At 47.0% G+C, this 230,686-nt stretch carries 181 protein-coding genes and 10 pseudogenes (1 of these 191 cut by a window edge); 30 read left to right on the top strand and 161 right to left on the bottom strand.

The genetic code is table 11. The features are described from left to right. Positions 1-22: 22 nt before the first annotated feature. The 5 genes from QNH46_RS06000 to QNH46_RS05980 all read right to left on the bottom strand — a co-directional run bounded on the left by QNH46_RS06000 (position 23) and on the right by QNH46_RS05980 (position 6,096). Positions 23-850 carry a carbohydrate ABC transporter permease gene (locus QNH46_RS06000; RefSeq protein ID WP_283927300.1) on the bottom strand — a complete coding sequence of 276 codons (828 nt, stop codon included), beginning with the start codon at positions 848-850 and terminating at the stop codon, positions 23-25. Next, positions 847-1,731, bottom strand: a complete 885-nt coding sequence (locus QNH46_RS05995; protein ID WP_283927299.1) for a carbohydrate ABC transporter permease — start codon at positions 1,729-1,731, stop codon at positions 847-849. The genes QNH46_RS06000 and QNH46_RS05995 overlap by 4 nt, the downstream gene beginning before the upstream one ends. An 81-nt stretch (positions 1,732-1,812) precedes the next feature. Further along, positions 1,813-3,120, bottom strand: coding sequence for an ABC transporter substrate-binding protein (locus tag QNH46_RS05990; protein ID WP_283927298.1), 1,308 nt, complete (start codon positions 3,118-3,120; stop codon positions 1,813-1,815). A gap of 131 nt (positions 3,121-3,251) precedes the next feature. After that, positions 3,252-4,310: a response regulator gene (locus QNH46_RS05985; RefSeq protein WP_283927297.1), complete on the bottom strand. Its 1,059-nt coding sequence runs from the start codon at positions 4,308-4,310 to the stop codon at positions 3,252-3,254. After that, positions 4,285-6,096 carry a sensor histidine kinase gene (locus tag QNH46_RS05980; RefSeq protein WP_283927296.1) on the bottom strand — a complete coding sequence of 604 codons (1,812 nt, stop codon included), beginning with the start codon at positions 6,094-6,096 and terminating at the stop codon, positions 4,285-4,287. Before QNH46_RS05980 ends, QNH46_RS05985 begins: the two co-directional genes overlap by 26 nt. Positions 6,097-6,231: 135 nt before the next feature. Between QNH46_RS05980 and nfi the strand changes: the two genes are divergently transcribed. Further along, entirely contained in the window at positions 6,232-6,909 is a 678-nt protein-coding gene (gene nfi, locus QNH46_RS05975; protein WP_283927295.1) for a deoxyribonuclease V, read from the top strand. A gap of 169 nt (positions 6,910-7,078) precedes the next feature. Here the strand turns inward: nfi and QNH46_RS05970 are convergent, their stop codons facing one another. After that, on the bottom strand, positions 7,079-7,297 hold the full coding sequence (locus QNH46_RS05970) for a helix-turn-helix domain-containing protein (RefSeq protein ID WP_283927294.1): 219 nt from the start codon (positions 7,295-7,297) through the stop codon (positions 7,079-7,081). Positions 7,298-7,917: 620 nt separating this feature from the next. Between QNH46_RS05970 and QNH46_RS05965 the strand changes: the two genes are divergently transcribed. Beyond that, complete coding sequence (locus QNH46_RS05965; protein ID WP_283927293.1) at positions 7,918-8,349, top strand: DUF4352 domain-containing protein; 432 nt, start codon at positions 7,918-7,920, stop codon at positions 8,347-8,349. A gap of 446 nt (positions 8,350-8,795) precedes the next feature. Here QNH46_RS05965 and QNH46_RS05960 read toward each other — a convergent pair whose 3' ends face one another. The 4 genes from QNH46_RS05960 to QNH46_RS05950 form a co-directional block, all read right to left on the bottom strand. Continuing rightward, positions 8,796-9,464, bottom strand: coding sequence for a zinc-binding dehydrogenase (locus QNH46_RS05960; RefSeq protein ID WP_283927292.1), 669 nt, complete (start codon positions 9,462-9,464; stop codon positions 8,796-8,798). Next, positions 9,349-9,945, bottom strand: a complete 597-nt coding sequence (locus QNH46_RS24555; RefSeq protein ID WP_430691921.1) for a DUF1266 domain-containing protein — start codon at positions 9,943-9,945, stop codon at positions 9,349-9,351. Before QNH46_RS24555 ends, QNH46_RS05960 begins: the two co-directional genes overlap by 116 nt. A 96-nt stretch (positions 9,946-10,041) precedes the next feature. Further along, a complete protein-coding gene (locus QNH46_RS05955) occupies positions 10,042-11,412 on the bottom strand; it encodes a J domain-containing protein (RefSeq protein ID WP_283927291.1) in 1,371 nt (456 codons plus the stop codon). A gap of 227 nt (positions 11,413-11,639) precedes the next feature. After that, on the bottom strand, positions 11,640-13,208 hold the full coding sequence (locus QNH46_RS05950) for an MFS transporter (protein WP_283928359.1): 1,569 nt from the start codon (positions 13,206-13,208) through the stop codon (positions 11,640-11,642). Positions 13,209-13,507: 299 nt separating this feature from the next. On the opposite strand from QNH46_RS05950, the gene QNH46_RS05945 reads away from it, so the two are divergent. Continuing rightward, positions 13,508-13,999 carry a pyridoxamine 5'-phosphate oxidase family protein gene (locus QNH46_RS05945; protein WP_283927290.1) on the top strand — a complete coding sequence of 164 codons (492 nt, stop codon included), beginning with the start codon at positions 13,508-13,510 and terminating at the stop codon, positions 13,997-13,999. On the opposite strand, the gene QNH46_RS05940 is transcribed toward QNH46_RS05945, so the two are convergent. The 23 genes from QNH46_RS05940 to QNH46_RS05830 all read right to left on the bottom strand — a co-directional run bounded on the left by QNH46_RS05940 (position 13,978) and on the right by QNH46_RS05830 (position 38,842). Beyond that, positions 13,978-14,742: a helix-turn-helix transcriptional regulator gene (locus QNH46_RS05940; protein WP_283927289.1), complete on the bottom strand. Its 765-nt coding sequence runs from the start codon at positions 14,740-14,742 to the stop codon at positions 13,978-13,980. The two genes, QNH46_RS05945 and QNH46_RS05940, sit on opposite strands and share 22 nt — an antisense overlap. Before the next feature lie 287 nt (positions 14,743-15,029). Then, entirely contained in the window at positions 15,030-16,235 is a 1,206-nt protein-coding gene (locus tag QNH46_RS05935; RefSeq protein WP_283927288.1) for a glycosyltransferase, read from the bottom strand. Positions 16,236-16,876: 641 nt separating this feature from the next. Continuing rightward, positions 16,877-18,154: an IS110 family RNA-guided transposase gene (locus QNH46_RS05930; protein ID WP_283927287.1), complete on the bottom strand. Its 1,278-nt coding sequence runs from the start codon at positions 18,152-18,154 to the stop codon at positions 16,877-16,879. A 101-nt stretch (positions 18,155-18,255) separates the two neighbouring features. Beyond that, the gene (locus tag QNH46_RS05925) at positions 18,256-19,182 is read right to left on the bottom strand and encodes a glycosyltransferase family 2 protein (RefSeq protein ID WP_283927286.1); all 927 of its coding nucleotides are present in this window, start codon (positions 19,180-19,182) and stop codon (positions 18,256-18,258) included. A 4-nt stretch (positions 19,183-19,186) separates the two neighbouring features. Further along, a complete protein-coding gene (locus QNH46_RS05920) occupies positions 19,187-20,380 on the bottom strand; it encodes a pyridoxal phosphate-dependent aminotransferase (protein ID WP_283927285.1) in 1,194 nt (397 codons plus the stop codon). 14 nt (positions 20,381-20,394) lie between these two features. Further along, positions 20,395-21,453, bottom strand: coding sequence for a histidinol-phosphate transaminase (gene hisC, locus QNH46_RS05915; protein WP_283927284.1), 1,059 nt, complete (start codon positions 21,451-21,453; stop codon positions 20,395-20,397). 13 nt (positions 21,454-21,466) lie between these two features. Next, positions 21,467-22,600: a hypothetical protein gene (locus tag QNH46_RS05910; RefSeq protein ID WP_283927283.1), complete on the bottom strand. Its 1,134-nt coding sequence runs from the start codon at positions 22,598-22,600 to the stop codon at positions 21,467-21,469. 63 nt (positions 22,601-22,663) lie between these two features. Then, positions 22,664-23,197, bottom strand: coding sequence for an adenylyl-sulfate kinase (cysC, locus tag QNH46_RS05905; RefSeq protein WP_283927282.1), 534 nt, complete (start codon positions 23,195-23,197; stop codon positions 22,664-22,666). Continuing rightward, positions 23,194-23,952, bottom strand: a complete 759-nt coding sequence (locus QNH46_RS05900) for a sulfotransferase-like domain-containing protein (protein ID WP_283927281.1) — start codon at positions 23,950-23,952, stop codon at positions 23,194-23,196. The genes cysC and QNH46_RS05900 overlap by 4 nt, the downstream gene beginning before the upstream one ends. 384 nt (positions 23,953-24,336) lie before the next feature. Then, positions 24,337-25,080, bottom strand: a complete 744-nt coding sequence (locus QNH46_RS05895) for a spermidine synthase (RefSeq protein WP_283927280.1) — start codon at positions 25,078-25,080, stop codon at positions 24,337-24,339. Positions 25,081-25,284: 204 nt separating this feature from the next. Then, positions 25,285-26,451 carry a M20 family metallopeptidase gene (locus QNH46_RS05890; protein WP_283927279.1) on the bottom strand — a complete coding sequence of 389 codons (1,167 nt, stop codon included), beginning with the start codon at positions 26,449-26,451 and terminating at the stop codon, positions 25,285-25,287. A gap of 22 nt (positions 26,452-26,473) precedes the next feature. Continuing rightward, the gene (locus QNH46_RS05885) at positions 26,474-28,429 is read right to left on the bottom strand and encodes a S9 family peptidase (RefSeq protein WP_283927278.1); all 1,956 of its coding nucleotides are present in this window, start codon (positions 28,427-28,429) and stop codon (positions 26,474-26,476) included. A 61-nt stretch (positions 28,430-28,490) separates the two neighbouring features. Next, the gene (locus QNH46_RS05880) at positions 28,491-29,489 is read right to left on the bottom strand and encodes an ABC transporter ATP-binding protein (RefSeq protein ID WP_283927277.1); all 999 of its coding nucleotides are present in this window, start codon (positions 29,487-29,489) and stop codon (positions 28,491-28,493) included. Next, a complete protein-coding gene (locus QNH46_RS05875) occupies positions 29,486-30,532 on the bottom strand; it encodes an ABC transporter ATP-binding protein (protein WP_283927276.1) in 1,047 nt (348 codons plus the stop codon). Before QNH46_RS05875 ends, QNH46_RS05880 begins: the two co-directional genes overlap by 4 nt. Continuing rightward, complete coding sequence (locus QNH46_RS05870; RefSeq protein ID WP_283927275.1) at positions 30,529-31,374, bottom strand: polysaccharide deacetylase family protein; 846 nt, start codon at positions 31,372-31,374, stop codon at positions 30,529-30,531. The genes QNH46_RS05875 and QNH46_RS05870 overlap by 4 nt, the downstream gene beginning before the upstream one ends. Before the next feature lie 4 nt (positions 31,375-31,378). Beyond that, positions 31,379-32,185 carry an SDR family NAD(P)-dependent oxidoreductase gene (locus tag QNH46_RS05865; protein ID WP_283927274.1) on the bottom strand — a complete coding sequence of 269 codons (807 nt, stop codon included), beginning with the start codon at positions 32,183-32,185 and terminating at the stop codon, positions 31,379-31,381. Between the two features lie 7 nt (positions 32,186-32,192). Beyond that, positions 32,193-33,104, bottom strand: coding sequence for an ABC transporter permease (locus QNH46_RS05860; protein WP_283927273.1), 912 nt, complete (start codon positions 33,102-33,104; stop codon positions 32,193-32,195). Next, positions 33,101-34,030, bottom strand: coding sequence for an ABC transporter permease (locus tag QNH46_RS05855; RefSeq protein WP_283927272.1), 930 nt, complete (start codon positions 34,028-34,030; stop codon positions 33,101-33,103). The genes QNH46_RS05860 and QNH46_RS05855 overlap by 4 nt, the downstream gene beginning before the upstream one ends. Positions 34,031-34,053: 23 nt before the next feature. Then, on the bottom strand, positions 34,054-35,622 hold the full coding sequence (locus tag QNH46_RS05850; protein ID WP_283927271.1) for an ABC transporter substrate-binding protein: 1,569 nt from the start codon (positions 35,620-35,622) through the stop codon (positions 34,054-34,056). A gap of 74 nt (positions 35,623-35,696) precedes the next feature. Continuing rightward, positions 35,697-36,911: a threonine synthase gene (locus QNH46_RS05845; RefSeq protein ID WP_283928358.1), complete on the bottom strand. Its 1,215-nt coding sequence runs from the start codon at positions 36,909-36,911 to the stop codon at positions 35,697-35,699. A 349-nt stretch (positions 36,912-37,260) separates the two neighbouring features. Continuing rightward, positions 37,261-37,767: a hypothetical protein gene (locus QNH46_RS05840; RefSeq protein WP_283927270.1), complete on the bottom strand. Its 507-nt coding sequence runs from the start codon at positions 37,765-37,767 to the stop codon at positions 37,261-37,263. Positions 37,768-38,072: 305 nt separating this feature from the next. Continuing rightward, entirely contained in the window at positions 38,073-38,480 is a 408-nt protein-coding gene (locus QNH46_RS05835; protein ID WP_283927269.1) for a hypothetical protein, read from the bottom strand. Between the two features lie 74 nt (positions 38,481-38,554). After that, positions 38,555-38,842, bottom strand: coding sequence for a DUF6809 family protein (locus QNH46_RS05830; RefSeq protein WP_283927268.1), 288 nt, complete (start codon positions 38,840-38,842; stop codon positions 38,555-38,557). Positions 38,843-39,123: 281 nt separating this feature from the next. Between QNH46_RS05830 and QNH46_RS05825 the strand changes: the two genes are divergently transcribed. Then, the gene (locus QNH46_RS05825; protein ID WP_283927267.1) at positions 39,124-39,351 is read left to right on the top strand and encodes a helix-turn-helix domain-containing protein; all 228 of its coding nucleotides are present in this window, start codon (positions 39,124-39,126) and stop codon (positions 39,349-39,351) included. 411 nt (positions 39,352-39,762) lie between these two features. Here QNH46_RS05825 and QNH46_RS05820 read toward each other — a convergent pair whose 3' ends face one another. From QNH46_RS05820 to QNH46_RS05785, 8 genes and pseudogenes are all read right to left on the bottom strand, one after another. Beyond that, positions 39,763-39,996: a hypothetical protein gene (locus tag QNH46_RS05820; protein ID WP_283927266.1), complete on the bottom strand. Its 234-nt coding sequence runs from the start codon at positions 39,994-39,996 to the stop codon at positions 39,763-39,765. Between the two features lie 261 nt (positions 39,997-40,257). Next, a pseudogene (locus tag QNH46_RS05815) lies at positions 40,258-41,187 on the bottom strand (ADP-ribosylglycohydrolase family protein). 831 nt (positions 41,188-42,018) lie between these two features. Next, positions 42,019-42,540, bottom strand: a complete 522-nt coding sequence (locus QNH46_RS05810) for a hypothetical protein (protein WP_283927265.1) — start codon at positions 42,538-42,540, stop codon at positions 42,019-42,021. A 36-nt stretch (positions 42,541-42,576) separates the two neighbouring features. Further along, complete coding sequence (locus QNH46_RS05805; RefSeq protein ID WP_283927264.1) at positions 42,577-45,777, bottom strand: hypothetical protein; 3,201 nt, start codon at positions 45,775-45,777, stop codon at positions 42,577-42,579. 25 nt (positions 45,778-45,802) lie between these two features. Further along, positions 45,803-46,516 carry a DUF4280 domain-containing protein gene (locus QNH46_RS05800; RefSeq protein ID WP_283927263.1) on the bottom strand — a complete coding sequence of 238 codons (714 nt, stop codon included), beginning with the start codon at positions 46,514-46,516 and terminating at the stop codon, positions 45,803-45,805. A 7-nt stretch (positions 46,517-46,523) separates the two neighbouring features. Continuing rightward, positions 46,524-47,042 (bottom strand): hypothetical protein, encoded by a 519-nt coding sequence (locus QNH46_RS05795; protein ID WP_283927262.1) that lies wholly within the window; start codon positions 47,040-47,042, stop codon positions 46,524-46,526. Positions 47,043-47,047: 5 nt separating this feature from the next. After that, positions 47,048-48,007, bottom strand: coding sequence for a pentapeptide repeat-containing protein (locus QNH46_RS05790; protein WP_283927261.1), 960 nt, complete (start codon positions 48,005-48,007; stop codon positions 47,048-47,050). Positions 48,008-48,170: 163 nt separating this feature from the next. Then, positions 48,171-48,464: a DUF6809 family protein gene (locus QNH46_RS05785; RefSeq protein WP_283927260.1), complete on the bottom strand. Its 294-nt coding sequence runs from the start codon at positions 48,462-48,464 to the stop codon at positions 48,171-48,173. A gap of 387 nt (positions 48,465-48,851) precedes the next feature. Between QNH46_RS05785 and QNH46_RS05780 the strand changes: the two genes are divergently transcribed. Further along, positions 48,852-49,076, top strand: a complete 225-nt coding sequence (locus QNH46_RS05780) for a helix-turn-helix domain-containing protein (protein ID WP_283927259.1) — start codon at positions 48,852-48,854, stop codon at positions 49,074-49,076. A gap of 309 nt (positions 49,077-49,385) precedes the next feature. On the opposite strand, the gene QNH46_RS05775 is transcribed toward QNH46_RS05780, so the two are convergent. The 25 genes from QNH46_RS05775 to QNH46_RS05655 form a co-directional block, all read right to left on the bottom strand. After that, a complete protein-coding gene (locus QNH46_RS05775) occupies positions 49,386-49,892 on the bottom strand; it encodes a hypothetical protein (protein WP_283927258.1) in 507 nt (168 codons plus the stop codon). A gap of 403 nt (positions 49,893-50,295) precedes the next feature. Next, a complete protein-coding gene (locus QNH46_RS05770) occupies positions 50,296-50,778 on the bottom strand; it encodes an SMI1/KNR4 family protein (protein ID WP_283927257.1) in 483 nt (160 codons plus the stop codon). A 36-nt stretch (positions 50,779-50,814) separates the two neighbouring features. Continuing rightward, positions 50,815-51,075, bottom strand: coding sequence for an SMI1/KNR4 family protein (locus QNH46_RS05765; RefSeq protein ID WP_283927256.1), 261 nt, complete (start codon positions 51,073-51,075; stop codon positions 50,815-50,817). After that, positions 51,059-51,235 carry an SMI1/KNR4 family protein gene (locus tag QNH46_RS05760; protein ID WP_283927255.1) on the bottom strand — a complete coding sequence of 59 codons (177 nt, stop codon included), beginning with the start codon at positions 51,233-51,235 and terminating at the stop codon, positions 51,059-51,061. Before QNH46_RS05760 ends, QNH46_RS05765 begins: the two co-directional genes overlap by 17 nt. Before the next feature lie 344 nt (positions 51,236-51,579). Next, entirely contained in the window at positions 51,580-52,035 is a 456-nt protein-coding gene (locus tag QNH46_RS05755; RefSeq protein WP_283927254.1) for an immunity protein YezG family protein, read from the bottom strand. 21 nt (positions 52,036-52,056) lie between these two features. Next, the gene (locus QNH46_RS05750; protein ID WP_283927253.1) at positions 52,057-55,029 is read right to left on the bottom strand and encodes a DNA/RNA non-specific endonuclease; all 2,973 of its coding nucleotides are present in this window, start codon (positions 55,027-55,029) and stop codon (positions 52,057-52,059) included. 30 nt (positions 55,030-55,059) lie between these two features. Continuing rightward, positions 55,060-55,440: a DUF4280 domain-containing protein gene (locus tag QNH46_RS05745; RefSeq protein ID WP_283927252.1), complete on the bottom strand. Its 381-nt coding sequence runs from the start codon at positions 55,438-55,440 to the stop codon at positions 55,060-55,062. A gap of 26 nt (positions 55,441-55,466) precedes the next feature. Continuing rightward, positions 55,467-56,084: a hypothetical protein gene (locus QNH46_RS05740; RefSeq protein WP_283927251.1), complete on the bottom strand. Its 618-nt coding sequence runs from the start codon at positions 56,082-56,084 to the stop codon at positions 55,467-55,469. Beyond that, entirely contained in the window at positions 56,065-56,595 is a 531-nt protein-coding gene (locus QNH46_RS05735; protein WP_283927250.1) for a hypothetical protein, read from the bottom strand. The genes QNH46_RS05740 and QNH46_RS05735 overlap by 20 nt, the downstream gene beginning before the upstream one ends. A gap of 7 nt (positions 56,596-56,602) precedes the next feature. Next, positions 56,603-57,718 (bottom strand): pentapeptide repeat-containing protein, encoded by a 1,116-nt coding sequence (locus QNH46_RS05730; protein WP_283927249.1) that lies wholly within the window; start codon positions 57,716-57,718, stop codon positions 56,603-56,605. Continuing rightward, positions 57,715-59,187: a phage baseplate assembly protein V gene (locus QNH46_RS05725; RefSeq protein ID WP_283927248.1), complete on the bottom strand. Its 1,473-nt coding sequence runs from the start codon at positions 59,185-59,187 to the stop codon at positions 57,715-57,717. Before QNH46_RS05725 ends, QNH46_RS05730 begins: the two co-directional genes overlap by 4 nt. Positions 59,188-59,225: 38 nt before the next feature. Then, on the bottom strand, positions 59,226-60,002 hold the full coding sequence (locus QNH46_RS05720; protein ID WP_283927247.1) for a DNA and RNA helicase: 777 nt from the start codon (positions 60,000-60,002) through the stop codon (positions 59,226-59,228). 103 nt (positions 60,003-60,105) lie between these two features. Further along, complete coding sequence (locus QNH46_RS05715; protein ID WP_283927246.1) at positions 60,106-60,591, bottom strand: RDD family protein; 486 nt, start codon at positions 60,589-60,591, stop codon at positions 60,106-60,108. Positions 60,592-60,610: 19 nt separating this feature from the next. Then, a complete protein-coding gene (locus tag QNH46_RS05710) occupies positions 60,611-61,087 on the bottom strand; it encodes an RDD family protein (RefSeq protein WP_283927245.1) in 477 nt (158 codons plus the stop codon). Positions 61,088-61,164: 77 nt separating this feature from the next. After that, positions 61,165-61,710 (bottom strand): hypothetical protein, encoded by a 546-nt coding sequence (locus QNH46_RS05705; RefSeq protein WP_213592832.1) that lies wholly within the window; start codon positions 61,708-61,710, stop codon positions 61,165-61,167. A gap of 12 nt (positions 61,711-61,722) precedes the next feature. Continuing rightward, complete coding sequence (locus QNH46_RS05700) at positions 61,723-64,371, bottom strand: acetate and sugar kinases/Hsc70/actin family protein (protein ID WP_283927244.1); 2,649 nt, start codon at positions 64,369-64,371, stop codon at positions 61,723-61,725. Positions 64,372-64,402: 31 nt separating this feature from the next. Then, the gene (locus QNH46_RS05695) at positions 64,403-65,101 is read right to left on the bottom strand and encodes an iron-dependent peroxidase (RefSeq protein ID WP_155610037.1); all 699 of its coding nucleotides are present in this window, start codon (positions 65,099-65,101) and stop codon (positions 64,403-64,405) included. Next, on the bottom strand, positions 65,092-66,378 hold the full coding sequence (locus QNH46_RS05690; RefSeq protein ID WP_213592838.1) for a normocyte-binding protein: 1,287 nt from the start codon (positions 66,376-66,378) through the stop codon (positions 65,092-65,094). The genes QNH46_RS05695 and QNH46_RS05690 overlap by 10 nt, the downstream gene beginning before the upstream one ends. Further along, on the bottom strand, positions 66,375-68,219 hold the full coding sequence (locus QNH46_RS05685) for a serine/threonine protein phosphatase (protein WP_283927243.1): 1,845 nt from the start codon (positions 68,217-68,219) through the stop codon (positions 66,375-66,377). The genes QNH46_RS05690 and QNH46_RS05685 overlap by 4 nt, the downstream gene beginning before the upstream one ends. Positions 68,220-68,264: 45 nt before the next feature. Beyond that, complete coding sequence (locus QNH46_RS05680; RefSeq protein ID WP_283927242.1) at positions 68,265-69,149, bottom strand: PP2C family protein-serine/threonine phosphatase; 885 nt, start codon at positions 69,147-69,149, stop codon at positions 68,265-68,267. Positions 69,150-69,169: 20 nt separating this feature from the next. Next, positions 69,170-69,688, bottom strand: coding sequence for an FHA domain-containing protein (locus QNH46_RS05675; RefSeq protein ID WP_155609741.1), 519 nt, complete (start codon positions 69,686-69,688; stop codon positions 69,170-69,172). A 42-nt stretch (positions 69,689-69,730) separates the two neighbouring features. Beyond that, the gene (locus QNH46_RS05670; RefSeq protein ID WP_283927241.1) at positions 69,731-70,270 is read right to left on the bottom strand and encodes an FHA domain-containing protein; all 540 of its coding nucleotides are present in this window, start codon (positions 70,268-70,270) and stop codon (positions 69,731-69,733) included. 39 nt (positions 70,271-70,309) lie between these two features. Further along, a complete protein-coding gene (locus tag QNH46_RS05665) occupies positions 70,310-70,768 on the bottom strand; it encodes a J domain-containing protein (protein ID WP_283928357.1) in 459 nt (152 codons plus the stop codon). A gap of 122 nt (positions 70,769-70,890) precedes the next feature. Further along, positions 70,891-71,322 (bottom strand): membrane-associated protease 1, encoded by a 432-nt coding sequence (locus QNH46_RS05660; RefSeq protein ID WP_125084768.1) that lies wholly within the window; start codon positions 71,320-71,322, stop codon positions 70,891-70,893. 453 nt (positions 71,323-71,775) lie between these two features. Then, complete coding sequence (locus tag QNH46_RS05655) at positions 71,776-73,944, bottom strand: transcriptional regulator (RefSeq protein ID WP_213592846.1); 2,169 nt, start codon at positions 73,942-73,944, stop codon at positions 71,776-71,778. Between the two features lie 575 nt (positions 73,945-74,519). On the opposite strand from QNH46_RS05655, the gene QNH46_RS05650 reads away from it, so the two are divergent. Then, complete coding sequence (locus QNH46_RS05650) at positions 74,520-76,454, top strand: vWA domain-containing protein (RefSeq protein WP_283927240.1); 1,935 nt, start codon at positions 74,520-74,522, stop codon at positions 76,452-76,454. Here the strand turns inward: QNH46_RS05650 and QNH46_RS05645 are convergent. The 21 genes from QNH46_RS05645 to QNH46_RS05545 form a co-directional block, all read right to left on the bottom strand. Continuing rightward, on the bottom strand, positions 76,417-77,367 hold the full coding sequence (locus QNH46_RS05645; protein WP_283927239.1) for a serine/threonine protein kinase: 951 nt from the start codon (positions 77,365-77,367) through the stop codon (positions 76,417-76,419). The two genes, QNH46_RS05650 and QNH46_RS05645, sit on opposite strands and share 38 nt — an antisense overlap. Positions 77,368-77,543: 176 nt before the next feature. Beyond that, complete coding sequence (locus QNH46_RS05640) at positions 77,544-79,730, bottom strand: hypothetical protein (RefSeq protein WP_283927238.1); 2,187 nt, start codon at positions 79,728-79,730, stop codon at positions 77,544-77,546. A 647-nt stretch (positions 79,731-80,377) separates the two neighbouring features. After that, the gene (locus QNH46_RS05635) at positions 80,378-81,190 is read right to left on the bottom strand and encodes a copper amine oxidase N-terminal domain-containing protein (RefSeq protein ID WP_283927237.1); all 813 of its coding nucleotides are present in this window, start codon (positions 81,188-81,190) and stop codon (positions 80,378-80,380) included. Between the two features lie 294 nt (positions 81,191-81,484). Next, on the bottom strand, positions 81,485-83,488 hold the full coding sequence (locus tag QNH46_RS05630) for an Mbeg1-like protein (protein WP_283927236.1): 2,004 nt from the start codon (positions 83,486-83,488) through the stop codon (positions 81,485-81,487). Next, positions 83,481-84,149: a hypothetical protein gene (locus QNH46_RS05625; RefSeq protein ID WP_213592857.1), complete on the bottom strand. Its 669-nt coding sequence runs from the start codon at positions 84,147-84,149 to the stop codon at positions 83,481-83,483. Before QNH46_RS05625 ends, QNH46_RS05630 begins: the two co-directional genes overlap by 8 nt. A 96-nt stretch (positions 84,150-84,245) precedes the next feature. Next, positions 84,246-85,409, bottom strand: a complete 1,164-nt coding sequence (locus QNH46_RS05620; RefSeq protein ID WP_213592859.1) for a hypothetical protein — start codon at positions 85,407-85,409, stop codon at positions 84,246-84,248. Positions 85,410-85,424: 15 nt separating this feature from the next. After that, positions 85,425-85,745 (bottom strand): WXG100 family type VII secretion target, encoded by a 321-nt coding sequence (locus QNH46_RS05615; RefSeq protein ID WP_213592861.1) that lies wholly within the window; start codon positions 85,743-85,745, stop codon positions 85,425-85,427. Between the two features lie 81 nt (positions 85,746-85,826). After that, positions 85,827-86,117, bottom strand: coding sequence for a WXG100 family type VII secretion target (locus QNH46_RS05610; RefSeq protein WP_155609753.1), 291 nt, complete (start codon positions 86,115-86,117; stop codon positions 85,827-85,829). Positions 86,118-86,154: 37 nt separating this feature from the next. Beyond that, positions 86,155-86,466, bottom strand: coding sequence for a WXG100 family type VII secretion target (locus QNH46_RS05605; RefSeq protein WP_213592863.1), 312 nt, complete (start codon positions 86,464-86,466; stop codon positions 86,155-86,157). Positions 86,467-86,504: 38 nt separating this feature from the next. Next, on the bottom strand, positions 86,505-90,419 hold the full coding sequence (gene essC, locus QNH46_RS05600; protein ID WP_283927235.1) for a type VII secretion protein EssC: 3,915 nt from the start codon (positions 90,417-90,419) through the stop codon (positions 86,505-86,507). 7 nt (positions 90,420-90,426) lie between these two features. Next, on the bottom strand, positions 90,427-91,245 hold the full coding sequence (locus QNH46_RS05595) for a DUF5050 domain-containing protein (RefSeq protein ID WP_283927234.1): 819 nt from the start codon (positions 91,243-91,245) through the stop codon (positions 90,427-90,429). Between the two features lie 16 nt (positions 91,246-91,261). Continuing rightward, positions 91,262-91,492 (bottom strand): EsaB/YukD family protein, encoded by a 231-nt coding sequence (locus tag QNH46_RS05590; RefSeq protein ID WP_213592869.1) that lies wholly within the window; start codon positions 91,490-91,492, stop codon positions 91,262-91,264. Between the two features lie 17 nt (positions 91,493-91,509). Continuing rightward, entirely contained in the window at positions 91,510-91,992 is a 483-nt protein-coding gene (locus QNH46_RS05585; RefSeq protein ID WP_283927233.1) for a hypothetical protein, read from the bottom strand. A 29-nt stretch (positions 91,993-92,021) separates the two neighbouring features. Further along, a complete protein-coding gene (locus QNH46_RS05580) occupies positions 92,022-92,513 on the bottom strand; it encodes a hypothetical protein (RefSeq protein WP_213592873.1) in 492 nt (163 codons plus the stop codon). Positions 92,514-92,547: 34 nt separating this feature from the next. Beyond that, on the bottom strand, positions 92,548-92,775 hold the full coding sequence (locus tag QNH46_RS05575; protein ID WP_213592875.1) for a hypothetical protein: 228 nt from the start codon (positions 92,773-92,775) through the stop codon (positions 92,548-92,550). Between the two features lie 47 nt (positions 92,776-92,822). After that, positions 92,823-93,704: a hypothetical protein gene (locus tag QNH46_RS05570; RefSeq protein WP_283927232.1), complete on the bottom strand. Its 882-nt coding sequence runs from the start codon at positions 93,702-93,704 to the stop codon at positions 92,823-92,825. Continuing rightward, positions 93,701-94,684 (bottom strand): hypothetical protein, encoded by a 984-nt coding sequence (locus QNH46_RS05565; protein ID WP_213592879.1) that lies wholly within the window; start codon positions 94,682-94,684, stop codon positions 93,701-93,703. The genes QNH46_RS05570 and QNH46_RS05565 overlap by 4 nt, the downstream gene beginning before the upstream one ends. Next, positions 94,662-96,131 (bottom strand): TadA family conjugal transfer-associated ATPase, encoded by a 1,470-nt coding sequence (locus tag QNH46_RS05560; protein ID WP_155609763.1) that lies wholly within the window; start codon positions 96,129-96,131, stop codon positions 94,662-94,664. The genes QNH46_RS05565 and QNH46_RS05560 overlap by 23 nt, the downstream gene beginning before the upstream one ends. Before the next feature lie 17 nt (positions 96,132-96,148). Then, positions 96,149-96,976, bottom strand: a complete 828-nt coding sequence (locus QNH46_RS05555) for a CpaE/TadZ family protein (RefSeq protein WP_213592881.1) — start codon at positions 96,974-96,976, stop codon at positions 96,149-96,151. Further along, on the bottom strand, positions 96,955-97,827 hold the full coding sequence (locus tag QNH46_RS05550; RefSeq protein WP_213592883.1) for a CpaB family protein: 873 nt from the start codon (positions 97,825-97,827) through the stop codon (positions 96,955-96,957). Before QNH46_RS05550 ends, QNH46_RS05555 begins: the two co-directional genes overlap by 22 nt. Positions 97,828-97,831: 4 nt before the next feature. Next, positions 97,832-99,208 carry a CpaE/TadZ family protein gene (locus tag QNH46_RS05545; RefSeq protein WP_213592885.1) on the bottom strand — a complete coding sequence of 459 codons (1,377 nt, stop codon included), beginning with the start codon at positions 99,206-99,208 and terminating at the stop codon, positions 97,832-97,834. Between the two features lie 266 nt (positions 99,209-99,474). On the opposite strand from QNH46_RS05545, the gene QNH46_RS05540 reads away from it, so the two are divergent. Together QNH46_RS05540 and QNH46_RS05535 are read left to right on the top strand one after the other, a co-directional pair. After that, complete coding sequence (locus QNH46_RS05540; protein WP_213592887.1) at positions 99,475-99,909, top strand: A24 family peptidase; 435 nt, start codon at positions 99,475-99,477, stop codon at positions 99,907-99,909. Positions 99,910-100,027: 118 nt separating this feature from the next. Beyond that, a complete protein-coding gene (locus QNH46_RS05535) occupies positions 100,028-100,198 on the top strand; it encodes a hypothetical protein (RefSeq protein WP_283927231.1) in 171 nt (56 codons plus the stop codon). A 445-nt stretch (positions 100,199-100,643) separates the two neighbouring features. On the opposite strand, the gene QNH46_RS05530 is transcribed toward QNH46_RS05535, so the two are convergent. The 3 genes and pseudogenes from QNH46_RS05530 to QNH46_RS05520 all read right to left on the bottom strand — a co-directional run bounded on the left by QNH46_RS05530 (position 100,644) and on the right by QNH46_RS05520 (position 103,792). Continuing rightward, entirely contained in the window at positions 100,644-101,948 is a 1,305-nt protein-coding gene (locus QNH46_RS05530; protein ID WP_283928356.1) for a right-handed parallel beta-helix repeat-containing protein, read from the bottom strand. Then, positions 101,937-102,509: pseudogene (locus QNH46_RS24550) on the bottom strand (LamG-like jellyroll fold domain-containing protein); the annotation flags it as partial. The pseudogene QNH46_RS24550 and the gene QNH46_RS05530, both read right to left, overlap by 12 nt. 287 nt (positions 102,510-102,796) lie before the next feature. Continuing rightward, positions 102,797-103,792: a Gfo/Idh/MocA family protein gene (locus QNH46_RS05520; RefSeq protein WP_213592893.1), complete on the bottom strand. Its 996-nt coding sequence runs from the start codon at positions 103,790-103,792 to the stop codon at positions 102,797-102,799. Between the two features lie 216 nt (positions 103,793-104,008). Here QNH46_RS05520 and QNH46_RS05515 point away from each other — a divergent pair, with 216 nt between their 5' ends. Both QNH46_RS05515 and QNH46_RS05510 read left to right on the top strand, forming a co-directional pair. Continuing rightward, positions 104,009-105,949, top strand: a complete 1,941-nt coding sequence (locus QNH46_RS05515; protein ID WP_283927230.1) for a BglG family transcription antiterminator — start codon at positions 104,009-104,011, stop codon at positions 105,947-105,949. A gap of 104 nt (positions 105,950-106,053) precedes the next feature. Continuing rightward, a complete protein-coding gene (locus QNH46_RS05510) occupies positions 106,054-108,102 on the top strand; it encodes a PTS fructose transporter subunit IIABC (RefSeq protein WP_283927229.1) in 2,049 nt (682 codons plus the stop codon). Between the two features lie 65 nt (positions 108,103-108,167). Here QNH46_RS05510 and QNH46_RS05505 read toward each other — a convergent pair whose 3' ends face one another. From QNH46_RS05505 to QNH46_RS05485, 5 genes are all read right to left on the bottom strand, one after another. After that, positions 108,168-109,520 carry a stalk domain-containing protein gene (locus QNH46_RS05505; protein ID WP_283927228.1) on the bottom strand — a complete coding sequence of 451 codons (1,353 nt, stop codon included), beginning with the start codon at positions 109,518-109,520 and terminating at the stop codon, positions 108,168-108,170. A 309-nt stretch (positions 109,521-109,829) separates the two neighbouring features. After that, on the bottom strand, positions 109,830-110,510 hold the full coding sequence (locus QNH46_RS05500; protein WP_283927227.1) for a stalk domain-containing protein: 681 nt from the start codon (positions 110,508-110,510) through the stop codon (positions 109,830-109,832). A gap of 101 nt (positions 110,511-110,611) precedes the next feature. Continuing rightward, positions 110,612-111,955 (bottom strand): MATE family efflux transporter, encoded by a 1,344-nt coding sequence (locus QNH46_RS05495; RefSeq protein ID WP_283927226.1) that lies wholly within the window; start codon positions 111,953-111,955, stop codon positions 110,612-110,614. 136 nt (positions 111,956-112,091) lie between these two features. Continuing rightward, complete coding sequence (locus QNH46_RS05490; protein ID WP_283927225.1) at positions 112,092-113,495, bottom strand: MATE family efflux transporter; 1,404 nt, start codon at positions 113,493-113,495, stop codon at positions 112,092-112,094. Between the two features lie 139 nt (positions 113,496-113,634). Further along, a complete protein-coding gene (locus tag QNH46_RS05485) occupies positions 113,635-115,590 on the bottom strand; it encodes a GTP-binding protein (RefSeq protein ID WP_283927224.1) in 1,956 nt (651 codons plus the stop codon). 543 nt (positions 115,591-116,133) lie between these two features. Here QNH46_RS05485 and QNH46_RS05480 point away from each other — a divergent pair. Then, the gene (locus QNH46_RS05480; RefSeq protein WP_283927223.1) at positions 116,134-116,712 is read left to right on the top strand and encodes a GNAT family N-acetyltransferase; all 579 of its coding nucleotides are present in this window, start codon (positions 116,134-116,136) and stop codon (positions 116,710-116,712) included. A 103-nt stretch (positions 116,713-116,815) separates the two neighbouring features. Here the strand turns inward: QNH46_RS05480 and QNH46_RS05475 are convergent, their stop codons facing one another. The 18 genes from QNH46_RS05475 to QNH46_RS05390 form a co-directional block, all read right to left on the bottom strand. Beyond that, complete coding sequence (locus QNH46_RS05475) at positions 116,816-118,042, bottom strand: RtcB family protein (RefSeq protein WP_283927222.1); 1,227 nt, start codon at positions 118,040-118,042, stop codon at positions 116,816-116,818. 90 nt (positions 118,043-118,132) lie between these two features. Continuing rightward, positions 118,133-118,915, bottom strand: coding sequence for a nucleotidyltransferase domain-containing protein (locus QNH46_RS05470; protein ID WP_283927221.1), 783 nt, complete (start codon positions 118,913-118,915; stop codon positions 118,133-118,135). Positions 118,916-119,043: 128 nt separating this feature from the next. Continuing rightward, positions 119,044-120,306 carry an anaerobic sulfatase maturase gene (locus tag QNH46_RS05465; RefSeq protein WP_283927220.1) on the bottom strand — a complete coding sequence of 421 codons (1,263 nt, stop codon included), beginning with the start codon at positions 120,304-120,306 and terminating at the stop codon, positions 119,044-119,046. 84 nt (positions 120,307-120,390) lie between these two features. Continuing rightward, positions 120,391-121,770, bottom strand: coding sequence for a sulfatase family protein (locus QNH46_RS05460; RefSeq protein ID WP_283927219.1), 1,380 nt, complete (start codon positions 121,768-121,770; stop codon positions 120,391-120,393). Between the two features lie 48 nt (positions 121,771-121,818). Beyond that, positions 121,819-122,643, bottom strand: a complete 825-nt coding sequence (locus QNH46_RS05455; RefSeq protein ID WP_283927218.1) for a carbohydrate ABC transporter permease — start codon at positions 122,641-122,643, stop codon at positions 121,819-121,821. Beyond that, positions 122,643-123,539: a carbohydrate ABC transporter permease gene (locus tag QNH46_RS05450; protein ID WP_283927217.1), complete on the bottom strand. Its 897-nt coding sequence runs from the start codon at positions 123,537-123,539 to the stop codon at positions 122,643-122,645. The genes QNH46_RS05455 and QNH46_RS05450 overlap by 1 nt, the downstream gene beginning before the upstream one ends. Positions 123,540-123,551: 12 nt before the next feature. Continuing rightward, positions 123,552-125,060 (bottom strand): ABC transporter substrate-binding protein, encoded by a 1,509-nt coding sequence (locus tag QNH46_RS05445; RefSeq protein WP_283927216.1) that lies wholly within the window; start codon positions 125,058-125,060, stop codon positions 123,552-123,554. A gap of 458 nt (positions 125,061-125,518) precedes the next feature. Next, positions 125,519-125,656, bottom strand: coding sequence for a hypothetical protein (locus QNH46_RS05440; RefSeq protein ID WP_283927215.1), 138 nt, complete (start codon positions 125,654-125,656; stop codon positions 125,519-125,521). 188 nt (positions 125,657-125,844) lie between these two features. Then, positions 125,845-127,737 carry a beta-N-acetylhexosaminidase gene (locus QNH46_RS05435; protein WP_283927214.1) on the bottom strand — a complete coding sequence of 631 codons (1,893 nt, stop codon included), beginning with the start codon at positions 127,735-127,737 and terminating at the stop codon, positions 125,845-125,847. 88 nt (positions 127,738-127,825) lie between these two features. Next, positions 127,826-128,674 (bottom strand): helix-turn-helix domain-containing protein, encoded by an 849-nt coding sequence (locus QNH46_RS05430; RefSeq protein ID WP_283927213.1) that lies wholly within the window; start codon positions 128,672-128,674, stop codon positions 127,826-127,828. Between the two features lie 100 nt (positions 128,675-128,774). Beyond that, positions 128,775-129,497 carry an alpha/beta hydrolase gene (locus tag QNH46_RS05425; protein ID WP_283927212.1) on the bottom strand — a complete coding sequence of 241 codons (723 nt, stop codon included), beginning with the start codon at positions 129,495-129,497 and terminating at the stop codon, positions 128,775-128,777. 603 nt (positions 129,498-130,100) lie between these two features. Further along, positions 130,101-131,351, bottom strand: coding sequence for a GGDEF domain-containing protein (locus tag QNH46_RS05420; RefSeq protein ID WP_283927211.1), 1,251 nt, complete (start codon positions 131,349-131,351; stop codon positions 130,101-130,103). Between the two features lie 189 nt (positions 131,352-131,540). Then, complete coding sequence (locus tag QNH46_RS05415; protein WP_283927210.1) at positions 131,541-133,976, bottom strand: beta-glucosidase family protein; 2,436 nt, start codon at positions 133,974-133,976, stop codon at positions 131,541-131,543. Between the two features lie 163 nt (positions 133,977-134,139). Continuing rightward, a complete protein-coding gene (locus QNH46_RS05410; protein ID WP_283927209.1) occupies positions 134,140-135,156 on the bottom strand; it encodes a glycosyltransferase family 2 protein in 1,017 nt (338 codons plus the stop codon). Positions 135,157-135,168: 12 nt separating this feature from the next. Further along, complete coding sequence (locus tag QNH46_RS05405) at positions 135,169-135,774, bottom strand: hypothetical protein (protein WP_213592931.1); 606 nt, start codon at positions 135,772-135,774, stop codon at positions 135,169-135,171. 30 nt (positions 135,775-135,804) lie between these two features. After that, positions 135,805-138,228 carry a beta-glucosidase family protein gene (locus tag QNH46_RS05400; protein WP_283927208.1) on the bottom strand — a complete coding sequence of 808 codons (2,424 nt, stop codon included), beginning with the start codon at positions 138,226-138,228 and terminating at the stop codon, positions 135,805-135,807. Between the two features lie 72 nt (positions 138,229-138,300). Further along, positions 138,301-141,126, bottom strand: a complete 2,826-nt coding sequence (locus tag QNH46_RS05395) for a glycoside hydrolase family 3 N-terminal domain-containing protein (RefSeq protein ID WP_283927207.1) — start codon at positions 141,124-141,126, stop codon at positions 138,301-138,303. 227 nt (positions 141,127-141,353) lie between these two features. After that, complete coding sequence (locus tag QNH46_RS05390; protein WP_283927206.1) at positions 141,354-142,235, bottom strand: LysR family transcriptional regulator; 882 nt, start codon at positions 142,233-142,235, stop codon at positions 141,354-141,356. A gap of 211 nt (positions 142,236-142,446) precedes the next feature. Between QNH46_RS05390 and glf the strand changes: the two genes are divergently transcribed. Beyond that, positions 142,447-143,550 carry a UDP-galactopyranose mutase gene (gene glf, locus QNH46_RS05385; RefSeq protein WP_283927205.1) on the top strand — a complete coding sequence of 368 codons (1,104 nt, stop codon included), beginning with the start codon at positions 142,447-142,449 and terminating at the stop codon, positions 143,548-143,550. A gap of 66 nt (positions 143,551-143,616) precedes the next feature. Here the strand turns inward: glf and QNH46_RS05380 are convergent, their stop codons facing one another. Continuing rightward, a complete protein-coding gene (locus tag QNH46_RS05380; protein WP_283927204.1) occupies positions 143,617-144,786 on the bottom strand; it encodes an aminotransferase class I/II-fold pyridoxal phosphate-dependent enzyme in 1,170 nt (389 codons plus the stop codon). Positions 144,787-145,030: 244 nt separating this feature from the next. Between QNH46_RS05380 and QNH46_RS05375 the strand changes: the two are divergent. Both QNH46_RS05375 and QNH46_RS05370 read left to right on the top strand, forming a co-directional pair. Then, positions 145,031-145,354 (top strand): annotated as a pseudogene (locus QNH46_RS05375) (guanine deaminase); the annotation flags it as partial. A gap of 247 nt (positions 145,355-145,601) precedes the next feature. After that, a complete protein-coding gene (locus QNH46_RS05370; protein ID WP_283927203.1) occupies positions 145,602-146,633 on the top strand; it encodes a serine hydrolase in 1,032 nt (343 codons plus the stop codon). 89 nt (positions 146,634-146,722) lie between these two features. Here the strand turns inward: QNH46_RS05370 and QNH46_RS05365 are convergent, their stop codons facing one another. Continuing rightward, complete coding sequence (locus QNH46_RS05365) at positions 146,723-147,508, bottom strand: YheC/YheD family protein (protein WP_283927202.1); 786 nt, start codon at positions 147,506-147,508, stop codon at positions 146,723-146,725. A gap of 160 nt (positions 147,509-147,668) precedes the next feature. Between QNH46_RS05365 and QNH46_RS05360 the strand changes: the two genes are divergently transcribed. From QNH46_RS05360 to QNH46_RS05350, 3 genes are read left to right on the top strand one after another with little or no spacing between them, the layout of a single operon-like run. After that, positions 147,669-148,895, top strand: a complete 1,227-nt coding sequence (locus QNH46_RS05360) for a phenylacetate--CoA ligase family protein (protein WP_283927201.1) — start codon at positions 147,669-147,671, stop codon at positions 148,893-148,895. Positions 148,896-148,912: 17 nt separating this feature from the next. Further along, positions 148,913-149,875 carry a 2,3-diaminopropionate biosynthesis protein SbnA gene (sbnA, locus tag QNH46_RS05355; protein ID WP_283927200.1) on the top strand — a complete coding sequence of 321 codons (963 nt, stop codon included), beginning with the start codon at positions 148,913-148,915 and terminating at the stop codon, positions 149,873-149,875. 32 nt (positions 149,876-149,907) lie between these two features. Next, positions 149,908-150,897, top strand: coding sequence for a 2,3-diaminopropionate biosynthesis protein SbnB (locus QNH46_RS05350; protein WP_283927199.1), 990 nt, complete (start codon positions 149,908-149,910; stop codon positions 150,895-150,897). A gap of 136 nt (positions 150,898-151,033) precedes the next feature. Here the strand turns inward: QNH46_RS05350 and QNH46_RS05345 are convergent, their stop codons facing one another. The 10 genes from QNH46_RS05345 to QNH46_RS05300 all read right to left on the bottom strand — a co-directional run bounded on the left by QNH46_RS05345 (position 151,034) and on the right by QNH46_RS05300 (position 168,089). After that, complete coding sequence (locus tag QNH46_RS05345; protein WP_283927198.1) at positions 151,034-152,224, bottom strand: NupC/NupG family nucleoside CNT transporter; 1,191 nt, start codon at positions 152,222-152,224, stop codon at positions 151,034-151,036. Between the two features lie 482 nt (positions 152,225-152,706). Then, complete coding sequence (locus QNH46_RS05340; RefSeq protein ID WP_283927197.1) at positions 152,707-152,889, bottom strand: aspartyl-phosphate phosphatase Spo0E family protein; 183 nt, start codon at positions 152,887-152,889, stop codon at positions 152,707-152,709. A gap of 194 nt (positions 152,890-153,083) precedes the next feature. After that, positions 153,084-153,944: a formylglycine-generating enzyme family protein gene (locus QNH46_RS05335; RefSeq protein WP_283927196.1), complete on the bottom strand. Its 861-nt coding sequence runs from the start codon at positions 153,942-153,944 to the stop codon at positions 153,084-153,086. Positions 153,945-154,146: 202 nt separating this feature from the next. Beyond that, complete coding sequence (locus QNH46_RS05330; RefSeq protein WP_155609819.1) at positions 154,147-154,782, bottom strand: glycoside hydrolase family 11 protein; 636 nt, start codon at positions 154,780-154,782, stop codon at positions 154,147-154,149. A gap of 399 nt (positions 154,783-155,181) precedes the next feature. Continuing rightward, positions 155,182-156,351 carry a DUF4317 domain-containing protein gene (locus QNH46_RS05325; protein ID WP_283927195.1) on the bottom strand — a complete coding sequence of 390 codons (1,170 nt, stop codon included), beginning with the start codon at positions 156,349-156,351 and terminating at the stop codon, positions 155,182-155,184. 215 nt (positions 156,352-156,566) lie between these two features. Then, positions 156,567-160,043 (bottom strand): stalk domain-containing protein, encoded by a 3,477-nt coding sequence (locus QNH46_RS05320; RefSeq protein ID WP_283927194.1) that lies wholly within the window; start codon positions 160,041-160,043, stop codon positions 156,567-156,569. A 180-nt stretch (positions 160,044-160,223) separates the two neighbouring features. After that, positions 160,224-164,468, bottom strand: a complete 4,245-nt coding sequence (locus QNH46_RS05315; RefSeq protein ID WP_283927193.1) for a LuxR C-terminal-related transcriptional regulator — start codon at positions 164,466-164,468, stop codon at positions 160,224-160,226. A 410-nt stretch (positions 164,469-164,878) separates the two neighbouring features. Next, complete coding sequence (locus tag QNH46_RS05310; RefSeq protein WP_283927192.1) at positions 164,879-165,193, bottom strand: S-layer homology domain-containing protein; 315 nt, start codon at positions 165,191-165,193, stop codon at positions 164,879-164,881. Positions 165,194-165,229: 36 nt separating this feature from the next. Further along, a complete protein-coding gene (locus QNH46_RS05305; protein WP_283927191.1) occupies positions 165,230-165,934 on the bottom strand; it encodes a response regulator transcription factor in 705 nt (234 codons plus the stop codon). A gap of 7 nt (positions 165,935-165,941) precedes the next feature. Further along, positions 165,942-168,089, bottom strand: a complete 2,148-nt coding sequence (locus tag QNH46_RS05300) for a sensor histidine kinase (RefSeq protein WP_283927190.1) — start codon at positions 168,087-168,089, stop codon at positions 165,942-165,944. 741 nt (positions 168,090-168,830) lie between these two features. Between QNH46_RS05300 and QNH46_RS05295 the strand changes: the two genes are divergently transcribed. Further along, positions 168,831-169,754 (top strand): GNAT family N-acetyltransferase, encoded by a 924-nt coding sequence (locus QNH46_RS05295; protein WP_430691882.1) that lies wholly within the window; start codon positions 168,831-168,833, stop codon positions 169,752-169,754. A gap of 239 nt (positions 169,755-169,993) precedes the next feature. Here QNH46_RS05295 and QNH46_RS05290 read toward each other — a convergent pair whose 3' ends face one another. From QNH46_RS05290 to QNH46_RS05270, 5 genes are all read right to left on the bottom strand, one after another. Next, positions 169,994-172,261, bottom strand: coding sequence for an ATP-binding cassette domain-containing protein (locus QNH46_RS05290; protein WP_283927189.1), 2,268 nt, complete (start codon positions 172,259-172,261; stop codon positions 169,994-169,996). Between the two features lie 48 nt (positions 172,262-172,309). Continuing rightward, on the bottom strand, positions 172,310-173,299 hold the full coding sequence (locus tag QNH46_RS05285; protein WP_283927188.1) for a tRNA dihydrouridine synthase: 990 nt from the start codon (positions 173,297-173,299) through the stop codon (positions 172,310-172,312). A gap of 201 nt (positions 173,300-173,500) precedes the next feature. Continuing rightward, positions 173,501-174,298, bottom strand: a complete 798-nt coding sequence (locus tag QNH46_RS05280; RefSeq protein WP_283927187.1) for a sensor domain-containing protein — start codon at positions 174,296-174,298, stop codon at positions 173,501-173,503. Positions 174,299-174,498: 200 nt separating this feature from the next. After that, positions 174,499-174,873 carry a DoxX family protein gene (locus QNH46_RS05275; RefSeq protein WP_283927186.1) on the bottom strand — a complete coding sequence of 125 codons (375 nt, stop codon included), beginning with the start codon at positions 174,871-174,873 and terminating at the stop codon, positions 174,499-174,501. Positions 174,874-174,914: 41 nt separating this feature from the next. Beyond that, positions 174,915-175,958, bottom strand: coding sequence for an LLM class flavin-dependent oxidoreductase (locus QNH46_RS05270; protein ID WP_283927185.1), 1,044 nt, complete (start codon positions 175,956-175,958; stop codon positions 174,915-174,917). Positions 175,959-176,153: 195 nt separating this feature from the next. Between QNH46_RS05270 and QNH46_RS05265 the strand changes: the two genes are divergently transcribed. Next, complete coding sequence (locus QNH46_RS05265; protein ID WP_283927184.1) at positions 176,154-176,729, top strand: TetR/AcrR family transcriptional regulator; 576 nt, start codon at positions 176,154-176,156, stop codon at positions 176,727-176,729. Positions 176,730-176,828: 99 nt separating this feature from the next. Here QNH46_RS05265 and QNH46_RS05260 read toward each other — a convergent pair. Beyond that, positions 176,829-177,208, bottom strand: a pseudogene (locus tag QNH46_RS05260) (phosphotransferase-like protein); the annotation flags it as partial. A gap of 21 nt (positions 177,209-177,229) precedes the next feature. On the opposite strand from QNH46_RS05260, the gene QNH46_RS05255 reads away from it, so the two are divergent. Beyond that, entirely contained in the window at positions 177,230-177,868 is a 639-nt protein-coding gene (locus QNH46_RS05255) for a hypothetical protein (RefSeq protein ID WP_283927183.1), read from the top strand. A gap of 211 nt (positions 177,869-178,079) precedes the next feature. Here QNH46_RS05255 and QNH46_RS05250 read toward each other — a convergent pair whose 3' ends face one another. The 4 genes and pseudogenes from QNH46_RS05250 to QNH46_RS05235 form a co-directional block, all read right to left on the bottom strand. After that, a complete protein-coding gene (locus tag QNH46_RS05250; RefSeq protein ID WP_283927182.1) occupies positions 178,080-179,153 on the bottom strand; it encodes a PD-(D/E)XK nuclease family protein in 1,074 nt (357 codons plus the stop codon). A gap of 165 nt (positions 179,154-179,318) precedes the next feature. Further along, positions 179,319-179,549: pseudogene (locus QNH46_RS05245) on the bottom strand (phosphotransferase-like protein); the annotation flags it as partial. A gap of 210 nt (positions 179,550-179,759) precedes the next feature. After that, positions 179,760-181,535 (bottom strand): recombinase family protein, encoded by a 1,776-nt coding sequence (locus QNH46_RS05240; protein WP_283927180.1) that lies wholly within the window; start codon positions 181,533-181,535, stop codon positions 179,760-179,762. Between the two features lie 71 nt (positions 181,536-181,606). After that, entirely contained in the window at positions 181,607-181,753 is a 147-nt protein-coding gene (locus tag QNH46_RS05235) for a hypothetical protein (protein ID WP_054819302.1), read from the bottom strand. Positions 181,754-182,894: 1,141 nt separating this feature from the next. On the opposite strand from QNH46_RS05235, the gene QNH46_RS05230 reads away from it, so the two are divergent. Next, the gene (locus QNH46_RS05230; protein ID WP_283927179.1) at positions 182,895-183,782 is read left to right on the top strand and encodes an amidase domain-containing protein; all 888 of its coding nucleotides are present in this window, start codon (positions 182,895-182,897) and stop codon (positions 183,780-183,782) included. Positions 183,783-183,835: 53 nt separating this feature from the next. On the opposite strand, the gene QNH46_RS05225 is transcribed toward QNH46_RS05230, so the two are convergent. The 15 genes and pseudogenes from QNH46_RS05225 to QNH46_RS05155 all read right to left on the bottom strand — a co-directional run bounded on the left by QNH46_RS05225 (position 183,836) and on the right by QNH46_RS05155 (position 209,482). Further along, the gene (locus QNH46_RS05225) at positions 183,836-184,177 is read right to left on the bottom strand and encodes a type II toxin-antitoxin system HicA family toxin (RefSeq protein WP_283927178.1); all 342 of its coding nucleotides are present in this window, start codon (positions 184,175-184,177) and stop codon (positions 183,836-183,838) included. A gap of 881 nt (positions 184,178-185,058) precedes the next feature. Continuing rightward, a complete protein-coding gene (locus QNH46_RS05220; RefSeq protein ID WP_283927177.1) occupies positions 185,059-185,415 on the bottom strand; it encodes a recombinase family protein in 357 nt (118 codons plus the stop codon). Then, the gene (locus tag QNH46_RS05215; protein ID WP_095397571.1) at positions 185,412-185,558 is read right to left on the bottom strand and encodes a conjugal transfer protein; all 147 of its coding nucleotides are present in this window, start codon (positions 185,556-185,558) and stop codon (positions 185,412-185,414) included. Before QNH46_RS05215 ends, QNH46_RS05220 begins: the two co-directional genes overlap by 4 nt. Before the next feature lie 1,286 nt (positions 185,559-186,844). Further along, a pseudogene (locus QNH46_RS05210) lies at positions 186,845-186,937 on the bottom strand (GTP cyclohydrolase); the annotation flags it as partial. A gap of 196 nt (positions 186,938-187,133) precedes the next feature. Beyond that, entirely contained in the window at positions 187,134-187,502 is a 369-nt protein-coding gene (locus QNH46_RS05205) for a hypothetical protein (protein WP_347342953.1), read from the bottom strand. Further along, positions 187,489-187,668 (bottom strand): annotated as a pseudogene (locus QNH46_RS05200) (group II intron reverse transcriptase/maturase); the annotation flags it as partial. The pseudogene QNH46_RS05200 and the gene QNH46_RS05205, both read right to left, overlap by 14 nt. A 633-nt stretch (positions 187,669-188,301) precedes the next feature. Beyond that, the gene (gene ltrA / locus QNH46_RS05195) at positions 188,302-189,594 is read right to left on the bottom strand and encodes a group II intron reverse transcriptase/maturase (RefSeq protein ID WP_055107312.1); all 1,293 of its coding nucleotides are present in this window, start codon (positions 189,592-189,594) and stop codon (positions 188,302-188,304) included. 169 nt (positions 189,595-189,763) lie between these two features. Next, complete coding sequence (gene ltrA, locus QNH46_RS05190) at positions 189,764-191,005, bottom strand: group II intron reverse transcriptase/maturase (protein WP_283927176.1); 1,242 nt, start codon at positions 191,003-191,005, stop codon at positions 189,764-189,766. A gap of 1,192 nt (positions 191,006-192,197) precedes the next feature. After that, positions 192,198-195,500: an S-layer homology domain-containing protein gene (locus QNH46_RS05185; RefSeq protein WP_007130934.1), complete on the bottom strand. Its 3,303-nt coding sequence runs from the start codon at positions 195,498-195,500 to the stop codon at positions 192,198-192,200. Positions 195,501-195,709: 209 nt separating this feature from the next. Beyond that, positions 195,710-198,946 (bottom strand): S-layer homology domain-containing protein, encoded by a 3,237-nt coding sequence (locus QNH46_RS05180; protein ID WP_283927175.1) that lies wholly within the window; start codon positions 198,944-198,946, stop codon positions 195,710-195,712. 288 nt (positions 198,947-199,234) lie between these two features. Then, a complete protein-coding gene (locus QNH46_RS05175) occupies positions 199,235-204,025 on the bottom strand; it encodes a chitobiase/beta-hexosaminidase C-terminal domain-containing protein (protein WP_283928354.1) in 4,791 nt (1,596 codons plus the stop codon). 216 nt (positions 204,026-204,241) lie between these two features. Further along, positions 204,242-206,803: a winged helix-turn-helix domain-containing protein gene (locus tag QNH46_RS05170; protein WP_283927174.1), complete on the bottom strand. Its 2,562-nt coding sequence runs from the start codon at positions 206,801-206,803 to the stop codon at positions 204,242-204,244. A 162-nt stretch (positions 206,804-206,965) separates the two neighbouring features. Then, entirely contained in the window at positions 206,966-208,135 is a 1,170-nt protein-coding gene (locus tag QNH46_RS05165; protein ID WP_283927173.1) for a sensor histidine kinase, read from the bottom strand. Further along, positions 208,132-208,821: a response regulator transcription factor gene (locus tag QNH46_RS05160; RefSeq protein ID WP_283927172.1), complete on the bottom strand. Its 690-nt coding sequence runs from the start codon at positions 208,819-208,821 to the stop codon at positions 208,132-208,134. Before QNH46_RS05160 ends, QNH46_RS05165 begins: the two co-directional genes overlap by 4 nt. A gap of 49 nt (positions 208,822-208,870) precedes the next feature. Further along, positions 208,871-209,482 (bottom strand): hypothetical protein, encoded by a 612-nt coding sequence (locus QNH46_RS05155; protein ID WP_216539088.1) that lies wholly within the window; start codon positions 209,480-209,482, stop codon positions 208,871-208,873. 343 nt (positions 209,483-209,825) lie between these two features. On the opposite strand from QNH46_RS05155, the gene QNH46_RS05150 reads away from it, so the two are divergent. From QNH46_RS05150 to QNH46_RS05120, 7 genes are all read left to right on the top strand, one after another. Beyond that, a complete protein-coding gene (locus QNH46_RS05150; protein WP_283927171.1) occupies positions 209,826-210,131 on the top strand; it encodes a hypothetical protein in 306 nt (101 codons plus the stop codon). A gap of 301 nt (positions 210,132-210,432) precedes the next feature. After that, positions 210,433-211,917 carry a spore germination protein gene (locus tag QNH46_RS05145; RefSeq protein WP_283927170.1) on the top strand — a complete coding sequence of 495 codons (1,485 nt, stop codon included), beginning with the start codon at positions 210,433-210,435 and terminating at the stop codon, positions 211,915-211,917. Further along, a complete protein-coding gene (locus tag QNH46_RS05140; protein ID WP_055109518.1) occupies positions 211,914-213,098 on the top strand; it encodes a Ger(x)C family spore germination protein in 1,185 nt (394 codons plus the stop codon). The genes QNH46_RS05145 and QNH46_RS05140 overlap by 4 nt, the downstream gene beginning before the upstream one ends. After that, entirely contained in the window at positions 213,095-214,186 is a 1,092-nt protein-coding gene (locus tag QNH46_RS05135) for a GerAB/ArcD/ProY family transporter (protein WP_055109516.1), read from the top strand. Before QNH46_RS05140 ends, QNH46_RS05135 begins: the two co-directional genes overlap by 4 nt. A gap of 7 nt (positions 214,187-214,193) precedes the next feature. Continuing rightward, positions 214,194-214,412 carry a hypothetical protein gene (locus tag QNH46_RS05130; RefSeq protein ID WP_007130946.1) on the top strand — a complete coding sequence of 73 codons (219 nt, stop codon included), beginning with the start codon at positions 214,194-214,196 and terminating at the stop codon, positions 214,410-214,412. 1,227 nt (positions 214,413-215,639) lie between these two features. Further along, complete coding sequence (locus QNH46_RS05125) at positions 215,640-216,257, top strand: DUF6431 domain-containing protein (protein WP_283927169.1); 618 nt, start codon at positions 215,640-215,642, stop codon at positions 216,255-216,257. A 23-nt stretch (positions 216,258-216,280) separates the two neighbouring features. Further along, positions 216,281-216,529 (top strand): hypothetical protein, encoded by a 249-nt coding sequence (locus tag QNH46_RS05120; RefSeq protein ID WP_210095482.1) that lies wholly within the window; start codon positions 216,281-216,283, stop codon positions 216,527-216,529. A 351-nt stretch (positions 216,530-216,880) separates the two neighbouring features. Here the strand turns inward: QNH46_RS05120 and QNH46_RS24545 are convergent, their stop codons facing one another. The 7 genes and pseudogenes from QNH46_RS24545 to QNH46_RS05080 form a co-directional block, all read right to left on the bottom strand. After that, positions 216,881-217,300 (bottom strand): VanZ family protein, encoded by a 420-nt coding sequence (locus tag QNH46_RS24545; RefSeq protein ID WP_356710800.1) that lies wholly within the window; start codon positions 217,298-217,300, stop codon positions 216,881-216,883. Further along, a pseudogene (locus tag QNH46_RS24425) lies at positions 217,289-218,148 on the bottom strand (transposase); the annotation flags it as partial. The pseudogene QNH46_RS24425 and the gene QNH46_RS24545, both read right to left, overlap by 12 nt. A gap of 220 nt (positions 218,149-218,368) precedes the next feature. Continuing rightward, a pseudogene (locus tag QNH46_RS05105) lies at positions 218,369-219,724 on the bottom strand (ISNCY family transposase). A 243-nt stretch (positions 219,725-219,967) separates the two neighbouring features. Next, positions 219,968-222,152 (bottom strand): annotated as a pseudogene (locus tag QNH46_RS05095) (MMPL family transporter). Positions 222,153-222,264: 112 nt separating this feature from the next. Further along, entirely contained in the window at positions 222,265-222,861 is a 597-nt protein-coding gene (locus QNH46_RS05090; protein WP_283927166.1) for a TetR/AcrR family transcriptional regulator, read from the bottom strand. Between the two features lie 814 nt (positions 222,862-223,675). Then, positions 223,676-223,765 carry a hypothetical protein gene (locus QNH46_RS24540; protein ID WP_430691920.1) on the bottom strand — a complete coding sequence of 30 codons (90 nt, stop codon included), beginning with the start codon at positions 223,763-223,765 and terminating at the stop codon, positions 223,676-223,678. 439 nt (positions 223,766-224,204) lie between these two features. Next, the gene (locus QNH46_RS05080) at positions 224,205-224,798 is read right to left on the bottom strand and encodes a TetR/AcrR family transcriptional regulator (RefSeq protein ID WP_283927165.1); all 594 of its coding nucleotides are present in this window, start codon (positions 224,796-224,798) and stop codon (positions 224,205-224,207) included. A gap of 88 nt (positions 224,799-224,886) precedes the next feature. Between QNH46_RS05080 and QNH46_RS05075 the strand changes: the two genes are divergently transcribed. Together QNH46_RS05075 and QNH46_RS05070 are read left to right on the top strand one after the other, a co-directional pair. Next, a complete protein-coding gene (locus tag QNH46_RS05075; protein WP_055109555.1) occupies positions 224,887-225,597 on the top strand; it encodes a GAP family protein in 711 nt (236 codons plus the stop codon). Positions 225,598-225,628: 31 nt separating this feature from the next. After that, positions 225,629-225,841 carry a hypothetical protein gene (locus QNH46_RS05070; protein ID WP_054819294.1) on the top strand — a complete coding sequence of 71 codons (213 nt, stop codon included), beginning with the start codon at positions 225,629-225,631 and terminating at the stop codon, positions 225,839-225,841. Positions 225,842-225,947: 106 nt separating this feature from the next. Here QNH46_RS05070 and QNH46_RS05065 read toward each other — a convergent pair whose 3' ends face one another. The 4 genes from QNH46_RS05065 to bchH all read right to left on the bottom strand — a co-directional run. Continuing rightward, positions 225,948-226,862 carry an NAD(P)/FAD-dependent oxidoreductase gene (locus QNH46_RS05065; RefSeq protein WP_283927164.1) on the bottom strand — a complete coding sequence of 305 codons (915 nt, stop codon included), beginning with the start codon at positions 226,860-226,862 and terminating at the stop codon, positions 225,948-225,950. A 129-nt stretch (positions 226,863-226,991) separates the two neighbouring features. Next, positions 226,992-227,147: a hypothetical protein gene (locus QNH46_RS24420; RefSeq protein WP_430691919.1), complete on the bottom strand. Its 156-nt coding sequence runs from the start codon at positions 227,145-227,147 to the stop codon at positions 226,992-226,994. Positions 227,148-227,358: 211 nt separating this feature from the next. Further along, entirely contained in the window at positions 227,359-228,252 is an 894-nt protein-coding gene (locus QNH46_RS05060; RefSeq protein WP_283927163.1) for a class I SAM-dependent methyltransferase, read from the bottom strand. Positions 228,253-228,311: 59 nt separating this feature from the next. Next, a protein-coding gene (bchH, locus tag QNH46_RS05055; RefSeq protein ID WP_007130963.1) for a magnesium chelatase subunit H crosses the window boundary here: on the bottom strand, positions 228,312-230,686 show its 3' portion. Its footprint extends 1,324 nt past the window's final position; the window shows 2,375 of its 3,699 coding nt (coding positions 1,325-3,699); its start codon lies off the right edge, out of view; its stop codon occupies positions 228,312-228,314.

Genomic DNA, 230,686 nt, shown 5'->3' with positions numbered 1-230,686 from the left:
CCCTCTTCACGCATTGTTCTGCCTACCCCTTAACCGCGCCCTCGGTGATGCCTTCCATAATGAAGCGCTGGAAGATCGAATAAATAATGACGACCGGAATGGCTGTTAATACGAGCGCCGCCAGAATGAGCGACCACTCTTTGTTGTACTCGCCAAACAGCATGTTCGTGGACAGAATCAATGTGTACCGGTTAACGTCAGTCAGCATCAGCAGCGGAAGCAGGAAGTCATTCCAAATCCACAAAAAGTTCAGAATTCCAATCGTGACTGAAATCGGCAGCAGCAAGGGGAATATGATGCGAAAATAAGTCTGAAAATCGCCGCAGCCATCGATTCTCGTCGACTCCTCCAGCTCCTTCGGAATCGTCTTGACGAAGCCGTGATACAGGAACACCGCCATATTCACGCCAAGCCCGATATAGATCAGGCCCAATCCGTAGGTCGTGCCTTGTACCGCCAGACTCTTAGCTACTCTGGTCAGCGAAATCATGATGGAATGAAACGGCACGAGCATCGAAGCGATGAACAGGAAGAAAATGAAGTTGCTCAGCTTCCCGGGTGTACGCGACAGTTTATATCCAGCCAAGCCAGCCGCAAAAATAATGCCGCCAACTCCCATAACCGACACGATCACCGAGTTCTTCACGCTGTTGAGCAGATTGATTTGCTGAAAAGCGTACACATAGTTTTCAAAGTGAAGCTTCGTCGGCAGCGCCATGACGGAACTGAACATTTCCCCCTGGGTCTTAAACGAGTTAATGACCGCCAGGTAAATGGGGAAAAAGGAAACCGCGGCCAGCACGGCGAGCAGTAAAGTAACGAAATAAGAGGCTGCTGTTCGCTTTCTCATGATTCCACCTCTTTTCTCTTCATGACGCTAATTTGGATAAAGGTAAAGACGAGGATGAACAGGAACAGGATGATCGACTTTGCGCTGGCGTACCCGTACCTGAAGTTGTTGGAGAACGCCTCCTCGTATATGTTCAAGGTGATCACCTGTGTGCTGCGCCCCGGACCGCCCCCGGTCAAGCCGTACACGACATCAAATACTTTGAACGCGCCATTCAGCGTCAGGAACAAACAGATGGTCAAGGCGTGGGTGATCATAGGTAAGGTAACGCGCATAAAACGCTGGAACACATTCGCCCCGTCAATAATGGCCGCCTCCTGCAAATGCTGAGGCACGCCCTGCAGTCCTGCCAGGTAAATGATCATCATGTACCCTACGCCGTTCCACAGTGACACGATAATAATCGAGTAGAACGAAACGTTCGGATCCCCGATCCACCCTTGATCGAGAAAGGTGAGTATCGTCTTCTCGGCGATTTGCGGCAGCACTTGCGTAAATACGAAGGACCACATAAACGCGCTGATGATCAGACTGATCATGTTGGGCATAAAAAATATGGTTCTAAAAAATCCCTTCGATCTTCGTTTTGATTCAATCAGCACCGCAAGAAACAAGGCGAAGACGTTCTGCAATACGACCATGATCACCACGTATTTCAGCGTAAACCACAGGGAATGCATAAAGTCAGGATCATCGCGAAGAATTTCTACGAAGTTGCCAAGCCCTACAAAATCATAGGCCCGATTAAGTCCGTTCCAGTCGGTCAAGCTATAGAACATACCGCCAAGTGTTGGAATGAGCAGAAAAATGCTGTAGATTATAAATGCTGGCGCTAGAAAGGCAAAGAAAGACAGGTACTTCCGATAACCTTTAGAGTGCATGGTTACATCACCTCAGATGTTCGAGTATTGGTTAGTAGAAAGGCAGCGCCACAAACCCACGCCGCCCTTCCTTACCGGAACCTACTTGTTCACTTTATTGAAATCCTTCCAGGCTTTATCCAGTGCATTCAGCACATCATCCTGCGACATTTGCTTGGCGAAGTAGCTTTGCAGCCCTTTACCTACCTCGTCCTTGACCGCTTGAGGAATCCGCGGATCCTGATACGATTTGCCGGCCTTCACGTATTCGGTAGCATCATTGACCCAAGGATAACTCTCAAATGTGTGTACGGTAGCCAGCGGGTTGAATTTCAGGCTCTGGAAGAACGCATTGGAATCGTTCTCGTCTAGAATATAGTTGACCAGGTCCAGCGCTACTTCCTTGTTCTTGCTGGTCGGCGATACGGCGAGCGAAGTAGAAGTACTCAAGTTAATCAGCGTTGCGTCAGGATTATCGTTAATCGGCAGTGGAGCAACCCCGAAATCAAGGTCTGGATTGGATTTCAGTATCGTCTCGGCATACCATGGCCCTTGGATCCACATCGCGCCTTTCCCTGCAGCGAAGGCGGCCGCGCCGTCGTCGCCGCTGACTTCCAGTGCCTTGTCCGTTCCGTTCGCATTTACCAGATCGATGATGTCGAACATCGACTTCATTTCGGAGAAAGAACCGTTATCACTGTACATTCTGTCGACGAAATCAGGATTATCGGTCTCCGTATGGGCTCCTACAGCCAGCGGCAGGAACAGCTGCGGAATCCACGCTTCCTGATAGGACAGCACGAACGGCGTGATGTTGTTCTCCTTCAGCTTCTCTACTACTGCTTTCATTTCGGTTAACGTCGTTGGAGGCGTCAGCCCCAGATCGGAGAAGATTTGTTTGTTGTATAGGTAACCCCAGGATAACGTCTCCAATGGTACCGCAACGACTTTGTCATCATACGTAACGGAAGGCTTTACGCTGTCGAGCAATTTATCGACGAATGGCTGGCTGGACAAATCTTCGAGGTAACCCGCTTTATAGAACGTCGGCACCTCGTTAACGGCATGAAGGCTGAATACGTCCGGCGCATCATTCGAAGCCAGTCTCGTCTTAAGAATTTGCGGCGCATTGTCCGCATTCGGCATTTCGAGTTGAACCTTAACATCGATATTTTTCTCTGCTTTCTCTTTGGCAATGAAGTCGGCAATGTACTTATCATACTGTTCTTTGAAGCGAGGCTGGGCGATGAACACCTTCAGATTGACGGTCTGCGCCTTGCCCCCCGTATCTGTCTTGCCGGAATCACCGCTGTTCGCGTTTCCAGATGAAGAGCCGCCTCCCGATCCGCAGCCTGCCAGCAGGCCTACAACCAATATTGCGCTAAGCAGCAGTTTCCATTTGTTCTTCATGCTTTTGACCTCCCCATGTCTGATGTTGGTTACGCTTACATTGTAAAATAACAAAGAAAGAGATTAATTCGACTAAATTAACCTCTTTCTTTGTACAATTTTGAACCTCGTTCTTGCCTTCTCAATATAAATTATTGCTCTTTCCTCATTTCTCCTGGCGCGATGCCGTAATGCTTCTTGAATACGCGGTAGAAATAAGCGAGCTCCTCATAGCCGCAGCTTTCGGCAATGGCCTTGATCGGCAGCTTGCCTTCCAGCAGCAGCGCCTTCGACTTCTCCATCCGCAGCTGCAGAATGTAGTCGGACAGATTTTGGCGGAACTCGTTCTTGAAGGCGCGGCTTAAATATTCTTTGCTGACGAAGAACGCGGACGCAATCTGCTCGAGCGTAATCGGCTCGCAGAAATTGGCCTCGACATAATGCTTGATTTCCGGCAGGTTGAGCTTCCGCCGGTATTTCCGATGCTCCTCAAGCTGACTCATCGCCAGCAAATACAGCTTCGTCACATCGCTTAGCAGGCGCTCATAGGATTGCAGCGCGGCTTCGTCGATCTCGAACCGGAAGCCCTCTACGGTCTGCGAGTTGGCGATCATCAGTTCCCGGAGCAGCACGATGAATTCCTGATAAATCCGGTCCTGCATCCTCGCCTGCTCCGCCTCCGCATTGCCGAGCTGCTGGAGCAAGTCCTGGAACGTATCCCGGATGCCAGAGACGTCCAGCCGGTTATAGTAAGACGCGAGCGCCGGCTTATATCCTTTGGCGATCTGCAGGAAATCGATCTGCAGCGTAATTTGCTCGCGGTATATGACGCGGGAGGATTCCAGCTCGTTTTTGCATTTTAACAGGGCGGCATTTAACTCCTTCGGGTCGATCGGCTTGAGAATGTAATCCTTGGCTTTGCAGCGAATCGCCTGCTTCAAATAGGTGAAGTCGTCATAACCGCTCACCACGATCACCTTCGTCTCCGGATAGCGTTCGTTCAAAATGCCCAGCAGCTCCATCCCGTCCGCTCCCGGCATGCGCATATCCGTAATAACTAGTTGCGGAGAGCGAGCCTCGATCAGGCGCAGCGCCTCCAAGCCGTCATCCGCCTCACCGACAATTTCCATGCCATACTCATCCCATGATCCGTACCGCTTGATCATTTCGCGCGGCATCTTCTCATCATCCACGATTAACGTTCTGATCATAGGAGCTGTCACCCTCTTTCATCATCGGAATTTGTATGCTCACTCTTGTGCCGACCCCAGGCTCGCTCTCCACGGATACGCCGTATTGCAGCCCGAAATGCATTTTGATGCGGGAGGCGACGTTATTCATGCCGATGCGATCTCCGCTTGTCCAGATTTGATCGGTCTCGCGGCGCATGCTGTTTTGCAGCTCCTCTAAAGCCGCTACGTTCATCCCTACCCCGTTATCTTCAACGAGGATGATAATGCCCTGCTGATTTTGCCGCACCTGCACCTTGAGGCGCCAATCCCCCGGCTTCTTGTCGAGTCCATGCTGGAAGGCGTTCTCAACGATTGGCTGCAGCGTCAGCTTCGGAATACGGCAGTTCAGGGTCTCAGGATCACATTCTATTTCGTAGCTGATCCGTGGCGAGAAACGCTGCATCTGGATATGCATATAGTTATTCAGGTGATCCAGCTCGGCCTGGATCGTTGCCAAATCATTCGGCCCGCGGACGACGTACCGGAACATATGGCTCAGCGAACGGATCAGCTCGTTGATCTCTTCAGGCTTGCTGGAGAAGGCGAGTCCGCCAATCAGCTGCAGCGTATTTTGCAAAAAGTGTGGGTTGATTTGCGACTGAAGCGCTTTCAATTGGGCGGTCTTTTTTTCCAGATTCATGCTGTATTCGGTCTTGATGTACTCTCGAAGCCGGTGGGACATATTATATAGCTTAAATTCCAGGAAACCAAGCTCATCGATCCGATTGCTAATCGGCGGCTCCCGGTCTTGAATGATGCTGATGCCCCGCATCGACTTGGCCAGACTGACGATCGGCTTGGAGGTGCTCCAGGCTAAAATGACCGCGATCAGCAGCGACACTCCCGCTGAAATGATGCCCACGATCAACCCGTAATTGAGGTTCGTCTTCGCGCTCTGGTTGATGTATTCGGCAGGAATGACCTTGACCAGCTTCAGGTTCCAGGGCTCCACCGTATTGTAGAAAATATAGCTGTCCTTTGTCTGGATATATCCCGGACCGCTGTCCGTATTATCCAGGTTCTCCAGCACATTCGCTATGCGTTCCGAGGCTTCGTTCTGATTCGCCGGGCCTGGCATATACATGATTTGGCCGTCCCGGTCGGCGATAAATACGGAGTAATTCGGCTCGGACCGCAGCAGCTCCAGAGCGCTGTCCATCATCTGCCATTTAACCTCCAGCAGGATGCTGCCCAGCAGTTCCTTGTTCTCGAACCGGTTCACGCTGCGGATGAGATTGAACTTCGTCGGATCGCTCTCGTTGCTCGTGATCATGAAGTTCATGCCGCTGGATGTCACTTCGCTCCACATGGCCGGCACCTCTGGGGGCGTGCTGATCTGCTTCTGCATGCTGTTGATCGTGAACAGCTTGTTCTTCTCCTTCAAGTACAGCTGGATGCCCAGTAGATGATTATTCCCCGAATAATAGACTGAGGTCATTGTATCGATGATGCTGCGCTGGGCGTTGAACTGATTGGACAAGGTTGAGCCGTCCATTTTATTAATATATTCATCTAGCGTATTGCTGATCAGAATCGTATAAATGAGATTATTGAGCTGAATGAACTTCTCTTCCAAATATCCGCCCGTCCAGGTAATTCGCGTGATGTTGGACTGGATCACTTCGCTTTCCATCGATTTTCTCGTATTCTCGGTAGACAGGACCGTCACGACGATGAGCGGAACAACGGATATCAGAATCATGATCAGGATCAGCTTGTTCCGGATGCTCCGCCGGAATGGCAAAATGAACCAACGATATAGCAAGGCATCCCCTCCTTGAGTGATTTTATTGTACCACTTTGGGGATAGGTGTCTAGATGAATTGTGTGAATGTGAGGAATGGCAGGGGCTGGCGATTCGGTTATAATCAGTGTATAGATGAGTAGATGGAGGCCCGGTATGGAACCCAGAGTTAAGCATTCGTGGAAGCTGACGGAAAAGGAAGCCGTCCAATTGCAGCAGGAGCTGGCAAGGCAAGTGATAGCGGAGGATCGTCTGGCTGACGTCCAATATGTCGCCGGAGTTGATGTGGCTTATAGCAAGCATAGCGACAAACTAATCGCAGCCGTCGTCGTTTTAGAAGCGGAATCGCTGAACATGGTGGACTCTGCCGTGGTGGAGGATAACGTCCACTTCCCTTATATCCCGGGACTGTTCTCGTTCAGGGAACTGCCGCCCGTCATTAAGGCATTTCAACAGATTAAGACAGCGCCGCAGCTGATCGTTTGCGATGGGCAGGGGCTGGCCCACCCGCGGCGTTTTGGCCTGGCGAGCCACTTGGGCGTGCTCGTTGACCTTCCTACTATTGGCTGCGGCAAGACAAGATTACTGGGGGAATTCGAGAAACCCGGCTCGGTTAGAGGGTCTATGTCCCCACTAGTTGATCATGACGAGGTTATTGGCAACGTGCTAAGGACGCAGGATGGAGTTAAGCCGATCTTCGTCTCCGTAGGTCACAAGATCTCACTCAGGACAGCCTGTGACTGGATATTGAAGCTAGCTCCGCGTTATCGCCTGCCGGAGACGACCCGCCAAGCGGATCAGCTTGTGAATAGGGTGCTGGGTGGGGATGGATGATTAAGGTATTAGGGTGATAACCCCGGATGGGCAGATGATACTCGGATGCAAGCCACTGTCTGCACCTTGATAAATTAATGCTTCTCCGCAGCTTGGGCAGGCTACTTTCTCGCCTGCCACGGCCCTGCTAACGATGTTATCTGTCGAATAGATATTCTCCAAATCGCCTTTACTCCTTTTCATCTACAAGCGTAATGATCTTGCGAATATCGGTAATTTGTAAAGCCTCTGCTATTTGCTCAATATGCCGGAAATTAATATTTTCACGCTTCCCATTAACCAATTCAGAGATGGCCGCCCGGCGAACATCGGATTGCAATGACAGTTCATTAATCGACATTCCCTGTTGCTTCAACAAGTCCCCTAATGTAATTTTTACTTTTTTCATCTTAGTCCCCTTATTTAGTTTTACCCTATTGACTGTACCTATAAGCGTACGATATAATCCTTTTCAATGATGTACGCTTATGCGTACATAAATACGTGATGCTGAGCTTTTTTAGGAAAGGATGACAATACACTCCTATGCCGACCCGTATTTGTATTGTTTTAGGCCCTTATCCCTTATGATTCCAATGATTTAGATTACACTGTAGCCCATGGTTACTTGGTTCGTGATCAATTTGCTTTGTATGTAACAGATAGCTACCTTTGGTTACGAAAAGTCCAAAAGGCCGTAAATCATGCTTACTTATACATAGACGATCCCAATTGTTCAGGTTTAATTTTGGCTGCTGGAATAACTCAGACAAACTCAAGCTTTATCTTGGACATAATGGACAAGCTAATTCAGATAAGTGCTCTAGACTTCTTAATATCTGAATTCTGCAATCTGGTAAATGGCGACGTATTTCTAAGCGTTAATGAGACGCTTATATAGTATTTGCGCACTAAAAAAACTCACCCATAATTCATTTTGGAATGAGCTATTTTCGTTAGGAATTTCATATATTTCCCTCGTCGTCCATATATGGTAAGCTTGGCCTAGTACTATTGTCGGAGGAAATCATGAAGAAATTCAGTATTTTATTTTTACTAGTAATTATGGTAGCCGCCGGTTGCAGTTCAGAGAGAGCTATCGCGCATATTCCGGTTGAGGAAACGGTGACTGTAGGGGATTTGGATATTACTATCGAATCGTTTGAGGACCAGACGAAACGGAATAGGAACCGAACCGTGACCGTAAACGTCAGCGCGAAAATAGCACATGACAAAAATACCGAACTCCGGGCCGAGTATTTCACTTTAGTGGATGCCGAAGGAAACCGCTATTATCCTAATCTATCTAAAAGCCAAATCTGGAACCCGCCGCTTTCCCCGGAGCCGCACGGACAAATTAACTTCGAGCTCCCTCGGAATACTCGTTCACTGGCCGTTGCCATCACGAACAATCCTTTAAGCAAGAATGCCGAGTATTCGACGGTTACGTTGATGTATTAAAAGTAAACCCGCCGCTAATGCGGCGGGTTTACTGCTATAGCTCCGAGTTAAAGGCTAGGCGTAACCGGATAAAATATCGGACGATCCAGCAGACGTGCTGCCAGCCGGAGTATTACGCCAAACGACTGAAGGGGTGTTTTGGGAGTTAGTGGAATTGATGAGACTGGTGGATTTGGCTGAACTCGTGAGACTGGTCACCCGCTAACGGACAGGAGATCCGCTATTTGTTGAAATAGGTCCTCTTTCGCTATGCTTACGGACGCTGGTTCCGCTATTCGACCAAATTAACTGCAATAAACAAGTTTTTGGGATCAATAGCGGAACGTAGGTCCGTTAGCTCTCAGGATTCCTCGTTATTTCACAAATAGCGTCCCCTGTGTCCGTTTAGGTTTGCATATATCTAGTTGACAGCCCTTTGGCTCGTATAGTGGTCACCATGCCTCCGCTTAGTCGAGGGTGAGGACAATCTTCCCCCGGCCACGTCTTGTTTCGATGACCCGGTGAGCATCCCCGATCTGATCCAGCGGGAAGGTCTGTCTGATATGGATGTGCAGCTTGCCTTTTGAGTGCAGCTCGACCAGTTCTGCAAGGCGGGCTGCCGAGCGTTCGCCGCGGACAACACGGAGGCCGAGCTCCTCGATCAGGTCATGGGCAAAAAACGTGCATATACGTTTCTTGTCCTCCACCAAGTCGACCGCAGCCCGAAGCCCCTCGCCTCCGGCCGTATCGAATGCGGCGTCGACGCCGTCCGGCGCAATCGCACGTACTCGCTCGGCCAGACCTTCCTCATACGTTAGTGGAACAGCGCCCAACGAACGAAGGTAGTCGTGGTTCAGCTTGCTGGCAGTACCAATGACGGTCTTGGCCCCCCATTCCTTCGCCAATTGTACGGCAAAAGCACCCAGCGACTCAGCCGCGCCATTGATAAATAAGATGTCGCCTGGTCCAACGTCGATAGATTGAGAGAAAAGCCCGCCGCTAGTGCGGTGGACTTCTACCTTACGGCAGTAGAGGCTGATTCCAATTGATTTTCCGATGTAATAAGGTACTGTAAGACAACAAATCCAACATTCCTGAAACACGGATGTACGGGTAGATTCCCGGTTGATCCGCATAATAGTGACTCCCGCACAAATAGGCCATATAGAATTCCTCCCAGCCCTTGTAAGTCTGCTGCAGCATGGCTGCCGCTTCTATCTTTATGCTCCAAGCCTCTTCCTTTGACAAAAAGCCCTTGACTAACCCCACCCGGCTCAGCATAATAGCCCAAGCCAGACCGTATGCATTCACATCTCCGGAAGGGATCTGGTATAAACACTTGGCCACGACGTCCCACTGGGCGCAGCTTATCTCGCTATTCTCCTCCTTTAAGGCTTCAAGATAATGTTGACGTGCCGTTTCGTTAAGTGCCAGCAAATGCATATGCCTGCTTCGATATTCCTTTCGACCTCCATCCTCGATCAACCATCGGATTTTACCTTTCAAGCTCTCGGCATCTGTTATGCTCCAACGCTGTAGGGAACTACGGATTACACTTTTGCGAACCAGTCTTTCAGCAAGACCAAATTCATAGACTACATAATAGTTTTGCAGCATGTCTTGAAGACAACTTGACGTAAGACATCGGAAATACTGTTCTATTTTTCTTCGCTTCCCAAAAGCATATCGCCTTGCCATGAATTAAACCTCCAATCAAGTAATAAACATCCTTGCTGTTCTTAACGTCTTCCAAGCGCTTCCGCAAAGTATGATGGGCAACACAATCAAAAATACCGGGGGCAAGCGAAAGATAAAATAAACAAGCACGAATAAAAAAAGATAAAGCCAGCTTAATCTAAACATCAGCATGCCATAGTTCCACATTTGAGACTTTCTAACCCTCTTTTTATACTCCGCATGTCGCGGATTATGTTCTTGGGGAAACAAATGCCTATTTCTCATCCGCAGCAACATCAAATTAAATTGAAAATGGTAAAATTCCTGCCAAATCGGTTCGGTTTCGTTGTATAGCTTCCAGGCTTGCTCAATACGTCCCAATTCAATTGCGGAGTTTCCATAGATGCTCATGACATCCTGGTTTAATACTCCTTGCTCCTCCAACAGCTTACACTCCTCTATGGCCTCGTCGTAACGTTGTTCTTTATAAGATAAGTGTGCAAGTAACAGGCGAGCCTCATGCTCGTCCGGTTTTAGCTTAAGAACTTGCTGCAGACAAAATTTCGCCTCCGAATTTTGCCCGAGTCTCAGATAGCATTTCGCTTGCAGAAGCTGCAAATCTGGATCATCCTGGAACATGGCATGCGCCTCCGCCAGATCATCTCTGGCCGCCACCGGATTATCCACCATTAGTAGGGTCTGAGCATCCTGCCTTAGCGTGAGATAGTGCTCAATATCAAAATCAAGCTGTCGATCCTCAAAGCAGGCATACCCTAATTCCGCAGTTCCCTGAATTTGCCCGATGATAAAAGCTATTTCTTCCTCATCATAGAGTTCAAAAAGCTCTTCTTTCTGTTCCAGCAAGTAAAAGGACTGGTTCAAGACATCCCATACTTTTCGCGGAAAATGCCGATGCTTTTCTAAAAAACGCAGCAACCCACTCAACCGCTCACTCTGATGATCTATGCCCCACATATAGTCGCTCGCCATCAAAATTTTCCATTGCTCGGGATCCATCCGGCGCGGAAAATCGTTATACAGCTCCTCCATTTGCTCAAAAAATACCTGAGCCGGATGACGTTTCAACGGGGACGATTCAAAATCGCCGGCTTGCCAAGATGATTGCAGCACTGAAATCTCATCATCTGGATCGTCTGGAATGTCTATATCGTATGTATCGCTATGCCATTCATCCTCGTCCAGATCGCAACTAGTTTCTTCAGCTTGCAGCACTTTAGCCTGCTTCTTAGCCCATTCATAAGCTTCCCTCAAACGCTGGTAGCCCTCGGGATCCTCCTCTGGATGATAAACCTGTAATTGACTTGCGTAAGCCTTCTTTATAACCGATTCGTCCGCCGTAGGGTCAATCCCTAGTAAGTTCCAATATGTCATTACTCTCTTGGCCATCCTTTTTTTAATCATTATGTATCAAGCATTATATTATATAGATTAAGCAATACATAGCAATACATTTGATAGATCAAATTACGTTTACCTCCTGTCTTAAAAGCTTATCTAGCCCTTTAGGCACAAAAAAGAGCCTCAGAGGAATCATCCTTCAAGGCTCCGAAAGCTAATATAATTTTGTTGTACTCCACTATTGATTTGCTATGCCCCTCGCATCATCTTTTTAGCTATTCAACGTGTGATACCGCGGGAGTCTTACCTCTTAACGGCACCAAGATTAAAGAAGCCACAATGATTAATACACCTAGTATAGCCGCTGACCAGTATAACCCGCCGTAGCCATTCTCTGCAGCCATCCTTGTAATTTCAGATACACTGTTTAAGATCACTTCTTTTAATGCTGGGTCTTGAATCGAGCCGACAATTTCATTCATTTGATTTGCATCGATTGCACCAGCGCCCGCAGCCATCTGTTGACCAACTTGCGCTAGCTCGCCAAGTGCCTCCTGAGATAAGTCCGCTTTTGCAATGTTGTCTTGCAATACATCCTGGAAATCATTCTTAAAAAGATTCCCCATATTGTTAAAGCCACGTGCAATGAAGCCTGCATAAATGGTTGGTGCAATGGTCATGCCAATCTGGCGCAGTAGGGATAAAGAAGCTAGCGCAGTACCTTTATTAGATTGTAAACCTTCAGTCGCTAAAATATTCAATGGTGCGCCTAAAATGACACCAATCCCAACACCTGCAATCATACTCGAAACCACAAATTGCCACTTCAATTCAATCCATAATGGGAATAAGGCAAACCCGATGGCGGCAATTAACCCCGATATAATAACGGTAAATACAGGGCCGCGCTTCGTAACCAGCGTACCGCCTAACCCTGCGCCAACCCCTGCTGCTAATGCAAGGGGGGTCATCCAGTAACCTGATTTTTCAGCCATGATCCCAAGCACATTTTCAGTGAAGGCCGGGATGAAAATCATCGCTGCCAAAATGCCGCCTGATAAAGCGCCAATCAAGAGCACCATTAAAAAGCGAGGCTGTTTAATCAAGTATATCGGTAAAATCGGGTCGCCATTGCCCTTTCGTTCTAATGCAGACTCATACAGCATTAGCACGATGAATAATACGATGCCTGCGCCAATAAAGCCTGACACTTCAAGCTGCTTAAAGCTGGCCCAGAAATCAATATCAATGTTGGTTAAACCGTACATAAGGGATAACACGGCCAATGACAAAATAATGGTTCCGATTAAATCTAACCGTCCAGGACTTGGATCGGAAGATTCCTCTAGTCTCATAAAGGCGAGAATGAACAAAACAATAGCAATCGGCACGTTGATTAAGAATAAAATATGCCAATTCCCCGTTAAGTCGAGTAAGAACGAACCGACGTTTGGCCCTAATACAGCCGCAACCCCGTTCATCGCCCCTAAAAGCCCCAAATATTTCGCCTGCTTGCCTGGTTCAACGGTGCTTAATATATGTGAGTTCCCAATAATAAAAATACCGCCGCCGCCAAGCGCTTGAATGAAACGCGCAGCTAAATAAAAGCCAAATGAAGGACTAAGCGCAACTAATAAGGAACCGATACCGAATAAGGCGATTTCTATAATAAATAACTTCCTTCTTCCATACCTGTCGGAAAGTTTACCAACAACCGGTAAGCTAATCGCTAGACCAAGTGTATAAATGGTGATGCCCCAGGCACCCCAGTTATCGGTGACATCATAGTGACGATTAATGGTTGTAAGCGCTGAACTAATAATCCCATTATCAAGCTGCGCCATAAATACGCCGATTGAGAATAAGAGTAAAGCCCAAAAGTGAGAGGTTTTTTTAGCCAACAAGTTTTCCTCCTTTTTTTTACACCCCAATAATACACCTTTGCAGCGGGTGTTTTCAAATTCACTTTGCAACCATTATAAGAGGGTGAGGCCACTTTATTCTTTTATGTTCATAAAATACCGGAAATACCATAGGTAGCCCCTTAACAAGTCGCTATGTAAAATGCCAGCAAAGTACTACTTTTTTTCGGATTAGGGAAAGGTAACAGAATAAAAGATAAAATTTTTGAAGGGATGAAAATATGACGACATCTGTTACCGACAATCATGAAGCGATCAAAACCGTCCATGAATTAATCAAAGGGATCGAAACCGCGATGCTAACGACAGTTTCAGAAGAGGGACTCGTATCTCGGCCCATGAAAACCCAGGAAGCCGAGTTTGACGGGACCCTTTGGTTCCTGACAAAAAAGGATAGCGGCAAATTTCACGAGCTGCTTCAGAATCAACATGTGAACGTAGCCTATGCGGGAAAATCCTTTGTCTCTATCCGCGGTAAGGCTGAATTGGTGGAGGATCAGGAGAAATTGCAACAACTGTGGAATCCGATGTACGAGGAACTGCTTGAAACCACTTCTGATGATCCTAATCTGGTTCTCATCAAGGTAAATGCGGAAACTGCGGAGTATTGGGATTCGGGCAATAAATTTAAAATGGTCAAATTCTTATTCCGCAGAATGTTAGGCAAGAATACTGAGGGAACGGATGTGAATCAGATTGTGAATTTGACTTGAGACCATGTTATATGGGCGGGTATGACCGTCAACGGTCCGTCCGCCTCCCGTCTTCGCTCGGACTGGTCGCGGAGGTAAGTCGACGCAGAGAAATGCAGAGGCTGATCAAATCGCAATTCGGTCTGCGCCAGCCACTCGATTCGATCTACACGGAACGTCCGAACCCCCTGAGACCGATGGCAGAATACGACAGCGTACCATTCATTCCGGTCGTAAGCCAACCCGTACGGATCAACCTCACGTTCGTATGCTTGCTCAGCATTCGCTTTACGATAAGCGATGCGGACCGTTCTCCCCTCCTTCGCGGCCTGCTCTAGATCCCTCAGCAACCGAATGATGGAAGGCGGACGCGCTGGAACAATCACATCCAAGCCGCCTGTCTGACGGGACAAGTCATGGCGCTGCTCATCATGCAGCCCGTTCTCCACCTTCTTCAATGCGCTTTGCAACTCCTCCGTATACGGATAACCTGCGCCTTGCGCAAATTTAAATGCGTCCACAAGCGCCTTCAGCTCTAAAGAGTTGAAGAACAATGGCGTCTCCTTAAAGCTGTCCAGAATGCGAATCCCGCCATCGTGGCCTGATTCTGCGATTACCGGTACACCGCTGACACATAATGCATCGATATATCGATACACGGTGCGAACGCTGATCTCTAAACTGTCCGCGATCTGCGCAGCGGTGAGCTTCCTTCCGGAGCGCAGCATCCAAAGCATGGACAGCATGTTATCCCATTTCGCCATCGAAATTACCCTCTTTTCCTTCCACAAATTAAGGGGACTACTTAGAAATCAAACCGAGTAACTGATAATTCGTATCACTACCTGAATCAACGCCTCCATATTTGACCTGGTCTATGAAACTGCTGGCTGAATATGAGAGCTATCAAGCAAAACGACCCTCGTCAAAGGATGGCGAGAGCCTTAGAAATTAAGCTTGCTTCTATAATAGATATCCCTACGGATGGTAAGTCAAAACTATAATTACAAAACCTATGGTCTTAATAGCTCATATTTTTTTCAGAAGATCATCACAATAAACTCTCAATTAAATCAGCTGCCAAAATTTCTTTTTTATATTCCCTCTGTCGAAGGGCCTCAGAAATTTTCTTGGCTGCGCTTGTATAATTTGCATTCTCCAACATCATCTGTAACTTGGCTAGAAGTTCAGGATAAGTACATGTGCGTGGATCAATAAATTCAGAGACCCCCAGCTCACTCAATTTCCTCGCATTATACTCTCTCTCAGAGTGCGTAGGCATAACTAACGTAGGAGTTCCGTAGATAAGAGAAGACAAGCAGCTAGCGTGACCGCCATGATGTATAATTAAGTCAGTATCCTGGTATAAATCCAAAACAGGTATCCAATTGTATATTTGTACATTGCTTGGAACGTCCTGCAAATCCCGAATTGGTATATCATCTAACCCCCCGGTTGTGAGGCGGACAAGACAATCAAAATTCCTGAATACCTTCATGAGCATTCTAAAGATGATAATTCCCGAATTTCCACCTCCCAGATCACTCATTCTCCCGGTATATACCGTTACAATTTTTTGATCCGAGCTTTGACGTTGCTGCCGCTTCTCGTAATTCAGATCACGATTATAGCCATCCCATATGATAGGTCCAGTATAAATGATGTCTTGTCCATCGGAAGGATCTAACTCGGGTATACTTGGATATATATTTATATCCCCTTGGAACAACTCCTCCACTCTGTTAATTTGGGGAACTTGATATTGTCTAAAAAGCTTATTTATATTAGCAATAACTACTTCGTTCTCGGCAAAGTTTTCTTCCCAGAATCGAATGCGGTTATCGGCTTGAAACACAGACTGGTTGATAAAGAGCAGGGGGGTCTTTGTAATTTTGGAGACAATGCTTGCTTCCAGACAACAGTCGGAGACGATCACATGGGGTCGATAGGATCGTATCATGTGTAGCCAGGCTTCAATCTTACGTCCCACAAATTCTGAATCCTGATATCCTAAAAAACTGTAATAGACGCTTAACGTTGGATAAGTTGAGTTCTTTTCTACAAGAAGTTCATCTTTTGGAGGCTTAATAGCCTCTAAATCCAATTTTATGTGATGATTTTTAGTCATAATATCACTTGCCTTATCTATTGCATAAAAACTAGTTTCGTTCCCCCTTTTTCTAAGTTCATTAGCTATCGGAAGACATCTGATGAGAGGCCCGATCCCTGCGCTAAAAGCAAAAAAAATTTTTCTCATGTTTATTTCTCCTCTGGATACGACTTTTGAATAAACTCGACTCCCGGATGCTGTGACCTTATAAAATCCTCAACATTGAATTTTTTATAGAAAGCACTATCATAATATAAGATCGGAAAACGATTGACATCCTCATCTTGTAAGCTGAGACTTAACAAAGTATGACGAACGTAATCTATCACAATATATAATTTGTTCATATCGGCCTCCAAATCCAATTCACTAATGTTTACAAAGGTATGGATATGGATAAGGTAAACCTCCCTCTATAAATATTGATGCACCAACGGTTTGAGCCTTTGTATAGGTGTCAAAAAATATTATTCGACACGTTGTATTAACAAAGTTTCTTAATAATGTGATTCTCTAACAGTCATTGAGTACGCTACGCGGTCACCACTGGATAATACTGGTTGTGGTCATGCATTCTATATTCGATGCACATTTGGATCTCCGCATTGCTTATGATGACGTACCCTCCCATGTCTCTTGGCATCTTGTGCGCCTACATTCCTTCGTTCGGTCTAGTCATAAGGCGGAGGCTAGCGAAGCTCCTTTAGGGACTCTAAGGTCGAATGGTGATTATTTTGCCGGCTTCTCCGTGTCATCCTGTTGTCTAAATACCCAGCGAACAAAATGCGTTACACAGCTAGCTCAAGTTCGGGAATATCCTTCATCATTTGCTTAGCATCAAACGCCACGTGTTTCGTACTGATCGCATGCAACACCTTGAGCAATTTGCCGCATAAAACTACGATTGACTGTTTCTTACGCAATGAATTGACCTGTCTTGTTGTGTAATACTCGTGCAATTGACGAAATGCTTCGTTATGCCGAATCATCGGCATCATCACACGGAAAAGTAAGGCTCTTAACTGACGTCTTCCACGCTTAGAAATACGTTTTTGACCTTTGTGCTGGCCAGAAGAATTCTCCCTCAATGTTAATCCCGCGAGTTTAATTAATTGGCGTGGATGTTGATAGTGAGAGAAGCTTCCGATTTCAGATAGTAAGTCGATAAGTGTTGTATCGCCAAGTCCAGGAACTGTTTTGAGCCATTCATACTCTGCCGATGCTTGCACAATTTCTGTTAGCTTTTCTTGTAGCGTATCAAGTTCCTTCTCCAGTTGATGATAACGTTGGACGAGTGTGGCGACTTCGATACGGGCCATCGTTTGTCCTTCCGTTACGCCAATAGAGATCCGAGCAAAGTCAATCAGCTTTTTGGCTTTTGGCTGCTGAGGAGATTTCATCCCCTCAACTTGGCGGTATAAATTAAGTAACTCTTCTGGCTCTTTATTTGCAACATCGCTCGGAAATGGTGTACATGCCAATGCAGCAAGTGCCATTTTTCCGAAGGATGGGAAAACCTGTACGAATTCGGGAAAATACCGATCTGTCCAACGAATGAGTTTGTTTTTTACGGTATTCAGTTCCTCCACAAGACTAGCGCGGAGCGTAGCGCCAACTCGTAACTCTGCCTCTGCATCTTTCAAGATGCGTGGATAGCTATAACGTCCATCTTTAACTAATCGGGCAATAACAAGAGCATCCTTTGCATCGTGCTTTGATTGTAAGTTGTCGTCAAGTTCCTTGGAGCGCCTGACATGCATCGGGTTGCACATGACGAGGGGGATTCCCCGTTCATCAAGAAAATATGCTAGATTAAGCCAGTAATGACCTGTGGGTTCAATCCCAATGATGACGTTTGTTTTATTGAATTTCCGCATTGCATCGAGTATTCGTTCGTAGAAGATTTCAAAGCCATCTCTTGATTGAGAAACGGGAAAAGACTTCTTTAGAACTAGTCCTCGCTCATCTACCATACAGGCGTAGTGAGTGCGCTTTGCGATGTCCATTCCTACGACGAGAGTCTTTTCGGAAACTTGATTAATTTTATCGTTTTGAGTAAAATTCAATGTGAGTCCTCCTTGGTATCTAAATTAGGGGTCATTTCTACCGAATTGACACCCCGCATCATACCAAGAGGGCTTTTTATGTTCAAGTCGAGAAAAAGCTTCTAACAGGAATGCTCCTTTATTGGCGTTCCAGGCAGAGGACTGTTTTCCACCAATTTGGATGCGCATTCGAAATTGGTATAGCACACAAGATAATCAACATTTGTTTGTTTTTGTGGGTTCAGGCGATCGCCTATTAACTTTTGTAATGCTACTGAAAGATCATCGCTATATTTCCCCTTAAAATAGTTGTAATTAGTCATCCATCCATTAAAAATCTCATCCGTATAAACCCTTTTGGGTACTCCAATATGATAAATCATGGATTCAGGAGTCAGATCTGCGGCTATTTTTAGGCCGTATTTTTTGAAACGATAACCTAATTCACAATCTTCTAACCCCCAACCTGTAAAGTTAGGATCGAAACCGCCCAATTTGACAAAATGCTCTCTTCTTACTGATAGGTTGCAACTGAAACATAAATGCCATGCCGTAGCCATTTTGCCGAATGCGCCCGAATACTTCTTTATAATTTCTATTCTAGCGTCCCAGTCGATAATCTTGTCATTAAGGCTTTCAACATCGAAATTTTTAAACTCTAATACTGACGGGTCTACAAAGCATCGTAATCCACATAACACTATATTTTGTTCCACTTGATGATATCTATGATGTGACTGTATAAAATTCGGTTGTACGACATGGTCACCGTCAATAAATATCAGAACGTCCCCATCAGACAGATCGACACCGATATTTCTTGTTTGAGATCTCGATGAATTCTTACTCCTCAAGTTACGCTTGCTTTTCAATTCATAAGGGACATTGATTTTTTCCAGCATTAAGGACGTATCGTCCGTAGATCCATCATCAATAACGATAACCTCGAATGATATATTGTCCCCCACATTTTGATGTATAAAGGAATTCAAACAAGCCCGAAGTTCTAAACATTGATTATATGTTGGAATAATAATAGAGTACTTCATGATTTCACCTTTTAGAGAAATATTGAAATAACTCGCTGAATATTGTTCTGGAGTTTTCAATTACATCAATAGGGACACTATAAGAAATACGAAAATATCCTTCACGACCAAAACCGGAGCCGGGCACTATCAATAATCTGAATTTTTGTGCTGCTACCATACAAAACTCAACGTCATCTTTTATAGGACTTTTCGGAAAGACAAAGAAACCTCCCTTTGGACGTATAAATTCGTAACCGGCATCTTGTAAAACTCCAATGATTAATTCTCGCCGAATTAAATATGGAGTTGAATCAATAAATAAAGTGTCCATTCGAGCTATAGCCCTTTGCATTAATGCCGGCGCATTAACGAATCCTAGAGTACGATTGCAAAATATGAAGGCGTTCACTAACAAATTCGCATTTTGAATTTCGGGCCTTATTGCAATATAACCAAGTCTTTCTCCTGCGATCCCCAGATCTTTACTGAATGAACTGACCAGAATGGTATTCAAATAAGCTTTGAATGGATGAACTGTCTCCTCATCGTACAGTAACTGCCCATACGGCTCGTCAAAAATCATATAAATAGTTTTTTCATATTTTTGGCTTGCTTCTGTTAGTTGCTGTCCAAGCCTATTTAGATTTACTTGAGTAAATGCCGTTCCAGTCGGATTATGAGGAGTATTCACGATAATGGCTTTTGTTTTAGCAGAAAGTGCCTTTGAAATTTCATCATAATCAATCTCGAACTGATCATTTAAGTCACAATAGACAGTTACTCCCCCATTATTTATAACGTAGTAGTGATACTCTACAAAGTAAGGGCTTAATATAATTACTTCATCCCCAGGATTCAGAATGCTTTTCAGAGCAACATTCAATCCCCCACCGGCTCCAACAGTCATCACAATATGTTGATAGGAAAATTTTGTATGGTAGCGTTCACTTAAAAAATGACTGACCTGTTCTCTTGCTTCTTGAAGCCCTTGATTTGGAATATAACGATATTTACCTGATTGATTGTGTATAATTTCCTCTCGCAGTGCTGAAATAAATTGCTCAGGCGGTTCTATAATTGGATTTCCCAAGGAGAAGTCGAATACATTGTTCTCACCGAACTGTTGTTTTAAACTAATACCCTCATCAAATAACTTTCGTATCCATGAACCATTTTTCATATAATGCAGTACGCTTGATGACACGCCAGAATCCATAGTAATAATCCCCCTCAATTAATGGAATAAAATGTTCGAAGGTGATGCAAGAGAGTGTCGCATTGCGTTATTGTTCCTATTGAAATTCTTAACTTATCATTTAAGCGCTCACTATCAAAATAGCGAACATATATTTTTTGCCTAACAAGATATTCATAAATCTCTTTAGCATCGCCCCTTAAGGGTCTACATAACAGAAAATTAGCCTGGGACGGTAGCACTTCGAATTCCATTAATTTAAGTTGATCTCGTAGATATGTTCTAGCCCTGATGACTTCGCTGATGGTATTTTCCAAGTAAGTCTGATCTTCAAGTGCTATTTTAGCAATTTCTTGGCTAATATAATTAACATTATAAGATTCTTTACACTTATCTAGGCCATTAATTATTTTTGAATCGGCAAAACAGTATCCGACCCTTGCTCCACATAAGGAATAGGCCTTGGAAAAGGTTCGAATAACAATTAAGTTTGGGTATTTTTGAATTAATGGCAAAGCGGTGCTATTTTCTTTTGCAAAATCTATATAGGCTTCATCAATAACAACAAGCCCGCGATAGTTTTGAAGCAAGTATTCTATGTCTTCTAATGGTAATAAACTTCCAGTTTGAGCGTTTGGATTAGCAATAAATATTGCATTTGAGGATTCATCGATGAACTCTTGGATATTGATCCTAAAATCATTACCAGTCTGTATATATTGGCATAGAACCTGATTGATATCAGCTACTGTCTTATACAGGGTATAAGTTGGATATGGAGTAACAATTTTATCTCCAATATTAAGAAACACCTTGAAAATGAGTGATATGATCTCATCTGAACCATTACCGCATAATATATTTTCCATTGGAATTCCATACAAAGAACTTATTGAATCTCTTAAACCTTGACTGGAGGAATTCGGATAATATCTCAGCATGGAATAGTCCATCTCTGCAAAAAACTTTCTTACTTGAGGAGATGGGGGATAAGGATTTTCATTGGAATTAAGTTTAATGATGTCTTTTTCCGGTAAAGGCTGGTACCCTGAAATGTAAGGCTCCATATTTTGAATATTTTTTTTTATTAACAAAAACCTCACCCTCCTATGTGTTCTTAGTTATACGAAGAACGGTTGCAAACCGCGGAACAATTACGCAGTATTCCTGAGTGTCGATTACTTTGTCATAAATGTTTTTTATTTCATCGGGGCAAGTACCTGCATATAACTCCTTTGCAAATGGTTTCCGAGCACTCCCATTGTTAAATACCAATCCGGCACTCAATGAGGTTAAATTTTCTTCTTCTTTTTTTATATAGACTGCTTGTTTCATGTCGAATTCTTTAAGAGAATATTCGTGAAGAATTTTTTCAAAAGCATTAAAAATTTCTTGGTTGTTTAGTTGCAAATAATAATGGTTTTTCATATATGTAGAAAAATCCTCTTGCAATGAAGGGAGATCGCACCCAAAAAAAACCATCGGGTCGAATATACTATATTTATCTACCTTCGCTCCGTGGTTCTCTACAAAATAACTTTGGTATCTTTCAAAGTCCTCTATTTTTAGAAAGGGGAATTCATGTTTTTCTACACTATACTCGTCTACAATTTTTGACATGATATCGATTGTGCTACTGCCAATAAAACCATCGTGAAGTAAGAGCACACCACCACGTTTAATCTTAGAGAAGGAAGCTTCTAACGCGTCCAACCTGTTTTCAGGTGCAATATGGTGAAATCCATATGCAATTATTCCCCAATCAAGAACCTCTTTTCTTAAGGACTCTGGTTTCACGATGTTACATGGGACCATACTCCACCCTTTCCTCAAACCTTCTATTAATTGTTTTAAGGATATATCTGCCGTTAAGAATCCTTCACACTCTTGTCCTAAGTAACCGTTAACTACTTTTACCAGTTGCCCTGATCCTCCCAAAAAATCAACCCCAATACTATTAAAAAAACTAGGAACGATTTCTCTGATCAATTCTATCATTTGAATGATACCAATCAATTTAGAGTAAGGTTGGTTTCCAGAAGACTCAGTATATTTCAAAACACCCTCATACGAATTAAAATGAAGCGATCCGTCGGTTTGAATGTATTGTTTTATCCGATTATGATCACCATAAAACTTATCGTTAATAATATGTTTTGTCCGATCATTTAGAGATGCCAAACATTCATTCATCACTTTCTTAATCACGTTTTCAACATCAGAATCTTTCAGCAAATCCAAAGTTCACAACTCCTTTTTAATAATTTAGTTGCATTTGGTTGATAGTTTGATAGTTCTATCGTGTTATATCGCTGAAAGTATGTTTCTAGTTTTGAGAAATTCAAGCAACAATTCAATAGATTCCTCGATATTAAATTTATCAGTCTCCAATACTAAGTCCGGTGACTCCGGTTCCTCATAAACATCTGTTATTCCAGTAAAATTTTGTATCCCTCCATTTAACACTTGTTTATACAATCCCTTAACATCCCTTTCTGTACATATCTCCAAGGGACATTTCACGTAGATTTCATAAAAGTCTTCGATTTGTTCTCTTGCCATTTGTCTTGAATCCTTATAAGGTGAAATCAGGGAGACAAGAACCACTACACCATTACGAGCAAGCAAGTTAGCAATGAAGACCGTACGCTTAACATTTATATCTCTGTCTTCCTTACTGAATGACAAATCCTTCGAGAAATTCTCTCTTAATATGTCCCCATCTAGTATCTCTACTTTCATACCGCAGTCTTTTAAAATTTTTTTTGTACTTGTTGCAAGCGTTGTCTTTCCCGCACCACTCAATCCAGTGAACCAGAGTACAAATCCATTCTTCATTTTGATTCCTCCAATTCACCTTTGAAAACGGCTTTTGATGAGGGCTTCAGACGATACTTATGTAGTTCGCGGTAATAAGGAAAACACTTTTCATAAAAACCTTTCAAATGAGCATCTATAGTCTGCTCTTTATCTGCTTCTATTTTTTTAATGCCCGTACTTTCTTTTGCGTCTAAATGCCATCTTTCCCATGTTTTCCATTCGGGAATTTCTCTTGGAGTCCAATTTGTTGAGGAAGGTATATGAGGTATTTCTAACCTATTGCAATATGCTTCTATTAAAGCATCGGGGTTTTCACACAGGTCATTTGCATCAATTACAATTGGAGGCTGCCCGCATCCTTGGGTAACTAATTTAAATAATTCATACTGTTCCCGATATCCCGTTTCTTCCAGGTCAAAGTCAGGGAGCAACTTATAAAGGGATGGCAAAGATTGGGCAGGATTTCTAATAATAAAGGTATTTTTAAAACAGCTTAGATTTTGCTTGTTCATTTTAGGATAAAAATGATAGGCCATATCTTTAAAAAAAACTGATTTTTCTTTTGATTCCTTTTGGACTGCATTAAGAATAAATTCATAGTTATATTCATCTCGTGGCTGAACTTCTGAATAACGCGAATGACCTCTTTCTGAACTGTAATAAAAGCTTACCGAAAAAGGCTCATGAAAAATCTTAAAGTCCCCTCTTTCAATAAAGACCCTCTCAAATGCTGTCGAAACCGACCTGGGTACAGCCCACAAGGCAATAATCACTAAACACACCACCTTTTGGATATTTTAATATTTATTTCATTCTATCATTAAATTGGATATTATCAATAATCCCCATAATCCTTTTCTATGACTTCCAGGTTTTTGAAGCTTGTTCTGTTACTCAAGACAAAATAAAAAGCTGCCGTTTTTCACAGCAGCTCTTAGCTTCTTTTCGAAATCAATGTTTCTTGCAAGCTATTCAAGTAGCTCCAACTTCCCCTATCATCTTGTATCTGAATGTAATTTTCATAATACCCTTTATCTTCTTTTATAAATTGATTATTTATAATTACTTTAATCCCCAGCTTCTCACAAATAAGTTGCAACTGATATCTATCTAGTTAAATACCAACCTTTCATTAATTCAATTTCTCAATCGCTTCATTAACTAGGGTCATAAATAATGTAACCCTGCCCTGCCTCAAACTCGATAAATCCCGCCATATGCCGAATTTGATACTGGATGTTTTGTTTGCTGCCGATCATAATAATATTGCGAAGATCCCTGTCCCCTTCAACAGGCAAGGCAAAACACTTCGTATAAGGAAACACTTCACTAAGCGTGCTATGAATCGCATTCATCCACTGATCCTGCTCGCCCCTGCCCATGAGGTTCATGATTAGCGAACCGTGGTGCTCCAGCTTGCTAGCTGCCATGTGAAAGAACTCGCTGGACAGAAGATGGCTAGGCGTCCCCTTAGGTGAAAATGCATCTAGGACAACATAATCAAAGATATGCGTTGGTTCGTTCTCCAACAGCTCTCGACCATCGCCTACCCTCACATCATCTTTGGAATACCCAAACCACTCCCGGCTAATATCTACGACCGCTTGATTTAACTCCGCCACATCAAACGTCTTGTTCGCAAAGTGTCTAGAGAGTGTGCCAATCCCATGTCCAATCAGAAATACGCGTTCAAATGAGAGTTGGTTATATTCCATCAGATGACAGATTGCCCGGGGGTATTCCAGCACGACACGCTCCGGATTAGCCATATCCATGGCCCCTTGTACCGCCTCTTCCGAAAATTGCAGCACGCGGAAAGTCCCCTTTTCCCCATCCAGTTCCACAGCTTCATATACGGCAACCTCATGACCTTGACTGAAGGTCTTATACAACAGTTTCAAGCGCTCTGATTCCCTTCTATGTTGAGTTGAAAGATATTACTTAACAATAACTCTTTAGCTTGATTCTCTATATGGGCCTTCAATTCCTTTATCGGTAGTTGTTCCTTTACAGCTTTCCATCTTCCTAGGCACCTACACAAAAAGCCTATTCCTCATTATCACTTTCAAGGAATAGGCTTTTTATTACATAACGTTTGTAATGAGTTAATCTTTCATCTGTTCCATCATCAAATGAGCTAATAAAGCACTGCGCAGGGCGATATGATCCAGCTCGACATATTCCTCAAGCGCATGAGCACCGTGGCCTACGGCGCCCAGCCCATCTAGCGTCGGCACATTCAATGCCGCGGTAAAATTGCCGTCACTGGCCCCGCCCGTAGCCGTCTCCTGCAAAGGGAAGCCCAACTCGCGGGCGACCGATTGCGCACTGGCGAACAAATCGCGGCTCATCGCCCGTTCCATCGGCGGACGCACCATGCCTCCCTGCACCCGAAGCTTTACATTGTTCAACACGGGCGACATATTGCTAATCAGCTGATTTAGGCGATCTGCCTCGTCTTTGGACTCAATGCGCAGCTCGAATTGGGCCCGTGCATAATCGCTCACCACGTTGACGGCCGTCCCGCCAGAAGCCAATCCGACATTAACCGTGGAGCCCTTCTCATAATCCGTCAAACCCTGCAGGAACAATATTTGATGAGCCAGTTCCTCCAGGGCGCTCACCCCTTCGCTGTGATTGATTCCCGAGTGGGCCGAAACCCCCTCAATTTCCAGTGTGAATCTGCCCACTCCCTTGCGCGCGGTTTTTAGCTTCCCGTCAGAACCGAGGGCCGGCTCCAATACGAATACGGCGTCGCTCTTCGCCGCCTCCTCCTCGATCCATCGCCTGGAGGACGGGCTGCCGACTTCCTCATCCGTATTGATGAACAATACGATATTTTTAGCTGGATTACACTGTGACGCAACGGCATACATCGCATACAGCCCCTGCAGCAGACCGCATTTCATATCGAAAATGCCTGGCCCGTACAGGCGGTTCCCTTCTTGCCTGAAAGGGCGGCTGGCCACCTCTCCCTCCGGCCAAACCGTATCGATATGCGTCAGCAGCATAATTTGCCCAGCTCCGACTCCTGTTTCCGCTGTTGTTCCTGTTTCCTTCCTCAAATACAGCTTGACCTGGTCCCCGAATTTATCCTGCGGAATCCGTTCGACCGTCCCTCCGATCAACTCCTGAAACCGCTGGATGACAACCTCCATCGCTTGATCTACCAGCACTTTGCTTCCGGTCGGGGAATCCATGTTCACAAGCTGCTCCAGATCTTTCAGAAAAGCAGCCCGCTGCCCGTTAATAAATTCCAACAATTTACTCAAGGCGCACCTTCCTTATGCATAGTTAATGAACTGCAAACCAATCGGCCAATGCCTCAAGCCGCGCTACGCGCTGCTGTGGCCTGCCTATGGAAGCCAGCGCATGCGAGGCACCCGGAAACAGCATAAATTCCACTTCCTTGCCCAATCGCTTCAATGCCTGGAACCATTGTTCCGCCTGCTCGATAGGAACCCGGTGATCCTTCTCCGCATGAATGATCAGAAGGGGTGTGGATACCTCCTGGGCATAGCGGATCGGCGAGCGTTCCATGATGAAATCCTCATCATTCCAAAGATCGGACTGACCGCCCAGCTCATATAAATTGATCTGAAAGCCGAGATCACTGTTGCCAATTTTGCTGTACATGTTGCAGATTGACCGTTCTGTCACAGCTGCTTTAAACCGGTGATCGCGGCCGATGATCCAGTTGACGAGGTACCCCCCATAGCTTCCACCCATCAAATAAAGCGGTTCATCTGCTGCCGTATCGCCTGAAGCGACGGCATTTTCCAGAAAGCCCAGTATATCCTGGACGTCCTTGCCTCCCCACTCCTTAATGATTCCGTAGGAAAATGCCTGGCCATAGCCGTAGCTTCCTCGCTGATTGCAGAATGCAATCCGGTAACCGCGGCTAGCTAAGTACCAAAAATCATAATGAAACGAATGGCCGTAAGCCAAATGAGGCCCGCCGTGAATCATTAAAATCGTGCCCTGTCGGACGCCTCCGCTCTCTTTGACCGGATCCATGGTCCAGCCCTGAACAGTCAGCCCATCCGGTGTCAAATGGGAATGCTCGCGAATGTCCAGCGCAGGCAGCTGCTGGCGCAGTTCCTCGTTGTAAGCGGTCAATCGCTCGACCGCCGTCTCACTGCCTTGCTCACGCCATACCGCACGGTACAGCTCTCCTGGCCGATCCATCGCATCGGCTACGAGTACGACGGCGATCTCCCCGGCCGTGGCGTACTCCACATCGAAGGCCAGGACGTTCAGTTCCAGAGGAAGGGCGGTGATTTCCAGAGAGGCGGTATCCAGCTTGTACAGGGTTTGTCTGCCTTCATTCGTTCCGGCGAACAAAATACATTCCTCATTCGCAGCATGCACGGCCGCATTAAGACCCATACGTTTGCTGTCCCCGATGACGTGATAGCCTAGCGGCACATCTACGTTCCCTTCCAGCCAGCGTCCTTCCCCGCCCTGCTGTATATAAAACCATTTGTCGAATTCAGCGCTGTTCGGCGTATCCCTCTTCCCCGTACCGAGCAAGGATCCATTGGAAAGCGGAATCAAGGCGGAGACCGATCTTGCGTCATGCTTCAATACCGTGATGGAGCCGCTTGCCCTGTCCAACTTGCGGATTTCAGGGCGCTTCTCCAGATCGAAGCCGTCCGGGAAGTCCGTTGTAAAATACAAAGCCGAACCGTCCGGCGAAAAAGCAGGATTGCCGTAATCCGACTCTCCGGAAGTCAGCCGCGAAATTTCGGATGTCCCCACATTCACCTCGAACAGATGGGTATACCCGTTGGTCATGCCCTCGCCATCGAGCTTGTACCGCATTCTTTTTATTTTGTAAGCTGTCGCGTTCACTTCGTTGTCCCGGCTTGTAAAGACAATACTCCGGCCGTCGGGAGCCCAGACGTAATCCTTCACTTTACGCTCGGTTACGAGCGGCCTGGCAGCACCGGTAGATGGCTCGTACAGCCACAGCCCATCGTTTCCGCCACCCGTCCGCATAAAGGCCAGCAGTTCCCCTTCCGGCGACCATCGCGGACTGGCATCCGCAGACCCTTGGCCGTCCGGCGGTGCTGCGAACAGGGCTGATTCCGTGCGTGTGGCTGTATTAAAAAGGACCAACTGACTGGAGTAAGCGTCCCGTCCGATGTCCATTTTTCCCTTCGCCAGTACCAGCTTTTCCCGTTGCCCGGGATGCACATCCGGCGCTCCAAGCAGTGTAATCCGACCTAGATCGGTTGATTGCAGCATGTCGTATGCAACTCCTTTATCTTTGATGATCACGACGCTAACCTAGTTGATCACAACACGTCTACGCGTCAACCAGATGACACGCCACCCAGTGATCTGGTCTCGCTTCCCGCCATTCCGGTTCAATCTGACGGCACTGCTCCACAGCCCATGGGCAGCGGGTATGAAATCGGCAGCCCGTTGGCGGATTCAGAGGACTGGGCAGCTCTCCGCGCAGCGTAATCTTCTCCCGCTGCCGCTGGATTTTCGGATTGGGGATCGGAATTGCGCTCATCAAAGCCTGAGTATAGGGATGCAGCGGCTGGTCAAACACCGCAGCCTTATGGCCGAGCTCGACCATTTTCCCCAGGTACATGACGCCGACGCGATCGCTCACATGACGGACGACGGACAAATCATGCGATATGAACAAGTACGTCAGATCAAGCTCCTTCTGGAGCTGCCCGAACAAATTTACGATTTGCGATTGGACGGAGACATCCAGAGCGGACACAGGCTCATCGCAAACGATAAATTGGGGGCGCAGTGCGATAGCTCTTGCGATGACAATACGCTGGCGCTGCCCGCCGGAAAACTCATGGGGGTATTTCTCCAGGCTAGCCGGGGATAGCCCGACCATCTCCAGGAGCTGCCTGGCTTGCTGCTCCTCTTGTCCCGGATGGAGCTGATGAATCCGAAAGGGCTCTGTCAAAATGTCGCGAACTTTCATACGGCCATTGAGCGCGGAATAAGGATCCTGGAAAACGATTTGCATATCCTTTCGAAGCTTCCGCAGCTGTTCCCCCGAAAGCGTGGACAGATCCTGCCCGTTATAGCGCACTTGCCCTTCCGTGGGACGTTCCAAATACAGCACCGCGCGCCCTGTCGTCGATTTCCCGCAGCCGCTTTCGCCCACAAGGCTTAGCGTCTCGCCCGGCATCAGCTCAAAGCTTACTCCGTCGACCGCTTTAACGACAGATCGGCCCAAACCGAAAAGCTTGGCCGACTGCTTATAATGCTTCTTTATATTATCTGCAACGAGCAAGGGAGTGGTCTGTTCCCGCTGTTCCGTCATACTCATTTTCTTTCCCCCTCTGCCGGGTGCCAGCAGGCTACCGCATGTCCTTGCTGAATTTCGGCCAGCTCCGGAGTCTGCTCCCTGCATTTGTCCGTCGCTCGCGGACAGCGCGGGTGGAAGGGGCAGCCGCCGGGCATGTTTTTCAAATCCGGCACGACGCCTGGGATCGTATTCAGCTCCGCCCCTTCATCGCCGAATAAATCCGGAATACTGTTCAGTAATCCGATCGTGTACGGATGACGCGGCGATTCAAGCAGATCGTCCACTGCCCCAACCTCCATCAGCCGGCCTGCATACATGACGGCCACGCGATCGGCTGCGTCAGCAATGACACCCATATCATGTGTGATCAGCAAAATAGACGTGTCGTATTGCCGCCTAATTTCCTTTAATAGATCCAGAATTTGCGCCTGTATCGTCACATCGAGCGCCGTTGTCGGCTCATCCGCGATAATGACTTGGGGATTGCAGGCAAGAGCCATCGCGATCATAACCCGCTGCCGCATCCCGCCTGACATTTCAAACGGATATTGATGAAAACGGGCCTCCGGGTCGGAAATCCCTACCGATTTCAGCAATTCGATCACTTTTTGTTTGCGCTGCGATTTGCGCAGCTTGGTATGCAGGATAAATAATTCCTCAATTTGCCGGCCAACCGGAATCAAAGGATTCAAAGCGGTCATCGGCTCCTGGAAAATCATCGAGACTTTATTGCCGCGAATGTTCCGCATCTGCGATTCAGACATGCTTCTTAACGATACGCCTTCAAGCGTAATGTCCCCGTGATCAAAACGGGCATTTGCGGGAAGCAGCTTCATCAAGGACAGCGCAGTGAGGCTTTTGCCGCTGCCGCTTTCCCCGACGAGGCCCAGAATCTCGCCCTTATTCAGCTGCAGGGTTACGTCACGGAATGCCGTCACCGGGCCCGATTCCTGCTGAAAAGATAAAGTAAGCTGCTCGATTTTCATAATAGCGGAGGCAGCATTGCCAACAGCAGTGCCAGCAGCACTACCGCCGGCCGAAGATGTTTGCCGCGGAGTCGTCATAGCCAGCCCCCTCCCAGCGGTTCATGAAATTGTCCTGCGTACTGCCCGGCATGATATGCCGCAATCTCTTCGCAGGTGGCCCACCAAACCTCCGGGTCGTTTTTCAATCGGGTCAGCAGACGTTCCAGCGCAATGATCCGCGAGCCCCGGCCGCTGATCCAGCAGTGGACCGTCAATAAGAACAGCCCGCCGTAACGCTTGATCCCTTCAAATTCCTGATACCATGTATCTGTCACGGTGTTTGGGTTTAGGGGCGGATTCCCCGAAAAGCCCCCAAAATAACGATAAAAAATGGCGTCGTCAAGCAGCCACTGAACCGGCACTTCCGGCAGCCCATCGATCCAATAAGGATGGTCATAGCCCATCATGGAGCTGTCATAAGGAATGCCGTGACGCTGCAGCAGCTTAAACGTATCGGGCGTCATCTCCCACGACGGCGAACGAAATCCCATCGTTCTCGGACCGATCACCTTCTCCAGCGCCTGCTTGCCCAGCACGATGCTTTCCTCTACCTGCTCCTCGCCCAGCTCATCGACCCGTTCGTGCAAATACCCGTGCAGGCCGATTTCATGCCCCCCTTTGGCGATGGCCTCCACCGCCATAGGATACTTCTCGGCAATAATGCCCGGGATATAGAAACTGGCTTTGAGATCTAAGCGGTCCAGCATCTCCAGAATCCGGTAGATGCCTTGACGGGGCCCGAAGGCTCTCTGTTCCAGCTCTCCGAGGGCATTGGACGGGGCATTCCGGGTCCGCCACAAATAAGGGCTCTCTCCGTCGAAATCAATACTGAAGGCTGCAGCGCAGCGCTTCCCATTCGGCCAGTTATAAGTCGTATGCATCGCTTTACGTCACCTTCCCGTCCTGGGGCTGCGGCCGCTTAAAGGTACCTGCCGTACGGCCGCCGTCTACCGCGAGTGTAGACCCTGTAATGAAAGAGGCGCTCTTCGAGCACAAATACAAAATAGCCGCAGGTGCATCCTGCGGACCGGATGTGCGGCCTAGCGGAATTTGGTTAATCATATTTTGCACATAGTCTGCGGACAGCTCGCTCACTTCGCTGCCTGGAGCAAATCCGGGCGATACCGCGTTAACCCGGATCTGATAAGGAGCAAGCTCCAGCGCAAAGGAACGGGTCAGCATCGCCAAAGCGGCTTTGCCCGTAGAATAATGCCCGCCCCCGATTTGATTGGTTAGCGCAGCTCCGGAACTGATGTTGATGATCGAGCCCTGCTTGCCGTCCTTGATCATTTGCTTGGCCAGCAGCTGTGTCAGCAAAAATGGAGCCGTAACGTTAACCCCAATCGAAGCGTTCCATTCATCCATGCTCATTTCCAGCAATCTATGTCTTTGATAAATTCCGGCGTTATTGATCAATATATCTGCCGAAGACCATTCCTGTGCGATGAACTCAGCCAGTTCAGCAATCGAGGCTTCCCGGGTCAGGTCGGTTGTATGGAACAGCAGCTCTGCGTCCTGTAACAACGGATCTTCTCTCATCGCCCTCAGTTCCTCATGGCGGATGTCGGATAAGCACAGCTTCGCTCCCTGCGCCGCAAAGGCCTGGGCAATCCAGGTGCCAAAAATGCCGGCAGCTCCGGTAATGACCACCTTTTTACCAATAAACTCTCCTTCAAAATGCAATGCGCTCACCTCGATGTTATCTTCTTTGATTTTTCGGATCCAGCCGATCCCTGACAGCGTCTCCGATCATATTAATCGAAAGCACAATGAGGAAGATGGCAAGGCCCGGAAACGTGGCTAGCCACCAAGCTGTCGAAACGTACTGCCTTCCTGCAGACAGCATATTGCCCCAGCTCGGGTTAGGCGGTTGAACCCCCAGTCCGATGAAAGACAGCGAGGCTTCGAACAGAATCATAAGACCGATCTCCAGAGTAGCCACCACCACCAGCGGGGGAATCAACTCGGGCATAATATGCTTTATGAGCAGCCGGCCCGGGCGAGCACCCAAAGCGGCTGTCGCTTTCACGAAGTCCTTGTTCACCGTTGAGAGCGTCGTGCTTTGAGCTACGCGGGCATATCTCGGCCAGCGTGTCAGACCGAGGACAATGATCAGGTTCAATAAGTTGGGTCCAAGCACCGCTACGGTCAAAATCGCGAGCAGCAAAAAAGGAATGGACATTAATATGTCGGCAACCCGCATAATGAGCGCGCTGACCCAATTTCGATAATATCCGGACAGCATTCCGAGGAATCCGCCGACGAACCCGGAAATAAAGACGGCCGTCACCGATACGACCAAGGAGACACGCGCCCCGTGAATGAGCCGGCTGAATACATCCCGGCCTAATTCATCGGTGCCTAGCAAATAGGTCGAGCCGTCCGGACCAACAAAGCCGGGGGCTTTCAGACGAAGCGAAAGCTCTATCAGCGTAGGATCATGCTTCGTAAACAATCCGGGCAGAAATGCTACAACAACGAAAAGCAGCAGGATAAGCGCAAACGGCAGAACGGAAAACGTCCCCAGCCTCCGCAGCCGGGCTTTCGCTTTCGCTGCCAGTGAACGGGCTTGAGCCTGCTGATCAGGCGCAGGCGTAGGTGATATGTTCATTGTGATGTTTCTCTCCCCAGCTTGATCCTTGGGTCAATCCACCCATAAATAAGATCCGTAATCAGGTTAATGAAAATATAAACCGCAGCCCCCAAGACGACCACCGCTTGCACCAGCGGGAAGTCCCTTGCCGCGATGGCCTGAATCGTCAGCTGTCCCAGGCCAGGCCAGGCAAATATCGTCTCCGTAATGACCGAGCCTCCCAATAAATTCGCGCATTCCAGTCCAATAACCGTAATGATGGGAATAGAGGCATTCCGCAGCAGGTGCCGGTACAGCATCCGGGGAATACCCACCCCTTTGGAGCGGGCCGTTCTCACGTAATCCTGACCCAGCTGCTCCAGCATGCTGGAGCGGGTCATTCTCGCCACCGTAGCAATGGACAGCGAGGCCAGGGTCATGGCAGGAAGAATCAGTGACTGTAAATTTTCCGCTCCCGAAGAGGGCAGCCATTTCAGTTGCACCGCGAATAGCATAATTAAAAGGATGCCTGTCCAAAAAGCGGGCATGCTTTGCCCGACCAGAATGAAAGGCATGCATATTTTTTCGATCCATGTGCCTTTATAAATCGCTGTGATCATCCCTAGCGGCACGCCAATGATCACGGTCAGAATGAGCGCGGATATCGCCAAATCGATCGTATAGGGGATCCGCTCCATCACAATGTCCAGGACGGGCATATTTTGAATATATGAATAGCCAAGGTCCGCCGTAAAAATCTGCTTCAGGAACTGTAAATACTGAAGACCCACGGGCTGATCCAGCCCGAGGGCGTGCCTTAGCACAGCTATATCTTCAGCGGTTGCGTTCTGAGGAACCATGAGCAGTACGGGATCTCCGGTCAAGCGCAGGATGAAAAAGATGATGGTAGCTACTCCAAAAATCGAAACCAGAGCTTGGACGATTCGCCTTCCTACGTAAAGCATATGCGCTCCTCCTTACGCTCCCTTTATTTCACCCATTTGATATCTTTGACGAAGAAGTTCTCCTGCGGATCAGGCTGCCACTGCAGCTTATTGGATGCGCCGTATATTGCAAAGTGCTGGTATAATCCGATCCCCGGCACATCTTGCTGAAGGATGTTCAATGCGGTTTTATAATTTTCGATTCTTACCGCCTCATCCGTCGTCGTTCTTGCCGCATCTACCGCTTGGTCGAATTCCGGATTAGAGTAGCTGCTCCAGATCGTTCCGGTACGGAATAATGGAAGAAGGGTACCGTCGGCATCCATGCAGCCGCAAGACCATATGCCGTAACGGAGGCTGCCCCATTTGCGGGCAGGGTCCTGAACTTTTTTCAGAAAAGTGGCGTGATCTGTGCTGACAATATTGACTTTAATGCCGATTTTATCGAGATCGCCTTGAATGGCTTGAACGACACGCTGGTCAAATGACGGTGATGTAGGCAGGTCAAGCGTAATGCCGTTGTCATACCCTGCCTCTTTCAACAATTCCTTGGCTTTCTCCGGGTCGTAGTCAAAGCCGGAAATGCTAGGATCGTAGCCGAACGACAGCGGCGTCAGCACCTGAGTAACCCGCTCGCCATAGCCTTGCAAAAGCGATTCAATAATCGAATCATAGTTAATGCCGTGAGCAATCGCCTGATTTACCGCAGTTGATTTTGTCGGTGTGTCATCTACCATGTTGAAGGCCAGAAATGCGATGCGCTCTGTTGGTGTGGAGATAATCTGCAAATTGGAATTGCTCTGAATGCTCTCCACATCGTCAGGGCTTACCCCGGATACGAAGTCAGCCTTGCCCGAGAGCAGGTCAGCCACCCGGCTGGCCCGGTCCGGCACGAAACGGAATTCAACCGCCGCAACTTCCGGTTTGCCATCCCAATATTCCTCATTGGCCTTCAGCGTAATATTCGTTCCTTTGGCCCAGCTGTCGAACAGGTATGCGCCGCTGCCTACAGGATTCAAATTAAACTGTTCATTGCCTACTTCTTCAACGTATTTTTTCGGGACAATACTCAAATTGACGAGCTGCGCCAGCAGCGTAGGGCTCGGTTCATTTGTTGTAATCTTAAGCTCATTGCCCTCCGCTTCCGCAGAAGCGATCATATTGAAGTTGGCATACTGCGGGCTGAGAAATTCCTTGTCCAGAATGCGCTGGATGCTGAATGCAGCATCCTCCGCCGTGAGCGGGTCGCCGTTGTGAAACTTAATATCGCTGCGAATCGTAAACGTCCACTCCGTTGGAGAATCCTGCTTCCAGGCTTCGGCTACTCCCGCTGTAAATTCGTTGGTCGCTGGATCGCGGCGGAGCAAATTGTCAAATATGTTCCGGTATACCGCATAGCTGTCAAAATTGTACTGCAGCCCCGGATCCAAATTGGCCGCTTCATTGGCGAGATCGACGACCAGCTTGCGGCTATCCGTTGAGGCTTCACCCTGCTGCTGGGGTTTATTGCTGTCCGCTTGCTTGGCAACGCTGCATCCGGCAAGGGCGATGATAAACAACAGTCCAAATATTAAAATGGCGGTTTTTTGTACGCTTCTCCATGATGTTTTCATTTTAAATCCTCCAGTAGTGTCTTTTAGTAAATAACTTTCTTAAGGCTGTAAGACGTAGATTCATGCGATCCATGCTATCGTCTGCTTAGGCGGGCTCCTGGCTCCAGCACCGGGACCTGGACCTTCACGGTTTCGGGATATTTTATCCCGCTCCCCGTATTCAAGGCTATCACGGTCTCCCCTTCTTTAATCCATCCCCCTTCCCTAAGCTGACGGGCCGCCGCGAAGGTGGCTGCGCCCTCTGGACAGACGAACGCCCCTTCCAAACTTGCGATTGTCTCCAGTTCCTTCAGCAGCGCGTCATCGTCAATGGCTACTGCGCAGCCACCGCTATCGTAAATCGCTTCAAGGACAAGGAAATCGCCCAGCGCCTTTGGCACGTTGATTCCGAAAGCCGCTGTCGCTGAATTCTCCCAAAACTCGGAGACACTCTTGCCTTCCTCCCATGCCTTGACGATCGGCGCGCAGCCTGCGGCTTGAACAGCTACCAGCCGCGGGAGCTTGTCCTCGATCCAGCCCAACTCAATAAGCTCCTTCAGCGCTTTATAAATTCCTATCAGCCCTACGCCGCCTCCTGTCGGATAAAGAATGACATCGGGCACTTTCCACTGAAGCTGCTCCACGATTTCCAGTCCCATCGTTTTCTTGCCTTCAATCCGGTATGGCTCTTTCAAGGTCGAGGCATCGAATAAGCCATATTCCTTAACCGCTTGCCCGACAATTTGCCCGGCATCACTGATCAGGCCATTCACCAGATACAAATTCGCGCCTGAAATTGCGCATTCGTTACGGGTAATTTCCGGAGCTCCCACCGGCATTACAATGGTGGCCCGGATTCCGGCCCGGGCGGCATACAGCGACCAAGCCGCGCCTGCGTTGCCGTTAGTAGGCATAGCCAGCTCCTGTACCGCCAGCTCTTTGGCCTTGGATACCCCGACAGCCGCTCCCCGTGCCTTAAAGCTTCCTGTGGGGATCACCCCTTCATCCTTCATCCACAGTTGCCCGATTCCCATCGCTGCGCCAAGGCGATCCATCCGCAGCAAGGGAGTCATCCCTTCTCCTAACGTCACAATATTATCTGGATCGGTGACAGGGAGAAGCTCATGATATCTCCACAGATCGTTGGATCGTCCTGCTAGAGCAGCTGGATCCCAGCGCTTCCTAAGCTCCTGAAGATCATAATCAACGAGCAACGGAGAACCGCATGCGCACAGCTGCTGGATGATATTGAACTCATACTTTTCCCGGCATTTGGGACAATGCAGATGACTGATGTAACTGAATTTCATAAGCCAGCCTTCCTTCGTGATGTAATCGCCTGCTAGCATTTCTATCCATTTCCTTTTCCCTACTAATCAAGTCGGTTTACTAAATCATTAGAAAACAATTTATCACGTTAAATTATTGATGTCAATATGGATTGTGAAGAATTCGCAGGGAACGAACCAACCAGAGACAAAAAAATCGCCCCGGTAATGAACCGGTAGCGATCTTTATCGATTTATTTATACATTTCCATAGCTTGGAGCAGGCTTGGCAGCCTTTTGGCTGCTACGCCTGCGTTGGGCTCCTGCCGTGTGCACACCAATCGCCAAGCAAAATATGCATTATCATATTATGTATTTTCCATCTACCTCACTATCTACAAAAATCTTCTTCATAAGGATAATTCAATAGTTCTAGATTTTCTCTAGTCAAATAATTGTTTTGATATTCATCCGAATGATTATTGATCTGTAACACCCCTTTAATCCTTTTTATTAATGGGTAAGAAGTATCGTCTTCAACAAGCAGATCCTTATCGTTCAACTGCAGTAGTTTCCCAATAACTTCAAGCATCTTTAACCACCCAATATCAAAAGTACGCGATATAAATTGAATACTAATAGGAACATTTGTATCCACTCCATGATCTTCGAGATTCATCTCTCGAAAGCGTTTAATATAGTCTTCCTCCTCATCTAAATCTATACTTAGAGAAAAATAAGTGCAACCAATACTCACTTGTTGAGCACCAGATCGATCCCTTATTTCCACTTCATAATTAATTAATTCTACAAAAAATACTTCGCATATCATATCGTAAAGCAATTTTCGCAAGGCTTCTCTAGGCAAATCAAAACCAATAGATACCCTAAAATCCATATTACTCATACCTCCAGTACGCTCTAGTACCTGACGACCTTCATTTAAGTGTTTTAAATTCTTGTGTGCGAGGCTTATTTTATTTTATCTTCATTACCTTTCCAAACAACCTATTCTATTTATGATTCTTTTTAAGTAACTCTCTACTCTTTCCTGATCTTCAGGATGCTCTTTTATGTATTTCTCACTGTATTCATCATATGCTGGAGGTTCACCAATAAAGCTTACTTTATTGTCTCCAATGTAGTATTCTTCCCATGGTTAGATATATCGCTATTAATTAATCGAAAGTTATCCTACATTTTTCAGTTCATTTTATACGGGAGCTCTATTTCCTCCCCAATTTCATCTATAGTCTCCTCAACTATTTTTCTAACATCATCATTTAATCTAGTTGTAAGTGAAGATCTCATTAGTTCATAGCAGTCTTTCAAATTTAGATTAACAACAACAGATGAATATAAATCTACTAATTCAACTGAAGTTGGATCCCATAATGTTTGAACAATATTATCAACCCTTTTTCTTAATAAATCATCTAATAATTCATATGTATAAGCATGCCTATCCGCTAATTCTGAGAATGATTCTAGTACTCCAAGGCTGCTTACTTTATCCTTCCCTTCAATATAGTTAATATACTTTATAAAATATTCTTCGGTTTTCTCCTTAAGCATGATGTCAGGCAACTGCATTATTTCTTTTAATTCCATTAGATTTCCCCCTCTTAAACTGGTATGTGAATTGTGTTTCGCCAATTATTTCTTATACATTGAAGCTAATCTGCTTAACTACCCACTAACTCATTCCGTGCTGTATATATTTCTATTATCAATAGTGCACCAAGTTGAAATCCATGATTAAAAGAAGCTTCAGCGTACATTGAAGAAGACCTACTTCGCAAATCAAGTAATTCTTCAAGCTGACTATATTCTGTTGCTGATAACTTCTTCTCCCACGTTTTTATGGCTTCGGATATTTTCCGGTTTAATGCACGATATTCGGGATCAGTTGGCACAATCGTTTCTACAGGGCGAATGTCTCCACAATACAACGCCTCTAAAACACTTTTCATTTTACTCTTCCTTTCAATTGAATTGCGCGGCTTCTTGAAAGAAAGACCTACACATGATAGATTAAATGTGCAGTCTGCCTTTCAGGCAGTTCCGTAGAGGTAGTGGCGAGTTCTTTACTAAGGGTGCGCCGCTTCATTTTTTACTTATGATTATCTCGCTTCTCTAAAAATTTACATTGTTTAGTTATTAATCACATTGTATTCATTCAAACAGTGACTTAAAGTCACCATCCATACTTTGATTATACAGTGACTTTTAGTCACGGTCAAGGAGCTGTTTTATGTTTAATCGAGAAATTTTTGCGGAGCGTTTTAAAAATTTACGCCTTATAAAGTCAATCTCACAGCAAGACATTGCCACTTCTTTAGGAGTTGACAGATCTATTGTAAGTCATTGGGAAAGAGGAACGCGAATCCCTAGCCTAGATATTGCTTATGCTCTGGCTGATTATTTTGACGTAAGCCTTGACTACCTTGTAGGACGCTCTGACAACTCTAATTACCGTTAAAGGAATCTCAAAGTAAAAGGAAATGTCTCACCTAAGTTGACTAGAAAAACGGGACTTAGATCGAACACAATCAGTCTTACATAAGAAATAGATCTAATTGTGGACCATAATATTCAAGCGATGCAACTTCTCCCGGTTGCTTTTTTGATCTGTAAAATCTTTTTTTTGTAAGTTTCTGACTTTCTTCTGAGGAAGCCAACCGATAAATTAGAACGAAGAGACCGGTTTGTGACATGCAAAAAAGCTCATTCCTACTTATACTTCAGGTTGGAAAGAGCTTTTGAAAGTCTATCAAGTATGTTTGTTAAGACTTTAATTTTTAGTTTGTTATTTGTATTGTAAAACCGTATTTTGTCCCTTTGCTTGGGCTATGCCCTCCACTAACATACACTATTAGACAACTTCTTGATGCTAACCTTTTGCATATTTCGCCACTGTTTTATAGAAATATTCACAAGCCATATCTTCATTATCAAAAATTATTAATCCTGATTTGTTTCCTCTTTCGCTATAATACACCTCCCAATTATCGCCATCTTTACTTATACAATACTGTTCATTTGGAAGCCCCCCTTTTAATATCGAATATATATCCTTAGGAACATTAATTGCTATTAATTCTTGCTCTAGATCTTTTATCTTCATTATGTTGTAATCCTCTTTATCATTTTTGCTTCTAATAAATTTCCCACTGTATCTGGCAATACATAGCGTATACCTAGGAATAACGACTTCCAATAGCTACAGTAATTCTATTAATTTTCACTACTAGCAGAAAAAGAGAAAACCACATACGAGCGGCTTTCTCGTATTGTGGCTAAAATGAGATCGTGACCATGGACTTGATTATTTTGTTCAGAGTTTGTTGTTGTTTTTTACAAGCCTCGTCACCTAATTTATGCAAAATTATTTCGCATCATTACTTTTTTTAAAGACATTATGCATTTTATTTGCTAATTCAACAATTTTCTCACGTTTAGCTATTTCGTTAATCCATTCCATAGGGATTTGCTCAATACCATAATATATGCCAGCCAAACCTCCAGTCACTGCAGCTGTAGTATCGGTATCATCACCTAAGTTCACAGCCTTTAATACAGCATTTTTATAATCATTTGTAGTTAATAAACACCAAAAACCCGCTTCTAATGTATCTATAACGTACCCTGATGAGTTTATTTCTTCTTCAGCAAGTTCCACTAAGTTCCCTGTAAATATTCTTTCAAAGTACTCAAGTTCATGTGAAAAGGGCTCTTTTTTGCAAAAGAAATTCAAAATGTTATTTCTCATGTCATTAAAAGCTTCTTGAAGAGACAACCCTTTTAAAAGTAATACAGCAAATTCAACATATATTGAACAAGCTAAAATTGATCTAGGATGCCCATGTGTAATTTTTGAGACATCTTGAATAACTTGATATTTATATTCTTCATCCTCCGTATGCTGCAAATAATAAGCTAGTGGGAGAATTCTCATTAATGATCCGTTACCGTTATCATTAACTTGTTTACCACCAGTATCTGAAGGATTTCTACCCTCAATTAATTTCTTTATAGAATCCAATGTAGTTCTTCCAATGTCAAATACTTCACCATGCGGGGTCCAATATGATTGTTCGAACCATTTTTTCATTTTATCCGCAATATCAGAAATATAATAACCATTACATCAACTTTCTCCTAAACAAAAAGTCAAAGAACTATCATCCGACCAAGTTCCTGCAGGCTGATCGTAAGTACCGTAACCACTCATCCCTAAAATGGGGTTCTTTCTTAATGCTTCTCTTGAACTAAACTCAACCGGTACTCCTAATGCATCTCCAACACAAAACCCCATCAACCCATCTAAAACTTTATTGGGTATTGTAGTAGTACCTCTACTACTCAAAGGCTTGAATTTAGTTTTCCCGTACCTTTCTTCAATCGGTGAAAAATTAATTCCATTATCATTTAAATAATTTGATCTATGAAGGACCAGATTATTTATAATTTCCTTAGGAATCCCTTGTGGAAAAGCTAAACAACAGTCATTACTTCTTAAATTAGTACAATAAAAACACTGGGAAACACTATTCGCTTGAATATCTTCATCAAGTTCCCATCGTTGAGTCATAGACATTTTTTTATTGTTTTTTGACTCAGGCAGCATTAGTCACCGACCCCCATTTCAATAAATTTCATTCCATCACATTTAGTGTAAACATACAGTTGGCAGTAATCTGTACTAATAAAAATTTCTACCTGATCAATATTATTACGTTAGGGCTACAGTTGCGATTGATTTCAAAAACTGTGAGAAAGCGAACATAACCAAAAAAAACAGGTCAATTACGGTAGTATTTGACCATAATCAACCTGTTAAGTGTAAGGGAATAGTGATAATTAGGTTTTAAAATTAAAGCACTTGATGTACGTACAAACAAAATGACGAAATCTTCATACGGGTATTACATGGGTTATATTATTGGTAAATTGATGGATTCATTTGGCACTGGATGGGGTATTTTTGAATAGCCGCCGCTTTTTGTTTGTATTATTTCGGAATTTGACGACGAATAAAAAGATATCATAATTCGGCAGCTCGCATTGTGACGTTGATGGTAGTTCTTGAATGAAGTAGCTTTCAAACTGAACAATAACTAGTAATTATTTAAAAAAGAGTCATTGCTTAAATTGTTTCATTCCAGTCTTTATCAAGTTGATCCAATGTACTATCGCTGATATCTTCAAGTTCAACCGTACTCATTTCTGTAGATACAATCCTAGCCCGAGAAGCCCATCCATAAACTAATTCACCATTGTGATATCTTATCCTTCCTCCTCTATTGAAAAACTTTATAAGCGGTTCATATAGATTTTGGAATGTAAGCGCTATTGATTCATTCTCACCAGATAAATATGCCCATTCTAAGTAACTTTTGCAGGCTGATTTGACCAGCGACTCATCTTTAATTTCGTTTAATTCATCACAATATTTATAAATATCAATTGGTAACTTTATACCACACATATCTGAAGCACTAAAAATCGCTAATCTCTTGCCGGGTTCTTGATTAATATAATCATAAAATTGAGAGGCTCTCCTTAGGAACTCATATAGCAATACTCCGTGTGAAGGTCTATTTGGTTCTTCCTTTTCCCAATTAATGCTTTTAATTATAGCTCTAGCTTCTTCAAATAACTGATTCAATTAGACATCCTCCTTTAATAAACATACCATATAATTCTATAATAAAGTCTCGTCAGGGGAAAAGTCTGGGAAATCCTTAGGTGGGGGAGGAGCAAGATCATGAGCCCCTTGATTAGGGGGCTTTCCGGTTAATCCCTCTTTTGGATTCCATGATTCAATTTTACGATATGGTATTCCATCTTGCATCAACTTACTTTCCGCTAGTTCATGGTCTGCTAATTGCCTAAACCAAGCTTTCTCATTAGGTGCTAACTCCCCTTTGAGTGCTTTTTCCCATCCATAAGCAATGTGCATATCCGGATGAAAATAACCTGTATAATAATACTTTCCAGAAACAGGATCCGGCATATTAACATGTTCCGTTAAAAAAAGATGCTTCTTTAGTTCAATAGCTTCATCCAAACTAAGACCAGTATTATTGGAGAAAACCTCAAGTTCATTCATATCCAATCCTGATCCTCTTAACCTATCATATGTTTTTTGAGCCAGTTTTTCCTGTTTAAGAACAGGTTCAAATTTTATAGGCTCTCCTCTAGGTTCAATTGGTTTAATATGTGGAACTTCTCCCGTCCCCTTAGAAAACATGAAGAGCGGCTCATCACCAGTACGGACAAGTTGTTTAAATCCTCCAACTGTACCATTACCGGTGTCAAGCTGGCCTACAGGCACCCAGTCGTAGTTTTTCCGATTAATTAATTTACTATATTCACTCAATAAAGATTTGCCTTCTTCAACTGCTCTTCCAAGTTGATCATCCAACTTCCTCCGAGCTTCACTCCATAGTTTAGTTTTTGGTGGAGATATGTCGTTAACGCCCTTCACGTACTTAGCATTAAAAGTCCCTTTTGCCCCTTTCAACAGACTATTTCCGAGTACCGCTAAATCCACCACTCCTAGCATTAACCCCGTCACATCCAGCATTTCCTGATTGATTCCAAGGAAGCTTGCCTCTGTAATTACTCCATCATTTAAATCCCTCAGTTGCATGGTACTAACACCAATTTGAGCAACGCCCCAAACCCCGTTGGCTATAGCTAATAGATACAACGAGCCTCCTGCGGTGAAAAAAGCGCCTACGACAGCTACGACTCCAAACATTAAGTTGAGTTCTGCCATCATTTTTTGCTTCTTTCTTACAAGCTCCCCAAAGGTAAAACGTGAAAGATAAATTCCCTCATCCGGGAATTTGCTAAGATATTCTGGTACCAGCGGAATTAGCTCATTTAATTGACGTTCCTCTCTTTGCTCCTCCCAACGATCCCCCCATTTTTCTACCGAACCAGATAATGCTTTTGATACATCCACAAGTCCCCGTAAAATCTCATTATCTTTAGATTGATTCTCTATATGAGCCTTCAATTCCTTTATCGGTAGTTGTTCCTTTACAGCTTTCCATGGGGAGGTTGGCTGCTTAGGCGGTGCCTTCTTACCACTTCGTATATCTATGTAGTCTTGATAAAACTCCGCATATTCTTGCTGTTCTTGGGCTCTTTCCTTTTTCGACTTTTTCTTTGGCTTAGGTGGGGATGCGATGAACTTTTCTTTATAGCGCCTCTGTAGCTCGTCTTCACCTAGCGCTTTTAATGATTCCTTAGCACTTTCTCTAGTTTTCGGATTTTGTAATCGAGCAATGGCATCGTTTGAAATTTTTTGTTGAACTTCTTCCGTCCAATGATAAGCCGGTTTAGAAAATCCGTTAGAATATCTTCGATTCTTTTTTCTTTCTTTATTAGCTACCTCTAATTCATTATCCACATACAACTTCTCAAGCTCTTCATCCGTAAGCATGTCCAGAAAGTCCATCTCGACTCTCTCGAAATTCACTTTCTTTCCTCTAATCCCCACATATTCCGGCCGGATTTCCATATAATGCTCCGTGTTCGTGAAGAAGGTAATCGTCTCATTAGCCACGAGCTTAATATGCTCTGGCACATTCTGGCCACCTAGTTCGATTTCATCAGACGCTACTACGAGAATTGATTCCGTAGCGTTTAATGAAATATTATTCCCATCTAGAGTTAAACTGACGGTATTTTTCTCGAATAACACACCGTCTTCACCAAGTTCCATCTTCGCCGCTCCAGGCATGTGAAACACCTTTGTGGTCGGCTTCTGGAAGACGGTGCGCGACTTCATCTCTTCGCTTTTCCCCCGTACCGAATTGATGGCAATCGCCTTTTTCTCCGTTCCCTCTGGAAAATAAACTTTGATGCGCGCCCCTTCCTCCGGCATGCAGTGGAAGATGTTATTGCCTTCTGGCGAATACGGGAACCACCAATTTCCTCGTTCGTCATGGTCATGATCAATATCCAAATGTACCTTAACCATGTTGTTTCCGCGTTTCATAACGCGTCCTTCAAGGGCAACTCCCTGGATGGCACGATTCGTTCTTACCTTACGCCGAAGTGCCGCTCGCTGTACCAGAACATACTCATAATAGATTAAACCAGACTCATAGGTAATCACGGACTCCGTAACCACCCACATCTGTCCCTTAAAGGAAACGTTGTCCCCCACCTGGCAGTACTGGTTCGTATGTACCCGGTAACTGACAAAGTCGGATTCCCCCAAGGCTGAACTCACGTCCGAATTTGCTTGAATATCAAGAAAGTTCTCCCGATCTTTAATGATCGAATAATGATGGGACCGGATAACTTTACCCCAAGAGAAATCAGGTACACCAAAATAAACCCGAGGCGCATCCATAACTACATCGGGAAGGATTACCGTACCGATCCGCGATGCCAGTCTTTTTAAAAACTGCCAATTCGTCTCTTCATATTGCACGATGAGCTGACCAATCGTCGCTTCGGGGGACGTCGCTTCATTCTGGGCATCCCCTCCGGGATACAGATGGGCAATCTGCCGAATCAAATCCGTATAAGTCAGATATTTGTTCTGAAAAGAACGGCTCTCCAAATGGCGATCCATTTCAAAGGTTCGCGACAACCCTTCTATGGTCACATGCGGAATACCATCTTCCATCTGAATATCGATATTGGAGATTCCGCCTGCAAACAGGTACTCATTCCCCTGCTCGGTAGATTTACGAATAAGCAAGCTATCTCGGTACGTACCATTTCTTAAGCATAAGTCGGCTTGCTCCTCAGACATGGTTGTTGAAATATAACAACGGGCATGATCATTAAATTTGCGAACAATCCGGAAACTACGGACAGTTGATAGATCATATGGCAGTTCAATTTGAAAACCATCTATATCACGCCATAATTTCATGTTAACTGCCTCCTTTCTTAAGATATTATCTTTCTAGAAATTCGGGAGGCGTTGGTTCCATTCCGTTCGTTAAGATCTGAATCTTCCCTCCATATTTGCAAGTTAAACATGACTTTGTGGTAAGTGCGGGTACTCCATCGATCATGACATTTGAACTTCCGTTGTCCCACTCTACCCCTTCCGAAAGTTTGGCTAAACTCGACATGATTTCTACAAGATTAGGAACCCTCTTCACAGAAGTATTCATTCCCTCATCAAATCCTATTGGTCCTGTCTTTAAGTGAGGAATCAATTTAGGAACACATGGGAAAATTTTATATTGTTCTTCAGGAGGAGGCATAACCTTGGTATCTGGATCGTAGTTGTATATATAACTTGGTCCCGAATCTCCTGTCGCCACATGGGCTATTTTCATTGGATTTTGCGGGCTTCGACAAAAACCAAAAGAATAAAAGTTTCCATCCATTTCACCCTTAAGCTCCTCAATCGGAAATCCCCGAAAGGTTTTTTCTTCTGATTTTGACGTTACGCAATCTTTTACGGTCATCATCTTATTTTGGTTAATATACACGCCGTTTGGTTCAAGCTGATTTAGCACTTCTTCATGGGTTCCCATCGTACAATACATGTAAGCTCCTCGAGTTACATAGGTTTCCCGCTTGCTTTCCGTCCTCCAAGGGGCGTTCATTAATTCACTTATCGTGCTTTGTTTTAAAAAGCTCGTGTAGATTTTATCCACTTTTCATTCACCTGCCATTAATAAGAATTCTTCTTACATTTAAGCCATACAAGCTTGTCCGCAGCATTCCTTCCGCCACATCAAGTCGCACAACCAAGTAGGATTTACGGAAAAATTTCAGCTTGAACATGCTTAAACCCTCAATAAGCTTTTCATCTACCGTAAAATGATCTATTTTCTCTGTGTCCTCAGCATTTTTCTTGACAGATTCTTGGTTACTACAAGGTACTTCCGTGAACTTTGGAAAATAATAATGTATCTGACCATTACGCGCCATATCTATCACAATGACCTTCTTATGAGCTAAACCGCGCTCATATCGGTTCAGAATTTGGTATACTTCATCAGAAACAAGTAAATCAGGCTTCTCCAAAATGCATCCATATTCCAATGCCTTTGACGAATTGACAAATACAACTTCCTCATCTTTGGCGAACTCATAACCCTGCTTCATTTGCTCTGAAAAAGTGATCATCCCATCCAAGCTGCCTAACCTACGATCCTGCTCCAGGATAAAATATTCCAATCTGCTCACTCCTCTACCCAAACGATTGATTGCCGCTGGCTCTCAGATAGTGAGACTAGAGATTGATCACGGCTTAACATCGTGCTTCCCGCTAGATCTGCTCCGGTAAAATCGGTTCCCTCCAGCAGAGCCCCTCTAAAATCACCAGCGATAACCGCATTTTGAAAACTCGCTGCTCGCAAATTAGCGCCTTGGAATTGGACGCCATGAATGCCAAACATGAGTCCATAGTTTTCGTTCATAACGTCGCGGCCACCGGTAATTTCGTCAAAACAAGCTCGCTCCAGGTTGCATTCTCGAAAGGAAGCATCGAACATGACGCTGCCGTAAAAATCAACTTCTGAGCAATCACACGATTCGAATTTGCTGCTTAATAAATAGCTGCTCTGTAAATGACTTCCTGAAAGCTTAACTCTCTCAAGTCTCGTGAAATTGAGCTGAATCCCCTCGTAATTGCCATTTGAAATATCTACACCCGCAATATGTTCATAGACATATTCATGTTCCATCTTTTTATCTAACCACTGTTTACAGGCAGTCGATGATTTTTGCCGGCTGTTGCAGCAATAAACGGATTCGCTTAAGTCAATGTCCCCGTACTCGCCTACACAGATTTCGAATTGCGTATCTTTAGCAAGCTCCTGGTAAGAGGGGAGGCTAATCAAACGATCCACAGCATGCCGCACGGCATGAACCATATACACGTGAAATGGATCTACTTGCTCCCTTCTCCAGTAATCCAACGATTGCGGCGGAATAATTCCCATATACTCCTTCCGTTTGTTCTCACAAGCTTGACTCCAAGCCTTGAAATAGTCATGAACCCACCTTGCCTCATATCTATAAGGTGAAATCTTAGTACTACCTAAAGTTTCGTGATCAAAAACTTCCAGCATATACTCCGCATGCCCCTCAAAAAGTCGGGTACGCAGCAATGATATTTTAATAACGCAGCATTTTTTCATCAGCTTGAGGTTTTGCAGTTGAACAGCATACTGGCACCGATAATTTTGGTACTATAGACTCGCCGTTGATTTCCAGCACGTTATTCCTCATAAAAAATAGCCTGTTCCATACTAAACAAAGTAGGAACAAGCTATTAGTACACCGTTATTGTTAATATTGTAATTACTTTATATCCTGCAGAAGATCTTCCTTAGCCGTATATATCTCCATCATAATTAATGCCCCAAGCTGAAATCCATTTATGAAAGTATTTGAAGCATATATCGACTCCGACTGACTGCGTAAATCGAGCATCTCTTCAAGTTGGTTGAAATCTTCGGAAGATAGTTTCTCTTTCCACAGTTCCATAGCTTCGGATAGCCTTCTGCTTATACTACGATAATCAGGATTTTTTGGAACTACCTGCTCTTCCGGGCGGATATCGCCATAAAATAAGGCTTCCAGCATGCTTTTCATTTTTCAATCTTCCTTTCGTACTGGATTATACGTTGAAAGAAAGACTCGCACATGGTAGAGTAAGTGTGCAGTCTGCCTCTCAGGCAATTGCGATAAGGAAGCGGCGCTTTTTGGTAGGGGGCCGCTTCCTTTTTTATTCATGATCATGTAACTTTTACTATTCCAGTTTGCTTTTCCGAATCCTATTACTAGAGAAAGTTTCAACGGTACCCTTAGATATTTGTTCAAATTTTACTGTTAACACCTCCTCAATTCAAAATTAAATCACTCGTTGTTACTCTTATGACTACCACACTTCAATGATAGTACGGTTAAGACTACCAGTCAATGCATTTTCATGATAATCATGATATTATTATTGTTATGAAATAACTCGGAGGAATGCATATGAAAATCCGATTACGATTAAAAGAAATTCTTGCCGAGAAAGGCATCTCCCAAAGAGAGCTTGCCCGGAGAATGGGAATTCGCCACCCTACTATTAACCATCTATGTTCTGATTCTGTTGATAGAGTTTATATACGTACTTTAGAGAAAATCTGTGAGACTTTGGATATTACAGTGGACCAACTTATTGTTTCCGTTGAGGGTGATGAGTCTGCAGATAAGTAGTGTATTTGTTTTGTTCGTTATACTTGGCTGATAAAACAGGCTCAATCATGGTAGTATGTACCATAATTGAGCCTGTTTTATTAATTTTATTACTAGTAATGATGAGGGAAAACGGGTCTGTCAATCATGGTGGATCTGACCATAATCGACCTGTTCAATGTATCGGAATTATTTATGTTTCAAAATTTCATGTATTGATGGGCGTACAAACGAACTGGAGAAAAATCTTTATACGGGTGTTACAGGGATTATATATGTTATTTGTTGAATAATGGATTCAATTTGCACTAAGTAGCCACTTCACTGAATCTAATAAATTAATGTTTCCTTTAAGTTTAATATTCTTTCTAGATCATGTGTATAGTCTGAATTAATAAACAAATCTTGCATTTTTTCAAAGAAGAAAGTAGCACTATTTAATATTTCAGAAAAAAACTCTTTTTCTGGCAAGACAAAGGAACTATCAGATATTACAAATTTAATCATTCCATGTTGTAATGTTATTAACTCAATTTTTACTGGCATATCAGGAAAATACGTTTCTGCTCTGCCAGACACCTTGTATTCTTCAAGCATGTTTATAAAGTAACTCCAAAGCTGATCAATCAAATCCCAGTATTTAACTCCCATTACTTCTTGTCCATAATATTTAATTTCAATTGAACCCTCAATATATAGAGGATCAATAAATTTTAAGATATCCTTTACCCTTTCCTCATTAATATTAATAAAAAAAATTGAAGGTTGACCTCTGATTTCATCCCATTGTTTTGTTTTTGCATCAGGGTGAAGTAAGTAACTATTAATCTCTAGCATGTAAGCCTCCTTACTTAGTAATAAATGGAGAATAATTTAGATTTCTCATTCTTGACGATATCAAGTGAATTTATACCAACAGTAGTTTTACTAACAGTAGGACTGGATAACTCTAATTGCTTCATCTTGTTAGCTGTTTATCTCCATAGCCCATTTTAGATATACTTCCTGGTTTATGTGCCATTATAAAGTGAAGCGACCCTTTTACATTCCCTCTCAAGACTAAATTACTTTTTACTTTTTATGCAATTACAGCAATTGTTTTTAATCCACCACTTTACTATCAAAAAAACAGACCAATCATGGTGGTATCTAACCATAGCTGGTCTGTACATTTTCTAATCTATTATTTTGAAACTTGGGTAACCTGCTATATATTATTTTCATACAGATACAATATTCATTATTTCATTTGACTTGGAATATATAGGCTATTGATAAATTCTTTAAAATTCCGAGATATTAGTCTAATATATTCTGTTTTTAATTCGCCATCTTCCTCCAAGTAGTCCAAATCACAATGATAAACGCTATTTTTATCTTCACTTTCTATTGATAAACAGATTAAATTATCCGCTGGATCACTCCCTATAGGCAGAAATTTATTAGGTACTATTTGCCCTAAATTAAAGTCAACAAACATCTTTTCAAGATTAACTTCGTTTTCTTTAGAGAGTGGATAAAACAGTTTTATTGAGGATATTATTTTTCCTTCTTTAGTTAAATCATTGGTTTCAAATCTTCTCTGTTTTGTTTTACCACCGTTATTCATCAATAAAAACTCTCGATAGTTTTCAGGAAGAGATATATTATATTTTTTTTCAAAATTCATTATGTCCTGAATACTAATTGATTTAAATGTATGTTCAAAATCTAATTTTTTCATGTAACTATCCCTCATCTCCATTTATATCTATGGACACTATTCAATAATAAGTAATCTATTAATTAACTCAGAAAAAGATTCGCAAATAAATGTAATATTATTATTTTCTAATTCCTCATCAAAGAAAACAATTACAGGAACGTCGTTACTAGGACGATAATCGAAACAAATTAACCCTCCAAAAGGATCCCTTGCAAAAGGAATAATATTCTCTGGTAAAGATGTTAATTCATGTACGACTTCTATATTAGAATATTCACTTGTAAAACTTAATAAACTTTCAAAAATCCCCTCCATCATTAAAATAGTAAATGTTAGGTTCAGGATAACCACCATTGTATTTTTTAATGCAATTTTTGTAGTCCTCAGGAAACTTCACACCAAGTGAATTCTCCATAGTAATAATATCATTCTCGTTTAATTGTTCATCAGTAAAAAGCCAAGTTACTTGTTTCATCTCTTCAACATCTCCAATATAACTTTTTTGAGTTTTCCTGTCCTACCATCTTCTCCCCCTAGTGGTCGTATAATGGCTCATAGTGTTCTTGGAGAAGCTCGTTACTACAGAATCTTATGAGACCCTCTTTAGCCTGTTTTAACGCCTGCTTAGCATCCTCAAGAAGTTCGCTCCCTAACTGAAAAGACCGCAAAAAAACATCAAAAAGAGGTCAATCATGGAAGTACGTTACCATAATCGACCTGTTCAATTAATGTTATAAGGAAAAATGTTCATACACTAGTAATCGAACAAATTAATACTGAACTAAAATAATACTATAGCCGATATAGCTTGAACCAGTTTTAAAGGTTAGTTTTCTGAACATCCTCAAACCATTCATTAGCAATATGATGGGCCGTTTTTACATCATCATTTGTGTATACTAAATCATACTTGTATTCTGCCTGGAACTTACCACTCTTAACATCATATATTAATTTCAACTCAGTTGGCATTTCTCTTTCATATTCTTTACATAATACTTTAATTTTTTCGACATTATCATTGATGATATCTAATACCATAAACCCTCGTTCTGTAGAAACATCATATCTTACTTCCCCATCTTCTAATGCATCATTCAATTTATGAGGCTTTACATACTTATTGTTAATCAAATAAAAGAAGCTGCTAGAAATAACTCCTTCTTCACACGAAGCATAAACAAACACTTTATCGGCTCTATCTTCAACATATTCCATACATATAGATATCATATCGGCTTGCAATTCACTAAACATATCTTCAAACTCTTTCATACTTTTCTTCACTCCTAGTGATTAATTTTTTAGATCTACAGAACCAAATTCACCATCAATAGTATATCTGACTCTAAATTTATCTGGACGCATATTGTCCCCAGAATAAATTATTTCAATATCAATTGTTACTTTTTTGGGAGGTGTTTCTTTTAATGCAGCAGCCCATGTATCCTCAATTTTCTTATACTGCCTTAGATTAACATCAGATAGTTGCGAAACCAAGTTGTCAATTTTGGGTGATCCTCCAAATCTATCGCCAACCAAATGTCCTGCATGATCTTGACCTTTTACTTTACCAGGTGTATTTTTGCTGTGCGACAATCTGTCTGTTCTCTTTGTTAATTGTAAATCTTCCGTTTCAAATTTAGAAATTCTACCTAAATTATCTGTTTCATAAAAATAATCATACTCCCCAGTTCTATACTTAATATCAGGCTTCAGCTTATTTTTTCTACCGTTTGTAAACTGCTGTCCTTCGCCCACAAGTGTTTTAACTTCACCTTTTTTCTTACCTTCACCCGTCCCCCCAGTCTTACCCTTGTTCCTATCCGGTCCGTCTCCACCCATGGAGAATAATTTAGAATTCTCATTCTTGACGAAATCAAGTGCCTTTATACCGTTTGTAGTTTGACGTATCATAACATAATAAGGAGCTTGATCTACAGCAGCCCGTTTCATCTTGTTAGCTGCTTCTCCAAAGTTCTCCATCACTCGATCTAAGACAGATCCTCTGGTTTTAAAGCGACCATCATGAACGCCTGCGCCTTTACCAAACAAACCTTTTGCGCCGTTGGGAGCAATGAACCCCATTATACCCTTTTTTTGTTCGTTATCGACTGTGTTTGTCTTCGACTTTTTACTATTTGTATCCGGTGTAAGATGTCTAGCTCTTGCTGCTACTGTTGTCCCCCTTGACGCTGCCGCTAATGCAGCTTCAATTGCCATAGCGCTGGTTTGTCCATGAGCATAACCTAATGCTTCATTCTCTTCCTTAGTGGTCGTATAATGGCTCATTGAGTTCTTTGTGAAGCTCGTTACTACAGGGTCTATGAGACCCTCTTTAGCCTGTTTTAACGCCTGCTTAGCATCCTCTACAAGTTCGCTCCCTGATTTTTTAAGACTTACAGTATCTACAACATATTGTATAGATGAGGTAACGCCTTGTAAGGTTTCATTTCGTTCATTCAATGAACCTATATTATCTTTAGCACCGAAGATTGAATAGAACTCTTGTATTTTTTTATCTGATTCATCCCAGGTTTGATCTATATCTAAAACAACAATACCAACTTGGTAGACAGTCGTAAACGCCATATCCCCAACATCTACTACAAAACCCCATAGTGCTTTACCTGTATCCTTATAAGCTTCTATCCGCCCTTTGTTTCTCGCGCTTTCGCTCTCCTGGTATTTCCAGTGCTTAACCACCGCAGCCCCATGCTCTTGAACCTGCTTCTCGAAATCGCTAAGAATGGGTTCATACTCTTCTCTCTCTCCGGTGGCGGTAAACTTAATTTTTTCACTATACGAGCTAATATCATCTCGTAATCCTAGTTTTCCAGTTACCTGCTTCCCTCCAGCAGACCCTGCTCCCTCATCTGCTTCCAATGTATCAGCAATTCTTTCCAGCGACAAGCTTTCACTAGCCATCAATTCCACTTGATTTCCGCTTAAATGGATACCGCCTGCGGCTAGTATTCGCACCTGTTGATTACCAGATAAGTTGACTCCAGTAAAGTTATTCATGCCAATATAAAGTTGGCCCTCACGACCAGTAATATTTAATTCCTTATCTCCAAGTGTGAACTCTTTTCCCTGAGGGTTGCCAAAGGTTTTCACTCTAGGATCAGCCATTTTTTGCTGTTGTTTCGCAGCATAGTTCATGCCCGGTTCTTGCCGGACGGATTGAATGACGAAGGCTTCATCCTCTTCCGAACTAGGAAAGTATAATTTCACTTTACTTCCCTTCTCCGGCATCATATACCACACTTGATTTCCTTCTGCTGCATAAGGAAACCAGCGGGCAAAGCCCTCATTCTGATCATTGTCCATATCCAAGTGTATCTTTACTTGCTGACGGCTGACCCCAATAATTTTTCCGTTAATTGCCGCGCCAATGATGGCATTATTATGTATTTTACCTCGTTTATAACCTTCCCGAAAACCACATTCATATGTCCAAATTAACTGTCCTTGCTTCATTTCAGCCTGTCTTCTTGCTATCACATAAGTGTGGTCATCTTTAATTACTTCATCTCCAATGTCCAGTGCACTCATCCACTCAAAAGTATACGTCGTCGTTCTATCTTGTGTTTTCTGAATATGGTCACTCGAGGCCGTATATAAATAAGCTTGGATTCGACGCGACACTTCGAAAGGATAATTTTCTGGCAGCTGAATCTGCCTTCGACCTTCGGGTATACCAATCCAGAAGCGCGGTTTATGAGCTGTAATATCTGCAACTAGTGAAGCTCCTTCATGTGAGGCCAGCCTTTGCAAAAAGGACCAATCTGTCTCCTCATACTGCATGATAAACTTTCCCGTCTTCTTATCATTAAACGAATAATCAATAAAGTCGCTTTCAGGGTAAGCCGCGACCACATCTTTAATAATTTCGGCATACTTCTGATCTACATGTTGGAAGCTTCTTTTTCTTTTATACGTATCCATATTAAAGGTATGGGAAATAGCCTCAACGACAAGTTGGTTTTGTTCATGCATGATCCGGACAGTAAGCTGCTGAATCTGTCCCATAAAAAGAGCTTTTGTTCCTCTCTCTTCATCTAGTTCATATACCTCAATAAAATCATTCGGCCCCGAATTCGTAATTATTTCTTCTTCTATTTCCTCGTATGCTCTCCCTACGAGTCTTAATCTTGCATGTTCGCCTACCTGATGTGTAATTTTCAGATCTTCAACACGTACTTTACCGTAAGGCCAGTTTACTTGCAGCATCTCATTTGATACATATCTCTCCGTCAAATAAGTCACAATTATTCCCTCCTTTCATAATAGTGGGCCTTATTCCTGCCCTCCATTCTTAGCTATACTGATAATTCCCCCTAACGAGCATATAAGCGTTGCACGATCCAGCAAAGCTGGCTGCTCGTCAATGAGCAAGTCTTCTTTTCCGTCTGACCATATTCCGCAAAGTTCTGGCTGGCAAACATCATCTGTCTTTTTACAAAAACCAAATAACCCTATATTTTTCTCAGCCACACAATCAGTTACATTCATCACTGGTTTATCTTTGATATATACCCCATGGGACTGTGGCAAGTTCAAGCTGGAAGGTAGAGTTCCTTCGCTGCAAGTTAGTTCAGCTCCCCGTACAACATAAGTATCTGCTTGAGCAAATGCACCCGCTGCTATCAAGCCTGAAACAAAACTCATTAGGGACATATGCTTCCTCCTATCGTTATTTTTAGCTATTTATTTAAACGAATAGTTTGAATTATCGCTGTAGATAACGGTCTCCACAATGTCGCTTGGTCAGCCTTGAATTGAAAGCTGCCAATTAAAACTCTATTGTCGAACATTCCGAGGAAAACGAGCTGATACACATGACCGTTTTCTATGGGAATAAGACTATCAAAAGTTTCTATATTCAACTGTTTGAGAGCATCGCTCTCTAGCTCGAACAACCGGATTTCGGGTTTCTTCCCCTTGCTTTCAATCATCATGCAGTCCTTTAGAAACTCAAGATCTATCTCCATTTCTGACCGCTGCATCCAAAGTAATCCACACGAAAGCTGCTCTTGCTCATTTATAAATAAATACTGATCTCGGTTATGAGCAGTCCCTTCTCTACCGAGCTCCCCTTTAGGAACAGATGAAAGGTGTCGAGGCAGCATGATTTCTAATTGTCTATCAAACAACGATTGTTTCTCCATTCCGATTGTATGATTCTCAAATCTGACTTCCCCGCTTTTTACCATCTCCAGCCAAGCTAGCTCTGATAGTTCCTCCGTCTCCTCATAGAGCTCTTCACGCTCGCGTTGAGCAAGTATAATACCTGCTATTTTTTTATCCCAATGTAGACTCATGTGTACCTCCGTCAGATATCATCACATCCTCAAGAATAAAACCGCTCATACCTCTGCGCAGTAAGCTTTCAGCAGCATCAAGGCTAATAATATGATAGGGTTCCATAATTCCAAAAATCGTAAAAAAGTGATCTCGCTTTATTTTTTCCCGGTTAAGGACTAGTTTCTTCAATCTTCCATCGGGGTAAAACTCAGCGTCTGAGGATAAGCAATCTAGAGATGGAGGGGTGAATGCCCAGTACGTATACTGAGAACGTTGCTGATGATCTACCAAATCTATGCGTTTACACTCCATGTGTGGCTGATACATAGCCAGTATATTTTTCATATCATCAGATATTATAGGTCTTGGTTTGATGAACCAATCCATATACTGCTGAGGCGTAGTATTACTTACCGAAATAACGGAAATGGGTGGAAGGGATTGAAATGGTTCTGTCACTTCTTTCCCAGATAGTGTTACTCTATGCATTACTCGGCGGTCCTCTGTAAGCAAGTAGTATGGCTTCATACATTCATCACCTTTCCAAACTAAGCAATGTAACAGAATTCAGCTGTTGGTCACTAAGACGATACCTCGTCAATTCTTGCTCCGTAAAAATAGCTCCTCGAAGGCTGGCTCCTTCAAAATTAGCGTCATATAGTGCAGCCCCTCTAAAATCCGCACCGTCCAGGTTGGCATTAGCAAAACTTACTCCTTGCAAGCCGGGTGAACGATATAAATTTTCGCGGTAACCTTTCCCGCTAACATTACGGAAACTCGCTCCTCTCAGGTCGCTATTGCTAAAATCCGCATCACACACCAGGGAATGGCTGAAATCAGAATTACGCAAAGTAGAACCCGTAAAGCGAGTACCGATCATAATACATCCCCGGAATTGACATTCTATCAAGTGGCTTCCACTCAAATCCGCATATCGCATTTCTGTATTATCCAGATTCTGTGATTGTAGGGTTAGACCTTGCAGTGCTTCAAAAGCCAATTGGGTATCTTGTTGCTGAAATTTTCTTATACTCTCCAAAGTCATTTCTCTTTGATCGGTTACATAAATATCCTCGCTGAGATCTTTAAATTCTCCGATTCTTACGCGGAAGCAACTAAATTTCGCTATTTGCTTCGCCTCCGGCAATTCCATTGCCCGACATACAGCCATGCGTGCAATAGCTACAATAAACTGATGGAAATAGGAGATATACTCCAACATAATTCGTTCACTATCCCCCGGGTGAAACAACTTAAAATATATTTTGAGCTTCTGTGCGAGCATGTCTTGAAGGGAATTAAACGACTTGTATGCCCAGAAAGCATCATAGAACGAAATACATTCATTTTCGTCACCATACCACTCTTCCGAGTAGGCCTCGATTAAGTAAGTATATTTTTGCTGCAGTATGGATGTACGAAGTAATGAGAAATGTATGTAGGCAATCGGTGCTTTCTGCCCTTTATCCTGCATACTTTTGATATGAATGCACATGTTCTGAAATGATTGAATGAAAGCCTCAATATGCTGCTCTTTTTGATGATGAAACTCAGCTTCCAAAGCAGTTATTACTTCCTCCATAGCCGGTTCTAATATACGACTTTTTATATCATCCAAAATTTCTTCCGCATCCATCTTCTTATCACTCAATTCATTTTTATTTCCGTTCCTTCTATCAGAATATTAGCTTCTTCCAATGTAATTTTATTATCTTCATTGGATAGCGATAATGTATTAGCAGAGATATGGATACTACTAGATGCCAGTAATATATTATTATCAGCAGTTATAGAAATATCTTTGTTGCTGACAATATCGATTCCACGTTCGTCATCTAATGTAATAAACATGTCGCCTGATTTGATAATGATGGAAGAAGGGCCCAGGGAAATAATTTTCCCATATTTAGTCGAAAACGTTTTTGTGTCAGGGTCATCCTTTGGATCCTTATCAGCTTTTACGGAAGCCTGGCTTGTTGTTTGTCCTCCCGATACTGAAGCTGGTTTAGAGGGAATCTCCCTCGCTACAGAACTTATGGCTATCCCTTCTTCTTCTTTTTTGCTTGGAAAATAAATACGTATGCTGTCCCCTATTTCGGGCATGCAATACCAACCTGTGTTGTCCTCAGATGCATATATCGTCGAATAAGGAAACCAGTAATTTGAATTGGCATCCAATTGGTCATCCATATCTAATTTAGCTCGAACCGTGTCCCTGTGAACCTGAATAACTTTTCCCTGTATTGAGGCGCCGATAATGGCTTCATTGTGTATTTTCTTTTGTCGCAATCCTTTTCTGGGATACAATTTGTAATTATGCTCAAGGATTCCGTTTCTGGTCTCAGAAACAACAGATCCTACAACTAGACGGCGCTTCTTAAAAGTTACTTCATGACCTGGCTCAAGTAGCTGCTCTGATATCACGTCATACACCGTGTAATCCGAATCACTCACACCAGGGACACTGTTATCTATAGCCTCTTTAAACTCTGCCATATTCTTGTGGACCGTATAATATGTTGTTTGAAGTTCACCCTTATCCTGGCCTGTAGGAACTCCAAAATAAAGCTTTGGTGAATCATAACCATTTACCGGAACCAGTGCCGTATAAAACCTAGAAGCCATTCGTTTCAGAAACTGCCAATCCGTTTCTTCGTACTGCATGATTAAAGTATTTGTTTTCTTCTTGAAGGTAGCGGCATCAATAATATCTGCATCCTGATACGGTGAAATAACCTCTTTGATTAAGGAACTATATAAAATATCAGGATTCTGAAATGAACGTTTCTTTCGTTTGATATCAAGTAGATAGGAATGAGAAATGGCTTCTACATTCAAATAATAGACTCCCCTTGCAGCGTTTACCCTCACTTTAGTTACTAAACCAGTAAATAAAATGTGCTCATGCTGTCCGTCATCATTTTGAATTAGAGCCCGAATAAAGGTTTCGGCATTTGTATTAGTTACATATGCATCCTTTTTATCTTCGGAAACAATTGCGGAGAAGGTCATCTTTGAATGTTTGTTTATTCCCTTAGTTATCTTCATGCTGTGTAAGTGCAGAATTTCATAGGGTTCGATCCGAATACTACCTACAGCATTGCTAATCGTTGTAGTCATTATGAACCTCCACATATTGAGTATTATTTTTAACTTCCCTAATCCACAATCACCCGCTGGCTGCCGCCCGGGGTCATGCCCAGCCTGCCGCCACCGCCGCCGCGGACGCCATCCAGGATGCGGCCCAGGTACTTGTGGATCTCCACATTCGTGTACTCCCTGCTGCTCATGCCAAGGCGGCTCGTCATATAGTGCAAAATGACGTCCCGAGCGAGGGGGCCCTCGTTCATGCACATCATCGTAAACATGAAGTCCTGCGGCTCGCCGCTTCCCTTGCGCATCATTTCCTCTGCGAAGCAGCGCAGAATAACCGGAGACAAGGTGCTTTTGCCGTAAGCCGCGTAGCGGACATGCAGAACATTCACGGTATTAAATTCAGTCGCCAGGTCACGGAAGCCCTGGTAATCCTGCCGCAGCCGGGCGCCTTCCTTCAGCTTGAAGCGGCACAGCTCCAGCTCGGTGGCATCCACTTCAAGTTGCTCGTCGATCACAATCTCGCTGCGATACGTCTGCCAGTCGCTGTCCTCGTCACCAGCATGGAAACGGACCTTCAGCGCAGCCTCCCGCCCCGTGGCGCGGTATTTGATGCTCATAGCATCCTTCAGCAAATATAGCCGCCCTTGATGCTTGACGATGCCGGGATGAACGATCAGGGAATCTGCTCCAACCTCAACATGGGCACCCGAAATGATGCCATCCGTATATTCGTGATAGTAGACGTCCACAAAGTCGCGGGGGAAATCCCGCAGATTTTCCAGCATCGCTGTCTTTAGAATCCGGCCCTTCTCAAACTTCGGTGCGATATGGTTAAACATTGCCTTCCCCTCCTTCCGGCTGTGACGTCACGTCATACATCCGACTCTTTCCTCCCAGTAAACCGCCTAATACACTTCATACGTAAAACTCAGTGCCCTACTTCTACACAGCGGCAGCGGTCTCCACTTGTCTGGCTTTCAGTACCTCTTCCTCCATCAGGCAAGTGCCAGCAACGATATCATGCAGCGCCTGTTTTTTCTTGGTGAAGCCTGCCATGAACCAGCCAATCAGTACCGTGATGGCCGAAAAGCTTTTACTCCAAAATCGTGCGGTCGCCCGGTGGAACGAAATTTTCTGGCCCTCCCGATCAACTACCCTGAGTCCCATCGCCAGCTTGCCAAACGTCGCCTGGAACTTGGAAGATTCCATGATCGCGAAGTAATGCCAGAATAAAACCGCCATTAGAACAATTCGACTAACGTTAAACAACACGATTAGTTCATCTAAATACTCATAGATGTCATAGGGATCCCGCAGGCACCAATACCATGCGAAAGTGGTCAATATACCAATCACCTGATGAATCGAAGCGACAACCAATAGATCTAATAAGGCAGCTACCGCCCTTTTCCAAAATCGTGCATACACGATGTCTCGCCCCCCTGCTTTATGCATGCGCAATGCCTGTTTTGACATCATCGTCTTTCTGACAGCTGAGCATAAAGAGCAGGAAGCTCTTGTTTACTACATAAGTCCCCGCCATTCTGTCATGCAGCGCCTGCCGCTTCTCATGAGAGAAGGCCATCAGGTAGCCTAAGCCAAGAATCAAGCCGGAGAGCAGCTTTCCCCAGTACCTGCTATTAGCCCTTGCGTATGTAATTCGTTCATAATCTTTATCCACAACCATGACTCCTAGTAATCTCTTGCCAATGGTAGCTTGGTATTTGGATGACTCCATCAGACAGAAGTAAATCCAATCACAGGTGATTGAAATTAATAGATGCGTTAATACTAAATAGATTGAATTGTATTCAAACAGCTCTCCCGGCAAAATCCAAATGAAACTGATCAATGTAGCCGCCACACCGGTAATAATCCGGTCAATCGTAAGCGCTACGTATCTTCGAAATAAAACATCGTACATTCCCGCTCTTCCCTTCTTGTCAACCCAACGTTAGCCTAGTAACTGAGCTTATTGCTTCAGCCGCTCTTCAATCGTTCCTAGCTTAGCTGCTGCAGCTGCGTTTTTTTCTCCTCTAACACCTTAAGGGCATTGACGCAGTGTTCTTCCCCCAACTCTTTGCATAAATGCTGAATAAACTCGGCACTTCCTACGGCTCCATCCGGAACACGAACTACCCCTTGGTTACTGAGTACCACGAATTGGCCGCCAAAAAAACGGGTATGCTCCACGCTCGTTATATTGTGATAATGGATCGTTTTTGTTCCGTACCAGTGTCTAACTGCTACAAAGGAGTCCGTCGCCGAAGCTTTATAACTCAGACATTCCAGCCACATGAAAAGAAAAAGAAGGATGATGCCCATTACTGCGTTTCTATAAATAACTTCTTCTCCCGGCTGATCAAAAATATTTTCAGTGAATAAAAAATAGAGTAGTACTCCTCCAGCTAAGCAGCCTATGATGCACATTAAGCTCCAAAAGCCCGGTCTACGTAAAATCATTTCGCCTGCCAGACCGCGTTTTGCTGGAAGAAATGTCGTTCTAAGCAATTTCCTGCCGAGCAATCTTCCAAGAAATAAATACATTTCCCCATCCCCCTACTTCGTCCCGTCAAAAAAGTCCAGCTCCGACCGGTCGCTCTCGAACGGGAACAGCTCCTTGCGGCCAAGCAGCAGTCCCTCGTTCTGACGGGCGATCGGCAGCACGTAGAAGCCCCAGTGGTTGTCGTCCGCGAAGACAAAATACTTCGTCTCCCCGTTCACGATGGAGTCCGTATCGTCCTGCGGAATTTTATCCCCATAGACCGCCTGGATATCCTCGTATTTCACGGACTGATAGTCCTTGATCCGGTTATGGTACACATAGCTGTGACGCAGTCCGCCGTCCGCTCCCCGCAGCAGGAACTCGATCTCCTGCGTATGGTACGGCCGTGAAATGAAGCCCAGCACCCGGTTCGTCCGCTCCAGGCTGGAGATCAGCTCCAGCTCGCGGCGATCATGGGTGTATGCGCTAACCGAGTACGGGATGACAGCGGCATGGTTCGTAATGCTCGTCTCGATGACGCCAGCCTTCCGCGCGTTCAAATAGCGGATCGCTCCGCGCAGGCAGGCCAGCTTCAGCTCGGGCACCCGGCCCTCGGCCGGCTTTTGCCGGAACTCGATGCTCCGTCCCGGGACGAACTCCTTCAGCGCCTCGCGGAACACCTCGATCCGGCACGATTGTCCCGTCAGCTTGATGATCGAGTACTCGCCCAGCACGCCATCCTGATAGAAGCCATCCAGAAACTTGCGCAGCACCTCGTAAATGTCGCCTTTGATCAGTTGGGTAATTTCCTTGATGTTGAACACGACATCCGGAATTTCATACTCGTCCTTCAGCTCGCCGCCGCGCGATACGGACAGGAACCAGCGCTCCATCGTCGTAATCTGCAAATCATTGTCCCGGCTGCCGTCCGCTTCCGCGTCGAAGCGGTTGCGCAGAATTCCGGTTTTGCGGAAAAACTGCTGCTTCATTTCCTCGGCAATTTCCCACAGGAAATAGAAATTGCCGCGCACCCGGTAATACTCGTCCCGCGAGCGGTTCTCATACATGGCGTAGGCTGTCGGAATCACCGCCTCCGCCTCCTGGTAACGGCGCTCCAGCTCGGCATACACCGCCTCCACGCCGTTCGCATCCACCTCGCGGAACAGGTCGTTCGCCGGAATGTCGATCAAATCATCGATGTCCGTCACCCGGCGCCGGCCGCCTGTGTAATAATCGGCGAAGACGATTTTCATGAACTGCATAATCCGATAGGTGATATTGTTGCCGCCGAAATGCGTATCCCCGTTCTCATACGTCGCATCCATCGCGATGCGATAGGACATATGCCCGTCCTCGACCCGGAACCGGCAGGAGGACAGATCCGTTGTCCCGCCCCCGCAGTCGATGACAAGCGCTTTATATTCCTCGCCCTCGATGAACAGATTCCGCTCCAGGCCATCGGCGATCGTGTTGTACAGCACGGCCATCCCCTCGTCCAGCGCCTCCTCCTTCTCAATCCGGTAATCCGGCAGAATGGCGGAGAACATCTGGAGAAACGGCGCTTTCATTTTGACGGGGCTGGTGAAATGCAAATTTTTGAACTTGCATTTGAATTGATGCTCTGCCATCTGGATGACGTGTTTCAGATACGCCTGGATAATATCCTGACGCAGCACGGTCGCCGTGTTTCCCTCACTGTCCATAACCTCGATCGGCTTGTCGTAGTTGTTCACCCAACGCTTTAGCCCCTGAAAGACCGAAGCACGGCTGCTATAGCTGCTGCGGCGGATATTCAGCAGCGCCTCATGGCCGAACTGGTATTTCACCGCAGCCGGGTCCGAGCAATCCGCTACACTTACCGCAGTAGGCAGCGCCTCGCTCCATTCCAGCCTCCGGTACGTCGGATCAGGGAACTTGACGAAGTTCACCTCATTGGAACGAATATGGCCGTTCAATACGTCGAGACTGCTTGGCGACTGCGCATATCCGTTGTACAAAAAAGCGCCGGCCGTCGTATTGGAAGTCCCGAAATCGATCGCCAGCACGGCATCCGTTGCCTGCAGCTCCCGGATGTCCAGATCGGCCAGCGGAATTTTATAATATTGGATTTGAATCGGCGGAAGCGCCTGGCTCTGATAATATGCCTTGTATATGTATTCCGAATCACGCTTGCGCAGGAACAGCAGGCTGTACTGGCGATTGGACGTCCGCTGCCATTCCATACTGCTGTCCGCCGCCAAATAAAAGCTGCCCGCCTCGCCCTCCTCCTTGCGCAAATTAAGAATGCCGCAAAGCTCCATCCGGTCGTTGACGAGCAGCACATTGGACTCCGCGAACATTGCGGGAGCCTTTACTTTATATCCGTCGCTCTTATCGATGGCGATTTCCGGGTAAATCACGATGCGGGCCGGAACGCTGATGCCCCCGTCCCCTTGCAGCGAGGCCTGCATATATTTGCGCATCACCGTCTTCACGCGCTCGAAGCCGCCTTCGCAGTACGGGCCAATGAACATCTCTTCGTCCGCGCCCAGAAACTTCAAAATGACGCGGATCATCTCCTCCCGGTCAAGCCGATGGCTGAGCCCTTCCACGAGCCGTTCCCGGTAGCAAATATTGCGCAGCTGGAAGGTGGTCATCTCCATCAACTCATCGTGCGTATAGCGAACCTTCCCGCGCACCCGCTGTTGGCTGGTGGAATCTGTGTACAGTTTATAACCCTTCATGCTTGATCAATTCCTCCTCCAAAATGGAACATTAATAGAGGGCGATTCGGTCCTGGATCATAGTATCCTCGGCATCGATAATCCCCACATGGCAATCCCAATACACCTCGGTGCGGTAGCGCACCGGGAGGAACAGCTCCATCAGCAGCTCCAGCTTCCGGCCGGCGAGCTCCGTCTTCTTCTGGCCGATGTAGAACAGCATCTCGTCCTTCTCCTCGCTGTTGACGTAAATCGTCGAGCGGCGGAAAATCCGGCTCACCGTGCTCCGCAGCAGGTTCAGCGTCTCGCCTGTGTCGTACATGCGGAGGATCGCGCAGGCGATCCACTCCCGCTCATCCCGCTCGAACAGGCCGATCCGCTCCTTCACCCGCTCGCCGAACGCCCCGGCCTCCAGGTCCCGCAGCACGAAACGGATATGATATTCCCGCTTGTTCATCCCCTGCATGAAGTCCAGCTCCGCCAGGAAATGAATCAGAATATCAAACAGCGTGTGGCGGAATTCCTCGTCCTCTGTCAGGTTGATGTCGAGCAGATCGCGGAACACGTCATAGAAGCGGTAGAACGGATTGACCTCGACCTCGATATGGTCGCCCGCTGCAGCATTCAGTTCCTCCAGGCTAAGCTCCATGTAAGGCGAGTACACCTTGGCCGGAAGGAAAGTAATATCCCGTTTTTGAATGCCGGCTTCCTTCGCCTGAACGAGCAAATCCCATATGTAATTCACGCCCATTCTCCTTCGCAGCGATATTCCGGGAACGACATCTGCACTTCGGACACCAGGAAGCTCATCATATCCTCCGCCAAATAACCCAGCTCCCTGCCGGATTCCCGGTAGTTGAACTTCAGGCACATCCGCCATTTTCCGTTATCCACCCGCACTTCGTCGGTAATGAAGCGGTTCAGCTCATAGGTCAGCGCAGGGCGCGCGGATGGCGGACGAATCTCCACATCCACCAGCTCCAGCCATTCCGACACGGCAAAAGAATGAATGATCCGCACGATCTCGCCCTTCGAACGCACAACCTGTCCCTGTCTGCGGCCATAGTTGCTGATGAAATCATCCCGCTGCCGGTTCGACATCAAGGCGTAGCTCAGCTTGCTCATACTCGTGCCGACCGGTTCAACCACCTTCAGCACCTGCCAGGCGTCAGACTTGTCGCGCGTCGATACGACAGTCAGCTCCTCCGGGGAACGCTTGATATACCGGATGCTGTCATCGTTGATATCGACCAGATAGCCATGCTGCAGCCCGCTGCTCCGCAGCGGCAGCGCATGCTCGAAATTCACGCGGTCGGCCGCGGGAACCGGGAAGCCCCCCGTCTTCAGCTCCAGGCGCTGAATGTTCCAGAGCGGCACCAGATCCGTTCTTTTGTATTCCTCGTATTCCTCCAGATGTACCGTAATTTCCTGAACTTCCTCTTCTTCCCCCAGCTGCAGCTCGCCCCCGACCAGAACGGCGTTCACGAACTTGTAGGCATAAGGGTGATTGATGGTTCGCCAAGGAAGGCCATTGCTCAGAAACACATGGTACAGCTTTTCAATTTCACGTATGTATGTCATATTCCGCTCCAGCCTGATTTGAATGGCATGGCGGCCTCCGCTCGTCACCAGCTCTCCCCGGAACGTCCGGTCGCTGTAGAGCAGCTCCTGGATGACAGGATATGGGCACTCCAGAAAAAAAGAGAACAGCGGCAGCTCCTCCCCCTCTTTCAACCGGGCCACCAAGCTCTGCAAATCAATGCTGCGCGGCCCCGTATCCTCCGGAATCATCGGGAACAAATACTCGTGCAGCGGATCCCATTCCTCCCGGCGGCACATCGCCGCATAAATATCGTATTTGCTGTCCTGGTTGCCGACCTCCTCAAATACCCGCCGCTCGATCTGGCGATTGAGCTCCTCCTGGTATTCGACTACACCGAGGAACACGCTGCTCATCAAATTGCGCAGCATGCCGCGCTGCTGCAAATCCTCCATTTTGCTCAGCCGATCCATCACAATGTCCTTCATGATTCTCCACCTCCGCCCGGCGCCGCCGATGTATCCTGAATGCCATTTGTCGTGCTGCTGCCCGCTTCCGCCTGCTCCGAACCAGAGGATGAACCCGTCCCCTGGCTATTCGAGCTTTGCGCCTGGCCCTGCGAATTTGCCGCGGGTGCCTGGCTGCTGCTGCCGTTATGGCTGGCAGCTCCGCCTCCGCCTGCAGTTGTCCCGGCAGCCCCATTCCATGCCGCCGCCCCGTTCGCTCCGTTCCCCCCGAGGTTGCCGGACAGTCCCGCACCAGAATCCGCATTCTGCCCGGATGCCGGCACGATCGGATTGCGCTTCTCATCGGCTTTGGCGATCTTCCGCTCCATCGCCAGCACCCGCTCGAGCTTGTCGATTTCCTGGTACATTTCCTGGGCCAGCGTATAAGCCTCAATCGCGGCGTTATAATCCAGCGCGGCTAGCGCGCGGTCGCCCTTCTTCTCCAAATTGTCAGCCTGAAGCGTCTTCGTCTCCCGGTAAATGTGGTTGATCTTGCCCTCGGCCTCTTCCATCTTCGTCTCCAGCTGCTTCTGGCCGCCCGGATAATTGGCTTCAATCGCTGCCCGGTACGCCTTTCTATATAGCTCCAGCGCGCTGTTGTAGTCCTGATTCTGGAAGTGGATATCGCCTTCCTTCATTACTTCCGTCAGCTTCGCGACCGCTTCGCTGCGCTCGATCCGAGCCTCGATATCCTCCACCTTGAACGGCTTATATTTATCCGCCTCGCCAATCGCCTTCGTATAGCTGTCCACCGCCATATCGAAGCTGCCGTCCTTGACGTATTCGTCGCCATCCGTCACCGCCTGGGCCACGCGCTGCTTGTTGCGCAGCAGCTGAAAATGCAGCTTGTCCTTCAGCTTGCTGGCTGCGTTCTTAGCTTCGCTGTAAGCCTTGAGTGCCTTCGGATAATCTCCGGCGGATGCGTATTCGTCGCCTTCCTGCTCGAATTCCGTCATCACGGCGACCGTCTCGGCCAGCTTGACCGCCTGCCTGTACTTCGCGTACCAGATGCCGCCCCCGGCAATCGCCAAGGTAAGCAGCATGATTCCGATGCGCATGATCCATTTCTTGCGGTTCTTTGGCTTCTCCGCAAACGTCTTATTCGCATAAATTGCAGCAGCCGTGTAATTGTTCACCGTCTGCCGCTGCTTGCTGAGGACGATGTCCTCCAGCGTATCCGTCAAGCTGTCGGGATCACTCGATTCCGCTAGTGCATCGAGCATTTCCGGCAGCTCGACCTCTTCCCAAATTCCCGGCGTGCACAGCAGAAGCACATCCCCGTCGGAAAGCGGGGTTTTCTCCGAAATAAAGGGCTCGAACCGGTCCGGCCGCCCCATGTAATTCAACAGGTTTCCGCGTTCCTCATGGCTGGACAGCCTGTCCTCGGACACTCTTCCGTCCTCGAGAAGAAGCTGCGCCAGGCTCTGGTCCTTCGAACGCAAATTGAGCCGCCCGCCGCGAAAATGATACAACCGCGCATTGCCGCAGCTCGCCCACACCATTTTGGTATAATTGGTCACGACGACGAGCACGCTCGCCTTAAGCCGGACTCTGCGGCTCTCGAACTTCAGCCACTCATGGGCCGCCTCCAGATCCTGCTGGATCTTCCTGCGCGATAAGGAAGGCTTCGCCATAAAGTTCTCCAGGATGACGCTGACCGCCATTTTCGCGCTATGCACCTCTCGATCCGTATCGAGGCCATCCGCAATTACGTAGCAAGCCATGTCCTCGAGCTCCACGAAGGCAAAATAATCTCTGTTGTCGATAAACGAACCCGCTTCCGAGACAAATGCGGTCTTGAAATCGCTGTTCTCCTTTCTCATGTGTCCCTCCGTTTCCCCCGTCCTGCTGCGAGAATAATGATGTGATTAGATCACTTGCAAAATAATGACCGTAGCGTTGTCCTGATGCTTGTATTTCTTGCGCTCGATGAGGCTGATCATTTCCTCCGCGGCATCCTGCGGGTGCAGGCCCTGCATCAGAATCTGCTCCATCTCCACCTCGGTAAGCGCATCGTATACCCCGTCGCTGCACAGAATGATCGTGTCATTCGCCTGCAGGGGCACCGGTTCGCCGACCTCCATGCTTTGGAAGCCGCCATAACCCAAATAATTGATCAGCTGGTTGCGGTTCGGATTCTCCTTCGCTTCTTCTTTACTGATTTCACCTGCCAAATACCTGGCTTCGAGCACCGATTCCAGCGTGTGCTTGGAGTTGATCGGCATGAATTCGCCGTCTCGGAACAGAATGAGCATGCTATCCCCAACCGCTCCCCAATGCAATAATCCTCCAGACACAATTCCGACGACGAGCGTGGTTCCCCCGGTCGCTCCGCCCAGCTGCTCCATGATTGCCCGGTTGCTGATCAGAGCCGCTTTGTGAAAATACTCGGGAATATCCGCCGGATCATCCACCTTCAAATACTCCCTTGAGAACATCGTGACGGCCAGCGTGCTGGCCATTCGCCCATACGACAATCCGCTTATGCCGTCGGCGATCGCCGCCATCGTTCCGATGCGCGTCGTCGAGCTTGAGAAGTAGTCGTCCTGCTCGTCCCGCTTGCCGATCGTCTGGGCATTCCCGATTTTGACCGTTTCAATGATGTCTGGAATATACATGGGTTCGGTATCTTCGCCGGGAATTTCCGACACAGGGCTCGTCCGCAGCTTCTGCCGCAGCACAAGCAGCACGGCGACTACGATCAGCGCAGCCGCAACGATTCCGTATGATTCGATAAAACTCCAATCCTCCATCATGACCATCCGTTCTTTGATTAACTGTTATCCCACTCGAAATGTGGACCGCATAAAGGCACGAATACGAATTTGCTGCGGCCGAGCTGGATTAAATCATAGGCGTTAAGCTCAACCGGCGTGTATACCGCTTCATTGTTGTGGTAAGCCAGCCCCGAAGCATCACCGGGAAGCAGATAGAAATTGCGCTTCTTCGGGTCATAGACGATGACGGCATGATTGCGCCTGGATACCGCGTTATCCCCAATGATCCGGATTTGCATTTCCTCCGCACGGCCGATAAAGTTTTTCTCAGCCAGAATGCGGTAATCCTGCCCCATTTGCGGGCCTTCGACGCAGACCAGCCAGCCGGTTACGGGCTGAATTCCTGTTGTCTCTCCCAGATAAGGCATCGTCTTCTCTTCCATATCCTCCGCGACCTGGGGTCTGCGCGATTCGTTCCGCGAAGGCTGCTCTAGCGTCGTGTTGCAATATGGACAAGTGTTGCCATGCTTCCGCGTACTGAACATGTGTCCATTCAGGCATCTCGTCAAGCTCATCTTCGATTCATTCCCCCATATGTAAGTAAGTGTATTTCCCCGTTATTTGACCAACAGCCGTGTATTGGCGATAAAAATTAGATCTCCCGGGCCGATTTCCACCGGCTCTTCGACAATCAGCCGCTTCGCATCGCTGCGTCCCGCTTTGCGAATGCCTGTCCCGCTGTGGGATTCCGCATCCTCAATGAACCACTGGTCGCCGACGCGATTCAAGACGGCATGCTCGGAACTGACGAGCGACGCATACTCGCTGTCCGACAAATCTATGTCAACCTCGCCGCTCTGCGTATTTTTTCCGATGAGAACCGAGGTCTCTCCCTTGACGTACCATTCTTTTACGCGCTCTCCGTCATCATCGAGCAGCACGATCTTTGTGACCGCTTCCCTCGCCAAGGACGGCTTGGCATGGGGACGGCCTCCGGTCCAAATCACTACGCTGGCAATCACAGCCGATCCCGCGACGATGGACATTTGCCATGTATAATGCAAAGGACGGAGCAGGGCATACAGCACCATACCGGCTAATATTACGTATAGCAGCAGATCGATGAGTGTAATCCATTTGTGGTTGTCCGGCTTCAAAGCGCTCCCCCCGTCAATGTTGTATGTATGCTAAATGCGTTATTTTCGATAGCCAAAAAATTGATTGAAGATTCCTGTCGTATCCAACGGATTTTTCTCGCTGGCTTCCTTGCTCTGGGCATCCGTCTGCCCCTTGGGCGACATCCCAAAAAACTGCTCGAATTGCTTGCGCATCGCGGCCGGGTCAAAACCCTCCGCCTCCATCTTCCCGGACGCCGCGCCAGACGTCCGCTGCTTGCCTTGCCCTTGCTGCGGCCTGCCGCTTCTCTGCCCCGAACCCTGGTTCGGGTTAGCCAGCTTCTCATCGTATGCCGCGCGAAGCTGTTCATCGCTCAAAGTCTCGTAAGCCTCGACAATTAGCTTGAACTTGGCTTCCGCCTCCGCGTTGCCTGGATTGACGTCCGGATGATATTGCTTGGCCAGCTTGCGGTATGCCTGCCTGATCTCTGCCGCCGTTGCCTGCCGGGAAACTCCGAGCTGGGCATAATAGTCGGTCACGTTCAACGCGTTCCCCCGCTTTCGGTTGTACTTGTGCTAGCGTGCGATTGCATGAAGGTATAGTAAATCTCAAGGGGCTTGGCCCCTTGAGATCGCTAGCTATCCTGGTACTATGAGTGCAATTAGTTGCTTGCGTCGTAGCCGCCGTTCAGTTTGGCCAGCTCCGTTTTGTCTTTTTTCTGCTTCACGTACAGCTCGAAAGTACCTACGCCTTCCGTGTCGCCAAATGTTTCTTTGTAATCCACCACGAACGCGTTAGGGAAAGTGATCTCCCGAACAACTTGATCCGCTGCGATAACCTCAAGCGTCAGCTTGCGGTAGCAGTCTGCTTTCTCAGCAGGAACCAGGGACCACAATGCCAGCTTCAGCGTGTCGTCCGCTTTGTCGCCGTCGGTAGCCGTGATGATTTTGCCGCTGATTTTCAATGTGGAGCCAACATCGGTGGATCTAGCGTTGGAATCGTCCGGTGTATCCGTGTCATAAATTACTCTTTGAATGTTGTCCATTCCGAGCTCGATCGTTTCGGCTCCTTCTACTTTCAATCTGAATCCCATAAGTAAATCCTCCTCAAAATAAAATGATATTGGTCCGGGCGATACAGCCTGCCCGAAATTTATGTAACGAGACGAGCCGGTGAAGGATCGCCTCCTACATACAAATTATGTTATTACTTCCTGATAAAAGTGGCACCTATCAAATTCAATAGGTCTCCGTCATCTTTTTCCTGATCCAAAAGTCGGTTTTCGTGAAGTTTCGGCTGAATTCAAGATTCGACGCCGAGCTACCTTCAGTCCCCGCTTCGTGATCAAAAGTTGTTTTTCGAACTTTAATCAGATTCAAAAAACGGCTTTTCAGCACCGAGAAGATTGGATGAAGCTAGGGACTGAGGAACGGAGCGTAGGCAAAACCTACGTGAGTACCGGAAGGCCCGGGTGAATTCAAGATTCGACGCCGAGCTACCTTCAGTCCCCGCTTCGTGATCAAAAGTTGTTTTTTGAATTTCCCCTCTAGACTTTGACTGGGCTGGTGCCTTTGGTGATCATCACTTCCAAATTCTTCACATTGCCGTTATAGATCAGGTCAATGTGGCACAGATTGTTCTTCTCGTCGATCACATAGTTCATGTCATCGCCGTCATGAATGATTGAATTTATGAAACCGCGCTTGGCCAGCCACATGCTCTTCTGGCTGCTCGGGTTGTTGCTGAAAAATTTAATAATGTTCTCATGCTTGAAGTCCGCGGTCTGGAAGCGGAGAATCCGCTCTATGTATGTGCTAACCAAGGTTTTGTAAATCGAGTCGAACCCGTCCTCGGACGCGGCCAGGCTTCTCGCCTTGTACACCGTAATCCGGCGAATGTCTTTGCCTTGCAGCTGGGCATTCTCCGACGAGAAAATAAAGCCGAAGTTCTTCCGGTTGATCGAATCCTTGATCGTATTCGTGAAGCCGGTAATCTCCTTGGCCATCGTCGTTACGGCCCGCAGGCTGTTTTCGCCCGCTTCGATGTCAAAGCGCACGCCAGGGAATTCTTTGCTCGTGTTCTTGAAGGATTCCTTCAAGTATTCCGGACATTGATATGCCGCCACGATTCCCGCAGCTACATAGGACGCGCCTACGTATACGCCCTCGATCCACAGCTTGAGGATGTCCTCTTTCTCCTTGGAGAGCTGGGCGCCGTTTTCGGTCTGCACCATGCGGCTGTCGATGACAACCCCGGACTTTTCCTTCGGAATGACTGTAAAATTCGGGATACACGGAATGGCATATTCGCTGTATTCCTTGCGGATCAGCGGCGCGCATTTGTCGATGTATTTGTCGATTCCTGCGGTAGCCATGTTGTTAAATGTCGTCTCTTCACCCGACTCGAAGCTGAAGAAAATTTGCACCTTGAAGTCTTTGACGACCTGCATGAGCATCGACAATGATTCCATCGTGTTGCCGTCCTGCTTGGCAATTTTCTCGTTGCCCTTGAAGCGCTCGCGGGTAACCTTCACCTTGCCGGCTGTCTCCAGCTCTACGGAAGGCACAATGCCGAACCAGATCGTATCGCTGAAATCATTCTTGGAGTTCACCGTGTTCAGGTAGGTCTCCAGACGAGGAATGTTCGCGCTCTTCACGATCATATCGAGCTTCGTATTTGTCACAAGCAGAGAAGGAGCCATGCCCTTGTTCTTGACCGCATATTGGTCAAAGAACATTTTCACGCCGAGAATTTTCTCGACCAGCGGCTTCACTGTTTTGACGAAATCATCTTTTGCCGTTTTGTAGAATTCCAGATACGTGTTGTAGTTCTGTACCTCTGTCTCTAGATCAATATCTGTACTTACAGCAGGCAGCGGGCTGAATGTGCGAACTACCAGATCCTTCACATAACCGGATGGAGACTCTGTGATCGAGTTATAGTCTTCTTCGAAGACTTGAGCCAGGTCATTGGAGCTGCTCTCATCCAGCAGCACGAGCTCCGTGCTCTCGCCCTTCGGCGCCTCGATGATTTTCAGCTCGCCGCTCTCCCCGATCGTCAGCATACCGATTTGTACGGCTTCGGCATCCTGTTCCTCGTTTGAGCTGCCCAGCAGAAGCCGCGTCTTGATATCCTCGATCGCGAGGGGAAGCATTGCCATTACGTTGTTGTAATTGGCGCTCGCCTCTTCGAACATCGCGTTCAGTTTGTCCCCCATATCCAGCTTCTTCGGATCTTCGTCATCCAGCTTCTCGTATTGACCATACATGTAATGGATTTCCTTCCGAACCTGGCGAATGTCGTCCATCACTTTCTTCGGAGAGATCATGTCGAGCAGATGCTCGAATCTGAAATCCACGTTGGTCATCCCTTGGCTTCGTTTCGTGTCGATCAGCGTGAACAGCATTTTCAGGAAATCGTTGTGTTGATCGATCCGGATCTCGGAGATCGCTTCCTCGGCAATTCCTTCGGGCTTTTTCAGCATGTAGACGACCTTTTGGTTAGCCGCGTTGAAGAATGAGTACACCGTCGGCGAGAACTTGTCCAGAAACTCATCGAAGCTCCGCACCAATAGCTGGCTGTTAATCTCCTTGATTTTGTCGTCGCTTAGGCTGTCAATGCCTTTGACATCACCCACGATGGTAATCAGGTCCAGCTTCTCGGGATTGATCTCCTCGAACAGCATCGTTCGATTGGTCTGATTGATAATATCCATTGTCGTAATTCCTCCTCCCGTTTCTACAAAAGCGCAGCCGGCCTGATGAAATCTCGGATTCATTCCCATGCCGGACGCTTGTACTACTGATTTTTCGACAGTATCCGACTATCGTACCTGGATACATGAGTCGCTTGACCGGGAGGCGATACACTCCACCCGGGTCTCGAGGGTATTATCAGACACGTCAATACGAATTGTCAATATATTGAATTGTTGAGGTATTCAGGGACTAAAGAACCTTATACCCATATTTTCAAGGGAATTATATCCAATCAAAGACCTATTTTCTGGAATTATATACAATATTCAAGCTCTGATTCCGATATAAGTTTAAATATACATATTTGAGCGACTATTTTCGCTCTATTTCAACACTATATAGTACATAAGGCGGGTATCGGTAAATGAGGCAAAAAAAGCAAAAACAATCATCAACCAAACTTTTGACGAGTAGGACTTTTATCCTGATTTTTGTTTTTACGTTTTTTACGTCAATTTTTCACAATTCGGCCAGCATTTCTGCAAATTCCTTACAAGAATACCAATCTGACGCTTTTGACGCGGTCTTTGTTTTGGATACAAGCTACTCCATGAATCATGCCGATCCAAACAAAACGGCCAGCGAGGTCATTCATATGTTCATGGATATGAGCGAAGCGAGCAGGACGCGAGTAGGCTTTGTGGCATACAACCATCAGATTGTGGCCTCCAAGCCGCTGACTTCGATTTCCGTTGCGGCGAACAAAACGGAGCTGAAGCAGAAAATTGCCGGACTGCGCCGAAGCGGATACACCGATTTAGGACTGGGTTTGAACACGGGCGGGAACTTAATTTCTTCAAAAGCAGCTGAAGGTGAAGGAAGCGGACGCAAGCCGTTCGTCATTCTGCTCTCGGATGGGGAAACCGACTTTGGACCCGGATATTCCAAGCGGACGGCTGCCGATTCGGCCAAGGATGTAGATAAAGCAATCGCCAAGGCGCAGAAGGACGGTTATCCGATCTACACCATCGGACTGAACCATGACGGGACGGTCAATCCCGATGAGCTGGAGCGAATCTCGAAGGAAACGGGAGGCGCATCGTATATTACCAGCAGCGCGGACGATCTGCCGGAGATTTTCAATCGGATTTTTGCGGCGGAAATGAGGTCGGTACTGCTTCCGGTGGCTGGCGTCACCGCTACGGGACAACTGCAGGAGGTGCAGGTCGATATTCCTAATTCCAGCATGCGGGAAGCCAATATCATACTGCTCTCCGAGCATTCGCTCAAAGAGACGCAGCTGTTCTACAGCTCGGAGAACATTCGCATGTTCAAATCCGGAAGCTATACGCTGATCAAGGTATCACAGCCAAAGAAAGGAACGGCCAAGCTCAAATTCAGAGGGACACCTGGGGATCTCGTCAAAATCAATCTGCTCGGCAGCTACGAGATGGAGGCCCATGCCGCGATCACCAGCAAAAATGCGATCAAGGGACAGCCTACTGGCATCGAGGCCAAGCTGGTCCATCCGGCGGCGAATGAGCCGCTAACGGAACAGGAACTTTACGACTCCCTGCAGGGTCAACTGATCGTTACCGACCTGCAGACGAACAAAGACACAATGGTGGATATGAAAAATGAAGGAACACGCTTCTATGCCGAGTACGTGTTTCCTTCTTCAGGCCAATACAAATGGCAGGTAAAAATGGACGGGCCAAGCTTCTACAGGCATAGCGCCGTCCATGAACAGAAGATCGTCAATCTTGCACCTACTGTCCATGGCAGCGAACACGTGGAGGTCATCAAAGAAGATGGGCAAGCCATGCTGGCATTAAGCGACTTATTCCTCGACGAGAACGGGGACGAATTAACGTATCAACTGCACCGTGGCGCCCCGGACAAAACAGTAAGTCCCGAGCTTCAAAACGGCATGCTCGCTTTGTCGCCGTTAAAAACCGGACAGACCCAGATTACGCTGACGGCTACCGATTCGGAGGGCGGCTCGGCCACCGCTGTTCTGAACGTTCACGTCAAATCGAAATATACGGTACTGAAATGGTCTATCGCTGGAGGCATTCTGCTGCTTGCCGCCGCTGTCGGTTTATTCTTATGGCTTCGGCCGAAACCGGGCTTTACCGGCAAGCTGGAAGGATATTTCCTTGCAACAGCCAGCGGAAGCGAAGTGCCGGTCAAGTCTTGGCCGCTCACCTCGTTTGAGGGGCGGAAGGTCACGCTGCTCGAGCTGTTCGTGAGCCTCGACGTCCATGAGCCGCTCCCGGAAGCCGAGCACGTCGTCTTTACGCCGGGAAAAGACGGCAAGCTGATCGTGAAGAACACATCGCGCTCTTCCCTTGTCCGCAACCGTACACCGCTGCCGAAGGACAAAAAAGAAGCCCTCGAATATAATGACAAGCTGTACATTACATTCGAGGACGGCATTACCGAAATCGAGCTGCGTTATAAGGCGATTAAGCCTGCGACGAATATCTTTATCCGGAGCGGCTCTTCCGGCGAACAGACGGGCTAGTCACGTATTCCATCGTAATCGCTGCCTTGAACCATTTAAGGGATGAACAGCGCTTGTCCGGGGACACGATGAGCCCGCGTTGGATCGCCCGGGACAGGAACGGCCAGCCGCGCTTCAGCCCGGCGCTGACCGGCTCCAGGCGGTCGTCGAACAGCCGCTTGCGGACATCGGTCGGCGCTGTGCCGCGGCAGCAGTAATACAATAAAGCCGCCAGGCTGTAAATATCGCTAACCGGACCTTGCTTGGACTGCTCGGAATAGAGCTCCAGCGGCGAATAACCTGCCGTGGTCAGGATCGGGTGGGCGCCGCTTTCCGCAAAGCGTACGGCCGAGCCGAAATCTAGCAGCTTCGCGCGACCCTCTTGGTCGATCATAATATTGCCCGGCTTCAAGTCACGATGAATGACTCCCTGCTGATGCAGATGCTCCAGCGTCTCGATCAACGGAAGCATCGTCCTGTACAGGAAGCCGGGCTCTATCATGTCTGGACGTCCGCCGACCATTTCCGCCAGCGTCATTCCTTCGATGAACTCCATGACGATATAGACGGTGCCATTTTGTTCAAATTGATCGATACAGCGGACCACGCCGGGATGCTCGCAGGCCTTAAGAAGGACTGCTTCATTGATAAATGCATTCCTCAGCGCTTCATACTTGTCGTGCGGCACGCCGGATAAACGGCGTACGGAGCTGCCATCCTTCCCTCTGCGCACAAGCGCCTTCGGGAAGAACTCTTTAATTACGCACTTCATTTCCTGTTCTTCGCTTCTGGCCGCATATACTATGGCCAGCTCGCTCGTTGAAATTGTGCTGCGGACCCGGTAGGTCCGCTGCTCCTTGCCGGACTCCGCGCTATGCAATCGCGCATTCCGGCGCAAACCACCTGCGTCATTCCCCAATAAACCTTTATTCACTGTCAACCTCCGTGAACGAACGTTATGTATATCCTCATCTTACCAATTTATGAACAAGTTGACCATGCATAATAGGCATACTGTGATTAAAGCAGGGATGCCCTTCACCATCCTCTGTCTTCTCTCTTAAATCGTAAGATCAGACAGCAGGATACCATGAAGGGCACCTGAACAAGTTAGTTATTCAAATCATCAAACATGGAACCGGCAACGGTTACTTCAATTTGATCAAGCACATGAACTCCTTGCAGAGCAGGGAGTTTATTATAGGCATGAGGCAATTTGGACAGCTCCGCTTTATCTACCCATGCTCTTACATAATACTTGCCGTTCGGCATGCTGGCATGCGTATACACTGGAATATTGCCTGGGTTAATTTGAATTGTGACCTCCGTCGTTTCCGTAATTTTGTACATCTTAGGCTCGCCCTTTTTCACGAATTCCCGGTATTTATAGGCCGCATGGCTGCCAGCCGAGGAGGATTCGCTATAGCCCTCGAGCACTTTTTTCCAGAATACATGGGTCTTGCTCTCATCCTGGTCTTGGGAGTAATAAATCGGTTCGACCACCTTGGTATAGCGTTTGGGATCGCTCTTCCGGTCCTTAACTTCAAGCAATACCGCACCGTCTACACCTTTCGGATCCTCGGCCTTCAAAATCCCTGGAACAGCTTTGAAGCCGCCGCCTTGGCGGGCAAGCCCTTCATTTTTAATGTTGACCGCTTCTTTCTTGGCGTTGATATAGATCAAGTTCGTCTCGTAGCGGAAAGAATTAATCAGGGCCTGAACCAGATCGCTGTGATCGGCCGTATCTGCTTCCGACTGCTTGAACGTCACCGTCTTAACGGTAAAGGTATAGCTCCCTGCCGGATTGAAATAATATCCCGATTTGATCGGATAGGCGTATTTCTGCAAATCGCGGTCAGTAGGGAACACAGCTTTATCATACAGGGACTTGTTGTTCTTGCGATCCTTGGCTGCATCTCGCGCAGTCGCGTACTCCTGAGCCATCGACTTCTCCTGCTTCCATGCAAGATTGGCGCTCGCCTGCTGGGTGAATACCCGCGGATATTGGCCAGGCACCGCTACCCCATAATCAGGGGCATCGACCTTCACGCCGTCAGGCTGGTAAGGCTTCCCTTCCTCATCCAAATGGTACATCCAGCGAATGACGTTGTAGGTATAGCTCTCGTTCTCCCAGAATAAATCCTTCTTCAGCGACTCTGGCGTGTTACTGTCGATTTTATTCTGAAAGGACGGCTTAGCGATATCCTTCTTTCCATTATAAACGTAGAATTGATAGGCCTTCTTATCCAGGCCATCCTGGAAGGAGGCCGTAGCCGTACCGCTCTTCGTTTCCGTTCTGCATTCATTATTCCCTTTTTCGTTTTTCCAGCACGTGGTCTCTTTGTAACTATAATTTCTTTGAATACTGCCTGCTTGCGATACCGTGCCAATTCTCTGAATCGGAGTGTTTGGATTAGGATCAGGTTTCATCCATTTCCGGTTCAGGGGATCGTCGCCGAAGTCCTCCCTTTTGATTGTCGTCAGGAAAATCGGGCTTCGGGTCACCGTCTCACTCGGCTCATTGACGCGCGGATTGTTCAAGACCTGGTGGGCTCTAAATAAAGTAGGCGTATCGTTGGTTACGTTGAGCTCACCGGTCGAATTGCTTGTCCACCATGCATCAGATCTAGGCAATACAAGGGTTGCCGTATTCGGATTACCCTGGTTTAGCGGGAACCGTTCCCTTTTCGATAACACATCATGTCCAAGTCCGACAGGGACGACAACCTTGACCGCCTTCGGATGGGAGTCGAGGACATTGTTGCTTAAATCCGCCTCTTCCGGCGATTTGCCATCCTTGTTGATGTTGAATTGGATTCGAACCTCGTTATCCGGCATCGTAAAATCGGCATACAGAATCCGGCTTTGATTCCGGTCGAGCTTGACGGTGCCTGACTCCGTTGTTCCATGCCCGCTGAATTTCAGCCCATCCGCGGCGGTTATTTTTCTTCCATCGCTCACGCGTGTAATCGCCCATTCATATTTCGAGTTCACCGAATCAATAAAGGTCGAATTCACCTTCACGCCAATCCGAACTGTTTCCCCTGGCACCGCCTCAACCGGCAGCTGCTCAAACTGTGCCGAGACGTCGTCCCTCATTAAATTAAACGGGGCGATCGGGATATCCAGATAAGTAATACCGATACTGCTATCGATATATACCGTCCCGAACCCCCAGGAGATCTCTGTCGGCGGCTGAAGTACGTGAACGTAGTCGATCCATCTGCCGTTTTTGGGTTTGGCATTTTCGTCATAGACTACTTTATCCGCCAAGGTAGAGTTTTGATTGTTGTACATGAACTCTTTATACGGCACTCCTGCGTAATGAGTATTTAATCCTTGTAAAATAGCCGCTTCAAAGGTTCCGTCAGGGAGATACTTATTGCGCGGATCTTTGTAAGCATCAAATTTATTCGGCGATATCTTATACTTGGATGTTACTCTATTATCTGTCCATGGGTTTGAAATGAGGGGGAAATTTTGTATTTTGGTCCCGCTCCAGCCAGCAAACCAGGGTACATCCTCTGTTGGGATTGCATGACCGTCTTTAGAATACCCGCTGTACTCCATCATTTCCTTCCCTTTATGATTTAATTTTCGGCCATGTGATTCCCCATAGACTATTTCATAAGTGTGCAGCTTGATCTTTTCTTTTTCTTCTAACTTTTCGCTAGGCTGAGATGCTCTATTTAATCTATCCCGGATTAAATCCTTTCTAAGATTTAAACGCTGATTGTTCTTCATAATATGATCTTTGTAATATTCTGATTCCTTAAAGCCATATAATTCACGCATATCGTGGTTTATCTTTTGAATGACTTCATCCACAGTCTTGGGAAGTTGGCTAACGGGTTCTTCTTCAGAAAAAATAGTTTGATAAGGATATATACCGCATAACATAATCACAGTTAATATTATCCTTATTGATTTTTTCATGGTTGCACCTACTTATAATATATAGTTACTGCAATATTTGAATTTATATTTGATGCCACTCTAATCTTAAACGTATCATCAGAAAATTCTTTCGGTTCCAGCTCTGGTTCAGGCGTTTTTTTAGTTTTGACATAGCTCATAACAGACTTCACCGTTTTTTCTTCCACTCTTTGCAGCAGGATCTCTTCTAACTCTTCCAGCTGCATTTCATAATCTCCCCCCCACATGCCAAAGTCTATCAGGATGGCCATGAGAGCTTGCGTACCTTCACCGCTACTTTTTTTGATATCCATCATTGAGCCAGTATTGTACTTAATTTTGAAGCCGTGCAGCGTTTCCTCTACAATTTGATCCGAATCAGTTTTAACCTCATTAGGATCAAATCCGGCCGTATTAATATAGACTGTTCTCACTGCGGAATCCCATTTTACGGACGCATCCAATCCCTCACTTATAAAACGAAGAGGAACGAAGGTTCTGCCGCCTACTCGCTCTGCTGCCGTATCCATTTGTTTCTCCACGCCATTCACCGTGTACTTCTTACTGCCGAGCACCAGGACTACGCGGTTTGAATCCAGGTCTACCGTAACGGTCTTGGTGGCCGCGTTCCAGCCTACTTTTGCCCCCAAAGCCTCACTAACAAAACGTACAGGCACCTGTACCCGCTGAGCCTTATCTACATAAGGCTGCTCATCCGGGAAGTAAATGCGGTTCGTATTTACCTCCACACGCAGCGGCAATGGTTTAGCTGCGGTCAAAACCGGGACTAGTCCCATCAATAACAGCAGCATGGCTAGTGCAGTTGCGATTCTTTTTTTCATATTCCTACCCCTCCTGGTTTTTGGTATATATGTACTTCCTCCCATCCATTTGTATCGTTCAACTTATAATAAATGGATCGATGGCAGTTAGTTTCTGCGGCAAGAAAGTAATCATAGATTTAAATGGATTTCATGTCGTTAGAAGAAGGGAAATGCCAACGATGGGCTGAATCCTTGATTTTAGGTACGTAAAATCCAACTAATCCCCTAAAACCATTGTTTGAAGCCTGTTTAATGCCATAAATTCCATTTAAAGCACGAAATATAGGTGTAGACCTCTCAACCCTATTTCTCTTAAAAAGAAACGCCCACTGAAATATCCTTGGAGATCATCCGCTCAATCTTTCGATACTGCTCCTCGGCATGCGTCAGGAACTTCGCCTTGCTCTGCAGCTCGGCAGCCACCTTCCTGTGGCGCTGTCTTACTTGTTCGCAGGCGCGGTGGACCTGGTGCACCTGCCGCTGCACGTTAGACTCGCTGTAAGACCGACCGGTGCTGGAGGAGATCCGCTCCGCCTGGGACAGCATCTGCTGTACCCGGGAGCCCAGGTAATCCTCAAAATTTTTGAATTTCAATTTCAAATGGTTTAAACGGCTGAAGTCCACGGCTAGCTTCACAGAGGTATGCGAGCCGTATCCTTTGATGATTTTGGCCGTATAGTTCTTGTTCTTGCCGGAGGAAGGAGCCTTCCTGGCCGTAAGCATGCCCGCCGCCCGCTTCGGCAGCTGCGCCAGTAATTTGATATTGGACTTAAACGCGTCATATCTCTTGGACAGCCCGGCTTTGGCCTCGTTAATGGCCGTATTCACGCTGTTCGAGACATCATTTACGGTTTTGTCCCAGGCCTGTTTAATGGCGGCAATAATCTTTTTCGTTCTTTCGGCAATGCTTCTGAAGAAGCTCGTCACGGCATTTTTAACCTTCTCTTTGAATCGCTCTATCGCCTGTGCCGCACGAACTCCCGCCACCGCGATATCCTTGGCTAGTTCTTTAGCCCGTTCCTTAAATTTCCCCCATTCCGTTTTCACCTGCTCCGCGAACCTTGTTAAAGCATCTCCGACCATCTTCCCCGCTTTGACGAGCTTGGCAGCGGCAATCGTCAGTTGCTTCACGATCCAGTCGCCAAACTGATTGAGCTTGTCCATGACGTAATTAATCCCGTTCATGATGTTCTTGCCCAGAGATTTCAGGAAATCATCAGCGAAGATATATGGGAACAAATAAGCTGCGATAAATGTAACGACTAACTCCACCTCATCCCCATACTCCTCGGCAATTTTACTGAACGCATAATCGTCCAGATGGCTAAGCACCATCGCCGCCCCGACCCACTTCTGGAAGTCGCCTTCTTTTTCGAAGCCTTCGGCCCCGCTTTCCATGAAGGCCAGCACACCGTCGAGCGCATAGCTGCGGTAAGGCTCCTCCATCGTCTCATTGATATAGATGGTGAATTCATTAATAAATTTCGGAATATCCCCCTGCTCGGCCAGTTCCCTTACTTGACCGTTCTCGTCGAGGATGATGTTAGGCCGGTGATTGTAAATGAATTGCTCCTGCTTGTCCGTTTCAATATACTTAATCGTCCCCGCAATGGGATTCAGCAAGCAATTGACGAAATCGTCCTTGGCTGAAACCGAGGTTATTTTGTGTTTATTCGCTTCGATCCGATCTTTATACTTCTCGATGAACTCCTTGGAGAAGCCCTGCCCGTCGAACGAAAGCGCCCGATCCACCTTATCGGACAGAATCGCTACGTACTGCGTTTTATTACCGCCCTTCGAGTGGCCCGTAACCGTGATATTCTCGTATTTCAAGCTCTCGATATATTCCAAAGCGGCGATCTGCTGCTGCGTATCCGACAAATACCCGCCCTGCCCGTTATCGTGCCATTCATAATCGCCACCGGTTCCCCGAAATACGACGGTCGCCTCCCCTTGCGGATCAACGAACGTGGCTGCCCGCATCCCGGCCTCAAGCGGCTTGCCGTCACTGCCCCGAATCGTTTTGCCGTTCTTGTCGAACATGACGCCGGTACGGCCGTCCGCGACGGTTAAGGAACGCAGCTGCGAATCCTTCTCGATCGCCCGCAAAATGACAAGCCATTCTTCCTTGGACATTTTACAGGGATACTCATCGTCGGTGCCGATTTTGCCCAGATTCCGGCTTTTGTCCAGACCGTTGCCATATAGAAAGGAATCTACGATATCTCCGACCTTCTTATTGTTGCTGTCAGCTACCTCTTGAAGGTATATCAGGTTGTTCAGCAGCAGCAGTTGATTCTCTTTCAGCTCAGCCATCCGCTACGACCTCCTCTCCGTTCTGCCTGATCGTCATATCCGGAGTTACCATGACCGATTTATAATCCCCAACGAAATAGCCCTCATCCTGCAAAGCGCTCAAATTCTGAGGTCCTGAGCCAATAGAATCGTACTTCTCATCCACCACGACATACAGCCGTACGAATCCGACCATTTGCTGCTCGCGCATTTTCCCGGCGATTTGGCGCAAGCCAGCCTCGATGTCCTGATCCTGAACCAAAGATTCCTTCACAAAAATAACCGTATCCGACGAGAAATTCTCATCCTGGCTATAAATCTGCTCTACCGGCGTGTTCTTATTTAAACGATCCGGCAAGACCCCCTCGCCAAAATCCACATATAGCTTGAACTCACCGTAAGTTCCACGGACAATGCCGGAAAGCGCCGCCTCATATTGAGGTCTGATGAGTATACCGAAGTACCCGTCGCTGATGCGATATGAGCCGTCTTCCATTTTCGTGCCCCACACCTCGAAATGATCCTGCTCGGAGCCTTGTTTCGGATAAGCCTGCAACCGGTCATAGCTGTATGCCCAATCGCTCAAGCTCAGTGAAATCGGAACGAACTCTTCCCCATACTTCTCCTCCAAATGTGACAACATTTGCTCCTTGATCGCTTCCGGGTTCGGTTTCTTGCTCATACATCCACTCACTCCCCATAAAATAATGATGCTTAACAGGCTCAAGATGAATTTCGTCGTCCTCAGGTTCACAATTTCCTCTCCTTTAAAGGTGGATTACCATTCCAACGAGATTTCGGGAAACATCAGCATATTGTCCATGTAATTCTGAAATTCCTGCTCAATTGTATCGGTTATAAATACGATCTCCCGGTCCAGCAGCTCGCCGGTTCGGGCGTTAAAGCCCTCCATTACAGGAATGACCGCAATTGTATTCTTATTCATCGTAAACAGAGCAGCGCCCGACAGAATCGTCTCCACGCTCCGATAGACGTCATACACCATATCTACAGCCTGGTTCGTCAGCTGCTCCCCGCACTCGCGGATAAAACTCTTGATTTGATCAATTTCGATATGACTGAATTCGCTTTGCAGTGTGCTTCGGTTCTTCTCCAGCTGTTTCTCCGTATATCTGATGACTTGCTCAATGGAGCGCCCTACGCTCTCTTCTGTCAAGCCGTCCATTTTTAAAAATAAAGAGTATAGCCCATAATCCATGACCGGCTCCTCTTCCGTACTCTCTCCGAAAAAAATATGCCATACATCCGGCCGGATCGCCCCGACCGTATCATAAAACCAGCTTACAAATTTTGAATATTCGCTTTGCCGCGCCGGAATGGCATTGCCTTCCGTATCAAATTCTAGAATCTTGAAGTAAGCCTCTTCCAGATCCGTTTCTTCCGTCTGCTGCTTCACAAACACAACCTTATCCAAGCATTCCCCAACCGGGTCATGCTCGGCCACGAGATTGCGCACCCTTCCGGGAAGCTCCTCGCCCGTAGGCACCGCGAATACGGTGGCCTCCAGACCCAGCCGCTCCGCAAGAAAAGCCGCGCAATAGCCGCCCGCCCTCATTCCAGTCAAGACGCAGCTGCCCTTATCTCTCCACTGCGAGGCGCACTCCGTCACATCATCCAGGAAGTGATGAATGTCCAGCTGCAGCTCCGGGTGCTCATGCGCATGGGGCACGATGACGCTGCGGCCCTCAACGTCTGCAAATATGTACAAGCTCATATATTCCAGCTGCCTATGCTGCTGCAAAGACAAGCGCAGCAATGCGGGGCTGGACTCTATCTCGCGAGTCAACAGCTCCAGATCAGGGTATCCGCTCAGCTCTTTCCCCCATTCGGAGAAATGCTCCAAGGGGCGATGGATGAACGGGGATATGTCCCCTGCGCTCACCAGCTCGCATAACAGTATTTTATCCTTATCCCTCAACACGCCAGGTACACCCCTTTATTTCTTAGCATTCCTCTGCTGCTCAAGCTTCAGCGCCTTCTGCCGGGCTTCGATACGCCTTTGCTCGTCGGCTCTCTGTACCTCGGCGGCCAGCCTCTCCAAGCCTGTCTGCAAGGTCTCGATGTCCGAATACAATCGGTTAATCTCGTTCCGCGTTTGCGACCGGTAACTGTCCGTCAGCGCTGTACCCGCGCTGCCCTTCCACCAGGACGCTACCCCGGCAAGCTCGGCTTGCAGCCTGGCTTCCTCCCGCTTCACCTCGCCCAGCTCATTGCGGATATTTCTAGCTGTGCCGCTTATGGCACTTGGTGTGCTCATCTCCCCACCTCCCGTTCCATGAGAATGAATTTAGAAAATGGCGTGATAACAGCAGCCAACTGTGTACCACGCCGATCTTCCTTATTTACGAAGCGCGCTAGCGATATCTTTCTCGCTTTGCTCCTTGATATCAGCGATTTTGTCGAGGTTCTTGCTGATGTTCTCCACGCATTCAACCAACTTATCAAGGTTAGGCTTCAACTGTCTGAACTCGTCCACGAAAGCCTTGGCGGAATCCCCTTGCCACCAGCCCTCAACGGAATTAATTTCTCTGTGCAGCTGCTCTACCAGATCCTTCGCATTTCTGCCTTTGTTCAGAATAGACTTGGCCACACTGCGGGCCTGCCCAGGACTAAACGTTAAGTTTGACATTATCTCACCTCCTTTCAAGCGTCATCATCCGGATCAGCTATGGCTTCAGCGCCGCCAAACGCTGCCGCTCCTCCATCGCTTTCCGCCTTCGCTCCTCTTCCGCCCGATCGACCGCATGGGCCAAATTGCTGCCGAGCTTGGATTCCAGGCTTTCCAGCTTGCGGAGCAGATCGCTGATTTCGCGATGAATCTGCTGGTACCCGGTTCTAAAGCTGGTGCCCGCTTCTCCCTTCCACCAGGTGCTCACATCGCCCACAACACTTTGGTACTTCGATGACTCGCGCCTGATATCTTCGGATATGACACGTACTCCAGCTGCTTTTCTGCGGATTTCTCCTGATGAAGGCATTTACACCCCTCCTCCACGAATCGGCTTGCCCGGATGCCCTAGATCATGACCTTCTCCTGCTGCCGCGAGAATGTGGCCGTACGCAGACCCGTAAATTTGTTCTTCACAATGAAATAGCCGTCCCCAAGCTCCATGTCCTTCTCCTGGCTCCCGTACGGGAACCTCGTATTGAACAGGCTTTGCTCCTTGAGGCTGCCGAGCAAGAGGCCGGTTTGCTCCTCCCGCAGCACCTTGCCGAGGCTATCCCAGTTGTTGGCGAGCTCCGAGGTCTGGTCCGCCGCGATGACGGCTACCTTCATGCCGCGTTCCTGCTTGGCGATGCGCTCGATCAATTCTTTGAGCGAATATTGATCCCCGTTGGTTAGCTCGCTTAAGTTATCGATGACGAAAATCATCTGCTTCCAGGAACGGACAAGCGCGTTCAGGTCACCGTTCGCCTGTCTTGCCGCCAGGAATTTGCCGCGCCGGTCGTCCAGCTCTTGCTTGACCGCATCGATGAAGTCGTACATATCCTCGACCTGCGACAAATCCGTTACGCAAGGCAGCTTCATCAATTCATAGATTCCCATCGAGCTGGAATCGAGCGCATAGACCTCCAGCCGGTCCGAACCCAGCTTCTCGTCCAGCATGCTGATCCATGAGACAAGCTGCGTGCTTTTGCCCGACATCGCGTCGCCGGCGATCATGATCACCGGAGTCACTGTCAGATCCACATAGACCGGCATCAGGTCATGGTCGCCAAGTCCGATGGCCAGCAGCTCTCCGCCCTGATTGATCTCTCTCATGTCTATTTTGGCAGGCATAATCGGGATCGGCGTTGCCGGTTCAACCAGGTTCTCCTTGGCGAAGAACTCGAAGTCCTGAATAAGCTCTTCCATGCTCCGCTCACTGAACTCCGGAATCGCCGTCTGGAATTCGAGCGGCGGCTTGCCGTTAACCAGGCCTCTCCCAGGCACCTTGGCCGGCTCCAGGCCTTCCGTCCGCCCGACGATATTGGCGTATTCCCCTTTATCCGTGAGCTGCAGCGCCACCGCCATTTTGAAATTCACGGACAGCTTGTAGCGGACAAGGGAGCTGTTCGTCGCCGTCACGACCATGTAAATGCCGAACTTGGAGCCTTCGCGGGCCAAGGTAACCATTTTCTCGTCGATTTCCTCGTAAGTCTCCGACAGCGCGAAATAGTTGTCGATGACGAGTACGATGGCCGGGAGCTTCCCGCCGTTAAGCCTGTAATCGTTAAAGCCATCGCTCTGGCTTTCCTCGAACAGCCTCTTGCGCTCATCCATTACCCTGAACAGGAATAAGACAAATTGCTGGATCGTCGACTCCTGCTCCAGCGTCATAACTCCTCCGCAATGCGGCAGGCGCTCGAACAGCTTGAAGGAGGAACCTCCGAAATCCATGACATACAAATGAACGTCGGACGGCGAATACTTATAGGCCAGCGACATGCACAGCGACCTCAGGAGATACGTCTTGCCTGTGCCCGGAGAACCGTACACGAAGAGATTGCCCTCAGCCGCAAAATCGATCATGAGCGGCTCCTGCAGCTGGCCCCGCGGATCATCCACCAGACCGATCGGTGCGCTGAGGATCGCTTCTTCCCCAGGCCAGCCAAGCTCCATATTCAGCCCGGTTCCCGGATCGTACAGATCGTCCAGGTACACCGTATCTGGAAGCGGCGGGAGCCAAGGCCCTTTAAGCGCCTGTACTCCGCTCTGTTCCGAGAAGGAGATAATGTGCTCAACCATGCACTTCAACTGAGAAGGCATTTCCTTCAGCGCAATCTTCTCCTCCTCCAGCGGATAGATTTGCTCGGCGCGCCCATGAAGCGAAATTTCGTAAATGCGCTTCGTGCGGTTCTCGCTCTTGAGCATTTCTCCTTCCGGGTCGTAATCCGCCCCAGAATACGCCGATTGAAACAGCTCAAAAATCTCGTCGTTGCCCACCTGGATATACGCCCGGCCCGGCTCCTTGATCATCGCCGCATCCGGCCGTTTGATCACGTCCTTGCTGTCGGCCTCGTCCTGAACCTTCAGGCAGATTTTAAATTTGGAGTTGCTCCAAATCTGGTCGTCCACGACGCCTGCCGGCTTCTGCGTCGCCAGGATCAAATGGACGCCGAGGCTTCGGCCGACCCGCGCGGTACTGACCAGCTCTTTCATGAACTCCGGCTGATCCTGCTTCAGCTCGGCGAACTCGTCGGCAATCATGATCAAGTGAGGAATCGCCGGCATGCGGCCATCCTCGTTTTGGCTGTAATAGAGCTTCTGGTATCTGTCTATGTTATTTACCCCAAATTCCGAGAACACACGCTGTCTCCGCATCAGCTCGCTCTTAATGGACAAAAGGGCGCGTGTCGTCTGATTCCCGCCCAGGTTGGTAATCGTCCCGACCAGATGCGGCATGCCCTTGAAAATATCAGCCATGCCGCCGCCCTTATAGTCGATCAGCACGAACACGACATCATGCGGATGATAGTTGATCGCCAGGGAAATGATGATGCTCTGCAGGAGCTCACTTTTCCCGGAGCCCGTCGTCCCGGCTACCAGGCCATGCGGACCGTGGCCGGTCTCGTGCATATCAAGATGGAACAGGCTGCCTCCGGCTTTGATCCCGATCGGCACGCTCATGCCCTTGAACGGCTTGTTTCTCGTCCAGCGGGACAGCAGATCGACTTCCCCGGTCGTCTTGGCCTGCAGCAGATCCAGCAGCGTCAGCGAGGTCGGCAGCGCAAAGCTCGCGCTCGAATTTTTGATCCGCAGCGGGGCCATCCGGCGCACGGCCTCCTCCAGCTGCCGCATGGGAACCTGATCCGGGATGAATGTCGATTTCTCGCCGGACTCCCGGTCAGCCAGCTCGCCGTTCTTGCCCTGCAGGACGATGACCTGCTTGCAGTTCATCGGCAGATAAGCCTGATTCTTGGCGATATATACCGATGACACCCCAAGCGAAGCGCATTTGTTGTACAAGTATTTATTGATCGGCTCCTCTTCCAGAAGCGTAGGATCCTCCACGATGAAGACGAAATGCGGCAGCGGACTCCCGGCTACCTCTTTACGCTCCCGTTCCTTCAGCACTTCGTGCAGCCCGCCGAGCACCTGATGCGCAATCGCCTTGCCGCAGAGGAGGAACCTTGCATCGAAGCCGTCCGTCCACAGATGCGGCAGCTGCCGGAGCCAGCTCCACTTCTCCAGCCCTTCCTCTGCAGCCAGCACGACGATGCGCACATCGTCGTATCCGTGATGCGTAACGAGCTGCAGCAGCATCTGAGTGACCATCGCGAACGTCTTCTCTTCCTCTCCGGCGATGCCGCAAATTTCCGAAGCCATCAGATTGATCGACACCGGCACATCCTGAACCCGCTCAAATTCGAGGGCCAGCCTCTGCGGCTCCATGATGAGCGGGTCGCTCTCCATGATGATCGCCTGCTTCGTATATTTGATGTGCAGCGCCGCAGGGACGCTACCTACCCCAAGACGAAGCGACAGGAAGTCCGGTGAAGATGGCGTTCGCTCCCACAGCCGGTTATCGATGTCCTGAATGCGCTGCAGACAGGCCGCAGGCTCCGGATTCATCTCGTTCATGGCTTTGATTTGCTGTTCTCTGGCCAACATCAGCTCGCTGCGGGTATCTGCGATAAATTGCAAATACTTCTGCTCGCGCTCTTTTTTCTTCTTTCGGTACTTCTTGATTTGCGAAGCAGCGGTAGCAAGCGACACGATCAGCGTCATGACGGTCATCGCGATGGACAGCATCATGAACATCGACTGGTAAGTCAAGGCGAGCAGTAATGTAATGACCAGCATCACGACCGGCGGAGCCAATAACGTGAACCAGGATATTTCCGGCTTCTCGTACGCATGAGGCGGATTGGGAATTTCGATTTCTCCGCTGGGCATTTCCGGCAAGAAACGGGGCTGACGGCTAAATTCATATTTTTCGTTAATCATATTTACCTCACGACTCCGTAATGACTTTCTCCGCTTGGCCGCCGGTCAGCGACATCTTGTACCATTCGAACCGGTGGCTGAAATAGATCGTATCGCCCAGAATATGAATATGGTCGGCGCTGTCCCCGCAAATGCGGATTTTGCTGCCCGTGTCCGGATCGATGCGATACACCGAGCTGTCATTGCTGCGGTTGGCGCAATAAATGTAACGTCCGTCGCTATTCAGGCTATTCGGCGACACATCCGCATAGACCTGCGCTTCCCCTGTGTGCAGATGCAGAGCAGTCAGCAAGTACTGGTTCTTCGTGTCGGCGAATAGCAAGTCGTCGCCGATTTTCAACAAATGGGCTGGTACGGATTCCGAGAGCTGCTCGCGGCTGCTCCCGCTAACGTGACACGACCGGATTCCTTGCTGAGTTCCGTAATACACCTGCTCTCCTTCCACGACAAAGCATTCGACTGGTTCATCGGTCACCCGTGATTCCTTCGTCCCGTCGGTCAGGCAGCGATACAGCTTATGATCGGTCTCGCTCTTGTAATAGAGCCAGTCACCGCTTAGGACAAGGCCGCAGCAAGGACGGTCGATGAGCAGCTGAGTACTTCCTGATAATAGATCCAGGAGATACAATCGGTTCCCCCGGCTTTGGTCACTGTAATAAACGAGATCTCCCCTAGGATTCATGAACCAGAACACGCCTTCCAAGAGGGTACTATCGCCGGAGAACCGGCTCTGCATATGCGTGCCGGAATAATGGCGGATATCGGCAAGCAGCAGCTTGTCCTGAGCCCCGCAGATCAAGCCTCCGGTGCTGATGTTGACATTCACGCGGGTCCACCTCCTTCTAAATGAGAGTCAGCAGTGCTCCGAAGGCCACGCCTTCTTCCTCCAGCGTCCGGGCGGGGTCAAGTATGCGCCCCAGCGGCTCGGCCTGCAGCCGATGCTCCGGAGTGATGGACAGGCCCAGCGCGTCGGACAGCATCGCCAGCAGTTCCCCGGAAGTTACAAAGGCAGGCACCTTCAATTCCTTCGCGAAGCCCTCGCCAGCCTGAAACGTTACTACGACATAGTCCATCTGCTTTTTCCCCTCCCTCAGTTCTTGACCGACAATATGAGCATCCGCTCGGATTCGAGCTGATAAGCGACATCCTGTCCGGCATCTTCGGCCAGCTGCAAATATTTGGTCTGGAACTTGTACTCCGATTGCGCCTTCAGCTCGACCTCCGTCACCAGCTGCCCTGTCGCTTCATTTATTTCTTCCTTGAACTCGACGGTTACCGTGAAATCATTGTATTTGCCGTTCGCGGAGGCAAAGGTGAGCTCACGCGTGCTCAGCCCTTGGTTCGTCCAGGTCAGCTTCAAAGCATCGCCGAACGCCTCCGCAAAATAAGCCACAAATTTCTCCTCGTCGACGCTCGCATCCAAGTCTCTATGAGACTTATAAATCAGACTGCGATCCTTCGCTGAACGCGCAGCATTGCCAAGGGCCGTTCCCAGCACGATCTTCTCTTTTCCCAAATACATGAGCTCCACCATCGGCTCCAGTAAAACCGATAGCAGCAAAAGAAGCAGCATGGCTATAGCTATATTTTTCATAGTCTCTTTTACCAGTAGTCCTCTTCATAGTAAATCAAGTCTTTATAATGCTTGAGTCCCGTCGTTGTCAGGGTGAACGAAACCGGAATCTCCCGTTCGTATTTCTCCCCCCACAGCTTGATGCTTAGCGGGTATACCGCCTTGATCGTTACCGTGACAGGATGCCCGCGCTGCTTGTAGGGCTTCTCGATATCCGAGGCGTTTTCATATAAAGAGGCGTCGCCGCCTTCAGCGGAATGCTCGCCTCCCCCTTCCTTTTCGGCGGAAATGACGATTTGATCGGCCTTGTCCCGGTACACCGGGCGGTCGCTCAGCTTCCTGAGCGTATCTTCCTTGTATTCGTTCTTCAGGTAATTATCGCTGGCCACGACCTGAGACAAATGGAAGGTTTCCACCACTAGTGTCATGTACCAGGGAAAAAAATAAATAAAGTTCGTAAACAACAAAATGGCGATCGAAACGAGAATAGAGACGAGAATCGATTTTGCGAATGCGCGCATTTTATTTCACCTGTGCCTTATGTAGTCGCCTGCATTAAGCCATCATGTCCTCGATCGCTTTCATGAACATCTCCCACACCTCTTTAATCCATTGCTCTAAGAAGGTGTTCCGGATTAAAGTAACAGCTACGGCGATGATGACGATCACGCCAACGGTGACAGCGATTTGCTTCACGCCAATATCTCCGCGCTCCTCCTTCCAGAAGGAGAGTTTCTTCTCGTCCTCCCGCTTGCTGCGCCGCTTGCGATTTTGATATTCCATAACCAATGCCCTCCCATGGTTTTTATCTTTGTTTGAAATCTTCCGGTTTATTGAAACATTTTGATAGAATCCAAAATAGTGAATAAATAATAGATGGCGATGTAAACGACCAGAACGAGGATAAGAACCAGCTGAATCCGCGAATTCGTTCGCTGCCTTTTCTCCAAATCTTCTTCTAACGCTAGAATCCGGTAGCTGTCTACTTCATTCTTGAGATATACCATCTGCGATATATTGTCATAGCCTTTGAGCCGGGTCTCCATTAAGTCGCAAAATTTAATGATGTAATGGATCGGCACCCGTTTCTTCAGCTGCTTGAGCGCATATTCCTCGCCGTATTCGATGTTGTCGAGCATGACGCCAAGCTCCTCCGCCATATCATGATTGGCGTTTGGCAGGTAATCCCGGATGACGTCCGCAAGGTAAATATTGACCGACTTCGAATACTGGTAGTACACCATGCTGTAAAAGGCCGGAAAATCGAAAGCGATATTCTTGTTCTTGCGCTCGATCTTCTGCTCCATTTCGGAGATGGGGTACAGCCAGCCGAGAATGATGAATATCGCCGTGACGTAACCTAGCAGCAGGTTGGCGCTCATAAATATGGCCGTAACAACGACCCCAGCCGCGGCATAAAATATCTGCTCCGCCCGCAGCTCCTCGGGTTTCATCGGCAGGTCGAGCCGGTCGATCATTTTCTGGTACCGGATGCGCTCTGCATTCCCAAGCAGCCTGCTGACGTACTTGGCGGCAAATTTTCGCTTGAAGCCTTTGAACTTGTCATTAAATTGGGCATTCTTGCGTTCCTTCAAATATCTGCGGTTGCGCTTCTTCTGCTTTCCCTGCACCGGCTTGAAAAAAGGATAAATGAACACCTTCACCAAGTAGAGTATGGCGGCCAGCGCGCTGAGTTTGGCAAGCATCGTCATTTTCTGTCACTCCCCGGCCCCAGATTGCCCTGGAGCGCCTGCGTGCGGGCAAAACTGAGACATATGATGCTAATCATGACCGTGTTGATCATTTTGCCGAAGGTGCTGTACAGCATGAATTCTCTGAAATCATCTACCGACAGGGCGTATAGAAAGAACAGCACGATAATGACGGTCTTCAACAAGAAGTCCCGGTTCATCTTCCGGAAAATCCGATCCTTCCGCGCATTGATTTCGCGCAGCACCGCATTCTCATCCACGATGTCGAGAAAGATATCGGCCATGCCCTTCCGTTCGTTGTATTCGAACACAATTGCCTTCTTGGCAAAGTTGTCGAACTTGGGACCGAGCTGACGGTTCAGCAGCAGAATGGCCTGCTTGAACGAGTATCCGTTATTCTCGCAGTTATCGATGAACTGCTGGAAGTAAGGGCGGATGGACGGCTTGATGTATTCGTCGCTTTCCATTACCTTTTTAATCGCGACCAGCACCCCTTCCCGCGCCAAAGGGCAAATGATGTCCTCGGCATCCATGATGCTCTCCAGCTTCTCGGCTTTAATCGCTTTGGACTGCATGACGAAATAGGTCAGCAGCCCGATGAATATCGCTACGGTCACGACTACAGCCAGAGTGACGTTCTTCATGAAGATGACGACGATCAGCACCACAATGGCAAAAGCGATGCACAATAGCGAAGTGAAGCTCTCCAGCGTCAGCGGCAGATTGAAGTCAAGAATCAGTCCCTCGACAAGCCGGTTGTATTTGGCGTAAACATTTTCCTTCTGCTTAACAATGCGTTCCTTCTTGACCCGCTCTACATAGCGCTTCGTATTGTATCTGCCGAGATGCTCGGCCAGCGTATCGAGCATGCCGAGAAAGAACCGTCCGGTGCCTTCGAAGAAGCGGACCTCGAATATGGCGTTAAACACGATGAATGCGGCAATCCCCAAAGATAAACTAATGATTGAATTGGTATCCATCGAATCCGTACTCCTCTATTTCGTCTTTCCCCGGCGGCTGTGTCAGAAACTCGAAGCGGCTGCGTTTGATGCCGGCTTTGATCATCGTCTGCTGCACTTTCTCGGACAGCATGCCGACGCGTTTGTGTTTGCCGATGATTTTGAGCACGCGGTGAGTTCCTTCCTCCTCCAAAACGTCCTCCGATACGAATTTGTAAATGGGATTAACGATCGGCTCCAGTCCCTCGGAGCCCAGCACCTCGGAAATCGAAGTGACCTTCCTTGTCCCGTCGGCCAGCTTCTCCTGGAACACGATGAACTTGACGGCACTGCAAATGTTGCGAAGCGCCAGCTCCGCCGGCTCATTGGAGGCCATCAGATAGGCGGTCAGGAAACGGTAAATCGCCTCCCGGTCGCCCTCGGCATGCAGTGTCGTGAAGAAGAAGTGGCCGGTCTGGGCCGCCCGCAGCGCGGTCGCAAATTCCCCAGGCGTTCTCAGCTCGCCCGGGCCAATCCAATGGGGCGACTGCCTCATGGCATTAATCAGCAAGTTCTCCATCGTCGCCGGGCTCGCGTCATCGTCATCCGGCACCGATTCGTATTGCAGCACGTCGTTGATGATTCTCCCGTGCTCGCTGTTCCCCTCCCGCTGCAGCAGCCGCATCTCCGAAGGATTCTCGATCGTAATGATCCGGGATAGCGGATTGATCTCCTTGACCATCATCTCGTTCAGCGTTGTCTTCCCGCTGCCTGTCGGCCCCACCGTAATCCAGGAAAGATCGGCTTTGGGCAGTAGAGACAGCAGCTTGAACATATTGACGGAGAATGATTCATTTCGCAGCATCATTTCCGGGGTAATACTCTTCTTGCTAAATTTCCGGATCACCACTGCCGGCATGTCATAAGGCGAGATGTCGGCATGAGTGGCATTCACACGGTATCCTTCGATCGTACGGGCGTTAACCATCGGAATCTTCGGCGTGAGCCGAACCTTGGAAACGCCGAGCAGCTTGGATATGATCCGCTCCAAATGCTCGCGGTCGATAAAATGCTGATCCCAGGGAATCGTCTTCCCGCCGCTCTCCACGAAGATTTGATCGGTGCCGTTGATCCGTATTTCATCAATCGTTGGGTCCTCCATCGCCTTCGTGATCGGTCCGTAGTGGGTAATTTCATTGATCAGCGCCTGCTTCAATTCCACCAGCTCAAAATATCCTTCGACGACCGGCTTCTGCGAATCCACGAATTCATTGATATATGCTTTCGTCATTTCGCGCTTGCGGGCAGGATCGTTCTCCCGGCGAAATGCGTGGGTTGCTACTTTCGTTATGTATTTCTGGCACAGCTCCAGCGCTTCCTCAAACTGAATGGTCGTGTACTTATTTTTCAGTTCCTCCATATCTTCAGGCTTGCTGATCTGGTGCGCTACTTTTTGCTGCATATCGCTGATTTTTGCACGGGTGAGCATTCGATCTGATCCCTCCCTTACTGGTTGCCGAGAATGTCTGCCAATTTGCGCATTTCCCGCAGAAAATATTTGTTCACCAAAGGATTATCCCTGACATACAGCTTTCCCTCGAGCGAGTAGGCATAGGCCGCTTTGATCAGCGGCAGGGACGCCACAATATTGAAGCCGAACTCCTTGAACCCTTTGTAGTCATAGTTGATATCCTGAACGTTCATGAGAATGACGCTCGTGAATTTCGCCGTGCTGATGCCGACGGAAGCGGCAAAATCAAGCATGCGGGTCATGTTGCTGGGAGCCTCGATACGTTCCGTAGCCGTAAAAAAGCCGACATGCGAGGATTTCATCGCTCCCAGACAGAACTCGAGCGGGGGATTGTTCGGAATATCGAGCAGGATGATGTCGAACATCCCTTTGAGCGTATCGATGACCCGCTCCAAATGCTCGAATTCGAAATCGAAATATTCTTCAAGCAAGTCATGCGGGCTTGGCGACAGCACGTACAAGCGTTCATATTTCGTGGCCTGAATTTCCTCCCGGAAATCGACCTTGTCGCTTTTTAGCACCCTTATCAGCCCGTTCCCCCTCTTGCTGGGCTTCACATCCAGGTAGTGGTAAATGTTCGGATTGAACACCTTCAAATCGACGATGCAGGTATTCAGGCCTTTCTGGGCCAGCAAATAACCGAGATTGCTGATGACCAGGGCGTTGTCCACCATATCGCACGCAGGGATAAAGCCGACGACGCTGTAGATTAGCTTGCTGTCCTGCAGCTCCGTCCCCATTAACTCCTTCGCCGAAATTTTGCTCAGCACGTCATCGAGCTTCAGTTTGTCGTGTTGATCCATGACTCCACCTCTCTTTGCAAAGTAGGCAGCTGATCCAGAATAACCTGGCTATTCTTGCGGCTCAGTATCGTAATCAAATATTTCTTCCCGTCGTAGCCGTTATATTTGGCGAATTTATCGATTTGCTCCCTCGTTCCTTCGAGGAGCAGTGATCTCGGCTGAATGCTCTTCAAGAAGTCGTTGCTCTTCATGACCTCCTGCCGCTTGTCTTCGCTCAGCTTGAGCACTTCTTTGTATACCTCATAAATCGAATGGCTGCTGGAATTGAGCATGTCCCGGACTTCGATGCTGTCAAACAGCACCTCCGTCTTCATTTGGGTTCGCGTAGAGACAAATGCATTCGGATTGCCGGAGCTATCCGGCACTTCCTGCTCGAACGATACGCGAATCCTCACTTTATCGCCCGGCATGAGAATGTCCCCGCCCGCCTCAAGGAAGTTGTACGGCAATGTAAGCACCTCATGCTCCTCACCGAGCTCGTACAGCCATTCATTTTGCAAAGGCTTCTCTTCCATGAGCTGATCCTTGTACAAAATGCTGCCGTCCCGCAAATAGTATTTCGTAAATTTATCCGTCACGGAAGGCAGATCCTCAGCCAGAATCATATCCTCGGTGTACTCCTTCCGGATAATGGCGTATTTCTTAATTTGTTTGTCCGTTAAAGCGACATATGCCGGAATCCCCCCGCTTTGACTGACCTTCAGCACCTCTACCGTGTCCTTGGCCGCCTCGTTGGCATTGTTTAATACGATAAAAGACACGACGATTACGAGAATACTGAACAGTAGGGCCAAAATCTTTTTGAACAGTTTTTTGTTAGGGGAGACGCTTTTTACCGTACTTAAGTCCATGAGCCTACGCACCCTCCATTAATCTTAGAAGCATTTGTCCAAAAGCCTTCTCAAACTCGGCTCCCGTGTTCGTCACAGGAATATCCGTCTCGATCTGCGCGTCGAAGGCGTCGCTGTAAGGAACAACCCCGGCCGTTTTCATTTCGTACTGAAAGGAATCGCTGATGCCCGAGGCGAGTATTTCGCTCACCTTTTCGGGTGCAAATAGCGCGCCTTGGAACCGGGAACGGTCGTTGTATTTCGTCACGATGACCTTCGATTTGGCATTAAAATAAGACGCCTTCTCCCGATCGAGCACCACCTCTACATTTCGGGCCGTACTAAGGACCGCATGCAAGTTGTTCGGTATACATAAGCCGAATACGTCGATATGGATCATCGTCTCCTGAAAGCTCCGCAGCAAATCAAGCGGCATATCTAGCAATACAAGATTGAACTTGGTTCGAAGCACGGAAATCAAGCCTACCAGTTTCTCGCTGTTATAGAATTGCTCCATTAGCTTGCGGTCATTGAAGGAGTACCCAAGCGAGGTTAGCCAGAGCTGGTCTTGGATATTAAAAGCCGTCGTCATGTAATCCTGAGGCCTGGCGAGTGTGCGGATCAGCGATGCGCTCATCTGCTCATCCTTGTTCGTCATATCATGAAAACGGCTAAAATACATATTCATGCTGCGGTATTCCGCATCCATGTCAACAATGATGCTGCTCAGCCCCCGCTTGCTGGCTTCATGCGCCAAATTGACGGCGGTGCTGGTCAACCCGTTGCCGCGATGGCCGGTAACCGCAACGACTCTGCTGATCCCGCGGCTAATATTGGCAATGTCCCTCGTTAGACGGTCTGTGGCCGTCCGCTCAGCGGATGCCTCTGACTTTGGGCGGAAACGGTCGAAGAATGAGCGCTTCTTCTCAGTTTGGCCCGGCCGTGCTTGCGGTTCGTGCATAAACTTGGCTTCTGTCTTAAAATCATTATGTATAGGGGCAGTGCCATTCCGGCTCATTTCTTCAATGGCGCGCTGGAATACTTCTGCCGGAATTCTCGCCGTATCGCTGACAACGATCTTCAAGTGGTCAAATCGCTGCGTCAGCATGCCCAGCTCAAAAGGCTTCATGAAATCTCGCGTGACGAGGACCACAGGAACCCTTGAGGCTCTGTTAATCTCGATCCATTCCAGCAGCTCGTTCAACTGCTCCCGGTCAAGGCCCGGCTTTTGTGTAAAGGCCTGATCCGTTATGAGGATTCCGTCGCCTGCAGGATTTCCGCCATTCAGATAATCCGACAAATTTCGCAGTTCAAGAGCATGGGGATGAATGACTGTTGTCTTTTTAGGCAGATACTGCGTCACGATTCTATGAAACCCACCACTTACAATAAGCAGCTTCATGTGTTCACCTACTAAAGCAAAAATCATATTAATTAGTAATATTTACCTCGCTAATGCTGATCATTATACAAGTAACCTATAGGTCGTACAATACCTTATTTGTATAAATAATCCTTAATATAGACTTCTTTCCTACCTCTAGAGGTCTTAAGTTTTACGAGTTTTCGAAAACAGGAATAAAGTAGTAGGTACAGATTTTTTGACAAATTTCGGGAAATGGTTGAAAATACTGGCGTATTTGAACGAACAATACGGAGGGTTTCTCTATGAATATATGGTTGGCATCTGCCTTCGTCCTGCTCCTGCTATTATGCAGCATCAGTGATATAAAAAAACGCATCATTCCTAATCAGCTTGTCATCCTGCTTCTCGCATTGGGCTTGCTTCAAAGCTGGCTGTATTTCTACCTGGCAGATGCCCTGCTAGGCTTACTCTTTCCTTCCCTCCTCCTGTTCCTGGCCAAATCCAAATGGAATTTCTACATAGGCGCAGGGGATATTAAACTGCTATCGGCCATCGGGATCTGGGTGGGCTGGCATGCCAATATTTATGTGCTACTAGCGGGCGGTGTTCTTGCACTGGTATATGCGGGGATAGTCGGCTGCTTGCGCCGCGGACAAGCATCGTCCATTCCATTTGCTCCATTCCTGTCGGCAGCGGCCATAGCTATCTATGCAGGATTGGTTGTTCAGCAGCTATAAAAGGACTGGATAACAAGTCCTTAAAATAAAAGTTAGACGGAAAACATCAAGTTTCACCGTCTTTTTTTACACGTCTGTTTTTGATGTTTGCTGTTGTGAGGTAGTTGGGTGTTGGCGGTTGAATGTGGATGTGAATGTGGATGTGGATGTGGATGTGGATGTGGATGTGGATGTGGATGTGGATGTGGGTGTGGGTGTGGGTGTGGGTGTGGTGTTGGCTATGTGGCATGGCTGGCGGGGCAACTGGATATCTGCAACCCTGAACGGACACAGAGGACGCTATTTGTGAAATAACGAGGAATCTGAAGAGCTAACGGACCTGTGTTCCGCTATTGCTCCCAAAATCATGTTTTTGACAGTCCATTTGGCCAAATAACGGAACCAGGGTCCGCAAGCATAGCAAAAGAGGGCCTACTTTAACAAATAGCGGATCTCCTGTCCGTTGGCAGGTGACCCGCCCTACGAGTTCACCGTCTCATCAATCTCATCAATCCCGCCCGCCCCATCAGTCTCACCAGTCGCACCAGTCGTCATAAGTCCCATCATTCCTATCATTCCTATCATTCCCATCATTCCCATCATTCCCACCATTCCCACCAATCCTATCCGTTCCATCAATCCCATCCATTCCACTAACCCCCAAGCCCCCCTCTAAAGATGATGGGGGCGTCCAAAAGGTCAGGGTTTACTGACTTCTGGACAGCCCCATTCATTAATTGCCTCCGGAATCGAGCCTAGCGTGCCCCGATATTCGTTCCGCTTGGTGTACCCGAGCCAATTAAATCACTCCCAGAAGCAAGCTTCAGGAAATTGCCCAGATTCGGAGAACCGTCGCTATTGCGCGTTAATGTTGGGGTCAGGCTGACGAAGTCCTCAGCGCTGGCGAGAAGTCCTTTGGCGTTTTCACTTTTTTTGTTCTTCCACCACACGTTCGTGCTGGACACATCGGTGCCGCTAGTCTTATCGCTAGCGCCGCCTTGAAAGGATAAGTTGTTCGTGAAAATATGCGTGCCGACATCGAAGGCGAAATTGCTCTGCCCATTCGCCCAGGATGTATTGTTCTTCATTTGGATCGAGCCAGGATTGCTGTTGTAAGTAAAGCCATGCTTCTTGTTCTGGAAGGCGATGCTGTTCTCGACAATGTGGTTGACCCCGATTTTCTCTCCGCCCAGCTTGAAGCCATTCCCGTCACTATCCGTCGTTGAGGTGCCATCCGAGGTCTGACCATTATGATGGGCAATGCTGTTGCGGATCGTCACCGCTCCAATCGGGCCAGTATCGGACTTGGTGTACAAATCCCAGCCGTCATCGACGTTGTAGGCTGCGATACAACCGTCAAATACGTTGCCCGGGCCGACAGTCAGCTTGGCAGCAAAACCGTCCGCATCCTCCCCGTTATCCGGGTCATAGTTGTCATGGGAATACGAATTGATGACCAGATTATAGCTTGGCCATTCATCAAACTGCGCGCTTGAGGCATAGCGCCCAATTTGAATGCCTGTATCCCGGTTATGATGCGCCTCGACCTGATCGATCCGGTTGTAATTTCCGCCAATGTACAGCCCGTTATCACCTGCGCCTTTGATTTCAAGGCCTTTAATTACCCAATAATGCCCATATAATTGAATGCCGCGGTTCGTAGAGGCAAATGCCTGGGCCGAGAAATCTAGAACCGGCTTCTCATTGGCATAAGCAACCAGGTTTTTGCGGGCGCTGGAGGTGCCGTTATTGCCGCGTTCGATCGTAATGGTGGAATCGAAGCTGTAGGTCCCTCCGCGCATATAGATTGTTTTGCCTGGAGCTATTCTTGTGATGGCCGCAGCAAGCGTGGTCGGCTTGTCCAGCGTTCCCGGGTTGCTGGCAGAACCGTTAGCAGCTACGTAGAGATCCCCATCTGCAGGAGCCGGGATGCCTGAATCCGGATCAGGATTCGGCGGCGGATCCGTTGGCGTCGTGCCCTCTTCAAGCTCTGTTACGGAGACGTTATCGAATTTAGCCAATGTTTTACCTGTCAAGAAGCCGACGGCTCCGGCGGTCAGGCTGGAATCGGTGGCCGTCAGCTCCAACGTATTGTTCACATACATTTTGATGGTAGAACCCGACAGCTCCAGCTTGACGTTATACCATACGCCTGTTGACAGCGGATAATTTTTGGTCACGAGCGTCGAGGAGGAGCCGCCCACTTTCTTGCGGATTTCCAGCTTGCCTCCTCCGCTATTATAGAGTGATGCTGCATAATAGTTGTTGCCGTCCTTATAACGGCCTGCCACATAGGTGCGATTAGTTCCATTGAAATCTTCCACTTTGACATCGGCCTGTGCAGCATAGTTTGTCCATGCGGCGTTTCCGGCCGAAGTGCGCCCTTCGCTTGTGCTCGTCTGGGAGTATACATAAGAATTTCCGTCCTTCACTACAGCCCAAGTACCGGTCGTCGACGTCCAATTATTACTGTTACCGCTTTCAAAATTGTCGCTAAAGAGCGCAGCCGCATTTGCCTGTCCGCTTGGCAGCCATGGAAGAATAAGCGCCAGGCATAGGGCAGCGGCGATGATTTTATAAGTGCGGATGTTAAACGGAATAACGGATGATTGGGAATTCATGATCATACCTCCATTATAAAGGATATATTGCACCTTTCCTTAAAACTCCTGGAGCAGTAAGCAGGCTCACCTCCTCTAAGAAATAAGGATTATATCTGGATGCGAATGTTTGCGCGCTAATTGTTATGCTAAATTTTTAAAGCGGTTACATCAATAATCATTTTTACATATTATAGTCAATATGCCTTTTTGGGGGAGGTTATCAGATATATTTCCCATAAAAAAACCTTGAAGACATATAGTCATTCAAGGCTCTAACCTGCAAAAATAGATATTATGCCGGCTGGCTATTCAAATGGATATTTCAAGCCCCACTGGGCTCTTAACTGATCAAGCAGCTGCATGATTCCGAGCGATTCCGCCAATGTGATTGCGCTGCTTTCGGTTTCTCCGGCCAGCAGGCATCTGCCTACCTCCTCGGCTTCAAATGCATACCCCACAGCAGTCCGGTCATCCTTTACCTCAACCGGTTCCTGCCCGTTCACGTGAAGAACAGCCTTCGTGGCGTTCAGGAATGAAGGGATATGAATCGAACCTTCCGTCCCGTAAATATAAGCTTCGTTCGTAAGAGCGAGCCTGACCGCACCGTGAAGAGAAGCTGAGCGCCCTTGCCCATAATCCAGCAATATGGAGAAGTGCTCGTCGACTCCCGTCTCGCCGATATGGGCCGTGCTCCATACCTGCTCCGGATTTGGGCCAAAAATCATGGATGCGAACGATACCGGATAAATCCCTGCATCCAGCAATGCACCGCCTCCAAGCTCCGGATTCAGCAATCTGCCGCTTGGATTCCAGTCGCTGCGGAAGCCGAATTCCGCCTTGAGCAGCTTGATCTCACCGATTCTTCCTTCCTCCAGCCATTGTCTGACCTGAATGATCGGCGGCAGAAACCTCGTCCACATCGCCTCCATCAAAAACAGCCGTTTCTCCTTGGCCAACGCGATAATCTCTTCAAGCTCCCTGCTGTTCACCGTGAAGGGCTTCTCGCACAAAACGGCTTTCCCGCCACTTAGAGCGGTGATGACATTATCCCGGTGAAAAGGATGCGGAGTCGCCACATAAATCGCATCGATCTCCGGGTCGCTCACCAACTCCTCATAGCTTCCATACGCCCGAGGGATATTGAATTTCGCGGCAAACTGGTTCGCGCTATTCAGAGTTCGCGAGCCGACCGCCATTCCTTCCCCATTGCTGACATGCGTTAAATCTGCGGCAAATTTCTCGGCAATCCAGCCCGTCCCCATGATGCCCCAGCGGATTGTCTTTCTCGTGTTCTCCTTCATATCCTTCCTCCCAGTCGCTATTTGCTGGAGATAGCCTTAATGGTTTGCTCCTATTCCCTCATACTACCAATTTCCGGGCGGATTCACCATCTTTATTCGGTCAGCCAGCATGTGTGCTAGTGAATTGGGTTTGGATAACTGCCTGGGCTAGGCTATAATGGGAGCGATTTATGCATGGAAATTACTTAGAATTTTAGGCAAGGTGTGGAATGAACGATGAATACGCGTCAACAGGAAATATTGCGAATGCTGTTAAGCGATGCTGGCCGGTATTTTATAGTGCGCAACTTGGCGATGAATTTAAGCTGTTCGGAGAAAACGATTCGAAATGATTTCGATGCCATTGACGTTTACCTGGCTCAACACGGAAGTGCCAGACTGCTGCGCAAGCCAGGGATCGGCGTGAAGCTCGACATCGAAGAACAAGAGCGGGCCAGGCTGTTCCACCAATTATTCCGCTCTGTTCAAGATAGCGGATATGAACGGGACGATAACCGGATGGCCGCGCTCGCCTACGAGCTTCTCATGAATACCAAGCCTACAACGCTTCAGGAATTGGCAGATAAATATTACGTCAATCGTTCCGTCATTAAAAAGGATTTGGATTCACTGCATCCGTGGCTGGAAAAAAGAAAGCTTGCCGTCGTCTCCAAACAGAAAGTCGGAATTACAATCGAGGGTGCCGAGAAAGACAAGCGAGCCGCCCTCTCCAAAGTGTCCCAATTAATCGGGACTACGACCAACCACTTCATCAAAAGGCAGTTTGAAGCCTATGAGGTGGATATCGTAACCCGGGAGTTGAAACGGCTGGAGGAGGAGCAATCCGTTCATTTTACGGATGAAGCCTTTGATAATTTGCTCGTCCATACCCTCCTCATGATAAGACGTACGAAGCTGAATCAACCGATTTCCTTTTCCAAGCAGGAACAAGCCTTTATTCGCAATAAAAGAGAGTACCAGTGGACGCTCGCCTTTACTCAACCGCTGGAGCGCTCCTTCTCGGTCCATTTCTCTGCGGATGAGCTCGTTTATTTAACGGCGCATTTATTAGGCGCAAAAATCCGTTCGCACAGCCGGATAGAGACAGCCGATCTGCCCGAACAACCGCTGAAAATTACCGCAGAAGTGACCGAAATTCTGGAATCTCTATTGCGGAAAATGTCCAGCCTGACATTTATTGATTTTGGGCAGGATGCCGCACTCAAGGAAGGACTCGGCATCCATTTAAGTTCAACGATCCATCGTTTGAGCTACGGGCTGAGTGTAACGAACCCGCTGCTGCACGATATTAAGAAAATGTATCCCTATATGTTCAGCATGGTGATTTATGCGGCTAACGAGCTGAACCGCAATTTCAATTTTGCAATCCCGGAAGATGAGGCCGCTTATCTTACCCTGCATTTTCAGGCAGCCATCGAACGGTTAAACAAACAGACGAAGCTCATCAGGAATATCGTCACCGTATGCCACATGGGGATAGGCATCTCGCAAATTCTGCGCTCGAAGCTGGAGCGCAAATTCAGCGCCATCCAAGTACTCGACTCCGTTCGAAAGGCGGATCTGAAGGCATACCTGGATCGTCATCCGGTGGATTTTATCGTAACGACTATTCCGCTGGACGGCATTGATGTTCCTCATGTCGAGGTATCTCCTCTGCTGGAGGCTGCGGACATAAAGAAAATCGCCAGTTTTCTTGAACAATTGGAGGAGCATTCGCCGGATGCCTCGGCTTCTTTCTTGCAAATGCACACGGAGCCAGCTCTGATTCTTACTCAGGTCGAAGTGTCCCATCGGTTCGAAATTATCGAGCAAATGGCCAACCTCCTGTATGCCAAAGGCTATGTAGAGCAAGACTATGCTCATCAGGCACTCCTGAGGGAAAGAGCCTCCTCGACGGCCATCGGCGGCGGAATTGCTATCCCGCACGGCGATCCCAAGCTGGTGAAGCAATCGCAAATTGCCATTGCTACCTTAAAGGAACCGCTGGATTGGGAGCAGGACAAGGTCTCTATCGTATTCATGCTGGCGCTGCGGAGTCAGGAGCAGGAGAATACGAAGAAGCTGTTCCACCGGCTTTCGCTGCTTAGCGAGCAGCCCTCCCTGGTGGAGAAGCTGATCCGGGCCGAACAGCCCGAGGAGATCTTTTCACTCCTATAAAACGTATTTTGCCGGAAGCTGCGGTAAAAATAATAACTTTTTCCCCTGTTTGATTAGGTTAATATCTAGATGTAAACGATTTAAACAAAGGGGAGGTTCTCCAAATGAAATTTTTAGCCATTACCTCATGCCCTAACGGCATTGCGCATACTTACATGGCCGCTGAAAATTTGCAGAAGGCGGCCGACAAGCTAGGAGTCGGCATGAAAGTGGAAACCCAAGGCTCTATCGGCGTAGAGAATGAGTTTTCAGAAGAGGACATTGCCCAAGCGGACGGCATCATTATTGCCGCTGACAAGCATGTAGACAAAAGCCGCTTTGTCGGCAAAAAGCTGTTGGTCGCTGGGGTTCAGGATGGGATTCGAAATCCGGAGGCTTTGATCGAAAAGCTCGTTCGCGGTGATGTACCTGTCTATCAGGCCCGTCCGGGGCAAGAGCCTTCCGGCGGCAGCGGCAGGCAGCAGGCAGCCAAGCAAAACCAAATTTACCGCCATCTGATGAGCGGTGTATCCTACATGGTACCGTTTATCGTCGTAGGCGGGCTGCTGATCGCGATTGCCCTGTCCATAGGCGGAGAACCGACGCCAGGCGGACTGCAAATTCCGGAAGGCTCCTTCTGGAAAATCGTCGAAAGTCTGGGCGGGGCTGCTTTTACCTTTATGGTGCCGATCCTGGCCGGGTTTATCGCTTTTAGTATCGCTGACCGGCCTGGCCTTGCTCCGGGGATGATCGGCGGCTTCATCGCCGCGAACGGCAGCTTCTACGGCAGTGAGGCAGGCGCCGGATTTATCGGCGGAATTATCGCCGGCTTTCTGGCAGGTTATGTGGCGCTGTGGATCAAGAAATGGAAGGTGCCCAAAGCGATTGCTCCTATCATGCCGATTATCATCATCCCGGTATTGGCGTCGCTGATCGTCGGTCTCGCTTTTATTCTTCTTCTTGGCGGACCGATTGCGAAGTTTTTTGAATTCTTGACCTCCTGGCTGGCCAGCATGCAGGGAACCAGTTCAATCCTGTTGGCCTTAATTCTCGGGGCGATGATTTCCTTTGATATGGGCGGCCCAGTGAACAAGGTTGCTTTCTTGTTCGGCTCGGCGATGATCGGGGAAGGCAACTATGAAATTATGGGACCGATTGCCGTTGCAATCTGTATTCCGCCGATCGGGCTCGGACTTGCGACGTTCCTGTTCAAACGGAAGTTCCATGATGCGGAACGGGAGTCCGGCAAGGCATCGTTCACCATGGGATTGTTCGGCATCACGGAAGGGGCGATTCCCTTCGCCTCCCAAGATCCGCTGCGTGTCATTCCCAGCATCATGATCGGCTCCATGACCGGATCAGTCATCGCCATGATCGGCCAGGTTGGCGACCGGGTAGCACACGGCGGCCCTATCGTTGCCGTACTAGGTGCGGTAGATAATGTCGTTATGTTCTTTGTTGCTGTTATTGTCGGCTCGCTCGTAACAGCACTAATGATCAAGCTACTCAAAAAGGACGTCGCTCAGACTCAACCAATGATCGCAGACGGCACTGTTTCAGCAGGTACTATCGCAGGTGGTTCTGTTGCGAGTAGAGCATCCGTAAACGGCAAAGCTGAGGAGAGCGTTAACGATAAATCTGAGGTTAAGGATAATAACGCTCAAGCTGATACTAACGTGACCTCATCCGCCAATGCCGTAATTCAGCATAAACCGGTGAGTAAATTAACGGATATTATCAGCCTTGATCTAATTGAGACTGAACTTCAAGCAGCTTCTCGGGACGATGTTATCGATGAGCTGATCGGAAAACTTGAAGCGGATGGCGCAATTAGCTCCGCCTCCGAGTTCAAACAGGCGATCCTTCGCCGCGAGCAGGAAAGCTCGACCGGAATTGGCATGAATATCGCCATTCCTCACGGGAAATCAACTGCCGTCATCAAACCGCGCGTCGTATTTGGAATGAAGCAAGTCGGCGTCGATTGGAACAGCGTGGACGGAACAGAGGCCAAACTAATCTTCATGATTGCGATCCCTGCGGAGAACCCGGGTAACGAGCATCTAAAAATACTACAAATGCTCTCCCGCAAATTGATGGATGATGATTTCCGGGATCAGCTATTGAAGGTACACACGAAACAGGAGGCTTACGCGCTTCTGGATCAGATTCATTAATGTTAGAAACAAACAGCCCCCGAGCAAGGATCAACGATTCTGCTCAGGGGCTGTTTTTAGCTATTTTATTCTGTTGTTGTACTGTCACTTCCGGTTCCAGGTACCGCTTCCTCCGTTTCGGAAGGCATAATGTCTCCAGACTCTGCGGCTGTTGTTGTAATATAGACGGTCTGCGTTGCATTATCCCATTTCACAGCAGCTCCTAGCGACTCGCTAATGAAGCGGATCGGCACCATCGTATGCGAGCCGACCAGCTGCCCGGGAACATCCAGGTTCATTACCTGTCCGTTCTTCTTCGCAGCTTTGCTGCCCAAGGTAAGCTCGATTCTCGTATCGTCTTTCGTTGCAGCAACGGATTGTGTCTGAGCGTTCCATTTCAAAGTAGCACCCAGACGTTCGAATATAGCCCGCATCGGAACCAGCGTACTGCCATTTTTCATCACCGGCGGCTGTTCGAAAGACATCAATTCCCCATCAACAATAACTCTGATCTTATCAAAACTGATTTGCAGCTTATCCGTCGTAATACCTTTTCCGAAATTGCGTTCTCTGATCGACGAAATCTCTGCAAGACTGCTGGCCCGCTGCTGCAGCAATTTCTCTGCGCTGCTGTTTCGCAAAGCAATAATGGAGGATTCCGTACTAGCCTTAAGCTTATTCATCTCGCCTACGGATTGATCCCGAGATGCCTGAAGATCCTTTCTCGCATTGGCAAAAATCGTGGCCATCTGCTCCTTGGCCGCGGTCAGACTCATGCCCCCTCGCTCATACTTCCACATCGTACTTGAAGAATAGGAGGGATTGCTCTCATTTTTCAGCTTCCACATCAGGCTGCTGCTGTAACTCGGATTCATTGTATTCGCATATTTCCACATGATGCTTGAGGAATAGGATGGATTGACATTGTTGCTGTATTTCCACATCAGGCTGCTAGAATAGTTAGGGTTAATTTCATTGTTGAATTTCCAGTGGATGCTCGAGGAATAGCTCTTGTCGCTTTCCTTGTTATATTTCCATAACGGGCCAGAAGAGTAATGCGGATTAATCGCCCGTTCGTATTGCTGCAATTTGCTCTGGTAGCCGGATTGCTTGCCATAAGCCGCTTGCAGCTGTTTATGATCCTCCTTCAGCAGCTGTGTCAGGTAAGCCAGATCATCATCCAGGAGCTTCTCCAGCGTACTTTGATCCTCCCTGGATTTCTGCAAGAATTGCTCAAAATCACCCTGAATCTGTTTCAAGTCGGCATCGTACTGGCCTCTGAACTCATCGCGAATTGTCGTGTACTGCTTTTCTATTTCTTGAATAAATGAATCGCTAGCCTTTGCGGCTTGCAGATTCCCCTGCGGCCAAGCAAATACACCCGTAAGCATAGCCAGAACGATGAAGAGTATGTAATATTTACTTTTTAAAATTTTCATTCTGCCTTCTCCTTCTTCATAAGTTATTAATTTTAACGTCTAAGGGGTTTCGCCAAAATCGCTGAAAAACCTCTAAATTTGTCGAAAATCAGCGCTTTACGACTATACCCTTCATTGTCAACCAAACCAATGTCCAGGGAAATAACTCCCACATCCCTTCGCTTGTCAATTACAAAAGTCACACAAAAACCATTCAATTGGCACCCCTCGAGAAACATATACAAAGGAGACCATAAAAAAATACCCCCTGCCAAAGCTAGCAGGAGATATTTATCGAAGCTCCCTGTAAATACGGTGCACTTCATCTACTTATTTATAGTAGGAAGTTGTCAAAGGAATCATATAGCCCGCATCCCTATCCTTCCTAATATCAATTGTAATGTTCTTCACACCAGTGATGTCGACTTCGATCGTTTGCATCCCGCTTTCTGGTGTAATCCCTTCCACCTTTTTCAGCAGAGCATTTTTGTCGAGGTCTTTAATTTCTATGTATTCCACGTCCTTGTCGATTGCCGCGAATTGTAGATACAGCTTCGTGTACTTTCCATTCGGAGTTAAGGCCGTGTAGTTTATATTGTTCCCAGGGGCACTGTAAAGCACCTCTTTATAATCCTGCCCATTAAGCGTGGTGTGGCTCGGATCCTTGGAATACAACGTATTATTAAAATCCTCCCGCTTGATCGGAACACCTTCCGATTGTTCTCCCAAGAGCACCTCGTTGGCCTGGGCATCATATTTCACAGCTACACCCAGTACATCCGCTACAGCCCTTACAGGGAGATATGTAGTCCCATCATACGTAATCGGCAGCACGGCTTTACCGTTTGCATCCTTAAGCTGAGCGATATTCCCATCGACTCTAACTTTAATGCCTCCATTCAGAAATGCCTTGATTTCTTGAAGCTGAGAGCTAGCTGCGGCCCCTAAGCTCATTCCGCCGAATAACAGCACTGCTCCACCGAGGATAAGGGCTAATTTCTTCTTTTTCATCAGATTCTCCTTCCACCTTTTAGGTAAATTTTAAGATATTATAGCATCACAGTACTTTAAGAGGTATAGTATATTGGCACTATATGACAAGTTTATAAGTCTCAAGTCTCGGTCTTTGCGAACAGATTCTTCGTCCGCCAGCGTCCGAATCGGTAATAGGCATAGGAGATTACACTGCTCATTATGAAGCTTAAGCTGAAACCTAACGCAATTCCCTTCTCGCCAAGCAGAGCGGCAAACACGTAAGTCAACGGATACCGTAAAATCCAGAACGAGATGATATTCAGGACAAGCACCTGCAGCATTGCTCCCGAAGCGCGCACTACACCGTTAAAGATAAAATTCAAGCCCAAAAAGGGATAGAAAAAAGCAATCATTTGCACATAAGAGGCTCCAAAGGACACGGCTCCCGGCTCAGAGATAAACATTGCAATTCCCGGCTTAGCCAAAATAAAAATGATCGACGAAATCAATAGCATGATCGCTAAATTAAGCAAAATCGCATACCCCGTTATTTTTCGCACCCGCTGCCACTGCTTCACTGCAATATTTTGACCCGTCATACTTGTCACAGCCACACCAAGCGCTTGAGCTGGAAGCATGATTAGGCTATCCAAACGCTGTGCCGCGCCAAAGCCAGCCAGCGTATCCTTCCCGAACGATGCGACAACGCTCATAATCGCAGCTGATCCCGCAGAGATGGCCATCATTTGCAGACCGGAAGGAATGCCTTGCGTTAATATAAGCGTAACTTCCGCTTTCTTGGGCCACCTTGGCATCGAGAACGGAATGAACTTGCGGCGCAGGCTGAGTACAAGTCCGTAGAAGAATGCCGCTCCTTGGGCAATCACTGTAGCGTAAGCCGCGCCTTGAATCCCCCATTGAAATACATAAATAAACAAGGGATCGAGTACCGCATTCAAGACAACCGCCATCATCACGAACCACAGCGGCGTTTGACTATTGCCCAGCGCCCGGTACACCGTACTAATAAAGTTATAGCCGAATAAGAATAGAATGCCTAGAAAATTGATTTGCAAATAAGTTAAAGCCAGAGGTACCATTTCACTTGGCGTTCCCAGCAGGAGCAGTATTTTCTCCGAAAATACAAATCCAATCACACCTAGCACAATAGCAATTATGCCAAGAATAACGGAAAAGGCATTCACATAACTTTTTAACCCCGACTCGTCTTGTTTGCCTTTGATCTGCGACAAAATGGTGAGTGCCGCATTATTGATCCCGATGATGAAGGATAGGATCGTAAATAATACCGTGCTGGATATTGCCACAGCTCCTAACGCATTGGTTCCCAGCAGATTACCGACCCACAAACTGTCGATGAATTGATAAGATACCTGGAGTAAATTCGTAAGCAGCAGCGGCGCGGAAAACGTGACAAGCTGCCTCCAAATATTCCCCTTCGTAAAATCATGCTGCTTCATATCGCAACCTCCCTCCCCCATCCCCTATCATAGCAGACAAATAGAAGGGGATTTCTCCCCTTCCAGTCTAGAAATAATGAAACACTACGAAATCGCAAAAAAAATGGAGCCTCGGGTTATTACCCTAAAGCCCCTGTTATATCAATTTATGCGCGTACCATTTCTCCCCTTTGAACCTCCAGGCAAAAACCAGCCCGCGGATGCCCCATTCAGCGACCATCGCCACCCATACGCCCATAATGCCCAAGCCAAGCGTAATGCCTAAAATATACCCCAGAATGACGCGGAACAGCCACATCGACAGCAAGGAGGAGATGGATGTAAAATTGGAATCCCCCGCAGCACGCAATGCCGCTGGCAGTACAAAGCTGAGCGACCATAAGAATGGCTGCGCAATAGCAATAAGCAGAATCAATCCGAAAATGGTAGGTATAATCTCTACCGGCGGCGAGAACATTCGCACCATCAACGGAAACAATGGGAGCAGTATAAGCGATGCAATCACGAACAGCACCGTGGATAATCCCAGGAACGATTTAATGAATTTTCGCGCATCCTCGATATTCCGCTGGCCGATGCATTGGCCGACAACGGTAACGATTGCGATGCTCAGCGCGCTGCCGCCGATTTGAAAGACGAGCGATATCGACCCGCTAATGGCATTTGCCGTCATCGCCAGGGTCCCCAGCTGTACGATAAAAGTCTGCGTCAACAGCTTGCCGCCATTGAAGAACATCTGCTCCGCCGCAAATGGAAGACCGATGAACATGATCTTCTTCTGAATCGAGAAGTCCAGCTTCAGCGTATTTTTCAACTGCACACGCAGGGTCTGATTATATTTTAACAAGTAAACCAACGAGCTGATCATGCCCAGAATCCGGGCAAGCAGTAAAGATATAATAAGGCCGATCACGCCTAAATCCAGAATCGTAATCAATAGCACGTTTAAGCAAAGGAAAGTGATATTCATAATCAAAGACAGGCTCAAGCTGGCTTTCGTCTCCGCCACGCCTCTTAGCACGCCGTTAACCGCCTGGAATATCGCGATGAACGGATAGGATACACAGCTGCCGATAAGATACAATCTGGCGTTCTGGAAGACGTCGGCATCCGCCTTGCCAAACAGCAGATTCAGCGTTGGCGTATGAAAGGCAATAATCAGGACACTGAGCAGCACAGAGATGACCGCCACGGCGGACAGGGCCTGCGTAGCCGCTTTGGACACCATTTGCTGGTTCCCACTGCCTTTATACTGCGCGACGATGACCGTACCTCCAGTAGCTACAGCTACGAACACATTGATCAAGAAGATGTTGAGCGAGTCCACCATACTTACCGCACTGACGGCAGCTACTCCTGACGAGCTGATCATAGCTGTATTCAGCAGGCTCATCAAAACTATACAGCCCTGATCGACAAAAATAGGAATAATAATCGCGATGATTTGCTTATAATCCATCGATGTTCCGGTAAAAAAACGATTCAACACGGAAACAGCGCCATGTTGTATTCTCGGCCTTATACGATTCACCTGTGTCATCACTTCTTTGGCTGGATTGTGCAGCTTCCTCTATTCAAAATTAGCGCTGCTTCATACTATTATAGCACTCTTCTACGAGAAGGGATTGAAAGATCATCAGCAGAACAGGACTTTCCAAACGTTTGAAGAGAACACCACACTATAAACAGTGCATTTTGCTCTCCGCCTCATCCCACGGCACAGTGTACCCCTGGCCTTTGGCGCAAAATATCGACGAAGAAGTATATTCCGGGTCTGCATCCTTATTGTAGCCGATTTTCGCAATGACCTCCTTCTCATTATGGCATCGGTCATAGCCCGCAAATGCGAGGCTTAGCGTTCCCCTTCCTTGCGTAAAGGAAGCCAGCTCACTGCCGTAATCCATGAAGGTAGCAACCGGTACGGTTCCCGTTAAAATGGCCTTGTCTCCTTCTGTATCGGGCGCATCATAATTGCCGTGAGCTTGCTGGACATCCGATATAACTCGGCCGATCTGGTCAAGCTCAACTTTGATTTTGAATTGATAGTAAGGCTCCAACAGCACATTCTTTGCTTTTTCCAACCCTTGCCTCAACGCGCGATAAGTCGCCTCTCTGAAATCACCGCCGGACGTGTGCTTATTATGCGCCCTTCCCGTCAGTAAAGTTACGGCGACATCTGTTAGCGGCGAGCCCGTTAACAAGCCATGATGATCCCGTTCATACAAGTGATGGCGAACGAGGTTCTGGTTGCCGACCGATAAATCATCGGCATGGCAGGCATTCTCGAAGCGGATTCCGCTGTTCCGCTCGCCCGGCTGTATGCGCAGATGAACCTCGGCATAATGCTTTAACGGTTCAAAATGACCATAACCAACTGTCTCCGTCTCGATCGTTTCCTTATACAAAATTTCCGGCTTATCGAAGGATACGTTGATGTTGAACCGCTCTTTGACCAGCTGCTCGAGCACTTCAAGCTGAATTCTTCCCATGACGTGAATATGAATTTCCTGCAGACTCTCCTCCCAAAGCACATTCAAGGAAGGATCCTCCGCATTCAAAATTTTGAAATACCGCAAAACCTCCTTCTTATTCACGGCCGGTTCAAGGATCACCTTCGACTTCAAGGTCGGCACCATGTCGTAGATGGATTTTTCCCGTAAAGTTCCTAAACCGTCGCCCACGGCAGCCATAGACAGACCGGTAACGGCAAACAGCTCTCCAGCCTCTACCCGTTCCACCGCATGAAATTCCCGGCCATTGTACACGCGGATCTGGGTTATTTTTTCGCTCACCGGGTTCTCCTCATCCCCATAATTGAGAGTCTCCCTGACTTGCAGTGTCCCGCTAAGCGCTTTAATAAACGTAATTCTCGTCCCCTGCTCGTCATGGCGAATCCGATAAACACGGCCTGCAAACGGCTCTTCACTGGAATAGTCGGTTACCGTCAGCAGATCCAGCTTCTGCAGGAAGCTCTCAATTCCGGCCCCTTGCAGCGCCGAGCCGCAGGCATAAGGATACACGGCATTATCCCGGATCAGGCGCTGCATCGCGGCAAGCCAAGATCCCTTGTCATAACCAGCGTCCATATATCGCTCCAGGAGAGCCTCGTCCCGTTCGGCTAGAAACTCCGCCAGTACCTCGCTCATTTCGCCGTCCTCCGCCAAAGCTTCCGAAATGTCGCATACGTCCACAGCAAAATTGCTTTGAATATCACGTACTACCCGCTGGACATCAGCCCCTACCCGATCTATTTTATTGATAAAAAAGAAGCAAGGGACGCGGTGCTTGCGCAGAAGCTCCCAGACAATCTCCGTCTGCCCTTCGATTCCTTCGACGGCGCTGACAATAATCACCGCATAGTCCATCGCCTGGATCCCCCGCTCCATTTCGGGAGAGAAGTCGGCATGGCCCGGTGTATCGATGAGGAAATAGCGGGAGCCCCGGTAACTGAACATCCCTTGGTCCGAAAATACCGTAATTCCCCGCTGCCGCTCAATTTGATGACTGTCCAGAAAGGCGTCCTGGTGATCGACGCGGCCCCGCTGCTTAATACTCTTTGTATAATATAGAAGCTGCTCCGAGAATGTCGTTTTCCCGGCGTCGACATGCGCTAATACTCCAATCGTCTTGTTCATTGTTGTTCCTCTCTTCAGGCATTCGATTCACTCTTGTATCTATGACTATGATTATAGCAAACACAGCAGATATGTTGATTTAATTCCGCACATTCTATATAAGATGAACTATTGAAATCAATGTGAGGCAAGTATGTAATATGAGTTGTTGTAAACACTAGGCTGGATCGTACGCTAAGCTGTGTCGTACACCAAGCTGTGTCGTACACCAAGCTGTGTCGTACACTAATGGAATTCATGCATCTAATTATCCCCTAAACGAAGATTTTAGAGGATTAAATGGATTTTATGCAGCTAGAACCAAGGTTCCTGCCCATCAATGGCAACTTCCCTTCTTCTAACGACATGAAATCCATGTATATCTATTTCATCTACCTTGCCGCAAAAACTAACTACTATAAACCCATTTATTATCAATTGAATGATTAAATTGGAGGGGGACAATCACCGCTTAATTGCGTTTCCTTCCTCCCATCTTGCCCATAAACGCGTCCTATGCTATGTTTACTGGAAAAATATTTTCGGGGAGGCAGGCATACGAACATGAACAAAACGAATCCTATTTTGTTAGATATACCTGATTGTTTCGAAAGTGAGCGATTGTTGATCCGGGCTCCCAAACCAGGAGACGGGGCGGCGTTAAACGAAGCCACTGTGGAGAGCATCGAACAGTTGCGTCCATGGATGCCTTGGGCGCAAGAGGTGCCCACACCCGAAGACTCGGAGACGGTCATCCGGCGCGCCCACCTGAGCTTTATCGAACGGACGGATCTGATGCTGCTTCTTGTTCTCAAAGAAACAGGCCAACTCGTCGGCAACAGCGGCCTGCACCGGATCAATTGGGAAGCGCGAAAATTCGAGATCGGTTATTGGGTGCGTACTTCCTTCAGCAAACAAGGCTTCATTACAGAAGCTGCAGAGGCCATTACAAATTACGCCATTCAAGAGCTGCAGGCCAACCGTATCGAGATCCGGTGCGATGCACGCAACACGCAAAGCGCGAATGTGGCGAAGCGTCTGGGCTACACGCTGGAAGGGGTGCTGCGGAACGATGATTCTGGCACAGATGGCACATTAAGAAGCACGATGGTCTTCTCCAAAATTCGCGGAGTCGAGTTTTAAGTCTGTCTGGCCTATTCGATAAAACAGCACGCAAAAGGAGGGGCAAAGCCCCTCCTTTCTCAGTAACGGTCATCGTATCGCGGACCATCGCAGACCCCATTCGCTAATCCTTATAGGGGTCGAATTCGTCCGCTCCCGCCATGCATACGCCAATCGGCTTAAGCACATTCAGCACCTCAAGCGTGTCGCTGTGCGCATCCAGAACCTCCTGCAGCTTGCGGTAGACGAATGGACTCTCGTCCGTACCCGCGCCGCGCAATTCTACCCCGAATTCCCGGACGGCATCCATCATCTGCTTCGGGGTGATCTGTCCGCCGCTGCGGGTGCGTGTCTTCCAGTTCATTTTGCCCGCCGCTTGAGTCCGGCTCATAATGCGTCCCGCTCCATGTACTGTGCTGTAATAAGCGTCCATGTTCTCTTCTGTGTCCTTTCCCCGGACGATGACAGAGATATCGCCCATGCTCCCGCCGATAAAGCCAAGCTGGCCTGGAGCCGACGGTGTTGCCCCCTTGCGGACGACAACGACTTCCTTCCCGTTATGCGTTTCTTTCCAAGCATAGTTATGATGATTATGCACTTCAAAGTCCGCTTCGGCTCCGAGAATGGACAGCACCTCTCGAATCACGTAGTCCCGGCCTGCATATGCATAACGTCCAGCAAGCTTCATCGCCCGGTAGTACATGTCGCCAACCTCGCTGTTTAAATCCAGCAATAGCGGCGGCTGGTCCATCGATTCGCCCGGCGCCTTGTCCGCAAACCGCCGGCCTGCAGCGAGATTCATAAATCCGCTGGCCGTCTTATGCCCGAAGCCGCGGCTCCCGAAATGGTTTCCAATCCACAACCGTCCCGTTTCCGGCTCTTCGAACAGATCGACATAATGATTGCCGCTGCCTACGGTACCGAGCTGGTTGCGGGCTAACGCTTTTAGCTTGTCATGCTCCTGCTGGCCGAATGCCCGGTATACATCCCAATCGGGATCGTCGAATAACTCATGATCCACCCTGTCATTGTTGACGCGGCCGATCCCAAACGATATGTTTCTCGCGATTTCGTCCATGATCTTCCCTAGTCCTTGCCGGATATCCCGAACGTACAGATTCGTGCGCACTGCCTTGTTTCCGCAGCCGATATCGTATCCAACGCCAGACGGCGAGATTTGTCCGTCATATACGACAACACCGCCAATCGGCTGGCTATAGCCTTTGTGATGATCCGCCATCAGCAGGGACTGCACGACATTCCCCGTCTTCGCGCACATTTTGGCTTGAGCTACCGCTCCCTCGTCCGGCTTGCCCCAGACGCGGACCCCATCGATGTTCTGATATGCCATGATGCTCTCTCCTCTATTCCATGATTCTATTGTTTTTATTGTCTATAGCTTTGCTTATTTACTTATTTGCCTATCTGTTTACCCCTGTCCTTAACCCCAAGCTTCCTTTAATGACATCCGGAACAACTCGTCAAGCTGGTTATCCTGTCCGTCTGCGGAGGAAGGCATGCCTTTGGCAACTTCCTTGTAATACTGTATCTTCCCATCCAAAAACGCGTTGATCGGACCGATTTGCGGCTCATAGTCCATTTCATCGCCTGCTTTTTTTCGAATCAGCAGACTGTCGACGGCCGCCTTCAACTCGCTTTTTGCTGGTAATAACTCATCCGTAAGCGCCGTGAATTCGATCGGCGGCATCGTACCGTATTTCTCAATCCACTCGCAGGCCAGCACCGGCCGAAGCACATAAAAATACTTCTTGATTTTCACCCGTTCTCCCTGCAAATACTCGCGATAGTTCCCCTCCGCCATATGCAAATAGTGATACATGCAGGCCTTAGGCGAGAAGGTTAGCGCTGAGAGCTCACGGATTTGCTCTGCCGCCAAACCCTCCTCCATATATACAATGGGCGATTGCAGCCATTCTAGCAAGGGCGGATTCGATTTGCGGAACAGATTCAGCGCCTTCTTCAGATCCCAGCCGTTAATATCAAGCAGCTCGCTGATCGGGCGCTCGATGACATCCCTTTTTTCAAAAATCGATAAATACCAGTCCACCGGTCTGACATATATGAATCTTACATCATAATCGCTGTCCTTTGAAGGAAATCCCCACGCCCGGCTCCCCGATTCGCAGGCATATATAATCCGCACCTGCTCCTCCCGCTCGATTTGCCGTAATTGGGCCAATATTTGCTGCCGCTGCTCAGACATTTGTTTCGCTCCTTTCCAAGCACATACCATTGACAGGAATTCTATATACTCCTAGCATGCCTGAAATCAGGGCGGATGAACATAGCAAATAAAGCGCGAACACAGGGATTTCCCTGCATTCGCGCTTGTTAAACTGATAATCCCAGATCCGCGCAGCACTGCTTATACTTCCTCCCGCTGCCGCACGGGCATGGATCGTTGCGTTCAGGCAGCTTCCCCTTAAAGTACCTGGCGACGTTCTGTGCAAACAGCCGTGCCCTTACCTTGTCACCCAACTGCTTCATCCGTTCATTCGCATAGCTGTACACCTGCTTGTAGCTGGAGCAGAAGTAATCGACACCGGACGACTGCAGGTCAGCGCTCCATTCCCGATTGCGCGGACAGCCGCCGTGGCAGAGCTTCTTCCACTCGCATGTTTTGCATGACTCAGGCAGATTCGGCTTCATCTTGAGAAATTTATCATACAACGGATGCGCCAATATTTCATCGATGGAATCCGCACCCACATTGCCCACTTTCCAATCGGGGTTGATGAAAAAGTCACAAGGGAACGCATCGCCGTTCTGCTCCAGGATGATCGTCTGCGGACAGGCGGCGCGGTGAATGCACAAACCCGGTTCCCGATGCACATACACGTTCAGCATTTCGTCGAAAAAGCGGATTGAGGTTCGAGGGTCTCCGCCGTTATACCAATAATCGAACGCTTCGCAGAGGAAATTGCCATACTCCTCCGGCGTAATATCGTACACCCCAGGGCGGTTAATTTCCTGCGCCCGAAAATCCATGCACGGAATAAATTGCACAAAAGCGAAGCCCTCTGATTCAAAGAAACGCATCATTTCGGCTGCCTTGCCGACGTTTCCCTTATGAACTACAGTCAATATGTTAAAATCTACGCGATGCTTGCGCAGATGCTCTATTCCCTTCATCACCCGGTCAAAACTGCCCAGTCCCCGGGAGTCGACTCTTCTTGCATCATGAATCTCTTTAGGGCCATCGAGGCTGACGCCGACCAGGAAGTTATATTGCTTAAAAAACGATGCCCACTTCTCCGTAATCAGCGTCCCGTTCGTCTGCAAAGAGTTGCTGATCATTGTATTTCTGGGTGCATGCTTGGCCTGCAGCCGAACCACTTCCTCGAAGAAGCCCAGTCCGGCCAGCAGTGGCTCCCCTCCCTGCCAGGCAAAGGTGGCCGAGCCTCTCGATCTCTCCATGTATTCCTTCATGAATTTCTCCAGGAGGACTGGATCGATCCGATTGATCTTTCTTCCTGGCTTACCGCCGCAGGTGCTGTAATAGCAATAATCGCAGGCTAAATTGCAGTCCTCCGACACCGTCTTCCACATCACGCTGATGTTCCGATGTTCCACCGCCGAACATCCGCCGCTCATAATTTTCCCTCCTTAAGTTCAGAACTGACTTAGAAAGCCCCGATGAATCACGCATCATCAGGGCTTGGCTCTGCTTATCGACAATTAGATTTTAAATTCCTTGGCGTGGAACGGCCCGCCTTCCTTCATGACCGTCCACAGCGGATCAACATCATGCTCCATCGTGGACATCATTTCGTCATGCCACTCGTTCAAGTAATATACAGCCTCTTTGCAAAGATCGCGTCTTTCCTCAGCAAGATTATGCTGTTCGTAAGGATCTTCCGTCAGATTAAACAGCATCTCCTTCGGAAATCCGTGATGACCGTCATGATAAGTACGAATATAGAGCCAATCGCCGAATCTTACGCTTCGCTGGCAGACATGGGCGCATTGAGAGAACACCAAATAATCTCTACCCGTATCCGCTCCGCTTAACACGCTATCGGCATAGCTTTGCCCATCCCAGGAAGAAGCCTTTTGACCGCCGAGCAGGCTGGCTAACGTAGGGGCAAGGTCAAGATGATAGTGCAGCCCCTCGTCCACGATGCCCTTTGCGCCGTCCGGCCAGCGGATGATCATCGGGATTTGGCAGGTGCCCCGATCCGCGGTGCCATGCTCGGAGTAAATACCAAGCTCACCCATGTTCTCGCCGTGATCCGCACTAATCAGAATCGCCGTGTCCTCCAGGACGCCCATTTGCTTCAGCTTGCGAAGCACTTGGCCGACATGTGCATCCATGTAACGGATCGCGCAATCGTAGTTATCGATGATCGTCCTTAAATCCTCGTATTCTTCAATCGGCTTGCCGTGGCGAGGCCATCTGAAATAATGGGTCTTAGCTAGCTCGTTCATGTGATCGATGCTGTGCTGCCCGACCTTTTGCTTATGCTGGTTGAATACCTCTTCCGTAAGCCATTCCGGCATCGGGTCTTCGGCAAAGGGCTGGCCGAACTCCTCCGGTGTTCTGTAAGGGGTATGGGGGTCCCAGAAATTAAGATGCAGGAACCAATTATCCGCGCTGCCGTTATCCTCCAGCCATTTGAGAGCTACCGGGAGCACCTGCTCCGCGGATTCATGGCCTTTGGCCCCGATGTTGAACACTTCATTGAAGCCAGCGTTGAAGGTCCAGGCAGAATGTCTCTCCGCAAAAGTACTGATCGTCGCTGTCTTATATCCCAGCTGGCGAAGCGAGCCCGGAAGGCTCTCATGGACCAGCTTGTCGTTGAAGTCGCGGCTTGGCCCTTCACGCCTCATATCCGCCGCGGTTCCCCCATGGCCGACGATACCGTTATGAATGCCGAATCTACCAGACATCAGAGCGGATCTGGATGGCAGACAAGGCGCGTCCGTACAGTAATAATTCGTAAACATAACGCCTTCCTTGGCAATTTCGTCAATATTCGGCGAAGTCGTGCGATGATAACCATAACAGCCTAAATGATCCGGACGCAGAGAATCTAAATCCAAATACAGAATTCTCATGAGCAAGTAACCTGCCTTTTAATCGAAAATTTGAGTATAACTTAGGTACTAGCCTTTGACCGAGCCCGCAATGCCATCAACGAAGAAACGCTGCAAGAACAAGAAGATTACGATGATCGGCACAATGGCGATGGTGCCTCCCGCGGCAATCCCTGTCCAGTCGACGATGTTCTCTCCTTGGAGCGCATACAGACCGACGGAAAGCGGACGCGCATTCGGTGCGCTCAGCGTCAGGATCAGCGGAAGCAGGAAGGAGTTCCACGACCAGATGAATTGCATGATCATCACGCTGCCGATGACTGGCTTGGATAGCGGCAGCATGACCCTGATAAAGGTCCGGAAAAATCCGCTCCCATCCACGATGGACGCTTCCTCAAGCTCGTTGGGAATTTTCGCGAAGAACGTGGCGAACAGTAAGATGAAAATCAAATGATTCCCGCCCGCTTCAGCTAGAATAACGCCCATTTGCGTATTCACCAGGCCCAGCTTCCGGATCAGATCGTATATCGGGATGATGGCGAACTCCATCGGTACGAACATGCTGGAGATTAACAGCGCATAAATGATTTTCTTCCCTTTAAATGAATACCTTCCGAGTACATAACCGCAAGTAGCCGTCGTAAAGAAGACAATAGCAATCGTGCCCACCGTAATAATGACACTGTTAAAGAAATATTGCTCAAAATTCGCTTGGTTCCAAGCTCGCGTAATATTGTCGAAAGTCAAATGCTTCGGGATCAATGAAAGACCATTCGTGAAAAACTCATTTTGCGTTTTGAACGAGGCCGTCACCATCCACAGGAACGGATAAATCCAAATCAAGCAAAAGGCGGTCATGACAACATAGAATATCGAGCGCTTAATCGTCCCCATTACTTACTACCACCTTTGATTCTCTTTTGCACGAAGGACTGAAAGATAGCCAAGAGTATAATAGTCAAGGCGAAGAACAATCCGGCCGCCGAAGCGTAGCCCAATTGCGGCAGTCCCATTTCGCTTGTAAAAGCGTAACGATAAATATAAGTCGATACGACATCCGTAGCAAAGAACGGCCCGCCGTTTGTCATCGTTTTAACCAAATCGAAGGCCTTCAGCGAGTTGACCACATTGAGCAGCAGAATGATCGTTCCGATCGGAATCAAGAGGGGCACCGTAATATGCGTGAACTTCCGGATTCCTGTGGCGCCGTCCACCTCAGCCGCTTCATACAGCTCCTGCGAGATCGATTGCAGGCCGGCCAGCCAGTAGACCAGATTGACGCCAAGGTTCTTCCATACGGAGATTAATACGACCGTAAACATCGCCCAGTTCGCATCGCCCAGCCAATTGATCGGCTGATCCAGCAGGCCCATGTTCATCAGCGCCCCGTTGACGGCGCCGTCGCTTCCCCAAATGAATACCATGATAATCCCGACGATCGAAGTGGTCGTTACGACCGGCAGGAAGATGAACGTACGAAACAAGTTTGCTGCTTTAAGTCCCGGACGGTGCAGCAGCACCGCCAGGATCAAAGCGAAGATCAAATGGAAGGGCACCGTGCCCGCCATGAATTTGAAGCTGTTCTTGAACGCATTCCAGAAGTAAGGGTCCTGTGCCACTTTAATAAAATTCTGCATGCCTACAAACTTGGCGTCCGAGGTCAAGCCCGACCAGTCCAGCGTAGAATAATACCAGCTGGCCACAATGGGCCAGCCTTGAAACATCGCGAATAATGACAACGTAGGGAACAGGAACACCCAATACCAAACTACGTTTTTCGAATTCTTCATTGATATTACTCCCTATTTTTTAATTGCCGCGTAGTCCTCGTTCGTATAGTCCTTATCCGCGTTCCAGTTGGAGAATACGAAGTCTTCTTTATCGACCTTCGCACCGTTTGCCTGCGCTTCCTTAATCGCCTTATCCATCGCAGTATTCACACTGCTCGACAGGAATTTCAAAGCGTCCTTCGGATCTTTGATCGCGCCGGAGACCAAACCTTGCACGATATCACCCAGTCCTGGCTGCGGATCTTTGTAATTCGCGAAAACGGCGGATGTTTCCGGGTTTCTGATTTCCACGCTAGGAGCTAGACGGGAATTGTCCATAGCTACTTGGAAGTATTGCTTGAATTGTGGAATTTCGGCCGCAGCTTCGTTTACGTCTTTCAGCATCGAGAATCGGTCTCCGGCTTTAACCAATACCGATTGGTAATCCTTGCTGAAATACTCCTTCAAATACAATGCGGCCGCTTCCGGATGCTTCGTTTGTGAGGACATCCCGAGCCAAGGCTGGAAGTTCGGTCTTGGCAGATAGCCTTTCTGTCCTTCGTCTGGAACAGGAGGAGCCATTACACCGAAGTCCAGATCGGGATTGTCCTTCGTCCATACACCAATGCACCATTCGCCTTGGATGATGAAGCCTGCTTGTCCTTGGCCGAACAAAGCGCGTGCTTCCGGTGCGGAAATGCTAAGCGTCTTTGGATGGTAGCTGCCATCGTCCTTCAGGCCTTTGAACAAATTCATGACATTTATAACGGCGTCGGAATCATAATTCGCATCATTCGTTACGAGAGATAACGGGGAGTGCGGGTTGAGTCCGCTTCCACCCAGTGCCGACCAGTCGATCACTGGATTCTTCCAGCGGACAATCGTTTTGCCGCCTTCGATGATGCCGTAAGCCTTACCCTTGGATACTTCCGTGATCGCTTTGGCCGCAGCACGGAATTCGCTGTAGGTCTTCGGCGGATTCTCCGGGTCTAGGCCGGCTTCTTTGAACAATGTTTTGTTATAAAATACGAGCGTATTGGGTAGCGGCAGGTAGGCCGGAATCGTATAGATTTTGCCGTCCTGCATCGTTGCGCCTTCTACGAAAACTCCATCCACGAAGCGGCTCTTGAACTCATCGTCCAAATACTGATCGAGCGGCTGGAACCAGTCTCCGGCAACCGCGGTGCTCAGCTTCATGCCTGGCGGGATCGGGAACAAGTCTGGAGCATCTCCCGATTTAATGGCCGTCGTAATTGTGTTTTGGAATTGATCGCTTGTTAAGAGCGTATATTCGATCTTAATATCCGGGTGTCTCGCTTCGAAGTCTTTAATGAACTGCTCGCGGTACGGCTTCTCGCTATCCGCCCAGTCCATGACGCGCAGCGTGATCTTCTCTCCCGACTTCTGCTCTTCCGCAGCTTGTCCTGCTGAATTCTGCCCGCTGTTCTCTGTTGCAGAATTGGAGCTTGAGCAGCCTGCAAAGATTTGTACAATTAGTACCAACATCAGCAAAATACTAACCGTTTTAAATTTCTTGTTCACACAAAATCCCCCTTCTGATTCTGTAATTCTCTTCGGTTGTCAAATCCAAAATTCCCCATAAATACTGACTTTGAATGCGATTACAAGTGCATTCGTTTTATGATTTGTTTTTATATTATCTAATTTTTGCATTGTTCGACAATGTAGGGAAGCATCTTGTTTTTGTATTTTTGATACTTTTACGTTAGTGATCATGGCCACATTTGAAGCGCGGTCCATCTTCTGTTCTTCTCAACCACAGCAAAAAAATGGGCTGTTCCAATAAGATATTAAAAGTTGGACGGACACAGGGGACGCTATTTGTGAATTAACGAGGAATCTTGAGAGCTAACGGACCTACGTTCCGCTATTGCTTCCTAAAACCTGCTTATTGCCGTCGATTTGGTCGAATAACGGAACCAGTGTCCGTAAGCATAGTAAAGGAGGGGTACTTTAACAAATAGCGGATCTCCTGTCCGTTAGCGGGTGACCCATCCAACGAGTTCAACCAATCCCATTAGTCTCATCAGTATCATCAGTATCATCGTTCCCATCAGTATCATCGTTCCCATCAGTATCATCGTTCCCATCAGTATCGTCAGTATCATCGATATCATCGGTATCATCAGCCCATCAGTCCATCAGTCACATCAGTCTTACCAATCCATCCATCTCATCAATTCCACTAATCGCCAAACCTTCCGCTGAAGATCAAGAGGGCTGCCAAAAAGTCAGCTTTTACTGACCTTCTGGCAGCCCCCCTTCGAGCTTATATTTCGAGCTTGTATTTAGAACGTTCTCTTCGCTAAACTCCGGCTATAACCGAAGGCGTCGCAATCGTATGCCGCAAATTGGCGCTCATTGCTTTTCGGTCTCGCTCATTCTCACGTCCATCAAAATAAAGGATTTCCTGCTCCAGTTCCTCCAGTTGTGTCAGCTCGCCCGAAAGATAGCTATTGATGCGGTAGGTTGCCGTCTCGATCCGCCTCAGCAAACCGCCCATACGCAGGTCGAACACATCAAGCCCAAAGATTTTGTTCTCATCCAGCCACTGTGCATGGTAGTCGCTAATAAACTGCTGGGCTCGTTGCTTCAATTCAGGCAATATCACTTGGCCGTATTGCGCGAGAAGCTCGTGATCTTTGTTCAAATAGGCGCTGCGGATATTTATCCCTGCTTCGCATTTCAATTCCAGAAGTCTGCTTAAGGTAACCTGCGTCTGGAACATTACCTGCCACTGCGGATTTCTGGACACGCACTCCGCGAAAAATTCCGCACAGCGCCGGAAATGATCAGCATAAGTCTGAGGAATGACATGCTTATCAAACAATCCGCACAGGACATCCTGGTACAACAAATATTTAGGAGGGTTGATCGAATGCGTATCGTGCGTGGTAAGGTCCGGTACCCGCATCGTCATGTCCAAGTTCATGAAATCGCCGAAGCTGCCGCCCGTGCAAGTGCAGAACCGCTCCTGTAAATGCTCCGTATCCGCACGGTTCGCATAGCCTAACTCCGCCCATAGCTGCAGCGCCGGCAGAACCGAATAGACCGAAGCCTCGGCTCCATTGTCTCCCCACGCTGTGATCAACACTTCCTGTATGCCGTGCTTCACGCAGCTCGCATGCGCCATTTCGCCGATATATTGGCTAAAATGGTTGTTCGGCGAGAACCCCATCCACTTCCAGGCCCCGCCTGCAAAAATAATCCGATCGCTGAGCTGCTTATGCTTCTCCAGCATGCCTTCGTATTTCTCCGGCTCAACCGAATAATAATCCCAGTACACGAGCGTGATATCGTCCGGGATCATCTCGATGACATCCTGCCGGATGGGACTGTCCACGTCATAATATTCTCCCGCACTGGCCAGGCGAAAGAACATATCGCTCCACATCATCGGCTTATAGCCGTATTTCCGAGCAATCTCCATCACTTTATTGAAATGCTTCAGCATCAGCGTCGATCTTTCCTGATACCCATGCTTGTCGAGATATTTGCCGAGTCCCATCATATGAGCTTCATCCATGCCGATATTGATTCTGCGGCTCGTTAAATTCTCTGACATCGTCCGAAACATCGCATCAATGAGCGCATAAGTCTTCTCTTCGTCAATCAGCAAAATGTCGTTGCAATCCACGATTTCCGCAAAAGCGCTCCACTTCAGCGCTGTCCCCAAATGAGCCAGCGTCTGAATGCAGGGCACAAGCTCGATGCCAAACAGGCTTGCATACTGGTCCATCGCCTGCATTTGTTCCCGGGTATATCTGCCGCGCATATAGCCGAAATAAGGATACTCCTTGATTTCATAAGTATCCTCAGTGTACAGTTGCACCGTCGTATAGCCCATCAGAGCCAGGCTTCTGATCAGCCTTTGGAAGGTTTCCACCTTCAGCACCGCGTTTCTCGAACAATCGAGCATGACCCCTAGCTGTTCATAAACTGGACGTTCCGCCATTTCAAACGGTTCGTTCTTCTTTAACCCTTCGGTCATTAAGCCGAGCGCCCGGCAGATTTGGGAATCGTGCTCGTAAGCAATCATCCCTGCTGTGCCATCAAAGCGAATATGGATGGCCTCCCCCTCGGTTCTGGAAAAAAGGACGGCTACTCCTTCGTCCCCCAGCTCTGCCCCCAATAAAGGCAATATTTCCTTGACGCCCTCAAGCTGCGTTTCATTTAAACCTGTCACTTTCAGCTTCATTGACTACGCCTCCTAACAGAAGAAACCTGCAGCGTCATATGACATCGCTACAGGCTATCCATCCTATTCTACTAACCATCGTAATCAATTATGAATGATCTAACAATGTAGGGATGACGCCCCTTTTTGTACTTTTGATACTTTTGCGGTATTCACTAGGCGAAGCTTTGAACGCGCTGCGAAAAGTATGATTTAAATGCGGAGAATCGCAAAATCCGCATTTTTGGGCAATTTGCTCAATCGTGTCATCCGTCGTTTCCAGCAGTCTTTTTGCATGCATCAGCCGCAGTTTTTTCACCATTTTCATGGGGGTAAGCCCATAAATTTCTTTAAAGGCCCGGCTGAAATAGACAGGGTTCATATGATAAATTTGCGCCAGCTCGTTGCGGGTAATATTCTCGGCCAGCCGGTTCTCGATATAATGCAGCACATTGTTGAAGCGGTCGGTAATGTAAAATTCGTTCGGTGACCGCTTCCCGCCCAGCTTGGAACTCTCAATAATCTCATGAAGCAGGGAGAAGGCCAGGAAGCTGCACTGCGCCGACCGGTAGTCGTTGCCCTCCTGCAGCCATAGGCTCCTTAGCTCGTCGAATTTTTTCTCGTACAGCTCCGGGTCCCTAATGGTTACCACCTTGCCCATCGGGTAGAAGCTGAAAAAATCCACTTCCTCCATCACCTTCAAATCGATATTGAACAGGTAGTGGATTCCATCCGTCTTCGAAATGACGTTAAACGGGAGATCCGGCCGGTGAATCATCACGTCCCCCGTTTTGGCGATATACTCCTTCCCCTCAAAGGTCGTGCTGACCTCCCCTTTTTTGATATAGGCGACCGTGCAGCAGGACTGGACGTAATCGAAGATGACTCTGGACTTGTATTGGATTTTCTTCACATCGAACAACGTGATTTTCAGCTGATCACTTACGCTATATGACAAGGGTTGGCCTCCTTTGATGCCTTGAATACGTTAGTTTCGCTAATAGGCTCTATCTAATAGTTTGTGCAAATAGAATACCATGTTTTTGCCCGGCAATCCTTTACTTCTCTTCATCCAGAATGAATGCAATGATTTCCTCCACGGTCTGCCGCTGCTGCTCTTCCCTCGTGATCTCTGCCTTTCCGTCTCCATCCTGCTCTCCGTAATTGCCGAAGTAGGCGTGGTTACCTCCCTCGATAACATACTGATTTGGTGTGGCCTCCAGTTTGGACGTATCCAGGATCATATCCTCGCTGCCATAGATGGCAAGCGCCGGAAGCTCAGTAGGGCCTACGGAATAAGCTCCAAGCAGGATCATCCCTTCTACTCTGCCGCTATTTTTGCCGGCGTAGCTGCTCGCCATTGCCCCGCCCAAGGAATGCCCGCCAATATACCAATGCTTCACCTCCGGAAGCTGCTCGAACACGCGATCGGCTGCATGGATATCAAATACCGCCAGATTAAAAGGCATTTTTAATAGAACGCAGGTTATCCCTTGCTGAGACAACTGCTTTAACAGCGGGGCGTATGCGGTTGCCTCTACCTTCCCGCCAGGGTAGAAGATTAGAGCTGTGTCGCTGGCTTGCTGATGCTCCGGGTAGAAGATCCACATCTTATCTTTGCTAACGACACGGTTCTCTTCGCCAGCCATAGCTTGCACCGCCGCTTCATCCGCCCGGTAATCATTGAGTGTGTATATGTAAAAAGCGCCTACGGCAAGGAGCAACAACGCGAGGACGCTAATAGCCGTGATTTTGAGCCGTTTTTTTGTTTTGGGTTTCATGGGCCTGGTTAACCTCCTATGATTTGCTGATGTTGCGGATAGATAGCCTTCTAACCTAAATCGGCCAGGGAAGGTGCAAAAATGAAGGATTTTCCTCTAGAAGATAAGTTTGTGGCTCTATTGATGCCAATGCATTCTCGTAGAAAAAGGCTCGCCCCTTCAAAATACGGAAAAATCCTGCATAGCCGCAGTTTTATCTTTGAACCAGAGCTATGATCGATAATAAAAAAGGCACTTTCCTCACGTTTCCCTTCTAGATGGTTAGGATCAGGCAACTAGATGTATTACATGCAGTTAGTTCAGCGGTTCTGGGCGAGTTAGAGAGAACTAACCGCAAAACCTACATTTAGTTTTAAGCTATTTCGGCGAATGAGCTCCATTCAGGCAAACTAACTGCATGTTTTCCATTTAGCGCATGGCTTCTTAACAAAAGTGGCTTAACTAGCTGGATAAAATACATTCCGCTTTAAACACCTGGTAAAACCAGGGGCTGGATGGCCGCCACCATCGATCTAACCCTCTTTAACTAACCGTGGCCCTAACAATTACCGTGCTTAGTGAATAAAACAAAGCGCTACAATTTATAAGCCGTACTTCTCTCCGCTATTTGCTCACGCAGTTCCGGCCTTTTTTCTTGGCCCGGTACAAGGCCGTGTCCGCCGACTTCATGACGGCATCCGGCTTCTTGTGCTTCTCGCTTTTTTGAGCTAAACCGATGCTCACGGTGATGTAAATTTGTTTCCCGGCTCTGCTATTTCGAGTTTTGCGCCGGGACTTGCTCTTGCCCCTCCCTTTGCGATTACGCAGCGTGAACGGCCGTTTGGCTATTTGCTCCCTCAGCTGCTCCAGATGCGGCAGCGCATCCTGTACGCTTTTCCCCGGAAAGAGAATCGTGAACTCCTCACCGCCGTAGCGGTAGGATTTCCCCCCGCCTGTCACATCCTTAATGACCGAAGCCACCAGCTTTAGCGCCTCGTCACCCGTATCATGACCATAGGTATCATTAAACTTCTTGAAATGGTCGATATCCAGCATGGCGATGACATAGTTCATGCCCAGCTTCATCATATCCTGCTTCAGAGCCCGCCGCGAGGGCAGACCTGTGAGCTCATCCGTAAATGCCATCGAATACGAATCCTGGATGATCGAAGTCACCAGAACCATGCCGGAAACGGCAAAAAACACCACATACATCATCGGGTCTCGATTCTCGTGCAGCACATAGAACAAAGCGCACAACACGGCAATAAACGCGATATCCTGGGACGTCTTGTATTTGACCTGCCTCGTGATGAGCAGGACTAGAGCGATCAGGAAGATGCTGACGGACAGCTGACTTATTGGTGTAATAGAAGTAAGGCTGACAGGAAGCATGTCTTTTGTGATCAAAGAAAGGAAAACGCCCTGCTCGGGACGCAGCAGCCATATCGCAATCAACACCTGGGAGAGGATCATTCCGATGCGGAGCACTCCCCATAGGCTCAGTATTCCCCGCTCCCTAAATAAAGAGAACAGACCGATGTTTAGCGGAATCAATAAGGAGATCAGCGTATAAATATCGTTCGCAGCGATCGGGAAAGAAGGCTTCGCCATACCGGGCAAATATTCGATGGACGCCAAAGCAAGGGCAAGGACGACGAAGTTAAAAAATTCCCTGCTCCGATTGAATTTCCACGAGATGACGGCCCCCACGGCGAAGATCACATAGGGGGACAGCTCGATAATATCCAGCTGCGCCCGTGCCAGCGTACGGGTTTCCTTATAGAAATAATAGGCCGCAGCCATTAATAGAAATGGGAGAACAAGCTTAAGGACGTTCCGAACCGTAGTCTTCAAGTAAATGATTCCCTTCATGATGTTTTACTTTTGCTTCATATTTATTATCGGCTCAAACAAAGCACCAACTTAGAAATTATGCAGCATTATTATCTATGAACTGGCGGCAAGGACAAATGCGACCGGAAATACTTCCAGCTCTATGGGATTTCTTTTATAAATAAAAAAACAACGGGCTATGGCTATAGCCCGCTGCTAGGATCTGAATTATTGCCCATTCTTCTGCCAGCGCATCTTCTCTGCCTTCACTTTACGGCTTCGCTCCTTCAAAAAATGACGCAAGCCCTTGAAGAAACGGCCGTTGACGATCAACAGAAGGCCATCCACCATAGCCATGTTCACCACGCCGCCCGTCATTCTGGCGATTCCCCTGAACGGGGTATGGTAGACGGACATCATGATCAGATTCGCTGTGCTTCGTTTACCGATTTTTCTCAGGAACCAATAGGCGAACACAATCAAATGATAGGCCAGTCTGGCAACAGCGCCCTTCGCATACTGGCATTGTTCGATCGTATCATTATAGCCCAGCGGCTTGGATCTGTCCCACGTAGCCACCGGCACCTTCCGGCCGATCAGATGCTCAAATTCGTCAACGCCGACATCGCTGATCCGGCCAGAGTAATAGGACGGCAGCTTGTCCTTCTCATAAGGAGCGGGCGCCCCCGTACCCATCACATGAAGGTAACCGGCCAACCGGATATCTGCACTGGAGGCTCCAACCATAATCGTGTATTCCGCTTCTTCAATTTCCCACGCATTGGTCTTCACATTGAAATAACGAAACGTCTTATCGTCAAAAGGAATCGTCACTGTCTTGGACTCGCCGGCATTGATAAATACTTTAACAAAGCCCTTCAGCTCTTTGCGCGGCCTAAATATATCGCTGGACTTACAACCGACATACAGCTGCGCAACCTCCATGCCGGCCCGGTCACCCGAGTTGGTTAATGTGAAGGTAACCCCCGACTTGCCGACCTTGATATCCGAATAGTCGAAGGTAGTATAGCTGAGGCCGTATCCGAAGGGGAACAGCACATCCACATCCGCCGTATCGTAGTAACGATAACCGATATACATGCTCTCCCGATATTCAACCGTCAATTCGTTCCCCGGAAAATAGCGAAACGAGGGAGTATCCTCATAACGAAGCGGATACGTCTCGGCCAGCTTGCCCGAAGGATTAACATCGCCGGATAATACCCGAAGGATAGCTCTCGCTCCTGCCTGGCCTCCCAAGTAACCATGCAGCAATCCTCTCACTTTGCCAATCCATGGCATTTCCACCGCGGAGCCGCTGGAAAGAATCACAATTATATTCGGATTCACCTCATGCAAGGCGTGAAGCAAGTCGATCTGGTTCTCTGGAATTTGCATGCTCTTTCTATCCAGACCATCGGCCTCCGTCACTTCATCCAGACCGAGATACAGCAGCACGGCGTCGGCTTTCTCTGCTAGCGCGCAGGCTTTGGCGATTTTGCGCGGATTCCTCCTGCCGTAGCGCTCAAAGCCCGGCTCATAGCCGATGCTCACGATACCCGACTCCTCGAAGCAGTCCAAGGTATGATCCAGAATCGTCGGGTTAACGATCGACGACCCCGCCCCTTGATATCGCGCATCCTTGGCAAAATCACCGATAACAGCTACCTTCTTGCCGAATTTGAGCGGCAGGATGTTCCCCTCGTTCTTGAGCAGGACGATGGACTCCTCCGCGACCTTCTGCGATACCCGGTGGTGCTGCTCCACATTGAACTCCAGCCGGGGCCGCTGATATACGGCCTCCGTTGAAAAAATAAGGTCAAGGAGCCGGTCCACGCATTCGTCCAGCACCTCTTCAGGAATTCTCCCGCTTTGAACGGCTTCGATGATTTCTTGATCCGTCTCCCCCGACGTCGTCGGCATCTCCAGTTCATTGCCGGCCAGAAGCCCTGACACCCGGTCGTTGCTGCCGCCCCAATCCGTGACGACGACGCCCTGGTAGCCCCATTCGCCGCGTAAAATATCCTGCATTACATGCATGTTCTCATTTGCATATGTACCGTTTATTTTATTGTAGGAAGACATGATTGACTTCGTCCGGCCTTCCTTTACCGCAATTTCAAAGGCGGTCAAATAAATTTCCCTCAGGGTTCTTTCGTCGACGATCGTGTCGATGGACATCCGTCTCTCTTCTTGATTGTTCACGGCAAAATGCTTGACGCAGGCGGAAATTCCCTGCGACTGGATGCCTCTAATATAACTGGCGGCCATCTTGCCGGCCAGATAAGGGTCCTCGCTGAAGTATTCGAAGTTTCTTCCGCATAAGGGATTACGCTTCATGTTCACGCCAGGGCCGAGCAGGACGTTGACCTTCTGGGAAATCGCCTCTTCCCCCAAGTACTCTCCGACCTTCTCCCCCAACTCCACATTCCAGCTGTTAGCTACCGTCGCTGCCGTCGGATAACAGGTTGCGGGAACCCCGGCATTCAGGCCCAGCTTATCCGCGGCCACGGCCTGTTTTCGGATGCCATGAGGTCCATCGGCAAGAAATATGCTGGGTATGCCCAGCCGGCTAATGTCCTGCGTTTGCCAGAAATCCTTGCCTGACATTAAGGAAGCTTTCTCTTCCAACGTCATTTGCGCAATCAATTCTCTATACTTCATCTCTATTCCTCTTCAGTGTATTGGACGGTATGACGTACTGTAAAATATTCTACTATATTATCTATACACATTCTATAGCACACCAAGTGCGGGAAATAGCGAAAGACTCTATTACTAGTATCTTAAAAAAGCAGGACGCCTCTTCAGGCTCCTGCTTTGTCTGTTAGTTAAACCCAACTAGTCTTTGCGATATTTTGTATGCTCCTACGGAAATCAGACGGCCGGCTCGTCCCGGCAAATGGATCAGCCTGCCCATAAATCCGTACTTAAGCTCTTGATACAGCTTGATATCCGTATCCTTAATGAACTTCCACAGCTCTTTTTTCTTCATTAGGTTCTCGGCTGTCCCGGAACGGATCAACAGAATCGCCGAGACTACCGTTACAATCTCAAGATGAGCGAACATATAGCGGCGGAGATTAGGATGGGGAATGCTGTCCATGTCTACCTGCCTGACCATCAATTTGTTCACTTTGAGCTGCTGATCAATCCTCTTGATCATGATGCTCTCCTGCACGGACTGATCTTCCCGGCCGATGAAATATCTGTAGAAATCGACATTCATATAAATCATCTTCTTCACATGTACGAGCGGCACATATACGAATAAATTATCGACATAGAAGGTATGCTTAGGCAGCTCCAGACCGCAATCCTTGAGCATCTGCGTCCGGTATATGATGGAATGCATCAGGAGATATTGGCCTTTGCGAAAAGGCTTCACGTCATCCCAGGTGAAAATTTTGCCTTCCGGAAGCACTCCGCTATACTTCATGATCTTTCTGTAGCTGTTTTCTTCCTTTTCATAGACAAAATTGCTGATTGCCATATCTACGATTTTGTCTTCATTCTGTAACTCCTGCAAGGTTTGCAAAATTTTCAGATAAGCCCTAACGTCTACCCAATCATCGCTGTCCACGACCTTGAAATACAATCCCGTTGCATTCCGGAGCCCGGCATTGACCGCCTCTCCGTGTCCGCCGTTCTCCTGGTGGATCGCTTTAACGATCGTTGGATAACGCCTGGCGTACTCATCGGCAATCATCGCCGTGCGATCAGATGATCCATCATTGACGATAAGCAGCTCGACATCCTCCCCCCCTGGCAGAAGGGATTCAATGCAATATCTCATATAATCCTGCGAATTATAGCAAGGGATCGCTACGGATAATAATTTCATGCTAACACTACCCTATGATTTTTGTTTGAAAATAACTTTGAAAATCGGGAAGAATACCCAAAACGAAATCGCACTGTTAATAATCATCGTAATGACGTCTGCCGTCGTTTCCCCTACCGCGCCCATTTCCCAGGTATTTATGAACAAGTTGTAAATAGGTGCCTTGTAGAAGCCCTGAGCCGCTGCCGCTCCAATCGTTATGACAATATAAGCCACGACATACCAGAAGGCCGCCTGCCAGATGTTGCTGTTCGATTTGAACGTAATGCTCCGCTGAGCGAAGAAATTGATAATCTGGGCGATAGCCAGGGTGATTTGCACCGCGAGGAAGTAGGCCAGGCCTCCTCCTCCGCCCGTGGTAAGGGAGCCTGCGGCATAATCGAACACATAATAGGCACTTCCGTCAAAGTTATGCCCGAACTGCAGCACCTGGAAGCTGGTGTTTACTAGCGCTGTCTTGGCGAACAGACTCTTGAATACAGGCATTAATACAAGCTGCAGAACAGTGATTCCATTACTTAGTATAAAGAATACAAGAAATTGCGCAATATTGGGGTGTTTCTCCTTGTATCTGGCCCATAGCCCCAGCGGGCCGGCTATATTTTTTTTAGAACTCATTTTCCCACTCCTCTGTCGCTGATGCAAGACTTAATTGTTCTGTTTAGCGACCTTCAGCATTTTGCCCCTCTCTCTGAAGAAATGCCGGAAGCCTTTGAAGAACTGGCCGTTGACTACCATCAGCAGCCCGTCCAGCATCGGCATATTCACGATACCGCCCGTCATTCTCGCAATTCCCCTGAACGGCATATGATAGACAGACATCATGATCAGATTGGCGGTACTCCGCTTGCCTATCTTCCACAAGAACCTATGGGCAAACGCGATGACGTGAAATGCGAATCTAGCAAAGGCGCTTCTGGCATACTGGCATTGGGCAATCGTATCGTTGTAGCCGAGCGGCTTCGTACGGTCCCAGGACGCTGCGGGAACCTTGTGCCCAAGCAGGCTCTCGAATTCCTCCTGGCTCACTTGGCCAACCTGTCCGGAGTAATACGATGGCAGCTTCTCCTTGTCATACGGCAGCGGAGCGTTCGTTCCTTTAACGGCATGAATGCCCTTTAACCGGATATCCGCGCTGGATGCGCCAATCATGATCTCATACTGAGCTTCTTCGATTTCCCATTGATTTGTCTTTACGTTGAAATAACGGAATGTTTTATCGTCAAAAGGGATCAGTACGGTTCTGGACTCGCCCGCTTGCAATGATACTTTGGCGAATCCCTTTAATTCTTTCCTTGGTCTGAATATATCAGCTGAATTGCAGCCGACGTAAAGCTGCGCTACCTCTGCTCCGGCTCTGGTTCCCGTGTTCGTTATTTTGAAGGCCACGCCTTCAGGGATAATCTGAATATCGGAGTATTCAAAGGTGGTGTAACTGAGACCATAGCCAAACGGGAAAAGAACCTTCACATTCGCCGTATCATAATATCGATAGCCAATATACAGTCCTTCCCTGTACTCCACGCTCACTTCTTTGCCCGGGAAATGACGGTAGGTCGGTGTATCTTCATAACGGAGAGGATATGTTTCCGCCAGTTTACCGGATGGGTTCACCTCGCCGGTTAATACACGAAGAATGGCTTTTGCTCCTGCCTGACCGCTCAAATAACCGTGGATCAGTCCCTTCACTTTATCAATCCATGGCATCTCTACCGCAGAGCCGCAGGAGAGAACGACCACAATATTCGAATTCACTTTATGCAGGGCGTGAAGCAGATCGATCTGGTTCTGAGGGATTTTCATGTTCTGCCTGTCCAGTCCCTCCGCCTCCGTCACTTCATCCAAGCCCATATACAGCAGAACGACTTCCGCCTTCTCGGCAAGAGCGCACGCCTTATCGATCTTCCGCTGGTTTCTCTTTCCGTAACGCTCGAATCCAGGCTCAAATCCAATGCTAACGATGCCCGATTCCTCAATGCAATTCAGGGTGTGATCCAGTATCGTCGGATTGACGATCGATGACCCTGCTCCCTGATATCTGGCTTGCTGCGCAAAATCCCCAATGACCGCTACTTTCACACCAGCCTGCAGCGGCAATATATCCCCTTCGTTTTTCAGCAGTACAATCGATTCCTCAGCCGCTTCCTGGGCTGCCCTGTGATGCTCTTTCATATTGAACCCTTTGCTCGGGGATTTCTCATAAACTGCTTCTGTCGTAAAAATAAGCTCCAGCAGCCGGTCCACGCATTCGTCCAATACTTCCTCTTTCAGCAAACCGCTGCGTACGGCTCGAATAATGTCTTCATTCGTCTCTCCCGCCGTCGTTGGCATTTCAAGCTCATTGCCGGCGATCAATCCGGCCACACGGTCATTGCTGCCGCCCCAATCGGTGACGACCACTCCTTCGAAATTCCATTCATCGCGGAGGATTTTCCGCATCAAGTGCAAATTCTCATTCGTATATTCGCCGTTCAGCTTATTGTAAGAAGACATGACGGTCTTCGTATTGCCTTCCGCAACCGCAATCTCAAAAGCCGTCAGATAGATTTCCCTTAGCGTTCTCTCATCTACGATCGTATCGATCGACATCCGTCTTTCTTCCTGGTTGTTCGCGGCAAAATGCTTTACGCAAGCCGAAATGCCCTGCGATTGAATTCCCCGGATATACCCTGCAGCCATTTTGCCGGCATGATAGGGATCCTCACTAAAATACTCAAAGTTTCTTCCGCATAGGGGGCTGCGCTTCATATTGACCCCCGGGCCGAGCAGCACGTTGACTTTCTGGGCAACGGCTTCTTTGCCAAGGTAATTTCCGATTCGTTCTCCTAACTCCACGTTCCAGCTATTTGCCACTGCAGCCGCCGTTGGGAAACATGTCGCAGGAATACTCTCATTCAACCCTAAATGATCGGCTGCGGCCTGCTGCTTGCGAATGCCGTGCGGGCCATCTGCAAGGAATATACTAGGAATGCCGAGTCGATCAATATTCTGCGTCTGCCAGAAGTCTTTTCCCGACATCAAAGATGCTTTTTCTTCCAGCGTCATTTTCTTTATAAGTTCAGTATGTTTCATCGTCTCTTCCTTTTGTTTTTGGCGGTACCCTGAAGAGTACCGCCAAAGTGTTTTATCAATTTGTTCAATAATTTAAGCTGTTGCCGCAGCGGCCGGTTTCCGTTTGCGGAATAAGAAGTAGAAGCCGGCGGCAACACCAATCACGATAAGGATATCTACTGCAATCGTAATCTTCACCCAGTCCGCCAAATCCGTGCTCATCCCGTTCTCCATTCCGTTGCTGTTCGCTACGGTGTACAGCACGTTGTGTGCGTTGTCTCTCATGGCCCATAATGTATCATTACTCTTTGCATTGACTTCCGGTACGCCGTAAGGTGCAACCCCGGTAAGAAGGATATCGTTGCCTGCACGGAAAGCAAGCTCAGCGGTCATATAGGGATAAGAAGGACCAATAAAGAAGTCTGTATTGACGATCCCCTTGAAGCCCCATTCGTTGCGAAGCACTTCTTTCATCAGGGCCGGGCTCGCACCTGCCCATGTATGTCCAATGCTGTTGAATGCGGACATTGCCCCTTTCGCGCCCCCTTCCTTCACCGCATATTCAAATGCCTTCAGGTAGATTTCGCGGATCGCTTGTTCGTTGCTCCAGGTTAGAACGCCTAGTGTACGGTTTTTCTCCTGATCATTTAGCGCAAAGTGCTTCATGTAGACGAATCCGCCATGGCTTTGGTAGCCCTTAGTCACAGCGGCAGCCATCTTGCCGGAAAGAAGAGCGTCCTCGGAATAATATTCGAAGTTTCTGCCGGAGAATGCGGTGCGATGGATGTTAACACCTGGTGCATACCAGCCGCTTACTCCGTATGCTTTCGCTTCTGCGCCTACGGCATCGCCCATCTTCTCGACAAGCTCCAGGTTCCATGTTTGTCCAAGCATCGTCTCTGAAGGGAAGGCGATTCCCGACATCGGATTCTTGGACAACAGAGCGCTGATGCCCGCTGGTCCATCATAGTCTGTCGTTGCCGGTTTGCCGACAGATGCCACTTCGACGGTACGATAACCGCCAAGCGTCCCGATCGAAACCAGGTCATGGACTGACAACTGATCCAGCAGCTCGTTCCAGCTGGCATCCTCATAATCGACACCGACGTAATCCTTTAATGTCTTTCCATGATCCGCTCCCGTCGTCGGCGCACTCTGCTGCTCGTCCGCAGGAATGTCATAACGCTTGCTGTTCACATAGTCGACGAATGCAGCGTTCACGACCGTACCCTTTACTTCCTCTACAGCACCATCAGCATTCTTCGCTTGAAGGACTTCATTGGTGTTCAGGACATCCATATTCGCAAAACCATTTGCCCGGGATAGGTATGCTGGAATGCTGCCCTCCCCGGTGACCAGATCATCAAACTGATTGACCGCTATTTGCTGATCCGAAGAACGGCCGTTCTGGTCAAACACCACTTCCGTCAAGTTCTTCGAACCTACATCAGCGATTTTGTCATGCGAGTTCTTCATCAGCATGAGCTTATATTCGCCTGCTTCAAGAACATAAGAACCGGTTGGGCTGAAGACTTTGGCATAATCATAGGAAGCCATATCTTCTACTTTAAAAGTCAGGGTCAACGTCTCCGAATCTCCTGGATGAATTACACCTGTTTTGGCAAAAGCAGCCAGCTCGACAGAAGACTTTTCAATTTTTCCAGTGTAAGGTGCGGAATAGTAGAGCTGTACAACTTCCTTTCCTTCCATGGAGCCTGTATTCGTCACTTTGATGTCAACCGAAATGTCCGTATCATTCCACTTTAAGCTGTCCGGAACAACCTCTTGTTCGAATGTCGTGTAGCTTAAACCATGTCCGAACGGGAACATGACCTTCTCGTCATAGTTGATCGCACCTTCAGCCGCTGCAGTCTCGTAGTAGCGATAGCCTACATAAATCCCCTCGGTGTAGTTGACGTAAGTCAGCGGAACGTTGTTTTTATCTACGGCCAAAGCATATGTACCGTCACCGTTATCCAGGACATAGCGCAAATCGCCAAAATTCTTCATTGCCGGCGCATCAAGCATATCTGTCGCGAACAAGTCCACCGTCTTGCCTGACGGATTGAGCTGTCCCGCTAGAATTTTGCCAAGTGAAGCAAAACCTTTTTGTCCCGGTCCAGCGACCGTCACAATGCTCTTGATTTGGTCGTATTTCTTGACCCAATCCAGTTCAAACGTATTTGAGCCGTTCACGATGACGATGATTTTGTCAAAATGCTTCGTAACCGCATCGATCATGCCAAGCTCCCGATTGGACAGCTCCAGGTAATGCTTATTAGGATCCAGATCGTCAGGATTCCCGAAACGTTCACCGCTAGGTCCCATCGTCGTTCCATTCGGATCATAGGTATCCGGACCGTCCAATACCGCCGGAAGATCCGTCCCTTCTCCACCCGCACGGGCAAGGAAGATGATCGCCGTATCCGAGAACTCGGTGGCTTGCTTCATTCTTTCCTCGGTATAGAACTCGGAAGCTACGGGTTCTGGAATCGTCCAGTCATATCCCTCAATTCCCGATACTGGTCTTTCGAGGCCTGTTGCTACGTAATCGTTATATAATTGCTCGTTGATCTCAAAACCGGCTGCTTCCAGACCCGCCTTTGGCGTTACAGCCGTGGACGAGTCTGCTGCACCGGAACCAGAGCCCAGGTATACAGGCGCCGTAAAACTCCATCCAAACACATTGACTTTTTTGTTCGTCGTCATCGGCAGCATGTTGTCATGATTCTGGAGAAGAACAATCCCTTCATCCGTGATCAGCTCCGACACCACTTCTGAGTTAGCCCGCGCTTTTTGCGCCTCCGGCGTCGTGATGTCGATTTTGGAGAAATATGCTGTAATGACATCCGAGTAGTAGGCTAGTGCAATGTTAGCCCCTGTGCCGATAAGCAGTACGAGTACCAGCAGAGAACTCATAATCACACGAAACCTTTTTTTCGATTTACCAGACATAAACTTTCTTGCCCCCATTATCCAGTTAGTTTGAAACGCTTTCATGAGCAGCAAATCATGGATGAGCGTTCATGTTGACTGCAATGTAAGCTTAACGTAAACAGAATGAATATAGAATCAACCAAACGTTAAGGGGCGGCAACTTTTAGTTGACTACTAAAAAAAGCCGTCCTGACGGAAGACTTCTCCCATCAAAACGACTTGCATCGATCCTTGACGTATCTTTGAAATAAGGCCACTGCTTTAGACTGGATACCTCTCTTTCTAGAAACCAGATAAATATCCTGAGGAATCTTCTCCTTCAGTCTAATCAGCTTTAAGTTATCATTCTTGAGCGACTCCTCCACAAAATCAATAGAAACGGCCACGGCTCCATTTCTCTCGCATAATCGATGGGCGGAGATAATATTGCCGAATTCATGCATGACATGGGGCGAGAAGCCCTGTTCAAGGCATTTCTCGATAAAACCGTTTTCCTTCCCTTCACCTGCCGTCTTTATGACCAAAGTTTCGTTATCCAGATCGGTGACTGAAATTTCTTGTTTGCTGGCTAACGGATGGCTCTTCGAGACGATGACCACGACTTGGCCTTCGGCAATCAATTCAAATTCGCAATTCTCGATCTCTTCCGTCCCAATGACCAAGCCGACGTCCACTTCCTCCTGGAATATTTGGGTTAACGGATACTCGTCGGGATACTCTTTCAGCTTGATTTGAATATCTGGATATTGTTTAGAGAAATCATATAAAAAATCCACCGGTAGGATCGATGTTATGGAATATGTAATTACTACGTTCAGGCTGCCCTTTTTTCCGCTGATAATGCTGATTTCCTTCTTGATATCCTCAATCAAATAATGAATATGTTTAGCCCTGGCATATAGGAGCTCGCCCGCTTTGGTGGCCTCCATGCCGCGAGAGCTTCTGTAGAATAATTCAGCTTCCAGCTCCATCTCCAGCTGCCTGATGGTCTTGCTTACACCCTGAGGGGTAATAAACAGGTCTTTCGCCGCCGCAGTAACACTATTTTTCTCATATACCTTGATGAAATATTCCAATGCCTCTGTGTTCAATCGGCTAACCCCCTATTTCCGGACACCCCTTAGCCAAAGGTAGCTGTGCTGAATTTACGCCTTAGATCAGGGTCATTCTACCAGACCCAATTGCATTGATAGTATAGCATACTTTACTTTATAGCAATCCCTCCCCTTTGGCCAAGCTGTAGTTCACAGCCTGCGATTTATGCTAAGATGTGAAATAACGATCGATCAAGGGAGTATGGACATGTATGATTATTTAGTGGTGGGCGCAGGTCTGTTCGGAGCGGTCTTCGCCTATGAAGCGAACAAGAGGGGCAAGAAATGCCTTGTCATCGACAAAAGAGACCATATTGGCGGAAACGTATATACCGAAGAAATCGAGGGCATCCATGTGCACAAGTACGGGGCTCATATTTTCCACACGAACAGCAAGGCCATTTGGGATTATGTGAATCAATTCGCCGAATTCAACCGGTTCACCAATTCACCGATCGCCAATTATAAAGGGGAATTATATAATCTGCCCTTCAACATGAACACCTTCAATAAACTGTGGGGCGTCGTCACCCCGGACGAAGCCAAGCTCAAAATTGAGGAGCAAAGGCAGGCCGCCGGCATCATCGAGCCAAGAAATCTGGAGGAACAAGCGATTTCGCTTGTCGGAACCGATATCTACGAGAAACTGATCCAAGGCTATACCGAGAAGCAGTGGGGAAGATCGGCCAAAGACCTGCCTTCCTTCATCATCAAACGGCTCCCCGTCCGCTTCACCTATGACAATAACTATTTCAATGACCGTTACCAGGGCATTCCGATCGGCGGTTATGGGGCGATCATCGAGAAGATGCTGGAAGGCATCGAGGTCAAGCTGAATGTCGATTTCTTTGACCGTAAAGAAGAATGGCTCCGCTCAGCCCAAAAAGTCGTGTACACCGGAATGATCGACCAATATTACGATTACGCATATGGCGTGCTCGAATACCGCAGCCTGCAGTTCGAAACGAAGGTGCTGCACGATACGGCCAACTACCAAGGCAATGCCGTCGTCAATTACACGGACCCGGAAACGCCATATACGCGGATCATCGAGCACAAGCATTTCGATTTCGGTACGCAGGAGAAAACGGTTATCACGGAGGAATACCCGACAGAATGGAAGCCGGGCGACGAGCCCTATTATCCGATCAACGACGATAAAAACAATGAAATTTACAAGAAATACAAAGCGCTTGCCGACAGCGAGCAACGCATCATCTTCGGGGGACGCCTCGCTACTTACAAATACTACGATATGCACCAAGTCATCGGCGCGGCTCTAACGGAGGTGAGCCGGGAGTTTGGGGAGTGAGTGTTAATAAGACTAAAAAATAACCCGCACCAGGTTTTGTACCTAGGCGGGTTGTTTTTTTGTACATTACACATTTAAAATCCCGCTCAGGCGAATTGCCTCGACCGCCTGCTTCAGGTTCTCTTCCTCCTGAACTAAAGCCATTCTTACATAACCTTCGCCCGCAGGGCCAAAGGCGCTGCCCGGGGTAACGATAACTCCGGCTTTGGTGACCATGTCCATGACAAAGTCCTCGGATGTCTCATAATGGGCAGGAATCGCCGCCCAGACGAACATCGTTGCCTCTGGCTTATCTATCTCCCATCCCAGCGCACTCAAGCCATCGCACAGAATATCTCTTCGGTGCTCATAAGCTATGCGTGTCGCCGCTACACCGCTTTGATCCCCCGTTATCGCGGCAATGGCGGCTTGCTGGATCGGCAGAAACATGCCATAGTCCATGTTCGATTTCAGTATCTTCAGGCGGGAGACAACCTCCTTATTTCCTACGCAAAAGCCGATTCTTGCCCCAGCCAACCCATAGGTTTTGGACAAGGAATTAAACTCAACGCCGACGTCTTTCGCGCCAGGGAAAGCTAGAAAGCTCCCGCAGCTTTTGCCATCAAACACCAATTCGCTGTAGGCATTGTCATGAAGAACGATGATATCATATTTCTTCGCAAAGGCGACCAGATCAACATAGAAGCTATCCGGCGCCATGGCGGTAGTCGGGTTGTTCGGATAGGAAACCAGCATCAGCTTGGCCTGCCGCGCTACTTGTTCGGGAATATCCTGCAAGTTGATCACATAGCCGTTTTCTTTTTTCTGCGGCATATAGTGAAGCTTCGCTCCGGCCAGCAGCGGGCCATCTGCAAACACTGGGTAGCAAGGGTCCGGCACCAGCACGACGTCTCCCTCATCCACGATGGACAATGAAATATGCGCCAGCCCTTCCTGCGAGCCTAACAGCGAGCAAACTTCCGTCTTCGGATCCAGAGCCACCTGATATCGCTCCTTATACCAGCCGCTAACCGCCTCCAATAAAGCGCTTTGATCGCTGAGAGCGTAGACGTAGTTTCTTTCATCGGCAGCGGCTGTACATAAGGCTTCGATAATATGCTTGCCCGGCGGAATATTCGGCGTGCCGATGCTCAGGTCGATCACCGTTTCGCCACGATCCAATCTGCTGCGTTTGATATCCGATAATTTAGTAAAAATGCCTTCACCAAACCGATCCATTCTTTTTGCGAACTGCATGTTTGTTTGCTCCTTTTTGACTTCAACTCATCTTCCCAGATCTTCATCCTCTTGCAGGATGCTTGCCATTAATAAAAGGTTATCATAAATAGAATAGATATGAACCATGATTTGTGGAAAAGTTCCGTACCTATGGAGAGCGCGCCGAAACTATCCGTTTTTTGATCATAGACTTCTCCTTTTCCACGAATTATAATACAAAATACATTTAAAATACGTACATTAAGGCGGTATTTATGGATAATTGCAAGTATTTCAAGGCACTGCTTTTTCCAGCAAATCCCCTAAAGAAATTCACATCCTTAAGGATTATCTGTTTTGTATCCATGCAGACGGTGTTATAGCAAAAATCGTTTCACCTGAGGATTCCGGCTATCAGCCTCTGCTGGATCGTTACCAAGGGAAGCGTAATTTCCATCGGCTGGCTGACGGCCAGTATTTCCTCCCTCGTTTTATCGATTTGCATGTCCATGCCCCGCAATGGGCCCAGTCCGGAACTGCGCTGGACATCCCGCTCTATGACTGGCTTAATACGTATACCTTCCCGCTGGAGTCTAAATTCTCAGATCATCGATACAAAGCTGCCATCCGCCAAATTGCCGATTTTTAATGAAAATGAAAACATGGACGACGTGTTTCAGAAAATGATGTATCTGGTTAGGCCTGAGCATATCCGCGAGGTGTGGGTGCAGGGTGAGAGGGTGCATTCGCGTTAGGGGTGAAACTAACCTTAACTATCATATTTTGACATTTTATAAATGGATGTATATTTTTATAATATTGCCTGTCATCGATCCGGACTGCCGAGGCATGATATGGTTCTTCACAATACAACCCTCACGCGAGCGGAAATTGCCGAAAGTCTTCGATTTCTCGATCCCAATCTCCCCGTCCGTTATGTGTGGCAGTATTCCAACATCATGTATATATTCATAGGCTTTTTTATCGAACAGCAAACAGGGATGACATGGGAAGCATGGGTAAAGAACAAGATCTTTGAGCCGCTTGAAATGTCCTCCACTCTCTTCTCCGTCGAGGATTTGCAGCATGTGAACAATTACGCGTTGCCCTACACTGCCGTTGATGATGAAATCATCGAGATCCCACTCACCAATCTAGATATCCAAGGTCCTGCCGGGTCTATTATTTCCAATGTAACTGATTTATCTGCCTGGCTATCTCTACTATTAAATCATGGAGAGATACATGGAAAATCTATTATTTCAGAAGCGCAGCTCAATGAAATGCTATTTCCTCAAATTGTGGTCGGCCCTGGGGATTTCCCGGACATTCCGTATACTTTTTACGGCTTAGGATGGTTCGTCGAAGTATACCGTGGCCGCAAACTGATTAGTCATGGAGGGAATACAGCCGGTTACAGTACTCATATTTCATTTATGCCAGACAACGATATCGGTATCGTTATTCTAACTAATAAGGAAGTAACCCAGCTTCCGGAATGCATCGCCTATCATATGTATGATCAAATTTTAGGCCTAGGACCGATTGACTGGAATACAAGATTTAAGGTTAAAAACGAGCAGCTCCACCAAGCTCTGGCCAGTATGCGCAATTCCGATTACTCCATCACCGATATGGATGATCCGGAACCTTCACATCCCATATCCTGTTACTTAGGGGAGTTTAACCATCCAGCCTACGGAAGTGCCGTGATTTGCGAGAAGGAAGGCTCATTATTCTTAAATTATAAAGATGCCGAGTTGCCGATATATCACTATAATCAGAACATCTTTAAAGTAGTCGACGAACAAAACGATGCCCAGTTTCTGATCGAATTTAACGTCAATGAAAATGGAATATGCGATACATTTCGTTCCACTTGGTAAAAAAATAGATGACTATACAACATACAAAACCTCGCCGATGGCGAGGTTAGCGGTTGCCATGATCTTTAGTTCTGGCGCAAGTTACGACTTTATACGCCGCGCTTGGCTTTTTTGCAAACTAGCTTATAAGTTTTGCCATACGCTTTGCCATATCGGACGATCCGCCGGACGATGCTCCGATCCTTCAGCAGCGTAAACGGAGCCGCATCCGGCTTCGTGTTCACCTCAAGAATCCATGGCTTCAGTCTGCTGTCGATGGCATAATCGAGACCAAGCTCCTTAATGCTAGGGAATGCGCCCCGCAGCCGCCTCATGGTCCGTTGCGCAAGATCGTCCATGCGGCGATACAATTCCTTACGCTTAGCGGTTCCGGCATACTGGCGCAATACGTCATCGGTTGCATAAATCGTGCCACCCTGGCTTCCATTCGTCACGATTTTGCGGGGATGTGCCACTCTGGTAAATGTACCGGTCGTTTCAAAGCCGCCCCTAGGCCGCCGTTGAATCATGAGCCTGATATCGAATGGACGCCCTTTATGCTTAAGCAGCCAAACCCCCTTCTGAACGACATGCCGCTTGCCCTTCATCTCCTTGCTTATAGCTTCATAGGCCCTGTTATAGGTTGCGAATTCCCGCCTGCGTTCGCCAACCTGGTATACATATCTCCGCTTTCCGAATTTTCTCAACTCCACCCTCATGACGCCCTTTCCCTGCGTCCCGCCATCTGGCTTCACGTAGACCATTCCGTGCTTCAAAAGCATGCTATGCAGTTGCTTCTTCGTGGCGATTCTTGTCGGTGGCATATGCTTCCGCAGCATTTGTTCCTTTCGCATAATCACGTCCTTGGTCCATTTATCCTTCTTACGAAACCTCATGCTATCCCTCCTTTTCCCTTTTACTCCAGCATACGTTCGAAACAAAAAAAATGGTGTAGGCCGCTGTCGGCACGGGACGAAAGGATTTGCCATATGCTTAATTGACTAGCAGTTGGAAGAGCTGCGTCCACTATCTATGTTTAGGAGGCTTAATAACGATATGGCGCCTATCCCTTCGCTTCAACAGCATCTGGCTCGCATCATTCAGTTGCATCCCGCCTATGGCGATCTGCTTGCAGAGCTGGGCATCCAGCCTCATACTGCAGTTTTGTCCGAACTCCCGCTCCTTACCGAGGAACTTCTGAATACAATCTATTACAAGCAGAAGCCGCGAACAGAGACTGGCCTTACCGTCTACCGGACATCTGGAACCTCAACCGGCATACGTAAATCGATCTATTATTCACCAGAAGACGAAGAGCATTATCGGATTGCCAAAATGACTTGCTACCGTACGTGGCTAGCATCCAGCCCTTTGCAGATTCAAAGAGCTTTCTCTGATGTAGGCACCGGTCATGCGGCAAGCACGGCCAATACGATTTTTCACGAGCTTGGCCTGCAGACAGAGTCGATTTCCTTCGCCAGACCCATTGAAGAGCATATCGCCCGAATTAACGCATTCAAGCCCGAGCTGCTATACACGATGCCTTCCATTCTGGAAGCTATTGCCCGAGCCGCCGGGGATCCTGCGTCACTTGGGATCCGTAGAATTATTCTAGTCGGAGAATTGGCTTCACCCGCCTGGCAGGCCAATATGGCAGCGCGATTCGGCATAGATGCACAGGATATTCTCGATACGGTTGGCTCCATCGAGATAGGTGCGATTGCCTCCTATTCCCACCAGCATGGCGTCTATCTGTTCGCTGACGGGATCCATGCAGAGACGGTCCGCGCCGAGCAGCTTGACCCTCGCTTCGAGCCGCTGGCAGACAACGAGGGAGTTCTCGTACTAACCTCCAGCGAACGCAGCTTGTTCCCTGTCATCCGTTATGTCACCTACGATGTTGTGCGAGATTTCCGCACCGTAGAGATTGACGGGACGATGCGGCAGGCGTTCACTTGCATCTCCAAGCGAATCGGCAGCGAGCTCAAGCATGGCGAGAAAATCAGCTTGTACGACATCGAGAACGTCGTGCATACCTTCGTCAAGGATGCCGAGCTGCGCGTCAGCGTAGACGACAACAAGCTAACCGTCCGCATTCGCAGCCAGTCGCTCAATAACGAGCTGCTGAGCTCCATCCGGTATGCGATTGAGCATACGATTGAAGCGATCGGACAGATGATTGACAGCCGTATGCTCGATCGTATTGAGGTTATTCATGTGAAAGAAAGTGAGCCTTTTCACCAAGGGCAAGGCTCCGTGAAGTCCAAAAAACTGTATAACTAGGAGGCGTAATGACATCCATGACCAAAGATTGGCTTTCTTGTATCGGTAACACCCCGCTTGTTCGGCTCTCCCGCCTCTTCGCCAACGATCGCGGTATTGCCGTCCACGCCAAGCTTGAAATGCTGAATCCGAACGGAAGCGCCAAGGATCGCCCCGCTGTGCGTATTATTTCGGCAGCGCTGGAGCAAGGCTTAATCGGTCCCGGCTCGGTCATTGTCGAATCCAGCTCGGGCAATATGGCGATCAGTCTGGCTGCCATCTGCTCCCGACTGGGTATGCGCTTCATTAGCGTTGTCGATCCAAAAACAGCGCCCCAAAATATCCGCATCATACGTGCTTATGGGGCCGATGTCGAGCTTGTAGAGCAGCCCGACCCTGAAACCGGCGAGTTCCTTCCGGCCAGGTTGAACAGGGTCAGACAGCTCGTTCAGAGTATCCCGAACAGCTTCTGGCCCAACCAGTATGAGAATGAAAACAACTACTTGTCTCATAAAGACGGGACAATGCGGGAAATCATCGCCGAGTTGGGCCAAGTCGACTACGTTATTGGCGGCGTCAGCACCTGCGGGACGATGCTGGGCTGCGCCACCTTTGTCAAGGAGCAGCAGCTGGATACTGCAATCGTCGCTGTCGACGCCGTTGGCAGCGTCATCCTTGGCGGAACGAAAGGCAAGCGCTTCTTCCCCGGCCTTGGCGCCGGCATCGTTCCCCCATTTAACCAAAGCAAATTTACGGACTACGCCATTCAGGTCAAAGAAGCCGATATGGTAACGGGCTGCCGCATGCTTGTACAGCATGAAGCCATCCTCGCCGGTCCTTCTTCAGGCGCCGTCGTTTATGCCCTTAAAGAAGCTTTGTTCCATGAAATACCGGATAATTCGGTATGCGTCGTGATCCTCCATGATCGCGGTGAGCGTTATATGGATACGGTGTACAACGATGAATGGGTGGCGCAACATCTGAACACCGGTTCTCTGTAAAGTGATCTCTGAAAATAGAAAGGGGCAGGTCCATGCTTTATTTGGACAATAATCATCTGCAGACTATCGGGTTGTGCTGGAAGGAGCTGGAGAGCCGCATCGCAGAGGCGCTGCGGCTCATAGATTCAGGCGATTATGCGCAGCCCATCAAGCCTTACCTCCGCTACGGCAATCCGGCTAACCGGATTATCGCGATGCCCGCTTATGTCGGAGGTACCGTGCAAGCGGCGGGCCTGAAATGGATCGCCAGTTTTCCCGGCAATACGTTAAGTGGACTGCCGAGAGCGCATAGCGTGCTATTGCTTAATAAGGTCGATACAGGCGTGCCTTACGCCATTCTGAACTCGCCACTGCCGAGTGTGGCCAGGACGGTTGCCGTGAGTGCGGTCATGCTGCGCCATTATATGCAGGCGCGCCCTGCCGCAGAGCGGATACGGGCTGGCATCATTGGTTTTGGACCGGTTGGACAGCATCATTATGACATGTGCGGCAAGCTATTCGGGGAATGTATTGACGAGGTTCTTATCTACGATATTAGAGGAGCCAAGCTGGGGATGCATGTTATTGACGAAGCAGATGCAGACTATCGCGGCCGTACACGATTCGCTGAGAGCTGGCAGGAGCTGTACAGCAGCTGCAATGTCATCATAACGTGTACCGTGAGCGATCATCGTTACATCGACCAGCCGCCGCTTGCCGGCAGCCTGCTGCTTGATGTGTCCCTGCGCGACTATAAAGTATCGGCTCTGGAGCAAATACAGGCCATCGTCGTCGATGATTGGGATGAGGTATGCCGTGAAAACACCGATATCGAGCTGCTGCATCTGGAGCGGGGACTTGCGAAGGACGATACATGTTCGCTGGCTGATGTCGTCTGCCGGGACGCTCTGGGGAGGTTTACAGAGGGTGAGTCTATTTTATTTTGCCCGATGGGAATGGCCGTGTTCGATATAGCAACAGCAGCCTACTGGGTGGAGAAAGCACAGTCGCTAGGGATCGGGTTGAATTTGGCGGATAGATGAAACGGAAATGGCGCTTAGTCGGTTACCTGGATAATTTAATCGTTGAAGGCGGAAAATTAAAAAAAGATGCCTAGTGGCATCTTTTTGGGTTAAACTTGAGATCCAAATTGAACTCTTTTCCTTGAAGTGCGGTTCCTTACAGGAACAGACCAGCGACCGTAGCCGACAGTACGCTAACCAACGTGGCCCCATACAGCAAGCGGAGACCGAAGCGGGCGACCGTATTCCCCTGCTCTTCATGCAGCCCCTTCACAGCCCCGGAAATGATGCCGATCGACGAAAAGTTCGCGAACGAGACCAAGAAGACGGATACGATACCAATCGTCCGTGCAGATAATACGCCTTCCTTTGTCATGGTCGACAGATCAAGCATCGCCACGAATTCATTGGCCACCATTTTCGTTGCCATAATGTTGCCGGCTTCGACGGCTTCCTTCCAAGGCACGCCCATAAGGAAGGCAAACGGTGAAAAAATATAACCCAAAATTTGCTGGAACGTAATACCGAACAAACTCCCGAACAAGCCGTTTATCAAGGCAATCAGGGCGACAAAGCCGATTAGCATCGCGGCGACCGTAATCGCCACCCTGAACCCATCCATAATATATTCGCCCAACATCTCGAAGAACGATTGCTTACGCTCTTTCTGAACCTCAAGAATGTCCTCTTCCTTCGATACCCTATACGGATTCAGAATCGATGCGATAATAAAACCGCCAAACAGGTTCAGTACAAGCGCCGTGACGACATATCTCGGCTCGATCATCGTCATGTACGCCCCGACGATGGACATGGAAACCGTCGACATAGCAGAAGCGCACAGCGTATACAGACGACGCTCCGGCAGCATTCCAATCTGTTTTTTCACAGAAATAAATACTTCAGATTGCCCCAAAATCGCGGAAGCAACCGCATTATACGATTCCAGCTTGCCCATGCCGTTTACCTTGCTAAGCGCAAGTCCGATATATCTGATAATAAACGGTAAGATCTTCAGATATTGCAAAATGCCTATCAGCGCTGAAATAACCACAATCGGCATCAGAACCATCAGAAAAAACTGTGAGGTCTGGCCCTCATTCATGATTCCGCCGAACACAAAATTAACCCCTTCTGCCGCGTAGGCCAGCAGCGCTTCGAACACAGCAGTAAATCCCCGGATCAAAGTCTCGCCCAGCGTCGTGTTCAACAATAAAAACGCCAGGACAATCTGTAAAATAATCATTTGTGCTAGCGGCCGATAGCGGATACGGCTCCGGTCATTACTCGCAAAATAGGTCATTGCGAATACAGCCACCAGACCGGCAATAGCAATTATATATTTCATTTCAAGTCCTCCTTGCTCTGCTTCTGAGCCCTTTCGTATGCTTACTAACTCATTGAAAGATGCCCGTATCAAATACGCTTACAGCATATTAAGGCTGCTAGTGCCATGGGGCGGCAGCAATATTCTGCGATGTTCTCCACCGTTATTATTAGCTTGTCCATTTTATCCATATTCGATCAGTCAAATTCGCCCAGACCTATAGCCGTTCATCCATTTCTCCCCCCGCTCCTACCGAAATGCGATGATTCATTTTAATAATCTTATGTGGATTTTCCCAAAATAATCCCCACCACAAATATAAAAACCATTACCCTTCCCGCACCTACTCAGATAGTTAATATGTCAAAATATAGACTGGATAATACATTGATTTCCTTCACTCAAAAAATAAAAAGAACGCCAAGCTAAAGGCGTCCCTAAATGCACTATATATAAGTACTTTCATGGTCTTCGGTTTGTCGTGCCCCCTCTAAATATTGAGCTTATCTTGAACGCCGTTTGAATCCAGCCCGTTTGTGCAACTGGATAATCAGCTCATCCACTCTTCTGCTCTGATCTTGCAGCGCGTCGTTATCGTGGAGCGGAATTCCATCCGCCAAAGATTCGTTCCCTAGCTGATTTAATTTCTGCTTTTCCACTTCAAATAATTCAGTCCACTCTTTCATCCATTCATCTCCTTATTAAAATCAAGACGATGATTATAGTTGAGCAATTTGTGTAAACTCTTAGTTCCTATTATGAAGGAGTTTAAGGGTATATTCTGTAGGACTCTGAGTAAAAAACGATCTAAAGACGCTCAGATTCGCTGCCGAGCGCCTTTATTGTTTTATTGGATATCAACCATATATTGTTTTCTCGCTTACTCGCTGCGGACTACGCGGAAGCCCTGATCCGGGCCGATGCCATTGGCCTCAAATTTGCCCCGGAAAGATATCTCATTGTTCCTGACGTCGCCGATCCAGCCGCCGCCCTTCACGACCCGAAAAGCGCCGCTTTTACTATCCAACTCTTCGCCGTACCAGTCCCAGCACCATTCCCTTACATTACCTGACATATCAAAAAGCCCTAGCTCGTTGGGTTTCTTGGCACCGACGGACTTTGTTGTATTACGGTTACTCTCGATCTTAGGCCAGTTCCAATCTCCGGTTAAGTATTCATCCCCGGCGTTTTTCCAATACCATGCTACTTCATCTGCATCATTGTTTCCGCTATAGGTGTAGCCCTTGCTTTCCTGGCCCCCGCTTGCTGCGTATTCCCACTCAGCTTCTGTCGGCAATCGGTATCCATTGGCTCCCTCATTGATTGTTACTGTCCATTTTAAATTATCGTGCTCGCTCTCATTATTCCGATCTTTTTTATTCTTGTTGATATTGTAGTATGGCTTTAAGCCTTCTTTGATACTACGCTGATTGCAGTACTCGACAGCGTCGTACCAGCTTACGGTCTCTACCGGCAAATCATCGCCCTGGAATCCTGAGGGATTGCTTCCCATAACCTCCATCCACTCTTTCTGAGTTACCTCATATTTACTAATATAAAAGTTCGAGAGGGTGATACTTTTTCCGTAATAGTTGGATTTTTTATTCATGATCGTTCCACCCTGGACGAACACAAGATTATCATTCTTTATGGGCGTTCCGCTTTGTACTGATTTTTCCTGTGAACATGCGCTGACAACAAATATATTGGCCATGAATAGAAATATTAATAGTTTTCTCATGAATATATCTCCTTCAAAGTACGTATGTTAGTTCTAGAAAGGTCATATTTCAGCAGTACGTAGGTAAGTATCCTGTGTTGAAATATATAAGGCCGCCGGTTGAGGGTCCGGCGGTCCTTAACAATATCAATGATAAGAAGACTTTCTCAATATTCTGGAAATTAGGCGCTTACTTGTTTTTTAATTGGTTACTATACCGGTATTACCACACTGTTACGTTAGAGCTTCCACTGCTTTGATATCCTTCCGTCGCTAGCACCTGGTAAGACCAGTTGCTTCCCAGATTCATTCCGTATCTCTTCCATGCGTTAACATGGTTGCTGAAAGTGATAGCGACGTTGCTTCCGGTTGGTCTCTTCGACTGTCTGACGCTCCAGAATTGCTGGAAGGTCTGCGTGCCGTCAATGGAAGGTGCATTGTATCGCATAGTCGTGTATACATCATATGTGCCCCCATCGCTAGTCACAGTGCCTTTATACGTTCCGGTAGGCCGATAAGTTCCCCAGCTATCCACAACGTAGTATTCGATGAGCGCGTTTCTTGTCCATCCATACAGCGTCAAATAGCCATTGCCAGAAGGTGCCCAGACACCGGCATTGTAGTTGATTACCCTGTTCGGCGATCCCGTATTCCAGCCTTTGCCGACAACAAAATTCCCGGTGTTATACCATGTGACACTGTAATTTCCGCCAGAACCATTGACCGCATTTACTGTTCCGCCGCCATCGGTCCAATTTTGCCAATAGTCCGTCGCTGCGTTCGAGATTGCTGCAAACATCCCAAAGCTCATAGATGCTGCAAGAATAGCCGTCAACATTTTCTTCTTGAACTTAAACATCATACCTACCTCCCAAAATATTTTTTGTCACTACTTACCTACACACTACTTGTCCGTTGTTTCTCCTTGCCGAACATCACTTGTCTGTGTCCCCAATTCTGCTAAACTTCTTACTATCACCTCCCAACTTAGTAAATTATAGAATGTAAGCGTATACATAACTACCATGAAATTAAAGGTTTATCCTTACTTTTTTTACATATTTTAAATATATAGAAACTGTCTAGTAACCGAGATTCTAACGGGTTGCATGAAAATTTTACCGCCACAAAAAGAAAAGCCCTCCTACTGTCAATAGGAGAGCCTAGACGTTCATGACCTTTTTCGCTAATTCTATATTTAGAGTTTGAATATATTTGTCATTTGTTCATTCCTGCGCCTGCAATCTGGCAAACGATTTTATATCGTCTCTGTACTGAGCGTAAATCCTTCGATGACGGCATCTTCGTCAACCTCAATCAGGATACATCGTCTTCCTTGATAATTTACCTGCTTCACATACTTTAAATCCTGTGGGCTAACCGAAATTGTGGCAACCTTCGTATCGATCTTAATCGACTTTGACGTAAACTTCGGCATAACGCTGCTCGCCTTCAGTTCGTAGTTCCTATCATCGACGATCGTTTCAAACGCCCGTTCCACTTTTTCAGTCGTCACGTTCTCTACACCACTTACCGTTAGCACTTGCTCCACATCTTTATAATCCAGCCTCGGAGGCTCTTCCTCCTCCTCGTTGGTTTCAATCACTCGATGAATTTCCTCATACACATTTGCAAGGGTAGTCGCGTCCAGTTGTTCACCCGCCACTTCCTTCACGATATCTTCGAAGATGGCTCTCTCTTCCCGTGCCGTCACGGATCTTTCGGCATTCAAGACCTGTTCGATGAAATGCGAACTCGGTTCATTCGCTTTCCCCGTACAATACAGAATACGGTTTACATCGGAATAATTGTCCGTCACACTGGGATAGAAGAACCCTTGCTCCGGCGAACTGAGCTTGATGATCGGGTCTACATTGACGTTGTATTTAAATTCTCTTTCTACATAATCAAACAAAAGAGTTTTCCGTTGCTGCTCCGTGGAATTCACGCTGCACAGAATGAACGGATGCGCGAACACTTCATTTTTCTCGCTCTCCTCGGTCTCTTCATTTCTGCCCTTGGTCGGCTGATAGTATTGTCCGCGAACGAACGTGACCACCGTATCCCGTTCATATTTGACATCCACTAGCATTTTGTCCACCAGCAGCAGCAGCAGGTCCTGCCATTCCTCCGGATCACCAGTCACCAAAGCCTGGTGAAGCAGCACCCGCGTCGGCTCCTCCACTTCTTCCTCCTGAAACTTCAACTCGAACAACTTTTGATCCAATTCACCCGTCAGCAGTTTCTTGAAATTACCCATATACAACTCTTGCTTCTCTCTGTCCAGTAAGGCAAACGCCTGCCGCTCCCAATGATAGATTTCGTTGCTTTCCTTCATAATATACACGTTGAGAATGTCGTAAATGTTCAGCAAATCGTGATCCAGCTTAAATTGCTTGCGTATATGCGCGATTTCTTTCTTATTCATGGTTCGTTAGACAACTCCCTAAGAAGTAAATTGATCTTATCAGTATAGACGATATAAAAACCCTTCGCTAGAAGAGCTTTCTATTGTACAGCGTTGTCATCAATAGGCTTTGCAATAATTTATAGATAGCCTGTGACAATAGAAAGCGGAGAGCCCAAGTCTAGCTGGCTCTCCGTTTTCATTTCTTCGCCGACGGTGATCGACACTCCTAGAGCCTAAGGACTCGTAGTGACCAAAAGGTCTGCAAATGCCACAATCTCTCCACCATCATTAACAGCTACTACGCGCAGCATATAAGCCGTATCGGGCTTAAGCTCAGTAAGCGATATAGTTTTTTCACGGGTTGATCCGAACAGCTCATCATCAATATAGATGTGATAGTTCAAGTCTTCAACCCCAAAATCATCCCAATACAGGTTAATAACATCCACCGATTCTTCAGTCATCATATTAGCTATGACAGAATAGAGTCCGAATTGAAAGGATGCTTCGGCTACTCCGCCATTGCCATCATCAGCAATAATCGTGATTATAGTTGAACCCATACCATATGGAATAATAGTTATAATAACTCCTTCTGCTTCAACCTGTGCAATAGTGTCATCATCCGAACTGACTGTATACGTTAGCGTATCGCCATCGGCATCATGGAAAACCTCGCTCGCATCTATTTCAAATCGCATCTCTGTGTTTACCATCCGATCTGAGATCGGGTTGATGACCGTAGGTGCGGTATTGGTCGGTTCTGGTTCTGGTTCTGGTTCTGGTTCTGGTTCTGGTTCTGGTTCTGGTTCTGGTGATGGCGTTGGCGTTGGTGATGGCGTTGGTGATGGCAATGGTGCTGGTGCTGATGCTGGCGGCGGCGTTGGAGCCTGTGGCCGCTGTGCTGCCTCCTGCAGTTGTTTTAGTCGCTCCAATGCTTGCTGCTGCTCCTCGAAGCTCTGTCTTTCTGCTTCCGAAAGTTTCTGCTTTAATAACTCCTCCGCTAGCTTTGCGGCTTCTTCTTGTTTCTGCTTGTTCTCTTGCTCCTGCCGTTCTTTTTCTGCTAACAATTTTTTCAATAAGGAAGATGAGCCTTGTTCCGCTTGTTGACGCTGCTGCTCACGGAGCTTGTCTTGTTCCTCCTGCCGCCTCTTCATTTGGTCTTCCAATTGCTTCTGTCTTTCCTGCTGCTGCTTCTGCTGCTCTGATAATTGAAGCGGTGGGACATTATCGAGATCGATTCTATTAGTAGTGTTCTTATTGATCTCATCGATAAGTGCTTTTAATTGGTCTTCATTCATTTTCTTTTGATCAAGAGCCTGCCTCGCAATATTAGCTAACAGGTTCTCTAAATTATTCTGATATTGTTCAAGATCGACTTGAGACATTCCTAACGGAAGGTCACTAGGGTTAGACCCGGAAGCTCCGTTCTTCATTCTCTCCAGCATCTCCGCATTTTCTTGGTCGATCCGCTGCTTTTGCTTCAACAGCGCTTCGATGACAGCAGGCGAAGCTTGATTAACGAAATCGGCTGGATCAACCGGATAAGGGTTAGCAGACTGATTAGCGCCTGATCCTGGGATCATTTGCTGCGAAGGATACACAGGGCTCGGACTCTGGTTCGTTCCATTACCGCTTGACTGAACAAGACCACTGCCTACAAAGAGACTCGACTCTCCTGTAATAGGATCGATACCCACAAAAAATTGGGTTCCGCGAACGTCGTTCACAGCCGTCGGAGTCAACATTTTGAATGTATCCTTTGCGTTAACGAGAGAGGTTACGCTAGCCCCAACCTGTCCGCTCCAAAGGACAAAGCTTGTGTGATTGACATTCGACGCATTGCTTAAATTTGAAATATACAGCTCCGAGTTTTCGCTTATCGTTATTTCATCCTTGCGATCAACCGTTCTCAAAATCGCGCTTGAATTAAATTCAGTAGCGATTTGATCACCGTGATGAAGGCTTATGCCGTCATAAGCTCTAAAGGCCAATGAGCCGCCCGCCTGCTTTACCCATACCGTTCCTTTAATCTGATCCAGTTTCGCTGCTCTCGAATTACGATCAGCTACAGGCAGCTTATCGACGGCTTCTGCTATTCCTCTCAAAATAACCGTCCTTGTATTCTGATCCCATTCTACATCTGCTCCAAACGCCTCACTGAAATATTTAACTGGGATATAGGTTTCGCTAGCTTTGATATAAGGCGCTGTATCCATCTCTTGCCGCTCTTCCACATCAGCTGCTGCATTCTTGATAGAAATCACATGACTTCCTACCTGCAGCTTGATTCTCACATCGCCCTTTGTTAATTCAATTGCGCGCTCGTTATCATTAAATCGAACCTCATAGCCCATCGCTTCACTTAACGCTCTAACAGGAACCATCGTGTTTCCCTTTGCAATCTCGGGCTGCGTATCAAAGCTAATGATTTGATCCTCATACACAACCTTCACTTGATCATTTTGCGGCAAATTGCTCGGAAGCTCGTAAAATTCAAGCTCGCGAATTTTGTTGTTATAGCTGTCCGCAATGAGCAAGTTGCCATTTGGCAAAGCGGCTACATCTGTCGGATGATGAAGCAGGTTGTGACCGTTAATGCCGTCTACATGACCAAATTGTGCAGGTACTCCAGCAATTGTACTCACTTGTCCATTCACAAGATAACGAATCGTATGGTTTAAGCTGTCAGCAATAATCAGCCCTTGCTCCTCCGTGACAGCAATTCCTCTAGGAAAACGAAAGCGAGCTTCTGAGCTGGACCCATCCGCATAGCCGCCTCCAGCATACAGAGCGCCCTTCGCATACACAGGCATCTCCCCTTGAGACAAGCCTGCCGCCGTTGAAACAGTACCTTCCGCCAAATCTATATAACGGATAACATGATTGCCTGTATCGCTTACATATAAATTTCCTTTATTATCTATTGCAACGCTGGTAGGCTCATTAAACTTGGCTGCTGACAATTCACCGTCCGCATAATCGCCCGCAAGAACCGCATAACCGCCAATAACCTCGATGACACGATCAGATGCAGCGTTCAGCGTAGTGACCTGTCCATCAGGTGTAATTTGTCGAATTAAATGATTCAGTGTATCCGCAACATATAGAGTTCCATCCTTAGCAACAGCAATATCCTGAGGTTGATAGAATCTCGCTTCTTTACCTTTCCCGTCTTCATGACCGAGAATGCCGTCTCCAGCAATTGTTGATACCATTCCATCTTTTGAAATTTTACGAATCAGATGATTTTCTGTATCCGCGATATATACATTGCCTTCCGAATCCGTATCCATGCCCGAAGGACCGTTGAATACAGCCGTTTGCTTCGTACCGTCGTTCCAGCCTCCACTCGGAATTCCACTGGCATCTACGTCTAGTATAAAGCCCGCATAAGTGGAAACCTGACCATTCTTAATCTGTCGAATCAGATGGTTCCTGCTGTCTGCAACAAGCACAGAGCCATCCTTCAATACAGCCATTCCCTGCGGCATACGGAAAGACGCTTCCAACGCTGCTCCGTCCCAATCATCAAAATCACCATTGCCTGCTAACACGGATACGCTTGTCAGAGCTTCATGGTTACCGCTCGAAGGCAGCTCATTTTGTATAGCAGCTGCTCCTGCAGCTCCAACTGCTCCTGCAATCGTGTTTCCAATCAATGTCAAAATCATGAAAGCCATTATCAATTTACGTCCTATTACTCTCATATTGTCCCACCTTCTGTCCCTAAATTTTTCAATGTGATTATTATCGTATACAATGAATGCACACATCACAAAAAAACTACTCTTCGAGGAACCCCCCTATCTTTCGAGCCTAAATGACAGCATAGATCGAATGATAAGGGAACGTATCCTACGAAAGTAGTAGAGTGCAAAAAACTATCCTTAATTTTTAATAATATTTAATTCTTTCGCTCGCACAACGGCTTGTCCCCGCCGCTTCACACCAAGCTTTCCAAAGATATTAGAGGTATGCGTCTTGACCGTCGTTTCCGATATGCCTAATCGTTCCGCAATATCCTTGTTGGATAATCCCTCTGCAACAGCAGTTAATACTTCAAATTCCCTGTTTGTTAACGGTTCAATCAAATTCTGATTCGCCAGTTCTGGAACAGATGGAGCACGGTCTTCTGCAGCTGCCGTCTCCTCCTGCAGCAGACTCGAATAGATCATTCGTGTGGCGATAAGCTCCAGTACATGCAAATCACGATCCGTAAACACACACGACACATGCCGATTTTCCAAATACAGCAACAGAGGCGACCGCTTCTTCGGAACCCTAATCGGCATGCAGAGGATCGATTTCGGGCGCTCGCTCTGTATATAAGAGTCCTTCACATAGTAACTTTGGAGTGCATCTTGCAGCACAACCGGTTCATTGGTCATTAGCACATGTCGCAAGATGCTTTCCGAATATGCGTGGGAAATCTCCTGGATCGGCGCTTGTTCTGACTTGGCTTCGATCTGATAGCAGTCGTCTCGGCAGCTCAGTACGTATCCGTGATCCGCGCCCGCTTGCCGAAGTGCTGCCTCAAGGAAGCCCTCCTGCCACTTGTCCTTATTCAGCTTGGAAGACAACGTGACAATCTGCTGCATAAGTTCGTCTCCAGTTATCAAATTTCTGCGCTCTTCAGATGCGTGATGCTCCAGCATTTCTACATCTGTATCCTTATTTTCGATCTCCAAGATCTGATCTTCTCTTGGCTTCAATGCATCATTTAACAGATCATCATAGTCATCTCGGATCTGCGTCACCTTGGAGGTGAGGCCCCATACAGAATAAGCGGTACATGCATCCATCATGGCGATTGTCGCTCCTGCACGGCTCTTTACGATCGTATGATAATACACAGCCAGCCGTTCACAAGCAATGCCTTCCATTAAAGCATACTGCTCTGCTCTCGCTCGATTAACCGCAGCTGAATACTTCTGCAGCACATCCAACTGATTCCCTTTGATTCGTTCCCATTCCGCTTTCAAAAGCAGATGTGCAGAGGTGTCTGATCCAAGAACTCCCTTCCATCTTTGCATTTTTCCTAGTTGTGTGCGGATTGCTCGTCGAATGCGCTTACGTTCATGGTCATTCACTTCAGGGTATAATGCAGCCAGCGTCAACGTTTCATACAAGCGCTGTTTACGGATTCGCACCCAATCGGACGCAAACTCATTCTCCTTTGCTCGCCCAGCCCAGTACATAGCTTCCCTGTAATAGCCGGATAAATAAGCGGCTTCCAGCTTGCAGACATAGCTGTAATTATCCTCACTATCGTGTTCTGAAGCATCTAACGACTCCGGGATAGCGACGAAGCTGCTCTGCAAAGTCTCATCTTGCAGAGCTGCTACATAGCTTCTTGCAATCTGTACGATTTCCAGCGTCTTATCATTTGCGTTCAACCGTTGATGATCCTCAAAGTAATCCAACAAATCAGATAAAACAAACAAGCTTCCATGATGCGTAATAAGACATGTGATCACAGCCAGATTAGCAAAGTCCTTATCCCCCAACTTCACCCCGCGACGCATCGCCTTGTTCAGATAAGCTGATGCCTCTGCAGGAGAATCCAATTGAATAGATAACGCAATAATATAATCGAAGCGATGATTCGACCACGTACGAAAAAAATCTTGGTTGGTTGCAGCGCTCAAGCTGGGAATTGGAATAGCTCGGGTATAGTGCGGAAGCGCTCTCTGTATCAGAATTTCATACGTCATGATAATATAGGCCAGGTTCTCATTGATTCCCATCTTGATCCCATAGCGAATAAATCTGGCCAACAGATCGATTAAAGCCTTTGCATTGTACATGAGCAGCGGTAAAGAAACCATTTGAATGAACCAGCATAACGTCTTATAATCTTCTTCGTGATTAACAGGTAATTGATGAAGCTTATTATGTACTCTAGACAAGAGCAGTTGGGTATGCGCTACTTCCTTAAGAATTGACACATTAGATGCTTTAGTACGCAAGTTCCATCCATAAGCTGCCAATGCCTCCCTCCCATACTTGATCGCAATCTCGTCCTCAACAAAGGTATGCATCTGAATCAAGGGCGTCCAGATCTGTGAACGTTCTGCCAGAGTCATTTCCCGATCATGCTTCGTCAACTCCAGTAATAGCTCTCTCGCCTGTTCAATATTGCTGCTCATATATTCATTCCAAGCCAATGCCAGCTTCAACTGAACATAAAGCGAACTTGAATCACTTTCCGGGTCTCCACTTACAAGCTTCAGCCCCGCTTCGGCATATCGTTTCCCCATGGCATATTTCCCGCTGTCGAGAGCATTCCGCGCTGCATGAAGATTATACTCAGGAAGCTGCGCCATCTCCTCCGCTTCCATATAGGCAGCACCAAGATTCAGATGATCGGTCGGAGCTAACAGAGTCTCGTCATTCCATTCGAGCTGACGGTGCCGCAGCAGCAGCCTCCCAATCTTCAGATGCCTAAGCGCGTTCTGTTGCTCATCAAATACATACGCCATCTGACGCATATGATCATCCAGGAACAGATAAAGCAACCTATCATCTTTATATCTAGGCTCCGTATCATCCTCACGGCATACAATTCCTGCTGCCTCTGCTTCCTGCAGCAAGCGAAATGTTTCTTGTGGCGAATAGTCACACGCTTCCGACAGGAGCGATAAACGAAACCCCGGTCCAATAACAGCAGCCATGGACAACAGCATCTTCGTTTCATCGGAGAGATTGGCAAAGCTCGCCTCCATCAATGAAAGATTAGGCTCCAGACTGCTCATGGTTCCTATAATCTCAGTATCCCATGTCCATTGGCGCCGCTGCTCGTCGAAGCTGAGCTTCTGCTCTCTTAACCAGCCTTCCAGCAATTGTCGTATGGCCCCAGGATAACCTCCAGTATGATCATACACAAATCGTGCCAGCAATCGGATTCGAGCCGAGTCTTCAACCATCACATCGGATAAATATTGCCTAATGTCTTCATATTGCAGGTGGGAAAGCGCAATTTGTTCGGCAGGATGAACACGCAATCTCTCTGATAACCAAGCAAGCTTAATTTCGGGCCTCCGACTCTCTTCATCCAAATCACGATTCAGCTCCGTGCGCCAAGCCCCGATCAAGACGAGCCCAGGAATCGTTATCGTTTCCTCCAGCGTAAGCTTGCGAATGACAGAACCCGTTCCTTCATCCACCCATTGCAGGTTATCCATAAACAGAACGAATGGAGATTTACCTTCAGCAAAGCAACGAATCACGGCGAGCAGCAGCTCCTCACATTGATTCTGATCAACTGCTTCCGAGGTCGATTTCTCATCCGACTTTTCTCCAATTAACGGCTTAATCTCAGGCAGTAACGAGACAAGCACCCTTGAGTCGCGACCGCATTCGGTATACAGCCTATCCTTTAAACTCTCTATTACCTCTTGCGGATCGCTCCACAACTGATGAATCCATTCCCGCAAGGCTTGCAGAAGGGGCTCATACGGCTCGGCATATTTCTGTCGATCATATTCGATGCTCCCTGTAACGAACCTTCCGCCTCTGTACGCAATATCCTGCTGAAACCTGTGAATTAGAGTGGTCTTGCCGCTTCCCTCATCACCCGTCACCCAGCGAAACACTTGCAAGCCCTGTAGTGCCTGTTCCAGCCCATCTTCCAACTGCTTCATAGCAAAGCTGCGACCGTACAAAGCATCTGATAGACGAAACGAACGGAGCTTGTCCATTGAGCCTAGCTCAAAAGGAACTAGCATTCCGCTGCTCTCCAGCATGCTCTCGCATTGCTTAAGATCGTCGAGCATTCCGTAAGCGCTCTGGTAGCGTTCTTCAGGTGACTTAGCCAGCAGCTTCAGAATGATCGATTGTAAAGGTCCATCCCATTCCTGCCGAATCTCGGACAGCGGCTGCGGCACCTTATAAATATGTACATCGTCCCAATCCTCGTGATGTTCAGGTCGAAACGGCATTTGTCCCGTCAACATCTCATAGAAAATGACCCCCAAAGCATAAAGATCACTTCGCTGATCTGGCACACGATTGATCCGCCCCGTCTGCTCTGGAGCACGATAGGCTGCATCCCATTCTATGCTTTCACCCAGAATAGCTTCCTTAGGCTCACATTGGATGCTGATATTCGAAGGGTTCAAGTTCCCAATCATTGCAGTCTGATGATGTGCACTACAAACCATCTCCGTTACCAGGATCGAGAGTTGTATAAACTCCGCTAGTTCCATAGGAGAATCCGCTATGTAATTTTTTAATTTCTGTCGATTGTCATTCATCATAAGAACACCTAAAATTTTTATTTAATTCTTATACTTCATGATACGAAGCGATTAGTCAAGCAGTGAAACGGATGGAAAAAATAGAAAAGGCCGAGTGACGTTCAGGAATATCTCTGAACATCATTCGGCTCTATAACATCTGGATCCTTCGATATGCTCTATAATATTGCATTGCTTGTTGTTCATAATTATTATCAATGTCACGATGATTAAATTCACTACATGCAAGTGCATGACGTTTCCAACGAAATGAAGGACGCTCCGATCGGGCGTCCTTCCAGATACTAGCTAAGTGAATCCAACAACTTCTTCAACTGTGGGTTAAGCTCCAGCACATTCAAGATGATCTGCAACGCTTCTGCACGTGTGGCATTGCCCTTGGGATCGAATCTTCCATCCCCTTTACCGCTAACGATACCTGCTTGCGCTGCTACTTTGATCTCGCTAGCTGCATAAGAACCATTCAGATCATTGAAATTGCCTTTTGTTGTGTCATTCGCCAAGTCGTTAAGGTTTACAATGCGGGACAGCATGACAACCATTTCTTCACGTGTAATCGTTTGATCCGGCTTGAACGTACCGTCCTTGTAGCCATTCATGGTGGATTAGCCCATTTATGAAACCTAAAGGAAACTTTAAGTTCGTGCTTGCAACGCACCTCTGGCAACCAGCATATAACCGGCCCCCCGAACCGTAACGATTCTCTCCGGGTGGGCAGGGTCAGCCTCGATTTTCCTGCGTAAATTACTGATGTGTACAGCGACCGTTCTCGTATCCTCCAGACTCTCCGTTCCCCAGATGAGCTGAAACAACGCATCGACGCTGACGACACGATTAACATGTTGTGCCAAATAGGACAGCAGACCGAACTCTTTTTTCGATAAAAAGATCGTTTCACTCCCCATGATGACGGACTGTGCGTAGAAATCCAGCGTCAATCCCGGCAACTCCAGCAGTTGTTCCCTTCTGCCCGTCGACACTCTGCGAAGATGCGCCTTGATCTTGGCCATGAGTACTCCTGGACTAAACGGCTTGGTCACATAATCGTCGCCGCCATAGGATAATGCGCTGATTTTCACCTCGTCTTCCTCACAGCTGCTCAGAAACACGATCGGCGCATTCGTGTAGCTACGTGCGTTCCTGCACCAATCAATGCCGTTTTCATTAGCCAGCAGTACATCCAGTACAATCAAATCCGGCTCAAACGATGTAAGCTGTTTTATAGCTTCTGTCCCGCTATGACTGTAGGAGGATATAAAGCCCTCACGCTCGCAATACGCCTGAACAATCTCGCAGATATGGGGATCATCATCGACGATCATTATTTTGTGCGTGTCCATCACACCGTCACCTTCCTTCATTTATAATACAAGGAAGCGATACATAGAATATCGAACCCGTCTTGCCGTCGCTCTCCGCTCGAACCGTCCCTCCATGCGCTTGTACGATTTCCCTGCAAATCGCCAGCCCGAGCCCGCTGCCCTCTACTCCCTTTTCCACGCCCGGTCGATCATACCTGTAATTGCGATCGAAGATTTGCTCGAGCTGATCTGGAGGAATACCCATGCCAGAATCTTGTACGCTAATGATCGCATAGCGGGTAGAATTCACCTCGTAAACAGCTAGCGCAATACGCACCAGTCCCCCCCTAGGGGTGAACTTCATTGCGTTCAACACCAGATTAAACAACGCCTGCTCTAGTCTTTGCGCATCCATCTCGACAACAGGCAAGTTCGATCGTTGATCTTCCGCATCTCCGATATCCAGTATGAAATTGAGCCCTGCGTCACGCACAACCAGCTCATATTGTTCAAAAAAACGACGCAAGAAGTGAATCACATGAACCGGCTCCATTCGGTACGAGACTTGTCCCGTCTCCAAATGCGACAAGAAGGACAACTCCTCGATCATGCGGTTAATCCTTATCGTGTTATCCCGGATATACTTCAGGTACTGTTCATTGCGTTCCGGCTTGACCCTGTCCTGCACAGCTTCTACATAACCAAGCATGCTGGACAGCGGCATACGCAGATCATGCGTAATATAGGCAAGGAGCTTCTTCCTCCCTTGCTCGGAGTGAAGCAACCGGTCATACGAAGTGCGGAGATCATCATGAGCTGCGGATAAGGCCTGTGTACGCTCCTGCACGGTCCGCTCCAAATTCATATTCATTTGGGTCAGCTTGTTGTTAGCGTCCTGCAGCTCGCGTGCAATTCTCTCCTCGTTCGCCGCCGCCCTCGTAAATCTCGAAGAAAGCAGCATCATCTGTGCGATCGTAAACACCAACAGACCAAGAGGTGAAGTACTGCCGATTCGTGACCATTCGTTGTAATATAAAAAATCGTTGATGACCGTCACTAAAGCAACCACAGATACCAGCAGAAAGATCAGCGCTCCCTCCATACGCCGCAAAGCTGCTTGGACCAGTCCAACCATCAGATAAACCATATGGAAAACAACCATCACACCGATCATCAGTAATAATTTTGTATATATGAGTGCAGGGGTCACCACAACAATGATACAGAATGCGCCGGTTACGATCCGCGTGCCAAGATGAAACCAACGCGACACAGAATTTGGAAAGATGCAATCAGAGTACATCGTGATGATGTATCCACTGCTGCAAAGAATCAGGTACTCGATCTTGAACTGCAAGCCCCATGGAAAAGCTGGCCACAATTGTGTGAGCAAGAGTTCACCGACCAGCAAGGATCGGATACCGAACAACATGGTGAACAGACCAAAATACAATGTAGCCCTGTCTTTGCGTCGCAGGACGAACAACAGCAAGTGATACACGCCAATCACCAGCAGGCTAGCGGTGATGAACATTTCAGCGGCGATTTTCAGATTTGTCCTGACCGTTAACACATCACTGCCGCCTAACTCTATATACTTGGTGATGCCGCCTCGCTTATGATGGAAGTTGGCTACTTGCATAACCAGCTCCACCCTGTCATTCTCGGGCTGAAAGAACACCAGCTTCGTTGCCAAATGCGGGGTCACGCCACTCTTGTCCTGACCAACCACACCAACTTCTGCCAGCAGCTCGCCATTAACCCATAATTTATACGCATGAAAGATAGTAGGCAGCCGCAGAGCAAGCCGCTCATTCCTATCCTGCTCGCTAAGCTCTATGACCACCCGAAAGGTTGCAAAGCCTGTACCGTTCAGTTGCTGACCATCTAACCGATAACCTAGCCAGGAGCCCGGGATGTTGATCCAGCGGTCATTATTTCCATCTCTTGTAGAACGAATCTGTATGTCCTCAGGCGACAGCAGCTCTTGCCAGTAGAACTCCCACTCCCCTTTTAACTTTAGCGGATTCTCACTGACATGAACCTGCGTTAAATCCAGAATGCCTTTTTCACTTCGAAACTTAGGGGAGTCCGGTGCAGAGATGACAGCATAGCTTGCAACCAAACCAATAACAACGGCAGCAGCTATATGAAGCAAGATCGTACGAGAACCGAATCGGAGAATACCCCTCATTATGAAACCGACTCCAATCTACAGGATGCGCGATAAGTAAGTTGATTATCTAAATAATATCATCATAATAGGAAAATGTACCCTACAATTATCTGCGAGGCGTTGAACACGAACATCACGATGAGGTCCTTTTTTGAACGTAAGAAAAACCGTCCACCCCCGGACGGTTCATTAACATACAAACCCAAGTTTACAGCAAGAAGAGAATGTTCAACGAGACATCCGCTTGCGCAACAATCTTAAGTGGAACTTCATAGTCCGCCCAGTTCCTAGACTATCAAATCAAAAATGCAATAAATAATCGTTGATTGGACAGACTCGGGAATGGGTAGATGCAATCACTCAACATGAAAGTAGAATTTCAGCAAGCATCACACGTCTTCCAAACCTTCGTTCACGTCCAAATAGATCATTCTGCTGATTCTGCGTTGTTCTCATTGATATTCTTAAAATGTATTCGATATTTCGAATATAATAAGCCGAATGAGCAAGTTTATATATGAATATTCGAGTAGAATGAGCTGAACTATAAACCTCATGGTATATGCTACAAATTTCACTTCTTGTCGGGGAATGATATTTTTGAGAAATAACAGACTCCTGGAAAAAATAATTATAGTTGTAAATTATCTTTGATAATTATTGAAGGGATGTTACTGTAAGTGGTAATAAAAACCAAGGGGGAACTCGCATATCTAGCCCACTAAACTGCGAAATCCCTTACCTGAAAGGGGGATTATTTTGAACCAGTCATCAACCGGAACATTCATACGTAATTTCGAACATAGAGATATGCCTTTGCTTGGCGAGTTGTACCAATCCGTAATAGCAAAAGAAAACGCAATATTTTGGTGGGTTGGGGACGAAGATCATTGGGGAAATGTTTACTGTGCATTTGAAGATGGGAAAATGGTTGCTAAGGGGCAAGTTGGCATTATTAACGTTATACCTCCCGGTCGTTCAAAAGAAAATAATCACTCCATATATATTAATCTGAAAACCATTCCCGAAAGAGAACATGACATGGATTTGCTCGACAACGTCTATCAGTATCTTTACATAAGAGCAAATCAATTAAAGGAAACATTGCCTGAAGAATATGGAACAATACTTTGTGTTGGTAATGATTCAACCGAAACAGCAAACAATCAGTATTTTATCCAAAAAGGATATCAACGTCTGAATAGTTTATATGGCATGAATCGAGATTTGAATGAACCGATTCCTGAGTTAAAGCTGCAAGAAGAGTTTCAATTCTCACACTGGAAGATGGAGACATCTGATGAAGAAAAAGAATACCTTGATCTAGATGCTGAAATTTGGCCTGACACGCCAATAGGTCTTCATCGGCTATCTGAAAACAAAAATAACAAACTATGGACATCTATGGTCATACGTCAAAGAGGCACAATTGTTGGCGGGCTGATGGCATGGCAGGAAGCAGACCACGGTGTAATAGAGGATGTTTTCGTCCGCGAGCCCTGGAGAAAGCGTGGCATTGCCAAGTACTTGCTTACACAAGCTCTGAAGTATCTCAAAGCTAATCAGTTGCAATCCGTTAGCCTCATGGTACTAACTACGAATAAATCCGCTTTGGCTCTATACGAATCGGTTGGGTTCTGCGTGGATAAAGAAGAAGTAAGGTACTTTACAGAGCTAAATTAGGCGACACAAAAAGAGGGGGTGAGTTTAGGCCCCTCTTCTCCCAGCGAGGATATCACGCACCGTGTTCGGTTGTACTCCCCTTCCCACAACCCATTAAAATGTATTCGATATTTCGAACATAATAAGCCTAATTACCACTAAACGATCAAATATATATGAATTTTCATATATATTTACAGATTTTCTCTTCCTGTATAAACGACTTCCTACTTTTACAGCCGATATTGCTAATACGATAACTAATTGGAGGTCAACTTTAACCATTTCGCTGTCCATGTCTCTGCACGCAGCATCTCTTCTGGTCTGCCTTCGAATACAATATGTCCTCCTTGTTTTCCTCCTTCTGGACCGAGTTCGATGACCCAGTCGCTCACTGCTATAAAGTCTAAATTATGTTCGATGATGATCACGGAATTGCCTCTGTTTACAAGCGTTTGAAATACGTCTAGCAGTTTTCCATTATCTTTCGTATGCAGTCCTAAGGATGGCTCGTCCAATAGGTAGATTTGGCCTTCTTTTTGCAAGTGGCTTGCAAGTTTTAGACGCTGAATTTCTCCTCCGCTCAGTGAGCTTGTCGTCTGTCCTAAGGTTAGATACCCTAATCCTACGTCTTTTAACGTGTTCACTCTTTTGATGATCTTTGGCATTCGAAAATAGGTCATAGCCTCATCGATCGTTAAACCTAAAATTTCTACAATATTTTTATCTTGATACCGGTATGACAGCGCCTCATCTGAATATCTCGTACCCGCACATGCTTCACAGGGGATAGTCACCGGATCTGCAAATGCAACGTCTGGCGTGATCACTCCTTTTCCTTCGCAGACAGGACATGCTCCTAAGGAATTAAAGCTGAACAAACCTGCTGGTTGTCCTGTTTCTTTCGAAAATATGGAGCGAATATCATCCATGATTCCCATATAGGTAGCTAGTGTCGAACGGCTCGAAACTCCTATACTGCCTTGCCCTACCATGATCGTTTCTGGATAACTTTCCGCGAATGCTTCCAGCATTAAGGAGCTTTTACCTGATCCAGATACTCCACATATAGCGACCAGGACATTTTTAGGAATGTTTACGCTTATATTTTTTAAGTTATTGTGACTTGCATTTTTTATTGTAAAATGACCTTTGATATCTCTTGGATTTTTGTTTATGTTGAGGCTGTAGTTTAGGTTGGTTGCAGCAGAAGAGTTTTCTAGTCCTTCCAATTTTCCTTGATAGACCACTTCTCCTCCATGTACACCTGCTCCTGGCCCCATCTCAATGATTTCATCCGCTGCTTTAATGACGGACAGATCGTGCTCAATGACGATGACCGTATTATGTTGTTCTTTGATACTTTGCAGCATCTGTATTAACATGTCCACTTCTTCTGGATGAAGTCCTGCACTCGGTTCGTCGAATATGTATGTGATATTGTTCAGACTGCTCCCTAAATGACGAGCGATTTTTACTCTTTGCGCCTCGCCGCCGGACAGCGTGCCCATTTTTCTGGAAAGGCTCAAATAACCTAATCCCATGTCCACTAGTTGTTGGATCAGTGGAATCGCTTGGAGCGCAATCGATTCCCCCATTGGGCCATTGATGTTCTTTAGTTCCCCGAGTAATTCTGTCAGCTCTAATTGATCGTATTCTGCTATATTTAAACCGTTTATTTTACATTCCAACACCTTGGGGTTCAGGCCGGAACCTTGGCAGGTTGGGCACAATGCATGTGTGGATACAGCCAGGACGTCATCTTGGGATACTTCTTTGAGCTTAGTGACATCTCTATGGATATAAAGACGTGTAAACCTGGGCAATAACCCGTCCCACTCATGGGGTTGAGGCCCGTTCTTCGTGTGAAACGGCGCAAAGACTTTTTCCCCTTCCGGGGGTCCATACAGCAGCAGGCGACGCTCTTCTTCGGAGTAGTCCTTAATGGGTTTATCCGGATCGAATAATCCGCCGGTCATCATCCATCTGCCTTGCCAACCGGACGGTGATAATGGCTTAAATTTCACGGCATAATCTCGAAGCGACTTATCGTAATCGATCATCTTATTTACATCGGGTGTGATAACCTCCCCAAATCCACCACATTGCGAGCATCTGCCAAAGGAGCTTTGACTTGAGAAATCACTAGCAGAACCTATGGCTGGCTCTCCTATTCTGGAGAACAAAAGTCTAATCAATGGATGGATATCCATAAAAGTGCCGACGGTTGAGCGGGAATTGCCCCCTATAGGCCTTTGTTCGACAACGACAACCGGGCTTAAATTTTGCATCAGATCGGCTTGAGGTCTTTCATATCTTGGCATTTGATTCCTGACATAGAGGGGATAGTTCAAGGTCATTTGTCTTCGGCTTTCCGTTGCTAATGTATCGAATACAACGGAGCTCTTGCCTGAGCCTGAAAGACCCGTAAATACGATGATTTTTTCTTTGGGTATGTTTAAATCTATATTTTTCAGATTATTTTCTTTAAGCCCTCTTAAAATGATCTCATCTTTTATTTCTGACATTGTACCATCCCTTCTATGCCGAATATATTTCACCCATTGTCCTTCTGATCACACTTCAACATTCTTTTCAAAATTATCGAGCAGTGCACGCACTTCATCCGTTGACTTGGTGCTCATCATTTGATGTCTTAATTCACTAGCCCCGCGGAAGCCTTTGACATACACCTTGAAGAAACGCTGAAGCCCTGACATGGCACGTGGCAGCTCTTCGATATATTGATCATGAAGATCCAGATGCAGCTTTAGAAGGTCCAGGTATTCTTTCGGGCTATGCTCTTTGGGTTCTTGTTCAAAAGCGAACGGATTGCTGAATATTCCCCGCCCAATCATAATGCCATCTACACCGTATTGCTCCGCAAGCTTTAGCCCTGTTTCACGGTCAGGAATATCTCCGTTAATGGTTAGAAGAGTATTTGGCGCCACTTCATCACGTAATGTCTTAATTTCCGGAATCAGTTCCCAATGCGCATCCACTTGGCTCATTTCCTTCCTTGTTCGCAAATGAATAGAAAGGTTCGCAATATCCTGTTTTAATACATGCGTTAGCCACCCCTGCCACTCGTCGATCTCCTCGTATCCAAGTCTTGTTTTTACACTTACAGGCAGTCCTCCCGCTTTGGCGGCTTGAATAATTTCTGCTGCGACATCAGGGCGAAGAATCAGGCCGCTCCCCTTCCCTCTCGATGCCACATTTGGAACAGGACAGCCCATATTAATATCTACGCCTTTAAACCCCATTTCTGCCATCCCGATACTCATTTGCCGGAAATATTCGGGCTTATCTCCCCAAATATGGGCAACCATAGGCTGTTCATCTTCTGTAAACATCAAACGTCCACGCACACTTTTGTGCCCATCGGGGTGACAATAACTCTCCGTGTTTGCGAACTCTGTAAAAAATACATCAGGTCTGCCCGCTTTGCTCACCACATGACGAAACACAACATCGGTCACATCTTCCATGGGAGCAAGCACAAAAAAGGGCCGCGGCAGATCCCTCCAAAAATTATTCATCAAATCAAACTCAAATCCTTTCATTATATAGAAACGACATCAAACTCTCGTCCATTATTCTTAAGTCAACGGTTCCACATCTTTAACACTTATAACATGCCTGATCACTTATGATCAACCAGATGTGCTCAGGGATATTACAAATGATAAAAAATAAAAAGCAGCTTATTGGATCTCAGTAAGCTACTTTTAGGCATATGGGTTGGTTTATTTGAGCAATGCGATTTAAAGCTCTCTATAGGCTGGCTGCATGAACTCTGGAGCGGATTGACCCACCGGGTGTTCAACATATGGCGACTGAACTGACGCTTGGATTTGATCTTGCAATGGCATTGTCGGCGGTGCTTGCGGATAGGGCTCATCTACAAACATAATTCTGCGCTGAACTTGCATGAGCCCATTCACAATGCGAAGCGCGATCCAAAAAAGTACAACTCCCACGCCTACGTAAAACATATATTGCTGATTATAGGTCCAATCGATGTGAAAATAACTGAACAAACTATGTTCCAAAATATCCAGCTGCATTTCATTCATCAATATAATATGCACGACAGGAAGGGTAATCAATCCTAGTCCTAGTGAAATCACCGTTACCATAATAACAAAGAATACAATGCCTGTTACAAATCTCATGATGACGAGCAGCAGATTTCGAATAAATAGCCCACCGTCAAAACCTCTCACCATTCGCATAAACCAGTTCTGCCCGGCATTAGACTGTGGATTGTAGGTATACGAAGCAGGAGCAGCCGGTAAACCTAAAATTTGTCTAATCATGCTTTGTTCAAATTTCACAATCCCATCCAACAGCTTAGCTACTCCAAAAAACAAGGGTATTCCGATAAATATGGGAGTTAAAGCAATGGAAAGAGCGAGCCCCGTTATCGCTACTGTAAAATAAATAATTCCTAACGGGAGAGATAGCAATAAATAGAGGATCGTTGCATAGGTTTTTGGATTGAAAAGCACCCAGTTCACTTTACCTGTCGGCGTTTTGGCATTCACTTCTGTTGCCTTCATATCAAACACTTCCTTTGATTCATAAGTTCACGTTCTAAGTTATGAATCCTATTATAACCGCCTTATTCGGCTGTCATAACCGTCTTAGGGAGTGTCTGAACCTAGTCTTTAGGCTAGGATCTATATCCGCTCAATAGAAGTTCTGTTACATTTGCTATGGAGCCGAGTGGGGGATCGAACCCCATACCTCCAACTTTTACTCATAATACTGACATTATTATATCTGTTTTCGAAACATAATGAATAAATACAACAAACGATAGAATCGTTAAGAAAATAATCATTGCTGTATCTTTAAAAGAATCCTTAACGCGAATATGTGAAAGGATGCCGCCTACACCTGTAATAGCAAATATAAGCGCACCTGCCGTTGCAAAGGTTGAAGCCCAATATCCAACAATTAAAAGTGCTGCCCCTGCTAATTCAACAATCCCAGTTACAAATCGAAACCATTGGGGCAATCTCAAATGATTAAATGCTTCCACATGCATCTTGATCCCCGTAACTTTTCCGAATCCTGCAAATAGAAACATGATTGCAAGGATTCCTTGTAAGATATAAGTTAATATTTCCACGACACGTCTCACTTCCTTCTTCGATTTCGTGTTACTATACGTTACTTCGATAAAGCCCTGCGTACCATTGGTGCTACTTTGTTCGCCAGTAGATCCATTGCTTTTTCTACCCGAGATAATGGCTGACCCCCCAGATCGAATTGTCCCATGAAGCGTGAATGCCCGAATAGCTCATGCTGATGCAAGATTTTCTCTGCTAATTCTTCTGCACTACCGACTGCCAATATTTGTCCTGCTGCTCTCTGAGGCGTCAATTCCTCTTCCGTCGTTCGAAAGTGTTGACCACGCTCCTTTAAAAAGTATCCGAAATATTGATTGTAGTGCGAAACAAATTCGGTAATCGCTTGTTCTCCAGTTTGCGCGATATACGAATGCCCCGACACTGAAACCCTTAGCTTGCTTAGATCATGACCTGCTTCTCTTGCAGCTTGCCAATAAAGGTCTACTAATGGCTTGCTGGATTCTGGACGACCGCTTAGCAAGCCAAGTGCCATATTTACTCCAAGTCTTCCTGCACGAACGGCACTTGCAGGTGTACCTCCCACCCCAATCCAAAGGGGAAGTTTCTTCTGAACGGGTCTAGGTGCTATTTGTGCATTTTGAAGAGAAGAACGAAACTTTCCTTGCCAGCTAACCACTTCCTCTTCTTGCAATTTCATAAACAGATGCAGCTTTTCATCAAACAATTCATCATAGTCATCCAGACTTTCTCCAAAGAGAGAGAATGATTCTAAAAATGCCCCACGTCCTACAATAATTTCAGTTCGTCCGTTAGATAATAAATCAAGCGTTGCAAAATCTTCATAGACACGTACTGGATCCGCTGTGCTAATCACGGATAGGGTACTGGTTAGTTTAATATTTTTCGTTTCGCGTGCAATCGCTGCGAGCAGCATGGCATAAGAAGATGTTACAAAATCCAGACGATGATGTTCGCCAACACCAAATATATCGAGGCCTGCTTCATCCGCCATTTTGGCCATTTGAATAATAGCCTCGACTCTGGAATGTGCGTTAGGGATATTTCCACTTGCATCAGATATTCGTTCTCCTAATGAATACACTCCGAACTCAAATTCGACCATTCTCTTACCTCCTAGTCAATTTTAAATCATGTGCTCCCGAATCATGACTTTTCCCGCCCAACAACTTTCGCTTATACAACACTTGTAGTAAAATCAATATAACAACTTGAATAACTGTAAGCAATCGACAGTATTTCAGATCTATCGCTTAACCAACATAATGGCAAAAATGTCTAAAAAGTAGGTGGGAATGCTATGGAAAAACAGATCGATCCCCGTATTCTTCGCACTCGTAAGCTCATTATGGACGCATTTATTGAGTTAACAAAGAAAACAGATTTTAATGACATCACAATCGGGGATATTACATCTGCCGCAACGGTTAATCGCGCAACCTTTTATAATCATTTCATGGACAAATATGACTTGCTTGAAAAAGTGCTAAGTGAAAGCGTGATGAGAGAGGTCCTTCAAGAAGTTAGTATGCATGAGGTCATTAACGAAGAGACGATTAAGTCGATCTTTATCTCGATTATTAAGTTCCACACATCGGTTGGTAACCAGTGTCAGCGAAGTTATGAAGCTTTTACACCCCAAATAGAAACGATCTTTAAAAAGGAACTCCAAGCCTTTTTTTCAGAGTGTGCACAAAGACAATGGTCTAATCAAAATCGATTAGAAATAGAGACTTTTGCGGTGATGTTAAGCTGGTCACTCTATGGGGCTGCAATGTATTGGATGCAAAATCGCACGACAAAACCAGAAGATTACGTAAAGCAAATATTGCATATCATCAAACTGGAATATACAGATGAAGGAAATGCAAATTAGCATGAAAAAAGCATCTACAGCGGCGGTGGCTGTAGATGCAATTAAGCTAATGATAATATGATTTGGTTACAACACAATGCCGAATGATGGATACCCCTTCTATGAAACACTAACATTTCTTTTACTTAAGTTCTTAAATACGGAGTAATCCTTATTGGACTTAAAAAGTTTAATATCTTTTCGGCGCATTCTATTGGATTCAACTCTTCCGTATTTACTTCAAGGTCATATTCATTAAAGCAATATACTTTGTCGAATTGGGAACTTGCTAGTCCAATCTGTCGATCTCCTCTGATTTGCTCTCTTCTTATGAGTTCTTCTTTCGAGCATATGACACCTACAAACAATGTAGGCTGATCAAAAAATATATCAAGACACTCATTAAACCGCTTGTCATTGTCGATTACAGTATCTACTATCACATTCAAACCCATTTCCGAAAACAATTTAATTGTCGCATAGTACATTGAGGCTATGGGAGTATGTGAGTTAACTTACTTATGAGCAGAATTGTTGAATATAATCATATTCTACCTAGTAAATACGGGATAATACCATTAATATACAGACAGTCACTTTTGAGGATTAAGGGGGAGAATGCAAACAAGGTTTTAGAGGAATATGAGAACAAGTATGATTTCATGTACCTCTTTGCCAACAATACGGTTCTTGACTTTTATCCCAAGTTTGGATTTAAAGCAGTAGAAGAGCATCTATTCTCAATGGACTTTACACCAAGCCAATTTGAGCATACAGGCATTAGAAAACTCAATGTAAGTCAAGCAGATGATTTTCGTTTTATTTACAAATTTGCATCAGAAAGAATGCCCGTTTCTCAACGTTTTGGAACTGATTACACTCAAGGAATTTTAATGTATTATTGCCTGAACGTTTTTTGTAATGATATTTATTACTTGGAAAAGGAGAACGCTATTGCTATTTATAAGAAAGAAAACAATCACATGGACATCTTCGATATTATCAACATAAAGGAAGTCAAAATTCAAGATATTTTGACTACGATTGCAGGTAGAGATACTACGATAAACCCCTACCTATTTAAAGCCCTGACTGTGAATTTTGCTTCTTATTCGCATATTTCGGATTCCGAGCATCATGCATCGTTGTACGAAGCGTAGCTTCATAGGTGTGCACATGGTAATTGAGCAATTCCGGGGCGGCGTTAGCATATTTGTTTTTGAACTCATGCATAAGTTGACGAAGCACGGGTTGGACTTCATCAAGCACACGTTGACAACGCAGCGATGTTTCGGGAATATTCAAGGCTTCTTCAATTTGGGTAATGTTCATATTTTCCTCCAAGTCCTTTTACCCTTCTTTTTTAAATAGTTATTTCCAGTGTAAGTCTGGATTTTTAACTTTGATATCATGAAGCTCATTTAATTTCTCCAGGAAAAACTTTTGAATTTCGTTGATGTGATCTTCGTAATGAAGAAAATCGACTAAACTACGATCACAAGAAATCCCTTGCCATTCTGCATCAGTGTTTAGATCGAAAGTTTCCCAGCCCGAATGTGTAGCAATAAAGTTCTGCATGGCTGCCACAACTTTAGGAAAGTTTGGGCAGCGTCCTTCACAGAATTCATAAGCAACGGAAACAATGGGGTAATCGTCATCTGTTAAGTAAAAACCAACAACCACCTCGGTGGCTCGACCCTCCTGCTCGCTAGCTTTAACGTACCGTTCCATGTACTTTAACTGAGTATGACGGTTGCTTTGCTGAATTGCCTTACCGAAATGTTTGGTCATCACACCGTCTACTACTCCATCCATACACTCGTCCATCATGCGTTGTAGCCGATTCATATTTTGAATAGCATATACGTCAACTGGTGTGAACTGCCGATTATCTTTCAATCCGATCTCCTCCATATAATCCAATACTTTGGACGCATAGATATTCTTCGATTCCAACTGCTTCATCCACTTGAAAATTTGAAACCACCGCAGCTGCCTGAAAACTATGTTGTTGTGATTCGCTAAAACGAGCGAAGCATCCTTTTCATCAGAATATTGAGTTAAGTAAATTAAATAACATTTCGTTCCTTGATTAGTGAGTACACCGAGGTGGTCCGCATATCTAGACAGTTGATCTGTTCCTTCCGGAGAGCCTAGCTTGCTTTCGATGAACAAAACATATGGTTTCTGTCCTTCGTAAAATCGTATCACCATATCCGGGCGGCTATCCATTTGATGATGGGGCAAAGCCGGAAAAGTAACTTGTGTTGTAATAGATGAATGCTCCGCTTCCTGCACCGGTATTTCTAATACTTTTCCAAGAAAATCGATCATCGTCTCCTGATCACAGAGAAGTTCGGCGAACACTTCAGTCAAAAAGTCCTCGTGGGGTTGGCCGCTGCTGCTATTTAACACCTGAAATAGTCGTGAAAATACGCTTTTCATTATCTGCTCCTTTAAAAAAATTCCGTCGCTCCAATATGTTCTTTGTAATGAATTTTTTAATCTCGAAAATAGTCCCCACTTCCTGTGTCTTCGTCAATATCCAACTAAATCCTGCTAACTAATGATAATAAAAAAGTTCCCGACGTGGAAATGTCAGGGGTATTACATTGAGGCTATGGGATCAAAAATGATTTGTGCAATAACTTGATCATCTACTTCTCTTGCAGGTTTAAAATCCGGAAATTTTTTATCAATAAAATCATTGAAGTTATGAAAAAAATCATCAATTGATAAATGATGAAAAAGAATCTCTTTCTGATTGATCAGTTCCATAGAAATACTAGTCTTTCCTGAACTTGAGGTTCCGTTCAACAATACAATAAGTCCTTGCTCCAATCGAATCACCCTCACCTATAAAATTATCGCATCTTTCGGATAACGTTATATTCACAGGGTTTATAAATTTATCCAACCCCGAAAGTATTCGAGAAACGACTGTAATATCCTGCCAGTTAGTTTAGCGGAAAAGTCAACACTAAATGTTAGCAAAACTTAACTCAAAAAAGCCTGTGGAGAATTAGACCACAGGCTTTCACTGGTTATGCTCTATTTTTCGCCAAGACATCTCCGAATTATGTCCCGCTCCAAACCAACAGTGAGCAGCACTCCACATGTGTTGAGTTGGGAATAGGAACATGAATCACTCCTTTCATTTACTGAGGGCTTTTTTCGATTTTGCCTGCCCATCTTGGCTTGAACGCTGCTCGTAAAGCCTGTTTTATAGATAAAAGTTAGCTTATAAGGATTAGGGTTACCTTCATTAAGGCTCTCTCCAATTATAACTTTATCAACGACGCTCTCAAACACATTCCGGTCAAATGTAGACAGGATGGCATTCGTTTGAAGCACTTTGCGGAAATGTTCAATTCTTTTCTCGATATTGATTTCTTCTTGCGCCGCTTCCTCCAATCCCTCTCTTTCGTCGAGCAGTTCGGTCAACGTGGATTCGAGTTCCTCAAACTTACGCTCATATGTTGGGCGGTCTATTTTTTCTTCCAGATGCAAGTCGATCAGTTTACAGCGCTTATGTTCAATCGCCTGGATTTCATTTATAATTTTGTTCAATTGTTTTTGATTGTTCTGGTCACTAAATACGGATTCCATTCTGATTAATAATTCGTCTAACACATCCTTATGATTACTACAAACTAATTTGTACGTTTCAATAAATGCACCTTCAATAATTTTTTCTTCTATTCCTTTGCTGTGCGGACAAAATCTTTTTCCCTTCTTCGTGTTAGTGGTACACTGCCAAATTGTCTTTTCATGCGATGTACCACTATTCCAACTCCGCCGAGAGAAGTTGGAACCACAGAACGCACATTCCAACTTGCTGCTAAAAGCGAATTTCCTACTGTATTTTTCCCGTTTACTGCCTTGTTTAAGCTTCCCGCGATTTTTTCCTCTACGGTGCAATATATCCTGTGCCTTGTTAAAGACTTCTTCGCTGACAATTGGCTCATGATGATTTTTGATGTAGTATTGATCTTCCTCACCATGATTTTCAAGTCTGCGCTTGGAAATCGGATCGAGAGTAAACGTCTTTCCCTGAAGGAGATCACCTTTATATTTCTCATTCTTAATAATGCCTAGAACAGTTGTATCATTCCATTCGGGATTCCCTCTTTTCGTCTTATATCCGAATTCCATCAGTTCTTTTGCAATCACGTATGCACCAACACCAGAAATATAGCGCTCAAAGATGTAGCGTACAATCTTAGCTTCTTCTTCGTTTACCGATATCTGTTTGGTAACGGGATCATAGTCATATCCAAGGCAGCTTTGAAATCCAACCAGTTCCCCACGTTGCATTTTCATTTTCAAGCCCATTTTTACAATAGAAGAAATATTCTCAACCTCTTGTTGAGCAACCGAACTTAAAATGGTTAGTAACAATTCCCCATCCATAGTAAGCGTGTTGATATTCTCTTTCTCAAAAAATACAGCGACGTTTCTTTCTTTCAACATGCGAACATATTTCAAAGTGTCCACAGTATTTCTGGCAAACCTTGAAATGGACTTGGTAATAACCATATCAATTTTGCCATCCATGCAATCCTTTATCAGCCGTTGAAAATCATCACGTTTCTTCACTTGGGTTCCCGTGATAGCTTCATCCGCGTAAATGTCCACCAATATCCAATCGTTTCGTTGGCTAACCATATCTGTATAGTGAGCAACTTGCGACTTATAGCTGCTTAACTGTTCTTCCGTGTCGGTACTCACTCTGGCATAAGGAGCAACGCGCAGACGGTCTGGCCTTCCTCCAACACGATCTGATAGCTTCCGATTGGCTTTGATTACTTCAACTGTATACCCCATTGTTAAGGCTCCTTTCGTCTTATTATCACGATCAGTGTAATAAGAGTTAAGCAGACCAACAATTGTGCGAATCAAGAAGTCAGGTCTGAAACAACATCGTATTCCTTCATGGTTTTGTTTTTGATAAGAGTAAACTCTTTTTCCGAAATCAGTGACAGAGCCAATAATTGTTTCAACATGGCAATTTGCATGCTATATCTGATTAATTTTCGACTCATCATAACCCCCCCGTTTGGTTCATTACATCTAAAACAGAGATGCGACAAAGGACGATCACCTTATACGCATCTCTGTTCTTCCTTGTTTTGGTTGTATCGCATAAATCCAATTCCAGCGGCCGGTGGTTAACGGCCTCATAGGTATTGTCAGAATACCTCTCCCAGGATCGCTGCAAGCCGCCCCCATTGCGTGATCTGCCTAAAAGCAGAGCTGTGGCTGGACGGAAGTATCATTATCCCCCGCATGGGTCATCGCCAAAAATGGAACCACCATTTATTATTGCACGGGCAAAAATCGCTCTCACCTTGTTGTCTTCTTTTCCGAAAAAAGGCAGGGTGGTCATGGCGCACCTGCAATTTGGCTTCCTAGACATGCGAGGAACGTACCGGAATGGATGGTATTTGATTTTCAAGGTACAGAAAAACAGCAGGGGACATGCCCCTCTATCATCCGTTTCATTTTGAAGCCAAAATCGGACCTTTCTGCGAAAAAAATAAATCGGAGAGGATAGAAAGCTCTTTGTACAGATTAGAAATCTTCGGCATCGTGAGCTATAATGATGGCGAGGTGATCACATTATGGAAGAAATGGTCCCAACAAGAGAGGTTCTAAGCTTTGTCAGAAAGCTCGAAAAAATGATGAATCAATTTGAGGGAAAAGAACGTGAAGTATTTCAAGACATCGTCATCCGCCGGTTCCCATCGAGATTTTAATGCAAGGAATATCAAGAAGCGCTTGACCGTACATCTTGACTTCGGGGACTAAAAAAATCTACGACAGTGTGTGAAACAATAGCGAGGCTGGTTCGTATTTCCGGGCTCACTTTTCGACATTTCTCAGAAAGACAAGGCTTTGCGGAACGTTCGGCTTGATCATAAGGTAGGATTCATCACAGATCAGCAGCACGCGCTCCGTTCGATCCTGCGACATTTGTTCCCAGCGCTAGGACAATAGGTTAAAGCATTGTGTTCGAGGTAGAAGGAAGCGGATGATGGCTGACAAGTCTGCAAAATCGTGGCGACCAAAAGCAACAGCGCGGCGACAGGAACGGAGAACTAATTTTTATATCCGGTACTTCCAGGTGACCCCGATCAGGAAACAGAAAAAGGATTGATTGAACACAGGGATGCTATTGAACTTGTGGATCAGCACATGCTCAAAAAAGGTGTGCAAATGACAGCAGATTTTGACAATGTTGAATATCAACAGTATGTTCTTTCGTTGGGAACTGCCTTTGATGAGTTTAACGCGGAGGACATGAAGAAAATATTAGCTTTCGTTAAGTTCATTGATTTGAATGAAAACTACGCAAAGAATGATCAATTGAACGAGTACAAAAACCTGCTGAACCAACGGGTACAGCCCTCTAAAGACCAAACTGACGAATTGGCTCTCCTTCTGCCAGTTTTCGATGCACCAACAACGGCAGGTAATGAGGCTCCGGATTCCGCAAAAGCGTTAGAGAACGCCACGGACATATCTTTAACCGCAGCGTCAAACGGGTACGATAACATTGCTGCCAGAGATTATGCCTACGAATGGTGGGATGGTCGCAATCCGGTATATTCTACCTACTACGCTGAAAAAGCAGGGTGTGATGTGACAGACAAAAAATGTTGGACCAAATGGAACGACTGCGCAAACTTTGTGTCGCAGTCCCTTCGCGCGGGAGGAATGAATTTCCAGTACGGAGCCCACTACACAAGCAATGAATCTTGGCATTTTGGCCCATTGGTTCCGTCCTATACATGGGGGGGTGCGCATAAATTCTATTTGCATTGGAGAGGAAGAGCCGGGGTTGCTCCAAGTGTTACCGACTTACAAACTGGTGATGCTGTAAGCGCCGATTTTACTGGTGACGGTGATATTGATCACACGGCGTTAATTACCAAGAATACTGGAAATTATAACAACAACAAATATCTTACACAACATACAGATGATAAAAAAGAGTTGACGACCCTCCAAGACTGGTATGGAGGCGGTTTTGTAGTCTATGGTTACGAAATAGACAAAGCCGACAATTAATAATGCTTATTTAGAATGGGTAAAGAAACCCGCCTTTGTATGAGCGGGTTTCTTTATCCCTCAATATTGACAGTTATGTTCGGAACCTTATAGATAAAATATTTATGATTCCATTTTTTGATAGTAATAATTGCTTCTTGATTATCCTTTTCAAAAAAATATCCGGCACCATCCTGTCTAATGAATTTCCAGCCGTCGTTTTTCATTCGCTCCTTTAGAAGTTCGTCAGGCTCGGCTACTCGGGTAAGATACTGCCTGTTTCCATCGTTATCTTTCTCTACAAAAATTACTTTCTGATCCGAGGTATATAACTTATACATATTCTTTACATTGTTGTACCCAATGTTATTAATATACAAGCCACCCCCGATTAAAATTAGGACAATAGCAGCCAACACTATTATTACCGCGATTTTCCAAGGTTTCCTCATATGTTTATGTTTCACCGCCAAACATAAGTTTTCGTTCATTGTACCATTATATGTTGATAAACTCCAAAAAATGATTAGAGTAGCGGAGACGCAAATGAATCGAGATGGGTGTACTAAAGGGTATGTATAATATTGTAAATATCAATTGTAAAGGGTTGAAATCGTGATCTAAAAAACTGTGAGGCGTTCCGTGCGCAAGTTTATTTTGTTGATATTTTATCGTTAAATTTTGATAGGAATGGTCGTCTATATTATGAAAGCAGTAAAGTCTATATAATACAGGTTCTCTGCTCTCAATAAAAAAGCTTCCAGTAATACATCTTAGTGAAATAAATACTCAGAGAGGTTGGCATTAGCCTCTAGTCTCCCGTGATGCAATCGAAAACTACATTTTTCTGGCACCCTTATATGGCCGAGGAGCATTGCTTGTACGGGAATTGGCCCGTCGGTCCGGCCGGTGCTGGCCTGCGATTCTTCTCCTCGGATTGGCCTATGCCATTGTGGAGGAGGCTTGATCACCCAAACCTTATTCAATCCGTCTTACTTCGGACATGAACTGCTAAGCGCTGTATATATTCCCGTTCTTGGCATTGGTGCCTGGTGGACTATGTTTGTCTTGACCCTGCAAGCCGTCTATGAACAGAATCGTGCTCGCTATGGAGCCAAATACACGCTTACAACGGTCCCTGCATTCATTGAATTTGCGGTAACCAAGATTCAAAAGAATGAACGACGCAATGGGTTGATCCGTCGATTTATCCCCAAAGGAAAGTCGATAAGAGAGTTCCTATACACTTACTTATTAGACGCTTACGACAGACCCGATCACGTAGTTTTGATGTATTTCATCCTATTGGACAACAAACTCCCAGCCGTTGAAAATCATCACGTTTCTTCACTTGGGTTCCAGTGATGGCTTCATCCGCGTAAATGTCCACCAATATCCAATCGTTTCGTTGGCTAACCATATCTGTATAGTGAGCAACTTGCGACTTATAGCTGCTTAACTGTTCTTCCGTGTCGGTACTCACTCTGGCATAAGGAGCAACGCGCAGACGGTCTGGCCTTCCTCCAACACGATCTGATAGCTTCCGATTGGCTTTGATTACTTCAACTGCATACCCCATTGTTAAGGCTCCTTTCGTCTTATTATCACGATCAGTGTAATAAGAGTTAAGCAGACCAACAATTGTATGAATCAAGAAGTCAGGTCTGAAACAACATCGTATTCCTTCATGGTTTTGTTTTTGATAAGAGTAAACTCTTTTTCCGAAATCAATGACAGAGCAAATAATTGTTTCAACATGGCAATTTGCATGCTATATCTGATTAATTTTCGACTCATCATAAGCCCCCCGTTTGGTTCATTACATCTTAAACAGAGATGCGACAAAGGACGATAACCTTATACGCATCTCTGTTCTTCCTTGTTTTGGTTATATCGCATAAATCCAATTCCAGCGGCCGGTGGTTAACGGCCTCATAGGTATAGTCCGAATACCTCTCCCAGGATCGCTGCAAGCCGCCCCCATTGCGTGATCTGCCTAAAAGCAGAGCTGTGGCTGGACGGAAGTATCATTATCCCCCGCATGGGTCATCGCCTTAAATGGAACCACCATTTATTATTGCATGGACAAAAATCGCTCTCACCCTGCTACTTCAAACATAGATCGAAAAAAAAACAGAATGGTCATGGCGCACCTGCAAATTGGCTTTCCTAGGCATGCGGGGAACGTACTGGAATGGATGGTATTTAATTTTCAAGGTACGGAAAAACAGTAGAGGACATGCCCCTCTATCATCCTTTTCATTTTGAAGCCAAAATCGGACCTTTCTGCGAAAAAATAAATAGGAGAGGATAGAAAGCTCTTGGTACAGAGATTAGAAATCTCCGGTAGCGTGAGCTATAATAATGGCGAGGTATGGAAGAAATGGTCCCAACAAGAGAGGTTCTGAGCTTTGTCAGAAAGCTCAAAAAAATGATGAATCAATTTGAGGGAAAATAATGTGAGTATTTCGAGATCATCATCCACATGCGCCGAGAGTTTAATCTCGGTTACAGAAAAGATGGGATGTATCTGTTGCCGAAAAAAATTAAAAATGGCCACTTAATGCTGTCGCGATTACATCTCGGTCAATAACCAGCTTTACATGTAAGGAAACTGAACAAAGTGAAGAAAATCCCGTTGAGGGTGGAAGCTAGTGAACTGGTGGATCCCGAAGAATAATTCAAGAGAGTTCAGAAGAAGCAGGAAGCTTTTCAAGAAAGGCTCTACTGCTTTTTGATCTTATGTAAATATCTGTGGAATTAATTCTCTCCGATTATACTTTGATTTTATGGAAATTCATTGATTTTTTTGCTTAGTTTGCAAATTCGATATGTTGTTTTCCAGTCCGGTATTACTTCACTTTAAAGCTATATCCTGACCTGAGTTATTTAACTATAATTGTGACTTTGTAAGTTACGAACATGATTGGTATGGGAGGAGACTCGAATTTGGCGGGTCGCTTTCTTTTATTTGTTAAGAGCTTAATGCGCTGCAGGTTGTTCAGATTACTCATTATATATATAGGTGCTGGTCATTGTCTACCGCTCGACCCTGCATGCAATGAATGAATAAGCTGCACTTGTTCTGCCCTCCTACTGCCAAAAACATCTCCAGTATGGTAGATGGAATGAAATCGAATTAAGGCGTGCTCTGCATTTTCGAAATCGCGTAAAACTGACATGTATAAACTCCATTTCGTTGGTTTTCTGGAAAAGCCTTGTCTTATCTTGTGCTTATATTGCGACAGTTATGTTGAGAGTTATCCTTAAGGGGCAAACTATATAGCCTGTGAATTAGTATCCAGGTATGGTTTCATCTGAACTAAGTACCTTTCTCAAAGACCGGAAAAGCTTCTTCTTTGGAAACATGAATCATTTCTTGAGGGAATGTTTTTTAAAGTACTTTTCTACTCTGAGATGGATATCTTTTTGATACCATTCCGAAAGTCCATAGGCTTTGAACAACTGGTGCATGCCGAGTCGTTCAGAGTGTTTCCCCATCGAACCATCCCCGATATTAAGTGTATCTATCCATATCCGATCTACGATACCTTCCAGTAACTTTGGGAAATCCGGAGTGAACGGCAGTACAGGTGAAATTGACGCTTGTGTAGTTATCCCTACCTCATGTACTTCTCTTAATGCTTGAATTCGCAGCTTAATTCCCGGTGCAACCGGAGCAAAAAGCCGCTTTATATCTTCCCGATCGGTTTCAATTGTCATTGACAAAATGTGCTTCAAAGATAGGAGTAAGCACTTGGAGAAGAGCCTGTTGGATAAAGCGATCTACCACAGTCGAAATGCCAAATAATCTGACAACGCCGTCGGGTTTCGGGATTTCGACCCTTCGGACTGGTGCCGTTTGATAGGCCCCTTCTAATAATTGTTGTCGTATAAGCGGCCAGTACTCATGGGGCTCGGAGTTTGCCGGACGACGCTTAACCATCACTTCAAGGTCCTCTGGGCTTCACCCGTACTTCCCTGAAGGAGTTCCATAGGAATTCTGCTTCAACGCGTCGTTCTCGAAAACGTCTGATCCATCCCTGAGTTGACGTTTGGCCCTTCCCTTTTTCAGGCGTCCCTTACTCACGCACTATGACCTCTGCTGACTCCTGCACGCTCAGCAAAACCTTACGGCCTTGGTTACCATCCTCAGATGGCGTGCCATGCAGGCCTCCCCGGATAAGGATGCGTACTTTCATCCATGCACCTGTCCAATATACTCATACAGCCCTTGGCGGCTTAGGACTTCGCCTTGTTTCGCAGACTCATCCGACTGTACTAGCCTCACATTGGATTCGTGTATCTCAGGTCGAGTGTTTGCCTCCAGCTTCCTTCAGATTCCACCTCACGATGGACACCCTTACTTTTGGCTAACGGTAGGTGCTCGCCAGCCCCCGCTTGGGACTTTCCCCTAAAGCACGGCACCCATGCCGGGCTAGAGTGAAAGGCTGGGCGGGGCCCAGCCCCTCCTCATCAAACCGTACGTGAGGTTTTCCCTCATACGGCTTTCCGATGTTCGTCATCATGAGCATGCAGATTACAAGAGCGTTTTAAGTCCATATTGAATAGACAAAGACTTCACTTCGCGCAGCGAACTCAACCATCGTCTGCGTTTGTGTTTCTTAGCATACCACTTCGCAAACCGCTGCCGGATATACCAATCCAACTTCGCCATCTTCCTCTGGCTGTAAGCTGTGTAGTAGTAATTGCGCCAGCCTTGAATCTTTGGATTCAGGTACTCCACGTGCTCTTCGAAACTCAGGCGTCGCATACCTGGCGGAGCTAATCGCTCTTTTACCCCTTCCCGTATTCGCTCTTCCGCCTTCCGGCACAACCACTGCTGGGTTGTGTAGTACACTTGGCCTTTGGATGTTTCGGCCTTCGTCTTTCGATGATGCATGCCCAGAAAATCGAAGCCTTCTTCCCCAGTCCAAAGTCCAACGATGCGCGTTTTCGTGGGGTGCAGGGTTAATTCCAGGCGTTCCATAATCGCTCGTATGAGTTCATAGGCCCGCTGTGCGTCCTTCTTCGTCTTGCAGATGATCACCAGATCATCTGCATAACGCGTCAGTTCCCCAAGCTTACCGCCATGTCGTTCCCACAGAAGATCAAAGTAATTCAGGTAGATGTTCGCCAGTAGTGGTGAGATCACTCCCCCTTGCGGTGTACCCAAGTCTGAGCGTCGGATGTTTCCTTCTTCCATCACTCCCGCACCTAACCACTTCCTCACCAACTTCAAGATTCGCCTGTCACTGATCCGCATTTCGATCAGCTTCATCAGTTTCTCCTGATTGATGTTGTCGAAGTAGCCTTGGATGTCGACGTCGACCACCCAATTTCCTTTGCGGTTGCATGCTTTCCGGATTCGCTCCAACGCCTGTTTCGCGCTCCGCTTAGGCCGAAAACCGAAAGACGTGTCCTGAAAATCCGCCTCGAAAATGGGTTCCATGACGAGTTTGGTCGCCATCTGGATGACGCGGTCTCTCACCGTCGGGATCCCCAGCGGTCGCAGTTTGCCATCTTTCTTCGGGATGTAGTGGCGTCTAACGGGTTGTGGATGGTACTTCCCTTCTTTCAGTAGCCGTTGACATTCAAGCACAAAACGCATTTCTCCCTGTTTCTCGATGTCTGCCAACGTCTCTCCATCCACTCCTGCCGAGCCCTCGTTGGCTCGTACCCTTCGCCACGCTTCCCATAAGATGTCTACCCGATAGACCTTGTCGTACAGCGCGTGAAATCTTCGCTTCTTGTTCTCCTTGGCCGCATGACCGAGTTTCCCTTGGAGTTGTTGAACGTTTTCCTCTGGTGTTGTTAGCCGTTTGGCATTCACTGACTCGTACCTCCTCAAGAAACTTGAACAAAGCAGGGCTCCTTCCCTCCCGCAGGTTGTGTTGTCCTGCGTTCCACGGTGTAGAGTCGAAGGAGGTTGGCTAATGCCTTCCTCCGTCCGCTCAATCAAACGGATCGTACAGTGTTCCCGTAATCCGCTTTCCTTTATGTCATCCTTTGAATGCAGTTTTCAGATTCAAGTCTGGAATAAGAGAGATTAGGTTTACTAATTTATATTCTGCGTAGAGTCTTGGTTCGGGAATTCGCTTCCATCCAGTGTTCCGCCACCAAATACGTCTAATGATCCAACGCTGCAATTTATTGAACAACTTTCGAATATGAGCTTTGCGATAGTAGGTGCCCCACCCTCTAATTACAGGATTGATGCTTTCGATCAATTCGTATAAGGACTTGGGAATCCTCCGCTTTGTTCGATTTCTGATCGTATCCATGAACCTTTTAACTGACTTCTCAGTTGGAACAGCATAGAGATTCATCTGATTAGGTTGCTTCTTGATTTTACTTTTGGGGAGTCTAAGTCCTTTTCCTTGCTTTACTTTGTAGCCGAGGAATTCGAAACCCCATTTGATATGGGTGATTCGAGTCTTTTCTGGGTGAAGCGTTAACCCTAATGAAGCAAGTATTGCCTTAGCATCGTTAAAGGCTCTTACAGCATCAGTCCGAGTTTTGCAAAGGACTACCCAATCATCAGCAAATCTTGTTAGACAATGCCCTTTTCTAACCATTTCATGGTCGAATGGTGTAAGGTAGATGTTACTGAAGAGTGGGCTGATTACTCCACCTTGCGGTGTACCTTGATGAGTAGAATATTTCTTTCCTTTCTCCATATATCCCGCCTGAAGCATTTGTCTAATGAGTCGTAAGACTCTCCCATCACTAACCTTTTCAGCGATCATATCAATTAGTCTTTCATGATGAACACTTCCAAAGAAGTCCTTTAAATCCGCATCTAGAACCCATTCGTTTCCATTTAGTATTTCTCGATAGATTTTTCGCATTGCTTGATGTGTTGATCTACCGGTTCTGTATCCAAAACTGCAATCACTAAAGCATGGTTCGAAGATGGGTTCTAGCCGATTCTTAAGAGCTTGTTGACAGACTCGATCACGTATTGCTGGAATACCTAACGGTCTTTTCTCATTTGGTTTGTTCCTCTTTGGGATGTTTACTCTTCTGACCGGAATCGGTTGATAGGAATCATCTTTTAATTGCTGATACAATCTATCTAATTCTTCATTAGATAACTGATCAAATTCTGAAACACTGACTTTATCAATGCCTCCACTCCCATTATTTGCTCTAACTGTTTCCCATGCTTTCCTTAGGTTTGTTGGATGATAAACCTTATCTATTAGTGAGTGAATCTTCTTAACTGTACCTTGGTCTTTCATTGGCTTCGTATCCTCCACAACAAGTTTTGGGTCTTTCACATAGGGAACTGTCCGTTCTTGTATGCTTTACTCACAACACCAATTCAGACTTTGGTTCCATAAAGCGAGCCGCCTTCCCCGTCCATTCATCTTTTGAATGAAATAGACGCCACTATACTTAGATAGTAGTCCAAACATTTCTGTTGTTCGTTTGTTGAAGTACTATTCAGCTCTCCGACTTCTCGCAATGCGTTTGTGTACATTTCGGGGTTTCCTTATAGTCCACATTACTGGATAGTTGTGTATCCCTGAAAAGAATGGCAGACACAACGCGACCATTCCGACTTTCTTTACCCACCTGTCCTTAAGGGTGCTAGCATCCAGACATTACGAGATCTCCGTGGGTTACTACGCTCATCTTCCATACCATGCCGTCCGCACACACCTTGGTACGATGGGTGAACTAGTGACGCCTTCGCCTCCATAGTGCAGGCTCGACCTTGCCCCATCTTTGGCCGACCGGTTCGCAAATGCGGGTAGCCCCGTTTTACTACGGCCTGGTATTTCTCCTCAAGCCCTTCAGACTTCACCTCGCGGTGAACGCCCTGCCCTCTAGTATTTGTAACACTAGCCCCTGAGGAATTACCCCCAGGTTTGGATATAAGTCTCCTAGTCCGAGACTCAGTGGGACTTTAACCCACCTGATGAGCGTGCTGCCACGCACGCACTATGAGCCCCTCGGACTCCCTTCCTGCAGACCGTTCACTTCACCTCTGGGGCTTATAGAAGGCCTCTTTACGGTTTCTGCAACCGTGCAGGGGAGGGCCTCCCCAGTTCACTGCATCCTCTTTCATACCATGCCGTTCCCTCTACGCCGGAGGATTCTTCACTGCCGCTCCAAGTTCTAGGCAGCTTCCATGGCCTTCGTCCATGTACGCGGGACTCGGCTTCCTCTTTTCCCTCTTGCGAGGCCTTTTTGACGACGCGGCAGGATTCACTTTCATGTTACGGCCTGGTATGTTGCTCGCCCTGCCTCTGACAGGTACTTTCGTCGATACGCTTCTACGTACAGATTTCGCCATACGTAGGTATCCTAGCTACGCGGGGGCTTGGCCCTTCCCGCGACCGGACTTTCACCGGCTAGAAGATGCGTGCTTAGCTGGGCACGCCGCAAAAAAAAGGTGCAGAAGCAAAAGCGCTTCTGCACCAAACCTTATTGTGACAACAGCTCCAACAATCTCAGGATACTGGTGACCGCTTCCGCGCGGGTCAGAGTCTCATTCGGCGCGAAGAGATTGCGATCGCGACCGTGAATGATGCCCATGATACGAACCTCTTCCACGTAACTTTTCGCCCATGCCGGAATACGGGCATCGTCTGCAAATCGGGTGTGCGTATGGTCGGTCAACTCCGCTCCTGTTGCTCTTGCGATCATCACCGCCATTTCCACACGAGTGACCGGGCGACCAGGTCGAAATGTTCCATCTTCATATCCTGAAACAATGCCTGCCCTTGCCGCCAAATCAATCGCTTGCTTTGCCCATTCGCCAATTTGCTCCCCGTCCGCAAAAGCAGGCGCATCGCCTCCCGCTTCTCCTTCCAGCCGCAAGGCACGAACGAGCATCAACGTAAATTCAGCGCGGGTGACGGCATGATCCGGTCTAAACGTACCGTCAGGGTATCCGGCAATGATGCCTTTTGCATAGGCTTCCTGAATGAACGGCTCCGCCCAATGACCCGCAATATCCGCAAATAACGGCTCCGGGGAAGGCGGGTCCGGCATCTCCTCTTGCATACGTTCCACGGTGATGGAATACGTTCTGCGCGTTCCGTCTTCTGCAGTGACCACGATGTCAATGATATCCGTATCCGTGTGCAAGGGGATGCGAATGCTTCCCTGATCACTCCGGACTTGCCGACCATTCACGCTGATTCCAGCCTGATGATGTGCAGCACGGATCGTGAGCTGGATGCTGTCAGCATCATGCGGGATCAAAGCCTTGTACGTCGTAATGTCCCCCGAAAATTCCGGTATCAACGCGCCTTCTGACAAGATGAGCTCCCTCAGTGTTGCATTGCCGGAGCGGATATAGACAGGCGGACTCGGCGGTTCTGAAGAAACCGGCTCCCGCTCTAAACGAAAGCGCCGGGATATTCGGTAACTCTCTTGACCAACCTGATCTTTGGCGTAAATGTGCAAATACCAGTCGCCGCCGTTTTTGTCTGCATGACTCAACGTGCTTTGGTTAATGAAAGGTTGCCAATATGCATGTTCATCCAACGGGTCTGAACTCGTTGACCAAACATAACGGAGGGAAGCGGCATCGATCCCGCTGCCGTCGTCCTTCACGTTGACTTGACTGGATATGGTCCGCGAAAGGGTTTCATCGCCGTCGGGTTTCAATTCGATCTCCGGATTCGTGTGATCGATACGGATGAGTACATGCTCGCTCATTTCATTGCCTAATACATCTTCCACTCTGAACCAAAGCGAGTACTGCCCCTCTGTTGTGAAGTCGAGCGGATCATGATAAATCTCCCAAGCCGCTCCTTCATCCAACGAATATGCAATGGGCCGCAGCGCGATCCCGTGGTCATGAGAAGCATAAACCGCTGCGGTCACACTTTGGTTCGTCCACGTTCCGCTGGGATATGCTTTACTGTCATTATCGGTAAAATACAAATCCACATCCAGCTTCAGGCCGCTTCTGCTGATCTTCACGGTCCGCTCAACGATCGTACTCTTATTGCCGATGTCATCCATCGCTTGCGCCTGGATCTTCGTTTGCCCTTCTTCCGTCACCTCTAAGCGGATAGGTGTACCGTTAAATGCACGATCCTCCCACTCCTTGTCGCCGACTTTCACACGAATCGTGTGAACATCTGTCTGCCTTGGGTTAGCGGCGCTGTGGTCGATCGCCACTTCCACTTTGGCAGCATTGGTCCAGCCGTCGGGATGAAGGGTGATCGTCGGCGGTTCCGGATTTCCGCTGTCCACGACGATGTCGAGAGTCTCGGACTTGTCGAATAAGGAGACGGTGATCGTCGCTTTGCCGCCTTTGACGGTGCTGACCTCCCCGTTAGGATCAACACGCACAATTTCGGGGTCATCCGGATCAACGCTATACCTGGCGGTTGTTGTCGCATTGTAGCGATCCCCGTTTTGATGTTCCGTATTCACGGTAATGTGGGTCTTGTCGTCAAGGTTCAACTGATCGTTTGCAATGGACGCAGCCCAGGAGATGAGCGGGTTTTGCCATTGGAGAAATGGCCGATGTCCGTCGTACTGGTACCAGCCCTCTGTGAGATCCCAATCCTTAAATGTTTCCGGATCGCGGAGATCCGCCTCTTCCACAGGTATTCCGATTCCATTGTCAGGGAGTTCACCATCCGTATAGCTATCGGTCAACCAGTAGCTGCCGGCGACCTCAATGATATTTCCTCTTTCTTCATATTCATTATTCGCCCCGACCAGCCCGCCAGTCTCAGAATGACCTGTTACCTTGCCTGTCGCGTAACAATGCTCAACTTCTATCACTGAACTTATTGGCGAATCGTAACCATTTGTAACATTAAATCCGATCAAACCACCCACGTATTGCTTACCGTTGACATTCCCTGTCGCATAGGAGTTCTTAATTCTGACCACACCAGATGGAAGGGCTTCAGCTTTACCAACAAATCCACCTACAAGCTGGTCTCCATTAACCTCCCCAGTCGCATATGAATTCGTGATTTCATTGACACTTCCTATATTTCCCGATGAAATTATGCCAACTAAACCACCTACAAGATTATTTATGCCCGCAACGTCACCAGTTGCAAATGAATCGCGAATCGTAATCTTTTTACCAGTCGAACCCCTAAATAGACCTGCCAGACCCCCGACTTCACGCTCTCCGACAACTTCGATATGGGCGGATGACCCGATCACGTCATTTCTAACAATACCGGCTAACCCGCCAACCTTCATTTCTCCTCGAATAAGGGTTCCCGTTACCGTACTGTTTTCAATCATCCCGTAGCTATACCCTACTAACCCGCCGATGTAATCATACCCCTTGATCTCCACGACCTCGAGATGGACATTCCGGATGACAGCCGTTTCTGACGTTACTCCAAACAAAGATTGGTAGTTCTCATCTTCACGGTTGATCTTTAAACCTGTAATTTGATAGCCGTTGCCATCAAATGTTCCGGTAAAAGGAGAAGAGTATTCCGTTGCGATTGGCAACCATCCTTCTCCGGAACTGTAAGTTGAAAGATTAATATCGGCTCCCAATTTGAAATGGGCATCCAGATAATCTCTCACTTTGTTCAGCTGTTCAGCGGTTTCGATAATATACGGGGCTTCTTCCGTGCCTGAGCCGCCGGCAAAATCACTGCTTAACGGCGCGAATGCACCGTCATCGGCGGCCTGAACCGATATGCCGACATTCCCAAACAGTTGTGTCCAGGTCCATCCGAAAAAAAGAACTAACGCCGCCAACAGAACGGATGATTTAAACGGTCTCATTTTCCTTTCACTTCCTTTCTAATGTGCGGAGACCGCAAGTTCCACATCATTGTCCGTCATAAAGTCCACTCCTCGCCTTCTCCAAGGCTTCCAGATCAATTCTTTCCATCGCAAGCATGGCCTTGTTCACGCACTGCTGTTGTTCCCCGGATTCGTCGGAACTGATCGCTTCCCAATCGGAGGGAAATACTTGTCAGCACGATGCTCTATCATCTATCCAACAATCTTAGCAGCATCACCGTCGCTTCTGCACGGGTAGCCGTTTCGTTCGGCACAAACCGGTTTCCGCCGCGGCCATCGACAATGCCAAGTTTGCGGATGGCTTCGACCGCCCCTTTCGCCCACTGCGGAATCGCTTCATCATCGGCAAAGCCGGTTGACGCGTTAGCGTTAAGCTGTAGTTGTAACGCCCGAGCGATCATCGCAGCCATTTCTACGCGGGTGATCTGTGCGTTTGGACGGAAGCTGCCATCGTTGTACCCATCCACGATGCCCGCTTGTACGGCCTGCGCAACGGCTTGCTTCGCCCATCCGCCGATCCGGTCATGATCCGTGAAAGTTAGCTCAGAACCGTTGCCTTCCAGTTTCAATGCACCTGCCAGCATCACAGTAAACTCGGCGCGAGTAACCGGATTGTTTGGCTCAAAAGTGCCGTCCGGATAACCGCTGACAAAGCCTTTCTCTACAGCACGCATGATATAGTCCTCCGCCCAGTGTCCGGCAATATCAGAAAATGGCATCGACGATTCATGAGTAGCCGTCTCTCGAATCACGGTCAGCGTATATCGCTTCTCGGTACCGTCTTCCGCACGAACGACAAACGTGAACTCATTGTTGCCACTTGTCAGCTTCTTGCTGATCGGCACCGAGCGTGACAAAAGTACACCATCAACGTACACTTCGGCCGCATCGTGCGCTGCTTGAGCAATAAATACCATTTCCTCTGCATCTGTAAATACGGTGTAATCATGCACATCAGGAGCAAACGAAGGTTGTAAAGTTAACATCCGACCGTTTGCCCATATTTCCAGTGATGAAAGCTTGGCATCGCTGGAAACACGATCCGTACGGGAAGACGGTGATGACGAGGAGCTTCGCTTACGCTCGTCCAGCACGATCACACTTACCTTCGCCTTGATATTCAGCGGATTGTTCACCCACTCAGGCAATTGCAAGGTGCCTATAAATTCATAACGACCAGCCACCTTGCCATTGTATTCAGGGTGAACTTCATTCCAGCTCACTTGCACCTCAATCGTGCGAAGATCGTCCAACGTAACATACACCGAATCGGGTACGGAAACATCCTGCAACTTCGTGTTATAAGGCACATATATCGTATCTGGCCTATGAATTTCCGTAATCGTTAGCAGTTGGCGCTCAATGTATAAAGAATAAGTGCGCTCCTCCTTTTCATTTTCTGATATAACTTGGATATAAATCGAATTGTCACCGATCTCGAGCACCGCTTCTTGCCCACCAATCACCTCATACGATGCCGATGAGTCGTAAGTTGAAGCTGTTACTGTCACGCGATCCATTGAATAAGGTACCGTCAAATAATAAGTAAACAGATCTGGATTGAAATTTTCTAAAATTTTACCATTGATTCGAATCTCAGACAACTTGGCATTCGACCCCGGTAAAACACGAACCTGTAGCTTTGCCTTCAATTTATCCGGGTTCAGATAATATTCGGGCAATTGCAAGCTTCCAGATATCCAATATGTCCCAGATTGATCCGGATTGTAATCAGAATTCACTATTTCCCAATTGACTCCCACATCCGGCTCTAACGTCTCGTTGTGCAGTTGTATAGAAACCTCGATTGGCAAATATTGCGCTAATTGATCGCTCGTGATATGCTTGCTTATTTCAAGCGTATTGAGATCATTCACCGCTTTTACCACAGCATACGGCGTTGCGCTAACCGGAGCTGACAACTGGCTTCTACTATTCCCTTCAGTAACGGCTTGCACAGCAAACCAATATTTTGTTCCTGCCTTTAACTCATCAACCAGCCATGATGTGTCCATAAGCGGCTCGTCATTTAATGGTTTCCAGTTCGATAAATCCTGCGTATCCGGCGGCTCTGATCCTGTAGCCATATAGATTGCGTAAGAGGAGGCATCAGAAACCACCTCCCATTCAAGCTGCACAGACCTTTCTCCAGCCTTTGCCGTTACGTTAGTCGGAGCATTTATATCAACCTGCCCGATCGCATATAAATGTCCATCGTAAGAACCCACATAAATCGTACCATCGGCACCGATGGCCGCTGATGAAGTAATCGAACCGCCTGTCTGAAATGACCACCGCATATTGCCCGCTGAATCTATCGCGTACAAATTGCTGTCGTGAGTTCCGACATAAAGCATGCCATTGGCATCGACAATCGGCGTAGCATAAGTAACGTATCCAAATTCCGCCGACCATCTGGGGCTAACGTCATCCGCCGCTTGTTGCGGCGCAAATGCATAGAGTTTCGAATGAGTCTTTATATAGATCGTACCGTCAGAACCGATAACCGGAGTGCTGGAGATCGGATCTTTTGCATCAAACCTCCATTGTAATTGACCCGACGAATCCAGTACATATAAATTACCATCCTCTGAACCCAAGTAGATCGTCCCATCATCCCCGATTGCCGGTGTCGCTCTGATCGCACTACCCGTTTTAGTTTCAAAGATCCATTTCGGCTTGACATCATCCGCATCTTGCTCCGGTTCAAATGCATAGAGAATACCTTCGAAATCACCCACATAGATCTTACCATCAGCTGCAATTACCGGGGACGACTTAATCATCGGCCAAAATGCTGATATTTTGTATGACCACTTTTCCCTTCCCGTGTCTCCATCGTCGGAAATTGCATGAAAAGTACCGTCCTCGGTAGCGACATAAATCGTCCCGTCCGCTCCGATGGCTGGTGAAGGGGACACGAAAACCAGTGACCCTATTTTCAAATCCCATTTCAAAGTACCGTCTGGATGAATCGCATATAAATAACTGTCATCCCCCCCGACGTAGATCGTCCCATCAGCTCCGATGGATGGCGACGAATAAATGCCGGGGTTGCCAAAATCACTACCATTGATCGCAAATTTCCATTTCTGCTCGCCACTCGCCGTCAACGCATACAAATGCCCGTCGTCTGAGCCGACATAAATTGTACCGTCTGCAGCTATCGCCGGTGATGAACGTACACGTCCTTCAGTTTTAAATGACCATTTCATATCAAACGCTTCGCTGCCGGAAAACCTCGACTGTCTCGTCCAGTTAAACGCCGTCGGTTGAATCGCTTCCAGGTCATAATTCCCTTGCTCATATCCAGAGCCTTGTATAAACGACTCAGCAGCAGATGCTTCAACGCTGCCATCGACAAGTATAATGGCCATATAACAAAAAATAGCGAATAACAGATTGAATTTTTTATTCATCTTCATATATTTCCCACCTTTGTATCAATGTATCAATGAAGAAAACGCTAAAAACCTGGCAACCATTATAAAAAGATTTACTCATTTCAAACTGAAAACATTGAAGCTAGAGTGAAAGGCTGGGCGGAGCCAGCCCCTCCTCATCAAACCGTACGTGAGGTTTTCCCTCATACGGCTTTCCGGTGATCGTCATCATGCAGCATACAGATTACAAGTGCGTTTCCAGTCTATATAGGACGGACATTGATTTCACTTCGTGACGATGAGGGAAATACTTGTCAGCACGATGCTCTATCATCTATCCAACAATCTTAGCAGCATCACCGTCGCTTCTGCACGGGTAGCCGTTTCGTTCGGCACAAAACGGTTTCCGCCGCGGCCATCGACAATGCCAAGTTTGCGGATGGCTTCGACCGCCCCTTTCGCCCACTGCGGAATCGCTTCATCATCGGCAAAGCCGGTTGACGCGTTAGCGTTAAGCTGTAGTTGTAACGCCCGAGCGATCATCGCAGCCATTTCTACGCGGGTGATCTGTGCGTTTGGACGGAAGCTGCCATCGTTGTACCCATCCACGATGCCCGCTTGTACGGCCTGCGCAACGGCTTGCTTCGCCCATCCGCCGATCCGGTCATGATCCGTGAAAGTTAGCTCAGAACCGTTGCCTTCCAGTTTCAATGCACCTGCCAGCATCACAGTAAACTCGGCGCGAGTAACCGGATTGTTTGGCTCAAAAGTGCCGTCCGGATAACCGCTGACAAAGCCTTTCTCTACAGCACGCATGATATAGTCCTCCGCCCAGTGTCCAGCGATGTCGGTAAATGCAATAACCGGTTCATTTGGCTTTGGCATTTCACGATAAATGGTCAGCGTATAGGTTTTCTTCGTGCCATTCTCCGCTTGTACCGTTAGCTCAATCGTATTGTCGCCTTCCTCCAAATCGACTTGAATACTGTCCGTAATTACCTTGCCCTTCCATATCACTTTCGCCGCGGAGTGAGCTTCTTTGACCACAATCTCAATTCGTTCGCCTTCTGTACGGGCCGTATATTCTGTTGTTCCAGAAGTAAATGAAGGGCTTAGTTTCAACGATTTCTCGTTTGCCCATACTTGCAAATCTGCCAAGTCAGCATTACTAGATAATACATATCCACCCCAACCGCCTCCTGAATCACTGTTCCCCCCTGGTGCTCTTGGGGTCGCTGTCGCTACGTTGGAGATATCACTGGCTCCTTCCTCAGAGATAGCCTTCACTGCAAATGCATACGTTGTTCCGTTCGTCAATCCTGTGACGATATAGGAGTTCGCTGTAACATTCGATTGAATGAGCTTCCAGTTCGCCGGATCGACAGAAGCCGATGGGCCTTCCGCTTGGTAAACTGCGTAAGTCACGCTGCCTGTTCCCGTGACAGCATCCCACTTTAATGTAACGGAACGATCAGCCGCAGAAGCTGTTAAATTCGCTGGTGCAGGTATCGTTGCAATCGTATACTGTTCCTCCATCTCTTCGCTGTCAAGCATGCCAGCCTTTACTGCAATTGCCTTGAGCGTCATCTCCGAGGTCACTTCAATGGGTGTGGTATATTCCATACTGCTGCTTGTCGGCGTGCTGCCATCCGTCGTGTAATAAATCGTCGCTCCTTCGGTCGACGAACTCAATGTCACCCTTGTACCAGACGGAACCGTACCGCCTGATGGATCTGCAACAGGTTTCGCTACTTGATCAGGTGATAGAATCGTATATTGTTCTTCCATCTCTTCGCTGTCGAGCATGCCAGACTTCACTGCAATTGCCTTGATCGTCATCTTTGCGGTCACTTCGATGGGCGTGGTATATTCGGCACTGTTGCTCGTTGGCGTACTGCCGTCCGTCGTGTAGTAGATTGTTGCTCCTTCAGTTGTCGTGCTCAACGTCACCTTGGTGCCAGATGGAACCGCACCACCTGATGGATCTGCAACAGGTTTCGCTACTTGATCAGGTAATAGGATCGTGTAATGCTCCTCCAGCACTTCGCTGTCTAGCATACCTGCCTTCACCGCAATCGCCTTGAGCGTCATTCCCCCAATCACTTCGATGGGTGCGGTATATTCGGCACTGTTGCTTGTCGGTTTGCTGCCGTCCGTCGTGTAGTAGATTGTTGCTCCTTCAGTTGTCGTGCTCAACCTCACCTTGGTGCCAGATGGAACCGCACCACCTGATGGATCTGCAACAGGTTTCGCTACTTGATCAGGTAATAGGATCGTGTAATGCTCCCCCATCACTTCGCTGTCGAGCATACCTTCCTTCACCGCAATCGCTTTGATCGTCATTTCCTCCGTCACTTCGATGGGCGTGGTATATTCGGCACTGCTGCTTGTCGGTTCGCTGCCGTCCGTTGTGTAGTAGATTGTTGCTCCTTCAGTTGTCGTGCTCAATGTTACCTTCGTGCCAGATGGAACCGCTCCGCCGGACGGACTTGCGATCGGCGAAGCTACCTGCCCCGGTTGCAGGATTGTATACTGTTCCTCCATTACCTCGCTGTCCAGCATGCCTTCCTTCACCGCAATCGCTTTGAGCGTCATTTCCTCCGTCACTTCGATGGGTGCGGTATATTCGGCGCTGCTGCTTGTCGGTTTGCTGCCGTCCATCGTGTAGTAGATTGTTGCATCGTTCGTATACGTGCTCAACGTCACCGTTGTACCAGCCGGGACTGCACCTCCCGCAGGACTTGCGATCGGCTTGGCGACTTGATCAGGAGGTAAGATCGTGTAATGCTCCTCCAGCACTTCGCTGTCTAGCATGCCGTCCTTTACGGCAATTGCCTTGAGCGTCATTCCCCCAGTCACTTCGATGGGCGCGGTATATTCGATGCTGCTGCTAGTAGGCGTGCTGCCGTCAGTTGTGTAGTAGATCATTGCATCGTTCGTATACGTGCTCAACGTCACCGTTGTCCCAGCCGGAACCGCACCGCCCGCAGGACTGGCGACTGGCTTCGATACTTGCTCTGGCTCCGCTTCTTGTGAGAGCGTGATCGTATACGTTTTACTTTCTTGCAAATAAGGGACGACTTCCACGGTAACGACCGTTTGCTCATCGGTTACTGGTATATTGACTCCTTCGACCTGATCGGATTGTCGCTTACCATTCACATACACATCGGCATACTCCGGGTTTTCCAGTGTAGCCAGCACATTCACTGAAGTGATGCTATTGTCAATCGGAACGGTGTATTCCTGCTTCGATGGATCAAACAAGAGTCCCAATTCCCGACCGCTCTGATCTCTTAGCTCAATCGTTTCGAGATCGCTTGTTGGAATGATGAGTTGATCCGAGACATTATCGCCCCAGCCGACAATCGCTCCGTCAGCTTGCAAGGCTAACGTGAGAGGTGTACCTGCCGAAATCGCTACAACTTCACGCAAATTAGAAGGAACTTCGAGTTGGTTAAATGTGTTATTTCCCCAGGCAACCACCGTGCCGTCCGACTTTAAAGCAACGGAATGATGGCGACCTGCACTGATGGCCACAACATCCTGCAGGTTTTCGGGCACTTCTAACTGTTTAAACGTATTATCTCCCCAAGCGACCACCGTACCATCCGTTTTAAGCGCCAAGGAATGGTAATGTCCTGCGCTAATCGCTTTTACATCATGCAGACCACCTGGCATATCCAGCTGGTTCCATTGATTCGCTCCCCAAATCACTACTGTACCGTCAGCCTTCAGAGCAAGGGAGTGAAACAATCCTGCACTAACGGCAATCACCTGATCCAAATCATCAGGCACATCGAGCCGCTTATCATTCTCCCCCCCTTCAATTCTACCCCAGGCAACGACTGTGCCATCGGCTTGCAACGCCAAAGCGTGATAGCTGCCTACGCTGATTGCCACTGTCTGTCCTTGCACTTCAGGTGGAATCGCCGCATAATGAGAACCGTCTCCCCAGATCACAATCGTGCCATCGGCTTTTAATGCCAGAGAAAACTCCTCCCCCACCTCAATGGCGCGCACATCTTGCAAATCGGCAGGAATCGCAAGGCGATTGTACAGATCGCTTCCCCAGCCGAGTACTTGGCCATCGGAGGTTAACGCAAGCGAATGGTTTCTCCCGGCAGCCAATTGTTTGGCTTTCACACGTTCATGGACATGTTCCGGCACGTCAGTCTGACCTTGACCATTATCCCCCCAGGCAATGATCGTCCCATCCGCTTTCAAGGCAAGCGAATGTCGGTATCCCGCTGCAATCGCGATCACACCACTTTTCGCAGTTTCGGGTACAACCGTTTGTCCGTTGTCTTCCCACGAACCGTCTGAAATGCCCCAGGCAATGACAGAGCCGTCAGATTTCAAGGCCAGAGAATGTTTTTCCCCTGCCGCAATGGCGATAACGCCGCTTTCCGCTTCTTCCGGCACAGAAGATTGTCCGTAATCGTCGCTCCCCCAAGCAACCACCTTGCCCGAAGCCGTTAACGCCAAAGAATGTTTAAATCCTGCACTAATGGCTACTACCTGGCCCTGCACCTCGTCAGGCACATCGAGTTTTCCTTCGCGCCCATCTCCCCATGCAATCACTTCTCCGGCAGCCGTTAACGCTAAAGAATGCCAATACCCTGCCGCAATGGCGATAACGCCGCTTTCCGCTTCTTCCGGCACATCCGATTGACCGTAAGAATTGGAACCCCAGGCAATGACTTTCCCTGAGGAAGTGAGGGCTAACGAATGGAAGGCAGCAGGACCCGATGCAATCGCTATAATATCGCTTTTCGCTTCTGCCGGTACATTGGCTTCGCCGAATCTTCCCCCACCCCAGGCGATGACCTCGCCGCCGGATGTGAGAGCCAGGGAGTGATCCTGTCCTGCGCTCACCGAAACAATATTGGACTGTGCCTCAAGCGGCACCGTTGTTTTGCCATACCCATTCGATCCCCAAGCCAGCACTTCCCCGTCCGCTGTTAAAGCGAGGGAATGGTAACGCCCTCCTGCAATCTGCTGGACCCCGCCCCAACGATCACTCAAGGCTGGATGAAAACTCCCTTGAGCAGACACGTTGTCATAGGGTACCGTGATCAGAAACGACTGGATGAGCAGCAAAGCGATGCACAGCTTCACCAAGCCGCTCCTCCTGTTGCATATGTATGATTGTTCCAAGCTTTTTCCCCATGGATTCATCTCTTACAAATCCTCCTTCAAGTTAATCTCTGCATAGCTTCACCCCATCTATTGTATATTCTTCCAATCCCATTGTGATCAACCCTGCCCGGCACAAAAGATCAAAAAGGTTGAGCAGGGTGGTTGAGATAATTTGTACAAAATAAAAAGAACGGGTCAGAACAATTGTAGTGTTCTGGCACGTTCCAACGCTTGTAAGCGATTTTTGGATTGCAATTTGCAGTAGATATTGTTAATATGTGTTTTTACGGTTGCCAGGGAAACATTCAATTTAAGCGCGATTTCTTTATTAGACATTCCCGTTTCCATCAACCGAAGCACGCTTTGTTCTCTGGCTGTAAGAGCAGCCAACGTTCTATCATGGGGAGTACCGGCTTCCCTTTCGGCTAGCGGAATCAGTCTCCGCAGCCGTTTCACATAGGATAAAGGCACCTTATGGCTGGGGCGGCGAAGCTGATTTTGGCGCAATCGGATATATTGATCCAACAATTGCCCAAGTGATGCTCCTTCGTCGACAAAGGTCCGGATATACCCTTCCGGCCGCGCCAATGCCAGCGCTTCTTCCAGTACGTCCATGGAGTCCGAAATCTTTCCTTGTAAGGATAGGATCATACTCTTGTGAACGAGCAGACGAATTCGGTCGCTTTGCCGTCCTTCTTCTATTGACAGCTGGAGTAGACGCTCCGTCAATGCTGCGGCTTCTTCCATTTTTCCTTGCTCCGCCAATATAGAGGCCAGTAAATCGTATTCCTTGATCATGGATACCGGAATTTCATCACGGAATCGCAAGCGGCTCTTTCTCAGCCATTGTCTCACCGGTTTCTCTTCTCTATGCATCCTGCCCAGCATGGCGCGAAACGAGGCGATTTTCCCGGACAAACGCGAATTCGCTATCTTGGATGTTTGTTGGGTTAGCTCGCGTAATATGTGCTTTGACGTCGCCTCGTCTCCTTGTACGGTGGCAATGCGGGCAAGCCAGAGCGCTGCGATGGTCGCCAAGCTTCGATGATCATGCAATCTTCCAATATCATAGGCTTGGCGCATCAGCTTTTCCGCTTCGACCAAGCGATTTCGTTCGTACTGCATTTTGCCTAAGTCGATATAAAGATGAGCAACAAAATAGACATTTCGGGTTTCAGACCAAATCGACAGCAAGGACGTTAACACCTGCTCCGCCAATCGAAGGCTGTCATCCGACACGTAGATATCCCACACCGGATGATAGCCATCCACGTCGCTCCCAAACTCAATGAAGAAATCGCCTTCCGGATGCTTCTCGACATATTCATGTGAAAATTGAACGGCATATTCAAAATCACGATCCAAAAACGTGCGAAATGCAGCCAGAAAAGCGAGTCCGGCTTGCAATGTTTCGGCTTCTTCAGGAGGAAGGGGATCTGTGTCCTCTTCTAGCCTGCGAACCGCTTGCCAATACCCGTCAGTGGCCGCTTCGACATGCCCGGACAAGTACTGGGAAGCGAGTTTTGTCAACAGCATCATCGGTCTGGCAAATAACAGCGTGTCGGGAATTGCGTTTAACCACTTGCAAAGCGTCGTCCATTCATTGGTCATCAGCTCCGGTGTCATCACCTCTATCAATGATAGCGCATGTTCATAATCGGCAGCCGCAAGGTAATGATCTACCGCTTCATGCGGATAACCGTTCTCTTCCAACCATTTTCCCGCTGTCATGTGAAGTGTTTGCCATTGCCGCGGCTCGCGCATTTTCAACTGCGCCGTCAAAAATTGCCGGAATAAATGATGATACCTGTACCACTCCCGCCACTCGTCCAAAGCTACAAGAAACAAGCTTTCCTTGTCTAATTGTTGCAGATACGCATGACTTTCGGCTATACCGGTTACCGCTTGACAAAGTTCGCCCTTCATCCGGTCCAAAATGGAAGTATAGAGTAAAAATTGCTGCATCGTTGCGGATTGTCGGGCTAACACCTCATCAAAGAAGTAATCCGATATATCACGTTCCGTCCCCGCCATCTTCCGGATTAGAGATACGGGATCGGTATGTTCGTGCATTGACAAGACCGCCAGTCGCATCGCCACTGCCCAACCCTCTGTCTTTTTTTGTACGGTCGCCACATCTTCATTGGATAATTGTATACCACCGCACTTCGCAAAAAATTCAGTCGTTTCGTCCGGCACAAACCGGAGATCGCTCGCCTCCAACGAGATCAGCCTATTTTCTGCTCGTAGTCTGGAAAGAGGAAGCGCTGGAGAATTTCGGCTTGCAAGATAGAGATGGACATGTAGTGGTAAACGTTCCAGCAGATAAGTGACGCCCTGCAAGATGGACGTTTCTTCGATATGATGAAAGTCATCCCATACGAGCACCATCGTGTGTGAAATGCGATGTAGCCCGTTGATGAGCGCAGCAATCAGTGACACACCCGATGGATCTTCTGCGGCATGACGAAGGACGTCCTGTTGGTCAAAAGACGGATAAGCTTGTTTTAACGCTGCAATGGTATGTGCCCAGAAGCGCGTGCGATCATTATCCCCTTGATCAAGCGAGACCCAGGCGACGGGATTTTCCAGCGTCATCACCCATTCGCCGAGCAATGTCGTTTTGCCATACCCGGCTGGAGCTGAGATCAAAGTAAGCGTGCGATCTAACCCTTCATGCAAACGCCGGGTGAGACGGGAACGCACAACAAGCGAGCTTCGCGATCGAGGAATATGCAGTTTCGTGGCTATGATCATGGCTTGCCCCCCTCCCTTATTTGGCAACCGTCATAAGATATGAACATTTTTTCTATTATTTTACCAAAAAACTTTTATTTATGTAGGGCCTTATCGGAGCATCTTCGATCGACAATGCTGGGGGTACTATTAACATGAAATATAATGGAGTACATCTTTCCGCTAGTCGATGACAGGAAGGCGGACGATAAAGCCTTTCGTCGTTTGCTCACGACTGTATTCAATCGTTCCCTCATGCTTTTTAATAATGGATAACGCTATGGATAGACCTAGCCCTGTACCTGCCTTGTTCTTCGTTCTACCTTCCGAAGTTCTGTAAAACGGTTCAAAGATAAACGGAATGTGTTTTTCATCTATGCCATCTCCGGTGTCCATGATAGAAATGAAACACTCTCCTTCTTGACTTGCACATGTGATGATCACTTTTCCTTGTGGCTTGTTGTACATAATGGCGTTCTCGACCAGGTTGCTAATGGCTCTCTGGACTAAAATATCGTTCCCGTATATCTCAACATCAGGATGGATGTGGATTTCAATAGAAATTGTTTGTGCCAAAGCTAAATCGTTTAATTCACTCACGACTTTACGGATCAGTGAACCCACTTCAATCACATCCTTATCCGGGTCTTGATTTTTAGCCAGAACGAGCAGTTCATTGACCATATGATTCATTCGTTTTAACGTCTTTTCAAAAATGTCCGAGAGCTGCCGATAATCTGCCAAAGTTGCGGATGGATCACTCCTCAAGACTTCCAGATTCGTCTTCAAAATCGTCAAGGGAGTTCTAAATTCATGAGCGGCATTGGCCATAAAACGTTCTTGCTGCTGGAAGGCATGTTCTAATTTTTTCAGCATGGTATTGAACGATTCCGTTAATTCTTTCAATTCATCATTGGGCAGTTCCTTAACAGGAAGCTGCACGGACAAATCATTGGCATTGATTTTCATAAGTCGTTCACTCAATAAACGCACCGGCCACAGACTTCTTTTGGAGAGATAAAACGCCCCGACCCCACCTAATATAATCATGATGAGCAGGCAGATCAGCGAAAAAAGGAGAACTTGTCCTTTAAATGCAATCAATTCAGATGAAAAGCTTACATCCGATCTGAGCATCCCCTCTTCGTTTACCTGATTCACTTCAATGGTGGGTACGATCACTTCATGATCTTGTTGAAGTAGCATATCATTGGGCTTCACATGAACAGCAGGAAGCATAATTTGAACAAAAACATTGAGCGAAACCAACAGAAACACGCCTGTTAATATGATTAAACCCAGGTTCCACAACACGATTCTTCCCGCCAATGTGAGCCGCTTGCTTTTCATCATTTTGATAACCTCTCAATTTGTTTGTTCAGTCGATAGCCGTACCCTGGCACCGTATTCAAAAAGTTTGCATGGATAACGGATCTTATCTTACTACGCAAAGTCGTAATATGTACCCTGACGGAATTGGAAAAAGGGTCCGCATGCTGATCCCACACATGTTCAACCAATTCTTCGGACGAGACAACTCGATCAGGATGAGATAAAAAATACTGTAATAAGGCAAACTCCTTACGAGTAAGGGTCAGCTGTTGCCCAGCACAAGTTGCTGTCATCGTGATCGGATTCAACTCGATAGGGCCATAGGTGAGCAGCGGGCTTTCTCGTAAAAGATCACGTCTCAATAAGGCGCGTATTCTTGCTTTCAGTTCTTCAAAATCAAATGGTTTACCAAGATAATCGTCAGCTCCCAAATTCAATCCTTTCACACGAGAAGATGTATCAGAAAGCGCTGTTAGAATCAGCACTCTGATTTGTTTGGAAAGATGTCGTATGTGTTGCAGCACATCTAGCCCATCCCTATCTGGCAAGTTTAAATCCAAGATGATGATATCGTAGGCATGGATTTCCGCCAGGTGACAGCCTTCTTCTCCATCTAATGCAATGTCTACCGCAAATCCTTCCATTTCCAATCCTTTTTTGATCGCACTCGCCAAATCTTGTTCATCTTCGATCACCAACATCCGCATCTTTAGCTCACCTCTCAATAAAACGTCGTAGTCGGGGAATGGTTTATGTTTAGATCGTGATATTTCCAGTGACTGTCACTTGATGGGTATCCGTATTGTAAATCCCCACTCGATAGTTGTCAGCGACATTCACAACAAAAGTTCGACTATCGGCACCGCCTGTAAAGTTCACATAAAAAAAGGTATTGTCCGAGTCGATTAAACCAACTCGAAGTGTAGCGTCCCGAGGCAGCCATGTCAACGATATGGTAACCTCTTCGTTCCGAGTCAAATACCACGGGTTTCCAGACCCATCACTTATTGTGGCAAGTGATGATCCCGGCAAGTTGAAGTTAACCGGATAGGTAGCCTGTACACCAACATCGTCAGAATCCCCAAGATTCAATTCAATGATGTTTTCCTCTGATAGTTGAATTTTGTGTACCGGCTGCCCGTCCACAGTGACATCACTTGAAGTTGGGTTTGTGTCATTCACTTGAGAAATTGCTTGTTGATTTACTGTAACAGCTCCAGAAGACTGACCCGAAATATCCTCTGACTTCGAAACAACATCACTCGTTTGAATCGTTACTGGCAGCGCATCATTTGCCAAGGCAAATGCGGTCATGGGCAACACGGTTATCAACAAAACAGCCGTAATTAAAAAACGTTTCATTCTCATTTTTTTCACCTCATTTTTTCTTTTCCCCGACTACTTAACCACAGTGTATTTGATCTGTTGTTAAATTTTTGTTAAGACAGCTGTATTTCAGAAAAAGAGGAAGTCAGCTGAGGAACTTCAGGGGCGAGAACGATGCTTACGGTTATCGAGGCAGTCACGAGCCCCATCAAACATGATACTGTCCACCCAAACCTGCCAGTAAAACCGGTAGCTTTTCCGATGACAATCGGCAGTCGTTCCGTTAAATCCACGACGATCTGACAGAGTCACCGCCGTAGATGGCGGGGAAGCAGATAGAGAAGAGTCAGTACATGATCGCAAGGCCCAAATAAAATTCGCGCGAGTGTGCGCCCATGTTGAGGGATACGATCAAATTCGCCTTGCCGATCCGATTGTTAACGCCGGAGCGCCCGCGGGCGTTAGACCGACGGAAACAGCCGCCTCGGGTTGTCCATGCGCACACCTTCCTGTCTTCAAATCGGCCCCGTACCACGACCCCATTTTCGTTCTCGACGGACTAGGGGAGTTCGTTTACAAACAGAATAGTCACGCGATCCGCAAAGCCGAATTGTTCTGCCTGTTTTTGCAGACGGTGCACAAATATGAGGTCAACGGGCGACCCTCTTTTTTTCTAATCGATAATCTATAAATCATGAATAAGAGAGTCGTATTTACGTTAGATCATCCAACTTTGGCGAATGCTGCGAGCGAATCTATAATAGCCTGCTTCTTCCTTCATGCCAGCAAGTACGGGAAGTATGTTCAAGAATACTGCAGCAGTTGCGGTCATGTACTAGATATCCTCATTGATCGAATAACTTAGTAATGTCGTAACCGAATCTTGATTTCACCACACGATAATTTGCAACAGCATAACTGCCAATGGAATAAGAATCCACCCAATAGGAAATAATGATAATGATGAGATGTGAGAATCTGGAGGTTCGTCGATGGCAAGAAAAAAGCAAAATCAATCGATCAAGAATGATTTTTTCGGAGACATTCAATCAGCCCTCGGGTTACCCCCGGACTTGGTCTGCCGATCCTTGTTTGTCCAAGGGGAACAAACCGTGCAGTGCGTATATCTGGAATCGATGGTCAATAAAAAAACGATTGACGAATACATTTTGAAATCGTTCACGGAAAATACGTTTTCCGAAGGGGAAGCGCCTCGTTCCGCCGAAAGCGGTTTTTTGCGCGAATTTTCCTTTTCCGATCCATATGAACAGTTGCGGGAACATGCCGTAAAAGCACTCCTTGCAGGCCATTGCGCACTAACCGATTTTGCAAGGGAGCGCGTTTGTCTCATCAATGTGACCGAATCCAAACAACGCTCCATTGAAGAACCGAAGTCGGAATCGACCATTCGCGGGCCGCACGAAGGCTTTACGGAAAGCATTCTGACCAATGTGGGGCTTGTCCGCAAAAGAATCCGCAACCCATTCCTCCGGTTTGATAAAATGAACATCGGCAATCAAACCGGGACGACTTTGCTTATGGTGTACATGGAGAACCTCGCCCCGGAATCGCTGGTCCGGGAAGTGCGCGGCAGATTGTCAGCCATCCGGACGGACAGTGTGCTGGAAAGCGCTTATGTGGAGGAATTCATCCAGGACCGGATTTGGTCTCCTTTTCCGACGCTTACCAACACCGAACGCCCTGATATGGTAGCTGCCCAGTTGCTGGATGGTAAAGTGGCCGTGATGGTGGACGGAACGCCCAACGTCCTGCTTGCCCCCATGACGTTTTTCGAGTTTTTCAGTTCTCCTGAAGATTATTATCAGCGAGCGGACATCGCCACGTTTATTCGCTGGATTCGGTTGATTTCCTTTTTTACGGCCGTGTTCGTCCCTTCCTTGTATGTCGCGGCCACGACGTTCCAACAGGAACTGATCCCGACCCAACTCCTGATCAGTTTGTCCGCCCAGCGGGAAGGGGTCCCCTTTCCCGCCATCTTCGAAGTGTTGTTAATGGAAGTCGTGTTTGAAATTATCCGGGAGGCGGGGCTGCGCATGCCGCGGGCGGTCGGACAGGCGCTTTCGATCGTGGGGGCGATTGTACTGGGGCAGGCGGCGGTGGAAGCCGGTCTCATTTCCGCCGCGATTGTCATTGTTGTAGCCATAACCGGCATCACCAATTTTGTCGTTCCGGTTTACAGCTTTGGCATGTCACAACGCCTGCTTCGTTTTTCGTTCGTGCTGTTGGCCGGCTTTATGGGCCTTTTCGGCATTTTATGCGGTGCCCTGTTTCTGGTTGCCCATCTGGTGTCGCTTAAGTCCTTTGGCGTTCCTTACTTCACTCCCGCTTCCCCGTCCATAGGAACCGATTGGAAAGATGTGTTGGTGCGGCTGCCCCGGCCCTGGCTGAATCCGAACGGTCTGCCCGGATATATTCGGAATATGAAGAGAAAAAGTAATCTGGAGGATCAAACATGACCAACCGGTATGCAGCGGGTCTGTTCATCCTGATGATGTTTACCGCCCTGCTTACGGCTTGCTGGGACAGAACGGAAATGAACGAACTGGCGCTGGTCAGTATGATGGGGGTGGACAGAGATCCTGAGAGCGGAAAAATAACCGTATATTACCAGATCATCAACCCGCTCAGCGGCACTTCCGCCAAAGGTACGTCGGGAGGCGAACAAGCCCCTGTATACACTTACGAAATCAGTGGATCCTCTTTTGGAGAAATCAAATCTACGATTTACAAAATGTTGCCGCGCAAGTTATTTATGGCCCACTGCAAGGTGCTGCTCGTTTCTCGACGGGTGGCCAAACAAAACATACGCGATATTGTCAACTTTATCGAAATGCAACCTAATGGCCGTTCGTCGGTCCCGATGCTGATTGTCGACGGATCGATATCTCAGGTCATGAGAACATTAACTCCCCTGGAGCGGGTGCCGTCTGACACGATCGATTCCAGGCTCGACCTGCTGATCCGGAATTCGCTCCTAGTGGGAAAACAGATCAAGGTCAGTGATGTCATTGAACGGATGGAAAAGTCAGATACGATCGTATTACCGTTGATCACCGGAATGACAGAGGCACCTTCTTCCAACAGCGGGGAAAGGTCGGCGGATATCGACGCCAATCAAAACAACTTTATCATCCGAGGCGGGGCGGTTTTCCGTGATTATCGCATGGCGGGCAAACTGAATGATACGCAACTGGTCTGGTACCATTTGCTAAATGGCGATCGAGGTCGCCACGTGCGACAGTTTCAGGTGGAAGGAAAACAGGTATCCGTGGAATTGAGACTGGTTCGCATAAAACGTGAGGTCTTCTGGAAATCCGACCAACCTGTCGTTCGGATCCGCATGGACCTCGAACTTTCCACTGCCTATACAATCGAGTCCGTCCCGAAGTCTCGGAACGAGGTGGAGAGACTTGAAAACAGACTGAATCAGATCATAGCAGACGAGTCGCTTGCTTTCTATCAAATGATAAGGGAGCGTGGCTGGGATCTGTTAAGCATCAACGACTTGTTGCGCAAACAAACGCCAAATCATCCGGATATCGACCAAGCGGCGAAAAATGTACAAATTGAGATTCGTGCAAATACCCGGCTGCTCCGAACGGGAAGCATGAGTCAACCTTATGGAGGAACAGGATGAAGCCAATGATTTCCCGATTCCAGTTTTATCTGCTGACAATCAATTATATCCTCGGAACCACCCTTTTCGTGCTGATCGGGCGGCTAGTCGTACAGGCGGGACAGGATGCCTGGCTCATGCCCTTGTGGGCAGGAAGTTTTGGCATACTCGTCGGTCTGTTCTGGACTTTTCTTTTCCGATACTACCCGGGCAAAAGTCTGGTGCAAATCCCGCTGGAAGCTTGGGGACGTTCTCTGGGAACGCTTGTCTCCGTCTTGTATTTTCTTTATTTCTGTATTTTGGCTGGATGGGCTCTTCGAAATTTAAGCGATTTTTTAAATGGAACCATCATGCCGGAGACGCCGAAAACCGTTTTTCACGTCATGTTTTTGCTTGTCGCCTTTTACACGGTCGCTCAGGGGACGGAAGCCATCGGACGATTAAATCAAATCATCACTCCGTTTTTGTTCTTCCCGTTCTGGTTTGTTCTGTTGCTGGCAATGGTGAACTGGGATTGGGGAAGACTTCAGCCAGCTTTCCATTCCGGCCTGGGTGCCATTTTGCAATACCATTCCTTTTTGGGCTTTCCCTATATGGAAGCCATAGCGCTCACGATGCTTTTTCCGCTGGTCAAACAGGGGGCAACACGCCCCTTTTTGCTTGGGTTGATGACCGCTTCCCTTTCTCTTAGCATGACCTTGTTTATGATTATCGGTTTATTAGGAGTGGAGAGGGCGTCACAACTTACCTTTCCAGTGTATACGACCGTGCAGGAAATTTCCATCGGAGAGGTGATCGTCAACATCCATTCCATTATCTCCGTTATTTTACTGATTCTGATTTTTATCAAGCTGTTGGTACTCGTTTACGGAGCTTCCGAAACGCTGCGTCAAGTATTTCGTCCAAAAACCCGGTGGCCTCATTTTCTGGGTTTGACGATTTTGTTGTCGGCGACCGCCTTGTCCATCTATGAAAACCCGATCCAAAACGAGGAATGGGATGAAAAATATACATTCATATATGACAGTTTCTTTGTTCTACTGATCCCCTTTTTGTTGCTAGTGACAACATGGGTCAAACGCACGTTCGAGAAGCGAAAAGGAGGATGAATTGAACATGTTGATGCTTCACATCCTGCTGGCGCCTTTGATAGGTTTACCGATGTTGGGATTGCTTCGAAAGAGACTTTATCGGGATGCAGCAGTTTTTGGGGCTGTATCTGTTATTGGATACGGATTATGGATTTGTATCGTGAATCATCGTCCTTTTATCATTACGATTTTTATTGAAAGAATGATTGAAATGTTAAAATCCATTTCAACGACGATGATATAAACGTAGAATGAATTGTTTTGCGGGTTCTTCCCAGTTTAGTACCACTATGATCCGCCAATCCTTGTGACAGAACCTTAACAGGAGATATGAAGGATGACTGAAAACGAATGATTACTAGCGGCAAAATTAATGCTTATAATAAACCGTTCCTTCATACCAGCCTTGTAGCCAGATTCTAGGGTACTGATTTTGAACGGGTTGATCTCGTGCGGAATAACCATTTCATAGATTTCCCTATCAAATAATACTTCTGTCGGAGGAAAGCAAGAAGTGAAGTCACTATAATCATAATTAAATAACCAAGCATTAAACTATTTTCAAAATCTTGGTGCATTGAAAAATAAACAAAACAGACTATTAGAATACCAATTACCGTTTTTTTTATATCAGTATCTCCTCGTATAATATGTTTATAAAAAATAAATATATGTGGTAAACTTGGGCATCAGAAGATTATCATAGGTTAAATTTATCGGAGACCAAGCAATGATCAAATATCAGGGGGAGGTCGTCGGAAACGACGGCCTTTTTACTTGGTTCAAGGGTTATGCGGCAAACTGGTCTCGTAGTAGATATGCGGCATGATAGGATACCTAACTAGAGACTGCAATTTTGCATGCTTCTTGAGACAAAAAGGACGCGTAAGCTTATGCTCTTTCATTTTACTGGTGATTCCGGATACTTTACCTTAGGTTTAGGTCCTTTAGCAAACCCGGATATACTCCTTTCAATTTTCTTCTTCCCTTAATAACACAGCTCAAAACTTCTTTTCATCGGGCATTTTTTCTTGTTATTTCGCCCCCCTTCCCTCCCTCTTTTTATTTCATAGCTTTCAGAAAAGTTGCTAAAGCAATATCATGTTTGTCTATTATTAAAAACGTTTGAAATCATGATATGCTGTTCGCCGCCTGATTATTTGGCGGAAAAAAACCATGGATTCGCCATTCGGTTTGGCGGAGCCAAACCGAATAAACAGCCGACAATAGCCTAATCCCTTCTGTACATTGACGGGGGATTAGGCTATTGTCGATTAAATAGGAAAATGCTCCCGAACCTTTGGAGAGGATCCCCGGGAGCATTCACTTCATCATGTCAAAAGTACTTTATTTCGGCCTTTCTTGCAAGGCTTATTTACGCACTTTCGAGAATCAATCTCCTGACGTCCAAATCTGCTGTGACGATTGCGGCCGGCTTCTCCATAAACACGGTCGTTATTGGCGAGGCGTTGTGACGAAACACGAAGTCATCCTGATCCCCATCTACCGCTGGTACTGTCCTGCTTGTAATAAGACGATTTCCCTTCTTCCGGAATTTCTGATTCCATGGGCCCGGTATGCGACTTGGGTGCGAGAAGCGGCATTGAAGCGCAAGCGCAAGGGATTCTCTTGGCGGCAGATCGCAGAAAGCACGACAACATCTAGCGTACGTTACAGCTTCCGTACGTTGAAACGCTGGTGGGCAAGGCATTTGCACCGCGCAGCAAATGCGGCACTTTGGGTTGCCGGGCAATTCATTGCCGGGGGAGTAGACGAAGATATGCTCCGCCTTTACCCCACCATGATGAATCCAACGCCAATGGACACACTGGATTGGCTGAACAAACTGTTATCCCGATTCATCCCCGCTGGCGCATCTAGACGGGGCTATTGGACTTTTCTAAATGCAGGGTTACCTGCATGCAGCATCACGCTTATAAATTCCTTCAGCATCCGCCGCCAAGGAGCACGGCAAGCGAAAGTCGCCTCCAAAATCGCTTTAAAAATCGCCTGGACGGCAAGTTGCCCTCCCGATCCCACAAAATATGCGCCCTCCCTGGTTTCTAGCGTCTATGGGATACTCTCATAGACCACAGGGAGAGGAGATTTTGCATGGATGAGCAAGCAAGGCAGCAAGAGGCTAACTTCCGTTACGGCTTGATTGCGCCCCTGGTTAGCCGCAAATTGGATCCCGGAGAGCAAATGGCACTCATGCGCGAAATTGTAAGCCACGAGTATGAAACACCGTCGGGAAATGCCGATAACCTTATGCTGCAAGATCATCAGCATTTCTTATTTTCTTTATTGAGTAAACTCCATGTGCGTATAATAAACGCTTGTAATAGGAAAACAGACTTCTAAATCTGAATTCAAATCGCTATAAACGAAAAAAGACCGTACAACAGTCTATTTACAATTTTTATTCATGAAATAATGCGTACTAAGATCAGTTCTCTAGCTCGCGTACTGTTTCTTTTACCTAGATGCTAACCCGGTGGAAGCAAAGTTTCCAGGGCAAAAATCTACGCGGATTAGCGGTCAGACTTGCTGACGGCTATAAAAGTTTAATACCTGATTGCAGGTCCTTATATCCAGTTGAGTTATTTAACCCCTTTTTCTATGAAAGTCAAGTAATCGCACTCTATGTGATGTGTTCAGCATCCAGCACCATTATCTAAGATTTTGAGCCCTTTTCACGTATTCATAGAGTTGTTACTTTCGAAATTCAGGTTTAGCTATTTTCCTGGCTAATATTCTAAACCCACTATAAACAAAATATCCAATTAAACAACCTGTCATATTCAAAATGATATCATCAACATCAAAATAACCTAACATTGTGACAAATTGGAAACTCTCGATCCCAATTATACTGATTAAACAAATCAACAAAGTCTTAGAAAGTTTCCTGTACTTTGTAAAAATAGTAGGGATTAAGAATCCTAATGGACAGAACGTAACAATATTACCCAAAATATTTATGAAGGCAAATGGAGTCGTTTTAAAACGGAAATAACTTGAGATACTTCGAAAAGGATCTACATTGTAGTTCCAGATCCCGATACTCCTATTTTCAAGTATGGATTGTATTCTATCAATAAAACCAATAGGTTTTACTACAATGATCGCCACGCGGCGGGGCTTTTTCCAGGATGTCGCTTTGTAAATGAGCGTTATCCCTTCGATAATCCAGTCTTCATCGACAAATCGTTTCCAGTACCGGCAGGCTGCACCTGCGCCGCAAGGCGCTGCGTCCTTTTCAGCTTGCCGACGTAGCCGATGTTCTTGCCTTCCCACAGGCTATAGAACTCCTCGCCGCCGAAGCCCTTGTCGAATCGGGCATATTTCACCGAACGTCCGCCAAGGAGCTCGAACGTGTTGTCTAAGAATGAAGCAGCATCCGTAGAGGCATGCGTGTTCCCAGATCGGAGGAAGTCATTCAGGCACAGGCGAGACTGCCCCTCAAATGTCAGTAGCGGGTGGTAGCTTTTGCGGCCGGGCTTGTGCGGGTTCTTTCCTTTCTCTGCGCCGACTTGATCGCCGTATACGGTTTCCGCCGTCGAATCCAGATCAAGGACAAGTTTAGACGGCAGGCAGGGCCGAATGACGGTCTGATTGAGCGTTCGCAGTTCGAACCGCAAGTTAGGACAAGATGTTCTCAATCGAATCAGTTCTTTGTACAGCAAGGTATGGTGTGGGCATCGCCCGCCAAGAAATCGCTTCAGAAGCTAGTCGCGCTATAGTTTGCGAAAATGAAAGAGCCGCTCGCAGCCGAGCATCCAACCCACGATGAGATAAAGCAGAATGCGGTAAATCGGAAAGAGAGAATTTCGTCCTTTGCCGCAAGAGATGTCACGTAACGCTTCGGAGAGCTTTATTTTCTCAAGGTATTCCAGAAAGATTTTGATGCCTCCGAAGCTGGTGGCATTCTCCAAGGAAAATTCAGTCTTGATCTTGCTGACGGGTGTGGTAGACTTCACCTAAAAGGTGCTCCTCTCTTTGGGTGATGTGTTTCAGTCAAACACCATTCTACCAAAGATTTGGATCCCTTTTCACGTTTCCACGGAGCTGTACGTTCGAAATTCAGGATTACTTTTCGTTTCTAATTAGTTACCCCTGAAAAATTCGAATTTAGAGTTCGCTCTACTCTCCTTGAAATTTTCAGGTGGACATATTTCCTTTGTATTCCATTTCTTTGCCTTATTTGATCATCTGAGCGGCTTTTCTGAGGTTATGAACCCAAATTCCCAAGCCGATCCAGGTTTTTGAGCCAACAAAGCCCCTGTACCGGCTGCGGTTTAAACCGTACCTGCGTTTCAGTAAAATGATTTTGGCTTCACCTGCAGCGCGGAAGCGTTGCAAATCTTTATACCATAACTGTTTCTCAAGTTCCGCACGTTTCTTGCTCTTCTTCCCTCAGAATGGGGTGCTGATTCGTGTTACACCCAGTTCTGCAAGGGTCGATTCATTTTTCTTGCTGCCGAAGCCGCGGTCGGTTGCCACAGCACGGGGCACCGAGCCAAATCGTTCTTTATGTTGTACCACGGCGGGAACGAGCATTTCGTCGTCCGAGGGGTTACCTTTGTATAACTCATAGCCGGTTACAAACCCATTTTCGGTTTCATCGATTCGCGCTTTGTATCCGAATTCCGCGCTCTTGGATAGCTTCCCTTTTTTGATCGGGCGTGCTTCAGGATCAAAGAAGCTGACGATCCGATCTGGAATAATGCGGTTTCCGGATACCACTTGCTTGGCCTGATCGACGAGCTTTTGGGTCAAGGTAATAGCTTCACCTAACTTCTCTTTCATCGCCTTGACGGACGCCTTACCTTTATCCTTTGTAAGATTCATAACAGCTGTTGATTTCTGACATACGTCTTCCGTCATCGCAACGACTTGCTCCGTTATGGCATTGAGCTCGTCCCATGACTGTTGCGTGCGCCGGCGCAGCAACTTGGCGATCGAAAGGATGTGTTGCTTCACTTCACTGTTTTTATCCTCGAAGTTCCGGGTCGCTTCGGACGCCACTTTCCGGATCTTGCCTACCAGGCGAGTGATGACCTTTACGCCATCCTGCAGCAAGGTCGCATCGGTCGGATGATGTACATCCGATTCGACTACGGTGGTATCCGTCCGCAGCTTCCGGTGTTTGAGCACCTTCGCTTCATCCAGTTTTTGAAGCAAAAGCTCATTGAGTTGTTCGACCCATTCTTCGCCATAGCGCTGGCGCGCTTTGATCAAGGTCGTCGGATCAGGCATCTTTTCGTCAATGGGTATGCGGCAAAATCGCCGCCACGTCAGACTGTCGCCTACTTCCTGCACGAGGGATTCGTAACCGAAATTGTAGCGGCGCTTCAGATACATGAGACGCAGGAAGGTTTCAATCGCTTTGGTCGGACGGCCCCTTCGGGTGTGATGCTTCTCTAGAAAAGGCTGCATGAAACGTTCATCATCCAGCAAGGCATCTATTTTAGCCAGTTCTTCAGGCAACGACCATACGCTCTCAGAGATGATGGAATCCCACAATGTGATTTGTTCTTCACGAAGTTTCAACATTTTTCTCACCTCAAAAGGATTTTGAGGGGCAATGAAGAATTCATAAGCATAGGAATTCGGCCCCCCTTTGGATGGTTATCTGGACAATAACTAATTCCATTTTGAGGCAGTGAATTCCTTTTATTTTTGATCAAAACCCTGATTTTTTCAGGGGTAACTAATTAACAGTGAGCAACATTCAACATGCATCGCATCGGGAGTTTGTCTTCATTCTGGAAAGCTGCAGAATGCTACTTTCTTGATTTATTCTTCATTTCTTTCTTTATGCGTAATAGACTCTCCTTCTACATCTATATTAGGAAGAATTTTATCTAACCACTTCGGAATATACCAAGCTGATTTTCCCATTAGAGTCATTACAGCAGGTACTATTGTCATTCTGACAATAAACGCATCGAAGAATACTCCAAAGGTAGTGCCATTCCAATTGATTTAATCATCGCATCAGGATTCATCATAAATCCGAAAAATACTGCCATCATAATAAGAGCTGCAGCAGTTACTACTCTACCGCTGTCTCTCATTCCATATAAAATAGCTTTACGACTATCTCCAGTATGCATATAACTCTCTCTCATTTTACTAACTAAGAATATTTCATAGTCCATAGCTAGTCCAAACAATATCCCTATTGTAATAACAGGTAAAAAGGCTAATATTGGAGATTCCGATGGAAATCCAAAGAAATTAATGAAATGCCCATCTTGAACAACAAATACCATAAATCCTAATGTTGCTCCTAATGAAAGTAAGAATCCAACTACTGCTTTCAACGGTACTAATAGTGATCTAAAGACCATTACTAAGAGTATATAAGCAAGACCAATTATTAAGGATGCAAATAATGGTAAAGCATCATTCAATTGCTGTGATATGTCAATGTTCATAGCCGTGCTACCTGTTACCATTAATGCAATATCATGTTCTTTTTCTGTTTCTTTAGATTTGTCTCTAATAAGATTTACCAAATCCTTTGTTTCTATATCATCCGGTCCGGATTCTGGTGTAATTTGAATCATAAAAATTTCTCCGGAAGGTCCAGGTATAAGTGGTGATACAGATTTAATATCTTTTAAATCACTAATTTCTTTCACTATTTCTCCAATAACTTGAGGTGTTTCCTCTGTTACTTTACTAACTTTTGCAGCAACAACTAATTGTGCATTAAAGCCTTCTCCATACCCTTCCGTTAGTAAATCATATGCTCTTCTTTCCGTCATTTCCGTTGATTTAGCTGTTCCATCAGATGGTAGCCCCAAATTCATATGGAAGAAAGGAATTGTAAGAATTGCAAGGAATGCAATGGATACTAGCGATATAATGATAGGATGTTTAGTAACCAATCTCCCCCATCTATTAGCTTTTTCTTCGTCTGTTCTATTCTGACCATTGATTTTTTGCCAAAATCTACTTTCCTTTGCAGGCGACAATCGGTGGCCTATCATACCTAAAATTGCTGGTAAAGTAATAATCGAAATAAGCACGGCTGCCAGTATACTAATAGCGGCTGAAACACCCATAAGGGTTAAGAATGGAATTTGAGCTACAGATAAACCCAATAGTCCAATAATAACAGTCAAACCTGCAAATACTACAGCACTTCCAGATGTTCCTATGGCTATTGAAATTGAATTGTTGATGGCATGTCCCTTTGCCAATTCTTGTCTGAATCGTGTAATAATAAATAGTGAGTAGTCAATACCTACCGCTAAACCCAACATAGCTGCTAGAATTATAGAAATAGAATTCAAATCAATAAAGTAGGCACCAATCATAATACCTAATAAGCTAATTCCTAAACCTAATACCGCTATAAGAATTGGTAAGCCTGCTGCAATAAATGAACCAAAAGTAATTGCTAATACAATAAATGCAACCACTACTCCAATTACTTCATAAATTCCTTCAAACTGTATGCTAGAGAAGGTAATATCTCCTCCCATTATTTCTGTCTGAATACCTGCATCTCTTGTTATTTCAATACTATCCAAAATGTATTCTTTCGATTTTTCTGGCACTTTGTCAGCTTCTAACGCAAACGTAACTTGTGCGTAACCAATTGTTTTATCTTCATTTAAGTTGTTCAGTTCTATCGGTGATTGAACACTTGCTACTTTCGAATCTTTACTTATTTCATTAAGTACTTCCGTAATTTTGCTTTGGACATCCTCTGATTCCAACGTTCTATTATCTGGTGCTTTAAATACGATGTTTACAGTTGATTGTTCGGAAGTACCTGCAAATTCTTCTTTAATCAAATTGGCTGCTTTTTCCGCAGGTGTATTGGGAATAGTTAGTTCTCCATGAAAAGATGGTTTTAAACTCAGTACTAATACTGCTAATATCATCAAAATTCCTACAGTGCCAAAAAGTACCGTTTTTTATGTGTTGCTGACCAATTTCCTAATTTATAAAGATACTTTGCCAATGTAATCTCCTCCTGTATTTCCTGTCTGTATATGTGCTAAAACAACCAAAATTGATAAAATAAACACCATGAACGATTGTTCATTTTTGTTTCAAAAAAATATCCACATTATTTAAATGTGAGACATTTCTTTAAATCGGCTTTCAGTACCGTGAAATGAGAAAAACATCAACTGGTCAATGAGGATGCTAATTTTTTCCCCATCTTCTTGAGTCTTTAAAATGGTATATAATCCTTCTACAAAGTTTGTTGATAGGACATAGAAAATAAATGGTTCTTTCACAATGCTTTTATCTTCAAAACGAGAGAATACTTCTTTTTGAATAATATTATGAAGAACATCCACGACCTCGTTTTTAAAGTTCTCATATTTAGATCCCTTACTCTTACCGAAAAGAATTAAGACTTCTTTACTGTTTCCTTTAAAAATGTCCAAAATCCTATTTTTAATTTCAATCAATTTTTCATTAGGGTTAACATCAGCAACAATAATTTTATTGATCGTAGCAAACAAATCGCTATAAACCGATTCTACTACAGAATTAAACAAATCCTCCTTATTCCTAAAATATTTATACACTGTACCTAATGCAGTATCTGCGTTACTGGCTATATTTCTAACGGATGCACTTAAATAACCCTTCTCTTTAAATTCATCCAATGCAGCTATTAAGATTCGTTTTTTAATTTCCTCTTTTAAATATTGCATTCGTGAACCTCCGTTCATTTTTAAATAATATATATTTTATCATGCATAAATCTACTTGTAAACCAATTTAATTAATTGAGTTTCCGCAAAAATGGATGGCATGTAATTACGGAGGTGTGTATCTTAAGAAAATCCCCCAAAACAGAGATGAAAAGTGAGAAATATTACCTGAAAACAGCAAAAAACCTCCCTTTGATTGGTATAATTTAAGTACCGCCAAAATTAATCTAAACAAAAATGTAAATTATTAGGGGTTTTTAACATGTTCCATTCCACCACAGATGTGTATGTAACAAAACGGGAAACGATACATTTTGCAAAAAACCTGGTATCCGAATCTGGTCAAGTCGAATCCAAATTTATTACCCAAACCATTTACTGTCTGTTGAAGTCCAAAAGTGTGATTCTTAGAAATATCGCAGTCGCCTTGAATGAATTCATTCAGGTAAAGAATACAAGTGATCGATTAAGTCAGAATCTGCAACGACCGTCTCCGTCGCTCACCACCCGCTATGCGAAATAAATGGTGAATGCACTTGATGAGGACGCGTTAATTCTGGAGGACGACTCCGATGTGATCAAACCGTATGGTCGAGCATTCGAAGCGTTGGGGCAGGTCAGAGACAGCTCGAGTAAAGATTACAAGATTGAAAAGGGTTATTCGGTCACGGAAATAGTCGGTTTGACGCCCCGCAGAAGCAACCCGTCAACCTCTTCTCTCGGATCCATTCTTCCACAGAGAAGGGATTCAAATCAACAAACGAAGTGCTGTTAGAGGGACTCCGTCACGTCATCGGCCATTTGAAAAAGTAGGCTACATTTGTTTTTGACGGGTGTACCCTTCTTCCTCAAAGTCGGAAACGTAGGCCGTTTCGTCAGCTGAATTCTCTACTACCAGCAACATATCGATGATTGGCTTGGCCCGGCACCGAAGTATATCCAACATGCTCTAATTGCAGAACCTTGTTGCCAAGTATTGAACGAATTCGTTCGGCCTCTTGCTCGAAACGTTTCTGAAGCCTTTCCTCACTGGCAGATGCCATTGTCGAATGGTCACGATACGGTGTCAAATATTCCACACCGCTTTCTTTCAGATAAGATATGGAATCGCAGAACTCTCTAATATACCACAAGCGTATATGTAAGCCAAAGCATATACCTTGCCCTCGACCCTTTAAACGGCGTCAGCAGCTATTGGTTCGCTTAACTCGATACTCGTTGGAAGACTTTTAGAAAAAGACAAAAAACTTTTTGACTCCTTCGGCTTTTATAGTGGGACCTGCTTCTTTTCATTGTCGATTTCTTCAACAAGGTTTATTTCGAATCAAATGTTAACTTAATATTTATTGGTTGCAAAGTTCTTTTAAGTGGTGAGTAATAATTTGTTCCGTTTTTTCAATGGTGAATAAATCCGGTCTTAATAGAGCATGTATGGATAAACCTTCAATGACTGCAGAAAGCCTTAATTTTTCTAATTCAATATCTATGTCTTTTTTTACATATCCTGCCTTTATCAAGATTTCAAGCAGTGCCTCCATTAAAATGTATTCTCCTTCGATGAGTTCAGCTTTTTTCGTGTTCAAAGCTGCACTTGTAAGTGAACGAATGACGAAAACCAGCCATACGCCAGCTTCAGCTTGTTTATCCCGATCGACAGGAACCAATTCTAACAACGTTTCCTGTACCGCAATGAAAGGGTCTTGTGACCATGATTTATTCTTCGACCGTTCTTTCCCGCGAGCAAGAAAATAATCCATGATAAATAATAGTAACTCATCCTGGTTTGAGAAATAATGTCTCAATGCTCCGGCAGACATTCCAGCCTCAGATGCGATTCTGCGGATAGATGCTTTTTCAATACCTTCGGTTTCAATAATTTTCCAGGCCGTTTCAGCGATGAGCTTTCTTTTGTGATCATGATCAACAATTTTCGGCACTTCAAATCACCTCTTGTCTTATTTAACACACTGTGTTATTATTATTTTATCACAGTGCGCGAAATAAATAAATAAGGAGGATGTTTAGGTGATTGAATTCATTGAATCATTAATTCCTGCCAACATAGATTTCACAACAGCACTCCTCATTATTGTGCTCTGTGCTGTCATTGATATTTTAAGCCCCGGGGTATTGGCGATTACAGCTTATATCCTTCTCATACAAAAAGAAAAAACAGCATCGCGATTGATCGTTTTTTTATTTTCGACACAATTTTGCTATTTTATAATGGGTATCTTGGTTTATCTCGGAGTTGGGCCGATTCTTGGTATTATAGAAAGCATGGCGAACAATCAAATTTCAAGTTGGTTTTATACGATACTTGGAGTCGCCTTTGTACTCATTAGTTTTTATAAGCCTAAAAAAGGGATGGAATCCCGATTTTTGGAATGGTTACCTACGCAAGTGTCTATAAGAGGAATGATCATACTCGGTATTATTGTCTTTGCGATTGAGTTTACCACAGCTTTACCGTATTTTTACTCGATATTACTAATGGATGGTTTAGCGTTTCATACGGGTTTGTCCATTGGCATTTTACTTGGCTATAACGCGATTATGGTACTTCCTTCAATCTTACTATTGATCGTGTTTATACTATGTAAAAACTGGATAATGAATCAGCTTGAACAACTGCGATCAAAATTAGTAAAAGCTCCGTTGTCTTCTGTATTAGTCGGAGTGGCAGTTATTGGGGCGATTTTATTCAATATTGGCATCAGGGGAGTTCTATCTTGATATTCGTTATGTAAAAAGGAGATGTAGCGTTATGAAAGAGATTGCAAGCGGTGCAAGTTTACTTCTATTGCTTCAGGGAGTTGGAGGTATCATAAATCGATTGGCAGGCGGGGGACCAAGTTGGTTTCTCGTCAATTACATCGATGCATTGCAAGGATATGAAATAATAGCCAGTATAATTTTAGTGATATTGGGAGCAATTATTGGTGTGGGTTCTCTTAAAATAAAGGATAAAGTTGACTAACCTATTATGTCTTGAAGATCTCATAGTTATTCCTCACCCTTGAAGTTTATTCTATGAGCATGATACTTGGGTGAGGAAGGCTCGTAAAGTGTTCATGGTTATTCAATCAAACGTTGCTCTTCCGCCATTCTTCTTGATTTAATTCCCCGTTTATTGCAGCTGCGGATACAGCACCTGAAGCAGCAGCAACAATAGATTGGTGTAAGTGTGTAGTTGCATCCCCTGCTGCATAAACACCAGGTACACTAGTTTTTCCAAACTCATCGACTTCAATGATTCCAGTATCCAACATCCGGCAACCAAGGGCAACTGGCAAATCCGATCCAAGTTCCAATTCCGGCTTGAAGAAAATCCCTGTGCACGAAATTTCCGTCCCATCCTCAAGCTTGATATGGCTTACCATGCCTTGATTTGATTGGATTGAATGTATTGGTGCATTAAATACCGGGATATTATGTGCGCGCAATTCTTCACGTTCTGCTTCACTCAATTCATCGGGACCATTTGTACAAACTACTAACTGCTTCGACCATCCAGAAAGCAATGGGACAAAATGCATTAATGTCGCTCCTCTGTTTATGACAACTAATTGCTGATCCCTTAGTTCCCAGCCATCACAATACGGGCATACAAACGCACTCTTACCATAGACCTCTGCCAACCCTGGTATGCCAAGATCACGATCCTTCATTCCGATAGCAAACAGCAGTTTACTAGCGGCTATCTTCACCCCCGAAACAGTTTCCAACAAAAATTGTCCATCTTCCCCTTCTATCAACCTGACGATATCTTCCAGATGTGAAACCGATGGATAAGTGCGAAGCTGTTCTTTCGCAATTTTTCGAAAGTCATGTGGGCTAACGCCATCACGTGTTAAAAAGCCATGAGCCTCTCTAGTCACTGCATTACGCGGTTGGCCCTCATCAATAATCAATGTCTTCTTTCTAGCACGTCCTAGTACAAGTCCAGCACTTAAACCTGCAGGACCTCCTCCAATAATAACAACATCAACTTCCTTCATGATTAACTCCCTCCCACTTCGTTTAACTTTCCATACGAGATGTGATTACTCAGTATAATGCATGGGCTTATTTTCAAAATGGCAAATCTACGGCGTAAACTCGATTTGTCATTTTCTGCATATTTCATTCTAGACTTGACTTTTATTAAATAGTCTATCCAATTTCAAGTAATCTAACATGTACTTTGCAAGTGTTATGACTGAAAAAATCAACATTAAAATTAATGTGATGGAAGCGCCGGGTGGTGTACCCAATTCATAAGAAGCGACTAAACCACTTAACATGCCAACAAGCGCAATGACCATTCCATTTAATATGATAAGTGTTGTTTTTCAAAGGCAAATACAATCAAAGTACACGCCTCTTTCTTCATCCGCCTGAATATCATGCCCATCTGGATCAAAAATTCCCGCACTTCCGGAACCGCCATTGTTTCGTACAACGCGTCCCTTATGCGGGAACTCATCTGATGTAGGCGCTTTGGTTGATTCATCCTCATGAATAAGTAAACATGCTTTGCTCTTCTAACTGAATGAGCACTTTGCCGAAGCGCCCTCCTTGTTTGATTGGGATCGTTTTTCCAGGATAAGTTTGATCCAGATAATCTTCAATGATGGCCTGCGTATTCTCATCTACTGGATAATTGTAAAAGTTAAGCCAATGTAAAACCTCTTGAATGGCTTCCGCACGAGACACAACCCTGACTTTCATTTCTCGTGTGACGAGTGAATGAAAGGCGTACCCTTTTAGATAAAGCAGCTGTAGCAAATACATCATCTCGGAGTTTTGATGCTTGTTGTATGAATGGTTTAACAGCGGCAATATTTCAAGGGTGAGGCTGTGTTCTTTAGGACCTGCCGCTAGGCTGATATAACAAAATTTTCGAGCGCAGCTGATCACTTTCTCCACCATCTCCCAGTCTGTGATCGCCGGGCACATTGACACAAAGACAAAATCAAAAGCTTGGTTCCAGCCTAATGTCTTCGTATCCATATCTTCAAAGGCTGCGCGCACGATCTTTACCTTACCGTCGGCCCATTTTTGATTGTTGTGCTCCAATAGTTCTGTGAACGGAAGCGACGGCTCAACGGCGGTCACATCTGCTCCTCTTTGCGCAAAGGGAATAGAAAATATTCCAGAGGCCGCTCCGATGTCGAGGACAGAGGCGCCATTAAAATTTACGCCTTGATTTTCCAACCAGCCGATAATACGTGCTGACCGTCTTCTTCCTTCATCGTTGAACGATTGCTCATTGTAGTTTTGGGCCGCGATGGCGCCAAAAGTGAATCTCGGCTCGATCCCTGCTGATTTCATCAAGTTTACACCTGTCGTTTGGTCGTCCTTCCAAGCTTGTTCCCAAGCAGCTTCGTTGCGTAACATTTCGATCATCTAGGTAAACACCTCATTTCTTAATTTAAATGGATTTCAGCTTATGCCTCAAGCTGTTCTCATTCCCCTTCCAACTCTCCTTCAAGCTCTAGGTATTTCTGCCGCAGCTGATGCAAAACTTGTTCATCCGGTGTCCAGTATCCTCGCTGCTCGCTTTCCAGCAATGTTTCGATCATCGCATGGTAAGCCCAACGGTTGTTGTCCTGCAGCTTCCGGCTAAGTGCTTCATCAGCCATATAGACGTCATGCAGACGATCGAATACCCAAGGTTCTACTTTTCCAGTCGTGGCTGCAAGTCCCAGTACATACTCGAATCGGCTGGCCATTTCCTTTGCGCCATGATAAGGATGCTTCAAGAGATCGTTGATCCATTTCGGGTTTGTTAAGCGAGTCCGTACTCCGCGTGCAATCGCATGTTCGGCAGATTCTGTCTTGATTTGCTCCCCTGTCGTATCCGTAATATGAATGTCTGCTTTACGACCTTTCATTACTTCCACAGACTTTGCCAAGCCGCCAAAATACTCATAATAGTGGTCAGAATCCGTTACTTCCCATTCATGACTGCTGCGAATTTGCGACACAATATCCACCTCCAGCATATGTGACCGGTACAATTCCGGCTCCGCCTGTCCTCGCGCTAGTGCGCTGTATACATGCTGCTGGCTGTCCGTGTATGCCGCTCCGAGCTCAGACTCCTCGTTCCATAGCTTCGTCTCGATCATCCGCGTCACCGTCGTGCCATACTCTCCTTCTGCCGGGCCGAAGATGCGGGCGCAAGCTAAGTCATGCGCTTGACTTGCCTCATATCCAGCAGCAAGCAGCTCCTCCTCCATGCTTCGTGTATGAGCCTTGAACCAATTGAGCTCATCAGGTTCATCCAGCTCCGAAACCTTGCGGAATAGGTCATGTAATTCTTCCAGCAAATTCGGAAACAAATCGCGAAAAACCCCAGTAATATGCACCATGACGTTCAAGCGCGGTCGGCCTAATTCCGCAAGCGGGATCACTTCATATTCTGTACGGAACGTTCCGACTCCCCCGCCAATGCGAACCCCCATATAATGCAGGATTTGCCCGATGGTTTCCCCTTGTGTGCGCGACGTCTCAATCCCCCAGAGGATGACCGCCGTCGTGTGCGGGTAGTCCCCGTGCTGCTCGCGATATTGCTGTATGGAGTTTTCGGCGACAATCGCCCCCCGTTCAGCAGCTGTACGGCTGGGCACTAAGCGGGGATCGAATTGGTACAGATTGCGTCCGGTCGGCAATATTTCAGGTGTTCGCAGCACGTCACCAGCGAGCTTAGCTGGAACGTACCGGCCTTCCAACGCCCGCATCAGCCCTTCTGCTTCCTCATTTTGCAATGATCTTAGGTAAGCTTCGTAACCGTACTCGAGCGAAGCTTCCAACTGCTTAAGCCAATCTGGATGTTCACTCTTATACATGTCCGGGATTGCCTTGTTTGACACATAAGCGGTCACTAACGCATTCGCTTCCTCATCGAGCTGGCGCAGCAAGCTCACATGCTTGCCCGAAGTTAGCGCATCCGCCCGAACGCCTTGACGTTCAGCGAGCAGTCCGCGAATTGAGCGAATATTTCCCCGCTCGTGGCGAAGCACGAATTGCATATGGTTCAAAGCGACTTCAGGAGAATAGCTGTCGCCAAGCACATGCAGTCCACTAGGGATGAGCGAACGCTGCATGCGATAGAGCTCCTCCTCCATGTGTTCTACGGTCTCCGCGGAGAAGTCAAGCGACTTCGCTACCGCCTGCAGCTCTTGTAGAATCGCCTCACATCGTTCCGGCGCGAGCTGCTTCGCTTCACGATATTCGTGCAGCAAGGCTTCAAGCTCACGCCATTCGCCATACAGCTCAGCTTCAGTAAAAGCCGGCGCCTGATAGCCGATCAATACGGCATGGCTGCGCCGCTTGGCGATCATCGCTTCGGACGGATTCCCTACGTAATAGTAGTACAAATTTGGCAAATCCCCGAGTAAGTCATCCGGTACACAGTCCCCAGACAGAGCGGCCTCTTTCCCCCGCTGAAACTCTAAGGTGCCGTGTGTCCCGATATGGACGATGGCATCCGCTTGAAACTGTTCACGAATCCATTGATAAAACGCAGTATATTGATGCGTAGGTAGTAACGAACGATCGTGCAGTGACTTCTCTGGATCCTCATGGATACCGCGTGAAGGTTGCAGGCCGATAAACACTTGGCCGATCATTAGACCGGGTATGAGAAAGGAGCCGTTGTCCGTCATGATGTCACCAGGCGGCTGACCCCAGCGGCTTATCGCTTCTTCTCCCCATGAACGACCGGATAGCTTCTGTGTGAAATGGGGATCCGCATAACGGATCAACTGACTCGAAGCTTGAGGATCAGACCATTTTGCGGAATTGACTAGACCGCCCTCTATAAATCTGGCACGCAGCT

Origin of the sequence: Paenibacillus woosongensis, assembly GCF_030122845.1 — a bacterium.
Lineage (GTDB): Bacteria > Bacillota > Bacilli > Paenibacillales > Paenibacillaceae > Fontibacillus > Fontibacillus woosongensis_A.
The sequence above is the reverse complement of the archived record's forward strand: the minus strand, read 5'-3'. Positions and strand labels throughout refer to the sequence as shown.

Bases quoted from the DNA above. Each gene is read 5' to 3' on its own strand.
- QNH46_RS05860 (WP_283927273.1), bottom strand. From the start codon at position 33,104: ATGAACATATCACCTACGCCTGCGCCTGATCAGCAGGCTCAAGCCCGT.
- QNH46_RS05870 (WP_283927275.1), bottom strand. From the start codon at position 31,374: ATGCATACGACTTATAACTGGCCGAATGGGAAGCGCTGCGCTGCAGCC.
- QNH46_RS05880 (WP_283927277.1), bottom strand. From the start codon at position 29,489: ATGAGTATGACGGAACAGCGGGAACAGACCACTCCCTTGCTCGTTGCA.
- QNH46_RS05280 (WP_283927187.1), bottom strand. From the start codon at position 174,298: ATGAAGGCAACAGAAGTGAATGCCAAAACGCCGACAGGTAAAGTGAAC.
- QNH46_RS05090 (WP_283927166.1), bottom strand. From the start codon at position 222,861: ATGCAATATTTAAAAGAGGAAATTAAAAAACGAATCTTAATAGCTGCA.
- QNH46_RS24420 (WP_430691919.1), bottom strand. From the start codon at position 227,147: ATGTTAAGTGGTTTAGTCGCTTCTTATGAATTGGGTACACCACCCGGC.
- QNH46_RS05695 (WP_155610037.1), bottom strand. From the start codon at position 65,101: ATGGGCGTGAATTACATATGGGATTTGCTCGTTCAGGCGAAGGAAGCC.
- QNH46_RS05660 (WP_125084768.1), bottom strand. From the start codon at position 71,322: ATGGGATTCAGATTGAAAGTAGAAGGAGCCGAAACGATCGAGCTCGGA.
- QNH46_RS05290 (WP_283927189.1), bottom strand. From the start codon at position 172,261: ATGTCAGAAATAAAAGATGAGATCATTTTAAGAGGGCTTAAAGAAAAT.
- QNH46_RS05365 (WP_283927202.1), bottom strand. From the start codon at position 147,508: ATGAGGTTTCGTAAGAAGGATAAATGGACCAAGGACGTGATTATGCGA.
- QNH46_RS05450 (WP_283927217.1), bottom strand. From the start codon at position 123,539: ATGAAGAATTCGAAAAACGTAGTTTGGTATTGGGTGTTCCTGTTCCCT.
- QNH46_RS05610 (WP_155609753.1), bottom strand. From the start codon at position 86,117: ATGTCAAACTTAACGTTTAGTCCTGGGCAGGCCCGCAGTGTGGCCAAG.
- QNH46_RS05945 (WP_283927290.1), top strand. From the start codon at position 13,508: ATGACGACATCTGTTACCGACAATCATGAAGCGATCAAAACCGTCCAT.
- QNH46_RS05855 (WP_283927272.1), bottom strand. From the start codon at position 34,030: ATGCTTTACGTAGGAAGGCGAATCGTCCAAGCTCTGGTTTCGATTTTT.
- QNH46_RS05240 (WP_283927180.1), bottom strand. From the start codon at position 181,535: ATGGGGTATACAGTTGAAGTAATCAAAGCCAATCGGAAGCTATCAGAT.
- QNH46_RS05470 (WP_283927221.1), bottom strand. From the start codon at position 118,915: ATGTCTGAGCAGCGGCAGCAAATATTGGCCCAATTACGGCAAATCGAG.
- QNH46_RS05500 (WP_283927227.1), bottom strand. From the start codon at position 110,510: ATGAAAAAGAAGAAATTAGCCCTTATCCTCGGTGGAGCAGTGCTGTTA.
- QNH46_RS05760 (WP_283927255.1), bottom strand. From the start codon at position 51,235: ATGAAACAAGTAACTTGGCTTTTTACTGATGAACAATTAAACGAGAAT.
- QNH46_RS05845 (WP_283928358.1), bottom strand. From the start codon at position 36,911: ATGAAATTCAGTTACATCAGTCATCTGCATTGTCCCAAATGCCGGGAA.
- QNH46_RS05435 (WP_283927214.1), bottom strand. From the start codon at position 127,737: ATGAAGCTGAAAGTGACAGGTTTAAATGAAACGCAGCTTGAGGGCGTC.
- QNH46_RS05460 (WP_283927219.1), bottom strand. From the start codon at position 121,770: ATGAGAATTCTGTATTTGGATTTAGATTCTCTGCGTCCGGATCATTTA.
- QNH46_RS05340 (WP_283927197.1), bottom strand. From the start codon at position 152,889: ATGAAAGAGTGGACTGAATTATTTGAAGTGGAAAAGCAGAAATTAAAT.
- QNH46_RS05560 (WP_155609763.1), bottom strand. From the start codon at position 96,131: ATGCTCACCCGTGCAAAAATCAGCGATATGCAGCAAAAAGTAGCGCAC.
- QNH46_RS05770 (WP_283927257.1), bottom strand. From the start codon at position 50,778: ATGAAAAAATTAGATTTTGAACATACATTTAAATCAATTAGTATTCAG.
- QNH46_RS05170 (WP_283927174.1), bottom strand. From the start codon at position 206,803: ATGATCATAGCCACGAAACTGCATATTCCTCGATCGCGAAGCTCGCTT.
- QNH46_RS05235 (WP_054819302.1), bottom strand. From the start codon at position 181,753: ATGAGTCGAAAATTAATCAGATATAGCATGCAAATTGCCATGTTGAAA.
- QNH46_RS05775 (WP_283927258.1), bottom strand. From the start codon at position 49,892: ATGCTAGAGATTAATAGTTACTTACTTCACCCTGATGCAAAAACAAAA.
- QNH46_RS05515 (WP_283927230.1), top strand. From the start codon at position 104,009: ATGAATACGCGTCAACAGGAAATATTGCGAATGCTGTTAAGCGATGCT.
- QNH46_RS05565 (WP_213592879.1), bottom strand. From the start codon at position 94,684: ATGGATACCAATTCAATCATTAGTTTATCTTTGGGGATTGCCGCATTC.
- QNH46_RS05165 (WP_283927173.1), bottom strand. From the start codon at position 208,135: ATGATGAAAAGCAAGCGGCTCACATTGGCGGGAAGAATCGTGTTGTGG.
- QNH46_RS05135 (WP_055109516.1), top strand. From the start codon at position 213,095: ATGAAGCCAATGATTTCCCGATTCCAGTTTTATCTGCTGACAATCAAT.
- QNH46_RS05310 (WP_283927192.1), bottom strand. From the start codon at position 165,193: ATGAATGGCTACAAGGACGGTACGTTCAAGCCGGATCAAACGATTACA.
- QNH46_RS05780 (WP_283927259.1), top strand. From the start codon at position 48,852: ATGAAAATCCGATTACGATTAAAAGAAATTCTTGCCGAGAAAGGCATC.
- QNH46_RS05755 (WP_283927254.1), bottom strand. From the start codon at position 52,035: ATGAAAGAGTTTGAAGATATGTTTAGTGAATTGCAAGCCGATATGATA.
- QNH46_RS05255 (WP_283927183.1), top strand. From the start codon at position 177,230: ATGAGCAGAATTGTTGAATATAATCATATTCTACCTAGTAAATACGGG.
- QNH46_RS05400 (WP_283927208.1), bottom strand. From the start codon at position 138,228: ATGAAACATACTGAACTTATAAAGAAAATGACGCTGGAAGAAAAAGCA.
- QNH46_RS05490 (WP_283927225.1), bottom strand. From the start codon at position 113,495: ATGACACAGGTGAATCGTATAAGGCCGAGAATACAACATGGCGCTGTT.
- QNH46_RS05575 (WP_213592875.1), bottom strand. From the start codon at position 92,775: ATGGAATATCAAAATCGCAAGCGGCGCAGCAAGCGGGAGGACGAGAAG.
- QNH46_RS05465 (WP_283927220.1), bottom strand. From the start codon at position 120,306: ATGAGCGGCGGATGTTCGGCGGTGGAACATCGGAACATCAGCGTGATG.
- QNH46_RS05475 (WP_283927222.1), bottom strand. From the start codon at position 118,042: ATGGCATATCAGAACATCGATGGGGTCCGCGTCTGGGGCAAGCCGGAC.
- QNH46_RS05830 (WP_283927268.1), bottom strand. From the start codon at position 38,842: ATGAAAAGTGTTTTAGAGGCGTTGTATTGTGGAGACATTCGCCCTGTA.
- QNH46_RS05955 (WP_283927291.1), bottom strand. From the start codon at position 11,412: ATGGCCAAGAGAGTAATGACATATTGGAACTTACTAGGGATTGACCCT.
- QNH46_RS05155 (WP_216539088.1), bottom strand. From the start codon at position 209,482: ATGAGAATGAAACGTTTTTTAATTACGGCTGTTTTGTTGATAACCGTG.
- QNH46_RS05995 (WP_283927299.1), bottom strand. From the start codon at position 1,731: ATGCACTCTAAAGGTTATCGGAAGTACCTGTCTTTCTTTGCCTTTCTA.
- QNH46_RS05360 (WP_283927201.1), top strand. From the start codon at position 147,669: ATGGCGCCTATCCCTTCGCTTCAACAGCATCTGGCTCGCATCATTCAG.
- QNH46_RS05350 (WP_283927199.1), top strand. From the start codon at position 149,908: ATGCTTTATTTGGACAATAATCATCTGCAGACTATCGGGTTGTGCTGG.
- QNH46_RS05305 (WP_283927191.1), bottom strand. From the start codon at position 165,934: ATGGACACGCACAAAATAATGATCGTCGATGATGATCCCCATATCTGC.
- QNH46_RS05960 (WP_283927292.1), bottom strand. From the start codon at position 9,464: ATGCGGATCAACCGGGAATCTACCCGTACATCCGTGTTTCAGGAATGT.
- QNH46_RS05520 (WP_213592893.1), bottom strand. From the start codon at position 103,792: ATGAAGGAGAACACGAGAAAGACAATCCGCTGGGGCATCATGGGGACG.
- QNH46_RS05370 (WP_283927203.1), top strand. From the start codon at position 145,602: ATGGTTCTTCACAATACAACCCTCACGCGAGCGGAAATTGCCGAAAGT.
- QNH46_RS05540 (WP_213592887.1), top strand. From the start codon at position 99,475: ATGAATATATGGTTGGCATCTGCCTTCGTCCTGCTCCTGCTATTATGC.
- QNH46_RS05580 (WP_213592873.1), bottom strand. From the start codon at position 92,513: ATGCGCGCATTCGCAAAATCGATTCTCGTCTCTATTCTCGTTTCGATC.
- QNH46_RS05345 (WP_283927198.1), bottom strand. From the start codon at position 152,224: ATGAAATATATAATTGCTATTGCCGGTCTGGTGGCTGTATTCGCAATG.
- cysC (WP_283927282.1), bottom strand. From the start codon at position 23,197: ATGAAGAATGGATTTGTACTCTGGTTCACTGGATTGAGTGGTGCGGGA.
- QNH46_RS24555 (WP_430691921.1), bottom strand. From the start codon at position 9,945: ATGCTGCAAAACTATTATGTAGTCTATGAATTTGGTCTTGCTGAAAGA.
- QNH46_RS05590 (WP_213592869.1), bottom strand. From the start codon at position 91,492: ATGGACTATGTCGTAGTAACGTTTCAGGCTGGCGAGGGCTTCGCGAAG.
- QNH46_RS05265 (WP_283927184.1), top strand. From the start codon at position 176,154: ATGGAAAAACAGATCGATCCCCGTATTCTTCGCACTCGTAAGCTCATT.
- QNH46_RS05655 (WP_213592846.1), bottom strand. From the start codon at position 73,944: ATGGATATTATCAATCAGACCAATCGAACGATGCTGTTCGAGGAGATC.
- QNH46_RS05060 (WP_283927163.1), bottom strand. From the start codon at position 228,252: ATGATCGAAATGTTACGCAACGAAGCTGCTTGGGAACAAGCTTGGAAG.
- QNH46_RS05875 (WP_283927276.1), bottom strand. From the start codon at position 30,532: ATGACGACTCCGCGGCAAACATCTTCGGCCGGCGGTAGTGCTGCTGGC.
- QNH46_RS05285 (WP_283927188.1), bottom strand. From the start codon at position 173,299: ATGAAAGGATTTGAGTTTGATTTGATGAATAATTTTTGGAGGGATCTG.
- essC (WP_283927235.1), bottom strand. From the start codon at position 90,419: ATGATTAACGAAAAATATGAATTTAGCCGTCAGCCCCGTTTCTTGCCG.
- QNH46_RS05605 (WP_213592863.1), bottom strand. From the start codon at position 86,466: ATGCCTTCATCAGGAGAAATCCGCAGAAAAGCAGCTGGAGTACGTGTC.
- QNH46_RS05505 (WP_283927228.1), bottom strand. From the start codon at position 109,520: ATGAAAATTTTAAAAAGTAAATATTACATACTCTTCATCGTTCTGGCT.
- QNH46_RS05570 (WP_283927232.1), bottom strand. From the start codon at position 93,704: ATGACGATGCTTGCCAAACTCAGCGCGCTGGCCGCCATACTCTACTTG.
- QNH46_RS05395 (WP_283927207.1), bottom strand. From the start codon at position 141,126: ATGAGTTCTCTGCTGGTACTCGTACTGCTTATCGGCACAGGGGCTAAC.
- ltrA (WP_283927176.1), bottom strand. From the start codon at position 191,005: ATGAAAGACCAAGGTACAGTTAAGAAGATTCACTCACTAATAGATAAG.
- QNH46_RS05970 (WP_283927294.1), bottom strand. From the start codon at position 7,297: ATGAAAAAAGTAAAAATTACATTAGGGGACTTGTTGAAGCAACAGGGA.
- QNH46_RS05215 (WP_095397571.1), bottom strand. From the start codon at position 185,558: ATGAGTCGAAAATTAATCAGATATAGCATGCAAATTGCCATGTTGAAA.
- sbnA (WP_283927200.1), top strand. From the start codon at position 148,913: ATGACCAAAGATTGGCTTTCTTGTATCGGTAACACCCCGCTTGTTCGG.
- QNH46_RS05765 (WP_283927256.1), bottom strand. From the start codon at position 51,075: ATGGAGGGGATTTTTGAAAGTTTATTAAGTTTTACAAGTGAATATTCT.
- QNH46_RS05725 (WP_283927248.1), bottom strand. From the start codon at position 59,187: ATGACTACAACGATTAGCAATGCTGTAGGTAGTATTCGGATCGAACCC.
- QNH46_RS05615 (WP_213592861.1), bottom strand. From the start codon at position 85,745: ATGAGCACACCAAGTGCCATAAGCGGCACAGCTAGAAATATCCGCAAT.
- QNH46_RS05325 (WP_283927195.1), bottom strand. From the start codon at position 156,351: ATGAATAAGAAAGAAATCGCGCATATACGCAAGCAATTTAAGCTGGAT.
- QNH46_RS05635 (WP_283927237.1), bottom strand. From the start codon at position 81,190: ATGAAAAAAAGAATCGCAACTGCACTAGCCATGCTGCTGTTATTGATG.
- QNH46_RS05330 (WP_155609819.1), bottom strand. From the start codon at position 154,782: ATGTTTAAGTTCAAGAAGAAAATGTTGACGGCTATTCTTGCAGCATCT.
- QNH46_RS05140 (WP_055109518.1), top strand. From the start codon at position 211,914: ATGACCAACCGGTATGCAGCGGGTCTGTTCATCCTGATGATGTTTACC.
- QNH46_RS05270 (WP_283927185.1), bottom strand. From the start codon at position 175,958: ATGGTCGAATTTGAGTTCGGAGTGTATTCATTAGGAGAACGAATATCT.
- QNH46_RS05510 (WP_283927229.1), top strand. From the start codon at position 106,054: ATGAAATTTTTAGCCATTACCTCATGCCCTAACGGCATTGCGCATACT.
- QNH46_RS05480 (WP_283927223.1), top strand. From the start codon at position 116,134: ATGAACAAAACGAATCCTATTTTGTTAGATATACCTGATTGTTTCGAA.
- QNH46_RS05675 (WP_155609741.1), bottom strand. From the start codon at position 69,688: ATGAGCTTGACGAGATGCCTGAATGGACACATGTTCAGTACGCGGAAG.
- QNH46_RS05440 (WP_283927215.1), bottom strand. From the start codon at position 125,656: ATGATATCGATGATACTGACGATACTGATGGGAACGATGATACTGATG.
- QNH46_RS05825 (WP_283927267.1), top strand. From the start codon at position 39,124: ATGTTTAATCGAGAAATTTTTGCGGAGCGTTTTAAAAATTTACGCCTT.
- QNH46_RS05720 (WP_283927247.1), bottom strand. From the start codon at position 60,002: ATGTTTAACCATATCGCACCGAAGTTTGAGAAGGGCCGGATTCTAAAG.
- QNH46_RS05300 (WP_283927190.1), bottom strand. From the start codon at position 168,089: ATGAGGGGTATTCTCCGATTCGGTTCTCGTACGATCTTGCTTCATATA.
- QNH46_RS05420 (WP_283927211.1), bottom strand. From the start codon at position 131,351: ATGAAGGGAATCATTTACTTGAAGACTACGGTTCGGAACGTCCTTAAG.
- QNH46_RS05925 (WP_283927286.1), bottom strand. From the start codon at position 19,182: ATGAAGTACTCTATTATTATTCCAACATATAATCAATGTTTAGAACTT.
- QNH46_RS05380 (WP_283927204.1), bottom strand. From the start codon at position 144,786: ATGCAGTTCGCAAAAAGAATGGATCGGTTTGGTGAAGGCATTTTTACT.
- QNH46_RS05805 (WP_283927264.1), bottom strand. From the start codon at position 45,777: ATGAAATTATGGCGTGATATAGATGGTTTTCAAATTGAACTGCCATAT.
- QNH46_RS05545 (WP_213592885.1), bottom strand. From the start codon at position 99,208: ATGAAGCTGCTTATTGTAAGTGGTGGGTTTCATAGAATCGTGACGCAG.
- QNH46_RS05640 (WP_283927238.1), bottom strand. From the start codon at position 79,730: ATGTACAACAATCAAAACTCTACCTTGGCGGATAAAGTAGTCTATGAC.
- QNH46_RS05555 (WP_213592881.1), bottom strand. From the start codon at position 96,976: ATGGATCAACACGACAAACTGAAGCTCGATGACGTGCTGAGCAAAATT.
- QNH46_RS05550 (WP_213592883.1), bottom strand. From the start codon at position 97,827: ATGGACTTAAGTACGGTAAAAAGCGTCTCCCCTAACAAAAAACTGTTC.
- QNH46_RS05625 (WP_213592857.1), bottom strand. From the start codon at position 84,149: ATGAGCAAGAAACCGAACCCGGAAGCGATCAAGGAGCAAATGTTGTCA.
- QNH46_RS05990 (WP_283927298.1), bottom strand. From the start codon at position 3,120: ATGAAGAACAAATGGAAACTGCTGCTTAGCGCAATATTGGTTGTAGGC.
- QNH46_RS05415 (WP_283927210.1), bottom strand. From the start codon at position 133,976: ATGAAGTATAGAGAATTGATTGCGCAAATGACGTTGGAAGAGAAAGCT.
- QNH46_RS05320 (WP_283927194.1), bottom strand. From the start codon at position 160,043: ATGAGAGTAATAGGACGTAAATTGATAATGGCTTTCATGATTTTGACA.
- QNH46_RS05735 (WP_283927250.1), bottom strand. From the start codon at position 56,595: ATGAAGCCATACTACTTGCTTACAGAGGACCGCCGAGTAATGCATAGA.
- QNH46_RS05965 (WP_283927293.1), top strand. From the start codon at position 7,918: ATGAAGAAATTCAGTATTTTATTTTTACTAGTAATTATGGTAGCCGCC.
- QNH46_RS05690 (WP_213592838.1), bottom strand. From the start codon at position 66,378: ATGAAGGACATTGTGATGGATCGGCTGAGCAAAATGGAGGATTTGCAG.
- QNH46_RS05405 (WP_213592931.1), bottom strand. From the start codon at position 135,774: ATGAGTTCTAAAAAAAATATAGCCGGCCCGCTGGGGCTATGGGCCAGA.
- QNH46_RS05705 (WP_213592832.1), bottom strand. From the start codon at position 61,710: ATGTATTTATTTCTTGGAAGATTGCTCGGCAGGAAATTGCTTAGAACG.
- QNH46_RS05935 (WP_283927288.1), bottom strand. From the start codon at position 16,235: ATGAGAAAAATTTTTTTTGCTTTTAGCGCAGGGATCGGGCCTCTCATC.
- QNH46_RS05820 (WP_283927266.1), bottom strand. From the start codon at position 39,996: ATGAAGATAAAAGATCTAGAGCAAGAATTAATAGCAATTAATGTTCCT.
- QNH46_RS05485 (WP_283927224.1), bottom strand. From the start codon at position 115,590: ATGAACAAGACGATTGGAGTATTAGCGCATGTCGACGCCGGGAAAACG.
- QNH46_RS05410 (WP_283927209.1), bottom strand. From the start codon at position 135,156: ATGAAATTATTATCCGTAGCGATCCCTTGCTATAATTCGCAGGATTAT.
- QNH46_RS05630 (WP_283927236.1), bottom strand. From the start codon at position 83,488: ATGGCTGAGCTGAAAGAGAATCAACTGCTGCTGCTGAACAACCTGATA.
- QNH46_RS05495 (WP_283927226.1), bottom strand. From the start codon at position 111,955: ATGAAGCAGCATGATTTTACGAAGGGGAATATTTGGAGGCAGCTTGTC.
- QNH46_RS05120 (WP_210095482.1), top strand. From the start codon at position 216,281: ATGGATGAGCAAGCAAGGCAGCAAGAGGCTAACTTCCGTTACGGCTTG.
- QNH46_RS05850 (WP_283927271.1), bottom strand. From the start codon at position 35,622: ATGAAAACATCATGGAGAAGCGTACAAAAAACCGCCATTTTAATATTT.
- QNH46_RS05940 (WP_283927289.1), bottom strand. From the start codon at position 14,742: ATGGCGAAATGGGATAACATGCTGTCCATGCTTTGGATGCTGCGCTCC.
- QNH46_RS05835 (WP_283927269.1), bottom strand. From the start codon at position 38,480: ATGGAATTAAAAGAAATAATGCAGTTGCCTGACATCATGCTTAAGGAG.
- QNH46_RS05920 (WP_283927285.1), bottom strand. From the start codon at position 20,380: ATGGATTCTGGCGTGTCATCAAGCGTACTGCATTATATGAAAAATGGT.
- QNH46_RS05585 (WP_283927233.1), bottom strand. From the start codon at position 91,992: ATGCTGCTTCTTTTGCTGCTATCGGTTTTACTGGAGCCGATGGTGGAG.
- QNH46_RS06000 (WP_283927300.1), bottom strand. From the start codon at position 850: ATGAGAAAGCGAACAGCAGCCTCTTATTTCGTTACTTTACTGCTCGCC.
- QNH46_RS05160 (WP_283927172.1), bottom strand. From the start codon at position 208,821: ATGCGGATGTTGGTGATCGAAGATGAACAAGATTTGGCGAGTGCGATC.
- QNH46_RS05070 (WP_054819294.1), top strand. From the start codon at position 225,629: ATGAAAGAGATTGCAAGCGGTGCAAGTTTACTTCTATTGCTTCAGGGA.
- QNH46_RS05685 (WP_283927243.1), bottom strand. From the start codon at position 68,219: ATGAGAAAGGAGAACAGCGATTTCAAGACCGCATTTGTCTCGGAAGCG.
- QNH46_RS24540 (WP_430691920.1), bottom strand. From the start codon at position 223,765: ATGTTGCTGGTAGTAGAGAATTCAGCTGACGAAACGGCCTACGTTTCC.
- QNH46_RS05315 (WP_283927193.1), bottom strand. From the start codon at position 164,468: ATGATTGGGAACTTGAACCCTTCGAATATCAGCATCCAATGTGAGCCT.
- QNH46_RS05185 (WP_007130934.1), bottom strand. From the start codon at position 195,500: ATGAGACCGTTTAAATCATCCGTTCTGTTGGCGGCGTTAGTTCTTTTT.
- QNH46_RS05840 (WP_283927270.1), bottom strand. From the start codon at position 37,767: ATGGATTTTAGGGTATCTATTGGTTTTGATTTGCCTAGAGAAGCCTTG.
- QNH46_RS05425 (WP_283927212.1), bottom strand. From the start codon at position 129,497: ATGAAACCCAAAACAAAAAAACGGCTCAAAATCACGGCTATTAGCGTC.
- QNH46_RS05130 (WP_007130946.1), top strand. From the start codon at position 214,194: ATGTTGATGCTTCACATCCTGCTGGCGCCTTTGATAGGTTTACCGATG.
- QNH46_RS05065 (WP_283927164.1), bottom strand. From the start codon at position 226,862: ATGAAGGAAGTTGATGTTGTTATTATTGGAGGAGGTCCTGCAGGTTTA.
- QNH46_RS05790 (WP_283927261.1), bottom strand. From the start codon at position 48,007: ATGAAAAAATGCTGCGTTATTAAAATATCATTGCTGCGTACCCGACTT.
- QNH46_RS05455 (WP_283927218.1), bottom strand. From the start codon at position 122,643: ATGGGGACGATTAAGCGCTCGATATTCTATGTTGTCATGACCGCCTTT.
- QNH46_RS05745 (WP_283927252.1), bottom strand. From the start codon at position 55,440: ATGTCCCTAATGAGTTTTGTTTCAGGCTTGATAGCAGCGGGTGCATTT.
- QNH46_RS05885 (WP_283927278.1), bottom strand. From the start codon at position 28,429: ATGCTGCAATCAACCGATCTAGGTCGGATTACACTGCTTGGAGCGCCG.
- QNH46_RS05335 (WP_283927196.1), bottom strand. From the start codon at position 153,944: ATGAGAAAACTATTAATATTTCTATTCATGGCCAATATATTTGTTGTC.
- QNH46_RS05950 (WP_283928359.1), bottom strand. From the start codon at position 13,208: ATGGCGCAGCTTGATAATGGGATTATTAGTTCAGCGCTTACAACCATT.
- QNH46_RS05740 (WP_283927251.1), bottom strand. From the start codon at position 56,084: ATGAGTCTACATTGGGATAAAAAAATAGCAGGTATTATACTTGCTCAA.
- nfi (WP_283927295.1), top strand. From the start codon at position 6,232: ATGGAACCCAGAGTTAAGCATTCGTGGAAGCTGACGGAAAAGGAAGCC.
- QNH46_RS05710 (WP_283927245.1), bottom strand. From the start codon at position 61,087: ATGTACGATGTTTTATTTCGAAGATACGTAGCGCTTACGATTGACCGG.
- QNH46_RS05180 (WP_283927175.1), bottom strand. From the start codon at position 198,946: ATGAAGATGAATAAAAAATTCAATCTGTTATTCGCTATTTTTTGTTAT.
- QNH46_RS05700 (WP_283927244.1), bottom strand. From the start codon at position 64,371: ATGAAGGGTTATAAACTGTACACAGATTCCACCAGCCAACAGCGGGTG.
- QNH46_RS05985 (WP_283927297.1), bottom strand. From the start codon at position 4,310: ATGATCAGAACGTTAATCGTGGATGATGAGAAGATGCCGCGCGAAATG.
- QNH46_RS05145 (WP_283927170.1), top strand. From the start codon at position 210,433: ATGGCAAGAAAAAAGCAAAATCAATCGATCAAGAATGATTTTTTCGGA.
- QNH46_RS05250 (WP_283927182.1), bottom strand. From the start codon at position 179,153: ATGAAAAGCGTATTTTCACGACTATTTCAGGTGTTAAATAGCAGCAGC.
- QNH46_RS05785 (WP_283927260.1), bottom strand. From the start codon at position 48,464: ATGAAAAGCATGCTGGAAGCCTTATTTTATGGCGATATCCGCCCGGAA.
- QNH46_RS05680 (WP_283927242.1), bottom strand. From the start codon at position 69,149: ATGGAGGATTGGAGTTTTATCGAATCATACGGAATCGTTGCGGCTGCG.
- glf (WP_283927205.1), top strand. From the start codon at position 142,447: ATGTATGATTATTTAGTGGTGGGCGCAGGTCTGTTCGGAGCGGTCTTC.